This window comes from Staphylococcus durrellii, from assembly GCF_015594545.1.
GTDB classification, from domain to species: Bacteria; Bacillota; Bacilli; order Staphylococcales; family Staphylococcaceae; genus Staphylococcus; species Staphylococcus durrellii.
This window is the reverse complement of the sequence record NZ_JADIIO010000001.1, coordinates 2191517-2422202: the sequence shown is the minus strand read 5'-3', so window position 1 is coordinate 2422202 and position 230686 is coordinate 2191517. Positions and strand designations below refer to the sequence as shown.

General features: G+C 33.0%; 217 protein-coding genes, 9 tRNA genes, 5 rRNA genes, 1 other RNA gene, 8 pseudogenes and 2 riboswitches (1 of these 242 only partly in view). Of the genes and pseudogenes, 185 read left to right on the top strand and 55 right to left on the bottom strand.

The genetic code is table 11. The annotated features are described in order from the left end of the window. Window positions 1-704, top strand: partial view of a ribokinase gene (locus ISP02_RS11760; RefSeq protein WP_195721722.1) — the 3' portion only. 214 nt of this gene lie to the left of the window's left edge; the window shows 704 of its 918 coding nt (coding positions 215-918); its start codon lies off the left edge, out of view; it ends in the stop codon at window positions 702-704. 165 nt (window positions 705-869) lie between these two features. Here ISP02_RS11760 and ISP02_RS11755 read toward each other — a convergent pair whose 3' ends face one another. The 3 genes from ISP02_RS11755 to ISP02_RS11745 all read right to left on the bottom strand — a co-directional run bounded on the left by ISP02_RS11755 (window position 870) and on the right by ISP02_RS11745 (window position 3585). Beyond that, a complete protein-coding gene (locus ISP02_RS11755; protein WP_195721721.1) occupies window positions 870-1802 on the bottom strand; it encodes a 3-hydroxyacyl-CoA dehydrogenase NAD-binding domain-containing protein in 933 nt (310 codons plus the stop codon). Between the two features lie 27 nt (window positions 1803-1829). Next, complete coding sequence (locus tag ISP02_RS11750; RefSeq protein WP_195721720.1) at window positions 1830-2561, bottom strand: acetoacetate decarboxylase; 732 nt, start codon at window positions 2559-2561, stop codon at window positions 1830-1832. Between the two features lie 73 nt (window positions 2562-2634). Beyond that, a complete protein-coding gene (locus ISP02_RS11745; protein ID WP_195721719.1) occupies window positions 2635-3585 on the bottom strand; it encodes a ketopantoate reductase family protein in 951 nt (316 codons plus the stop codon). A 105-nt stretch (window positions 3586-3690) separates the two neighbouring features. On the opposite strand from ISP02_RS11745, the gene ISP02_RS11740 reads away from it, so the two are divergent. Next, entirely contained in the window at window positions 3691-4572 is an 882-nt protein-coding gene (locus tag ISP02_RS11740; RefSeq protein ID WP_195721718.1) for a LysR family transcriptional regulator, read from the top strand. Between the two features lie 489 nt (window positions 4573-5061). Here the strand turns inward: ISP02_RS11740 and ISP02_RS11735 are convergent, their stop codons facing one another. Then, window positions 5062-6363: an alpha/beta hydrolase gene (locus ISP02_RS11735; RefSeq protein WP_195721717.1), complete on the bottom strand. Its 1302-nt coding sequence runs from the start codon at window positions 6361-6363 to the stop codon at window positions 5062-5064. A gap of 153 nt (window positions 6364-6516) precedes the next feature. Here ISP02_RS11735 and ISP02_RS11730 point away from each other — a divergent pair, with 153 nt between their 5' ends. Beyond that, on the top strand, window positions 6517-7011 hold the full coding sequence (locus ISP02_RS11730) for a TetR/AcrR family transcriptional regulator (protein ID WP_195721716.1): 495 nt from the start codon (window positions 6517-6519) through the stop codon (window positions 7009-7011). A 316-nt stretch (window positions 7012-7327) separates the two neighbouring features. Here ISP02_RS11730 and ISP02_RS11725 read toward each other — a convergent pair whose 3' ends face one another. Then, window positions 7328-8173 (bottom strand): sialate O-acetylesterase, encoded by an 846-nt coding sequence (locus ISP02_RS11725; protein ID WP_195721715.1) that lies wholly within the window; start codon window positions 8171-8173, stop codon window positions 7328-7330. A gap of 229 nt (window positions 8174-8402) precedes the next feature. On the opposite strand from ISP02_RS11725, the gene ISP02_RS11720 reads away from it, so the two are divergent. After that, window positions 8403-8762 (top strand): DUF2294 domain-containing protein, encoded by a 360-nt coding sequence (locus ISP02_RS11720; protein WP_195721714.1) that lies wholly within the window; start codon window positions 8403-8405, stop codon window positions 8760-8762. A gap of 176 nt (window positions 8763-8938) precedes the next feature. Then, window positions 8939-9964 (top strand): NAD-dependent formate dehydrogenase, encoded by a 1026-nt coding sequence (locus ISP02_RS11715; protein WP_195721713.1) that lies wholly within the window; start codon window positions 8939-8941, stop codon window positions 9962-9964. A 50-nt stretch (window positions 9965-10014) separates the two neighbouring features. Here the strand turns inward: ISP02_RS11715 and iolG are convergent, their stop codons facing one another. The 5 genes from iolG to ISP02_RS11690 all read right to left on the bottom strand — a co-directional run bounded on the left by iolG (window position 10015) and on the right by ISP02_RS11690 (window position 15471). Next, complete coding sequence (iolG, locus tag ISP02_RS11710; protein WP_195721712.1) at window positions 10015-11007, bottom strand: inositol 2-dehydrogenase; 993 nt, start codon at window positions 11005-11007, stop codon at window positions 10015-10017. Between the two features lie 6 nt (window positions 11008-11013). Then, a complete protein-coding gene (locus ISP02_RS11705; protein ID WP_195721711.1) occupies window positions 11014-12609 on the bottom strand; it encodes a solute:sodium symporter family transporter in 1596 nt (531 codons plus the stop codon). A 39-nt stretch (window positions 12610-12648) separates the two neighbouring features. Continuing rightward, entirely contained in the window at window positions 12649-13557 is a 909-nt protein-coding gene (gene iolE, locus ISP02_RS11700) for a myo-inosose-2 dehydratase (RefSeq protein WP_408020138.1), read from the bottom strand. After that, the gene (locus ISP02_RS11695; RefSeq protein WP_195721709.1) at window positions 13548-14582 is read right to left on the bottom strand and encodes a Gfo/Idh/MocA family protein; all 1035 of its coding nucleotides are present in this window, start codon (window positions 14580-14582) and stop codon (window positions 13548-13550) included. Before ISP02_RS11695 ends, iolE begins: the two co-directional genes overlap by 10 nt. 127 nt (window positions 14583-14709) lie before the next feature. After that, window positions 14710-15471: a DeoR/GlpR family DNA-binding transcription regulator gene (locus tag ISP02_RS11690; RefSeq protein ID WP_195721708.1), complete on the bottom strand. Its 762-nt coding sequence runs from the start codon at window positions 15469-15471 to the stop codon at window positions 14710-14712. Between the two features lie 156 nt (window positions 15472-15627). Here ISP02_RS11690 and ISP02_RS11685 point away from each other — a divergent pair, with 156 nt between their 5' ends. From ISP02_RS11685 to ISP02_RS11665, 5 genes are read left to right on the top strand one after another with little or no spacing between them, the layout of a single operon-like run. Next, window positions 15628-17082, top strand: a complete 1455-nt coding sequence (locus tag ISP02_RS11685) for a CoA-acylating methylmalonate-semialdehyde dehydrogenase (RefSeq protein WP_195721707.1) — start codon at window positions 15628-15630, stop codon at window positions 17080-17082. 12 nt (window positions 17083-17094) lie between these two features. Further along, a complete protein-coding gene (iolB, locus tag ISP02_RS11680; protein ID WP_195721706.1) occupies window positions 17095-17913 on the top strand; it encodes a 5-deoxy-glucuronate isomerase in 819 nt (272 codons plus the stop codon). Between the two features lie 11 nt (window positions 17914-17924). Then, a complete protein-coding gene (gene iolC, locus ISP02_RS11675) occupies window positions 17925-18893 on the top strand; it encodes a 5-dehydro-2-deoxygluconokinase (RefSeq protein ID WP_195721705.1) in 969 nt (322 codons plus the stop codon). Further along, a complete protein-coding gene (gene iolD / locus ISP02_RS11670) occupies window positions 18893-20806 on the top strand; it encodes a 3D-(3,5/4)-trihydroxycyclohexane-1,2-dione acylhydrolase (decyclizing) (RefSeq protein ID WP_195721704.1) in 1914 nt (637 codons plus the stop codon). The genes iolC and iolD overlap by 1 nt, the downstream gene beginning before the upstream one ends. 24 nt (window positions 20807-20830) lie before the next feature. Further along, window positions 20831-21670: a class II fructose-bisphosphate aldolase gene (locus ISP02_RS11665; RefSeq protein ID WP_195721703.1), complete on the top strand. Its 840-nt coding sequence runs from the start codon at window positions 20831-20833 to the stop codon at window positions 21668-21670. A 43-nt stretch (window positions 21671-21713) separates the two neighbouring features. On the opposite strand, the gene ISP02_RS11660 is transcribed toward ISP02_RS11665, so the two are convergent. Both ISP02_RS11660 and ISP02_RS11655 read right to left on the bottom strand, forming a co-directional pair. Next, the gene (locus ISP02_RS11660; protein ID WP_195721702.1) at window positions 21714-22376 is read right to left on the bottom strand and encodes an ABC transporter ATP-binding protein; all 663 of its coding nucleotides are present in this window, start codon (window positions 22374-22376) and stop codon (window positions 21714-21716) included. 13 nt (window positions 22377-22389) lie between these two features. Further along, window positions 22390-23439, bottom strand: coding sequence for an ABC transporter permease (locus ISP02_RS11655; protein ID WP_195721701.1), 1050 nt, complete (start codon window positions 23437-23439; stop codon window positions 22390-22392). A 271-nt stretch (window positions 23440-23710) separates the two neighbouring features. On the opposite strand from ISP02_RS11655, the gene ISP02_RS11650 reads away from it, so the two are divergent. Further along, complete coding sequence (locus ISP02_RS11650) at window positions 23711-25027, top strand: MFS transporter (protein ID WP_195721700.1); 1317 nt, start codon at window positions 23711-23713, stop codon at window positions 25025-25027. A gap of 345 nt (window positions 25028-25372) precedes the next feature. Here ISP02_RS11650 and ISP02_RS11645 read toward each other — a convergent pair whose 3' ends face one another. From ISP02_RS11645 to ISP02_RS13150, 4 genes and pseudogenes are all read right to left on the bottom strand, one after another. Next, the gene (locus tag ISP02_RS11645; protein ID WP_195721699.1) at window positions 25373-26206 is read right to left on the bottom strand and encodes an alpha/beta hydrolase; all 834 of its coding nucleotides are present in this window, start codon (window positions 26204-26206) and stop codon (window positions 25373-25375) included. A gap of 15 nt (window positions 26207-26221) precedes the next feature. Beyond that, window positions 26222-27232, bottom strand: coding sequence for an amidohydrolase family protein (locus ISP02_RS11640; protein ID WP_195721698.1), 1011 nt, complete (start codon window positions 27230-27232; stop codon window positions 26222-26224). 72 nt (window positions 27233-27304) lie between these two features. Further along, window positions 27305-27400: pseudogene (locus ISP02_RS11635) on the bottom strand (SDR family NAD(P)-dependent oxidoreductase); the annotation flags it as partial. A 284-nt stretch (window positions 27401-27684) separates the two neighbouring features. Further along, window positions 27685-27834: pseudogene (locus ISP02_RS13150) on the bottom strand (TetR/AcrR family transcriptional regulator); the annotation flags it as partial. A 294-nt stretch (window positions 27835-28128) separates the two neighbouring features. On the opposite strand from ISP02_RS13150, the gene ISP02_RS11630 reads away from it, so the two are divergent. The 11 genes from ISP02_RS11630 to ISP02_RS11580 all read left to right on the top strand — a co-directional run bounded on the left by ISP02_RS11630 (window position 28129) and on the right by ISP02_RS11580 (window position 37246). Beyond that, complete coding sequence (locus ISP02_RS11630; RefSeq protein ID WP_195721697.1) at window positions 28129-28947, top strand: NmrA/HSCARG family protein; 819 nt, start codon at window positions 28129-28131, stop codon at window positions 28945-28947. A gap of 271 nt (window positions 28948-29218) precedes the next feature. Continuing rightward, on the top strand, window positions 29219-29977 hold the full coding sequence (locus ISP02_RS11625) for an SDR family oxidoreductase (RefSeq protein ID WP_195721696.1): 759 nt from the start codon (window positions 29219-29221) through the stop codon (window positions 29975-29977). A 157-nt stretch (window positions 29978-30134) separates the two neighbouring features. Further along, window positions 30135-30482 (top strand): MerR family transcriptional regulator, encoded by a 348-nt coding sequence (locus ISP02_RS11620; protein ID WP_195721695.1) that lies wholly within the window; start codon window positions 30135-30137, stop codon window positions 30480-30482. 39 nt (window positions 30483-30521) lie between these two features. Continuing rightward, window positions 30522-31445, top strand: a complete 924-nt coding sequence (locus ISP02_RS11615) for a low temperature requirement protein A (RefSeq protein WP_195721694.1) — start codon at window positions 30522-30524, stop codon at window positions 31443-31445. Between the two features lie 120 nt (window positions 31446-31565). Further along, the gene (locus ISP02_RS11610; RefSeq protein WP_195721878.1) at window positions 31566-32567 is read left to right on the top strand and encodes an NADP-dependent oxidoreductase; all 1002 of its coding nucleotides are present in this window, start codon (window positions 31566-31568) and stop codon (window positions 32565-32567) included. A 22-nt stretch (window positions 32568-32589) separates the two neighbouring features. Beyond that, entirely contained in the window at window positions 32590-33279 is a 690-nt protein-coding gene (locus ISP02_RS11605) for a type 1 glutamine amidotransferase domain-containing protein (RefSeq protein WP_195721693.1), read from the top strand. A gap of 348 nt (window positions 33280-33627) precedes the next feature. After that, on the top strand, window positions 33628-34506 hold the full coding sequence (locus ISP02_RS11600; protein WP_195721692.1) for a mechanosensitive ion channel family protein: 879 nt from the start codon (window positions 33628-33630) through the stop codon (window positions 34504-34506). Between the two features lie 27 nt (window positions 34507-34533). Continuing rightward, the gene (locus ISP02_RS11595) at window positions 34534-34749 is read left to right on the top strand and encodes a DUF951 domain-containing protein (RefSeq protein WP_195721691.1); all 216 of its coding nucleotides are present in this window, start codon (window positions 34534-34536) and stop codon (window positions 34747-34749) included. Further along, the gene (ychF, locus tag ISP02_RS11590; RefSeq protein WP_195721690.1) at window positions 34749-35846 is read left to right on the top strand and encodes a redox-regulated ATPase YchF; all 1098 of its coding nucleotides are present in this window, start codon (window positions 34749-34751) and stop codon (window positions 35844-35846) included. The genes ISP02_RS11595 and ychF overlap by 1 nt, the downstream gene beginning before the upstream one ends. A 209-nt stretch (window positions 35847-36055) precedes the next feature. Next, entirely contained in the window at window positions 36056-36382 is a 327-nt protein-coding gene (locus tag ISP02_RS11585) for a hypothetical protein (protein WP_195721689.1), read from the top strand. Window positions 36383-36394: 12 nt separating this feature from the next. Then, window positions 36395-37246, top strand: a complete 852-nt coding sequence (locus tag ISP02_RS11580) for a hypothetical protein (protein WP_195721688.1) — start codon at window positions 36395-36397, stop codon at window positions 37244-37246. A 40-nt stretch (window positions 37247-37286) separates the two neighbouring features. On the opposite strand, the gene ISP02_RS11575 is transcribed toward ISP02_RS11580, so the two are convergent. Continuing rightward, complete coding sequence (locus ISP02_RS11575) at window positions 37287-38072, bottom strand: GH25 family lysozyme (RefSeq protein ID WP_195721687.1); 786 nt, start codon at window positions 38070-38072, stop codon at window positions 37287-37289. Window positions 38073-38409: 337 nt separating this feature from the next. Between ISP02_RS11575 and rpsF the strand changes: the two genes are divergently transcribed. The 3 genes from rpsF to rpsR all read left to right on the top strand — a co-directional run bounded on the left by rpsF (window position 38410) and on the right by rpsR (window position 39585). Then, window positions 38410-38715 (top strand): 30S ribosomal protein S6, encoded by a 306-nt coding sequence (gene rpsF / locus ISP02_RS11570; RefSeq protein WP_048793678.1) that lies wholly within the window; start codon window positions 38410-38412, stop codon window positions 38713-38715. A gap of 14 nt (window positions 38716-38729) precedes the next feature. Continuing rightward, complete coding sequence (ssb, locus tag ISP02_RS11565) at window positions 38730-39242, top strand: single-stranded DNA-binding protein (RefSeq protein ID WP_048793677.1); 513 nt, start codon at window positions 38730-38732, stop codon at window positions 39240-39242. Window positions 39243-39342: 100 nt separating this feature from the next. Continuing rightward, window positions 39343-39585 (top strand): 30S ribosomal protein S18, encoded by a 243-nt coding sequence (gene rpsR / locus ISP02_RS11560; protein ID WP_048793676.1) that lies wholly within the window; start codon window positions 39343-39345, stop codon window positions 39583-39585. Between the two features lie 141 nt (window positions 39586-39726). Here the strand turns inward: rpsR and ISP02_RS13300 are convergent. After that, window positions 39727-39865, bottom strand: a pseudogene (locus ISP02_RS13300) (tyrosine-type recombinase/integrase); the annotation flags it as partial. Between the two features lie 591 nt (window positions 39866-40456). On the opposite strand from ISP02_RS13300, the gene ISP02_RS13045 reads away from it, so the two are divergent. From ISP02_RS13045 to ISP02_RS13030, 7 genes are all read left to right on the top strand, one after another. Further along, window positions 40457-40771 carry an SGNH/GDSL hydrolase family protein gene (locus ISP02_RS13045; RefSeq protein WP_235980510.1) on the top strand — a complete coding sequence of 105 codons (315 nt, stop codon included), beginning with the start codon at window positions 40457-40459 and terminating at the stop codon, window positions 40769-40771. 11 nt (window positions 40772-40782) lie between these two features. Next, window positions 40783-41202: an SGNH/GDSL hydrolase family protein gene (locus ISP02_RS13040; RefSeq protein ID WP_235980509.1), complete on the top strand. Its 420-nt coding sequence runs from the start codon at window positions 40783-40785 to the stop codon at window positions 41200-41202. A 304-nt stretch (window positions 41203-41506) separates the two neighbouring features. Continuing rightward, on the top strand, window positions 41507-42280 hold the full coding sequence (locus tag ISP02_RS11550) for an acetoin reductase (protein ID WP_195721686.1): 774 nt from the start codon (window positions 41507-41509) through the stop codon (window positions 42278-42280). A gap of 438 nt (window positions 42281-42718) precedes the next feature. Further along, window positions 42719-42949 (top strand): hypothetical protein, encoded by a 231-nt coding sequence (locus ISP02_RS11545; RefSeq protein WP_195721685.1) that lies wholly within the window; start codon window positions 42719-42721, stop codon window positions 42947-42949. Window positions 42950-44229: 1280 nt separating this feature from the next. Then, window positions 44230-44397, top strand: a complete 168-nt coding sequence (locus ISP02_RS11540) for a hypothetical protein (protein ID WP_195721684.1) — start codon at window positions 44230-44232, stop codon at window positions 44395-44397. A 407-nt stretch (window positions 44398-44804) separates the two neighbouring features. Beyond that, window positions 44805-45089 (top strand): MerR family transcriptional regulator, encoded by a 285-nt coding sequence (locus ISP02_RS13035; protein WP_235980508.1) that lies wholly within the window; start codon window positions 44805-44807, stop codon window positions 45087-45089. A 99-nt stretch (window positions 45090-45188) separates the two neighbouring features. Beyond that, window positions 45189-45524: a hypothetical protein gene (locus ISP02_RS13030; RefSeq protein ID WP_235980507.1), complete on the top strand. Its 336-nt coding sequence runs from the start codon at window positions 45189-45191 to the stop codon at window positions 45522-45524. 73 nt (window positions 45525-45597) lie between these two features. Here ISP02_RS13030 and ISP02_RS11530 read toward each other — a convergent pair whose 3' ends face one another. Both ISP02_RS11530 and ISP02_RS11525 read right to left on the bottom strand, forming a co-directional pair. After that, a complete protein-coding gene (locus tag ISP02_RS11530; protein WP_195721683.1) occupies window positions 45598-45819 on the bottom strand; it encodes a VraH family peptide resistance protein in 222 nt (73 codons plus the stop codon). Window positions 45820-46023: 204 nt separating this feature from the next. Next, a complete protein-coding gene (locus ISP02_RS11525) occupies window positions 46024-46188 on the bottom strand; it encodes a hypothetical protein (protein ID WP_195721682.1) in 165 nt (54 codons plus the stop codon). Between the two features lie 826 nt (window positions 46189-47014). Here ISP02_RS11525 and ISP02_RS11520 point away from each other — a divergent pair. Further along, entirely contained in the window at window positions 47015-47593 is a 579-nt protein-coding gene (locus ISP02_RS11520) for a complement inhibitor SCIN family protein (protein ID WP_195721681.1), read from the top strand. A gap of 81 nt (window positions 47594-47674) precedes the next feature. On the opposite strand, the gene ISP02_RS13295 is transcribed toward ISP02_RS11520, so the two are convergent. Both ISP02_RS13295 and ISP02_RS13290 read right to left on the bottom strand, forming a co-directional pair. After that, window positions 47675-47821, bottom strand: a complete 147-nt coding sequence (locus ISP02_RS13295) for an ATP-dependent Clp protease proteolytic subunit (protein WP_408020137.1) — start codon at window positions 47819-47821, stop codon at window positions 47675-47677. A 2-nt stretch (window positions 47822-47823) separates the two neighbouring features. Further along, window positions 47824-48011: pseudogene (locus ISP02_RS13290) on the bottom strand (ATP-dependent Clp protease proteolytic subunit). Window positions 48012-48558: 547 nt separating this feature from the next. Here ISP02_RS13290 and ISP02_RS11510 point away from each other — a divergent pair. The 3 genes from ISP02_RS11510 (at window position 48559) to ISP02_RS11500 (ending at window position 52003) form a co-directional block, all read left to right on the top strand. Further along, a complete protein-coding gene (locus tag ISP02_RS11510; protein WP_195721680.1) occupies window positions 48559-49917 on the top strand; it encodes an amino acid permease in 1359 nt (452 codons plus the stop codon). 697 nt (window positions 49918-50614) lie between these two features. Further along, window positions 50615-51328: a transglycosylase family protein gene (locus ISP02_RS11505; RefSeq protein ID WP_195721679.1), complete on the top strand. Its 714-nt coding sequence runs from the start codon at window positions 50615-50617 to the stop codon at window positions 51326-51328. Window positions 51329-51712: 384 nt separating this feature from the next. Further along, window positions 51713-52003, top strand: a complete 291-nt coding sequence (locus ISP02_RS11500; protein ID WP_195721678.1) for a YciI family protein — start codon at window positions 51713-51715, stop codon at window positions 52001-52003. A 257-nt stretch (window positions 52004-52260) separates the two neighbouring features. Here the strand turns inward: ISP02_RS11500 and ISP02_RS11495 are convergent, their stop codons facing one another. Continuing rightward, window positions 52261-52809, bottom strand: a complete 549-nt coding sequence (locus ISP02_RS11495) for a hypothetical protein (RefSeq protein WP_195721677.1) — start codon at window positions 52807-52809, stop codon at window positions 52261-52263. A gap of 13 nt (window positions 52810-52822) precedes the next feature. After that, window positions 52823-53404 (bottom strand): TetR/AcrR family transcriptional regulator, encoded by a 582-nt coding sequence (locus ISP02_RS11490; RefSeq protein WP_195721676.1) that lies wholly within the window; start codon window positions 53402-53404, stop codon window positions 52823-52825. A 337-nt stretch (window positions 53405-53741) separates the two neighbouring features. Between ISP02_RS11490 and ISP02_RS11485 the strand changes: the two genes are divergently transcribed. From ISP02_RS11485 to ISP02_RS11465, 5 genes are all read left to right on the top strand, one after another. Beyond that, on the top strand, window positions 53742-54056 hold the full coding sequence (locus ISP02_RS11485; RefSeq protein WP_195721675.1) for an ArsR/SmtB family transcription factor: 315 nt from the start codon (window positions 53742-53744) through the stop codon (window positions 54054-54056). Further along, window positions 54056-55348 (top strand): arsenite efflux transporter membrane subunit ArsB, encoded by a 1293-nt coding sequence (gene arsB / locus ISP02_RS11480; RefSeq protein WP_195721674.1) that lies wholly within the window; start codon window positions 54056-54058, stop codon window positions 55346-55348. Before ISP02_RS11485 ends, arsB begins: the two co-directional genes overlap by 1 nt. Before the next feature lie 17 nt (window positions 55349-55365). Further along, window positions 55366-55761, top strand: coding sequence for an arsenate reductase (thioredoxin) (arsC, locus tag ISP02_RS11475; RefSeq protein ID WP_195721673.1), 396 nt, complete (start codon window positions 55366-55368; stop codon window positions 55759-55761). 119 nt (window positions 55762-55880) lie between these two features. Further along, a complete protein-coding gene (locus ISP02_RS13285) occupies window positions 55881-55970 on the top strand; it encodes a PhzF family phenazine biosynthesis protein (RefSeq protein ID WP_195721672.1) in 90 nt (29 codons plus the stop codon). Between the two features lie 99 nt (window positions 55971-56069). Next, window positions 56070-56324: a hypothetical protein gene (locus ISP02_RS11465; RefSeq protein ID WP_195721671.1), complete on the top strand. Its 255-nt coding sequence runs from the start codon at window positions 56070-56072 to the stop codon at window positions 56322-56324. Between the two features lie 14 nt (window positions 56325-56338). On the opposite strand, the gene ISP02_RS11460 is transcribed toward ISP02_RS11465, so the two are convergent. From ISP02_RS11460 to ISP02_RS11450, 3 genes are all read right to left on the bottom strand, one after another. After that, window positions 56339-57718 (bottom strand): LLM class flavin-dependent oxidoreductase, encoded by a 1380-nt coding sequence (locus tag ISP02_RS11460; RefSeq protein WP_195721670.1) that lies wholly within the window; start codon window positions 57716-57718, stop codon window positions 56339-56341. 108 nt (window positions 57719-57826) lie between these two features. Next, entirely contained in the window at window positions 57827-59329 is a 1503-nt protein-coding gene (locus ISP02_RS11455; RefSeq protein WP_408020136.1) for a BCCT family transporter, read from the bottom strand. A gap of 934 nt (window positions 59330-60263) precedes the next feature. Further along, window positions 60264-60680 carry an ester cyclase gene (locus tag ISP02_RS11450; protein WP_195721668.1) on the bottom strand — a complete coding sequence of 139 codons (417 nt, stop codon included), beginning with the start codon at window positions 60678-60680 and terminating at the stop codon, window positions 60264-60266. Between the two features lie 291 nt (window positions 60681-60971). Between ISP02_RS11450 and ISP02_RS11445 the strand changes: the two genes are divergently transcribed. The 5 genes from ISP02_RS11445 to fucP all read left to right on the top strand — a co-directional run bounded on the left by ISP02_RS11445 (window position 60972) and on the right by fucP (window position 65492). Further along, entirely contained in the window at window positions 60972-61385 is a 414-nt protein-coding gene (locus ISP02_RS11445) for an RbsD/FucU family protein (protein WP_195721667.1), read from the top strand. A gap of 43 nt (window positions 61386-61428) precedes the next feature. Then, the gene (locus ISP02_RS11440) at window positions 61429-62469 is read left to right on the top strand and encodes a LacI family DNA-binding transcriptional regulator (protein ID WP_195721666.1); all 1041 of its coding nucleotides are present in this window, start codon (window positions 61429-61431) and stop codon (window positions 62467-62469) included. 158 nt (window positions 62470-62627) lie between these two features. Further along, entirely contained in the window at window positions 62628-63230 is a 603-nt protein-coding gene (locus tag ISP02_RS11435; RefSeq protein ID WP_195721665.1) for a KpsF/GutQ family sugar-phosphate isomerase, read from the top strand. A 15-nt stretch (window positions 63231-63245) separates the two neighbouring features. Then, a complete protein-coding gene (gene rbsK / locus ISP02_RS11430; protein ID WP_195721664.1) occupies window positions 63246-64166 on the top strand; it encodes a ribokinase in 921 nt (306 codons plus the stop codon). A 15-nt stretch (window positions 64167-64181) separates the two neighbouring features. Beyond that, window positions 64182-65492, top strand: coding sequence for an L-fucose:H+ symporter permease (gene fucP, locus ISP02_RS11425; RefSeq protein ID WP_195721663.1), 1311 nt, complete (start codon window positions 64182-64184; stop codon window positions 65490-65492). A 170-nt stretch (window positions 65493-65662) separates the two neighbouring features. On the opposite strand, the gene ISP02_RS11420 is transcribed toward fucP, so the two are convergent. After that, window positions 65663-65965: a hypothetical protein gene (locus tag ISP02_RS11420; RefSeq protein ID WP_195721662.1), complete on the bottom strand. Its 303-nt coding sequence runs from the start codon at window positions 65963-65965 to the stop codon at window positions 65663-65665. 795 nt (window positions 65966-66760) lie between these two features. Further along, on the bottom strand, window positions 66761-67828 hold the full coding sequence (locus ISP02_RS11415; RefSeq protein WP_195721661.1) for a DUF418 domain-containing protein: 1068 nt from the start codon (window positions 67826-67828) through the stop codon (window positions 66761-66763). 996 nt (window positions 67829-68824) lie between these two features. On the opposite strand from ISP02_RS11415, the gene ISP02_RS11410 reads away from it, so the two are divergent. The 6 genes from ISP02_RS11410 to isaB all read left to right on the top strand — a co-directional run bounded on the left by ISP02_RS11410 (window position 68825) and on the right by isaB (window position 72399). Continuing rightward, window positions 68825-69646 carry a squalene/phytoene synthase family protein gene (locus tag ISP02_RS11410; RefSeq protein ID WP_195721660.1) on the top strand — a complete coding sequence of 274 codons (822 nt, stop codon included), beginning with the start codon at window positions 68825-68827 and terminating at the stop codon, window positions 69644-69646. Between the two features lie 155 nt (window positions 69647-69801). Next, window positions 69802-70197: a nuclear transport factor 2 family protein gene (locus ISP02_RS11405; protein ID WP_195721659.1), complete on the top strand. Its 396-nt coding sequence runs from the start codon at window positions 69802-69804 to the stop codon at window positions 70195-70197. Window positions 70198-70382: 185 nt separating this feature from the next. Beyond that, window positions 70383-70601 carry a VOC family protein gene (locus ISP02_RS11400; protein ID WP_195721658.1) on the top strand — a complete coding sequence of 73 codons (219 nt, stop codon included), beginning with the start codon at window positions 70383-70385 and terminating at the stop codon, window positions 70599-70601. Between the two features lie 35 nt (window positions 70602-70636). After that, a complete protein-coding gene (gene fosB / locus ISP02_RS11395) occupies window positions 70637-71056 on the top strand; it encodes a FosB/FosD family fosfomycin resistance bacillithiol transferase (RefSeq protein WP_195721657.1) in 420 nt (139 codons plus the stop codon). A gap of 13 nt (window positions 71057-71069) precedes the next feature. Continuing rightward, entirely contained in the window at window positions 71070-71516 is a 447-nt protein-coding gene (locus tag ISP02_RS11390) for a GNAT family N-acetyltransferase (RefSeq protein WP_195721656.1), read from the top strand. A 364-nt stretch (window positions 71517-71880) separates the two neighbouring features. After that, entirely contained in the window at window positions 71881-72399 is a 519-nt protein-coding gene (isaB, locus tag ISP02_RS11385) for an immunodominant staphylococcal antigen IsaB family protein (protein WP_195721655.1), read from the top strand. Window positions 72400-72630: 231 nt separating this feature from the next. Here the strand turns inward: isaB and ISP02_RS11380 are convergent, their stop codons facing one another. Continuing rightward, window positions 72631-72849, bottom strand: coding sequence for a hypothetical protein (locus ISP02_RS11380; RefSeq protein ID WP_195721654.1), 219 nt, complete (start codon window positions 72847-72849; stop codon window positions 72631-72633). Between the two features lie 380 nt (window positions 72850-73229). Here ISP02_RS11380 and pgsB point away from each other — a divergent pair, with 380 nt between their 5' ends. Genes pgsB through ISP02_RS11355 form a run of 5 tightly spaced genes read left to right on the top strand, consistent with a single transcriptional unit; the run spans window position 73230 to window position 77673 of the window. Beyond that, a complete protein-coding gene (gene pgsB, locus ISP02_RS11375) occupies window positions 73230-74387 on the top strand; it encodes a poly-gamma-glutamate synthase PgsB (RefSeq protein WP_195721653.1) in 1158 nt (385 codons plus the stop codon). A gap of 1 nt (window position 74388) precedes the next feature. Further along, a complete protein-coding gene (gene pgsC / locus ISP02_RS11370) occupies window positions 74389-74841 on the top strand; it encodes a poly-gamma-glutamate biosynthesis protein PgsC (RefSeq protein ID WP_195721652.1) in 453 nt (150 codons plus the stop codon). Window positions 74842-74857: 16 nt separating this feature from the next. Next, window positions 74858-75928 carry a CapA family protein gene (locus ISP02_RS11365; RefSeq protein ID WP_195721651.1) on the top strand — a complete coding sequence of 357 codons (1071 nt, stop codon included), beginning with the start codon at window positions 74858-74860 and terminating at the stop codon, window positions 75926-75928. Next, entirely contained in the window at window positions 75918-76079 is a 162-nt protein-coding gene (locus ISP02_RS11360) for a hypothetical protein (protein WP_195721650.1), read from the top strand. Before ISP02_RS11365 ends, ISP02_RS11360 begins: the two co-directional genes overlap by 11 nt. A 1-nt stretch (window position 76080) precedes the next feature. After that, complete coding sequence (locus ISP02_RS11355; protein WP_195721649.1) at window positions 76081-77673, top strand: gamma-glutamyltransferase; 1593 nt, start codon at window positions 76081-76083, stop codon at window positions 77671-77673. Between the two features lie 159 nt (window positions 77674-77832). On the opposite strand, the pseudogene ISP02_RS11350 reads toward ISP02_RS11355, so the two are convergent. Beyond that, a pseudogene (locus ISP02_RS11350) lies at window positions 77833-78198 on the bottom strand (GNAT family N-acetyltransferase); the annotation flags it as partial. 188 nt (window positions 78199-78386) lie between these two features. On the opposite strand from ISP02_RS11350, the gene ISP02_RS11345 reads away from it, so the two are divergent. From ISP02_RS11345 to ISP02_RS11300, 10 genes are all read left to right on the top strand, one after another. Then, complete coding sequence (locus ISP02_RS11345) at window positions 78387-79874, top strand: hypothetical protein (RefSeq protein WP_195721648.1); 1488 nt, start codon at window positions 78387-78389, stop codon at window positions 79872-79874. Between the two features lie 204 nt (window positions 79875-80078). Next, window positions 80079-81206: a DNA polymerase gene (locus ISP02_RS11340; protein WP_195721647.1), complete on the top strand. Its 1128-nt coding sequence runs from the start codon at window positions 80079-80081 to the stop codon at window positions 81204-81206. Between the two features lie 2 nt (window positions 81207-81208). Continuing rightward, window positions 81209-81682 (top strand): hypothetical protein, encoded by a 474-nt coding sequence (locus ISP02_RS11335; protein WP_195721646.1) that lies wholly within the window; start codon window positions 81209-81211, stop codon window positions 81680-81682. Continuing rightward, the gene (locus tag ISP02_RS11330; protein WP_195721645.1) at window positions 81675-83306 is read left to right on the top strand and encodes a DNA primase family protein; all 1632 of its coding nucleotides are present in this window, start codon (window positions 81675-81677) and stop codon (window positions 83304-83306) included. The genes ISP02_RS11335 and ISP02_RS11330 overlap by 8 nt, the downstream gene beginning before the upstream one ends. Window positions 83307-83477: 171 nt before the next feature. Beyond that, entirely contained in the window at window positions 83478-84854 is a 1377-nt protein-coding gene (locus ISP02_RS11325; protein ID WP_195721644.1) for a recombinase family protein, read from the top strand. Then, window positions 84848-85153 carry a hypothetical protein gene (locus ISP02_RS11320; RefSeq protein WP_195721643.1) on the top strand — a complete coding sequence of 102 codons (306 nt, stop codon included), beginning with the start codon at window positions 84848-84850 and terminating at the stop codon, window positions 85151-85153. The genes ISP02_RS11325 and ISP02_RS11320 overlap by 7 nt, the downstream gene beginning before the upstream one ends. Window positions 85154-85191: 38 nt before the next feature. Beyond that, a complete protein-coding gene (locus ISP02_RS11315) occupies window positions 85192-86838 on the top strand; it encodes a recombinase family protein (protein WP_195721642.1) in 1647 nt (548 codons plus the stop codon). 128 nt (window positions 86839-86966) lie between these two features. After that, window positions 86967-87326, top strand: coding sequence for an SAUGI family uracil-DNA glycosylase inhibitor (locus ISP02_RS11310; RefSeq protein ID WP_195721641.1), 360 nt, complete (start codon window positions 86967-86969; stop codon window positions 87324-87326). 76 nt (window positions 87327-87402) lie between these two features. Beyond that, on the top strand, window positions 87403-87720 hold the full coding sequence (locus ISP02_RS11305) for a DUF960 family protein (protein WP_195721640.1): 318 nt from the start codon (window positions 87403-87405) through the stop codon (window positions 87718-87720). Between the two features lie 13 nt (window positions 87721-87733). Then, complete coding sequence (locus tag ISP02_RS11300) at window positions 87734-88237, top strand: DUF1643 domain-containing protein (protein WP_195721639.1); 504 nt, start codon at window positions 87734-87736, stop codon at window positions 88235-88237. Between the two features lie 267 nt (window positions 88238-88504). Here ISP02_RS11300 and ISP02_RS13140 read toward each other — a convergent pair. Next, window positions 88505-90483, bottom strand: a pseudogene (locus ISP02_RS13140) (type I restriction endonuclease subunit R); the annotation flags it as partial. A gap of 329 nt (window positions 90484-90812) precedes the next feature. Here ISP02_RS13140 and ISP02_RS11285 point away from each other — a divergent pair. From ISP02_RS11285 to wecB (ISP02_RS11215), 15 genes are all read left to right on the top strand, one after another. Beyond that, window positions 90813-91472, top strand: coding sequence for a Wzz/FepE/Etk N-terminal domain-containing protein (locus ISP02_RS11285; protein WP_195721636.1), 660 nt, complete (start codon window positions 90813-90815; stop codon window positions 91470-91472). A 15-nt stretch (window positions 91473-91487) separates the two neighbouring features. Next, entirely contained in the window at window positions 91488-92171 is a 684-nt protein-coding gene (locus ISP02_RS11280) for a polysaccharide biosynthesis tyrosine autokinase (RefSeq protein ID WP_195721635.1), read from the top strand. Then, window positions 92172-92939, top strand: a complete 768-nt coding sequence (locus tag ISP02_RS11275; protein ID WP_195721634.1) for a tyrosine-protein phosphatase — start codon at window positions 92172-92174, stop codon at window positions 92937-92939. A 24-nt stretch (window positions 92940-92963) separates the two neighbouring features. Then, complete coding sequence (locus ISP02_RS11270; protein WP_195721633.1) at window positions 92964-94784, top strand: polysaccharide biosynthesis protein; 1821 nt, start codon at window positions 92964-92966, stop codon at window positions 94782-94784. After that, on the top strand, window positions 94777-95805 hold the full coding sequence (locus ISP02_RS11265) for a nucleoside-diphosphate sugar epimerase/dehydratase (protein ID WP_195721632.1): 1029 nt from the start codon (window positions 94777-94779) through the stop codon (window positions 95803-95805). The genes ISP02_RS11270 and ISP02_RS11265 overlap by 8 nt, the downstream gene beginning before the upstream one ends. A gap of 12 nt (window positions 95806-95817) precedes the next feature. Further along, complete coding sequence (locus ISP02_RS11260; protein ID WP_195721631.1) at window positions 95818-96927, top strand: capsular polysaccharide biosynthesis protein CapF; 1110 nt, start codon at window positions 95818-95820, stop codon at window positions 96925-96927. A 3-nt stretch (window positions 96928-96930) separates the two neighbouring features. Then, a complete protein-coding gene (gene wecB / locus ISP02_RS11255) occupies window positions 96931-98055 on the top strand; it encodes a non-hydrolyzing UDP-N-acetylglucosamine 2-epimerase (RefSeq protein WP_195721630.1) in 1125 nt (374 codons plus the stop codon). A 72-nt stretch (window positions 98056-98127) separates the two neighbouring features. Next, entirely contained in the window at window positions 98128-99237 is a 1110-nt protein-coding gene (locus ISP02_RS11250) for a glycosyltransferase (protein ID WP_195721629.1), read from the top strand. Window positions 99238-99322: 85 nt separating this feature from the next. Beyond that, a complete protein-coding gene (locus ISP02_RS11245) occupies window positions 99323-100582 on the top strand; it encodes an O-antigen polymerase (RefSeq protein ID WP_195721628.1) in 1260 nt (419 codons plus the stop codon). A 75-nt stretch (window positions 100583-100657) separates the two neighbouring features. Then, window positions 100658-101857, top strand: coding sequence for a polysaccharide biosynthesis protein (locus ISP02_RS11240; RefSeq protein ID WP_195721627.1), 1200 nt, complete (start codon window positions 100658-100660; stop codon window positions 101855-101857). Window positions 101858-101861: 4 nt separating this feature from the next. Continuing rightward, entirely contained in the window at window positions 101862-103076 is a 1215-nt protein-coding gene (locus ISP02_RS11235; protein WP_195721626.1) for a glycosyltransferase family 4 protein, read from the top strand. Further along, complete coding sequence (locus tag ISP02_RS11230; RefSeq protein ID WP_195721625.1) at window positions 103077-103634, top strand: sugar transferase; 558 nt, start codon at window positions 103077-103079, stop codon at window positions 103632-103634. After that, entirely contained in the window at window positions 103634-104512 is an 879-nt protein-coding gene (locus ISP02_RS11225; RefSeq protein WP_195721624.1) for an NAD-dependent epimerase/dehydratase family protein, read from the top strand. The genes ISP02_RS11230 and ISP02_RS11225 overlap by 1 nt, the downstream gene beginning before the upstream one ends. A gap of 63 nt (window positions 104513-104575) precedes the next feature. Further along, window positions 104576-105844 (top strand): nucleotide sugar dehydrogenase, encoded by a 1269-nt coding sequence (locus ISP02_RS11220; protein ID WP_195721623.1) that lies wholly within the window; start codon window positions 104576-104578, stop codon window positions 105842-105844. A gap of 80 nt (window positions 105845-105924) precedes the next feature. Further along, window positions 105925-107028 carry a non-hydrolyzing UDP-N-acetylglucosamine 2-epimerase gene (wecB, locus tag ISP02_RS11215; protein ID WP_195721622.1) on the top strand — a complete coding sequence of 368 codons (1104 nt, stop codon included), beginning with the start codon at window positions 105925-105927 and terminating at the stop codon, window positions 107026-107028. A gap of 879 nt (window positions 107029-107907) precedes the next feature. Here the strand turns inward: wecB (ISP02_RS11215) and ISP02_RS11210 are convergent. Continuing rightward, window positions 107908-108123: a hypothetical protein gene (locus ISP02_RS11210; protein ID WP_195721621.1), complete on the bottom strand. Its 216-nt coding sequence runs from the start codon at window positions 108121-108123 to the stop codon at window positions 107908-107910. Window positions 108124-108151: 28 nt separating this feature from the next. Continuing rightward, complete coding sequence (locus ISP02_RS11205; RefSeq protein WP_195721620.1) at window positions 108152-108664, bottom strand: Rossmann-fold NAD(P)-binding domain-containing protein; 513 nt, start codon at window positions 108662-108664, stop codon at window positions 108152-108154. A gap of 782 nt (window positions 108665-109446) precedes the next feature. Here ISP02_RS11205 and ISP02_RS11200 point away from each other — a divergent pair. The 3 genes from ISP02_RS11200 (at window position 109447) to ISP02_RS11190 (ending at window position 111071) form a co-directional block, all read left to right on the top strand. Continuing rightward, entirely contained in the window at window positions 109447-109986 is a 540-nt protein-coding gene (locus tag ISP02_RS11200; protein ID WP_195721619.1) for a hypothetical protein, read from the top strand. Window positions 109987-110593: 607 nt separating this feature from the next. Continuing rightward, window positions 110594-110779: a hypothetical protein gene (locus tag ISP02_RS11195; protein ID WP_208455796.1), complete on the top strand. Its 186-nt coding sequence runs from the start codon at window positions 110594-110596 to the stop codon at window positions 110777-110779. A 112-nt stretch (window positions 110780-110891) separates the two neighbouring features. After that, window positions 110892-111071, top strand: a complete 180-nt coding sequence (locus ISP02_RS11190; RefSeq protein ID WP_195721617.1) for a hypothetical protein — start codon at window positions 110892-110894, stop codon at window positions 111069-111071. A gap of 57 nt (window positions 111072-111128) precedes the next feature. Here the strand turns inward: ISP02_RS11190 and ISP02_RS13015 are convergent, their stop codons facing one another. After that, window positions 111129-111290 carry a hypothetical protein gene (locus ISP02_RS13015; protein WP_235980505.1) on the bottom strand — a complete coding sequence of 54 codons (162 nt, stop codon included), beginning with the start codon at window positions 111288-111290 and terminating at the stop codon, window positions 111129-111131. 328 nt (window positions 111291-111618) lie between these two features. Here ISP02_RS13015 and ISP02_RS13010 point away from each other — a divergent pair, with 328 nt between their 5' ends. From ISP02_RS13010 to ISP02_RS11165, 5 genes are all read left to right on the top strand, one after another. Further along, window positions 111619-111759 carry a hypothetical protein gene (locus ISP02_RS13010; protein ID WP_235980504.1) on the top strand — a complete coding sequence of 47 codons (141 nt, stop codon included), beginning with the start codon at window positions 111619-111621 and terminating at the stop codon, window positions 111757-111759. Between the two features lie 18 nt (window positions 111760-111777). Then, entirely contained in the window at window positions 111778-111933 is a 156-nt protein-coding gene (locus ISP02_RS13005; protein ID WP_235980503.1) for a hypothetical protein, read from the top strand. A gap of 137 nt (window positions 111934-112070) precedes the next feature. Further along, the gene (locus ISP02_RS11175; RefSeq protein WP_195721876.1) at window positions 112071-112454 is read left to right on the top strand and encodes a VOC family protein; all 384 of its coding nucleotides are present in this window, start codon (window positions 112071-112073) and stop codon (window positions 112452-112454) included. 434 nt (window positions 112455-112888) lie between these two features. Further along, window positions 112889-114247 carry a glucose transporter GlcP gene (gene glcP, locus ISP02_RS11170; protein ID WP_195721616.1) on the top strand — a complete coding sequence of 453 codons (1359 nt, stop codon included), beginning with the start codon at window positions 112889-112891 and terminating at the stop codon, window positions 114245-114247. 178 nt (window positions 114248-114425) lie between these two features. Then, window positions 114426-114752: a PH domain-containing protein gene (locus ISP02_RS11165; RefSeq protein WP_195721615.1), complete on the top strand. Its 327-nt coding sequence runs from the start codon at window positions 114426-114428 to the stop codon at window positions 114750-114752. A gap of 84 nt (window positions 114753-114836) precedes the next feature. On the opposite strand, the pseudogene ISP02_RS11160 reads toward ISP02_RS11165, so the two are convergent. Beyond that, window positions 114837-115774 (bottom strand): annotated as a pseudogene (locus ISP02_RS11160) (ketopantoate reductase family protein). 290 nt (window positions 115775-116064) lie between these two features. On the opposite strand from ISP02_RS11160, the gene mbcS reads away from it, so the two are divergent. From mbcS to ISP02_RS11145, 3 genes are all read left to right on the top strand, one after another. Further along, window positions 116065-117645: an acyl-CoA synthetase MbcS gene (mbcS, locus tag ISP02_RS11155; RefSeq protein WP_195721614.1), complete on the top strand. Its 1581-nt coding sequence runs from the start codon at window positions 116065-116067 to the stop codon at window positions 117643-117645. A 171-nt stretch (window positions 117646-117816) separates the two neighbouring features. Then, window positions 117817-118248 carry an organic hydroperoxide resistance protein gene (locus tag ISP02_RS11150; RefSeq protein WP_195721613.1) on the top strand — a complete coding sequence of 144 codons (432 nt, stop codon included), beginning with the start codon at window positions 117817-117819 and terminating at the stop codon, window positions 118246-118248. A 119-nt stretch (window positions 118249-118367) separates the two neighbouring features. Beyond that, entirely contained in the window at window positions 118368-118790 is a 423-nt protein-coding gene (locus ISP02_RS11145) for a GNAT family N-acetyltransferase (RefSeq protein ID WP_235980502.1), read from the top strand. A 40-nt stretch (window positions 118791-118830) separates the two neighbouring features. Here the strand turns inward: ISP02_RS11145 and ISP02_RS11140 are convergent, their stop codons facing one another. Continuing rightward, entirely contained in the window at window positions 118831-119055 is a 225-nt protein-coding gene (locus tag ISP02_RS11140; RefSeq protein WP_195721612.1) for a hypothetical protein, read from the bottom strand. Window positions 119056-119274: 219 nt separating this feature from the next. Continuing rightward, window positions 119275-119374: riboswitch (guanidine-I (ykkC/yxkD leader) on the top strand. Window positions 119375-119420: 46 nt separating this feature from the next. Between ISP02_RS11140 and ISP02_RS11135 the strand changes: the two genes are divergently transcribed. The 9 genes from ISP02_RS11135 (at window position 119421) to araD (ending at window position 126138) form a co-directional block, all read left to right on the top strand. Further along, window positions 119421-119744, top strand: a complete 324-nt coding sequence (locus tag ISP02_RS11135) for a DMT family transporter (RefSeq protein ID WP_195721611.1) — start codon at window positions 119421-119423, stop codon at window positions 119742-119744. A 2-nt stretch (window positions 119745-119746) separates the two neighbouring features. Further along, window positions 119747-120061 carry a DMT family transporter gene (locus tag ISP02_RS11130; protein WP_208455795.1) on the top strand — a complete coding sequence of 105 codons (315 nt, stop codon included), beginning with the start codon at window positions 119747-119749 and terminating at the stop codon, window positions 120059-120061. Between the two features lie 564 nt (window positions 120062-120625). Beyond that, window positions 120626-121690: an L-ascorbate 6-phosphate lactonase gene (gene ulaG, locus ISP02_RS11125; RefSeq protein ID WP_195721610.1), complete on the top strand. Its 1065-nt coding sequence runs from the start codon at window positions 120626-120628 to the stop codon at window positions 121688-121690. Window positions 121691-121710: 20 nt separating this feature from the next. Further along, complete coding sequence (locus ISP02_RS11120) at window positions 121711-123138, top strand: PTS ascorbate transporter subunit IIC (protein ID WP_195721609.1); 1428 nt, start codon at window positions 121711-121713, stop codon at window positions 123136-123138. A 28-nt stretch (window positions 123139-123166) separates the two neighbouring features. Further along, on the top strand, window positions 123167-123445 hold the full coding sequence (locus tag ISP02_RS11115) for a PTS sugar transporter subunit IIB (RefSeq protein ID WP_195721608.1): 279 nt from the start codon (window positions 123167-123169) through the stop codon (window positions 123443-123445). Window positions 123446-123456: 11 nt separating this feature from the next. Next, a complete protein-coding gene (locus ISP02_RS11110; protein WP_195721607.1) occupies window positions 123457-123927 on the top strand; it encodes a PTS sugar transporter subunit IIA in 471 nt (156 codons plus the stop codon). An 18-nt stretch (window positions 123928-123945) separates the two neighbouring features. Next, entirely contained in the window at window positions 123946-124587 is a 642-nt protein-coding gene (locus ISP02_RS11105; protein WP_195721606.1) for a 3-keto-L-gulonate-6-phosphate decarboxylase UlaD, read from the top strand. After that, window positions 124584-125447, top strand: coding sequence for an L-ribulose-5-phosphate 3-epimerase (locus ISP02_RS11100; RefSeq protein ID WP_195721605.1), 864 nt, complete (start codon window positions 124584-124586; stop codon window positions 125445-125447). Before ISP02_RS11105 ends, ISP02_RS11100 begins: the two co-directional genes overlap by 4 nt. Next, on the top strand, window positions 125440-126138 hold the full coding sequence (araD, locus tag ISP02_RS11095) for an L-ribulose-5-phosphate 4-epimerase AraD (RefSeq protein ID WP_328806053.1): 699 nt from the start codon (window positions 125440-125442) through the stop codon (window positions 126136-126138). Before ISP02_RS11100 ends, araD begins: the two co-directional genes overlap by 8 nt. A 371-nt stretch (window positions 126139-126509) precedes the next feature. Here the strand turns inward: araD and ISP02_RS11090 are convergent, their stop codons facing one another. From ISP02_RS11090 to ahpC, 6 genes are all read right to left on the bottom strand, one after another. Further along, a complete protein-coding gene (locus ISP02_RS11090) occupies window positions 126510-126875 on the bottom strand; it encodes a DUF4870 domain-containing protein (RefSeq protein ID WP_195721604.1) in 366 nt (121 codons plus the stop codon). Window positions 126876-127163: 288 nt separating this feature from the next. After that, a complete protein-coding gene (locus ISP02_RS11085; protein ID WP_195721603.1) occupies window positions 127164-127523 on the bottom strand; it encodes a hypothetical protein in 360 nt (119 codons plus the stop codon). Window positions 127524-127650: 127 nt separating this feature from the next. Continuing rightward, window positions 127651-127866, bottom strand: coding sequence for a hypothetical protein (locus tag ISP02_RS11080; protein WP_195721602.1), 216 nt, complete (start codon window positions 127864-127866; stop codon window positions 127651-127653). 226 nt (window positions 127867-128092) lie between these two features. Then, on the bottom strand, window positions 128093-128719 hold the full coding sequence (locus ISP02_RS11075; protein WP_195721601.1) for an NDxxF motif lipoprotein: 627 nt from the start codon (window positions 128717-128719) through the stop codon (window positions 128093-128095). Window positions 128720-129352: 633 nt separating this feature from the next. After that, entirely contained in the window at window positions 129353-130879 is a 1527-nt protein-coding gene (ahpF, locus tag ISP02_RS11070; protein WP_195721600.1) for an alkyl hydroperoxide reductase subunit F, read from the bottom strand. A 17-nt stretch (window positions 130880-130896) separates the two neighbouring features. After that, window positions 130897-131466 carry an alkyl hydroperoxide reductase subunit C gene (gene ahpC, locus ISP02_RS11065; RefSeq protein ID WP_195721599.1) on the bottom strand — a complete coding sequence of 190 codons (570 nt, stop codon included), beginning with the start codon at window positions 131464-131466 and terminating at the stop codon, window positions 130897-130899. A gap of 566 nt (window positions 131467-132032) precedes the next feature. On the opposite strand from ahpC, the gene nfsA reads away from it, so the two are divergent. Beyond that, window positions 132033-132788 (top strand): oxygen-insensitive NADPH nitroreductase, encoded by a 756-nt coding sequence (gene nfsA, locus ISP02_RS11060; protein ID WP_195721598.1) that lies wholly within the window; start codon window positions 132033-132035, stop codon window positions 132786-132788. Window positions 132789-132866: 78 nt separating this feature from the next. Then, the gene (locus tag ISP02_RS11055) at window positions 132867-133454 is read left to right on the top strand and encodes a hypothetical protein (RefSeq protein ID WP_195721872.1); all 588 of its coding nucleotides are present in this window, start codon (window positions 132867-132869) and stop codon (window positions 133452-133454) included. Window positions 133455-133510: 56 nt separating this feature from the next. Here the strand turns inward: ISP02_RS11055 and ISP02_RS11050 are convergent, their stop codons facing one another. From ISP02_RS11050 to ISP02_RS11035, 4 genes are all read right to left on the bottom strand, one after another. Beyond that, on the bottom strand, window positions 133511-134896 hold the full coding sequence (locus ISP02_RS11050) for an L-cystine transporter (protein WP_408020135.1): 1386 nt from the start codon (window positions 134894-134896) through the stop codon (window positions 133511-133513). Between the two features lie 284 nt (window positions 134897-135180). Next, window positions 135181-136215, bottom strand: coding sequence for a hypothetical protein (locus tag ISP02_RS11045; RefSeq protein WP_195721597.1), 1035 nt, complete (start codon window positions 136213-136215; stop codon window positions 135181-135183). A gap of 126 nt (window positions 136216-136341) precedes the next feature. Further along, window positions 136342-137025 carry a hypothetical protein gene (locus ISP02_RS11040; RefSeq protein ID WP_195721596.1) on the bottom strand — a complete coding sequence of 228 codons (684 nt, stop codon included), beginning with the start codon at window positions 137023-137025 and terminating at the stop codon, window positions 136342-136344. Window positions 137026-137170: 145 nt separating this feature from the next. Further along, entirely contained in the window at window positions 137171-137605 is a 435-nt protein-coding gene (locus ISP02_RS11035; RefSeq protein WP_195721595.1) for a general stress protein, read from the bottom strand. 214 nt (window positions 137606-137819) lie between these two features. Beyond that, window positions 137820-137922, top strand: a riboswitch (purine riboswitch). A gap of 216 nt (window positions 137923-138138) precedes the next feature. On the opposite strand from ISP02_RS11035, the gene xpt reads away from it, so the two are divergent. From xpt to ISP02_RS11000, 7 genes and pseudogenes are all read left to right on the top strand, one after another. After that, window positions 138139-138732, top strand: coding sequence for a xanthine phosphoribosyltransferase (gene xpt, locus ISP02_RS11030; RefSeq protein WP_195721594.1), 594 nt, complete (start codon window positions 138139-138141; stop codon window positions 138730-138732). Beyond that, a complete protein-coding gene (pbuX, locus tag ISP02_RS11025; RefSeq protein ID WP_195721593.1) occupies window positions 138729-139985 on the top strand; it encodes a xanthine permease PbuX in 1257 nt (418 codons plus the stop codon). Before xpt ends, pbuX begins: the two co-directional genes overlap by 4 nt. A 42-nt stretch (window positions 139986-140027) precedes the next feature. Beyond that, on the top strand, window positions 140028-141494 hold the full coding sequence (guaB, locus tag ISP02_RS11020; protein ID WP_195721592.1) for an IMP dehydrogenase: 1467 nt from the start codon (window positions 140028-140030) through the stop codon (window positions 141492-141494). A 20-nt stretch (window positions 141495-141514) separates the two neighbouring features. Continuing rightward, the gene (guaA, locus tag ISP02_RS11015; RefSeq protein ID WP_195721591.1) at window positions 141515-143056 is read left to right on the top strand and encodes a glutamine-hydrolyzing GMP synthase; all 1542 of its coding nucleotides are present in this window, start codon (window positions 141515-141517) and stop codon (window positions 143054-143056) included. A gap of 745 nt (window positions 143057-143801) precedes the next feature. Next, the gene (locus ISP02_RS11010; protein ID WP_195721590.1) at window positions 143802-144545 is read left to right on the top strand and encodes an HAD-IIB family hydrolase; all 744 of its coding nucleotides are present in this window, start codon (window positions 143802-143804) and stop codon (window positions 144543-144545) included. Window positions 144546-145317: 772 nt separating this feature from the next. Beyond that, window positions 145318-145572, top strand: a pseudogene (locus ISP02_RS11005) (3-oxoacyl-[acyl-carrier-protein] synthase III C-terminal domain-containing protein); the annotation flags it as partial. 151 nt (window positions 145573-145723) lie between these two features. Beyond that, a complete protein-coding gene (locus ISP02_RS11000) occupies window positions 145724-146266 on the top strand; it encodes a PepSY domain-containing protein (RefSeq protein WP_195721589.1) in 543 nt (180 codons plus the stop codon). A gap of 531 nt (window positions 146267-146797) precedes the next feature. Here ISP02_RS11000 and ISP02_RS10995 read toward each other — a convergent pair. After that, entirely contained in the window at window positions 146798-148240 is a 1443-nt protein-coding gene (locus tag ISP02_RS10995; protein WP_195721588.1) for an MDR family MFS transporter, read from the bottom strand. A gap of 267 nt (window positions 148241-148507) precedes the next feature. On the opposite strand from ISP02_RS10995, the gene ISP02_RS10990 reads away from it, so the two are divergent. From ISP02_RS10990 to ISP02_RS10980, 3 genes are all read left to right on the top strand, one after another. Continuing rightward, window positions 148508-149719, top strand: coding sequence for a CynX/NimT family MFS transporter (locus ISP02_RS10990; protein WP_195721587.1), 1212 nt, complete (start codon window positions 148508-148510; stop codon window positions 149717-149719). 66 nt (window positions 149720-149785) lie between these two features. Then, a complete protein-coding gene (locus ISP02_RS10985) occupies window positions 149786-150526 on the top strand; it encodes an alpha/beta hydrolase (protein ID WP_195721586.1) in 741 nt (246 codons plus the stop codon). Between the two features lie 157 nt (window positions 150527-150683). Then, window positions 150684-153794 carry a YSIRK-type signal peptide-containing protein gene (locus ISP02_RS10980; protein ID WP_195721585.1) on the top strand — a complete coding sequence of 1037 codons (3111 nt, stop codon included), beginning with the start codon at window positions 150684-150686 and terminating at the stop codon, window positions 153792-153794. A 153-nt stretch (window positions 153795-153947) separates the two neighbouring features. On the opposite strand, the gene ISP02_RS13215 is transcribed toward ISP02_RS10980, so the two are convergent. The 3 genes from ISP02_RS13215 to ISP02_RS13280 all read right to left on the bottom strand — a co-directional run bounded on the left by ISP02_RS13215 (window position 153948) and on the right by ISP02_RS13280 (window position 156380). After that, window positions 153948-154175, bottom strand: coding sequence for a hypothetical protein (locus tag ISP02_RS13215; RefSeq protein WP_328806052.1), 228 nt, complete (start codon window positions 154173-154175; stop codon window positions 153948-153950). 196 nt (window positions 154176-154371) lie between these two features. Next, window positions 154372-155679 carry a branched-chain amino acid transport system II carrier protein gene (gene brnQ / locus ISP02_RS10970; protein ID WP_195721584.1) on the bottom strand — a complete coding sequence of 436 codons (1308 nt, stop codon included), beginning with the start codon at window positions 155677-155679 and terminating at the stop codon, window positions 154372-154374. A 578-nt stretch (window positions 155680-156257) separates the two neighbouring features. Then, a complete protein-coding gene (locus ISP02_RS13280; protein ID WP_408020149.1) occupies window positions 156258-156380 on the bottom strand; it encodes a polysaccharide deacetylase family protein in 123 nt (40 codons plus the stop codon). A gap of 294 nt (window positions 156381-156674) precedes the next feature. Here ISP02_RS13280 and ISP02_RS10960 point away from each other — a divergent pair, with 294 nt between their 5' ends. From ISP02_RS10960 to ISP02_RS10925, 8 genes are all read left to right on the top strand, one after another. Next, entirely contained in the window at window positions 156675-158006 is a 1332-nt protein-coding gene (locus ISP02_RS10960) for a sodium-dependent transporter (protein WP_195721870.1), read from the top strand. Between the two features lie 350 nt (window positions 158007-158356). Then, window positions 158357-160633, top strand: coding sequence for a YSIRK-targeted triacylglycerol lipase (gene lip / locus ISP02_RS10955; protein WP_195721583.1), 2277 nt, complete (start codon window positions 158357-158359; stop codon window positions 160631-160633). A gap of 183 nt (window positions 160634-160816) precedes the next feature. Then, window positions 160817-161368, top strand: a complete 552-nt coding sequence (locus ISP02_RS10950; protein ID WP_195721582.1) for a GNAT family N-acetyltransferase — start codon at window positions 160817-160819, stop codon at window positions 161366-161368. Between the two features lie 3 nt (window positions 161369-161371). Further along, window positions 161372-161797 (top strand): GNAT family N-acetyltransferase, encoded by a 426-nt coding sequence (locus ISP02_RS10945; protein ID WP_195721581.1) that lies wholly within the window; start codon window positions 161372-161374, stop codon window positions 161795-161797. A gap of 231 nt (window positions 161798-162028) precedes the next feature. Further along, the gene (locus ISP02_RS10940; RefSeq protein WP_195721580.1) at window positions 162029-163054 is read left to right on the top strand and encodes a methionine ABC transporter ATP-binding protein; all 1026 of its coding nucleotides are present in this window, start codon (window positions 162029-162031) and stop codon (window positions 163052-163054) included. Between the two features lies 1 nt (window position 163055). Then, window positions 163056-163715, top strand: a complete 660-nt coding sequence (locus ISP02_RS10935; RefSeq protein ID WP_195721579.1) for a methionine ABC transporter permease — start codon at window positions 163056-163058, stop codon at window positions 163713-163715. Window positions 163716-163735: 20 nt separating this feature from the next. Further along, window positions 163736-164575 (top strand): dipeptide ABC transporter glycylmethionine-binding lipoprotein, encoded by an 840-nt coding sequence (gene gmpC / locus ISP02_RS10930; protein WP_195721578.1) that lies wholly within the window; start codon window positions 163736-163738, stop codon window positions 164573-164575. A gap of 271 nt (window positions 164576-164846) precedes the next feature. After that, window positions 164847-165839 carry a LysM peptidoglycan-binding domain-containing protein gene (locus ISP02_RS10925; RefSeq protein ID WP_195721577.1) on the top strand — a complete coding sequence of 331 codons (993 nt, stop codon included), beginning with the start codon at window positions 164847-164849 and terminating at the stop codon, window positions 165837-165839. An 81-nt stretch (window positions 165840-165920) separates the two neighbouring features. On the opposite strand, the gene ISP02_RS10920 is transcribed toward ISP02_RS10925, so the two are convergent. Next, a complete protein-coding gene (locus tag ISP02_RS10920; protein WP_195721576.1) occupies window positions 165921-166187 on the bottom strand; it encodes a hypothetical protein in 267 nt (88 codons plus the stop codon). Window positions 166188-166383: 196 nt separating this feature from the next. Between ISP02_RS10920 and ISP02_RS10915 the strand changes: the two genes are divergently transcribed. Further along, window positions 166384-167223: a GNAT family N-acetyltransferase gene (locus ISP02_RS10915; RefSeq protein ID WP_328806050.1), complete on the top strand. Its 840-nt coding sequence runs from the start codon at window positions 166384-166386 to the stop codon at window positions 167221-167223. 98 nt (window positions 167224-167321) lie between these two features. Further along, window positions 167322-168566, top strand: coding sequence for an ammonium transporter (locus tag ISP02_RS10910; RefSeq protein ID WP_195721574.1), 1245 nt, complete (start codon window positions 167322-167324; stop codon window positions 168564-168566). A gap of 37 nt (window positions 168567-168603) precedes the next feature. Here ISP02_RS10910 and ISP02_RS10905 read toward each other — a convergent pair whose 3' ends face one another. The 3 genes from ISP02_RS10905 to gltC all read right to left on the bottom strand — a co-directional run bounded on the left by ISP02_RS10905 (window position 168604) and on the right by gltC (window position 171482). After that, window positions 168604-169389, bottom strand: coding sequence for a YibE/F family protein (locus ISP02_RS10905; protein ID WP_195721573.1), 786 nt, complete (start codon window positions 169387-169389; stop codon window positions 168604-168606). After that, window positions 169386-170498 (bottom strand): YibE/F family protein, encoded by a 1113-nt coding sequence (locus ISP02_RS10900; protein WP_195721572.1) that lies wholly within the window; start codon window positions 170496-170498, stop codon window positions 169386-169388. The genes ISP02_RS10905 and ISP02_RS10900 overlap by 4 nt, the downstream gene beginning before the upstream one ends. A gap of 96 nt (window positions 170499-170594) precedes the next feature. Next, entirely contained in the window at window positions 170595-171482 is an 888-nt protein-coding gene (gene gltC, locus ISP02_RS10895) for a glutamate biosynthesis transcriptional regulator GltC (protein WP_195721571.1), read from the bottom strand. A 141-nt stretch (window positions 171483-171623) separates the two neighbouring features. On the opposite strand from gltC, the gene gltB reads away from it, so the two are divergent. From gltB to ISP02_RS10590, 61 genes are all read left to right on the top strand, one after another. Continuing rightward, complete coding sequence (gltB, locus tag ISP02_RS10890; RefSeq protein ID WP_195721570.1) at window positions 171624-176120, top strand: glutamate synthase large subunit; 4497 nt, start codon at window positions 171624-171626, stop codon at window positions 176118-176120. Window positions 176121-176139: 19 nt separating this feature from the next. Further along, complete coding sequence (locus tag ISP02_RS10885; protein WP_195721569.1) at window positions 176140-177603, top strand: glutamate synthase subunit beta; 1464 nt, start codon at window positions 176140-176142, stop codon at window positions 177601-177603. Window positions 177604-177664: 61 nt separating this feature from the next. Continuing rightward, a tRNA-Ser gene (locus tag ISP02_RS10880) sits at window positions 177665-177757 on the top strand. A gap of 201 nt (window positions 177758-177958) precedes the next feature. Next, window positions 177959-179386 (top strand): PTS system trehalose-specific EIIBC component, encoded by a 1428-nt coding sequence (treP, locus tag ISP02_RS10875; RefSeq protein WP_195721568.1) that lies wholly within the window; start codon window positions 177959-177961, stop codon window positions 179384-179386. Between the two features lie 44 nt (window positions 179387-179430). Then, window positions 179431-181065, top strand: a complete 1635-nt coding sequence (gene treC / locus ISP02_RS10870; protein ID WP_195721567.1) for an alpha,alpha-phosphotrehalase — start codon at window positions 179431-179433, stop codon at window positions 181063-181065. A gap of 19 nt (window positions 181066-181084) precedes the next feature. After that, window positions 181085-181810, top strand: a complete 726-nt coding sequence (gene treR, locus ISP02_RS10865) for a trehalose operon repressor (protein ID WP_195721566.1) — start codon at window positions 181085-181087, stop codon at window positions 181808-181810. Window positions 181811-181910: 100 nt separating this feature from the next. Then, window positions 181911-182179, top strand: an RNA gene (gene ffs / locus ISP02_RS10860) — signal recognition particle sRNA large type. A gap of 154 nt (window positions 182180-182333) precedes the next feature. Beyond that, window positions 182334-182858, top strand: a complete 525-nt coding sequence (locus ISP02_RS10855) for a GNAT family N-acetyltransferase (RefSeq protein WP_195721565.1) — start codon at window positions 182334-182336, stop codon at window positions 182856-182858. 59 nt (window positions 182859-182917) lie between these two features. Continuing rightward, window positions 182918-184642, top strand: coding sequence for a DNA polymerase III subunit gamma/tau (dnaX, locus tag ISP02_RS10850; RefSeq protein WP_195721564.1), 1725 nt, complete (start codon window positions 182918-182920; stop codon window positions 184640-184642). 86 nt (window positions 184643-184728) lie between these two features. Further along, on the top strand, window positions 184729-185046 hold the full coding sequence (locus tag ISP02_RS10845) for a YbaB/EbfC family nucleoid-associated protein (RefSeq protein WP_195721563.1): 318 nt from the start codon (window positions 184729-184731) through the stop codon (window positions 185044-185046). Window positions 185047-185050: 4 nt separating this feature from the next. Beyond that, the gene (gene recR, locus ISP02_RS10840) at window positions 185051-185647 is read left to right on the top strand and encodes a recombination mediator RecR (RefSeq protein WP_195721562.1); all 597 of its coding nucleotides are present in this window, start codon (window positions 185051-185053) and stop codon (window positions 185645-185647) included. 484 nt (window positions 185648-186131) lie between these two features. Beyond that, a 16S ribosomal RNA gene (locus ISP02_RS10835) occupies window positions 186132-187683 on the top strand. A 274-nt stretch (window positions 187684-187957) separates the two neighbouring features. Then, window positions 187958-190880: ribosomal RNA gene (locus ISP02_RS10830) — 23S ribosomal RNA — on the top strand. Window positions 190881-190956: 76 nt separating this feature from the next. Continuing rightward, window positions 190957-191071: ribosomal RNA gene (gene rrf, locus ISP02_RS10825) — 5S ribosomal RNA — on the top strand. The 16S, 23S and 5S rRNA genes sit together here, the layout of an rRNA operon. A 398-nt stretch (window positions 191072-191469) precedes the next feature. Next, on the top strand, window positions 191470-192813 hold the full coding sequence (locus tag ISP02_RS10820; protein ID WP_195721561.1) for an Orn/Lys/Arg family decarboxylase: 1344 nt from the start codon (window positions 191470-191472) through the stop codon (window positions 192811-192813). Window position 192814: 1 nt separating this feature from the next. Continuing rightward, window positions 192815-193432 (top strand): dTMP kinase, encoded by a 618-nt coding sequence (gene tmk / locus ISP02_RS10815; protein ID WP_195721560.1) that lies wholly within the window; start codon window positions 192815-192817, stop codon window positions 193430-193432. A 27-nt stretch (window positions 193433-193459) separates the two neighbouring features. Then, window positions 193460-193789 (top strand): cyclic-di-AMP receptor, encoded by a 330-nt coding sequence (locus tag ISP02_RS10810; protein ID WP_195721559.1) that lies wholly within the window; start codon window positions 193460-193462, stop codon window positions 193787-193789. Between the two features lie 110 nt (window positions 193790-193899). Further along, a complete protein-coding gene (locus tag ISP02_RS10805; protein ID WP_195721558.1) occupies window positions 193900-194826 on the top strand; it encodes a DNA polymerase III subunit delta' in 927 nt (308 codons plus the stop codon). Window positions 194827-194828: 2 nt separating this feature from the next. Next, complete coding sequence (locus ISP02_RS10800; RefSeq protein ID WP_195721557.1) at window positions 194829-195632, top strand: PSP1 domain-containing protein; 804 nt, start codon at window positions 194829-194831, stop codon at window positions 195630-195632. A gap of 15 nt (window positions 195633-195647) precedes the next feature. Further along, window positions 195648-195989, top strand: a complete 342-nt coding sequence (yabA, locus tag ISP02_RS10795; RefSeq protein WP_195721556.1) for a DNA replication initiation control protein YabA — start codon at window positions 195648-195650, stop codon at window positions 195987-195989. Between the two features lie 100 nt (window positions 195990-196089). Then, entirely contained in the window at window positions 196090-196818 is a 729-nt protein-coding gene (locus tag ISP02_RS10790) for a tRNA1(Val) (adenine(37)-N6)-methyltransferase (RefSeq protein WP_195721555.1), read from the top strand. Continuing rightward, window positions 196811-197062, top strand: coding sequence for a GIY-YIG nuclease family protein (locus ISP02_RS10785; RefSeq protein ID WP_195721554.1), 252 nt, complete (start codon window positions 196811-196813; stop codon window positions 197060-197062). The genes ISP02_RS10790 and ISP02_RS10785 overlap by 8 nt, the downstream gene beginning before the upstream one ends. Then, window positions 197063-197899, top strand: a complete 837-nt coding sequence (gene rsmI, locus ISP02_RS10780) for a 16S rRNA (cytidine(1402)-2'-O)-methyltransferase (protein WP_195721553.1) — start codon at window positions 197063-197065, stop codon at window positions 197897-197899. It begins immediately after the preceding gene. Window positions 197900-198199: 300 nt separating this feature from the next. After that, the gene (metG, locus tag ISP02_RS10775; RefSeq protein WP_195721869.1) at window positions 198200-200173 is read left to right on the top strand and encodes a methionine--tRNA ligase; all 1974 of its coding nucleotides are present in this window, start codon (window positions 198200-198202) and stop codon (window positions 200171-200173) included. A gap of 22 nt (window positions 200174-200195) precedes the next feature. Continuing rightward, window positions 200196-200963, top strand: coding sequence for a TatD family hydrolase (locus ISP02_RS10770; protein ID WP_195721552.1), 768 nt, complete (start codon window positions 200196-200198; stop codon window positions 200961-200963). Between the two features lie 126 nt (window positions 200964-201089). Then, on the top strand, window positions 201090-201641 hold the full coding sequence (gene rnmV, locus ISP02_RS10765; protein WP_195721551.1) for a ribonuclease M5: 552 nt from the start codon (window positions 201090-201092) through the stop codon (window positions 201639-201641). Next, window positions 201641-202531 (top strand): 16S rRNA (adenine(1518)-N(6)/adenine(1519)-N(6))-dimethyltransferase RsmA, encoded by an 891-nt coding sequence (gene rsmA, locus ISP02_RS10760; RefSeq protein WP_195721550.1) that lies wholly within the window; start codon window positions 201641-201643, stop codon window positions 202529-202531. Before rnmV ends, rsmA begins: the two co-directional genes overlap by 1 nt. Before the next feature lie 99 nt (window positions 202532-202630). Continuing rightward, a complete protein-coding gene (gene veg / locus ISP02_RS10755; protein ID WP_195721549.1) occupies window positions 202631-202894 on the top strand; it encodes a biofilm formation stimulator Veg in 264 nt (87 codons plus the stop codon). A gap of 252 nt (window positions 202895-203146) precedes the next feature. Next, window positions 203147-203995, top strand: coding sequence for a 4-(cytidine 5'-diphospho)-2-C-methyl-D-erythritol kinase (gene ispE, locus ISP02_RS10750; RefSeq protein WP_195721548.1), 849 nt, complete (start codon window positions 203147-203149; stop codon window positions 203993-203995). Window positions 203996-204012: 17 nt separating this feature from the next. Then, entirely contained in the window at window positions 204013-204837 is an 825-nt protein-coding gene (gene purR / locus ISP02_RS10745) for a pur operon repressor (RefSeq protein WP_195721547.1), read from the top strand. A gap of 18 nt (window positions 204838-204855) precedes the next feature. After that, window positions 204856-205230 (top strand): RidA family protein, encoded by a 375-nt coding sequence (locus ISP02_RS10740; RefSeq protein ID WP_195721546.1) that lies wholly within the window; start codon window positions 204856-204858, stop codon window positions 205228-205230. Between the two features lie 67 nt (window positions 205231-205297). Further along, the gene (gene spoVG, locus ISP02_RS10735) at window positions 205298-205612 is read left to right on the top strand and encodes a septation regulator SpoVG (RefSeq protein WP_195721545.1); all 315 of its coding nucleotides are present in this window, start codon (window positions 205298-205300) and stop codon (window positions 205610-205612) included. A gap of 459 nt (window positions 205613-206071) precedes the next feature. Continuing rightward, window positions 206072-207430 (top strand): bifunctional UDP-N-acetylglucosamine diphosphorylase/glucosamine-1-phosphate N-acetyltransferase GlmU, encoded by a 1359-nt coding sequence (gene glmU, locus ISP02_RS10730; RefSeq protein ID WP_195721544.1) that lies wholly within the window; start codon window positions 206072-206074, stop codon window positions 207428-207430. 138 nt (window positions 207431-207568) lie between these two features. Further along, window positions 207569-208534: a ribose-phosphate diphosphokinase gene (locus tag ISP02_RS10725; protein ID WP_195721543.1), complete on the top strand. Its 966-nt coding sequence runs from the start codon at window positions 207569-207571 to the stop codon at window positions 208532-208534. Between the two features lie 129 nt (window positions 208535-208663). Beyond that, window positions 208664-209332, top strand: a complete 669-nt coding sequence (locus tag ISP02_RS10720) for a 50S ribosomal protein L25/general stress protein Ctc (protein WP_195721542.1) — start codon at window positions 208664-208666, stop codon at window positions 209330-209332. Between the two features lie 177 nt (window positions 209333-209509). Then, the gene (gene pth / locus ISP02_RS10715) at window positions 209510-210082 is read left to right on the top strand and encodes an aminoacyl-tRNA hydrolase (RefSeq protein ID WP_195721541.1); all 573 of its coding nucleotides are present in this window, start codon (window positions 209510-209512) and stop codon (window positions 210080-210082) included. After that, window positions 210079-213591 carry a transcription-repair coupling factor gene (gene mfd, locus ISP02_RS10710; protein ID WP_195721540.1) on the top strand — a complete coding sequence of 1171 codons (3513 nt, stop codon included), beginning with the start codon at window positions 210079-210081 and terminating at the stop codon, window positions 213589-213591. The genes pth and mfd overlap by 4 nt, the downstream gene beginning before the upstream one ends. Then, window positions 213581-215107 carry a polysaccharide biosynthesis protein gene (locus ISP02_RS10705; protein WP_195721539.1) on the top strand — a complete coding sequence of 509 codons (1527 nt, stop codon included), beginning with the start codon at window positions 213581-213583 and terminating at the stop codon, window positions 215105-215107. The genes mfd and ISP02_RS10705 overlap by 11 nt, the downstream gene beginning before the upstream one ends. Further along, complete coding sequence (locus tag ISP02_RS10700) at window positions 215107-216306, top strand: MazG nucleotide pyrophosphohydrolase domain-containing protein (protein WP_195721538.1); 1200 nt, start codon at window positions 215107-215109, stop codon at window positions 216304-216306. The genes ISP02_RS10705 and ISP02_RS10700 overlap by 1 nt, the downstream gene beginning before the upstream one ends. After that, complete coding sequence (locus ISP02_RS10695; RefSeq protein WP_195721537.1) at window positions 216293-216556, top strand: RNA-binding S4 domain-containing protein; 264 nt, start codon at window positions 216293-216295, stop codon at window positions 216554-216556. Before ISP02_RS10700 ends, ISP02_RS10695 begins: the two co-directional genes overlap by 14 nt. A gap of 17 nt (window positions 216557-216573) precedes the next feature. Then, complete coding sequence (locus ISP02_RS10690; RefSeq protein WP_195721536.1) at window positions 216574-216972, top strand: FtsB family cell division protein; 399 nt, start codon at window positions 216574-216576, stop codon at window positions 216970-216972. 98 nt (window positions 216973-217070) lie between these two features. Next, the gene (locus ISP02_RS10685; protein ID WP_195721535.1) at window positions 217071-217469 is read left to right on the top strand and encodes a S1 domain-containing RNA-binding protein; all 399 of its coding nucleotides are present in this window, start codon (window positions 217071-217073) and stop codon (window positions 217467-217469) included. A 197-nt stretch (window positions 217470-217666) separates the two neighbouring features. Further along, entirely contained in the window at window positions 217667-218965 is a 1299-nt protein-coding gene (gene tilS / locus ISP02_RS10680) for a tRNA lysidine(34) synthetase TilS (protein WP_195721534.1), read from the top strand. Further along, entirely contained in the window at window positions 218958-219497 is a 540-nt protein-coding gene (hpt, locus tag ISP02_RS10675; protein WP_195721868.1) for a hypoxanthine phosphoribosyltransferase, read from the top strand. Before tilS ends, hpt begins: the two co-directional genes overlap by 8 nt. Before the next feature lie 254 nt (window positions 219498-219751). Then, on the top strand, window positions 219752-221851 hold the full coding sequence (gene ftsH, locus ISP02_RS10670; protein ID WP_195721533.1) for an ATP-dependent zinc metalloprotease FtsH: 2100 nt from the start codon (window positions 219752-219754) through the stop codon (window positions 221849-221851). 188 nt (window positions 221852-222039) lie between these two features. Continuing rightward, entirely contained in the window at window positions 222040-222915 is an 876-nt protein-coding gene (gene hslO / locus ISP02_RS10665) for an Hsp33 family molecular chaperone HslO (RefSeq protein WP_195721532.1), read from the top strand. A 143-nt stretch (window positions 222916-223058) separates the two neighbouring features. Then, the gene (gene cysK / locus ISP02_RS10660; RefSeq protein ID WP_195721531.1) at window positions 223059-223988 is read left to right on the top strand and encodes a cysteine synthase A; all 930 of its coding nucleotides are present in this window, start codon (window positions 223059-223061) and stop codon (window positions 223986-223988) included. A gap of 188 nt (window positions 223989-224176) precedes the next feature. Next, window positions 224177-224980 (top strand): dihydropteroate synthase, encoded by an 804-nt coding sequence (gene folP, locus ISP02_RS10655; protein WP_195721530.1) that lies wholly within the window; start codon window positions 224177-224179, stop codon window positions 224978-224980. Next, window positions 224958-225323 carry a dihydroneopterin aldolase gene (folB, locus tag ISP02_RS10650; RefSeq protein WP_195721529.1) on the top strand — a complete coding sequence of 122 codons (366 nt, stop codon included), beginning with the start codon at window positions 224958-224960 and terminating at the stop codon, window positions 225321-225323. Before folP ends, folB begins: the two co-directional genes overlap by 23 nt. Further along, on the top strand, window positions 225323-225802 hold the full coding sequence (folK, locus tag ISP02_RS10645) for a 2-amino-4-hydroxy-6-hydroxymethyldihydropteridine diphosphokinase (RefSeq protein WP_195721528.1): 480 nt from the start codon (window positions 225323-225325) through the stop codon (window positions 225800-225802). Before folB ends, folK begins: the two co-directional genes overlap by 1 nt. Before the next feature lie 414 nt (window positions 225803-226216). Then, the gene (gene lysS / locus ISP02_RS10640) at window positions 226217-227704 is read left to right on the top strand and encodes a lysine--tRNA ligase (RefSeq protein WP_195721527.1); all 1488 of its coding nucleotides are present in this window, start codon (window positions 226217-226219) and stop codon (window positions 227702-227704) included. 414 nt (window positions 227705-228118) lie between these two features. Then, window positions 228119-228233: ribosomal RNA gene (gene rrf, locus ISP02_RS10635) — 5S ribosomal RNA — on the top strand. Between the two features lie 12 nt (window positions 228234-228245). Continuing rightward, window positions 228246-228321 (top strand) — tRNA-Val (locus ISP02_RS10630). A 19-nt stretch (window positions 228322-228340) separates the two neighbouring features. After that, a tRNA-Thr gene (locus ISP02_RS10625) sits at window positions 228341-228416 on the top strand. Between the two features lie 6 nt (window positions 228417-228422). After that, a tRNA-Lys gene (locus ISP02_RS10620) sits at window positions 228423-228495 on the top strand. 34 nt (window positions 228496-228529) lie between these two features. Next, window positions 228530-228604 (top strand) — tRNA-Gly (locus tag ISP02_RS10615). Window positions 228605-228611: 7 nt separating this feature from the next. Next, window positions 228612-228700: transfer RNA gene (locus tag ISP02_RS10610), tRNA-Leu, on the top strand. Window positions 228701-228715: 15 nt separating this feature from the next. Next, a tRNA-Arg gene (locus ISP02_RS10605) sits at window positions 228716-228792 on the top strand. A gap of 23 nt (window positions 228793-228815) precedes the next feature. Next, a tRNA-Pro gene (locus ISP02_RS10600) sits at window positions 228816-228889 on the top strand. A 16-nt stretch (window positions 228890-228905) separates the two neighbouring features. Beyond that, window positions 228906-228981: transfer RNA gene (locus ISP02_RS10595), tRNA-Ala, on the top strand. A gap of 146 nt (window positions 228982-229127) precedes the next feature. After that, a 16S ribosomal RNA gene (locus ISP02_RS10590) occupies window positions 229128-230679 on the top strand. Window positions 230680-230686 lie beyond the last annotated feature (7 nt).

Here is a 230686-nt window from a genome sequence, read left to right as displayed (position 1 = left end):
TTATTGGTTCGATGCAATCAGCGGGTGTTAATGCTGATAAAATAAAGCGTAAAGGACAAAGCGGATTAGGCTTAGTGAATGTACTTTATGATGGTGATTATCATAGTACTATTTTAAAAGGGGCCAACTATACAATAACTATAGAAGATATTGAAAAGGAAACTGAGTTATTAAAATCTGCAGATTATATCATTTTGCAACAAGAGATACCTCAATTTATTAATGAGTATATAATAGAGAATTTCAATGAAAATGCGACCTTAATTTTAAATAATGCTCCAGCAAGAAGTATAAAACTCGAAATTTTACAGATGTTAGATTATTTAGTAGTAAATGAAACAGAAGCTGAGTTCATGGTAAATAAAAAGGTTGATAATATAGATCAAGCATTTGAGGCAGCACAATTATTACATTCTAAAGTACATACGACTGTTATTATCACTTTAGGAAAATCAGGGGTTGTATTAAAAGATGCTAATAATAATTTTCACGTACCATCTAACGAAGTAGAAGCGATAGATACTACTGGCGCAGGTGATTCCTTTATAGGTGGTATTGTTTATGGATTATCTCAAGGATATTCGATAAAAAATGTGATTCACTTCGCAAATAACGTTAGCTCTTTGACTGTCAAACAAAAAGGGGGAAGTGAATCTTTTCCATTACTAAGAGATTGTATTAAAATGGATAACAGCACTAGTTGAGACTAAGGAGTATATAGAGAAGTTGATAGATATAATTAAATAAATGCATTAATACAGTATAAATTATTAGAAGTTATACTAAAAAAGACTCCTTTGTAAAAGGAGTCTTTTAATTGTTTCATAATAAAACTTGGCTTAATAACAATGGTTTATGATATTTATACCTTAATTATTTAATGCATTAATTATGTTTATTTGTTTTTTATCTCTTTGAGATGACAATTCAGAAATTGACAATCCTTTGTAAGCTTTATTTACCATAGTGATAAGTTTTTCTATATTGTCTTCGTTTAATTCGGGATGACCTAGCTGTTTCCATAAATCAGGCATGTTTTTTCCTAAATGATTCATAAAGTCTTCAAAACCGCCATTTCCTCCTCCTAGGTGAAATGATAAGAAAGGACCATCGGCAGCCCATCTTAAACCTAATGAGCTGTCAACAACTGTATCTAAATCTTTAGGATTAACGACACCCTCTAGGACTAAATTTATACATTCTTGAAATATTGCTGCTTGTAAACGATTAGCCACAAAACCGTTAATTTCTTTTTTTAAAATAATAGGTGATTTACCAAGTGATTCATAAAATTCTTTTGATTTGTTAAGTGTAATTTCAGACGTAGCTTTTCCAGGTACAATTTCTACTAAAGGAATGAGGTGAGGAGGGTTAAAAGGGTGTCCTACGCACATTCTCTCTGGATTATTCATTTTTTCAGAAATAATAGACGCTGGTATAGAAGATGAAGAAGTTAAAAATATGGCGTCTTCATCAGCATATTTCTCTAAATTTTGGTAGAGATTTTGTTTGAATTCTATATTTTCTGGGCCATTTTCTTGAATTATTTTTGCACCTTTTACAGCTTCAGATTGATTTTTTTCAATAATTAATTTCTTACCTAGATCTTTTGTATCATAACCTAAAGTCTTTAATGTAGGTTCTATATTTTTAATACCATTTATCACATCATCTTCTAATGTTTTACTAATATCATTAATTCTAACTTCATATCCATTAGCTAAAAATAAAGCAGCCCATGATGTGCCGATGACTCCTGCTCCAATAATAGTTATTGGATTGAATTGTTTATGACAACTCATAAATACTCCTCCAATATAAAATGATTTTTATAAATAGTTATGAATTACTTCAGGACGTCCTAAATATAAATCAGCAATAATATGTTGTCCGTCTACGATTTTACGTACTGGAAAATCAGCCAGCGGTGCCATTACATGTTCGAACAATTGAAGCCTTACGGGAGATCGGTAAGCTTCTTTCACTTCAAAGTTAGTAATTTGACTTCGTGTTAACTCACTTTTAATAAGTTGCCCGTCATAATCTCGCATTTGTTTTAACATAAATTGGGGTTGAGATATTATAGACTCAGCTTCCTTGCTTTCCATACTAAAGTATTTATAACCCATGGTAGTTTGTGCTACACGTATTGATCCGTAATCTAATGTACCAACTATAACATCGTTATCTACGTAAAGGTTAGGTTGGCCAGCCTTTTTAGGAAAAGCTGCAATTTCTCGACCGGATGCTATAGCTCCTTGATTATCTACATACATGCTTAAATAAAATTCACCTTTTTCTCCCTTATATTCGACAGGAATAACTTGTCCTGCCTCCATATAAGATCCTAATCCTGTACTATCAGGCATGTTGATAATTTCAAATTTTATTAAATTACTTGTAACCTTTAGGGGTTCTGGTACTACAGCTTTTAAAGCTTCTACATCAGTTTCATAAATAACATTTATATATTCTCTGTTTCTATAAAATGGATTAACTTGTGGGAACACGGGTGCATTAACTGGGGTTGTAATTAGATTTTTGACATCTTCTTGTTTCATAGTATTTCACCTCTTAAAGTTATATTATTTTTTTGAATTTTCGTAGAGTATTATCAAAATCTGGAAGTGTTTTCTATGTTGATGCAGTTGATACTGTATCAACTATTATTTGATTAAAAGGAGTAGAAATATTATTTTTGTTGCCTGCATATACAACTAAACCATTTATATAATCAATTTCAGTTTTTCTATTTTTTCTTAAATCTTGAAGCATACTTGCCTCAAGTCTTCTATTAGGTTTCATAAGATCATTTAATTGATCAGAATGATTAAGGTTTTCAAAAATTTCTATTGAATGATGACCCATATTCGCGAATTGAACATTATTGGCATGTCCTGCTTTTATACATTCGTCTACAATATGCATAGCTGCAGTAAATGCAATCCTATTATCTAATATGTCACCATATGTGCAATTCAATGCTGCAGATAAGCCGCTAAATGCAGAATTAATTAATAATTTAGACCATTTTGTTCCCATTAAGTTATCAGATAAATGCACATTTCCTATACTATCTAACACGTTTTTAAGTTCTTTTAATCTATCAGTTATTTCACCATTAAGCTCACCGATTTGAAGTGCATAATTTTTAAAAGCATCATATTCAGTAGTTAATTCAGAAACACCAGGTTCTTTAAATGTAGCTCCGAATTCTACAGAACCCGCAATAATATGTTCTTTGGGTATATACTGTTGAACAACTACTTCTGGGACACCATTTTGTAAAGACAATAATATACCATCTTTGCTCAAAATATTCTTCACTAATGATAAAACGTCTCTATTATAAGTTTGTTTCGTTAGTAGTAAAATTAAGTCATATGTTTTATTAATTTCTTCGGGTTTTATGGCATTGACAGAAATATGAAAATCAGTCGTACCTGTTATAGTTGCTCCAGATTCATTTAGTAAGTCAACATGTTCTTCAAAATTATCTATAAGATCGACTGTATGGTCAGTTGTAGATAAGTAAGCTCCCATAATTGTTCCTAAAGAACCTGCTCCATAAATTGCTATGTTCATTAACTATCACCTCAATTACTACTCTACACCTCTAAACTAATATATACTAATACATATATTTTATAGATATATAAGATAGAGCTTATAGGATAAAGGAGGCACTTTTTGGAACTCTTACATTTAAAGTACTTTCAATGCGTAGCGAAACATTTAAATTATACTAAAGCTGCTGAAGAACTTAAAATTAGCCAACCTGCTTTAAGTATGATGGTTAAAAAGTTAGAACAAGAATTGAAAATTGATTTATTTCATAAAAAAGGGCGGAATATTTTTTTGACGGATAATGGGGAAATATTATTAAAATCAGCAGATAATATTATGAATGAATTAAATAAGGCAGAAGATTTAATTTACAAAAATGAAGAAAACAAACAAAATACAATTTCATTTGCTTCTTCACATAGTCGTCTTATATCTGATCTATTTGATAAATACATTAAATTTAATCCACAATATATGTATAACTGTGAAATAGAAACAATGGGGCAAATCACTCAAAAATTGTTAAATTATGATATCCAATTTGCTTTAAGTTCAATGAAAATATCCCACCCTGACATTAATAGTCATCCAATTATTAGAGAAGATATTGTAATTACTTACCCAAAGCAATACGATAATAAAAAATCAAATTTTATATACGATAATAATTTGTATAAAACGTTTATTTTTCCTTCTCATAACGACGATTATAATAATTTGATAAAAAATCAATTAAATAATATGAACGTTAATATTAATAATATTACATATGTCGATGGTACGTTTATTAAACCTATGGCAAAGCAAAGGCAATACTTTGCTTTTATACCTGTAAGCATGTGTAAAGAGTTGAATTTGCCCTATCTTAAACAATCAGACTTAATTGTTCATACTTTGATATACTTATCTACAGTAAAACAAAGCATATTAAACGAAGCAAATTCAGATATGTATCAATTCATTGAAAATTATTTGAAAACAAATAAACATGTCTATGTCGTTTAGATAAAATAGTTGGCTTTATTATTAAAAGCACCATAAAAGAGTATACAAACGGTAGAAGAAACATTGGAAATATTTAAAAGAAGCACAAAAATTTAAAATACCCTTTAAAATGAAAAAACAACAAATTCATGTCTTGTTGTGTAGTGAAAAACAATTAACAGTTAATTAAATAACTTTGTTATTGCCCATTCATGAACAGCCGTTTCTCATCATTTAAAGTTAATATTAGATTCGCCTAATAATCCAATTAAAGCCCAATACCTATCTATAGCTATGCTATTTATATTTTATCGAATTCCTCTTTTTAAGTAGTTTTTTAACTTTTAATTAAGGAAATCATTATCTAGAGATTAAAATAACCAATGATTATCAGTATGTATATTAAAAGAGACTCCTTGTCGAAAGAGTCTCTCTTTTGTTTTAATATTTGATTTTGTCTTGATAACGCCTATCCTCTTTTTTTAAGAATTTTTCTATAATAGAAGAACATTACTTTTTAAAAAGATTATCTAAGAAATCCAAATGTTTTTGATGAATTTTTTGTGCATATTTATTGTTCAAATCTAGTTCATAAACATGTAACAACTTTCCTTTTGACCGATCATAAAACTGGCTATTTACAGGCACATTTAACTTATGCAATTTTTTTTCAAATTTTTTATTATCTTTTGTGAAAGTGCCAAAATTCCCATCGCTTATAAATGTTGGTGGAAAGTCCTTAGTTACATGATCACTAACCGATGCTTGTTTAGCCTTCTCAGAATGAAGTACATCAGTTGTGTCAAAGTAACTACGTCCAAGAGTATCAAATAGCCAATCGGTTAAGAAAAAATCAGTATTAGCAATTTTGGGAGAATCGATAAGAGGTCCTATAGCGATATAACCCTTCGGTTGAAAATTGCTACTATGATTAGCAGGAGTAATGCCTACTTGTTTTGCATATTCTTTATTATTCATTAAATTAATAAGTTGGCCAGTAAGTTGTCCACCAGCAGAGTCACCAGCAAAAACTATTTTATTCATATTTATATTATATTGTTTTGTATGTTCTCTAATAAAAGTAAGTGCATCATTAACTTGTTCAATTGTTTCAGGATAACGAGCATTTGGGGCCAATTGATAATTAATATTTATTACATTGTAACCCGATTTTACATAACGAAAAAGGAACTTTTCCCTTTCAGATTTATCATCAAAAGCAAAACCACCACCGTGGACATAAAAAATTGTACCTTTAGCTTTTTTTGGAGTGTAAATATCCATTTTATTATTTTGATATTTGGATGGATAGGTTAAATTTTTATAATAGATAGAACCATCTTCATTTTTTTTAACCGATTTATCAGCTACTACTTTACCTGGAAATATGCGTTCTGATTCGCGCGTTAAAGTATCTGGGTTTATACTATTGTAAGCTAAGATAATATAGCCAAGAATTAAAAAAAACAGACCTAATAAGCCAAACGCTTTTAACAGTTTTTGTGATTTTGTGCTACTCTTATTTTTAATTATGTTATTTAAAATAAAGGTTAGAAATACTATAGCTGTAACGATAGTTGTAAATATAGTAAAAAGATAATTGTTAAATAGTAACGTTAATAACATCAAAATAAAAATTAGTATTAGAGAATAGTGTTGTAGCTTTCCTCTTTTGTTTTTATAAGCAATTATTATACGTAACAATAACGCTAATAAAACAAAGGGTATGATTAAGTAGAGTCTGCTAAACAGTACAAACAGGGTAATGCTAATAATAAATATAAAAATATCGAGAAAATGTTGTAATTTCATAATAACCTGCCCTTTATTATTTTAAAGTTATAACTTTGCTAATAGCTCAAATCATAATATTTATTTTTATTCCTAAATATTAATATTATAGTAGAGAAAAAAGTAATCCAAGAGTCATATAGTACTTTGTAACAATAAGGGGGTATTTGTAACGTGAAACAAAGTAACTTTCTTAAAATATGCTTAGCAGATGCTTATTATCAACTGCTTCAAACAAAGAAAAATAATAAAATCACTATTAATGAAATTTGTCAAAAAGCTGGTACATCCCGTCCCACTTTTTACCGTCATTTTTATGACAAAGAAGATTTAATAGTTGTTAAATTAGACGAAATTATCTTCACTGAATATTCATTTTACTTTCAAAAGACCATAGTGACAGATGAACAAATGTTAAATTTTATCCTTTATATTGTTCAAAAAAACCCTATATTTTTTAGTACATTAAAAGAACAAGACCTTTTGCATTATTTTCATATTACATTTGCCAAATACTTTTTCAAAGAACAGGATAAAATAAAAAGCCTTATGTTCAAAAATGCACTGCTATCGCATGGCTTAGAAGGTGTAATTAGCTACTGGATTGAAGATGATTTTGAGACTGATAAAACTCAAATAGTTGATATAATATTAAAAGCGTTGAGATAGCCTGATATTTATAATTATTTGAACTTTAAAAGATGCCATTTAAGTAAAGCGTATACAGAGGGTGATCCCTAATACTGTCGTTATTAAGCAAAAATACAATATTCAAATGGATGAAAAATCAATATTTAATGTACATAATCGATGAATTATCGGAAGGATTTATAACTTAAAATTAATTTTACTATCTTAAATCTTAGATTATTATTTGCAGGTGTTAATTATTTTGTATTTGAGGATTTTTTATCCTTTTATCCTATGTGCTTCCATTAACAATAAAACCCTCACTACTTTGATGATTAAGTAGTGAGGGTGCTTTTTATGAATTATTGATATTTGCCATACGCTCGTTAAAAGTATCGAAGGAGATTTTATCTTTAGAAAACAATGCTAATTGGATATACATCTGCTCATTTTTGGTTAATTTGCGCTTATATAATTGCTGCACGCGTTCATGTTCGTCGGGGAGAGGTTCTAAGATGTTACGTTCGTTACTAAATGCTTCATAATAACGGAGACCAAAGATTCTTTGCGATTCAGCGTTAATATGAATGCCGTCCGAATTGGCTTCCAATCGTTCTCCAGTAGCATAAAAACAATTTGATTCATTGATGCAAACATTTTTGAATATTTGATTTAGTTCAGCGTATTCTGTTGCGCTTTGCCCGAAAGCTGACTGACCCAAATAGTCACCAAGGCCACCAATAACACAAGGCAACGTGTTGTTATTGAGTTCACTACGTAAATGATGTATCAAATTGATAAGTTTATCTTCATAGAGTTTAAATTTTCCGTCGTTACTATCAGACTCTCCTTGGTGCCATAAAACACCTATTAATTCACTTGTTTCCATAGCAAACTTGGCTTCTGCAATAGCATGTCGAGTTAAAGGCTGGTTGGGTGCCCAATCATCTATCGTAGTGCCACCATCAGCACAAGGTATTAGACCTAACGTTTCAGTAGGATGTTCCATAACCCACGATGCCGCAAAAGAAGACGCTGGACCAATGCCGGCAACAGAGCGGTCACTATGAATAGGCTCCTCCATAAATTGCCAACGTCCATTTTTTAGCACTTTAATATTTTCGTTAATGATAGGTTCAACCTCATCAATAAAGCCTCTTCCTGCCATGTTAGATTGTCCTATTAGTAAAATTGATTTCATTAATCTTAGCCCCTTTCCTTAAGGTAAGCATTTTTATTTAGTTGCGTTTATTATACGCAAACTTATTTGTTTAATAAAGTTGTATTTATAATAATATAATATGCTTGTGTAATTATTATAATTAATAAATTTAGTAATAGCTTAAACATGACACTTGAATAATTTATTAAGAGTAATATAATAAAATTATAAGGCAATATAAATCCTGTAAAATTCATAAATGAATTAGGTGAGTCACATAGATAAGCACAAGAAAGAACAGACGTTTGCAAATCTAGTGCGTTCCTATCGTAAAAACCATGTCGGCAAAGGTCCTAAAAAAATTGATGTTTCATTTGTAGGCAGTTGGGCTATAGCTTTTATGACTGGTGCGTTAAGTAAAGTTGAACACTTTTATTTAAAAGATGAACGCAATGAAGAGATGTTGCGCTATGCGCGAACTGAGGAAATTAAAAGATTATACGATGAGCAACCGCCAAAAGAAATGGAAGAACTGGTCGGAGCAAAATTTGTTAAATTATTTACAGATGTTGATTTAGCTGATGATGAAGTTGTATCAATATTTGTATTCGATAAATCAATAGAATAAGCTAGCTGGTGTAAGGTACCTGGTGCTGTTTGCTAACTACGCTTGAATAGAGACTATTCAAGGAGGTGGTATGTGCAAACGGCGTCAGGTATTTTTTTAATGCGCAATTATTAGGCATTAAACTTAAACGTTATAAGTGCTTTCGACTAAAAAAATAATTTATAGGAGTGAATATAATGAAAATAGTAGCATTATTTCCAGAATCTGTAGAGGGCGAAGAAAATCAAACACTTAACACGAAAAAAGCGATTGGTCTAAAACCATTTTTAGCTGAAAAAGGACATGAATTAGTAATATTAACTGATAACGAGGCAGATTTAGATAAACACTTAGCAGATATGGATGTAGTAATAAGTGCACCATTCTATCCTGCTTATATGACTAGAGAACGTATTGAAAAAGCGCCTAATTTAAAATTAGCAATTACTGCTGGCGTAGGTTCAGACCATGTAGACTTACAAGCTGCCAGTGAACACAATGTTGGTGTTGTTGAAGTAACAGGTAGCAACACTGTAAGTGTTGCAGAACATGCTGTTATGGATCTGCTTATTTTACTACGTAACTATGAAGAAGGTCATAGACAATCAGAAGAAGGCGAATGGAACCTATCACGTGTAGGTAACCAAGCGCGTGAATTACAAAACAAAACAATTGGTATCTTTGGCTTTGGTAGAATTGGACAACTTGTTGCAGAACGTTTAGCACCATTTAATGTTACAATTCAACATTATGATCCAATCAACCAAAAAGATAATGATCATTCTAAATTTGTAGAATTTGAACAACTTGTAGCAACAAGTGATGCTATTACAATCCATGCACCACTAACTCCAGACACAGATGATTTATTCAATTATAACGTTTTAAGTAAAATGAAAGACGGTAGCTATTTAGTAAACACAGCACGTGGTAAAATAGTGAATACAGAGGATTTAGTAGAATTATTAGAAGCTAAACACATTCAAGGTTATGCCGGTGATGTCTGGTTCCCTCAACCAGCACCAGCTGATCATCCATGGAGAACAATGCCAAGAAATGCGATGACTGTACACTATTCAGGTATGACGCTAGAAGCACAAGAACGTATTGAAGAAGGGGTAAAAGATATCTTAAATCGTTTCTTCAATAACGAACCATTCCAAGATAAAGACATTATCGTAGACGGTGGCCAAATCACTAGTAAAAGTTATAAAACTAAATAAAATTTAGAAAATAAAAAATGCCCGGCAAAGTTTAACTTTGCCGGGTTGTTTTATTGCAATTTAGCAGGTTTTTTATTCAGAGATTCTTTACATTTAACTGCGATTTTTTGTGCTGCTAAACCATCTTCTATAGAACATAAAACATCACTATCATTTTTAATAGCATCTATAAAATAATTCATTTCGACTTCATATGCTTCTGAATATCTGTCTAAAAAGAAGTAAGGCGGATTCTGTGTTGAAATACTATCTGCTTTATGGAATGTTAGTGTAGAAGATTGTGTGTTATCAACACTAATTAATCCATTATCACCTAGTATTTCTACTCTTTGATCATAACCATAAACACTACGGCGACAATTTTCAATCACTGCTAATGCGCCATTTTCAAATTTCAAAGTGATTATAGCAGTATCGATATCCTCATACTGTTCAATTTCTGCATTTATCATAGCACCACCACTGGCATAAACTTCAGTAACTTCTGAGTTCATTAAATAACGTGCCATATCAAAGTCATGAATCGACATATCCATGAATAAACCACCTGAATTTTTAACATATTCTAATGGTGGTGGTTCTGGGTCTCTTGAGGTAATTCGTAGTGTTTGAATATTTCCGAGTTCTCCATCTGAAAGACGTTCTTGTAATAGTTTGAAGTTTTTATCGAAACGTCTATTGAAACCCATTTGTAGTTTGATATTTGATGCATTAACTGCTTCTACAGCTTCTTCTGCTTCGCTGAGTGATAAACTAATAGGTTTTTCACAAAAAACATGAATTCCTTTTTTACAAGCATCTTTAATAATATCGACGTGAGTATTTGTCGGTGAACATATTATAATAGCATCGATTTCAGGATCGTTCATTATATCTTGATAGTTTTTAGTTTTATTACTAATGTTTGATTCTTTAATCCAACTATCTAGTTTGTCACAAAATAAATCTGAAATCCATTTAAGATTAATATCTTTTCTTTGTTTTAAATAATTAACGTGAAGGCGACCTATACGGCCAGCACCAATAACTCCTATATTTAACATGATTAGCTACCCCCTAGCTATTCCAATTGGTGAAAAGAATATATATAAAATAATTACTGCTAATACAATGAAACCACTTAAAATGTATCTATGTTTCCAGGGCGTTAAATCTACTTTTGCATAATTTACTTTAAAGTCGAATGTATTAGTTGGATTATATTTATTGAATAAGCTTATAATAATTAAATCAATGAAGAATAATACGCTTAAAACATATAAGAAATGTATATCAGTTAAAAATACTTTCGAAAGTCCATACATAACAATATGTGAGATAAACATTACTTTAGCACCAGTGCGAGATGTCCGCTTAACAAAAAATCCAGTTAGTACGAGTAATAATACCGGCATATTATAAAGGCCATTAAATTCTTGTACTACAGCATACAAACCTTGTGGGAAAATAGAAATCATAGGAGCTAAAATTACAACAACCACACCAACAATTATTGTTACAAGTCTACCAACTCTAGATACTTGTTTATTAGTAGCTTCTTTGTTGATAACTGATTTATAAAAGTCTAAAGAGAATAGAGTAGTAGTACTATTTAACGAACCTACGAATGAACTTAATATAGCACCGAAAATAACTGCACCAAATAAGCCATAAGCCCATTTTGGTAATACTTCGTTAACTAATAAAGGATAAGCGTTGTCAGGATTATCAATACTTCCACCAAGTAAGTTAAAGGCTAGAACACCTGGGAAAACTAAGAATAAACCACCTAAAATTTTGAATATTCCGACAAATAAAGTTCCTTTTTGGGCTTCTTTCAAGTTTTTTCCTGCCAATGATTTTTGAACTATCATTTGGTTAGTACACCAGAAAAATAAGTTATTGAAAAACATACCGAAAAATAATGTTGGCCAAGGAACTATCTTAGAATCAATGTCTCCGAAAGCGTTAAGTTTTTCTGGTGTCTTTTGTATTACGTGATCAAAGCCTTGTAAAAAGTTACCATTACCTAATAAAATTAATCCTAGAATCGGTATGGATAATCCACCGATTAAAAGGCCAATACCATATATTGAGTCACTATGTGCGCTTAAAGATAAACCACCTATAAATAAGTAAAGCATACCGACGAGACCAATAACACTAGAAATTAATATTACGGCAGTTAAATCACTAACATTGAGTAATTCGCTAATATTGAAAATTTTATTAAAAACTAATGCACCGGAATATAAAACAACGGGCAAGAATGACACTACATATGTAAATATAAAGAGTAGTGATACAAGTCTTTTAGTAAAAGTATCAAAACGCATTTCTATAAAGTCTGATATAGTATCTACACCATATCTAAAATACTTAGGTAAAAATACTAAAGCTAATAACACAATTGCAATAGACGAAGTTACTTCCCATGCCATTACTTCCATACCTGCTTTGAAGCTTTGACCATTTTGACCCACGATTTGTTCTGTCGAAAGATTTGTCATGATAATGGTAGAAGCAATCGTGAAACCCGTTAGACTTCGTCCTCCCATGAAATACCCGTCCGCATTTTTAGTATTGATTTTACGGCTTCTAAAGTAAGCATATCCTCCAATTACAACTACAACAATGATAAAAGATATTACTGAGAACATATTCATTATGAACTACCCCTTTAATACATGAATACAGTAACGTATTTATGCGTAATTTAACTTATTTGATAATTGAGAAATGTATTCTTTTGCTTTTTTGGCGTAAATAAACGGGTTTGCTACAGACGGATCTTGTTCGGCTTCAACGATAATCCATCCTGAATAATTCGAGCTAATTATCAAGTCTAGTATTGGATTAAAATCAATATCACCATCACCAGGTACTGTAAACATGCCTTTCTTAACACCTTCTAAAAAACTGAGGTTTTGTTGTATAACATGTTGTTTAATATTCGATCTAATATCTTTAAAATGAATGTGTTTAATTCTATTGTGATGTTGCTTGTATATTTCTGAAGGTTCCTCACCAGACATGACTAAGTGGCCAGTGTCGAATAATAGCGAGACATAATCTGGATTAGTAAGACTCATGAGTTTATTTATCTCTTCAGTTGTTTGGACACCCGTGCCCATATGATGATGGTAGACAATGTGCATATCTTTTTCTTGAGCTAATTTACCTAATTCTTCTAATCCATCTGCTAAAAGCGACCATTCATTTTCGTTAAAAGTAGGTTTATCTTTAAACAGAGATTTGTCGAAATTGCACTGAATACTATGACCTTGTTCAGCTACAACAATTACTTTTGCACCTAATTCATAGAGAAAATTTCTATGCTTAATGAATTGGTCTTTGTTTTCTTCAAAAGGCTTAGTAGTTAAATACAAACTTAACCATGCACTAGCTACAGATAAACCTCTTGGAGCAAGATAAGAATTGAGTTCTTTAGGGTTTTTAGGATATTTGTTTCCGATTTCAGTACCGACATATCCAGATAAAGCAATCTCGCTAATACATTGTTCAAAAGAGTTATTACTGCCTAATTCAGGTAAATCATCATTCGTCCATGCAATTGGGGCACAACCATATTTTATGTTTGTTGTCATATACAAGCACCTACCAATTTCACTACTTCATTTTTTTCAAATGATTCTTGCATGGCAATGGCAGCTTCAGTGCTTTTTAACCCGTCGTTGCCTGTAATAGTAGGTTTTTCGTTGTTAATAATAGAATTTACAAAAGTTGTAAGTTCGTTTATAAAGGCTATTTTAAAGCGTTCAGGGAAGTGTGTTGAAGTGGGTCTGATTACACCGTTATCATCATAGACAGTGACTAAATTCTTTTCGGGTGCATTACCTATACGAATCATACCTTTTGTTCCTATTATTTCAGTTTCAACATGATATCCATGGTTAGCATTTCGACCTGCTAACAAGTAAACGATGACGCCATTTTCAAGAGTTGCTAAGCAGGCGCCAGTTTCAAGCTCATTGTAATCTGCTAATTGAGGTGCAGCTAAACTATTACCAAGCGCATAAACTGTAGAAAATTCAGATTCGGTGAACCATCTTACTAAATCAATATCATGAATAGACATATCTAAGAAAATGCCACCACTCGCACTATTTTTAGCGAAGTTTATAAAGCTTGGTAATCCTTCACTTGGATCAATGCCGTAACAACGCATTGATGTGATTTCTCCTAAGTCACCACGTTCAATAACCTCTTTAGCATATAAATAAGAATCATCAAAGCGACGCATAAAACCTAGTTGAAATACTGTATTAGGATGATTATCTAATTCTGAAAGTAAGTTGTTTATTGTAGTTAAATCAATGCCAATAGGCTTCTCGGAAAACACATGCAAACCTTTCTTTAGTGCTTGAGAGATTTGTACAGTGTGGAAACCGCTTGGTGAAACAATAATTACTGCATCTAATTCATCATTATTAATCATTTCAGTATATGATGTATAACAATGTTTAACGCCTAATTCATTTTTAGCATAGTCTAACTCTTCTGGAACTATACTAGTTACAGCAAATAATTCAGCATTCATTATATATTTGGATAAGTTTTGGGCATGTATACGTCCTAAACGCCCAAGCCCAACTTGTCCAATTTTTAGTTGTGTCATATATACTCCTCCTTCTATGAAAGCGCTTTAAAAGTAAGCCCTTACATAGAAATGTATTACATTTTTGAGGAGGGGTCAATCAAAAAACTAAAATTTATTCAAAAAACAACCAATAGTTAATCAAAAATTAATTTGTTTTGATTGTGACATCATGGTTTTGGCAATATTCGAGGAATTCCTTGTCAGGATTCTTATCTGTAATTAAATAATCGATATCTGCTAATTCAGTATATGTTAACAGTGTTGATTTATTGATTTTTGAATGATCTACAAGCACGTACTTTTCTTCAGATTGCTTGATAACAGCTTGTTTTATAAAGTTTTCTTCAATTTCAGCATTCGTTAATCCATTATTAATATTTACGGCTGTTGCAGCCATAAATGCTTTTTTTATATTAAATTTATCTACAATACTTTGGCTTTTCACTCCAGTGAATGAACGTGTTCTAGCTTTGTATTTTTCGCCGATGATAAAAAGAGAAACATTATTAAATTTAGTTGCTTTGTTAATTACATCTAAACTATTAGTAATAATTGTAAATGGCAAGTTTTCATCGATGTTATCTAATATATGAATTGTAGTAGTGCCGGTATCTATGTAGATTACATCATTTGCTTTTATATATTGTGAAGCTAAGTAACCTATATTTTTCTTGTGTTCATAGTTTTCAATATTTCTTTCTGAGTAATCAATTGCTTTAGTTTCTTGATTATCAGTACTTTTAACTCCCCCGTATACCTTTTTAACACTATTTCTTTTAACTAGTTCGTTGATGTCTCTTCTAATTGTATTGATAGAAACATTAAATTCTTCAGTCAATTCTTCTATAGAAACAGTTTCGTTGTCCTGTACGTACTTTTCAACTTTTAATATTCTTTTTGATTTCAAATAAATTCTCCTTTTTAATAAAATTTGCTATATGATAATTGACAAATCTCCCGTATTTAATTAACATTATACCAACAAGTAATCAAAAGTTCATCAATTTATTTTTTTTGTTTTCCTATGTAAGCGATTACTTAAAAATCGAAGGAGGCATTTTTTATGGTAAATACGTTAAAAAATTATATCAATGGGTCATGGATAGAATCAAAAGCTAAGGAAGAGATTGATGTTTTCAACCCCGCAACAAAAGAACTAATTGCAAAAGTTCCAGTATCTACAAGAGAAGAGTTGGATTACGCTGCGGAAATAGCACAACAAAGTTTTGAACAGTGGAAAGAAGTGCCTGTTCCTAAAAGAGCACGTATATTGTTTAAATTCCAACAATTACTCATCGAAAATAAAAATACTCTAGCTGAAATTATTACTAAGGAGAACGGTAAAAATCTTACTGAAGCTTTAGGTGAAGTTCAAAGAGGTATCGAAAATGTTGAATTTGCATGCGGAGCACCTTCACTAATGATGGGTGATTCTTTATCAAGTATAGCAACAAATATCGAAGGAACAAACTATAGATATCCAATTGGTGTAATAGGAGGTATCACTCCATTTAACTTCCCTATGATGGTCCCTTGTTGGATGTTCCCGATGGCTATTGCAATGGGTAATACATTTATCATTAAACCTTCAGAAAAAACACCATTACTTGTAAATAAACTAGTTCATTTATTAGAAGAAGCTGGTTTACCTAAAGGTGTATTTAATGTCGTTCACGGCGCACATGATGTAGTGAATGGTATTTGTGAAAATGAACATATCAAGGGTGTTTCTTTTGTTGGCTCTAAACCAGTAGGGGCATACGTGTATAAAAAAGCTACAGATAATTTAAAACGTGCCCAATGTTTAACAGGCGCTAAAAACCATACAATCGTATTAAAAGACGCTAACTTAGATCAAGCTGTTAAAGACATTATTGGAGCAGCATTTGGTTCAGCAGGAGAAAGATGTATGGCAGCTGCTGTTATAGCAGTAGAAGAAGGTGTTTATGATGCCTTTAAAGAAAAATTAGTACAGGCTAGTAAAGAAATAGTAATTGGTAATGGACTTGAAGATAACGTATTTTTAGGACCTGTAATTCGTGAAGAAAATAAAGAACGTACGATTGATTATGTTAAGAAAGGTATCGAAGAAGGTGCAGACATATTATTAGATGGTCGTGAAGATAATTTAGAGGAAGGTTATTTTGTTAAACCGACTATATTTGAAAATGTCACAACAGATATGAAGCTTTGGCAAGATGAAATATTTGCACCGGTATTATCTTTAGTTAAAGTTAGTGGCTTAAAAGAAGGGGTACAATTAGCTAATAAATCTGAATTTGCAAATGGTGCATGCTTATTCACTGATAGTGCATCAGCTGTTCGATATTTTAGAGAAACAATTGATGCAGGCATGTTAGGTATTAATTTAGGTGTTCCAGCACCAATGGCTATATTCCCATTCTCTGGATGGAAGTCTTCATTCTACGGATCATTACATTGTAACGGTAAAGATAGCATAGAATTTTATACTCATAGAAAAGTTGTAACAGCAAGACATGATACGTCTAAATTTTAAGGAGAGATATTTATGTCAACGTTATTAAAAAAAGCTAAAAATAATAAAGTTTCTGAAGGTATATCGATTGTTCATAATTATAGTTCGACTGAACTAGATTTGAATTATATAGGGTTTTCCGTAGTAGAAATTAGTAAAGGTTATACCTACACTATTGAAACTAAGGAACTCGAATTATGTGTAGTTATGTTGAGTGGTACTGCAAATGTATCTGATGGAGAAAAAACATTTTCAAATATAGGTCAACGTGGGTCTATTTTTGATCGTATACCCACTGATAGCGTATATATTTCGAGAGATAAAAACGTTCGGATAGAGGCAACAAGTGATATCAAAATAATTTGTTGCTTTGCTCCTTGTAATGAACAAAGACCTTCTGAATTGATTAAAGCTGAAGATAACTCTGTTGAGGACAGAGGTCAATATAATAATAAACGTCATGTTCATAATATTTTACCTGATACGCATAAAGCGAGTGAAAATTTATTAGTTGTTGAAGTTTATACAAATCAGGCAAATTGGTCTAGTTACCCACCACATAAGCATGATCAAGACAGCCTCCCTGCAGAATCTTTACTTGAAGAAACTTATTATCATGAAATCAATCCTGAACAAGGATTTGTTTTTCAACGTGTATACACTGATGACCGTTCTCTTGATGAAACAATGGCTGTTGAACATCAAGATGCTGTAATTGTACCAAGAGGTTATCATCCAGTAGGCGTTCCTGATGGCTATGATGCCTATTATTTAAATATTATGGCTGGTCCAAAAAAGACATGGAAATTTAATAACGACAAAGATCATGAGTGGATACTTAATAGAAAGTGAGATGACAGAGCATGACGAAAAAAGATATTGTGGCAATTGGCAGAATAGCAATTGATTTAAATTCAGTAGAAATTAACAGACCTATGGAAGAAACGGCAACTTTTAGAAAATATGTGGGTGGCTCTCCGGTCAATATAAGTATAGGTGCAGCAAAGTTAGGTTTGAATGTGGGTATTGTTGCTAATGTTTCCGATGACCAGCATGGACGATTTGCTACTAACTATTTAGAACAAACTGGTGTTGATACTTCTCAAGTAACAATAGATCAAGAAGGTCATAAAATTGGACTTACGTTTACAGAAATAAAAAGCCCAAGCGAATCAAATATTTTGATGTATCGAGACAGTGTTGCGGACTTGAATTTAAAACCTGAAAATATTTCCGCTGATTATATAAAAGATAGTAAATATTTACTAATATCAGGTACAGCATTAGCCAAATCTCCCTCAAGAGAAGCGATATTAAAAGCATTACAAATTGCTAAATCAAATCAAGTTAAGGTTGTATTTGAGTTAGATTATCGCCCTTATTCTTGGAAAAATGAAGAAGAAACATCAATTTATTATCAATTAGTGGCCGAACAAGCCGATATTGTCATTGGTACGAGAGATGAATTTGATATGATTACGCATTATCAAGCATTGGAAGATGTTGATATAGCTAATGAACTACTTAAATATTCTGCTGAATTAGTAGTGATTAAACGTGGTGTGCAAGGGTCACACGCGTATACGCAAACAGGTGAAGTATTTGAAGGACAAGCATTTAAGGCTAAAGTAATTAAAACATTTGGCGCAGGTGATTCATATGCTGCAGCTTTCCTTTATGCGTTGTCACAAAATCATGATATCCCAACTGCATTACAATATGGCGCAGCATCTGCCGCAATTGTTGTAAGTAGTCATAGTTCATCCGAAGCTATGCCAACATTAAATGACATAGAAGCACTGATAGCTTCTCAATCAAATGAGGTGATGTAATGACTGATACAATTCGTATCACTACGGGTGAAGCTATAATTAAATTTTTAAAACAACAGTATATTGTAATAGATGGTAAGGAACAAAGATTTGTTGATGGCATTATGAATATTTTTGGTCATGGTAATGTGTTAGGACTCGGTGAAGCAATGTCTAAATATCAAGATGACTTTAAAATACTTCAGGGTAAAAATGAACAAGGTATGACGCATGTCGCAATTTCATATAGCAAACAAAATTTGAGACAAAAAATATATGCAGTTACATCATCAGTTGGCCCTGGTTCTGCTAATTTAGTTACTGCAGCAGGAACGGCTTTAGCAAATCATATACCAGTACTTTTACTACCAGGTGATACTTTTGCTACACGTCAGCCAGATCCGGTATTGCAACAAATTGAACAACAACAAAGCATTGGCATTACGACTAATGATGCTTTAAAGCCAGTTTCAAGATATTTTGATAGAATCACGAGACCCGAGCAAATTATGTCTGCACTAATAAGAGCGTTTGAAGTTATGACTAATCCAGCGACTGCTGGCCCTGCTACGATTGCATTAAGTCAAGATGTACAAGGTGAAAGTTATGATTTTCCAAAAGAATTTTTTGAAAAAAGAATTCACTATGTGGATAGAGTTGCGCCTCCAACAAGAGCTATCGATGAGGCAATTGATATTATAAAGAATTCTAAAAATCCGTTAGTTATTGTAGGTGGAGGAGCTAAATACTCTGAAGCACAAAATGAATTAAAAGAATTTTTTAAGCATACTGGTATACCAATGGTGGAAACACAGGCAGGCAAATCTACTATTTTATCATCAGAATCTTACAATTTAGGTGGACTAGGTGTAACTGGGAATAGTGTTGCTAATGAATATGCCAAAATAGCTGATGTTGTTATCGGTGTTGGTACCCGTTATTCTGATTTTACTACTAGTTCTAAAACGGCATTTGATTTTAATTCAACAAAATTCATCAACTTGAATGTAAACAGAGTAGATGCTTATAAAATGGATGCCCTACAAGTTATAGGGGATGCTAGAGAAAGTATAAGCATTTTAAATAAAGAATTAGCTTCAGTTCGCTTTGAATTGTCAGACAAATTAAAAAATTTACAACAAGAATGGCATGAAGAACGAGTAAGATTAGAAAAAATTGATAGTGAGTCCGAAAATTATACACCTGAAATAGCAGAACATTTCGATGCTGAACATCTAAACGAATATAGACAATCCTTATCAACTTCATTACCTCAAACTAATGCGCTAATAGAAATTAATAACTTGATAGATGATGATGCAATTGTGGTAGCAGCTGCAGGTTCTTTACCAGGTGATTTAGAGCGATTATGGCAATCAACAGGTTTTAATACTTATAACATGGAATATGGTTATTCAACCATGGGTTATGAAATCGCAGGAGCATTAGGTGCAAAAATAGCAGAACAAAATAAAGAGGTATATGCATTAGTCGGTGATGGCAGTTTTCTAATGCTACATACTGAATTGCTCACAGCATTGCAGTATAACTATAAAATCAATATCTTACTTTTTGATAATAGTGGTTATGGATGTATTAATAATTTGCAAATGGGCAATGGCAGTGACAGTTTTTGTACAGAGTTACTGGATAATGAAGGGAATGTCATGAATATTGATTATGCGAAGGTTGCAGAAGGCTATGGTGCGAATACATTCAAAGTAAAATCAGCCGAAGAGTTAAAAAATGCTTTATCAACTGCCAAAAATAGTAAACAATCTACATTAATTGATATAAAAGTTTTACCGAAAACTATGACTGGAGATTACTCTTCATTTTGGCATGTAGGAGTATCGCAAGACTCTGATAAAAATAGCGTAAATAACGCTCGTGAAAGCATTGACCAACATCTTTTAAATGCTAAACGCTATTAATTTTTAAGTTGAGGATAATGTTATATGAAGAAATATATTTTAGAAGGATTTAAAAGGCACTATGCAATTCCACAAATAAATATTAACGGGCTTGTTTGGATTGAGGGTGTATTAGCAGCAGCTGAAGAGCAACAATCTCCAATAATATTAGGTACAACGGATAAAAATATTTCATTTTTAGGTGGCTATGATTTTATAGCATACGTAATCAAGAAGAAAGTGAAAGCAATGAATATATCTGTACCAGTGATATTACATTTAGATCATGGTTTGAGCGTGGAAGGCTGCCAGAAGGCTATCGATGCTGGCTATGATTCAGTAATGTACGATGGTTCTAAGTTACCAATTGATGAAAATGTTGAATTAACAAGGCAAGTAGTAAATTATGCACAACGTAATAAAGTTTATGTTGAAGGAGAAGTAGGTGCCGTAGGAGGCACTGAAGATGGATTAACTAATGATTTAAAATACGCAAGCATAGAAGATTGTAAACAATTAGTATATGAGAGTGGTATTGATACATTAGCTCCAGCCTTAGGTTCTGTTCACGGTGAATATAAAGGAGAACCAGATTTGGACTTTGGTCGAATGAAGCAAATTAATAAGATGTTAAATATTCCTTTAGTTTTACACGGTGCCTCAGGTTTATCAGATGAAGATATAACAAAAGCTATTAGTTATGGTCATGCTAAAATTAATTTTAATACAGAAATTAATATGGCTTGGAGTCGAACTTTAAGAGATTATTTGATAGATAATCCGCTTGTATATAGTCCTCAAGAAATTTTAAAGCCGAGTACAGAAGCAATAAAAAATAAAGTTAGCGAAATAATAAAAAAATGCAATAGTAATAACCAAGCTTAAAGTAAAAATGCCCTACAAAATAAATGTTTTGTAGGGCATTTTATTATGCTAACGCTAAATTACCGTCTTTCATATGATATACCTTGTCGCAATAGGTTGTAAGACGTTCGTCGTGAGTAACGAATATACATGTTTTATCTCTCTTTTTTGTTTGTTGTTGCAGGATTTTCATGACTTCTAGAGCGTTTTCGGTATCCAATGAAGCGGTTGGTTCATCAGCCAATATAATTGAAGGATTAGTATAAAGTGCTTTAGCAATCGCCACACGTTGTTTTTGCCCACCGGAGATTGCGCTAGGCAATTTGTTTTGAATATCTAACAAACCTAATTGTGACAATAATTCTTGTAGTGCTTCGTCGGGCATAACATCCTTTTTTCGTTTTTTTAATAATTTAAATTGTTGTTTAACGGTTAAAAAAGGTACTAAGTTGGTTGCTTGTAAAATAAAACCAATTTCACGCATGCGTGTCTGCGCTAATTGTTTTTGTTTCATAGTAGACAGCGGTGTATCATTGATATAAACTTCTCCTGAAGTTGGTGTTTGTAGTGCACCTGCTATCGTTAAAAAAGTACTTTTTCCAGAACCTGAAGGACCTACAATCGCAATTAATTGGCCTTTATCAAAAGTTAAATTCGTCTGCTTTACAGCTTCAATAATATGATTACCGTCTTTAAAATCTTTCGTTACATCTTTGAAAGTTAACATTGAGCTCACCTCTCTATCCTATTGCTTTCAATGGGTCGATTTTTCTAATAGTTAAGACGGAAAATAGACTGCCCAGCATTGAAATTATGATTAAGACCACTCCAAAAATAAGTAATGTTGCATAATTAAAGACTACAGGCACTGCACTCGGTAAAAATAGACTTGTTAGTAACGTTAATGCTAAGCCGATAACCGTACCGATTAACGATAATATAAAGGTCTGTGATAGTACAACTTTGGCCAAGTAACCATTCGTGAAACCTTGTGCTTTTAAGACACCGAATAAATTAAGTTTTTGTAATGTCATTACATATAAAAAGATACCGATAACTGTTGCTGAAATGATAAATAAGAATGATATCATAAAGTTTAATGTTAAATTTTGTGCCTTATAACCAGGCAAATTTTCTACAAACTTGCTAATGCCAACAGCTTCTAAGTTATTATCTAATGATTGTTGTTTCCAATGCTTATCTTTTACCACAATTGCATTTGTTTTGTCTTTAGACAACATAGGATTCACTTTAGCAATCGTTGCGTTATTTGTGAATAGTACTGGAGAGGCATTATATTTTGCGCTACTACTAAAACCTACAATTTTTAACTTTTCATCAGATTGTGACAGTGAGAGTTTGTCCCCAAGATGAAAACCTTTCTCTTTTAATGTTTCGTCCGCCACGACGTCATTATTTTTTTTAAAATTATGACCGGCTATAAGCTTCGGCATTAAAAATGAATCTTTCGCCACGCCAAAAAGTAATGCATTCTCTTCGTGCTTGCTGTTAGAGACAATCACGCCGCTTTGTTTTAGTGAAGCTTGTTTTTTATAGTCATTTGGTGCTTTATCTAAATTAAAGTTAGACTGCTCGACGGTTTGATTGGCGTCTTTCTTAAGTATGATAGCATCGGCATGCCACTTATCAATGCCTTCTCTATTCATGTTAATTAAGCCATTTGCTAACCCCGATAATAAAAAAAGTAAATAACTAATCATAATTAACACACCAATGATTAGACTAAATTTTAATTTGTTATGTTTAATTTCATTCCAGGCAAGAAACATGAATGTCCCCCTTAAATTTAAAATAATTCAACTTAGTGTATATTGTACCATCTATAATTATTGTTTTTATCTAATTTGCTAAATATGTATTGAAAAAGAATTGCTATAGATTTTAAATATATACCAAATCTCATTTAATGATTATTTTTTTAATATATTGTGTAACATTGTTTTGTAGCATTTCAAACGGAAATAATAATTACACATCGATGATTAACACGGTAATTTTAAGCAAGTTTTATATATAAAAATCTTAGAAAGGAGTGTGGATATGGCTCAGGCTCGTAATTTAATTAAGAGCTCTGAAGTGATTAAAAAAGTTTTCGTTACATCAACGGGAAATGCAATAGAATGGTTTGATTTTGCACTATACGCACAGCTTGCAACATATATTAGTAGTAACTTTTTTGGCGATGTTGCTGAGAAAAATCAATTGCTTTTTACATTTGGAACATTTGCAATTGCCTTTTTAGTTAGACCGATAGGTGCCGTATTTTTTGGCTATATAGGTGATAGGTACGGTAGAAAAATAGTCTTAACAACTACTATCACTATAATGGCGTCTTCAACCTTAGCGTTAGGTGTTTTACCGCCTTCTGACCAAATTGGTATTTGGGCCCCTATCTTATTATTAGTTGTTAGAATGCTACAATCTTTTTCTACGGGTGGCGAATATAGTGGTGCTATGACTTATATTGTCGAAAGTAGTCCTGATGATAAAAGAGGTCGCCTAACAAGTGGCTTAGAAATGGGGACAATGATCGGCAACGCATTAGCAGCTATTACTGTAGCAATATTGTTATTTAGTCTTTCAGAACATCAAATTACAACTTGGGGCTGGCGGTTACCATTTTTATTAGCGGCGCCATTTGGTATTATTGTTGTTTATTTACGTTACAAATTAGATGAAACACCATCATTTAAAAATAAAGAGGACGATACACAAAATAATCTATTAACAGCTTTTAAAAATTATAAAAAAGAGGCATTTATTATGGCTGTAGCTGTCATATTTTTAAATGTTAATAATTATATGTTTTTAACTTACTTACCATCGTTCTTAAAGACTAATGTAGGATTGGACCCACAATTTTCTACAATTCTTAATGCCATAGCTTTAATATTAATGTTGCCGTTTATATTTAGCTTTGGTTTGTTAAGCGACAAATTTAATAATAAAAGTGTTATTCTTTACGGATTAGGCAGTTTTGTATGCTTTTCAATACCAGCATTTCTTTTGATGAATGGTAATAATCATATAATTATAGTATTTGTTGGTATAATGATTTTTGCAATTATGCTCTCTGTATTTAATGGCGTCATGCCTTCAACGCTCCCTGCAATTACACACACGAATGTGCGTATGAAATTTTTATCAATTATTTATAATATAGGAACTGCCGTATTTGGAGGGGTAACCCCGTTTATTCTATCACTATTAAGTAATTTAAAGAGTGGTCATTTAAACCCTGCATTTTATCTTATGATAGTTAATTTGATAGGTATAATTGTATTTGGTATATACTTTAAGGCAACGTCAAACAAGCCATTGAAAGGATCTAAACCTAATATAAGTTACGATGAGTAACGATTAAACTTTTAAATTTATTTACGAAAGCTCACACTAAATCTATCATGTCGGTAGAAGTGTACCGTGTTATATCATTATCTTGCGAGGCGAAAACAAGCAAGTTATATTTTTAGTATGAAAGTAAGATGTGATAGTTATTCTACTTTATTAATATTAGAAATAAATAAAACAACGGTACAAAAGCTACCGTTGTTTTTTATTTGATATTAAAATTGCTCACTATCATAAAAGAATTTTTGTCTATGGTCGTTTATTAAAATGATAGTGTTTTCTAATAACTAAGTTAATAATCTTATTTGTTGTATAAGCATTATTACGTTCAAAAAGCATAAATCGAAGTCCCTACGTCCATATGTTTAGTAGTACTTCTGCAAAGCCATCTGGTTTTTGTACGTAACCAAGATGTCCTCCAGGAATGTCTAAAAGATTGATATTTGTTTGCTCATTAATATAAAAGTTTACGTCTTGTGGGAATGATCCTTTTGAATCAGTACCATTAAATAGCACTATTTTATCTTTATATTGTATCAAGTCGGATAATTTAATGTCGGAATGAGTATATTGTCTGATTTCGTATTCGATCCAAAACATCATACTGTTGTATTGCTCTTTTTTATCTTCATCATTTTCAGAAACAGGTTGTGACATACTTTTAGCATCTAAAGGCGCAATATTAAGGGTTTTGCCAAACACTTGCATTGCTTGTTGCAATCCTTCATTTAAAGCGATACTAACTATCTCATCATTTTTTTCTTTCCAATAGTCACTGTCAGGTAAAAAGGTATTAATAGGCGGTTCGTGAAAAGCAATTTCTTTAACGACTTCTGGATGTTCTTTTAACACATGCATAGCGACGATAGCCCCTGAACTTGAACCTAACACATAAACCGGTCCATCGCTTAGTTGTTGGGCAAGTGTTGCAACATCTTGAGCATCTCTTTTAACACGATATTCACTATCAGGTTTATTGGCTTCTTCAGGTAGTGATTTCGTTAATTCGCTTTTACCGTAATCTCGTCTATCTATTGTGACAATTGTAAAATATTCTTTTAGTCGTTCGGCTAATGGTAAAAAGATATCACCCGTTCCATTTGCACCCGGTATAAGTATAAGAATAGGGCCTTGGCCGACTTTATAATAACGAAGTTTAGCCCCCGGTAGGTCTAATGTATGCATATAAATGCCTCCATTTTAATTTTGTTTAAGCTTTAATAAACGTTCTGCGTTTTTATAATTTATTTTATTTTGTTCTTCAGTAGTTAACCCTAATTCTTCTAGAAATGTGCCTAGGTTCTCTGGCTGTACATAAGGGTAATCGGCAGCATATAAAATGTGGTCAATACCAACAGCGTTTTTAACCATATCGAATTGTGGTTTCGTCAACATGCCACTTGGTGTGATATAAAAATTATTTTTAAAATAATAGCTTGGTTCATGATTTAAATGAGGTGCGTGTATAATATCGTCCATACGTTCGTAGAAAAATGGTGTAAACTCTCCCCAATGACCAATAATTATAGATAAATTAGGATGGCGATCAAATAAACCACTTAACACAAGTCGCATTGTGTGAATACCAACGTCGATATGCCATCCATAACCGAAACTAGCAAATGTAGCAGCAGTAGCATCTGAATAATTATCGCTTTGATAATAAGCTTGGTATGCATCATCACTTATTGGTGCAGGATGTAAATAGATTGGGACATCAAGTTGTTCTGCCGTTTCAAAAATAACCTCGAACTCAGGGTTGTCAAAAAACTTACCGTTTGAACGACCGGAAATAAGTGCGCCTTTAAAATCGAGTTCATTAATACAACGTTTTAATTCAGTAGCTGCTGCTTTTGGTTCATTAATTGGTAACGTTGCAAAGCCGAGGAAACGGTCTGAATGTGTAGCGATATATTGTTTTAAACGATCATTCGTATACTGGCATAACTCGATAGCTTTATCTCCCGTGAGTAGGGACGGCGAACCATTTCCATAAGATAAAACTTGCATTTGTACGTCTTGTTCATTCATAAAATTAATTCGTTTGTCATGTTTGCTTAATTCATCTTCGTTAGTAAATCCAGTTTGTTGTTCCAATGCTTCTAACATGGCTTGTAAAGGTACGCCTTTAGGTGATGGCTTTAAAGCATCACCCATCTGTTGTTGTACTTCCTTTAATACAAAGTGTTCTTCAAAAGTAATACTATTCATAAATTAAAGCCTCCATTAATATACATTAATATACATTGAAAGAAATTGCTATTTTGACCTATTAAAAGTTAATTACCAAGGCATTGTGCCATTGCTATCGATAAATATACCTGTTGGACCATCTTTATCGATTGTGGCCAGTTTGACGATAGGTTTGATACCTTCAGTTCTACCTTAAATTTGGATAGCCTTTCATCTGAATCATGACCAATTAATGGTAAATAGTAATTAAAAAGTGTTTGATAGATATCAGATTCTTTAAAATTCCACTTTTGAGTAGTGTTTTCAACATAACTTAATAAATCTTTATTTATCCATTTGAAATTTAAAAAAAGATCAATCGATTTAATAAATTTTTCTCGCTTCGTCTTTTCAATTTGAGCAATACGTTGCATATCTTCGATTAATAAATAGAATTCAGTATGTATTAATTGATAACACAAAGATCCTTTATTACCAAAGTGACGATACAATGTACCTATTCCCATATCTAAAGTATTAGCTATTTGGTTCATACTTACTTGGGCAACACCATAATTATGGAAAAGTTCATGTGCGGTTGTTTCAATAAGTTGTTTATTATATTGTGCATCTTTTCTCATTAATACTCCATCCTAATTATATTAATCGTATGAAGTGGATTCCTCTCCGTTTATTATGAAGGTTAGCATTTTAATAAACAATTAATTCAAAGTTAAGTGAGTTATAAATCTATTCAAAAGACAAATCGTCTAAAGTAAGATAGCGAAATGATTTACTCATGATTACGAGGAGTTATTAATGCTTATAACTATACCCATGATATAATGAATAATGAGATCAAATAGCACAAGTCGAATGACTGTGCCCCAACGAAATTGTGACTGGGTTGCAATAACTATGGAGGTGAACAATAAATGACAAAAAGTATACTTGTTATTGGAGCAACTGGAAAGCAAGGTTATGCGGTAGTTCAGCAGTTGCTGAATGAAGGTTGGAATGTCCGCGCATTGACACGTAATGCTAATAATGAAAAATTAGCCGCTTTACATCATACTAATTTAGAAATTTTTCAAGGTGACTTAAATAATAAGGATGTATTAGTACAGGCAATGACAGATCAATATGGTGTTTATAGTGTTCAGCCTATTATTAAAGATAATGTTGAGGAAGAATTACGCCAAGGTACTCTCATTATAGAAACGGCAGAACAACAAAATATAAACTATGTAGTGTATAGTACGGCAGGTGGCGTGAACCGTAATCGTACAGGCTCACATTTTGAAGCATTAGCTGAAATTGAAAACACTCTAGCAGCATCAACACTAAATTATACAATTATTAAACCAACATTTATCATGGATAATTTTTTGCGTATTGCAACTGTCGAAGAAGGTCGAATTTATATCCCGGAATTTATCGCACCTGACATTAAGTTTGCGATGATTTCTACTAATGATATAGCAAAAATAGTCGCTAATATTTTTAAGACAATACCAAAATTTAACCATCAATCCATAGAAATTGCATCTGACGAATTATCATTAAATGAAGTAATAGAAATATTCTCTTCGGCAACTTCTAAACTGGCGATTATTCAAGGGTCATTTACTAGTGAAACTGTAGATAGATCGTGGCTAGAAGAAAAAGGTTATGAAGTCGATTTCGACCAAATGGACCAACTTAATCCTGAGCGATTACATTTAAATGATTGGATAAGAAACCAACAATTTTAATAACACATGTTGTAACTAGAGTAGATGATTATAGTGTTCAAATTCTTATATCAATTCAACTAGGTTGCTAACTAAAAAACGGCGTTCAAATTCGCTTATTTCAATATTTTTCATCTTTTCCTGAGGTAGGATAATGAAGTCATTACGATTTCTGTCTTACCTCTTTTTTGTATTGACTAATAAAAGAATCAGAGGCAAATATGTAGTTATTTGCATGAGAGTGTACTCTAAGGATTATAGTGAAACTATACATTTAAAGGAGGTATCACACATGGGTAAATTTAATGGTTTAGATGGGAAAGTTATCGTTATCGCAGGTGGTGCAAAAAATTTAGGCGGTTTATTAAGCACGACTTATGCTAAGAAGGGAGCCAAATTGATTATTCATCACCATGATGACAACTCCTTGTCAGAAGCTGAAGATACATTAGAAAAAGTAGAACAGTTAGGTGGTGAAGCCACGCTCTTTAAAGGAGATTTAACAAAGATAGCTAATATTGAAGCGCTATTTGAACATGGTGAGGCAACTTTCGGCAAAGTAGATGTTGCCATAAATACTGTAGGTAAAGTATTGAAGAAACCTATAGCTGAAGTAACAGAAGAAGAGTTTGATCAAATGCAAAACATTAACGCAAAAGCAGCTTACTTTTTCATTAAATATGCAGAACAACATATGAATGATAATGGTAAGATAATTACTTTAGCGACGTCATTACTTGCAGCATATACCGGATTTTATAGTACGTATGCAGGAGAGAAAGCTCCGGTTGAACATTATACACGTGCCGCATCTAAAGAATTTATGAATAGAGGTATTTCTGTTAATGCAGTAGCACCTGGACCAATGGATACACCTTTCTTTTATCCTCAAGAAGAAGCTGAAGCGGTAGAATTTCATAAATCTCAGGCACTGCATAATCAATTAACACAAATTGAAGACATTGTGCCTATTATCACTTTCTTAACGTTAGATGGTTGGTGGATTAATGGACAAACATTATTTGCTAACGGCGGTTATACAACACGGTAATAGTTAGTAGGAAAGAACATTATAATATTTGATATTGAATCAAAAAGGTAGTTATAGAGAAGCGGAGTATTGTTTTTCTATAACTCCTTTTATGTCTTAACGAATTTAGTGTAGGGTATGAAGAAAAGTAATATCATGTTATGTGGGAGGCGAACTTATGCATGTAAAACAAGTCGCAGAAAATTTAGGCATTAGTGAACATACGATTCGCTATTATGATAAAGCTGGCCTTTTTCCTTTTGTTGCACGTGATAACAACGGTTACAGAGATTTTTCAGAAGAAGATTTGTACTGGATAGAATTTATTAAATGTATGCGCCAAACGCATATGCCAGTAACACAATTAAAAGAAGTAGCAGAATTATATGTACAAGGTAGTGCGACTAAGTCGCAACGACAAGCTATATTTGAACGACACAAAGCCAATTTACTGCATCAGAAATCTTTAATTGAAGATGGCCTAGCTACTTTAGATAATAAATTTAAAATTTTAGAGAATGAATAATAGGAAAGCGGTGGAAGTAGGGACAAAAAAGAAGTCAGCATGACGGAGTTGTTTTTTGATTTGATTTTCGTCTATATATTAGCAACGATTAATCACACGATTGAAGGATTGTCACATAATTTAATGTCACCGGAAGGATTAGGAAAAAGTTTTATGTTGTTCCTTGTATTCTATACGATTTGGATTTATCGTACATTGCTTGTAAATAGATTATTTAATAAGAAGTGGTACCAATATTTATTTGTTTTTATAGATATGTTTTTAATTATTATTTTGTCGAAAGCAATTAATGGTGACTTTCAACATACATTTAAGCCTTTTGTACTAACTTCAGCACTCGTTTATTTCAGCATTATTATTCAATATTTTATTAATTATAAACTTAGTGGACCAAAAGTTGATGCACGACTAGTGAAAGTATATTCGACAGGTTTATCACTTACTGTAATTATAGCACTAATATCTATATTACTTCCTTCACAAGTTAATTTTTGGGTGTATTTTATCGGCATATTTATCGTTGCAGTTTATCCATTACTATTCTATAGCGTATCAGAAGAAAATGCTATTTTCTTTAATCATTTAACCGAACGTCTAAGTTTATTAATTATATTATTGTTTGGTGAAGGGCTTGTATTATTAATTCAAAACATTGAATTAAATCATGTAAATATTATGGATACACTTTATTTTGTCTTCATAATTATTTTATTTATAGTTTATACATTGCATTATAAATCTACCGATAAAAATACTCAGAGTAAAACAGGTTTTATGACGATGTATATGCATTTATTCTTAATTTATTCGCTAGATATTATATTTTTATTGATGAATAAAATGCTAGCGGAACATCATTTAAGTACCGGAGAAATATATGGCTTTGTTATTTTTGTAATTTTCTTTTTCATCATTGTTTATAGTAATGTCACTGCGCATAAAACAAAGACAGCAAACAAGTGATAAGTAAGTTTAGAGCAGATTTATGAATTGCTAAAACATTATTTTTGCGTAATCATGAGTGTAATAGTTTGGGATAGTACGAATTCATTTAATGCTAGGAGTGAAATTATGAAAACTGACATGCAAGCTATGGTCGTTCACAAATACGGTAACAATCCTGTACAAAAAGAAATGATGCCATTACCAAGTATGAATCCTTATGAAGTTAGAGTGAAAATAAAAGCTGCAAGCGTTAATCCGATAGATTATAAAATACGTGATGGTGGTTTGAAACTATTATTAAAATTTCAATTTCCTTTAATATTGGGTAATGATTTTGCAGGTGTGATTACAGAAGTAGGTAGTAAGGTGGAAGACTTTAAAGTTGGTGATGAAGTATATGGCAGACCAAGAAAAGAGAAAATAGGTACATTTGCAGAGTATATTTCCGTCGATGCAAGTGAGATTGCGCTTAAACCAAACAAATTATCTTTTGAAGAAGCGGCGAGCATCCCTCTAGTAGGTCTAACTGCTTACCAAGCGCTTAACGATATTATGGATCTTAAAGCAGGGAATAAAGTACTAATCCAGGCAGGCGCAGGCGGTGTAGGCACCTTTGCGATTCAATTAGCAAAAGCTATGGAACTATATGTTGCTACAACGGCAAGTGAACGTGGCTATGAACTTGTAAAAGCATTAGGTGCTGACGAAATTATTAATTATAAGACCGAAGATTTCTCACAACGTTTAAATAATTATGACGGTGCTTTTGATACACTTGGTGGTGAAAATTTAGATAAATCATTTAAAGTATTGAAACCCCACGGCACGATTGCTTCGGTTTCTGGTATTCCAACGGTTAAATTAGCAAAACAGTTAAATCTTAATAAATTTAAACAATTGTTATTACGTGGTGCTTCTGCCAAACTAGTGAAACGTGCCCAAAAATACAATGTCAATTATGAGTTTTTATTTATGCAGCCGAGTGGAGAACAGCTAAATACTATTAGCAACTTAATAAATGAAGGCAAGATTATACCAATAATTGATAAAGTTTATGGATTTGAACAGACGCAAGAAGCATTAGAATATTCTAGTAGTGGTAAAGCAAAGGGAAAAATTGTAATTTCAATGGATAAATAATAAATAAAGGTTTGTGATAGAAGTGAAAAAAATTATAATTGTAAACACAAGCTCAGATTTCTTTGGTGAACATTACAAAAAAACGGGACTTTGGTTCGGAGAATTAGTACATTTTTATGATTATTTTAATGATAATAACTATGAAATCGATATTTATAACATTAGCGGTGGTAATACGCCGATCGACCCCGTTAGTCTTAGCCCAGCAATACTAGATAAAACTACAAAAGCATATTACAAAAACCAAAATTTCATGGATTTATTAAAATACGCGCAACCTATTAGTGAAGCTAATCCAACCTATTATGATTGCATATATTTCACTGGTGGACATGGCGTGATGTATGACTTTACAGATAATGAGTATATTCAAGAAGCGGTTAAACACATTTACAACAATGGCGGTATTGTTGCTGCCGTTTGTCACGGTATTGCCGCCTTAGTAAATGTAAAAAATGCTGACGGGAGATTTTTTATCGATAATAAAGAAATAACAAGTTTTTCCAATACAGAAGAGCTATTAGCTAATCGTAGTAAGTACGTACCTTATAAATTAGAAACAAAATTAAAAAGCCGGGGTGCCAAATACAGTAAAGCCAAACTACCATTTAGACCTTTCGTAAAAGTAAGAGACAGATTGGTAACTGGACAAAATCCACAATCTTCAAAACAAGTAGCGCAAGCAATAGATGCGTTGTGGCGTTTAGACTGAAGGTAGCCTAAAGGGTAATAAAAAAGATGCTACGCATACTTATTTATCAATTACTGTGGGTGATAAAGATACCATCCTGATCCTTTATTAAATATACAGAGACCTTCTTCAAATAGCAGATAATTTGAGGGAGGTCTTTTGATACGCTAATTCGTTCGCTTAACCTAAAATAATTTGCTTTATCGTGCTGTGAATTATTGCTATAATGAGCGAGTATGTTCAGATATAGACAATATGGAACCTGCAATTTGAAATATTAAATATTACATTTAAAGCTTAAGTTGGAGTTGTTTAGACAAATAACAACGTATAATGAACTTTTAGATTAGCAACGAGGAGGATATATTGTTGAATCAAGTTAAATCAATTCTAGGTTCACTTGTCGAACCTTTAACTAAACCAGAAACTTATCAAACGCTAATATCGAATTTAATTATGATAATCGTCTATATCATCATTGCATTAATCGTAATACGAATTACAAACAAAGTGATTGAACAATTCTTCAAAGTTCAAAATAAAGGCAGAAAAGCCAATAAGAAACGTTCACAAACACTGATTTCACTTGTGCAAAATGTCGTTACTTATGTAGTATGGTTTATCGTCGTAACAACTATCCTTAGCAGATTAGGTATTAAAGTTGAAGGTATAATTGCCAGCGCAGGCGTTGTCGGCTTAGCAGTTGGTTTTGGTGCTCAAACAGTCGTAAAAGATATTATTACAGGGTTTTTTATTATTTTTGAAAATCAATTTGACGTTGGTGATTATGTTAAAATAAATAGTGGAGGTACTACAGTAGCAGAAGGTACCGTTAAATCAATTGGGTTAAGATCAACACGTGTTAACACTATAAGTGGTGAACTCACAGTCTTACCAAATGGCAGTATGGGTGAAATTACTAACTTCTCTGTAACAAATGGTGCAGCAATCGTAGCAATACCTATTGCAGTTACTGAAAATGTTGATAGAGTAGAAGAACAGTTAAAAGAACTATTCATTTCTATGCGTTCGAAATATTATTTATTTATTACGACGCCAGAATTTATAGGTGTTGATGAATTTACAAGAGATGAACTTATTTTACGTATTTCTGCAGAGACAATCCCAGGCGAAGGTGCCTCGGGGGCGCGTATATTACGTAGAGAAATTCAACATTTCTTTAATGCAAAGGGAATTGAAGTACCGCAACCAACTATGATACAAAACGATGCTAATAGTAATATTTAAACGTAGTCCATGTCGGAGGTGTGAAGAGTGACAGCGCAATATAACCTTAATGATATAGTAGAAATGAAAAAACAACATGCATGCGGCACAAATCGTTTTAAAATTATTCGTATGGGCGCAGACATTCGTATAAAATGTGAAAATTGTCAGCGTAGTATTATGATCCCAAGACAGACATTCAATAAAAAATTAAAAAAAGTACTTGTGTCTAATCAAGTAGAGGAAGATAAGGAGAATAACTAATGGCTTTAACAGCAGGTATTGTAGGTCTACCTAATGTAGGGAAGTCTACACTTTTCAATGCAATAACAAAAGCAGGTGCGCTAGCAGCAAACTATCCATTCGCAACAATTGATCCTAACGTCGGTATTGTAGAAGTGCCGGATAGTAGATTAAATGTTTTAACAGATATGGTTAACCCCAAAAAAACGATCCCAACTACATTTGAATTTACTGATATAGCGGGTATCGTAAAAGGTGCTTCTAAAGGTGAAGGCCTTGGTAATAAATTTTTATCTCATATCCGTGAAGTAGACGCGATTTGCCAAGTAGTGCGCGCATTCGATGACGACAATGTGACACACGTATCTGGTCGCGTGAATCCTATTGAAGATATCGAAGTTATAAATATGGAACTTGTATTGGCAGATTTAGAATCTGTAGAAAAACGTTTGCCTAAAGTAGAAAAAATGGCACGACAAAAAGATAAAGATGCAGTGAATGAAGTACGTATTTTAACAACAATTAAAGAAGCGTTAGAAGAAGGTAAACCGGTACGTAGTATAGAGTTTAATGATGAAGATCAAAAGTTTGTAAACCAAGCACAATTACTAACTTCAAAAGACATGTTATATATCGCTAACGTTGGCGAAGATGAAATTAACGACGATGAAAATGACAAAGTCAAAGCAATCCGTGAATACGCTGAAAAAGAAGAATCAGAGGTTATCGTTATTAGTGCTAAAATAGAAGAAGAAATTGCTGTCTTAGACGAAGATGACAAAGCAATGTTCCTTGAAGATTTAGGTATTGAAGAACCAGGTCTAAATCGTTTAATACGCACAACATATGACTTATTAGGTTTAGCAACATACTTTACAGCAGGTGTCGAAGAAGTACGCGCATGGACGTTTACGACAGGTATGACTGCCCCTCAATGTGCTGGTATTATTCATACTGACTTTGAACGTGGCTTTATACGTGCAGAAGTAACATCTTATGACGATTATGTAGAATACAACGGCGAACACGGCGCTAAAGAAGCAGGTAAACAGCGTTTAGAAGGTAAAGAATACATTATGAAAGACGGAGACGTCGTTCACTTTAGATTTAACGTATAATATTTAAAAATTTGATGAACACTTCCTTATGTCTAGGAAGTGTTTTTTAGTTGTAAAATAATTAGCGGATTGAGTAAAAATAAAAAATGGTCGTCGAGACTATGTTTTAATTTTTAATATTAAAGATGTTAACTATAATAAATCTATAGGTTATAACCCTACTTTTCTATATATAATAATTCCTATCCAATATGAGGGGAGTTGTAATTATGTATAGAAAAATTCAAACTAAAATTATCGCAAGTATGTTAACTTTAGTGTTAAGTTTTTCAGCAGTTGAATTCTTCGCAAATGAAGATCAACAATATATAAAGAGTAAAAATGTTCAACAAATAAATGAATACAATCCTTTGTCTAACGTTGCCGATGCACGTGGGAAACGTAAGCAAGGTGGCGAGATGAAAAATAAAGCGCGATATAATGGTAAATGGAAAGGGAAGTCTAACCCTAGAAGTAAAAATGTTAAAAAGCATACACCGAGTAAGAAACATAAAGGTGGAAAAAAGACGAAAGGCTCAAATAAAAAGAAACGATAAAGGATCAACAATATGAAGTCAGTAATTTTTGAGTATGATAATATAACGCATCAATTGGAAACGATGTTGCGTTTATTTCATAATTGGTTGAAAGACCAATACATAACGACAAAGCCAGTTAAAATAACATTCACAAATGACACGCTTTATGTGAATGGTTGCATAGAAGATACGGTTGTTTTAAAAGAAAGTCGCAAAATAATATATTCACTTAATGATATAGAAGATTATCGGCAACCTGAAAGTTATTACTCTAAAAGTGTTTCTGCCGAAGACAATGTGTTATTAACGGTTTTATATGATATTTGTAGAGAGTTAGCTCTTTTTTTTATTGCAGATAAACGACAACAAAGCTATGGTGCAGTGCTTAAATCTCATAAAGATGATCAAACGGTGACTTTTTTACAACAAAAGATGATGTACCAATATTATTTTTTAAAGTATAAGCCAACGCCAATTACAGAAAATACAATAGCGGTCAGTTACACACGTCAAGTTGATAAACATTTAAAAAAGACATTGCAACTATGTACACAATATATAAAAGGACAATTTAACTTTCCTATGCCTGTCGATATTAAAATCTCGGCAAAGGAATATGATTTTGCCGGTCAATATAGCGCGCCACATTCACCCTTTGATAAAGCTATAATAAAGGTTACAGCAAAAGATTATCCATATTTAGTCGAACAATTGGGACACTATGATGCCGAACTCAATATATGTCGTATATTGCTACATGAAGTCTTACATTATCAATTGTGGATTGACAGCAAATGGTTTATAAATGTTGAAGAAGAAGAAAAGGTTGTCGAAGAACTTGAAGACAAGCACATTAATCTGTTTATAGATGAATATATGTAGATAAAGACCAAGCCTATGAAGACTTGGTCTTTATGAGTTATTATGAAATGAACCAGCTTGTATTTTTGTCAGGACTTGTATAATTTGCGTCGACATCTTGATCGATTTCAGGTGAGTGGTATTGATCAGTGTATTGCCATAATGCATACTCGCGTGAAGGTTGTGTTTCACTATAATTAGCTAACCAAAAACCATCATAAGTACTAACAGTATTAGTCAAATTCTCTTCCATAAAGTTTTGGTATGAATAAAGTAAGACCTTTTTATTACCTGCTAGACCTTTCATTTCGTCGTACCAAGCATTCGTACTATCATCAATACTTCCTGAAGTCACTGTGTTTTGTTCGAAATCATTTATGTAGAAACTTGCTTTTGGTGCTCTATTATATAACGTTTGTGCTTCGTATCTTGCATCATCAGGATTTTCATACATGCTGTAAGAATAAACACCAAATGGTAAATCATATTTATCCAATAGTTCAGAATTATGTTCGAGTGAAGTGTCAATATGTTCGGAACCATATTGGGCACGAATGATAATAAAATCATAGTTTGCTTTTAACTTCTTAACTTGATCTGCAGTTAAGTCCCCTTGCCATTCTGAAATATCTAAGACACGTTTACCTTGTTGAGTTGTACCTGTTTCTGTTTGCACTTTATTTTGAGTTTTTTTATCTGGATGTTTTGATAAATATTGTTTATAACCATAACCCATTGTCCCTTTTTGAGCATTTGGTTGTTCAGCAGCATGTACTGAATAAGATAAAAACGTCGCACTTACTACAGCACACGTCGTTACAATTCCTTTTTTCATAACTGAAACCATAATTTTTCTCCTTTTCAACATCTAATCCGCTAAGATTGATGTTTGAATATTTTTAAATTTAATTAGCACCTATGCTAAAATAATTAAAGCGTTTTAGCAACCTTACTTTTTAAAATATTTAAATAGTGCAACAAAACATTTTAATTAATTTTAATTAAAGTTACTATTGAATTGTCAAACTACACACTCTAATTAAGTTTTTAAGAACTTGAACATGTTTAACGCATTGTAAAATGTAAAATCATATGCTATAATTCTTGATTGTGAGTAATGAAAATTATTCCTTGCCTATTGATTTTTAATAGGCCGTATAGTCCACAAGGAGGTGCAAAGATAAATGAGAACATATGAAGTTATGTATATCGTTCGTCCGAATATTGAAGAAGATGCTAAAAAAGCAGTTGTTGAACGTTTCAACGGCATTTTAGCTTCAAGAGGTTCAGAAGTACTTGAAGCTAAAGACTGGGGTAAACGTCGCCTTGCTTATGAAATCAATGATTTCACTGAAGGTTACTACAACATCGTTCGTATTCAAACAGAAGATAACGAAGCTACTGACGAATTCCAACGTTTAGCTAAAATTAACGATGATATCATCCGTTACATCGTTATCCGTGAAGACGAAGATAAGACAAGAAAATAATTGGGGGCGCTTAAATGATAAACAGAGTTGTTTTAGTAGGTCGTTTAACTAAGGATCCAGAATACAGAACAACACCCTCAGGCGTGAGCGTTGCGACATTTACCTTAGCGGTAAATCGTACGTTTACCAATGCGCAAGGGGAACGCGAAGCTGATTTCATTAACTGCGTCGTTTTTAGAAAACAAGCAGAAAATGTTAATAACTACTTATCAAAAGGTAGCTTAGCTGGCGTTGACGGTCGCTTACAATCACGTAGTTATGAAAACCAAGAAGGACGTCGTATCTTTGTTACAGAAGTTGTTTGTGATAGCGTTCAATTCCTTGAACCTAAAAACCAAAACAACCAACGCCAAAACCAATCTGGAGGCAATGACTTCCAAGATTACGGTCAAAGCTTTGGTGGTCAACAATCTGGACAAAACACGTCACGCAATAACAACAATTCATCAAACAATAATCAATCAGATAACCCATTCGCTAATGCGAACGGCCCTATTGATATTAGTGATGATGACTTACCATTCTAATTATTAGTGCATAGTTAAACACTATTTTTGAGAGTGTTAAGATAAACAATACAAACAATGAACATATTATAAAAATCTAATTTGAAGGAGGCAGTTAACCATGGCAGGTGGACCAAGAAGAGGCGGACGTCGTCGTAAAAAAGTTTGTTACTTCACAGCAAACGGAATTACACACATCGACTATAAAGACACAGAATTATTAAAACGTTTTATTTCTGAACGTGGTAAAATTTTACCTCGTCGTGTAACAGGTACTTCAGCTAAATATCAACGTATGTTGACAATCGCTATCAAACGTTCTCGTCATATGGCATTATTACCATATGTTAAAGAAGAACAATAATAGATATTGTATCTGTACAAACCCCGTAAGCATAGGCTTACGGGGTTATTTTTGTGTTGTTTAAGTTTTAAATTTCGCAAAAATTGGCAGAGTATGATTACTTGTGATATCCACCAAAAAAAGCCGTACTAAACGTGCATTTTAACTAAAATTTATATTTTCCAATTTACTCATGATATCTTTAGCCATTTTATCTGTGACGTGTGTATACACCTCTAGCACCATTTTATGGTCTGAATGTCCTACCGTGTGCTTGACTTGCTTTTAAGTTAATACCTAACTAGGACAAGTGTTGAAATATTCGGAGTAAGCTATTCGTCAGTAAACCGTATTTGTTTGTTCATAAAAAAACAATAGGGCTATTAAAATACATAAATAGATGTTTATTGACTATGAAATCAAAACAAACTTTTTGCGATCACTTTTAGGTGGTTGTTTTTACGTAGCAATAGAGGACGAAGTATAATCGAATATACAATCATTAGGGATAAGCACTTATGTACTTGCCCTATTTTGTGCTATCTTAATAAAAAAGGTGGTTTATAAGATGTTTTTTGAGATTCTTCCATGCATTTTAAGTGTTATGTTACTATTATTTATTCCGATATATTTAAGTAATAAGAAATAAAAAATTATATAACTTCCAGTCACCTACACTAGTCACTGGGTGATTTTTTGTTGCTATATATAAAGGAACTGCAGTAGGTTTCAACTTATCGAGTAAATGAAGAAACTGGTTTAATTAAGATAAAATTAAGTGAAATAACTGAAATAAAATGAAATTTTAGATTAACATTTTGAATGATTTCTATTATTTTTTTTAGATATACTTTGTTTAATTAACTTTACTTATTTAAAAGGAGTGATAGCTTTGAAAAAATTAACTGTTTTAATTGGTTTATATATGGCGAAAAAAATTTTTTCAACAGTCTTTAGTGTATTAAATGATATAAAAAAAGGGAATGCAAGTAAATTTCGTCCTAATGCTTTATATTTAGAGAAAGATGATAAGTTAAATAGTAAAAAGATTCTTTTTTTAGGTTCTTCTATAACTTATGGAGCAGCATCTCATGGAGTATCATTTGTTGAGTTTTTAAAAGAAGAGTCTAAGGTCAACACTACAAAGGAAGCGATATCAGGTACTACTTTAGCAGGGGTAGAAAAAATTCATATGTTCAAAGAATAAAGAAAAAGGATTTGAAAAAGAATTATTATGATTTATTGATTTGTCAGTTATCAACCAATGATAGTAGATTTAAAAAAGCATTAGGTGAGATAAGTTTAGATTATGATTTGGAAAATTTTAATATAGAAACGACAATAGGTGCAATGGAATACATTATTAGCTATGCAAAAAATACATGGAACACTCCTGTTTTATTTTATACTTGTATAAGAAAATCAGATCCATATTACGAACATTTAATAAATGTATTGTATAAATTAAAAGATAAGTGGGATATTGAGATATTAGATGTTTGGAATAATCCGGAAGCTAATGAGCTTAAAAAATATGATAACACGTTATTTGCTGATGATGCGCATCCTACTTTAAAAGGTTATCGGTATGTATATTTTCCACTTTTTAAAGAAAAAATAAAGTGTATTTTTAGTTAATTGAATGATTTTTATTTTAATTTATATGAGTATGCAAAAGCCCACCTAAATGAATAGGTGGGTTGTTTTACGTGTCAAATTAGTCATAGTTAGTTAAAGTTATGTTAAAAATTAAAACGCATTATATATCATAGTTAAGCCATTGTAGATTGTGTTAAAAAGTAATAAACAAGATTAAAATTACTAATAATATACAATGAAACTTTTTGGAAATAATAAACGACTATAAAAAAGCTAATATCTTGTTATGGAAATTTATAAATAATAAAATAAATATAAGACAAAATTAAAGGGGTTGTTTTTAATGAGTAAAGTAGCAATCGTAACAGGTTCAGCAGGTGGATTAGGTAAGGGAATTGCTCTAAGGCTAGCCAACGATGGATTTAATATTGTTCTTCAAGATATTAATGAAGATTTACTTTTAGAAACAGAGAAAGAATTTAAAGATAAAGGTTTTAATGCTGTAGCCTTTAAAAGCGATGTTTCAATAAAAAAAGAACAACAAGAATTAGTGCAGTTTGCTGTTACAGAGTTTGGACAAATAGATGTATTTGTTAATAATGCTGGAGTAGACGCGGTTTCGTCATTTTTAGAAATTGATGAAAATCAACTTAACAAATTATTCAATGTAAATGTTTATGGTACTGTATTTGGTACGCAGGCAGCTGCAGAACAATTTAAAAAACAAAATAGTAAGGGCAAAGTAATAAACGCTTGTAGTATAGCGGGTCATGAATCTTATGAAATGCTAGGTACGTATTCAGCTACTAAACATGCAGTACGTTCTTTTACACAAACTGCTGCTAAAGAATTGGCACAAGATGGCATCACAGTTAATGCATATTGCCCTGGTGTAGCAAAAACTAAAATGTGGGATCGAATAGATGAAGAAATGGTTAAATATAATGACGATATGGAGCCAGGCGATGCATTCAAAGAATTTTCATCAGCTATAAAATTAGGACGTTATCAAGAACCAAAAGATGTTGCTAATTTAGTGTCATTTTTAGCCTCTGAAGATTCCGGGTATATTACGGGTCAATCTATCTTAACTGATGGTGGGCTAGTTTATAGATAATATTTGATAATAACTGCTGTCTTAAATTAGGATAGTATTTTTTTAAATACCTTAATTAATAAAATGCTTTTATCAAAAGCATACGTAGAACATATGACGAATTAAGTCCTAAGAAAAGAGAAGAGAAAGCAGAGTAATCTGATATGAGCGAACCAACTTGGTACATGAGGTTGTAAAATACGGTAGTAGAATCCAATTTTGGATTTTGTGAAATTACACGGCTCCATTTTGAGGTTTAATTATTTAAATTCCACTCACCCAAATATGGGGACACATGTAATAAGTAAAGATTATAAAAAAAGTTAAAGTAGCTATTGCTCTAAATGGGTGATAGCTCTTTTTATACCCTTTAACTATTGTTTATTATATAATCGATAGTATTTGTCTATGGTTATAATTGGTTCCATGAGTGTATCAATAAATAGGAGGTTGATATTGATGAATGTTGGTATCGTAAACGAACTTTTAAGTGATGAAAAAGCATCTGGATTAATACTATTATTTGCAACTAACGAAGAAGAACAAGTAGATGAAATAGATAAAGAAAAATCAAACGACAATACATTGTATGTCACAGTACCAAAAAAGGCCGTGATTAATTTAGACTATGTAGTTAAGATAAATATTATAACTAAGTTTAAAAATGAGACAGTAAATAAAAGTTTTTAATCTCATAAAGATATAATGTTTAAGACAAAATTTGAGTTGGTAAAAATTTCGCAAAGTTGTGAAATAATGTGTATATTTATAGACTTTCAAAATAGAAATAAAGGGTATTAAGCGTTGATTTAACAATATTTTGAGTGCTAATAATTGTTCGTGGAATAAGAATATGTTAAAGAAGAACAATAATAGATATTGTAACTGTACGAACCCCGTAGGTTTAGGCTTACGGGGTTATTTCTGTGTGGAAATTTAACGGGGGACAGAAAATTCAAGTTTAATACAATTAGTAAGGAAATTATAAAATGTAAAGGCGTATAGTAAATTAATAAGTAATTTTTTAAAAGAAAGAGCTTATTAGAAAAATATCGTAAATAATTCATAGATATGGGTAAAAATATAAATGCTTCATAACATTGTTTGTTGCTATAATAAAAAGCAACTATATAGATTAATAATTAGCATCCAAGAAAAAATCAAAACTAACCAAGAAATACGATGATTGTTGCTGGTGTTAGAGCTTTTGATAGAAGGTTAAGGAGTGATTAGTAAACTAAATGATACGTTGGTAAAAATGTAGAAATTATTGATCGTGATGGTTGGAAATTTATTGGACGGCTTGTTTGGATGATGATACAGAAGAAAATAATAATAAATGTTCGTATCGAGTGAAAACCAATGCTGTGGCATTTGATATAGATGAATATAAAATCAAAAGCATAAAAGAAATAGAGTGAATTATAAAGATGATGTTAGTTAGTATATTAAAGCTAGCTTCTTATTTTCTATTCTTGTGATATTAAAACCACCCACATATGTTATTGGGTGGTTTTGTATTATATTTTAATATCTTTACAGTCTTAATGTATTAATTACTTAAAAATTTTTATAAAAGACTGGTTTTTAAGAACATTTCTCACAATAAACTTTTTGAAGTTTAGCCCAACTACTTAATAAGGCATAGCCTTTTAAATTTTTGGAATTAGTTTTAATCGTTATATTTTCATTTTTGCCAATTTCTTTTTTACAGTTGCTACAGACGAGTTTTTCAAGAAACATAAAATCTCTCCTTAGTTGAATGATTTTCATTAAACTATTAATGTAATTAAATGTTATATACGTTATTTTAATAATAATATATTATGAATTATTTTCAAGTTTGCAAATGTTATTTTAGTTTATTTTTTAAATTATAAATCATCATTAATATTTATTTGTTTAGCTTTACATATGATAGTGTGGATAATAAATACTTAACTATAAATTAAAAAGGATGAAGTTAAAACATGACAACAAGTCAGTGGATTATCAGCATTGTTGTAGGCGTTTTGATATTCTTAATTGCCTATTATGTAGGTCAAACTACATTCCTATTAGCATTGTTATGTGGTGTTATCGGATTGTTAGGTAATATTTTTGTTGTATGGCAACAAAAAAATAAAAATAGAAACTAGCTAAATATCTAATAAGTTAAAAGTGAGTGATAACTATGGATAGATCAAAGTTAAGAATGTATTTTAATATCTTAATAGGTATTTTATTTTTAATTTACATATATTTGGTGATTATGAAAAATTTCACTGAAACCCAATGGGAAATTTGCTTTTTTACTGCAGTGATAATTGTAAATCTAATTAGAGTAAGGTTCCTCCCAAAAAGAAAAATAATAACGATAAGTAAGAACATTATAATAGATAATAACTCATTTATAACTCCCGTAGCCTTACGGGCCTTTTTATTGAGTTTAATAGTATTACGTAACTTTATATAGAAGGATAAAATAATACTAAGTAAAAATTGATTGTTTATATTGACCCATACCCAACGTAATAGCATACAAATAAAAGTGGAGGTGAAAGTTATGTCTGAATATTTAACTGGAGAATTAAGTGATATGTTTGGTATATCTAATAGAACGATCCAATATTATGATAAAAAAGGCTTATTAAAACCGGCATATATTAAAGAAAATAGTTATAGGGTTTATACAGAAAGTGAAGTAAAAAAATTACAGCTGATTTTAATTTTAAAAGAACTGGATATATCATTAAAAGATATTAAAGTTTTACTAGATAGTGATAAAGATATGAAAGCAATTAATTTACTATTGGATCAGAAAATAAATGAAACAACTAACAAAATTTAACAACATCAATCACAATTAAAACATATACAAAATATTAAGAATACAATCACTGACAACTCAAATTCTCAAATAAAAAAATTAATAGACATAGAAAATGCTATGGAAAGAAACGATGAAAGAAGCGATTTATATAAAAAGTTATTTATTATAGGTGGTTTTGCTACTTTTATTCAGCTAGTAGGTTTCTCAATTAGTTTTGCGATAAAAAGCTACTTACCATTTTTTGTAACACTTATCATTGGTGTTACTTGTGCGATGGCAATAACTAATAAGTATTTTAAAGCGGTTGTTTATATGTGTCCTAATTGCCACAATACATTTAAACCAAAATTAATAAAATGGTTATTTGCTGCACATACAATAAAAACAAGGAAATTAAAATGTCCAAATTGTTATGACAAAAATCATTGTTTAGAGCTAATAAAAATTCCTTAAGTATTATATTTACGGAGTGACAGTGTATATTTTTAATTTAAATAGCAATATACCTAAAAAAATTAGTAGTTGCTTATTTCTTCCTTTTACTTTCTATAATGTACATACCAGCTAAGATACCTAGAGGTATGCCTAAAAATGGTGTAGTTATGGCGCTAACAAGGATAATTGAAATTACTAATACTGTAATGTTATAAGTGTTTATTTCTAAATTTAAAAACTCATTGTATTTACGCTTTGTGAAAACTTTCGCTTTATTAACGTCATTTCTGCTAAAAAATTCTCTTAATTTCAAAGTTGTACCTCCTCATGAAGTGGTTGTCATTAATTAAACCGTTCCATTTTAATGCTATCATGCTTCATTTAAAGTTTTGATAATTGCTAGCAACTAGTAAAATACTTACTTGAGAAGGTAAATATTAAGTAAATTCTGGATGTGAAAAAAGCTTGGCAAATTAATGCCAAGCTTAAACTATTTATGTAAATGAAATTTTAGAGATTAAATGCTTTTATTTTCATTATACAGTATGCCTACACCGTAACCACTTGTTGAAACTTCGTAATCAAATTTAATAATTTCGATATAAGGATTTTCTTCTAAAAATTCATTCACTTTTTTAGTAAGACCTTTTTCTGTCATAGTGTTAAAACAAACAAATTTCATACCGTACCTCCTTAATTATTTATGCGCTCTCAATTGTTTTTATCCATTATATATGTATAAAGCAATAAAATGGTCATCGAAGTAAAAATAATTAATGAAAATATAGATAAACTGATAGCTATTAAATTATTTTTCACCACTATTGTATGTACTGACATTACTATAAAAAATAAAAATATAGGTAATGACGATACAAGTGGTGCTTTGTTTTTATTATTTCCTCGGAAATTATTATCTTCCAAATATTAGCCCCTTTAGTAATACAAGTTAGGTGCTCGAAGTTTTTAATTATAGTAACAATAACATATTAATCTTTTTTTAAAAATAATATTTTTGGAATTACATTAAGCTAATACTGTTCATACAACCTTTAAATAAAAAATAATTTCACTTAATGAACCATCCAACAATTAAACATACTAGGATTAACATATTTTATATGCTGTCTCAGATGATAGTATTATGAATTTTTTAGTTTATGGATTTAAATTGGATTCTTTCCGATAGTGTATTTTTGGTATTAATAAAGCTTATTAACTTTTTTTATTTTATTGGTAAGGAGCTTTTAAAATGAATAAAAAGATTTAATTTTTTGAAGAAAAAAATATGGAAGGGTTGTTAAATTACGTTTTTGGGGAGTTGCTCGTCTACTTGATAATTTAAAATTCAGACAACTAAATGTAATGAATTTTATACCTCTATGAGTAGGTATTTTCAGAGTTTTACTTATTTTTTTGTGCTTTTTACTAAAACAAGATTAACCCTATTTTATAGTTATAAATTAATATACTATTAATTCTGAAATACTAACAATAGGAGGCACTCAATGAACATCAAGAATAAATTAATTATTGGTATTGCAGGCGCATTATTAGCTACGACTGGCGTTTCAACTGTACAAGAAAGTAAAGCAAGTGCAGCAAAATACCAATACCGTAATTACTCTGTTTCACCACAAGAAAATTTACAAGATTTACTTGATTCACGACACTATTATGTAAAGTGGGCTAAAGAAACTGGATCTAGTTATTATCAGAACAAATTAAAAAATATATTAAGCTATGCTGATAAAAAGAAAAACGCTAAAAACGAAGTAGTCGTTTTAACAGCTATCAATAAAGTATCGTCAATATATAACGAAGTATTTGAAGTTCATTTGCAGTCTGAAGCTGGTCAGGTAGAGTTAAGTAAGAAAAAGCATCAATTAAATGGGCTTATATCACAAGCTCAAAGTTATTTAACTGAAAGTCATTTATCTGTGAACCAAGACGAGGCTCAATTAAAAACTTCTGTAGCACGTGCACAAAGCTTATTAGCTGGTAGCTATGCAACATATGAACTTGATAATGCTATTACAGAATTAAAGCAACGTATCCAAAGTGTTGATGATTATAAAAATTTGTAAGTCACATTACTCATATTTTTAATGAATTTTGGTAATATCAAAAAGGTAACTTTGTATAAGGTTACCTTTTTATTATTTAGTTTATTTAATTTCATCTCGGTTGCTAATAATTTTATTTACGATGCTATATTGTTGCGCTTCTTCGACTGTTAACCAGTAGTTTCTGTTTGTATCTTCTTCTACTTTTCTCCTGATATATAGATGGAAGTACCGGCACTGACTACCCAACCTTAACCTATGATATTAGCTTTAGGTTTAATAAAATTAATCATATCACGTATATAAAAACCAGCGTCTACGTGGCTACCTTGTGTTGAAATAAATAAATAGGGTCATCACTCATAGATTTTAACAATAATAATTTGTTGCAGACGTCTCTGGAAACTTCATCATTTATTTCCCCGGAAATCACTACCATTCTTGTTTCTAATAGTTTTTCTTTAATTAAATTGTATTGGTTATTTTTACAACATTATAGATAAAAGAGGGGTACTATGATTTCCAATAGGAAAGCTACATCTTTCTATACAATATTAAGAAGAATGAAGTATTTAATTAAAATATAAAAGGAAAATTCAGAATATTATTGTTGTGAAAGATTTAAAGTAGTAATATGGTAAACATATTGTTGTTTTAGGTTATGTTATAAGTTTTGCTATTAAACAAAATTGTTACTCCATAAAAAGTTTAGTTAGATATAAATCTAGCTTTTTTAGTGATTTAACTAAAGCAGTATATCTATAATTCCAACTATTTCCATACGAATAGTTCTATTTAAAGTTTGATAATGTGTTTAACATTAACTTCTCTAATAACAATGGTGAAGTTTTTTGATTTAAAAAATTATCAATAAATAGTAATTAGAATGAGGAAATTGAAGTAACTTTGTAGAGTGAAATCAATCATATTAGCTAAGAACGATACATAACTAATACTGTTTTATTAATTAGAAAAGAGTGAAAAAGATGAAAGATCATGAATTGCAACGTAAAATGACCAATCGACATATACAGTTGATAGCCATTGGGGGAGCAATTGGCACAGGGTTATTTTTAGGGGCAGGTAAAAGTATTTCTTTAGCTGGACCATCCATTTTATTAGTATATATTATTATAGGATTTTTCTTATTTATCATGATGAGAGCACTGGGTGAATTGTTATTATCAAATAGTGACTATAATTCATTTACTGATATTGCCGAACATTATTTAGGACATTTATTTGGCTTTTTAACCGGTTGGACGTACTGGTTCTGTTGGGTAGCGACGGGAATTGCAGATATAACAGCGGCTGCTAAATATATTCAATATTGGTTCCCGGATATACCTTCGTATATATCAGCGATTGGAACGGTATTGATTTTATTAATATTAAACTTAATGACCGTAAGACTATTTGGAGAAATCGAATTTTGGTTTGCATTAATTAAAATTATTGCGATTGTTTTATTGATAGTAATTGGGTTATGGTTGATATTTACAGGCTTTAAATCAAGCAATGGTATCCAAGCAGGTTTCCATAATTTATATACGCATGGTGGACCTTTCCCAAATGGAGCAATGGGATTCTTATTGGCATTTCAAATGGCCGTCTTTAGTTTCGTAGGTATTGAACTCGTTGGCGTGACTTCACGTGAAACGAAGGATCCCGAAAAGAACTTACCTAAAGCGGTAAATTCATTAGGGTATCGTATTTTAATATTTTACGTACTTAGTTTATTAATTATCATGAGTATTACACCATGGAATAAGGTTTCTGCTACAGAAAGTCCATTCGTTAATTTATTTGTGTTAGCAGGGATACCTGCAGCGGCAGGCATTGTAAACTTTGTAGTATTAACATCAGCTGCAAGTGCTGCGAATAGTGGTCTATTTAGTAATAGTAGAATGGTCTATGGTTTAGGTAACACTGGCCATGCGCCAAAAATACTTGGAAGAATAAATAAACGTGGCGTACCATACCCAGCGTTAATATTCTCAGGCGTTGTATTATTTTTCTCAGCTATTTTAAACTACTTTATACCAGATGAAGTATTTACATTAGTGACAACACTTGCTACGATTTTCTTTATTTTTATATGGTCAATTATTTTAATTTGTTACATTAAATATCGAAAAGAAAATGCTGAATTACACAAAAAATCTATATTCAAAAACCCATTTGGTATCATAGGCTCTTATGGTGCATTAGCCTTTTTCGTCTTTGTGTTAGTTATGTTACTATTTGCCGATGATACACGCGTAGCACTGTTTTATTCGCCTTTATGGATTATTTTATTGTTGATTGTTTATTACTTTAATCAGAAGAAATATAAGAAAGCATAGTTGAAGCGGTTTTGAATACTGTGGCATAGCTAATACAGAATTCGTGAAAATATAAAAGTTAATCATAGTATTTAATAAGCTGCTAACTCCTACAAAATTGAGGAGTTAGCAGCTTATTTTGTATGAAGACGAATTTTTATGGGCGTCTGAAAGGTCTGCAAGCCTAAGAAAAATTATAACGTTATAGCTGTTTCGTAGACCGAAATTGTAAATTAAGAAAAGAAGATTTACAGTTTTCTAGCATAAAAAGGATGATATAAGGACCAATATTAGTAGTATTTATCGATAATACTATTAATATAGTTGCAGGAATAATTCAATTTTTAGCTGACCTACTATTGGATTTATATAATATATTAAGGTTTTATATTATATAAGGATAATAAGCTTCTAAGTGCTTTTGATTTGAAATTTTAATTCAAAGTTATCTATTCATGATACGTAAAAATTCGTTATTAAGTACAGGCAGATTACATGCACATTACAGTCATTAACGTGCAATGCATCGTTCAAAACGTTTGTGCCCAACTTTTAAACATTACATAGCAGAGGCGAAAGCAGATTATTGTAAAAAAATGAAATACCTTTTTCACTTCACTGTAACTCAAACAGTGTTTTTTCATGTTACAGTGGGTGATGTCTTAAGTAATTCATAGCAATAAACGAGTAATAACCACCTATTAGGAGGATTTAAATAATGAAAAAAACAATTATTACTTCAACATTAGCTTTAGGTATTGGCGCTACAGGATTAGTAGCAGGTCATTCAGCAAACGCTGCAGAAAACAATGTTGACCAATCAAAATTAGCGCAACAAGCACAATCTAATTCAAATCAATTAAATGAATCTCCAGTTCAAAAAGGTTCATATAACTATAACTTTAATCAAGATGGCACAAACTATAACTTTAAGTCAGATGGTACAAACTATACTTGGAGTTATAATGGCTATAACAATGGTTCACAAGAGGATACAAATCAAGCACAACAAACTTCAAATAGTGGACAATCACAACAACAAGCACAACCACAGAAAGAACAATCACAACAACAAGCACAACCACAAAAAGAACAGTCACAACAACAAGCGCAACCACAAAAAGAACAATCACAACAATCAACTTCATCTGATGAGTCAGCAAGCTCAAACGCAAGTTCAAGCGGTTCATCAAGTGATGTAAATGGTCATTTAAAACAAATTGCAGAACGTGAATCAGGTGGAGATACAAAAGCTGTTAACGCATCATCAGGAGCAGCAGGAAAATATCAATTCCTACAAAGCACATGGGATTCAGTAGCACCTTCAGAATATCAAGGTAAATCTCCTACAGAAGCACCTGAATCAGTTCAAGACCAAGCAGCTCAGAAATTATATGATACAGAAGGCGCTTCACAGTGGGTAACTGCATAAGTTAAGCCGCGTATAACTGTAAAATATTGAGTGGAAAGCTCAAAAATTAAAAACACAAACAAATTCTTATAAGGTAATAAGAGCTCCCTCCATTATTAAATGGAGGGAGATTTTTTGTTACGAAGGTTAAATTTTTCGATTATTTGCCAATAAAATTTTAAAATCTTTAATTTATAAGATTAATAAAATAGTTTGTAGATGAAATAATTGAACTTTTAACATAAAACTTCTTTTATTAAGCGATAGGTTATGCCAGTTTTTTGTAATAAATTAAAGTATAACTGCGCTGAATATATAATTTTTAGCTTTGACTTTATTTTTTATTTTGAATATAAGATAAAAGTGTGTTGAAAAAATAACATTATGAGAAAGGAATGGTGTAGAATGACTAGAAAAAATTATTACGTAGTAACTTACACACATGACGACTTGACTGGGTGGACTAAATATTTGCTAGCACATGTTCGTTACCTAAAACGGCAGGTGAAAAAGGGTAAAATCATTGTATCAGGGCCTAGTGATGGCGATCATAAACGTCAAGCAATTTTAATTTTCGCAGTTAAAAATAAACAGGAATTAATGGATCTCATTCACAAAGATCCATACTACCATCACGACTTAATTACTGAAATGACTATAACACCTTGGAAACCACAATTTGGTAGTTTAGAATGATAGCCAATATCTAAAAAATATATTTAAAGCAAAACCAGTGGCTTCTACTAATTAAAATAGTTACTGGTTTTTATTTCACAATTGTATACATAAAAATTTTTATAAAGAGTAATTTAAAAATGACAATATATTGATATAGCTATTGAAGATTATGAAAGAAACTGTCTCCTAGAAGTGAAGAAGCCAAAGGCCTCATGAAGCACTAGATAAAATATTAGGGGGAGACAACCTACATAAACTATAAACTAATTTCATTGTCAATTATGATTTACTTTTCCTTTTGGTGGCCATACAAAATATGATATACAAATGATTAAGTCAATGATAATGACAACTGTCCAGACATGAATAACCCCATCCATAGCTTCTGTACGATTTTTATCATTAATTAAATAAACAATCAAATGCAAAATACCTGTTCCAATAATGTAAGATAGTAAATGTTTCAACCAATTTTTAGCATAATTTTTAGCGTAAGCGAATCCTACGGGTTTGTAAGGTTTTGGTCCTTGTTTCATCACATAATATCTAAATCTATGATCTGCCCAATTTATCATACTTTTCCCAAAGACAAGAGATACTGAAATATAGACTGCAGCTATAGCGTGAGGGGTTTCAGCTGTTGCGCCATTCATGAGGTCTACAGTTGTTGTTATAAGAAGTATCAAATCTACTACAGGTGTAAGTGCTAGGAAGAATAAACCTAGTGTTTTTCGTTTTAAGATATATCTTGTTACTAACCCGAGTAATATAACTACCCAAAAGGCCACTTCACAAAAAATGATGAGCCATACTATAAAGTTCATGGGTAAGCCTCCTTTATTGCGTTAGTCTAGCTATTTCTTCATCTACAATTGATTGAATATCTTCGTTTGAAGTTTGGATTGGGTTGAGCAATTTATGCAAAGCCAAGCCGTCAATTAATGCGTGTAATTTCATGGAATTGAGGTGTATGTTTAAATTGTCTTTCAACAAATGATTATTCTTTAATAAAGTTAAAACACTAGTACATAATTGGTTTAGCCCATCGTCTAGTGTACTTTGGCCATATTCGTGAATATCGTAACGAAACGCCATCCAAACTTCCATATCAGCTAATCTTTCTTGATCTAATGGTAATACTGTTAGCAAGCTTTCTTTTGCTTTATCAATTGCGTCAAGGTTTTTGGACGTAAATATTGCTTCGATCCTCCCTCTTATTTTTAGTTCTACTGAAAACATTACAGCTTTTAGTAACTCTGAATGATTAGGAAAATAGTATCTAATCTGTCCAGGTGTCATATGAGCTAATTTTGCAATTTGTCTTACGGTAGATCCCTTGGCACCATTTTCTACAATTGAAGAAAAAGCATATTGAATTATTTGTTTTTTCTTTTCTTCGTGATTTATTATTTTTGGCATATTAAAAGTCTAACATATTTTAATACAACTGTGTTAAATAAAGTTATTCTATAATAGCAGATAAAGTGACAAGAAAAAACAACCTATTTATATGAAGAATTAGAATGTGTAAGAAAAAAAGAATACCCATCTTTATGCTCCCAATGCTAAGGCACCTCAAACACATTTAGTTTATTATCGAGTTACGAAATTGTTTGAAAAAGCAATTCTATCGGTAACTAGCCAAAGAAGTAGGTAATACACGTCAAACCATATATAGTTAAAAACAGTAGATGAACTAACATAGACGTATATCTATATAGGTGTTAATCTATTTAGTGTCTAGGAGGTATATTTCATGTCTTATAAAGAACTATCAATGATACTAAAAGTTTTATCGGATCCAAGCAGATTAGAAATACTAGATTTACTATCTTGTGGTGAGTTATGTGCTTGTGACTTGTTGGAATACTTTCAATTTTCTCAACCTACATTAAGTCATCATATGAAGTCATTAGTAGATAACGAGTTAGTTACTGCACGAAGAAATGGCAATAAAAACATGTATCAACTTAATCATGAATTTTTAGATTATATTAATCAAAACTTAAATATCATTAACACATCTAACCAACGCTGTGTATGTAAAAATATGAAATCAGGTGAGTGTTGATGATAACAATGTTAGCGATTTTAATTTTCTTATTAACTTTAATTTTTGTGATATGGCAACCTAAAGGTTTAGATATTGGTATTACAGCATTAATTGGGGCTGTCGTGGGTATCGTTACAGGCGTTGTTAGCTTTTCCGATGTACTAGAAGTAACAGGTATTGTTTGGAATGCTACCTTAACATTTGTAGCTGTTATTCTTATTTCATTAATATTAGATGAAATTGGTTTTTTTGAATGGTCTGCGATACATATGGTCAAGGCTTCAAACGGTAACGGCTTAAAAATGTTTGTTTTTATCATGCTATTAGGAGCAATTGTAGCGGCGTTTTTCGCCAATGATGGTGCAGCCTTAATCTTAACACCCATTGTATTGGCGATGGTAAGGGATCTAGGATTTAATAAAAAAGTGATTTTCCCTTTTATTATTGCCAGCGGTTTTATTGCCGACACCACGTCACTTCCCTTAATTGTAAGTAACTTAGTTAATATCGTTTCTGCCGATTACTTTGATATTGGATTCATTAAGTATTTTAGTCGAATGATTATTCCTAATATATGCTCTCTGATTGCTAGTATTCTCGTTTTATGGTTATATTTCAGAAAATCTATACCTAAAACGTTCGATACAGAAAATCTTTCAGATCCTAAAAATGCAATTAAAGATCCTAAATTATTTAAGATTTCTTGGATTGTATTAGCAATACTACTCATGGGTTATCTTGTTAGTGAGTTTATTCAAATCCCTGTATCAATCATTGCTGTTATTATTGCATTTATTTTTGTACTGTTAGCTCGTAAATCTAAAGCAGTTCATACAAAACAAGTGATAAAAGGCGCACCGTGGAATATCGTTCTTTTTTCTATTGGTATGTATTTAGTTGTATTTGGTTTGAAAAACGTAGGGATCACAACAATTTTAGCTGATGTATTATCCAATATTTCAAATCATGGATTATTTAGCAGTATCATGGGCATGGGCTTTATATCAGCTTTTTTATCATCTGTTATGAACAATATGCCTACAGTTTTAATAGATGCTATTGCTATTGGACAATCTCATGTAGTAGGAACTATTAAAGAAGGAATGGTTTATGCGAATGTCATCGGTTCAGATTTAGGACCGAAAATTACGCCAATTGGTTCTTTAGCAACTTTATTATGGCTACATGTGTTAACACAAAAAGGGGTGAAAATTTCATGGGGGACATACTTTAAAACTGGAATCATTATTACTATTCCAGTACTATTTGTAACACTCTTAGGTTTATACCTTACACTAATTATATTTTAAGAAAAGAGGATTTAATTATGGATAAGAAAACAATTTATTTTATATGTACTGGCAACTCGTGTCGAAGCCAAATGGCTGAGGGTTGGGGAAAGAAAATATTAGGTGAGGATTGGAATGTCTATTCTGCTGGTATTGAAACACATGGCGTTAATCCTAAAGCAGTGGAGGCTATGAAAGAAGTAGATATTGACATATCAAACCATACATCAGACTTGATTGATAGTGATATCTTAAAAAAATCAGATTTGGTCGTAACGTTATGTAGCGATGCGGACGATAATTGTCCTTCCTTACCATCAAACGTAAAAAAAGAACACTGGGGTTTTGATGATCCAGCAGGTAAAGAGTGGTCAGAATTCCAACGTGTTAGAGATGAGATTAAATTAGCAATTGAAAATTTTAAATTAAGCTAATCATAGATAAGGATTACCTTGCCATTTAACATACAATATTTGTACCATACAACTTTAAAACTGACATAATTGGCTTTTCCTGTATATTTAAGCTTCAAAACTTGTGACTGCAGTTAAATATGAAAAGTCAGATTGTAGAATACTTTTTTACACCTGGTCATGAAATGAATCTTTGTGGTCATGCAACAATTGCGATGCTTTATGCGTGAAAACAAAAGATTTACGCCAGATAAAACAAAGGTCACAATAGAAAAAAATGTATGTATTCTATCTATAAATATATATTTGTTTATAGATTAAAAAATTATATGACTATTTATCATATAACATCACCGTTTGTACTTTTCAAAGGTTCTAAAGAAGATTTAGCTCACTCAAAAGATATTAATAAAGAGAACTTCGATGATACTTTGCCTATTGTATACGGCACTACTGGCGTTTGGAAATGTCTTGCTCCAATAAAAAGGCTTGATGTTTTTAAAAATATAAAACTAGATAATAAAAACTTATTTTCTATGTTAAAAGAGAAACCTCTTCTAAACACTAAGAGGTTTCGAGAATAACAATATTATAATTTTTATACTTGAAATTTAAGTGTGTGATTATTTTTAGCAGGGTGCGTATCTTTAATTGTTTGATGACCTTTTCCAAATATATTTTCTCTAAGTGTTTGTCCTTCATAATTTGTTCTATATAATCCTCTACTTTGCAACACGGGTATGACTTCATCTATCAATTCTTCAAATGTACCAATACCATAAGCTTGTGTGATATTAAATCCTGCTGCACCAGCTTCAATAGACCATTTTTCAAATTGATCTGCTACTTGTTCTTTGGTCCCTATAAATTTAACAGCACCGTTACCAATTGCGTGATTTTTGATTGCTTCCCTAAAAGTCCATTTGTGGTTAGGATCTTTGGCATAATGATCAAGGTCAACTTGAATGGCATCTGTTTTCAAATCTTCTACATACGTATCGGGATCAATTGAAGATAAATCAATACCTGTGTGACCGCTTAGTAGTGTAGCAACGCCTTCATAACTTACATATTCTTTTAATTTTTCATGCTTTTCGTATGCTTCGCTTTCAGTATTTCCAATAATGGGTAATACCATTGGAAATACTCGAATATCGTCTTTATTTCTACCATATTCGCAAGCCCTTGTTTCCATTTCAGAAATATAACTTTTTAAATCTTCTAACGATCTATGTTTTGTAAATACTGCTTCAGCATGTTTAGCAGCAAATGCTTTTCCACGAGTAGACGCGCCAGCTTGGAAAAGGACTGGAGTTCTTTGTATAGAGGGTTCAACTAAATGCGGTGCTGAAATATCAAAGTATTCACCTAAATGATTTATTCTATGAACTTTACTAGGTTCCGAATAAGTATCTGAATAAGTATCTTTTACTACAGCACCCTCGTCCCAACTATCTTCCCACAATTTATATGAAACATTTAAAAATTCATCAGCACGTTTATAACGTTCCTCTTTAGATAATCGCTTTTTCAATCCTAAATTTTGAGCTTCTGTTTCTAGGTAAGATGTAACCACATTCCAACCAATACGGCCATTCGTTAAATGGTCTAAAGTTGATAACTGTCTAGCCAAACTATAAGGCTGGGAATACGTCGTAGATATCGTAGGAGTAAACCCAATATGATTTGTTACGGCTGCCATTGCTGAAATAACTGCAGTTGGCTCATGCGATGGCAACTGAACTGCATATTTTGCAGCAGTATCATATGAATTGTTATAAACACTATATGTGCCCAAAACATCTGCGATAAATATAGAATCGAATTTACCACGTTCTAGTGTTTGAGCAAGATCAATCCAATAATTCAAATCAATGTGATTCTCTCCTATATCCTTTTCGTGTTTCCATAATCCAGAAGAATAAGGAGAAGGTGAATTTTGTACAAACCCGTTAAAATGTATTTGTTTTTTTGACATATTAATGACCCCTTTGAATTTAAAATTAATAAATATATAAGTCTAAGTTGGTATCTTTATTTGTCATGAGGTTTATTGAAGTGTAAATTATTCGAATTTTCAAAAAAATTAATTGCGGTTTTTGTCTCCTTTTAATTCTTGTCGTATGACCTTTAAAAAAGACAATATCAACAAAATTATAATAAAGGAGAAAGGCAAGGCTGTAATAATCATTAAATTCTGAATCGATTGCATACCACCTGTATAAAACATAATAATCGCAAATAATGCCAATATGATGCCCCAACTAATTTTAACGATACCTGAGGGAGTAATAGATCCTTTACTCGTTAACATACTTAAAACATAAGTAGCAGAATCTGCAGATGTAATAAAAAAGATTGCTACTACAACAATCGTTAAAATACTTAAAATAAAGCCTAGAGGAAAATGGGCTAGTACACCAAATGTTGCTGTCTCTGTATCAAAACTTGATATTCTAGCAATATGATTTTCTTGTAAATATATTGCTGAAGCACCAAATACTGCAAAAAATATAAAACATATTAATGAAGGAACAAGTAACACACCTAAAATAAACTCTTTAATTGTACGTCCTCTTGAAATACGTGCGATAAATATACCTACAAATGGTGACCACGAAATCCACCATGCCCAGTAAAATATTGTCCAATTCTTCATCCAGGAAAATTGTTTGTCGCTTGAATTTGTTGTTAAATTCAAACTCATATTAATAAAATTTGATAAATAGTTGCCCAATGAATCAGTAAACATATTCAATATGTAGAGTGTTGGACCTACTATAAAGACGGCAATGAGTATGATGACTGCAAGTAACATATTGATATTACTTAAATATTTAATTCCTTTATTTATACCAGACCAAGCTGAAGTTGTGAAAATAATCGTCGCCACAATGATGATAATTGTTTGTATAAATAAATTGGAAGGAACATCGAATAAGAAATGTAGACCTTCGTTGATTTGAGCTGTACCAAAGCCGAGTGTTGCAGCAACACCTGTTACTGTTGCAATAACAGCTAATATATCACTTAGATTGCCTATCACTTTTTGTGAAATGCCGTCACCAAGTATAGGTTTTAACATTGCACTTACCAAACCAGAATACCCCTTATGGAAACTAAAATAAGCAAATATTAAAGCTACAATACAGTAAACACCCCAAGCATGTACACCCCAATGAAAAAATGAGTATTGCAGGGATGTTTTAATTGCTTCTTTTGATCCTTCTGGATGCTCTGGTGTTAAAACAAAAGCATCACTGATGGGTTCGGCAGTTGTCCAAAATACTAACCCCATGCCCATACCAGCACAAAATAACATGGAAAACCATGAAATTAGCGAAAATTCTGGTGCCTCTCCTTCTTTTCCTAACGTAATTGAACTGTAGTTTGAAAATAATAGGTATACGCATAAAATTAATAAAGAAACTACTAAAATCAAATAATACCAACTGAAATTCACGGCAATGAAATCGGTTATTGCTGTTGTTGTTATTTCAAATTGTTTATTGAATAAAGCGCCAAATACAATAAAGATAATGCAAAAACTAAGAGATGTTAAAAACACAAAATTGTACTTTAATTTCACGAGATCTCCCTTCATTTTTCAGAAATAAGAAGTGCAATCTAATTAAATCATATAATTCTGATTAGAATAATATTATTTAAAGAATATAACATTCGTAAAGATCTGTCAATTCACTTGATAAATTAGAATAAACTCACCTAATATATAAGGGAAATGGTAGCTAGTAAATGTGCTTTACAGCAAAGAGTGAGGAGTTTCTTAGTGCGGATTTGGCACCTATTTTTATTTACATTATCTAGATAAGTTTGATTTGTAAGATACAATTGTAGATAAATAATAATCAGAACTCACAATGATTTGTGAATCTAAAAAAGAGCTTGTGCTTAAAAGAAGGAACAAAATTTGGTTTGATTAAATTGAAGATAGTTAATTAAGATGCTTACAAAATTAATCAAGTTTACCTATAATATTTTTAATAAAGGGACGTAATAAACTTGGATTTTCATAAAAAGCCAAAAAAGAAAAGTAGAGAAGGTAATTTATTCTAAGAAGATTTAGCAAACGGATTATACATAAGCAGACAATCTATATCGACTGGGAAAACGAAAATGGATAATCAAATATTGAAAAACTATTGATCATAAGTGACATATTTAATGTTACAGTAGATGAACTTTTAAAAGGAGACGATTATTTGAAAAATAAATCATTCAAGACAGTAAAAAATTAAAATATCAAAAAATGGAAATGCTTCTTTGATATTTTAATAATTATAGTCACAAAAATCCCTTATTTATTGTTACTAAAATAACGGGAAATAAAATAAGTTCCTTATCTGGATTTATCATATATTTTTACAGAGCGCTATCTTTAATGATTATTGTTGCGATTGGTACAGTTATATTAAGTAAAAAATATAACTAGCTAGTGATAATTTTGCTGATTTTAAGTTTCTAATTTTAAAGGGCCAATTTTAATAGGCCCTTTTATACACTTATAAAACTTGTAACTGCTTCATAAAGCTAATACCATCAGAGGAGACCCAATAGTCTTTTATTTTTTCATGTTCTACATAAAAAATATCAGTACCCTCAAAACTTACTTTTGTACCTTCTTTTGCCTTGGCACCTTCCATCTTCCCATTATATATCCCCGTAAAACGCCACCTAGCTGCAATATAATCGTTATCTACAATAGGGTCGACAACTAAAGACATTTTATAATTTTTAAAAAAGTCTTTACTCGTATTTATTAATTCTTTAAGTGCCATTGGGCCTCTTATTTCTTTTGAATTTTTTTCATCAATTCTTTCTTGATGTATTGTACAATTCTCATGTGCAATTATATCTATGATATCAACGTCCTTATTCCATGCATCTATCCAAAGGTTATAAATTTTTTTATTATTCACAATTACCACTCCTTTAACTATTTACCGAAAGTGTAATATAACACCAGTGCGATATCAAATCCACTAATCCTTTTATTCATTTTGAAAATTATTTTTATATAGTATCAAAACAAGAAAAACTTGTTTTACTCGTTTCTAAAATCGATCCCCTTTAATAATTTAAATTATGGTTATCTATTTTCCACACCGCTTAATACCCTGTAATCATTATAGTTTATTTGACAAACAAACATTTTTAATGTAATTTTGCATTTAGTAATCGATTACTATAATGATTTTGAGGGGTGAAACATGATAAAAGGGCAATGCAATCATCAACAAATATTAAAATCACTGGCTAAAAGTGGGCATGGCAATAAAATATTGATTGCTGACGGTAATTATCCTATAATGACAAACGCTAATGAAGGTGCAGAAAAGATCTATTTAGGGTTCGCTCCTAACTTACCTTTGGTCACAGATGTGTTAAAATCTATATTAACTGTAATAAATATAGAAAAAATTGAAGTTATGGAGCCAGACGAAGGAAAAACGCCTGAAATTTTTAGTGAATTCAACAAAATAGCAGAAGATAAGTTACTCACGACTTATAGTCGTCAGCAATTTTATGAGATGGCAAATGAAGAGGATATTACTTTAGTTATCAATACTGGAGATACAAGGACTTATTCGAATATTATGCTGACAGTAGGTGTCGTTTCATAATTATTTTATTAACAGTTGAAATATTATTAAGCGGTGATTATTAATGAATCAAAAGAGTAAAGCACATAATGTAACAATGAAAGATATTGCATTGTATACGGGGTTTTCTACAGCAACAGTTTCAAGAGTTCTCAATAATAATTATCCAGTAAGTTCTGAAACGCGGGATCAAATATTAAATGCTTTTGAACAATTAAATTATGAGCCCAATTTAGTAGCTAAAAGTTTGCGATCACAAAAATCAAATTTAGTAGCTATTATTGTAGCAGATATTGAAAATCCATATTATATGACTATAGCAAAACAGATAGATAAATATCTATTTAATAAAGGCTATAATTTGATAACTTGCAGTACTGATGAGTCAATTGAAAAAGAAGAAGAAATTATTCGTATGTTACTAAGTAAAAATATTGATGCCATCGCCATATCTCCTTGCGATAGTAAAAAAACTAATTTAAAAGAGATACAAGAGAGAAATATTCCTATTATTTTAATTGATAGAAAAATGGATGAACATCAACAATTACCTTACATTGGTACTAATAACTTCAAAGAGTCTTATGAATTGACTAAAAAATTAATAGTCCAAGGACATGAAAAGCTCGGTATAGTAACTGGAAGTTTAAATACGAGTACTGGTATTGAACGTTTGAATGGCTTTAAATCAGCGCTCTCTGAAAGTCAATTGACTTTCCATGAAGAGTGGATGTTTAATGGTCAGTTCAAAGAAGTCACTACATTTGATATCATTGATAAACACTTGTATAACGATCTTGCATTACCAACTGGAATGGTTATTTGTAACAATGTTATGACTAAAGGTGTACTTAGCGTATTTGATAAGTACCAAATTAATATACCACAAGATGTTTCAATTGTTTCTTACGGGTCTTTAGCTAATAATAATTTATTTGAAATTAAGATTACTTCACTAGAACAAGATTTATTATCTATGGGAGAAGCAATAGCTATCAATATATTAAGTAAGTTAGAAAATCAATCTAAGGAACAAGTTGACATAAAACGTAGTGAAATCATTGAAGGAAATTCAATTAAGCGACTAAAAAAATATAGTAATTAAGAACTATATTTTTTTGATATTAATGTAAGCGATTACAAATGTTATAACTTTGTAGTAATCGATTACTAACGACAGATATAAATATTCCAAATAAACATAGTTAACTTTTGACTTAATAGTAATCGATTACTATAGGCATAAACAAAGGAGGAAATTTTATGAAATCCATTAAATTGCTAGAAGAGGTATTTAGTTCAGAAATAAATACGATTAATGATGTCAAAAATAGTATCAATAATAGTTACGAACAATGCGTCACTGAAATTTTAAATTGTAAGGGTCGGGTTATATTTCTTGGCGTTGGAAAATCAGGGCATATTGGTAAAAAAATAGCTGCAACTTTTGCTAGTACAGGCACACCATCATTTTTTGTTCATTCAACTGAAGCTATTCATGGTGATTTAGGCATGATATGTGAGGAAGATATTGTTTTTGCAATATCCAATAGTGGTGAAACGGAAGAAGTATTAAACGTTTTATCATCTATCAATTCTATTGGTGCAAAAATATTTGCTATCACAAAGTCTCAACGATCTACTTTAGGTAGGAATGCTTCTATTGTGATAGAAATACCAATAAAAAAAGAAGCAGATAAGTATAATTTAGCTCCAACAAATAGCTCAACAGCTACTTTAGTTATAGGAGATGCAATTGCATTAACGGTCTCACAAATGAAGGGTTTTTCAAAACAATCTTTTGGAAAATATCACCCGGGTGGCGCCTTAGGCAGAGAATTACAAGAAGATGGAATTATTAAATAAGAGGTGGGTCTAATAATGAAAAAAATATTAGTAATAGGAAGCTTAATGACAGATTTTGTGTTTAGAACCTCAAAAATGCCAAACACGGGCGAAACTTTTATTGGAGAACAATACGAAAAATATACTGGAGGTAAAGGTGCAAATCAAGCTGTAGCAGCTGCAAGACTTGGTGGAGAAGTAAGCATGATAGGAAAGTTAGGAAATGATGAATTTGGAAAAGAGCATATTGAGAGTTTAAAAAAAGAAAGAATAGCACATCAATCCGTGTTGTTTGATGATATATCTAGAACAGGAGTAGGTAATGTAACGATTGATAATGATGGTAATAATAAAATAATTGTTGTCCCAGGGGCAAACCTAGCATTAAAGACCATAGATATTATGAATAACGAAAAATTAATTAGAGATGCGGATATTATTGTACTTCAGTTAGAAGTACCAATGGATGTTGTCTATCAATGTATAGATATAGCTTATGATTATAATAAAACCATTATAGTAAATCCCGCACCTGCTCAAGATTTTGATCAGAGTATAGCAAAAAAAGTTGATTATTTTATACCAAACGAAGTTGAAAGTGGTTTGTTGACTGGTAAGACGATTAATAATATCGAAGATGCAAAGGAAGCAGCCGATATTTTGATAAGCGCTGGTTATAAAAATGTCATTATAACGCTAGGGGGTGATGGGGCAATTTTTGTGAATAAAAACCAATTCAAATACTTTAACTCAATTAAAGTTAGTCCTATAGATACAACAGCTGCAGGAGATTCTTTTATAGGCACTTTAGCATATGGCTTATCTAAGAGCTGGAATATTGACCAAACTATTGAATCAGCGATTAAAGCATCTGGATGTACAGTAACAAAGTTAGGGTCTCAGCCTTCATTACCTACATGGAAAGACATTGAAAATTTAAAAGAAATTGTAAAATAATTAGGGGTGTTTTAAATGTCGAAAGGTACAATTGAAACAAAGCGTGATGGGTTTTTAAATAAAACGCCAGTACTGCAATATATTTTAGTAACTTTGCTATTTCCACTATGGGGAGCAGCTGCTAGTTTAAACGATGTGTTAATAGCTCAATTTAAAACGATATTTGATTTGAGTAATTTCGCTTCAGCGTTTGTTCAAAGTGCATTTTATGGAGGGTACTTTATATTTGCCTTACCTGCTGCTTTACTAGTTAAAAAAACAAGCTATCGTTTGACGATTGTAACTGGATTGCTTATGTATATTATAGGGTGTGCATTATTTTTCCCAGCGTCTCACATGGCAACGTATGGTATGTTTTTAGCAGCTTTATTTATCATAGCTATTGGCTTAAGCTGTTTAGAAACATCTGCAAATACTTATAGTTTATTATTAGGACGTAAAGAAAAAGCTACACAAAGAATTAATTTAAGTCAGACTTTTTATCCGATTGGGGCAATGATTGGGGCGATCCTTGGTAAATATTTTATCTTTACTAATGGGGACAGTCTAAAAAAACAAATGTCAGTCATGAATAGTAAGGAAGCCACGCAATTTGGGCTTGAAATGTTACAACGTACAATGACGCCGTATATCATTTTAATCGTTGTATTAGTAGTTGTAATGGTACTCTTCGTAGTAATTAAATTTCCTGAATGTAAACCTGAAGAAGGAGAATCTAATAATAATGTTGATTTTAAGGAAGCAATTAAGCATTTATTAAAAAATAAAGGCTTTAGAAAAGGGGTACTAACGCAATTCATTTACATGGGTTTGCAAACAACAGTATGGTCATTTACTTTAAGATTAGCGCTTGATGTAAATCCCCACATCAATGAAAGGTTAGCTACTAATTTTGTGATATTTAGCTTTATTGCATTTTTCATAGGTAGATTTATAGCTACTTCATTGTTATCAAAATTTGATGCAAATAGGATACTAATGATCTATTCTATTACAGGGGTCATCGTTTTATTATATGCTTCTCTTGTGCCTAATACTTCGGCTGTTTACGCAGCTGTTTTTGTAAGTGTTTTATTCGGGCCTTGTTGGCCAACTATTTACGGTAAAACTATAGAAAAAGTTACTAACTCCAAATACATTGAATTTGCCGGGGCCATTCTTATCATGTCAATCATTGGTGGAGCTGTAATGCCAGCAATTCAAGGTTTAGCAGCTGATATATTTGGTTCTATGCAATTATCATTTATAGTGCCAATGTTGTGTTTTGCGTATATTACATTTTATTTTTATAGCGAAAAATCATATAATATTAAATATAAAGGCTAAAAGTATTGCATTCGTTATCGTTGATATTGTATTACTTGCTATAAGTAATATGAAACTGATGAATCAATTAACATAAATACTAACACTAAACTTATTAAAGATTATAATCGCCTTGCCATAATAAAAGACACCTAAGCTTTTAGGTGTCTTAGCTATTTCAAAATATAGTTTTATACCATTCGCTTAGTAATCTCTTTTTTGATAATGATTAGAGCTTGGTTATATTTTGAAGTAGTATTTGCGTGAGCGTTTAATATTAATAAATCAATTAAATCATCATTACTTGTTTGACTCACTTCTTCTTTGAACTGATCAATATTTTCTATTAAAATTTTTTGATTTGGTTGCTTTTTGTCGATAATATAATATTGATCTGCCCCCAATCCACCCTCTTCAATCATTTTAGATATTCCACTAGAACGCGTTTCATTTGTTTTGTGTATTTCTAATTCTTTTTTATTAGTTTTACCCATTAGTATCCCCCCACATTTCTAATACACTTATAATGTAATAATACTCTTGTAGATTAGCAATGACTCTGCTCACTTAAAAAGTAAAACTAATATTCCAATTTCAATGATTTATATGGTTATTAAATGATTTTAAATATTTAATGTTTCGGATAGTTGGGCAAAAAATATTAAAACTAATGCAATAGAACTAGCGATGAGTATTGCTCTAATAAATATATTACTGAAATTAATAAAAATTAGTGACAAAAGCTGTTGTATGGCCATAAATGCTAAGCGTCCTGAGGTACATCTATATTTAACTCCTTTATCTTATGTTAAATACTTTATTAGCAATTAAATAACGTCAAAATACGTCATGCTGATTGCGGAAAAGAATTTTACAATCAATCCATCGAAGCCGTAATATCGACCTTGGGACAAAATGATTATTAAGCTTAAAAGGATACCCTTATGACAACACGATAGCAGAAGCGACAATTAAAGCTGTCAAAACGAGTTTATTTATCAAAATTGTTATAGAACATGAGAAGAACTTGACTTATAACTATCAAGTTACAGTAATTGGTTCAATCATCATAGTACTTTCTTCAATTCCTTTTCCATACGAATATTGTTTTCCTACATGTTGGTGAAACCTATTACTTTGTTTTTAGTTTCTACTGATACGCTACTTTTTTATAGAAAAAACACCTCCGAATAAATTCATTTTTATATGAATTCAACGAAAGTGTCTTTATATTACTCACACTAATTGGGGTCAATTCATTAAAGAGGGAGCTATTTCTATATGCTTTATTATAAGAAAAGATGATTTTTAGGTCTTTTAATTGGCTGGATTTTTAAGTATGTTCCGCAACGCCATAACCATTCTAAAGGACCAAATAAAAAATAATGCATCCATATAAAAGAAAAGATGATTTGGAATACAATAACGGTTCCATATAATAAAAGCATGCCGTAAACATGAACTGTATAATTTGAAAATATTGGTGTTAAGACAACGACACCTATAATTGTTTGACCTAAATAATTTGTAAATGCCATTTTACCATACGGTATAAACAAAGATAATACTTTTTGAAATGGGCGAAATTGATATATTAGTATAATAGATAAAATATAAAATATACCAATAATCGGACCACTGTTTTGATTAAATGTGTGCAACATATTTTGGTTTTCGATAAATATTGCAATAATCCATAAAATCATTGTTATTATTAAAAATATGAGCCAGTATATTTTTAATTTAGGCAATAAAGCTCGTTTCGTAAAAATCCCTAGATAATATAAAGCTTGTCCTAATAACATATGACCTAATGTTGAAAACATAACCATCAATAATACAAAGGAATTAATCAAGTTAGGAATATAAATACCTCTTATTTCTATAAACTTAATTAATACAGGTAAAAAGTTACCTAATGCAATTAATAAAATACCACAACCTAACTTTATTTTAGTAGGCACTCTATGGAAGAGTAGTAAAATTATACCCATGACGGCGTATAATTTAAGTATATCTCCATCCCATAACAAAGAACTGAGTGCACCCACAATAAAGAGAAGTATCATTCGGCGGATATGGATCCAAATAGTTAATTTCTTTTTTTGCAAATTGTTTATGAAAATAGAGGTGCTAACACCAAACAAAAAAGCAAATATAAAATGGAACTTATTTAAGCTGAACATTTCTATATAATTAATCATTTTATTGTCAAAAGCGTTAATTTTTATACTTTTTATGCCAGAGGGTTCGAAATAGTGAATATTAATTAATAGAATACCTATAATTGCTATACCACGTATAACATCAATGATATTAATCCTTGATAATGAAGCCGTGCCTTTTTTTGCACTCATTTAATTCCTCTTTTCTTTTAATTTAAAGCACATTATACAAGGAGTAATAGCCAATGAAAATCGATTTTTCCTTACAATTTTGTCACTTTAAAGATTAACTCTATCTTAAAAATTTAATTGTATATAACAAGCTATTTGAGGAGATTCATATTTAAAGCGTATAGAAGAATGCTAATTTATCTATGCAGACTGTGTAGTAATAATTGTACTCGAATTTAAAAACAGTATTGTGCATATGCTTTTTAGCAAGTATATAAAAACGATTATAGCGAGCTTTTATATGAATGCTATATTATACATAGTAAATGTGCCTTACAGCAGAGGATCTGAGAAGAGTTAAGTTAACATCACACTTTGGATTACTCTTATAAAGAAGGACTTTCTGAACCAAACTATTTAATCAATTTAAACTGGAAACATTATTTATAACATTAGATAAATCTGATTGTTGCCATGCCATTGTCACTACTAAAAAATACTGAAAACCATGATTATGCGCAATATATATTTAATAGTTTTAAAGGTATATCATAAAAGTATCTTGAAATTGAAATGAGATGATATTTAATTTTTAATTTATTAAATCCGCTTATGATTTACTTAATAGAGTAATAGTGTCTACAAGAGGAAGTATGGTGGACATTGATATTTCAGTACAAAAACTTATGATATAATTAAACTATAAAACTAATAAAAACAATGCGTTTTACATTACTAGAGACACATTGATTACATATGAATACACAAATAGAGTAGTTGTAAAAGTATTAGCAATTAAATTCTCTAAAGTTTGTAATAACTAGTAACTTTAAATAACTAACGAGTTAAGCCGTAATAGTAATATAATGACATAGTTTATATTCTTTCTAATAACATTGTAAGGTTAGTATTTAAAATTCGACTTGAAGAGGTATTATAATTCAATTTATGTTAGTTTGAACTGTTAAAACGTTTGAAATTGTTAATTAAGCATATAAAAAGGAGTGAGTGATAGCAATGGTAAATAAAAAAGATTACAAAGATGCAATGAACATGCTAAAAGCAACAAGTCGTACATTTTATATTCCTATTACTTTTTTGGAAAAGGATTTAAAGGATGCAGTCGCTTCAGCATATTTAATATTACGTGCAGTTGATGAGATTGAAGATCATCCAGATATAAGTAATGACGTGAAATATACGGTGTTATTGCAAATAAGTGAATTATTTAAACAGCCATTTGATGAAAATGCGTATGCATCTATCATTGCACCAATAAAAGATATTCTACCAGATGTATCAATTCGTTTAGGTGATTGGATTAAAGTGTGTCCTGAAGCGGCATTACCTGCCGTAATGGAGCATTCTAGTGAAACTGCTTATGGTATGTCTAAATGGTCTAAATTAAATTGGGAGATTCATACACGTGAAGATTTAGATGAATATACATACTATGTTGCAGGTTTGGTAGGTGTTATGTTGTCTGATTTGTGGAGCATTTTTGGTAATGAACAAACAGACAGAGATTTAGCGATTGGTTATGGTCGTGGTTTACAAGCTGTAAATATATTACGAAATGAACAAGAAGATTTAGATGAACGTAAAGTAAGCTTTGTACCTGATGATTGGACACGTGATGATTTATTTAAATATGCAGAAGAAAATTTAGCAAAAGCTGATGAATACATTAAAGCAGTCAAGAAGAGAAGTATTAAGATGTTTTGTCGTTTACCTTTAGTATTGGCACATAAAACATTAAAGGCTATGAAATCTGGTCGTGAAAAAGTATCTCGCGATGAGGTAGAGCAATCTGTAAAAGAAGTCCAAGACGAAGCATAAATTGAATATAAGATAAGACTAACCAAATGTTAATAGCATTTGGTTTTTTCTTTTTATAGCTATTTAAAATGTTTTTATAGTTATAGATATAGTGCTAAGGGGTAAATATATAATTCGCTGTTTGAAATATGAAATTAATTACAGGGGGGATAATTATGAATAAACAACAGTTACAACAACAAATCGAACAAGTTTATCTCGATATATTGATTGCACTGAATATAGATAAAGTAGACACATATTTTGCGCCGGAATATGTGCAAGTAACAGATCATATAACAACAAATATAGATGAATTTAAAGCACATTTAGAAAAACTGAAAGCTGTAGTAAAAAGTTTAACAATTGAAACTTTTAAAGATATGTTGATAGATGAAGAAAAACAAACTGTATTTTTAAGATATGATGTCATTGTTGAGAAAAAGGACAATAATATAGGCAACGTTGAGGTTTATGCAGTATTTACATTCAATGATGAAGGTAAGGTAATAAGTTGTAACGAGCTCACTAAAGAATATGACGAACAAGTAAAAGGATTAGGTAGTATTTAATAAAAAAGAAGTAAGATGGTGCTATGAAAATAACTAATATTAGGTTACTCACAGACAATTTTGAAAATATGTTCGATTCTTACCATGATATTTTAAAGGCGCCGTGTGTTTTTGGTGATAGACAGGGCAATTATGAAGATTTTAATTTTGATGGTGTTTACTTGTCGCTGTTCGATCAATAGTTGATGGCAGATGCACTAGAGCTTGATGACCAGTTTGGGAATAAACAATATAATACACAAATGATAATTATTGAAGCGGATAATCCTGAAAAATTATATAACGCATTAAAAAATAATGTTAATGTGCTAGATGAACCAACAGTACGACAGTTATGGGGCATTAAATGCTTCCACGTGACCAATCCAGACGATAATATTATTGAATTTTATGAGGGATTATAAGTTAATTTGTGAATTATCAAATGGGGGTGTAATGATTGATTCAAGGTTTAAATCATATTTGTTTTTCAGTAAGTAATCTACAAGCATCGATACATTTTTATCAAGATATACTAAAAGGGGAATTACTTTTAAGTGGCAGAACTACTGCGTATTTCAACATAGGTAGTCTATGGATTGCTTTAAATGAAGAACCAGATATACCGAGAAAGGATATTCAATATTCATATACACATACAGCTTTCTCAGTGGACGAAGCAGATTTTGATGAATGGTGTAATTGGTTAGAGAATAATAATGTCACTATTTTAAATGGAAGAGATAGAGATGTGAGAGATAAACGGTCTATCTATTTTTTAGATCCTGATGGTCATAATTTGGAATTACATACAGGAACTTTAGAAGATCGTATGAACTATTACAAAGAAGCTAAACCACATATGAGTTTTTATAAATAATAAGGGTGATTAGATGAGTGTCGTTACAAGATTATTTAATAATGATGACCTACAACAAATAGACAATTTTCTTATTTTATATGAACAGTTAGGCTACCCGACTACTAAAGAAGAGTTGCTTGGACGTTTAGAAAAATTAAATAAACACGACGATTATTACATGTTGCTGCTAATCAATGGAAAAGGTGACATTATTGGGTTTAGTGGCATGTGTCACATGATGAATTTGGAAAAGCCAGGTCATTATTTGCGTATTTTAGCTTTTGTCATAAATAGCGCTTATCGTGGACAAGGTAATGGTACGTTATTACTAAAACAATCAGAACAATTAGCTGTTAAGTTGAATTGTGATGCAGTAGCGTTAAACAGTGGTAATCGTCAAGAACGTGTAAATGCACATAATTTTTACCAATATAATGGTTTTGGTAAGAAATCATCAGGATTTGTTAAAGATTTATAACTAAATAACAGTGTATCAGATAACTGATTTAATGAACTTATACTAAGTTATTCCAAAATCAGTTATCTTTTTTGATTTTTAACTGCTATATTTAAAAAATAGACTGACTTACCACTATTATTGTCAAAAAATGAATTATAAATGAAAAATAGTGAATTCATTTTCTCGGAAATTTCATCTATTGTGCAACGCTTAATAAACGCCGTCACTACGCAACATATAGCTGTATAAAATATTATTGTTTTTGGTTAATAAGTTAATTTAAATTATATTTTTTCATGTTTTAAGTTGAAACTTTGTAATTATTGTGTAATATTGTAATCAGAAAGTAATATTTTGTAATAAACGAAAGGGGAGATTCATTATGAATAAGACAACAAAAACGATTGTAGCAACTACAGTAGCTTTTGGTACATTATTTGGAGTAGGAACTGCCTCTGGAGTATCAGCACAAAATAACATAGCACACGCAGCGACAACGCCACATTATACTTATCATGGATATGCTGGCAATGATCCAAGTTTCTTATTAAACAAGCAATTTATAGATGGCATTAAACATAACAATGTAACGTTTAATGGTGTGAAAATTACCGAGGACCAAGGGAGTGGCATACTTAATAAATATGATCAAAATTTTACAGGTATAGGTAAAGATCATAAAAGTGCAAATTCAGTTAGTTTTAAAGTTAAAGGTACATTAACTGTGCAACAATTGAAAAATGCATATGGTTCTAGTTTAGGTGAAGTAAAAACACCAGAAAAAACAGCCGATATATATGTTTATCAACCTTCTCAAAATGGAGAAGCTGTTATGTTCCAAACTGATGGCAATAATATAAATAGCGTTTCTATTGGTTACGGTGTAGGCGCAGGCGGCTAATATATTACCTTTTAAGGGATAGTTTTCATACATTAAAGTAAGAGTTACAAGATAAAGCTAAGCATTCACTATGTTTTTATAGTGAGTGCTTTTTTAGTTGTAAACGGTAAAGTAAGTGAAGCAACAATCGGTTACGTTGTTGGTGTATAACAGCACTACAATATTAAATATTTTAAAAACCACACTCTCAATCTCTGAGTGTGGTTTCTTTATGCCGATAACATTTAAAAATTAAGGAATATTTAAGATTAGGTTATCATCCCAAAATTGTGAATCTTGCTCGATATCTCCGACACTTTCAAGATTTCTAGTATTATTAGCGTCTGTAATGGCTCCACGCATATCGTTGCCTTGAAAACTTCCTATAAGTATTAAAACTAAGTATCCACAGCATAAAATTAAAATTGTCCCAAGATAAATGCCTACTGCCAATTTAACAGGTTTACTCATGACTACCTCCCTAACTTAACTCTTGATATTTTGATTCAAATAAAAAATAACATAGCTGTTTTAATCCAATGTAAAGCAAGCGTAAAAGTATATTTCATTTTAGATATAAGTCGTTATTAATCATTCTTTAATAAAGGTTAAATAAATATAAATATAGATAATATTGAATATAATCCAAATGTAAATATGACTTTAGATTATATTTACAAAATATTTATATGATTAAAACTAGATAAATAACTAAATGATAGTATGACGATAACAGAATAAAATAATCAAAATTCGTTGGATATCTTATGTATTTAGAGATATGTACGTTGAAAAAGTTATTTAATTCTAAAATTAAATATTAACTAGCTTAATGAAGAGAGGGACAAACTTTGTTACTTATCATAATTTGCGTGATATTGATTATGTGGTTAGGCATAGTAGAAAAGAAAAAACACTCACGGCGGTTGAAGAAAATCGCAACACGCATAAATATCAATGGCATTAGAGGTAAGTCAACTATAACGAGGCTTATTTATAGTATATTGCGTGAAGATCATTACAAAGTTATTGGTAAAACTACAGGCACAGACGCGCGTATGTTGTATTGGTTTACTCCTAGAGAGTACCCAGTATATAGAAAGCCCCAAGGTGCGAATATTGGTGAACAAAGGGACATCGTACAAAAAGTTGTAAAGCAAAGGGCGGATGCACTTGTGAACGAATGTATGGCAGTTAATCCAGATTATCAGGTTACATTTCAGAAAGATTTAGTGAAGGCCAATATAGGTGTGATAGTTAACGTCATGGAAGATCATATGGATGTATTAGGCCCAACATTAAAAGAAGTAGCGCAATCTTTTACGGCGACAATCCCGTATAAAGGACATCTTATTGTTATGGAGGATGAATTTACTTCATATTTTGCAAATATAGCGAAAAGACGAAAGACAAAACTAATCGTAGTTAGTAAAGACACAGTGCCCGAATCATATTTAAGGAAATTCAATTATCTAGTATTCCCAGACAATGTGGCCATTGCCTTGGGCGTAGCTGAAGCTCTTGGTGTTGATAGAGAAGTTGCACTGCAAGGTATGTTAAATGCACCGCCAGATTCAGGTGCAGTTGAAATTAAATACTTTAATGCGAATAACACAACGAACGTATATGTTAATGCATTCGCTGCTAATGAACCTAAATCATCAAAAGCGATTCTAGATAAAGTAGAATCATACAATTACCCATATCAAAAGAGAATTATTGTTTTAAATTGTCGTGCGGATAGAGTCGATAGAACAAAAATGTTTGTCGACGATTTCATCGAAGATGTACCGTTCGATACTTTAATTTGTACTGGGAAAAGTACCCAAATGGTAACTGAGGTCATGAATTGTCAACCGAATAAAAAATATCTAAATTATGAAAATAGCGATTTTAAAGACGTTGAAGAGGGCTTATATGCAGAATGTGAAAATGCATTGGTTTTCTGTGTAGGTAATATTCATGGGCCAGGAAAAAAAATAGCGCAGTTTATAGAAGGGATAAAATAATATGGTAGGTTCAGAATTATATTTCTCGTTATTTGTGGGCATCGTTTTGAGTCTAATATTTGCAGAAAAATTCGGCATTACCCCGGCAGGACTTGTTGTTCCAGGGTACTTAGCTTTGATTTTTGATCAACCCGTAATGTTATTGTCGGTGTTGATAATTAGTTGTATTACTTATTTTATAGTCAACCATGGTATTAGTAGATACGTTATTTTATACGGGAGAAGAAAGTTTGCTGCAATGATTTTAACAGGTATGGTATTAAAATTTTGCTTTGACTTAATTTATCCCTTAACACCATTTGAAATGGTTGAAATGTCTGGTATTGGAATTGTTATTCCAGGAATCATCGCGAATACAATTCAAAAACAAGGTGTAATCATTACGCTATCGTCATGTATGTTATTGACATGTATTACATACGTCATTTTATTCTTTTATAGTTTTATTAACTAGTTAGGAGCTTGTAAATATGAAGAAATCAAAAAGATTTACAATTGATGAACGTGTGCTGAAATGGTCAAAACTTCATAAAAGATATAATTTCATTTTTACATTGATTGTTTTAATAATGGCAATCGTATTTTTAGTATTCATTTTAAGGATACAAAAAAATGTGCCTGTTGAAGCAATGCCTGCGCATAACGATGAAATCAATTTAACCTATTTAGGTAATATCAATATGAACTCGAATATTAGAAAAAATGACCTTGATGAAACATTTGGTGCAATTAAAGACATCTTGAAGGGGAGTGATTATTCAACAGCAAGCCTTCACTTATCTAAATTTTCGGATGATCAAAAGAGAAACATGAAAGAAAATATCGATAATATTATGTATTTGAAAGCGTTGAATATTAAGAGCTTAAATTTAATAAATAATTCAGTGGACAATATCCAAGCCAGGGATCTACAAAAAGTAGTAGAAGGTAAAGCAGGTTACAACTTTCTTACAGGGAATGGTTCTAATCCTATAAATAGTAAAACTGTCCAGCAAAATATAAAAGGACGAAAAATAGCTAGTGTCGATTTCACAGATGTAGAATCCGACTATTCGGACCCTTTGAAAAATACGACTTCAATTAGTTTAAAACCAAAAATATTTATACCACTAATAAAAAAACTAAAAGAACATAACGATGTTGTAGTCGTTAATGTCGATTGGGGGATTCCAGATGAGAAACACGTCACAGCACGACAACAAAAATATGCTCATGCATTATCGGATGCCGGGGCGAACGTAATCATTGGTCACAACACAGTCATTCAAAAAGTAGAAAAGTATAAGCATACAAATATATTTTATAGTTTAGGTAATGTGACATCTGAGAATTTTCTTTCCAAAAATCAGCAAGGCATCACGGTACAACAAAAGTGGAATGGTAAAAAGTCGGATTTTCTTGTAACACCGATTAAATCTCAAGGGGGCAAGATTTCAAAGGCAAATCCAAATAAAGTTGAAGAAATTAAGTTGTTGAATAATCTTAATAGTGATTCAGTGAAATTAAAAAAAGTGAAGGGAGGGTACCATTATGAATCTTAAAAGCCACTGGTTATCCATTACAGTTATATCAATCATCCTTATTATTTTCTTATTAATCACTTTTGTTAAATCAAATGAAGATACGGATAAATACGAAGACTATGAACTTAAAGTAGAAAACCAACAATATTTATCTAAAGGGGTAAATTAATATGAGTATTTATAATAAAAAAACGCTCATCGTTATATTGCTCCTCACAATTATTATTTCTATTATCTTTTTCTTTATTACAAAACAAGATAATTATAATAAAGATGATTTATATGAAAATAAAATTGTGGATCATGATCAATCCAATGCAAGTAAGAAATACGGTGTAGCATCTAATAATCCAATCGCAACAAAAGTAGGTAACCAAATTTTAAAGCAAGGTGGCAATGCTATTGATGCTTCTATCGGGGTATCATATGCTTTGGCCATTACTGAGCCTCACTCCTCGGGGCTTGGTGGCGGAGGTGCAATGCTTTATTACGATGGTAAAAGCAACACCGTTCCCAAACAGTGGCAATATAAAGACATTTCATCTTTTGGTTACAAAAATAAAGATCAAACAGGCACTCCCGGTTTTGTCAAAGGGATGCATGATGTACATAAAGCTGGCGGTAAAATGGCGGAAAAAGACATTTTAAATGATGTTATTCCATTAGCAGAAGAAGGATTTGAAGTGGATTCTGAGTTAGAGCGAAGTTTGAAACTCTATGGTTCTGACGTTGATAGAAATTCGCCATTCTTTGAAGGTAGTAAAACGAAACGCGAGGGAGATGTGATTAAGCAACCAGCTCTTGCCGAGACACTTAAAGGTATACGTGATAAAGGACCTGATTATTTTTACAATAATATAGGTGATAAAATATCTAAGCAAATGGATAATAAACTCACAGAAAAAGACTTCAAAAGCTATCGTACCGAAGCCAAAGAACCTGTGAGTACAGATTATATGGGTAATAAAATTTATTCGGCATCCAATCCTCTTGGTGGTACGCTTATGTTACAAGGTTTAAAGGTAGATGAAGCAACCGAACAGGGAGCAACAGCTAATAATAGACTTGATTATATTACAGGAGTGTTAAAATCTAGAGCGCTGATGTACCGTAATAGAGATATAGTTAATGGCAACGATCAAGACTTTGATGAGTATTTATCTCAAGATTACTTGTTAGGAAAACTAAATGAATTAAACATGAATAGTAATTTCAATACAAATAATGTAGATAATACAAGCACTACGCATTTCGTAGTTATCGATAAAGACGGTAAAATGACGAGTACAACAAATACTTTATCAAGTTTCTTCGGCTCAGGTAAATATATGAAGCAAGGGTTTTATATGAATAACTCACTATCCAACTTCTCTAATGATCCAGCAAGCCCAAATTATAAAGGAAAGCATAAAGAACCTAGGTCTTTTACTGCTCCTACAATTGTGGTGGGACCAGATTATTATATGGGCATTGGGACACCGGGCGGTAATAAAATACCCACTACATTAAATGAAGTACTTATTGATTATTTAAGAGGCAATGGTACATTACAAAATTCCATAGATAAACCTCGATTTTACAACGATGGGGGGACGATTTTTTACGAAAATGCAACGAGTAAGGAAGATGTTAGTATTTTCAAAAGTCTAGGATTTGGTGTTGAAGAAAAACGTAATGATCCAAACTTTGGTAGTGTACAAGGTGCGATTTATAATAAAAAAAATAAATCTGTTGAGATTGGTCAAGATGTTGGTAATCGTTAATTAACATTATTATCAACGAGAGCGGATTGAAACAATTATTCCCCCCCCCCTTCAAAAATAGACACTGAAAAGTGTCTATTTGTTGTGAAGGGGGTTTTAATGTTTGATATAGTTTGCGCATAACTCATGATTTTTGAAATTTTAAATGAAAATGAGATTTTATTTAATTTCGTAATGTGCAAATTCTGACTTTAGCAAACTATAGACATAGCTATCTGAGTACTGCCCATTAAGTTTTTCAGCTTGGCGAATGATGCCTTCTTGTTGAAACCCTAATTTTTTAGGGATGTTTTGGCTTTTGACGTTATATACTGCAGTTCGTATTTCTACACGATTTAAATTTAATGTTTCAAAACAATAATTAATTAAATATTGTGTACATTTAGTCATAATGCCATATTGTTGATAATCTTCGGCTAGGTAATAACCGATAGAAGTTTTTTCATTTAATGAATCTATATAATGAAGACCAATCACCCCGACGAGTTGATTGTTGTACCAAATGCCACAATGAAATCCATCTCCGCCTCAGTGCGGTTTTTATATACCATACCATACTCAATTTACGTACTAGGTCGAGCTTCAATTCGTTTTACTATTACATATTTATTTACAATAATAATCAATTATTCATTTTATACTATAAAATACATTTGATTTTAAGATACAATTAATTTATCGAACTTGTAATCAACTAAGTAGGAGTGAATATATTGGAATTAGTTTATGATAGTAGTTTAAAATTTTATATTAGTATATTTGAAAATATAAATAATACTTTTAAATCGTTGAACGACCAATACAAAATAGAAATTAAATCCGATTCCAAATTGAAATATCCTTATTTCAAAGCAGAGGATAATCTAATAATTTTTAAAGATAATTTATCTGAATTATTAGATTATTTAAGTGCTGAGGAAGCTACATCTATTGTACTAAATAGAATTATAGATAGTTTAGAACTGATATTAAGTTCTAAACTCAACTTGCCAAATTTTAATGAACAATTTAAAGAATTTAAAAGAAGTTTAAAGCATACAGTGTTTCATGGTAATAATTTAAATCCTTTTCTTTTAGATAAATTATATCAAGATAATATGATAAGTTTGAAAAGCAAAGAATATAAAGATATGAAAATACGTATTACTTTCAGTTACAATTCATCAATTAACTTTCGATTTAAAGATTTTGATGATAAATTGAATCAACTTGAGACACAGGCTGATGTTTCTCATCGTATAAAAAATGTTCTTAACCATTCACTTGAAAAACAGAATAGCAATGTTTTTAGACTTTCGAGTTTTGAAACGTTTAAAAGTCTAAAAAATTCATTTACATCACATGATAATGCGATACGCTATTTAAGATATAAAACTAATAAATTAAATTTAAAGTTCACTAGAAAAGATATTATTAACACATTAGAATCCACTACATCATTACAATTTAATGATAATGTAGAAAAAAGTAAATTTTTTGACAAATTTTCTAAAAACCAACCAAAAGGTCAATACACTTTTAAAGATTTAATAATAATTACAACTATCGCATTCTTTACAGAAAGATACAGATTAAATAACTCTAATAATACTTCATTTTCTAATAATTATTTTGCAACTTTTTTAACGTCATATTTTGCTAATAAAAAAACAAATAAAATTCTAAAGGGTTATAAAAACGCTAATTCTTTCGACGATGATAGTCCATTAAAATCAGAATTTAATGATTCAATTTTAAAATTCAAACAAGACATCAGTGATTATCTCTATAACAAATTGAAGATTTTAAAAGACGGTAAAGCTTATTACAATTATAATAAAAACATAAATAAGCATTTAACCTCCCAGATAACATACTTGATTTATGAAATATTTTACTTAAATTCTTTACCGTATTATGAATTTTTAATGACTACATTTAGAGATTATGAGAATTTCATTTCTAATAATCTTTATATATTGAATCAAAATAATCCTACTGGACTTTTTGATTTAGCTATTGATCTAATAGACGTTTTTACTAATTGGAGTAAGGGCTTAGGTAAAACAAATAGTAAAGCTTTTAATAGCATAGGAACTTTACCTAGTAATAACTTACCGTCTTTAAATCTTGACCTAAATAGCGAAACATCATACTCTTTCCTAAAGATTTTAAGACTATTAGAAAAAAATAATTTTAGAAACGATTTTTACAACAAATAGTCTCAAGAAGACTTTTATACCAACGTTCGCTGTGTCTAGACCCTTAACTTTGAGAATAGTTAAGGGTCTAATTTTTTTGTCTTAATTACTATATTCTGTGGATAGTTAATTAGTAAGCAACACCAATTAACCCAAATCTACTTAATTGTAGATAAACATGAACATTGAAAACTAAAGATTGGAGGTCGCAAAATGAAGTTGAATATGACCAAATTATGTTTACTCCCAAGTAATATCTCTTCAAAGGTAGTTGAAAGTAATTTAGAAAAACTTTTGAATTCCTCTTCGGTATTTAATAATTTGTACTTATTAGAAAGGCAAATTGCTCCCATGATTATTTCTATTGAAGATAAAGGGGTGTTTATAAGTTCTAGTTGGTTGGAAAGTGAAATAAGACGTCTAAATAGATTATTTGGTACTTCAGATGAACTAAATTCATTAATTATTATCTTAAATTTGAAAAAAGGACAAGGTAACAATATTGTCGATAAAGAATTATCTCATATTAAAAAGTGGCTAGTTCCTCTTGAAAGAATTTCAAATAAGCCAACGTCTGATTTTAAAATTAATGGTTATTGGACACTCTTTTCTTCCTATAGTGGAAGAATGACAGCAAGTCAAATGCCATTAACCTCTATACCTAAGTCTATGCGAAAGTATGTTATTTCAAACAGTCCATACAAGGAATTGTGGTCTGTAGACTTTAACCAAGCTGAACTACGATTTTTAGCATATTATGCTAATGATCCATTCTTACTAGGTCATTTTAGCACTGGTCAGGATATGTACAGTTATATTGGTAACTTGATTAATTCATACAATCGAAATGCATCACCTGAATGTCTGCGTAATACATGTAAAACTTTCTTACTTGCTTGGCTTTATGGCGCAAGTACTAACACGTTGATAGAACAATTAAGGAAGAAAGGATTTCACGTTACTTCTATAGACTTAAAACACGTATTGAAGCAATTAGAGCTACAGATGCCACAAGCAATTTGTTATTTGACCTTATGCTCAAGTCAAAATGAAGTGCAAACCTTCTTTGGAAGTGTCATGCCACTTGTCGATATGAAAGGAAGTACCAAACGTAACTTCGCACTTCAATCATCAGTAGCAACGACAATCAAATTACTCATGTTAGAAGCACACAAACTTGATTTAGATATCGTTCATGTCATTCACGATGAGCTATGGATTGAAGTAGACCCAAGTAATTCAAATTGGAAAAAGCTTTTGCAACAAAATTTTGAAAAAACAATCAATCATTATCACAACGGTTTCCCGTTGAATAACATTTTAAAATTTAATCAATTAAAAGGAGTATGTTAATTATGTCTAAACACAATATAAGTAATTTATCGAATGAAGTAGAAGTAGGTCCCGTATCTGTGGAAATCAATAAAGCCTTAGATGATGTTATCCCAACATCTAATGGAGAAGCTAATGTTATTAAGCTAGATGTAACTATAAAAGATAGTAATCATAATTCTAAAAATTTACCTTCTCATCTTATCTTTGTTGATACAAATGCCGACTCAATATACGGGCAATTTATAAAGTCAGTAGCTGATGCTATAAGAAAACCTGAATTTGACACTATTGATTTAAAAAACTTAACTGGCACAGCAAACTACTATATTAACAAAAACGGATATAGTGGTCTAAATCAATGGCAATTTACTATACCACAAGATCAAAGCAATCAAATAATTCAAGAACATATTCACAATCAACAAACGCCCCAAGTGAATTCTTTTAATCCACCATGGGCTGCACCAAAGAAGGAGGATGACTATATTGATTAACGTAAAATCAACTGAAAATTTAAGCATCGTTAAACCTTTTATCAAGCAACAACCAGATAAAATCAATTTAATTAAAAAATTGGATGACGCTACTACTGCGTCTTCTCCTCTACATCCTTTATTAAACATTAATAGTCAAGATCAAGAGTGGATACTACGACATAACTTGAACAAGACATTTTACATGTGTCGCATAAACGCAAATAACAATGTAGCATCGATTTCAAAGACAGCACTGGCACAAAAAAGCGATGATTTTTATCAAGATATTCAAAATGTATTAAAAGAAGCACTGACCCATGAAACAGAAAAAGGTGAAACACGTATCAGAAAAGGTATTACAGCAAAATTCATTGATGCTTGCTTTAACATTATCTGTACCTTTGACACACCTAATGAGTTAAGAATCTATAACTATGATAGTGGTGTGTGGGAAATCACTGATCTGCCTTTGCAGCGATTTATTTATGAGCTTTGCTATACTCTCGGAACAAGTTGGTCAAAGAATCTTGAAACTGCCTTACTCGATCAAATTAAGCGACGTATTAATGTTTATTATTCCGATGAATTCAATAAAATTGCACTTACATTAGGAAATTGCGCTTTCAATTATAATACATTTCATCTAGAGCATACATCTCCATCGCATCTTTCAACAATTAAGTCTTCTGTAAAATATGATGTTAATGCTCAAGCACCTATTTTCAAAAACGCTTTACATCAATGGTTTGATGATAATGATGATATTGCCTTTGTTCAAGAATGGTTTGGCTATGTACTCTCTAATTCGTTTAAGGCAAATGCTTTCTTAATTGTATATAGCAAAGGTGGTGAAGGAAAATCAACATTGTTTGGTTTATTGGAACAACTTGTTGGTGTAGCTAATACAACGGCCATTCCTTTAAGTAACTTTAATAAAGATTTCGGTCTAGAGCCTTTGTTAAGTAAAAAATTTAATCTCGCAACTGAGTCATCCAAGAGCGAATTCAGTACCGACAAATTAAAAGCCATCACTGCTGGAGAAAAGATAACGGTTAACCGTAAAAACTTAAAAGAAATTGAAACAAACATACCTGTGAAATTAACGTTTTTAATGAATGAATTACCTATCATCAAAGATAAAAGTCATGGTTTACAAAGAAGGCTCATTATACTGCCTATGATTAAAGCCATTCCTAAAAGATTACAGAATAAATATTTGTCTCAACAACTTAACCAAGAATTACCAGGTATACTCAATTGGGCTATAAATGGCTTAATTCGTTTAGATAAAAACAAGTACAATTTTACAATATCTAATAATATGGCTGCTATTAAGCAAAAGTACTTCAATGATGTTTCTCCAATGGCTGATTTTATTACTCATTGCTTAAAACCTAATCCTAGTAATACGAATATAACAGGTAAGAGTTTAATGGACGCTTTCAAATCGTGGTCAGAATTGAAAAACTATAATGTTGTGCACTTACTATCTCCCGTTTCATTTTGGCGTGAATTTAAAATTGAAACGCAAAAATTAGGCTTAGAATATAAAAAAACGAAGTCCTCTGGCGATACAGTTGTCAAAGGTATTAAATTTAAAAGTGATGATAGTGACAGCAGTGACGTGAAAATAATTAAGTAAGATAGGTGATATGAATTGGATGAATTAGTAGAAGTATTGTCAGATTTGATCATCGATTATCTCGATAATCAATCAGAATAATATCATTGCTCTAACTCTTAATATGGGAGTTAGAGCTCATTAAATTCAATTTTAAATTTATATTATCATCATAGAAAGGAGTGACTAGAGATGAGTATTACTATCGGTTATGCACGTCAGTCGGTGGATAAAAAGGAGACAGAGAATTCAGTTCATTCTCAAATTAATGCGATTAAGAAATACACAGATAATCATAAAATTCAAGATGTTAAGTTTATTAGTGATGTGAAAAGTGGACGTTCAACAACACGTACTGGATATCAATCTATGCTTGATATAATACGTAAAGGTGAGTGCCAACATATAATCGTATTTCGAGTTAATCGGTTAAATCGAAATTTCAAAGATTTTATGGAGCTACAAGCACTTTGCGAAGAACACCATGTTCTCATCACTTCTCTAAGTGATGGTCGGTTTGATTTATCAGATAAAACACAAGCATTTAAAATTCGTTGCTTAGCCATTTTAGGAGAAACTGAAAGTAAAATTATTGCAGAAAATGTTCGTTCAGCTAATGCACTTAAAGCAAGTAATAATAAACTATTAGGTACGAATGCCCCCTTTGGTTATATCTATATGGATAAATCATTTCATATCGATCAATCAAAAGTGGCAACGATTCAATTTATTTTTAACTCATATGTTAATCAAGGTTGGGGTTACAAAAAGATATCTCAAGCGTTAGCATTCCAATCATCACTATACTATCGCACACCTAAACAAGTAAAACGGATTATTACTAATGAAAAGTATGCTGGACTAATACGTAACCATTTTGGAGAATATAAAGGTCAATTCGATCCTATAATCGAAGAAAGCTTATTTCGTAAGGCCGAAACAATACGAGCTTCTAAAAAAACGTTAACGTACCACCATCCTATCGTCTTATTACGAAAGAAAATTCGCTGTACTTGTGGTGCCACAATGACCCCAATCCGTATGAATCGAAAGCATATGACACATCCTATTACCTATTATGTTTGTCCTTTGAATGAAAGATTGGGATACAAAAAATGCAATATGGGATACTTTGTAGCTTCAAAGATGGATGAATGTGTCATAAGCATTATTGAAGACAATGTGATTAATCGACAACTGCTTCAACGTTTAGAAAGTGTTATTCATTCTAAATTGGCTTTGAAAATCAAAAGAAGTCAACCTAAATATAATCAAGACCAAATCATTAACCAATTGTCTAAACAACAAATCAGCATCGAAGAATATAAAGATAAACTCAATAAGATTGAAACATGGCAACGTAAAATGAATAGCCATAATCTAATTACTTCTACCGCTCAACTTGATCGAATTACCCACAATATTTTAAATAATTACACGTTATATATAGATCAGTTATCTGACATGATAACTCAAGTAACAGTGAATCAAGATAAAGAAATAACTGGTGTGTTTCTTAAAGATTCTCCACTTAATTTATTAAAAGTAAAGGATGATAAAAAATGTTAAATAGAAAACCAAGAGAAATACTTATACTAGCATATGAAAACGAAAGTGACGAAAGAGCATTATTGCCTTTTGAAAAAATTGATACACTCAAAGATGATTGTATTCGACTAAATATGAAAGTCATTAAAACTTATACTGAATTAGAAGAATTAAATGATGATATCGAAAATGACATCGTTCCTAATGTACCTGTTATTTTATGGGGGTATGTTTCTGATTATCCAGGTTTGGAACAATCCAGTCTTGATTATTATTCGCATATTGAAATATTACCTTATCTTGAAATGATAGGCGCTTAAATACAGTTAATTAAAAAATGACTAAATAAGGATTTGATATGATGAACGTAACTACAACTACCATTAGAGTAGCACCGTATGTTAGGGTTAGCTCACTTAAACAAGTTGATAATTATTCTGTTTCAGCCCAGCTAGCTGAAATTGAGAAGTATTGCAAGGTAAATGACTATGAAATGCTACCGCCTTATATCGACAATGGTATTAGTGGGGCAGAAATGAAAAATAGACCTGGTTTACAACAAATGCTTAAAGATTTAAAAGACAATAAGCTAGATAAAATAGTTGTCTGGAAGCTTACTCGTCTCGGGAGAAGTATGAAAGATATACTTCAGATTATTGAAGAATGTGAAAAAAATAATACCTCATTTTACTCTGTAAGTGAACACCTCGGTATTGATACTGATATGAATAAATTAATGTTAAATATCATGGGTTCGCTAGGTGAATATGAGAGAACAATACTGAGAGATAATATTCGTATTGGTGCTTCAAATAAAGCAAGTGAAGGTAAATCTGTAGGCGGTCAGACTCCTTATGGTTATGATCGAATTGATGGCCACTTAATTGTTAACCAGCACGAAAGTCGTGTTGTTAAAGATATTTATCAAATGTACAGTCAAGGTATGAGCTTTACTGCAATAGCAAATGTACTCAACGACAGGCATGAAGTAACGAAGTTAGGCAAGCCTCATTCTAAGGATTCTGTATCTTATATTCTTGAAAACCAAGTATACCTCGGTTTGGTCGTTTATAATCAATATGTTGACTGGAAGAAAAAAGGTCGTAAAGGATATAATAAGGAACCTATTGTTACTGAAGGTGAACATGAAGCCATTATTTCTAAAAAGATATGGGATAAAGTCCAAACGCAACTTAAAGCAAGAAAAAGTCGTAAACGTGGTAATAATAAAACAGATAATCTCTTGACTGGCTTACTGAAATGTAAAAAATGTCACGCAAACTATGTCATTTCGAATACCATAAATACACTTCAAGATGGAAGTAAACGACATTTTCGTTATTATATTTGTAGGACACGTAAGCAAAAAAGTGACAATTGCAAAAATGCGCCTAATATTCGTGCTGATTACATAGAAAACTATGTATTTCAAAATATTAAAAATTTAATTCGTAAACCTGATTTAATTAATAATATTGTAGAAGCTGTTAATCATAAAAGGACACCTGACGCTGCCAAGATTAAACATGAAATCGCCAATAAACAGTTTCAAATTGAAGATTTAAGATCTAGATATGATAATTTAATTAAAGTCATAGAAAGTGATGGAAGTATCACTGAATCAATCAAACCAACTTTACTTAATTATAGCCAACAAATTAATGAACTAGAAACAAGTATTAAACGCTTAGAAAGTGATAAAATCAAAGAGCATCCTAGAATAGATGCGGATACAGTTATGGATATTTTTGATATTTTATTTAAGAATTTAAAAAGCGCTAATAAATCCTCATTAAAAGCAATTTATCATCTAGTGATTGAACATATTTATGTTAAAGCTGATAAGAACAACAAAAAACGCTTTTATATTACTTTTAAGTTCAATCAAGAAATCGTAGACACTTTACTAAATAATATTAATCCAGACGAACAATTAATTGATTGTTCGTCTTCTTTTTTATCTGAAATCCCTTTTGAAACATTTTTCCTAGAGCTTAGTATATAAACCATTCCAATCTATATCACTGTCGTCACTTTTGTCACTATTCACTAACGTAATAAATTCTAATTCAAGTATATATTATATCAATGATGTAATCCTTGTTACATCTACAATTATTAGGAGGTTTTATTATGACAAATGTAGCTCAAGAGCTTAAAGTATACATTTCTAATTTGTTCCAACTCTCTAACAAAGAACCATGGGAATGTGAATCTATTGATGAAATAGCTGATAATGTATTACCCAGTCATTTTGTTAGTGATTCACCCCTAGAAAGTCTTATTCTTGAGACTTATACCTATTACAATGATGAATTAAATGAGCTTAGTATCTATCCATTTTTAATGTACTACAAAAATCATCTCATCAGTATAGGCTACTTGGATCATTTTGATATGGACTTTCTATATCTTACGGATACCAAAACTACAATTATTGATGAACGTCACTTACTTAATCAAGGAGGTCAAAATTATGAATCTTTGGATTAGAGTCGCACAATTATCAGTAACTATTATTAACGAAGTTATAACTATGATGAAAGATACACAAAGTGGAGGAAAATAAATGGAAATTAATAGATATATTACACGTGGAATTAATGAATCTATACCTCTTGAAATCCAAATTTTAATTTGGGATATGGTTAATTTAAGAGACCATCATTGTACAAAAGAGACAGACTATCTTCACATTTTTCGACTCAAACAAGATGACATAGCACTTGATATCATTCATGAGCAAGAAAAACCATCTTTTAAATTAGAGACTCACTATATAAACTATAAAAATAATGAAAAAGCATTACCTAATAAAGTCTATGTCATTCGTGAGGATGATGTAGATGCTTTTTACTATGTCATGCTTTTACCTGAAGAATACTAAAAGGAGGAATCGTATGAATGCAATTACAAGCACTATAGAAACTGAAGCGATTTTCAGTGAGAATGAACAACACCGTTATTTACTTAAAAAAACATGGGATAGAAAGTTGCCAACTTGTACAGTTATAACTATGTATCCCCATTTAGATGGAATATTGTCACTTGATTTAACGACTATATTAATTCTCAACCAATTATCATATGAGAATGAGTATGGCTCAGTTTATCTCGTTAATTTATTTTCAAACATTAAAACACCTAAAAATCTAAAACATATTAAAGAGCCGTATGATAAGCACACAGATATTCATCTTATGAAAGCTGTATCTGAAAGTGAAAAAGTTATTCTAGCGTACGGAGCATATGCTAAACGTCCAGGTGTAGAAAAGCGTGTAGATCAAGTAATGGAAATGTTAAAATCACATAAAAAGAAAGTTAAGAAACTCATTAATCCAGAAACAAATGAAATCATGCATCCACTTAATCCTAAGGCGCGTCAGAAATGGACAGTAAAATAAAGGAGCATGTTATAAACCAGAAACAAATAGCATCTGATTAACATACAGTAGCCAATTGTTTAACATCACAAATTGATATTTCAAACGTAAAAGAATTAATATATCATTTTACACCGATAGGAGATGAGAAGTTCTTAATAAAATTTATAGTGATTTTTAAGTAATTATTATTTGATATTTATAAAAATGAAACTTTGCAAGATAACTTCCATTAAAAAATAGAGCATCCCTCACCACTAAGTGAAGGATGCTCTATTAAATTATTTTTTATTGATTACTAGCCATAAGTTCAGCTTGCTCTACAACTTGTTCCACAGCCATTTTTTGGAGGTCCGGTGGATAACCATATTTTTTAATGAGTCGTCTTACTTGAACGCGCATTTTCGCTTTAGCACTATCTCGTTTTGACCAATCCACACTCATGTTGGCTTTCACTGTTTTCGTTAATTCATGCGCAATTGCTCTTAATTCTTTATCTCCCATGACTTCTTTTTTGCAGTTTCATGTGAAGCTAAAGCATCATAAAAAGCAATTTCTTCTTTACTTAATCCTAAATCTTGACCGCGTTGTTGTTCTTGATTAATTTCTTTCGCCATTTGGATTAATTCTTCAATCACTTTAGAAGCTTCAATCGAACGATTATTATATTTTTGAATAGACTTACTTAACATCTCAGAAAATTGTTTAGACATTGTTGTGTCTGTTTTCATAAGTGACTTCACTTGTTCTTTAAGCAGCTTATTCAATAATTCCACTGCAACATTTTTTTGTTGTAAACCTTCGACATCTTTTAAGAAATCATCAGATAGTATGGAGATATCAGGGTTTTCTAGGCCAAGTGTTTGGTATATATCAATCACATCTTCTGTTACAACAGATTTAGATATCAATTGATTAATTTCAGCTTCAATTTCAGCTGGCGATTTTTTTTGTTGATTATTTTCACTTGGAGGTGCTAATAATTTAACAATACCTGCTTTGACAGCTTTTAAAAATGCTATTTCACTATTTAATTCTTGAGCTGCTTCTTCAGTTGCACATAATGCAAATGCTTTACTGAGTTCAGTAACTGTTTTCACAAATCTTTGTCTTTCTTCTTCGCCCAATCCAATGATGTAATCCATCGTATGTGCGAGAACATTATACCGTTCTGATTGTTTCTCAGATTCAAAATTAGAATAATCCAGATTATATAACATATCTTGAATAACATTATACTTCATCAACATGATTTCTACAGCTTTATCTGTATCTATTCCTGTTTGTTCTTTATCAGATTCTGTGTATGCCTTTAAAGCTTCTTTTAGACTCTCTGCTATACCTACATAATCAACGATTAAACCACCTGGTTTATCTTTAAACACACGGTTTACACGTGCAATGGCTTGCATTAAATTATGGCATTGCATAGGTTTATCAATATACATCGTATGCATAGACGGCACATCAAACCCTGTTAACCACATGTCTCTTACAATTACAAGTTGTAATTCATCATTAACATCTTTCATGCGATTTTCTAATAAATTTCTTCTCTTTTTTGGACCAATATGTCTTTGGAAATTTTGAGGGTCACTAGATGACCCTGTCCTCACTACTTTGATAACACCTTTGTCATCGTCATCTGAATGCCATTCAGGTTTAAGTCTTACGATTTCATCATATAAATCAACTGCAATACGTCGGCTCATTGTGACAATCATGCCTTTACCCGTCATCGCTTTTTGTCTTGTTTCAAAATGATGAATAATATCCGTAGCTAAGGCATGAATACGTTGTTTCGCACCAGACAATGCTTCGATACGTGACCATTTAGATTTTAATCGGGATTTTATATCGTCTTCCTGACCTGTAGTGATATCATCATAAGCTTCATCAATATCTAAATCGTTAGGTAAATTTAAAGGAATAACACGACTTTCATAATAAATCTTAACGGTACTACCATCTTCAACTGCTTGTGTCATATCATATACATCAATATAATTCCCAAACACCATTTGTGTATTTTTATCTGTAGATGATACAGGCGTGCCAGTGAATCCAACAAATGAAGCATTAGGTAAAGCATCTCTTAAATACTTTGCATACCCATATTTAACACGTTCACCTTTTTCCTCATATTTTGCACTAAAGCCATACTGTGTGCGGTGGGCCTCATCAGCAATAACAACAACATTCTTTCGTTCTGTTAATGCATCCATTGTAACTTTTCCATCTTCAGGTTCAAATTTTTGCATTGTTGAATCTAGAGCTAATGAAGTATTAGAAATATTGAAACCACATAAAAAAAGAAGCAACTTATTAATTAAGAAATAAAATTATACATTTACTCAATTACATATAAGTATTATATATGTAAATAATAAATTAATAATTAAAATTATTTTTTTTAAATAGTAGTAGAAATGTTTTGAGAAATTGATTAATATAATTATATAGGGCTGGAAATTATTTAAAATAATAATATAAAAAGGCGATAATATGAACTTTAATGTGGGTTATATTATTTTTTTAGTTTCTTCGATATGTAATTAAGGTAAGACATAAACTATTTAGAAATTTGGAGGAAGCAATGGAAAAAACACTAGATTTAACGAAAATTTTAAATTCTTTGAAGAAACAATGGAAATTGCTTATTATCATTCCGATTGTTTTTATTTTAATCAGTCTTTTAATCTCATTTCTGATGACACCTAAGTACGAAGCTTCAACACAAGTGCTTATTAACCAGAAGGAATCAAATAAGGACTACATGGCACAAGAAGTACAGAGCAACATTCAATTAGTCAATACATATAAGGAAATCATCAAGAGCCCAAGAATAAGAGAAGAAGTTGCGAAAGAAAACAAAGAGTTTGGTGCAGGAGAACTAGGAAAAATGTTGAAAATTACAAACGAATCTGATTCTCAAGTCTTAAACATCATAGTGACATCTACCAGCAAAAAAGATTCAGAAAAAATTGCCAATTTATTTGCAAAGACAGTAGATAAAAATATGCCGGATATTATGGATATCGATAACGTATCAATCCTATCAACTGCAAATGGCACAGCTAAGAAAGTATCTCCAAACATTGTACCTAACATTTTAATCGCATTAATATTAGGTTTCTTAGTAGCATTAGCAATTGTGCTCATCAGAGAATTGCTTGACCAGCATATTCGTACAGAATCAGATGTTGAAGAAGAACTTGGATTGCCAGTACTTGGTTCCATTCAAAAAATTAAATAAAGGAGAATAAAGAATATGAGTAGAAATAGAATGAAATTTCCTTTACTAGTACATGAAAAACCACGTTCAGTCATCAGTGAAAAATTCAGAGGAATTAGATCGAATATTATGTTTGCAAGTGCGAGGGGTGAAATCAGAAGTTTTATAATTACAGCGGAAAGCCCAACAGTCGGTAAAAGCTTCATTACAGCAAATGTCGCAATTAGTTATGCACAAGCAGGTTACCGGACTTTAGTAATTGATGGTGATATGCGTAAACCAACGCAAAATTATTTGTTCGATACTCCAAACTATCACGGATTATCAAGTTTAATTATCAGCCATAGCAACTTTGAGAAAGCAATTTATTCAACTGAGATTGAGAATTTGGACTTATTACCATCTGGTCCAATTCCACCGAATCCGTCAGAATTAATTGACTCAGACGAGTTTTATCAAATTTATCAAACATTATTAAATGAATATGATTTTATTATTGTCGATACCCCACCTGTGAATACCGTGACCGATGCGCAAGTTTATTTAAAGTACATTAATCATGCATTAATGGTCATTGATGTAGAAAATAACAATAAGAAAGAAGTACGTAAAGCAAAAGCATTATTAGAAAAAACAGGTGGTAAGATTTTAGGTGCAGTCTTAAATAAAACGCCTCATGAAAAATCAGCAAGTTATTACTACTATGGAGAAAATGAATAAATGTTTGATGTACATAATCATATTTTAATTAACGTAGATGATGGCCCAAAAAGTAAGGAAGAAATGCTCAATTTATTGAGGCAAGCAAAAGATGAGGGGATTACAGGTATTGTAGCGACACCTCATCACTTACACCGTTGTTACAATAATGAAATAGCCGTTGTTAAAGAGAAAATACAAGATCTTAAAGAGATGGAGGAAGTCCAGCAATTGGGTATTGAAATCTATGCTGGTCAAGAAGTGCGTCTCAGTGATCAAATCTTGAATCAACTGGATAGCGGAGAAATAGAAGGTATTAACCGATCAAAGTATATCTTAATAGAATTACCGACAAATAGAGTTCCGCGCTTTACGCAAAACCTGATTTATGAAATTCAAAATAAAGGCTTTGTACCGATTATTGTGCATCCGGAAAGAAATAAAGAGATTGCACAAAACTTAGATAGGCTATACGACTTGATTAATGGTGGTGCTTTAAGCCAACTTACTGCTTCTTCATTAGCAGGTGAATTTGGCAAATATATTAGAAAAGTCTCGATACAGATGATTGAGAATAACCTGGTCCATTTTGTCGCTTCTGATGCACACAATACGGAAAATAGGCCATTCTATCTTAAACGCCTATTATATCAGAAAGATGCAAAAAAATATACTGAAGATATTGAAGAAATGTTAGAGAATTCAAAATCAATAATTCAAAACCAAAACATCAAAAAGAGACAACCAATAAAAGATTATAAAAAGAAAAAAATATTAGGGATTTTTTAGTGAGTAGAATGTGGGGAATGTAATGTGAGCAAGTTAAGAGTTAGCCAACGGCTCATGATATTAATTTTAATTGATTCATTGATCGTTTTCTTTTCAGTATTTGTTTGTTATCAAATACTGGAACCATATTTTAAGGGATATTCCTTAAATATATTGTTTGTTTCAGCGATTGTATTATTAATATCCCATCATGTTTTTGCATATATATTTAATCTTTATCATCGTGCATGGGAATATGCAAGTATTAATGAACTGTCATTGATTGTGGAATCTGTAACATGTTCAATTGTCACTACGGTACTTTTTGTACCATTATTTACTGGACATTCACCATTTTTAAGATTGTACTTTATTACATGGATGATGCATCTGATTTTAATTGGGGGATCTAGAATTTCATGGAGAGTTGCTAGAAATCTTTTGAATGGTAAATCTATCAAGAAGAAGCCTACGCTAATTGTAGGTGCGGGGAGAGGCGGTTCCCTAATTATTACACAGATGTTAAAAAGTCCGGATATGAAATTAGAACCAGTATTAGCTGTGGACGATGATCCGAAGAAGCAAAGTTTAACAATTGCCAGAAGTGTGAAAGTGCAAGGTAAAATTAAGGATATTCCGCAATTGGTTAAAAAGTTTAAAATAAGCAGAATCATTATTGCAATTCCGACTTTAACAGGTGAAAGACTCAAAGAAATTAATAACATCTGCAATACAACAGACGTAGAAATTTTCAAAATGCCAAACATTGAGCAGGTCTTGGCGGGTGAGTTGGAAGTTAATCAGCTGAAGCGTGTAGAAGTTGAAGATTTACTTGGCCGCGATCCAGTTGAACTAGATTTGGCAATGATTTCAAGAGAGTTGACGCATAAGACGATTTTAGTCACAGGAGCAGGCGGCTCTATCGGGTCTGAAATTTGTAGACAAGTTTGTAATTTTGAACCAGAACACTTAATTTTATTAGGACATGGTGAAAATAGTATCTATTTAATAAATCAAGAATTAACGGAATTGTATAAAGATAAAATAAAAATCACTCCAGTGATTGCGGATATCCGAACGAAAGGACATCTAGACCAAGTAATGGAGGAATATCATCCTTATGCAGTGTATCATGCTGCAGCACATAAACATGTTCCTTTAATGGAATTCAACCCTAAAGAAGCTTTCCGCAATAATGTGATAGGAACAAGAAATACAGCAGAAGCAGCTAAGAAAGCGGGCGTAAGTAAATTCGTCATGGTTTCGACTGATAAAGCTGTAAATCCCCCTAATGTAATGGGCGCTTCTAAACGTATTGCTGAAATGGTTGTTCAAGGCTTGAATGAGCCAAATTGTAAAACGACATTTGTGGCTGTTAGATTCGGAAATGTACTTGGTTCGAGAGGATCGGTGATTCCGTTATTCAAAAAGCAAATCGAAGCTGGTGGTCCAGTTACAGTGACACATCCAGATATGACTCGCTATTTTATGACAATTCCAGAAGCATCACGGCTCGTACTGCAAGCGGGAGCTCTAGCAGATGGCGGCGAAGTGTTTGTGCTTGATATGGGAGAACCGGTGAAAATTGTTGATTTAGCACGTAATTTAATCCGATTAAGCGGCAAAACTGAAAATGATATAAAAATTCATTTCAGTGGTATACGTGAGGGCGAAAAAATGTACGAAGAATTATTGAACAAAGATGAAATACATCCAGAACAAGTCTACGAAAAGATTTATCGAGGTAAAGTAAAACAGATTTCAAAAGCAGAGATAACAGATATCGTTGAAGAATTGAAAATGAGCTTCAGCAAAGAAAAAATTATAGCTTACGCAAATGGAAAAAGGGGAAATGATCATGTTTGATAATAAAACCTTGTTGATTACTGGAGGAACTGGATCCTTTGGAAATGCAGTGATGAAACGATTTTTATGCTCTAACATCAAGGAAATCAGAATATTTTCAAGAGATGAAAAGAAGCAAGATGACATCAGAAAAAAATTTAACAATCCTAAATTGAAATTCTATATTGGTGATGTAAGAGATGCACACAGTGTAGAAACAGCGATGCGCGACGTAGATTATGTTTTTCATGCGGCCGCATTAAAGCAAGTACCGTCATGCGAATTCTTTCCGATTGAAGCGGTTAAAACAAACATTTTAGGTACTGAAAATGTATTACAAAGCGCCATTCATCAAAACGTAAAAAAAGTGGTTTGCTTATCTACCGATAAAGCTGCTTACCCCATAAATGCGATGGGTATTTCAAAAGCAATGATGGAAAAAGTTTTTGTCGCGAAATCAAGAAATATTGAAAGTGACCAAACATTAATTTGTGGAACTCGATACGGTAATGTTATGGCATCTCGCGGTTCTGTTATTCCATTATTTATTGATAAAATTAAAAATGGGCAGCCACTGACGCTTACAGATCCTGACATGACACGATTCTTAATGAGTTTAGAAGATGCTGTAGAGCTTGTTTTACATGCATTTAAATATGCAGAAACAGGTGACATTATGGTTCAAAAATCACCAGCATCAACCGTAGGTGAATTAGCCAAAGCATTACTAGAGTTATTTGAAGCAGATAATAATATTGAGATTATCGGCACACGTCATGGTGAAAAGCAAGCGGAGACACTGCTTACAAGAGAAGAATACTCACAGAGCGAAGATATGGGTGATTATTTCAGAGTCTCAGCAGATTCAAGAGACTTGAATTACAGTAATTACGTGGAAGAAGGCAGTGAGAAAATTACCAAATCATATGAATACAACTCAAATAATACTCATATTTTAACAGTCGAAGAAATTAAAGAAAAATTGCTCGAATTAGACTATGTTAAAAATGAATTAAGCCACTATAAAAATTCAATTGGATAGGAGGGGTTTTCTGTGAACATTGTGATCACTGGATCAAATGGTTTTGTTGGAAAGAACTTGAAAGAAGATATGAGGTCTATGACGAACTATGTCATTTATGAAATCAATCGTCAAACAAGCACTAGAGAAATGGAACAAGCATTGTTAGAATCTGACTTTGTCGTACATTTAGCAGGTGTAAACCGCCCCAAAGATGATGCAAAATTTAAAGAAGGCAATGTGGATTTTTTTAGTCAAGTACTAGAAATATTGAAACGAAATTCTAAAAAACCAACAGTTCTTTTTTCATCTTCTATTCAAGCTGAAAAGAATAATCCATACGGTGAAAGTAAACGAGAAGGGGAAGCAATGTTGCGCCAATTTTCAAAGGAAAATGGCAACGATGTATATATTTATCGTTTACTGAATTTATTTGGCAAGTGGTGCAAACCGAATTATAATTCAGTCATTGCCACATTTTGCCACAAAATTGCACATGATGAAGAAATTCAAGTGAACGACAGAAATGTTATATTGTCACTGAACTATATTGATGATGTGATTAAAGAATTTAAAAATGCCATCGAAGGACAACCTAACCTTGAAAATGGTACACCCACAGTACCTAATGCATTTAAAGTATCGTTAGGTGAAATTGTAGACTTGCTTTATAAATTCAAAAAAACAAGAGAAGATAGAAAGTTGCCGAAGTTAGACGACTTATTTGAAAAAGACTTATATAGTACATATTTAAGCTATCTACCTAAAGATGCATTCAGTTATCCGTTAATCACACATGAAGACCATAGAGGTTCATTCACAGAATTCATTAAATCACCAGACCGCGGGCAAGTATCGGTGAATGTTTCTAAACCTGGCGTCTTGAAGGGTGAACATTGGCATCACACTAAAAACGAAAAATTTTTAGTTGTTTCTGGTAAAGGTGTGATTCGTTTTAGAAAAATAGGTGAAGACGAGGTGATTGAATACCACGTCTCAGAAGACAAGTTAGAAGTTGTCGATATTCCTGTCGGTTATACTCACAACATAGAAAACTTAGGCGTTACAGATATGGTCACAATCATGTGGGTAAACGAAATGTTTGATCCAAATAATGCTGATACTTACTTTGAGGAGGTTTAACTAATGGGAAAATTAAAATTAATGACAATTATCGGTACACGACCTGAAATCATCCGATTGTCTTCAACGATAAAAGCGTGCGATAAGTATTTTAACCATATCTTGGTGCATACAGGTCAAAATTATGATTATAACTTAAACCAAGTCTTCTTCGAAAATTTAAATTTAAGAGAACCAGATCACTATTTAGAAGTTGTTGGCAACAACCTTGGCGAAACGATGGGAAATATTATTGCTGAATCATATGAAATTTTAACTAAAGAACAACCCGATGCATTATTGATTTTAGGGGATACAAATAGCTGTCTTGCGGCAGTTTCTGCAAAACGATTAAAAATTCCTGTATTCCATATGGAAGCCGGAAACAGATGTTTTGATCAAAACGTGCCAGAAGAAATCAATAGAAAAATTGTTGACCATGTCAGTGATGTGAATTTACCGTATACAGAGCACAGTAGAAGGTATCTGTTAGACGAAGGCTTCAAGAAAGAAAATATTTTCGTTACAGGCTCCCCGATGAAAGAAGTTTTAGACACATATCAAGACAAAATCGAAAATAGTGACATTTTAAAACAGCTTGATTTAGAACCTCAAAAATATATTGTGGTTTCTGCACATCGCGAAGAAAACATTGATAATGAAAAGAACTTTATATCCTTAATGAATGCGATTAATGATATTGCGGAAAATTATCAAATCCCAGTTATCTATTCGACACATCCAAGAAGCTGGAAAAGTATCGAAGAAAAAAAATTTAAATTCCACCCACTAGTTAAACAATTAAAACCTTTCGGTTTCATTGACTATAATGCATTACAAAAAAATGCATTTGTGGTGCTATCAGACAGCGGTACATTATCAGAAGAATCATCAATTCTGAAGTTCCCAGGAGTACTTATCAGAACATCAACTGAACGACCAGAAGTACTTGATAAGGGTACAGTTATTATTGGTGGTATTGCTTATGGCAACTTAATTCAATCTGTTGAATTAGCACGTGAAATGCAAAATAATAATGAGCCACTAATTAATGCTATTGATTACAAAGACACAAATGTATCAATTAAAGTGGTTAAAATCATTCAAAGCTATAAAGACATTATTAATCGAAATACTTGGAAGAAATAATCCAAACTTGAAAGACGAGCACTAATTAATCAATTTAATAATTTTAATATAAGATAAACAAGGAAGTAAAAAATGAGAATATTAGACATTGTATCGAGTAATATTGTACAAGATCCTAGAGTTTTAAAACAAATTGAGACAATTAAAAGCATCACAGACGATTATAAAATTGTCGGTATGAATAATTCTAAAGCTACTGAAGAAAGAAAAAGATCGACAAACTTTAACTTTCTATTATTAGGTTCAAAAAAAGACACGTCATCAATATTTGGCAAGTTAGTGAAACGAATTAAATTTGCTAAAGGTGTCATTAAAGAAATTAAAGATTATCAACCTGATGTCATTCATGCCAATGATTTTGATGTACTGTTCATGGTTTATTTAAGTGGTTATAAAAAAGCGAACATTATTTTTGATGCACATGAGATTTATGCGAAAAATGCCTTTATTAATAAATTTGCTCCGATTTCTAAAATTGTAGAAACATTAGAAAAACATATTATTAAAACTAGAGCAACTTCTTTTGTAACAGTTAGTCATGCTGCTAAAAAGTATTATGCTGATAAAGGATATAAAAAGTCTGCATATGTAGTTACAAATGCGCCAATCTCTACTATTGAAAGAAAATATTCTGAAAAAACTAGTGTCAATGAAATAGTTTACCAAGGACAAATAGTTGCAGACAGAGGTTATGAAGAATTTGTCAAAGCCTCAATGGAATTCAAAAAAAATGATCCTCTATTTATAGTAAGAGGGTTTGGTCCTTTAGAAGAAAGTCTCAGGGAATTTGTGACAGCGAATGAGGCTAATGTAAAATTAGACAAACCAGTAGAAGTGAAAGAGTTGGTAGAGAAGTTGACTGAAAGTGACATTGGAGTAGTTTTAACAAAACCCATTTCAATTAACTTTGAATATACTATTTCTAATAAAATATTCGAGAATTTACATGCAGGGTTACCTGTGATTTTATCTCCTGTTAAAGAACATTACTATCTTAATGATAAGTATGATTTTGGAATCGTGATTGATGAAGTTACACCTAAAGATATAGCTGATGCGGTAAGAAAACTTAAAATGAATCCAGAGTTGTATAACAGATTACGTCATAATGCCATTGAAACTGCTAAAATACTTAATTGGGAAAACGAAAGTAAAAAGTTAAAAGAATTATACTTGCAATAAATTGAAGAGATTAGCTAAATTGTTCCACGCCCTTTCAAGAAAGTTTGTTTATGGAAAATATTATAAATGTAAAGGAGTGATATAATTGTTAATTTTTCTCTTCGCTATTATTGCTTTAACATATGCCTATTTTCTTTATAGAGTAGATTTTAGATATATAAGTTTATTTTGGGTTATGGCTTTTTCGATTAGTTTCTTGCTTCCTGTAATAATAAACAACCCTTTTAAGTATGGAGTTTTAATGGATTATAGTGGTTATGAGAAGTTGAATCTATATTATTTTATAGCCTTAATTAGCTTCCTATTAGCAAACATTATATTTCATGTTTTTAAATTTAAATTCAAAGAGAAAAAGCTAGATATATTGTCCATTAAAAACACCTCAAAAATATTTAATGTATATGCATTATTAACTATATTGGTAGTTTTAATGACTGGAGTGGGGGTTGTTAGTTCTGGAACTGTTGGGTCATTGGATCATCATCCATTAATGAAAATATTTAGTGCATCGGTTCTATTCGGATTGTTATATATTTCTTTATTAAGAATATATCTTTCGGAAAATAATTCTCAAAGAATTCGATATATAATGATTTCACTAGTTGTCTTGTTAATAGTTGCGATATTGGTATTTGGCAGAAGAATATTAATTTATCCATTGATTGCAATATTTATTTTAATGATATTTAAAAAAGGGAGAGCCCCCAATGTGTTCTTAGTATCGTTGATTGGTATATTTACCATAGGAATTATTCTGCCGATGATGATGAGTATTAGAACTTTAGGGATTAAATCAGGAGTAGCAAACTTCTTTGAAATCTTAACAGGTAATTTTACTAATTACGTAAATTATCTAGCATACGGCACTGATGTTAATTATTCCTATTCGTTTGCAGCCATTATTTTATCAACAGATACAAGAGTTAGTATATTAACATTGTTTAAGCCGATTTTCTCATTAATTCCAAGGTTTATCTGGGAAAGTAAACCACAACCATTGTCAGAGGCACTCATTGAACAAATGCATCTTCCATTTAAGCAAGGAATGTCTATTCCTCCAGGGTTTGTAGGAGAATCTTATGCTTATTTAGGTATTATAGGTGTAATAGTAGCATCTGTTATTTTCGGTATTGCGTGTGGGTTAGCGGATTCTTATTGTTTACATCTTAGGAAAACAAAAGATGGCTTAAAAAGTGTAAAGCTGGTTATGATTGTAATTATTGCTACACAAATGATTATGGGATCAATAAGAGGGGATACAGCTACTAATATTCAAGAAGCTTTTTATCTCTTTTTACCATTAATAATTTTTATAAAATTAAGTTATTACAGGATTAAAATATAGAGTTGAAATTTGTGACATTCATTTTTAATTTAAGCAAGCAAAGTATAAATAGATTACTAAAAAGGAAGCCCAGCAATGAGTAAAAAGAATTTTTTAGCAGATACGATGAAAACTATGTCTAGTACATTATTAATCGCATTTAGTTTACAGTTAATTGTATATCCTTTTATCAATCACATCGTAGGAAATCAAGTTTTTGGTGAAATCCTTACGGTATATACCATTTTAACTATTGCAAGTGTTGTATTAGGAAATACATTGAATAATATTCGGTTGATTAATGTGAAGCACTTCGCTCCTGAGTTTTATTACAAAAAATTTCTATCTATACTTGTAATGTCTTTAGTCTTAGAAAGTTTCATATTGATACTGATTTTTGAATTCGCCTTTCATAGTAGCATCGGAGAATTATTTTGGTTAATCATACTTAATATTTTAATGTGCTTAAGAATCTACCTAAATGCATTCTTTAGAATGACACTGAAATATAATCAGATTTTGTGGATTGCGATTGTTCAAATCATAAGCATGATGCTCGGTTTAGGTGTTTTTAAATTCATTAATCAATGGTTAGTTGTGTTTATCATTAGTGAGTTATTTGCGGTGGTATATACGTTGTTTTTATTGCGTCATTTAACAAAAGGTTCAGAAAGCGAACCTAAAAAGAACATACTTAAAGACTATGTGATGTTGTTTAGTACTAACGGGCTCAATAATCTGAATTTATATTTGGATCGTTTAATTTTATTACCTATTATCGGCGGAACAGCTGTAACAATTTCATTTTTAGCGACTTTTATCGGTAAAATGTTGGCAACATTCTTATATCCGATTAATAATGTGATTTTATCTTATATTTCAATATATGAAAGCAATAACATCAAGAAACAATATTTAACTACGAATATTTACAGTTTTATTTCTGTCATTCTCGTTATGATTATCTGTTATCCATTAACGATATTCGTTGTTTTACTGTTTTATCACATTGATACAGCTTCTTATTCAAAATTTATAATTATAGGTAATTTAGGTGTGCTTTTCAACGCTATAAGTATCATGATTCAAACATTAAATACGAAGCATTCCTCTATAACGAGACAAGCCAATTTTATTACTTTACATACAGTTGCATATATCGTAGTTACTATCATGGTGACAACAGCTTTTGGTCTAGAGGGGTTCTTTTGGGCAACATTGATAGCAAATGTGATTAAGTACATTGCTTTAAATGTGATTGGTCTTAAAACAATTAAGGTTAATGTAAGGGAATGATTAAATGAAAAAAAGAAAAATTTTAATTCTATGCCAATATTTCTATCCAGAATACGTTTCATCTGCTACATTACCTACACAACTTGCAGAAGATTTAACAGCTAAAGGATTAGACGTAGATGTCCTTTGTGGCTGGCCATATGAATATACAAATGCAGAATATATTAAGAACACAGAACAGTATAAGGGTATTTCAATCAGGCGTTTAAGTTACTCGAGATTTAATAATAAGAGTAAGATAGGCAGGATTATCAACTTCTTTAGTTTATTCTTAAAATTTGGTTTAAGTATTCCGAGAATGTTGAAATATGATCATATACTCGTTTACTCCAATCCACCTATCTTACCTTTAATACCAGATATCTTACATCGCGTATTAAAGAAACGGTTTTCATTTGTTGTTTATGATATTGCGCCGGATAATGCCATAAAAACAGGTGCAACAAGACCAGGGAGTATGATTGATAAATTAATGCGTTATATTAATAAGCGTGTTTATCAAGATGCGGACAATGTCATTGTTTTAGGTACAGAAATGAAGGACTATTTGATTAAACATCAAATTTCAAAGCGACCAGATAACATCCATGTCATTCCGAATTGGTACGATACTGTTAATCTTGCTGAAGACCATATTTACAATGAGACCTTCAAAGATTGTCGGCAAAAATACGACAAAATTTTGTTGTATAGCGGAAATATGGGACAACTTCAAGATATGGATACAATCATCGATTTTCTGAAAATGAATAAGAATCAAATGGATACTTTAACGATACTCTGTGGCCATGGGAAGAAATTTCAAAAAGTACATCAAGCAATTCAACAATACGACATATCAAATGTGAAAATCTATGATTTTTTAACAGGTACCGACTACTCGGATGTCTTAAAAATAGCTGATGTATGCTTTGCATCACTCATTAAAGAAGCTATGGGTTTAGGGGTGCCAAGTAAGAATTATGGGTATTTAGCTGCAAAGAAATCGCTTATCCTGATTATGGATAAATCCGCGGATATTGTGCAGCATGTCTTACAATATAATGCGGGTATACAAGTTGAAAATGGGGATGCGCAAACTATTTATGATTTCATCAATTCACACACAGCTAAAGAACTACAATCAATGGGTGAAAATGCATATACTCTTTTTCTAGATGAATACACAAGAAATAGAAATGTGAATAAATATTATGAGTTACTTAAAGAGGGGAAATAGATGAAAAGATTATTTGATATTTTAATTTCGGTAGGTGGATTAATAGCATTAAGTCCTGTGTTTTTAATCACGACGATATTGATTAAAGTAGAATCTCCAGGGCCAGTAATTTTCAGGCAGAAACGTCCTACTTTGAACAATCGCCTATTTAATATTTATAAATTCAGATCAATGAAACTTGATACACCTAATGTAGCAACAGATTTAATGGATTCTACTGACTATATCACGAAAACAGGTGATTTTATTCGTAGAACCTCTATAGATGAATTGCCTCAATTAGTGAATGTTCTGCGTGGAGAAATGTCAGTGGTTGGACCAAGGCCTGCACTATATAACCAATATTCATTAATTGATAAACGTACTAAAGCTAACATCCATACAATTAGACCAGGTCTAACAGGACTTGCCCAAGTAATGGGAAGAGATAATATTACTGACGATCAAAAGGTGGCATATGATCGTTATTATTTAAACAATCAATCTTTCTTGTTAGATATGTATATTATTTATGAAACAGTTAAAAAAATTGTCACGTCAGAGGATGTGCATCATTAATGAAAAAACGAATTTTAATAACGGGTACGAGTGGTTATATCAGTAACAACTTGACAAATAAAATAACTGGGGAATTTCATGATGTCGAACGTATCAGTATGAGAAATAATGCATGGATGGAATATAACCTTGAAAATTATGATGTCATCATTCATGCTGCCGCATTAGTGCATAATAATGAACCTAGTGCGCGTTTATCGGATTATTTACACATTAATATGAAGAAGACGTTACTTCTTGCGGAGAAAGCAAAACAAGAGGGTGTACCGCATTTTATCTTTATGAGTACCATGTCCGTATATGGTAAAGAAGGACAAGTCGGCAAACCAGACATCATTAATAAACAATCACCGATGAAACCAACAACGGATTATGGCCTATCGAAATTAATCGCGGAAGAAAAACTTATGGAAATGGAGACAGAAGCATTCAAAGTGGCGGTTGTCAGACCACCAATGATTTATGGTTCAAAGTGCCCTGGCAATTTCAAAAAGCTTTGCAAGGTAGCGAAAAAGCTGCCGATTCTGCCTTATATTGAGAATCAACGCAGTGCGCTTTATATAGAACACTTTAATGACTTTATTGAACAAATGATTAATAAACAAGCTCGCGGTACGTTTCATCCTCAAGATGATTATTATTTTGAAACGACAAAGGTCATGCATGAAATCAGGAAACAATTACATAAGAAAACGATGGTTATCAAGGTTCCAAGCTTCGTTTATCCAATACTCAATAGGCTGTCGTTATTTAAAAAATTATTCGGCAACTTAACATATAATTCGCAAATGGACATGAATACTACTAGCTTAGAAATTTCACAACAACGTTTCGCTTCGGTGATGGAAGAGATTATGGATTATAAAAATCAAAAGTAATCATCATTTTAAAATAAACATTTTTACAAAATAGATAAGGAAAGACTTGGGAGGGTATTTGTTATGAAATTAACAGTAGTAGGATTGGGATATATCGGATTGCCAACATCTATTATGTTTGCCAAAAACGATGTGGACGTTTTAGGTGTGGACATTAATCCGAGAACCATTGAGCGTTTACAACAAGGGAAGATTTCAATTGAAGAGCCGGGACTTCAAGAAGTTTATGAGAAAGTCTTTGAAAACGGAAAATTCAAAGTAGATACGAAGCCAAAAGCGGCAGACGCATTTATTATTTCAGTGCCGACGCCTAATAATGATGATGCTTATAAATCTTGTGATATTTCTATCGTTATCAGTGCAGTGAAAAGTATCTTACCTGTATTAGAAAAAGGGAATACAATTATTGTAGAATCTACAATTGCACCTAAAACAATGGATGACTATGTTAAACCGTTAGTTGAAGAACAAGGTTATACTATTGGTAAAGACATTTATTTAGTGCATTGTCCAGAACGTGTGTTACCAGGTAAAATTTTAGATGAACTTGTGAACAACAACCGTATTATTGGTGGTGTGACAGAGGCATGTATTGAAGCTGGTAAAAGTGTTTACAGTATCTTTGTTAAAGGTGAAATGATTGAAACAGATGCAAGCACTGCTGAAATGAGCAAATTGATGGAGAACACATACAGAGATTTGAATATTGCTTTAGCCAACGAGCTTGCTAAAATATGTAATGATTTAAATATCAATGCTTTAGACGTGATTGAAATGGCAAATAAACACCCACGAGTGAATATTCATTTGCCAGGACCAGGTGTGGGTGGTCACTGTTTAGCAGTTGACCCTTACTTCATCATCGCAAAAGATCCTGAAAACTCACCATTAATTCAGAAAGGTCGTAATATCAATAATTCAATGCCTGAATACGTGCTAGAAAAAACAAAAGAGGCATTAGGTTTATTAAATGGTCATAAGGTGACAGTATTTGGATTAACATATAAAGGTGATGTAGATGATATTAGAGAATCACCAGCATTTGATATTTATCAGTTGCTATTAAAAGAATCAAACCTTGAAGTTGCTGTATATGACCCGCATGTGGAATTAGACTTTGTGGTAAAAGATATTAAACAAGCAACAGATGGGGCTTCTCTTGTATTGATTTTAAGCGATCATTCTGAGTTTAAGAAATTAGAAGATTTAGACTTTATCAATATGAAGCATAAAGTAGTGATTGATACTAAAAACGTTGTGAAAACAATGTTTGATGATATATTGTACTTCAATTTTGGTAATTTATATGAGATATCAGACAAACTTAAATAAGATCTAGAGACCTTAATTGAATATTGAATCGCATCGTCTATTCGAGAATATGATTAGTGTGAAGAAAAGAGGATGGAAGAATGAAGAAGATTATGATTGTCTTTGGTACAAGACCAGAAGCAATTAAAATGGCTCCATTAGTTAAAGCAATCAAACAAAATAAAAATCTTAAAGCTAATATCGTTATCACCGCACAACACAGAGATATGTTAGATAGTGTTCTGGAAATATTCGATATTAAACCACATCATGATTTAAATATCATGAAGAAGAATCAGTCACTCACAGAGTTGACTTCTAGAGCTTTAACGAAGTTGGATGCAGTGATTAAAGAAGAAAAACCTGATATGATTTTAGTGCACGGAGATACAACGACAACGTTTGTAGGGGCCTTAGCTGCATTCTATAATCAAGTGCCGATAGGACATGTAGAAGCGGGATTAAGAACAGGTAATAAATATTCTCCTTTCCCTGAAGAATTGAATCGTTTAATGGTCGGCAATATGGCAGAGTTAAACTTTGTGCCAACTGAAAGAGCAGCTGAAAATCTTATTTTAGAAAATAAAAATAAAGACAGTATTTATGTGACAGGAAATACTGCAATAGATGCACTGAATACAACGATTCAAGAAGAATATCAATCAGAAGTAATTTCTAAATATAAAAATAAAAAGATTCTATTATTAACTGCACATCGAAGAGAGAATATCGGTGAACCGATGCATCATATCTTCAAGGCAGTGAGAGATATCGCGGATAAATATTTGGATCTCGTTGTCGTTTATCCTATTCATAAGAATCCTAAAGTAAGAGAAATTGCCTCTCAATATTTAAGCAATCATGAACGTATTGAATTAATCGAACCATTGGATGTACTAGATTTTCATAACTTTGCGAATCAATCTTATCTTATTCTAACAGACTCAGGTGGTGTTCAAGAAGAAGCGCCTTCTTTAGGGAAGCCGGTATTGGTATTAAGAGATAATACAGAGCGACCTGAAGGTGTAGAAGCTGGTACATTGAAAGTCATCGGTACAGAATATAGTTCTATTATGAAAGCAACCACGCATATTTTGGATAATAAAGAGGCTTATCAACAAATGAGTAAAGCAAGCAATCCTTATGGGGACGGCCGAACTTCACAAAGAATTTGTGAAATTATAGAAGATTATTTTGAGCTTTAGTAATTGTGGTATAAATATTAATAAACTAAGGATCTATATCATATAAAACTGCTAGCGGATTTTCACTTAGAGAGTCAGCTGGCAGTTTTTTGTTCAGTTTTTCATCAACTGAGTGCTTTTTATCCAGAAGTTACCAGTTTCGAACCAATAAAATAGACATTCCATAATATAAACTTCATCGTCTACTGATAGTTTTGTGTAAAATATTCGAAGCATATATGACAATACGGGACACCTTCTTTATTGTGTTGTTGGAGTTGATAAATTCCTCAATTGCTTTAATATTAAGGAAAATAACAATAGATTTAAACTTTTTGCTAAGTGTTTTTTAGCAAAATCTCTAATAATCAGAGCCGTATAATAAATAAAACTAAAAATTAAGGTTTGCACGATAATTTCAGTAAAAAACGCTCATCAAAGCATATAAGTATTAATATCTACTTTGATGGGCGTTTTATTATATATATGATCATTTTAAGAATAAGCCGATATACCCATTCTTTGAATTTAGTTCATATCTTTTTAACTGGTTAAAAATAAATTTTCTCTGTTTTTCTAAAGAGATGGGATAGTTATATTGTATGTCTTGTAAATCTAAATTAATGACAGGTCCTTTTTTAACAGCTTCTAAATTCTTCCAATTTTCTTTTTGTGTAAATGGAGGTTCTTCTCCTGTAGTCGCAAGTATTATATAGTCCTCGGTTTACACAGAAAGTTCTTCTTCAGTAATAGTAGTCATATAGTCATTTTTTTGTTGCTTTATCCAATTTTGAAAATTGTTTCATATCATACATAAATAAGGGGAGAAGTAACAATTACTTCTTATAATAATATTGCTCACGACTCTCAGATCAAAGTTATTTGTTATTAAAACCGCTGCTAAAGGAGATATGGAAAACCATCGTTACTAGCAAATTGTTGGAGCGCTGATTTAATGAAGTTTTTACTATCTGTACTAGATTGAGTGAAATTCACAAATGGCAGCCATTTACCTAAATGTTTTTTATTATTCGAAACTATAGCAAAAAGTGCGTCTGCATCTCTTTCTTCTAATATTTTTAAGCTTAAATTTTCAGTGATTGGTGTTTTGAACATGAATTTCACTCCTTATATAAAATATTGCTTAATTCTTGTCTACTACTATTCCTACTTGAACATCATCGCCTGAGCTTATAGCTAGTATTGTGCCATGAGCTATTTCAGAGGTGTAAAGCCATCTTTTTTGTCCGCCTAATGCTTCTTTATAACCTAAAGTCACAGTAGAAACAGTTATATTTGAAGCGGATAAATATGTGAGTAAATCTTTATCATCATGTTTTTGAGTGCCCACGATATGAATATAACGATGCTTGTTTTTAGTCCATGAGACATGCTCTTTTAAAAAATGTAAATGATTAGCATAACCTTCGCTATGAACCCAACTAATCATCAATGTCACATCATCAACAGTAAAATCGAAAGTTTCGGGATGAAGGTAATCATAATGTTTAAAATGCACATTACTTTGTTCTAATAATAATGAATCGTATCTATCTTTATTTCTTGATAGCAAGTAAATATCTTCATTGAAATTATCTACTATCCAACGAAGCGTATTTGTTAACATACCTGATCCACCAACGATAATTATAGACATAGTACCAACCCCTTGTTATTTTAATTTCCATTATACAGTATCTTTAATTAAATAAAAAATTGAACTGACTAGCTTGAATTGTTAAAAGGCGGGTGCTTATACTTTGATTGTTGCTCATGTGTATATACTAGTCTACAGTATACGTTATGTCTTCTGGTTTTTCGTATCCTATAACATCAGTGTTAATTGAAAATTGATAACTTGTATATCTATCTTTGTATTTTATACTATTAACAGTAGTACCACTTTTTAGTTATTTTCAAATTAATCTTGTTTAGTCGATTTCGTTTGAACTGATGTTTGTTATTGGCGATGAAATTAATGAAACATTATATTATGCGTAACAATTATAAGGTATGAAAAATGAAACAACGCATTTAATAAACATACATAAGTATTAGTATCGCACACATAGGGTATTGAGGCGTTTATGTATTGATATTTTAATGATTTTTGTGTATATGTACATGATGTTAATGAACTAACAAAAGGAATTTGTGTTGCATGTGCGTATTTACGCATGACTTTTTAACGAGTGGGTAAATATACCTATGGAAGAAAAGAAATTAATTATACTTATTTGTGCGCTAATCAATAATACGAGCTATACTAAATGATGATTTTAAAAATCTAAATACATTAAATACGTAGTATCACTTTCCTGTTAGCGTATGTACTTAAACGTTGCACAATAAGAGTTTAATTATTTAAAATTTCAAGGTAATATGTTAAATTAATTTAACCTACTATTGCCTCCTGAATATAAAGATAAGGAGATTTTTATGTTGAATATTATATCTGCGATAGGACAAATAGGTACATTTATAATGGCATTGTTCTATTTTATTTCTGTTACATTACAGTTATATCAAATGAAAATAGCTTTTATACCAGCACTAGGCTTTAATCAAATTTTGATTAAAAGAGGTACTAAAGGACTTACTCTGCACAACACCGCAGTTAATAAAGATGGCGAAAATGAGGAAGATTTTTTACAACTTTATAATTTGGGTGGAGGTGCAGCAAAACAAATCACTATTGAGATTTATTTAGGGGATAATGATGTGTTACAACGAAAATTTGTTAGTATGCTTCCTAGTAAAGAAGGTTACCTACTGCCAATTAATAAAGACGTATTTAATGAAATTGAAAAAACTATTAAAAACAATGGTTATGAATCAAATTTAAAATTAAAATTAACGTATAAACATAACGTAAGTAGAAAGCAACAAGAACTTTATTTAAATGGTAAAATTGATGTTTTTAACACTTATGAGGATGAATCAATCTATGAATTACAATTTATCAACGTAGATAAATAACTAATTAAATACAACAACGTATTATTTGTATTAAGCCTATGATTATGAGTATTTTATATAGCTCATAATCATAGGCTTTTTAATTACTTACTATAGTTTAAATATAACGTTTACTTATTGGAAATTATATTTGTGAAACTTAATTACTATTACAACTTTATTTATAAAATGAATCGTGTAATTTTCTCTTATAAACAAATATTTTTCATAACATTTTAGTACAAATATGATTTGTAAAAATAAATGTATAATTTCGTGTGTGGAGGGAAGTTTAAAAGAAAAGTGATTTTAAATTAAAAAATTAAAATAAGTGTGTTTATCAATTTCAACCAATTTAAAAATATTATGGAAATATCTTACATTTAAAAAATTTTTATATACTATATATTGAAAGTAACTTAAATTCATTCTTCTATAATGAGTCTATCTACGAAATAAATGATTCTGTTGTTAAATAAGAGCTAAACGTTTATAACTTCTAGTTTCATCATTCAAATTTAAACATTAGAATTTGTAAATTAAGGAAATTTTGTCGACAAAAGGATGCTTATGTACTCGAATATAAAACTATGATTTTAAGACCTTCTCTGAGAGGAAGTTTGATAACGTGTTATTACACATGAAATCTATTTTTAAAAGTTTGTTAATTGCAGTAATAATCTTCGTATTATTTATAGCTGTTAATGGTATGGACGTAATGCTAGGCGCTTCGATCGTAGCCATAATAGCTTTTTTAGGGAATTATGGTTCATTTTTATATGAACAACATAAACTAAAAAAACAAAATAAATAATGTATTTATTATAAACTCATATTTGTTATATAAGTTATGATTAGTGTAATGTGGGTATTTATAATAGTGAAGCTCTATATCCGGTATTAATATAATAAGGAGAGGAATCGATATGTGGTATTTAGCAATAGCAATAATATTAATTATCGTAGGTATTGTATTCTTAGTATTAGGTAAAAAAACCTCTCGTCATCGTTTAGGAAGAAGACAAAGTTTTTTCAGTTTAGGAACCGTATTTTTAATTTTTGGCGTTATCGATTTTATAGGTTTAATTATTAACGCATTGATATAATGTATTAATACCAATATAAGACACCCGGTTTTAGACTGAGGGGTGTCTTTTTTGCGTTTATGTTAGTTCTTTTACAGCGAAATAATTATTCTCTGAATCAGCGAAATTAAAAACGCTATCTATTGGTAAACCCATTAACCTCCCAGTTGCGATATTATTTTGTGGTAAGGATTCTCGTGAAGCCTCGAAACCTGAAGGCGCAATTATAAATGAAAGCATCAACGTATTGGGCCCGATATCCATAACGTCTACTTTTCTTTATCTTGTAAGACAACTAAAGTTTGTTCATCATCAGGGGCTAGCTTTACTACGGTCATATCCATTTCAGTTTGCGTCTTCAACTACTGTGAAAGAAAGATATGTTGTCCCAAAATCAATAGTTTTATCTTAATCGTAAACTTAAATCATTACTTCACCTAATCTATTTTACATTTTTTACCTCAAAATAGAGTGTTTTTATAAAGTATAATAAACAGTTTACAAAGCATATTAAAATTATTATAAGTTTAAAGGATGATGTTGAAGGTAATAATTAAAAGTGTATTAGTTGATTAATAAAAGTATTATTTTACATATGGATGTTATTTCTACAATGGAAAATGAAGCGCTAAGCTCAACAGTGTTTGAAGCATTTGTTGATCCTAATAAAATAGGTGGATTTTGGTTTTCATCTAGTTCAAAATGTTGAGAAATAGGTAAAAATATAGTGTTACATTATGAAGCATATGATGCCGAAGTAGAAATTAAAGGTATAGAAATTACAATTAGTGAAAATATGGAATTAAAATCGGGGGATAAAATAGTAAATATTGTCTTTGAATCATACGAAGATAAAACTTTAGTGACAACAAATGAAAATTAATTTGATCCTTCAGAAGTTGAACGTATGCTGAGTCAAAAAGAAGGTTGGGTTTATATGTTAAGTTGCCTGAAAATTTATATTAAGCATGGTGTACAAATTAAAGTAGGATTACGATAAAAATAGGAGTTGTATAAATGATGAAAATTGTTGCGATGAGTATATTTGTAGAAGATCAAGAACGGGCACAACAATTTTATACTGAAAAATTAGGCTTTGAACTCAAACATAATATAGATATGGGTGGGCCTATGTGGTTAACTGTAAAAGAGAGTAACTCTACAAACCCGGTAGAAATTGTTTTGGAACCTAATGATAATCCTATTGCTAAAGATTATCAAACTCGTCTTTTTAATGAAGGCATCCCCGCAACTATGTTTGCCACTGATAATTTGGATGAAGAGGTTAAAGATTTAAGGGCTAAAGGTGTGGGCTTCACAAAAGAACCTCAAACTATGGGAGAAATAAAATTAGCTATATTTGATGATACATGTGGTAATTTAATTCAGTTAGTTGAACAATAAAAAAGGTGTGAGTACATTTGTTAAGAGAAAGGATAAAAAAAGAACAACAGTCTGGTTATACAGCTATTCTGTTTTGCGTTGTTTTTTCTATTGTTTTTTCTATTGTTTTTAGCTTGATGTTTACACCATTTATAGGTATACCCACGGCAATAATGTGTAGTTTGCTAATACATTTTATGGATGAGGATGATGGTTAATTAAATAGTATAGCTGGATTTTTACATGATTCATTCTTACTTAAGTTGGTACTTAGGTAAGAATTTTTTTACTTAATGTCAGAGTGATTTTCTATTTGAAAAGTTGGCCCTCATTGATTTGCGCGTGTTTCAAATTTCTTTTTTATTATAATTAATAGTAAAATTTATTAAAATAAAAATTGAAACGCTTTCATTTTTAGATTATAATTGCCTTAATTATGAAAGGGATGATATTAAGTGAATGCAAATAAATATTTAATTTTTATTTTGGGAGCTTTAGGCGGTTTGTTATATGGTTATGACAATGGAGTTATTTCGGGTGCGTTATTATTTATTCATCATGATATTCCATTGAGTGAATCTATGAAAGGTTTAGTTGTTTCATCTATGCTATTCGGCGCAATAATCGGCGCTGGTAGTAGTGGTCCATTATCCGACAAAATAGGAAGAAGACGTCTAGTGTTGATAATTGCGATTGTATTTATTGTTGGTACATTGGTATTATCATTTGCACAGAACATTGAAATGTTAATATTAGGACGTTTAATTATTGGTTTAGCAGTAGGTGGTTCAATGGCTACTGTACCTGTATATTTATCTGAAATGGCGCCAACTGAATTCCGTGGTTCTCTTGGATCACTTAACCAATTGATGATTACGATTGGTATTTTAGCAGCTTACTTAGTTAACTATGCTTTTGCAGACATGGAAGCTTGGCGTTGGATGGTTGGTTTAGCAGTAGTACCTTCAGTTATCTTATTAGTTGGTATTGCGTTTATGCCAGAAAGTCCTAGATGGTTGTTAGAGCACAAAGGCGAAAATGCTGCAAGAAAAGTAATGAAAATTACATTTAATGATCAAGAAATAGATAAAGAAATTAAAGAAATGAAAGAAATCTCAGCCATTTCAGAATCAACGTGGACGATATTAAAATCTCCATGGATTAGACCAACATTAATCATTGGTTGTGTATTTGCGTTATTCCAACAAATAGTAGGTATTAATGCGATTATTTTCTATGCACCAACAATTTTAAACAAAGCTGGCTTAGGAGAAGCAACTTCAATTTTAGGTACAGTAGGTATTGGCTTGATTAACGTTCTTGTTACAGTAGTAGCAGTATTTGTAGTAGATAAAGTAGGACGTAAGAAAATGCTTGTGACTGGTAATATAGGGATGGTCGCTTCATTAGTAATTATGGCAGTACTTATTTGGACAATTGGTATTACTTCATCTTCATGGATTATTATCATTTGCTTATCACTATTTATCGTATTCTTTGGTTTAACTTGGGGACCAATTTTATGGGTTATGTTACCCGAAATGTTCCCAATGCGTGCACGTGGTGCGGCTACTGGTGTAGCGACATTAGTGTTAAATATTGGTACAATTATTGTTGCTCAGTTATTCCCAATGCTTAATAGTGCATTAAGTACAGAATGGGTCTTCTTAATATTCGCAGTTATTGGTGTCTTAGCTATGATTTTTGTTATTAAATTCTTACCAGAAACAAGAGGTCGTAGTTTAGAAGAAATCGAATATGATTTAAGAGAAAGAACTGGCGCTAAACCAGAAGAAATGAAAAGTTTATCATAATTTTTAAAACGTACAAATCATAGGGATTTGTACGTTTTTTATTTACTGAACTTATTAGTTAAATATAGTTGTTCTTAATAGACAATTTTATATCTATAATACACAATGTTAGTAAGTATTAATAAAGTGGTAATTTAGAAAGGTAACACAGTAAATAAAAAACAAAGGTGAGGATAAGATGATTTTAGATAACGTAAATCCAAACGATTTATTTCCAACAGAGAAGAAAGGACCATCAGTACTTGGAGATATAGAATATAATGTTAAAAGTGAACAACGTTTATATAAAGGGGCTTACATAGCTACTAATGAAAGATTAATATTAAATGTTGATATGGATGGACAATTTTATTATAGAAATATTGGATATAACGAAATTAAATCTATTTCTCATGATGAACAAGTTATCAGTTTAAGTTTTGAAATAGGTGACTTCCCAATTAAAAATATCGAAAAGGGCGATGTAGAAACATTCACGTCTTATGTACAACAACAAATGAACTAGAAAACGGTTTAAAAGAAGCTCACAGCTAATTTCATACATTAGTTGTGAGCTTTATCGATTATATAAGCCTCTATAATACAAAGTTTATTGTTTTACATAATCAAGTTCTAATTCGTGAACTTGGTGGGTTAACATTTCGTTTAGTGGAGTAGAGATATTTAAGTCTTTTCCATATTTAGCAATTTGCCCGTTAAGGAAATCAATCTCTGTTAAACGGCCTTTATGCAAATCTTGATGCATCGAAGGGTAGTGTAAACCTTGTGTAGATTCGGGATAGGCAGCTTCTATCTTGTGAATCATATCATCTGTTTTGATGTCAACGTTACGTGCGTTAGCTACAGATACAATTTCTTCAATGAGTGGTTGTATCATAGCTCTAGCATGATTATATGCGCCCAATTCACCAATGCGTTTATCTAAGATAGTACATAAAGGGTTAAGCACACTATTTAAAGTAGCTTTTGACCATATTGAAACAAAGACATTATCACTGATGACTGAATTTAAGCCGGCCTCATTAAAAATGTTATTTATTTCTTCAGTTCGATAATCTGCTTCACCATCGGCACGTTGTAATTCTAGCGTACCTGACCCTTCTAATAAGAGTTGGCCTGGCCCTCTCAATCCAGCAGTCCACATCGTAACTGCTAAAAATATTTGCGATTTTGGTACTACTTTTGCGAAACGTTCGTCATGTCCCAACCCGTTCATCATAGTTAATATTGCGGTTGATTCCTTGATGGCATTTCTGTCATATAACGCATTAATCATTGTTGAAGCATCCATCGCTTTTGTTAAAATGATAATTAAATCGTATTGTTCATTCACTTCCGATGGATGTTTAGCAGTGATATTCACATTATAAGTTGTAGATTCGTTTTGGATTTCTAAGCCATAATCGTTAATTTTTTAATGTGGTCGTCCCAATTGTCTATGAGTGTCACGTTGTAACCAGCCTGTTTAATTTGTGTTCCAATTCTACCACCCATGGCACCAGCGCCAGCAATTGCGATATTATACATAAAAGCACGTCCTTGTTTTTTAATATAGTTCTCGAATAATTTAGTATATAAAGCATTATTTCGTACGTAAGGCTATTAAATGACTCATTATATAGATTGATAGTCTTATATAAAATTAGTATATCATCTTGCCTATATAAATTTGCAATTATCAGACTTTTTACTTATCAAATTGTTGAAATAGGCGTACAATTTAGACGTATGATTAAAAGATGAGATAATATGTTCATGTTTAAAATGATATTAAAATACGATGTAATAAATATTTTAATTTCAAAAGGAGAGTAATTATGAAAAAATCAGATTTAGTTGCACCAGGACAGTATAATATTGTTGAAGAAATTGAAAAGTATGCCGTCGATACTTCGAAACAGGCAATAGCTTATGAAGATGAAAAGGGTAATACCGATAGTATTACATATGCCAATTTAATAAAAAATGCGAATAAAATCGGGCACGTATTTTCTAATCATGGGTTGCAAAAAGGGGATAAAGTACTAATAATGATGCCTCGTAGCATTATTACGTATGAAATCTATACTGCTGCATTAAAATTAGGATTAGTTATTATTCCTAGTTCTGAAATGCTCAGAACTAAAGATTTACAACATAGAATTACACATGGAGATGTAGCTGCTGTAGTAGTAATTAATGAGGGGATTAATGAATTTAAAGATATAGCAGAATATGATAACTTAACGAAATTTATCGTCGGCGGACATGAAGATGATTGGATTAATATTGAAGATGAGCAACAACAAGCAAGCGATGAATTAGATATCGTCGCAACTCATAGAGACGATATTGCTTTATTGTCTTACACATCAGGTACGACTGCTAAACCTAAAGCCGTTGTTCATACACATGGCTGGGGTTATGCACATATGCAAACAGCACCGAAATATTGGTTAAGTGTTAATGAAGGTGACACAGCTTGGGCTACAGCTGCACCAGGATGGCAAAAATGGATTTGGAGTCCATACCTATCTATCATGGGGTCAGGTGCTAAAGCTTTAGTTTACCAAGGTAAATTTGATGCTAAAAAATATCTAGAATTATTACAAAGATATGAAGTTAACGTGTTATGTTGTACACCGACAGAATATCGATTAATGGCTAAATTACCTAACTTGAAAGATTATGATTTATCTCATCTTCATAGTGCAGTTTCTGCAGGAGAACCGTTAAACCAAGAAGTAATAGAAAAATTCCAACAAAATTTTGATTTAACTGTAAGAGATGGCTATGGGCAAACAGAAAATACGCTACTAATTGGTTCGCTTAAAGATGCCGAAACGCGTCCAGGATCAATGGGGAAAGCTATTTTAGGCGACCAAGTTGCAATTATAGACGAAGAGGGTGCGCAAGTAGAACCTGGAGTGACTGGCGATATTGCGGTATGGTTAGACTCACCGGCACTCTTCAAAGGTTATTATAAAGATGAAGAGCGTACGGCAGACTCCAAACGTGGAGATTTTTATGTCACAGGAGATCGTGCACGTATCGATGAAGATGGTTACTTCTGGTTCCAAGGTAGAAGTGACGATATTATTATCAGTTCAGGTTATACAATCGGACCATTTGAAGTAGAAGATTCGCTAATAGGACACCCTTCTGTAAAAGAATGTGCTGTAGTCGCTAGCCCCGATGATATTCGCGGAAACGTAGTCAAAGCATTTGTTATTTTACAAGATGATGTTGAGGGCAATGATACATTGGTAAAAGAATTGCAAAACTATGTAAAACAAGATGTTGCTCCATACAAATATCCGCGTCAAATAGAATTTGTTGACGATTTACCTAAGACAAATTCTGGCAAAATCAGACGTGTAGAATTACGTGAAGCAGAAATTGAAAAATATAATAAATAACTAAGAAAAGATGGTGCCAAAACAACGCTGCCATCTTTTTTATAAACAAGGTAGTTGAATATTATAAGGTACAGTTATATAATCAAATTAATCCCAATTGAATTGTACTTAATTTGATTGAGATAAACAAAATATACTGATAAGTATATAAAAAGATAGAGGTGCGTATAAATGTCTAAAGTATTATATAATACAAATATGATTAGTAATGGCGGTCGTGATGGTCGTGTGTTTAGCCCTGATAATACTTTCGTGCAAAACTTAGCTACTCCGAAAGAAATGGGTGGTAATGCTACGACAGCTGAAACTAATCCAGAACAGCTATTTGCAGCAGGTTATAGCGCTTGTTTTAATAGTGCGTTGTCACTGATATTACAAAAAAGCGGTGTTACAGATGCTAACCCAGAAGTTGAAGCATCTATTGAATTAATAGTAGATGAAGCAGACAATGGTGTTAAATTAGGTGGAACTTTAACAGTTACATTAGAAAATATGTCACAAGAAGATGCAGAGAAATATGTACAACAAGCGCATAATTACTGCCCTTACTCAAAAGCAACTAAAGGGAATATTGATATATCATTAGAAGTACATGCGCAATAATTATTAAAGAGGAATAACATAGTAACTACACAGTATAAAGTTGCTATGATTATTCCTTTTTTGTTTTTAAACGTTATATAAGGGTAGTAGTTGAGCAAAGTGAATAAGAGGTGATTTATTTGAAAGTAGATTATACATACATTTTTGATGAAAGCAAAGTTCAAGATATGAAAGAAGCATATCATTCTAATGGATGGACAAGTCATAGTGAAAATAATATAATTTCTATTTTTAAAGCAAGCACCCATGTTGTGATAGCTAAAGTCGATAGAAAAATTATTGGTTTTGCAAGGGCTTTGTCTGATGGCATTTATAACGCTGCCATTTATGATGTAGTGGTAGATAAAAAATATCATAAACATGGTATAGGTAGGGAAATTGTAGAAAAATTAGTAGATCAAATAGGCGAGGTTTCATGTATACACTTAATAGCGACGACTAAGCACACGACTTTTTATAAGCGAGTAGGGTTTAGAACTTTGACTACAGGGATGGGAATGTATCAAAAAGAGCAATTAAAAAATGAGTACACTGTCGATTAAAGATAACAGCTGCACTCATTTCAGGTTTGATGTTTGATATTTACAATGAATAATGGCTCACGTCCCTGAAATCGTAATTTTTGATGATAGTGCAACCTAATGGGTGTAAACCATTATCCACATGTTCATTTATTTCTTCTAAGACGTTTAATATTTCATATTCAGGTGTTGATACATCAAACGTGTATTTAAATAAATGTTTTTTATCTGATAAAACAGTTGCGACCAATTCTTCATTTTCCATTTTATAGCCTAATAATTGCATAAACATCTTCACCTTTCTTTATATTTTTAGTTTAGGAATGTACTCTATTCTCAATAGTAAATTAGAATTATTCTAATTAAATACTATTATACATTAAAATTAGTAAAATGTAGAGAGTTAACTACTGATAATAAGAAATTTTATTAAAAAATTTTTAGTTATCTATAAAACAACAGGGTTGACCATTACATGAACATTTGATAAAGTTCAATTAATTTAATAAAAGTTTTCTAGGGTTCCGTAACGAAACGTTAGTCAGGTCCGAGAGAAAACGGCATGTATTTTACATGTTACACGGAAGGATAAAAGCCTGGGAGATAGTCTAAATACTATCTCCCAGGCTTTTTTATTAGGAGGCAGAAAATATGAATTGGTTAAAAATCATTGCAGCAGCTGGTTTTGAAGTCGGATGGGTTATTGGATTAACGCATTCATCTAATATTATCGAATGGTTAGGTACCGTAATAGCTATTTTTTTAAGTTTTTATTTATTAATTCAAGCTTCGAAAGTTTTACCAGTAGGCACGACATACGCTATATTTGTCGGACTTGGTACTACGGGTGTTACTTTGTGTGATTTCTTAATTTTTGGACAACCTTTAAATATAGGAAAAATTTTCTTGATTTTTATACTACTTGCTGGAGTACTAGGGTTAAAACTTGCCACTTCTAACGAGAAAGGAGCGTAATTATGGATTGGATGATATTAATTGTAGCAGGTGTTTTTGAAATGTTAGGTGTAACTGCGTTGAATGCTTATACACATAATCGTAAATTGACAGCATTGATAAACATGATTGTCTCTTTTGCACTGAGTTTTGTTTGTTTAGCAATAGCAATGGCAAACTTGCCTATGAGTACTTCATATGCTGTTTGGACTGGCATAGGTACAGTCGGAGGAGCAATTATAGGTATGTTGTTCTATAATGAATCGAAAAATTTAATTCGTATATTATGTATCGTGGTGATTTTAGCTAGTACAATCGGCTTGAAATTATTAAGTTAAAAAAAAGAGCGACACAATCGTGTCGCTCTCAAAGAGTAATATGTTCATGAATATAAAAGACTAGTAGTTAATCTTAACTACACCATAAATATAGCATAGATAACATTTATAAGGCAATTATTTTACTTTAAATGATCTTAATTGATTAAATAATGGGAGTTTACATATATTTAGCAATAAAATTGAAATTGCTAAATCAAAAGACGGGATAATATTAAAAATCTAAGTCTCTTGAGGAATAAAAAGAGGCTTAAAAATAAGTGTATGTAAGCATGAAGAACTAACGTTTTAATGTATATCTAAATTACATTTAATCTATGAATTATCTATTATTTTCTTCTAAAACTGTATTTTTTAAGTAATTTAGAGAAAATATTCCCCAATTTCTACAAGAAAATTTAATAGCTTTCAAATAAATTTATACCTGAATTCTTTAGAATTGAGGTATTTTATTATTTTAGATTGTAATTAATACAATAAAAATAATATTTAATGTATTGAAAAACAAAAAAATAGGTTATATAATTTCGTAAACGCTTACATATATTAATAGGAGGAGATAAGATGTCTAAAGTACAAAATATAACTAAAGAGCAGTGGCTACTATCCACATTTCCTGAATGGGGAACATGGTTAAATGAAGAAATTGAGGAAACTCAAGTGCCTGAAGGGAATTTTGCGATGTGGTGGCTCGGTTGTACAGGTATATGGCTAAAATCACATGAAGGTACAAATATTTTGTGTGATTTATGGTGTGGTAGTGGGAAACGTACAAAAAAGAATAAATTAATGAAAGATGGTCACCAAATGCAACGCATGTCTGGTTGTAAACAATTGCAACCAAACTTGAGAACGCAACCATTTGTTATAGACCCATTTGAAATAAAAAATGTTGATGCTTTAGTTGTAACTCATATTCATTCAGATCATTTGGATATAAATACGGCTGCAGCGGTTTTAAAAAACACGGATGATTCTGTTCCATTTATAGGTCCTAAAGCTGTAGTTGATGTATGGAAAGAGTGGGGAGTTCCAGAATCTAGATGCATTATAGTCAAACCTGGTGATAACGTAAATGTCGGTAGCGTTGAAATAATTGCATTAGAAGCTTTTGATCGTACAGCGCTAATTACCGTGCCACAAGAAGAAGAATTGAATGGCCAGTTTCCACAAAATATGGATGATATCGCAGTTAATTACTTATTTAAAACTTCAGGAGGTAATCTTTATCATGCAGGAGATTCACATTTCTCGGTAAATTTTGCCAAACACGGTAATGAACACACTATTGATGTGGCATTAGGCGCTTTCGGTGAGAATCCAAGAGGGATTACCGATAAATTAACGTCAGTTGATTTGTTAAGAATGGCAGAGTGCTTAAATACCAAAGTCGTTATACCTGTGCATCATGATATTTGGTCTAATTTCCAAGCTAACCCACAGGAAATACTGGAACTTTGGAAAAATAAAAAAGATTTTCTAGACTATGATTTTGCTCCTTTTATATGGCAAGTTGGAGGTCAGTATACTTACCCTCAGGATAGACATAAGTTTGAATACCACTACCCACGTGGATTCGAAGATGTTTTTACAGTAGATAATGATTTACCTTATCCTTCATTTTTATAAAATTAAAGGAATGAACAACTATGAACAACTTAATTAGTATATTCATTTGGTTTATAGACAATATACTTACTAAACCTGAATTTTTCATCGGTATTATTGTTTTTGTTGGTTACGTGTTACTTAGAAAAAAATGGTATGAATGTTTTGCTGGTTTCATTAAAGCGGTAGTAGGTTTTATGATACTCCTCGTTGGCGCAAAGGGATTAGTAGAAAAATTTAGGCCACTACTAGCTGGTTTACGAGAAAGATTCGACTTAAAAGCTGCGGTTATAGACCCATATTTTGGATTGAATGCAGTAGATAGTGCATTAAAATCGATTAATTTAACTACTACGTATACGATGGTAGCGCTAGTTATCGGTTTTATGCTTAATATTTTATTAGTAAAGCTTTGTAAGATTACGAAACTTAGAACACTGTTCATTACTGGGCATATTATGGTTCAACAATCACTAACAATTACTTGGATTGTATTTTTGGCATTTCCAGAATATAGAAACTTTGTAGGTAGTTTAATGATTGGCGTTTTAGTGGGACTTTATTGGGCTGTAGGTTCTAATTTAACTGTTGGGCCTACACAACGTTTAACTAATAATGCAGGTTTCGCAGTGGGACATCAGGAAATGTTCGCTATTTGGATAGTTGATAAAGTTGCACCAAAGTTAGGTAACAAAGAGAAGAATTTAGAAAATATGAAATTGCCTAAATGGTTATCGATGTTCAATGACAGTATCGTAGCGACAGGTACATTAATGCTTGTCTTTTTTGGCACAATTTTAGTGATTTTAGGCGAAGATTTTCTAAGAAGACTAGATCCCCAAAACTTCCCCGAAAAATTATCTTTTGTGACATATATTATTTCAAGTTCATTATCTTTTTCGGTATTTTTAGCAATTTTAATGATGGGTGTAAGGATGTTCGTTTCAGAATTAACGAATTCTTTCCAAGGTATATCAAATAAATTACTACCCGGTTCATTACCAGCGGTTGACTGCGCTGCTACATTTAACTTCGCTCCTCAAAATGCAGTGTTATTTGGTTTTATTTGTGGTTCATTGGGGCAGTTTATAACCATTTTAGGCTTGATATTATTTCATTCACCAGTACTAATTATCACTGGATTCGTTCCCGTATTTTTTGATAATGCCACAATAGCCGTATATGCAAACAAGGTTGGAGGGACTAAGGCAGCTCTGATTTGTGCTTTTGTATCAGGTATCTTACAAGTTTCAATAAGTGCATTTGCAGTTGTTTTCTTTGGATTATATAAATTCGGTGGTTGGCATGGAAGTATTGATTTCGAATTAATATGGCCAGGTCTTGGCTTGTTATTGCATAATTTTGGGTTAGTAGCTTATTTTTCAATCATTATATTGCTACTGCTAATACCTCAATTACAATTTAGAAAAGCAAAAAATAAAGATTTATATTATCAAGGTTTAGAATAATACATCAAAGAATTGGAGGAATTAAGTTATGTTAAAAATTTTAGCAGCTTGTGGAAGCGGAATGGGTTCATCTATGGTCATAAAAATGAAAATCGAAAAGTGTTTGCGAGAACTTGAGGTTAGTGACTTCACCGTTGATTACTGCAGTATAGGAGAAGCAAAAGCACAGGCTAACGCTTACGACATCGTGTTTGCTAGTAAATATTTAATTCAAGAATTAGAAGGCAGAACGAATGGCAAATTATTAGGATTAGACAATTTAATGGATGATAAAGAGATTAAAGATAATCTACAACAAATAATTTGAAGGTGAGTATTATGGTGTCATTTAAAGAAAGTATTATTAAAGAACAGTCAATATTGTTAAATAAAAATGCTGAAAATTGGGAGGAAGCAGTGGCAATAGCAACTGAACCTTTATTAAAAAACGGTGCAATAGAGAAAAGTTATATAGATGCTATTATTCACAATACTAAACAGTATGGGCCATATTACTTGTTAATGGATGGCATGGCAATGCCACATGCAAGACCTGAAGATGGTGTGAACAGGGATGCTTTTAGTCTTGTGACATTTAACGAGCCTGTAAGTTTTAGCGATAATAAAAGTGCGAGCGTATTCGTAGTATTGGCTGCAACATCTTCTGATATTCACACCGGTATCGCAATACCACAAATAGTAAGTGTATTCGAAATAGATAACATAATTAATAAATTAACATCTGCAACCACTGTAGATGAAATCTTAGCTCACATCGATAAAGCAGATATGAGTGGTTATATTGCTTAACAACAAGGAGGAAATATTATGGCAACACCTTTACTACAAATCGCTTTAGATAATCAAACAAATGAGAGTGCAATTAAAACATTAAATTCATTAGGAAATGAAGTAGACATATTAGAAGTAGGTACAATATTGTGTTTACAAGAGGGCAAAAGTGCCATAGAAAAAATTAGAGCCTTGTATCCAGATAAAATAATATTAGCAGATACTAAATGTGCTGATGCCGGAAAAACTGTGGCACAGAATTGTAAAGATGCTGGTGCGAATTGGATGACTGTGATTTGTTGTGCCACGATAGAAACAATGGTTGCTGCAAGGAAGGTTATGGATGATGTTCAGGTTGAATTGTATGGCGATTGGACTTTTGAACAAGCACAACAATGGTACGATAACGATATAAAACAAGTTGTTTACCATCAAAGTCGTGATGCGCTTTTAGCAGGTAAGCGCTGGTCTGACGAAGACTTAAATAAAATTAAGCGCCTTATTGATATAGGTTTTAAAGTTTCGGTTACAGGTGGTTTAGAACTAGAAACAGTTAAGTTGTTTAAAGATTTAGATATATTTGCATTTATAGCGGGACGTAATCTAAGAGAAGTTGAAAATCCTGCTTATGCAGCACGTGCATTTAAAGAGGAAATTAAAAGGAATTTTGAATCATGAATTATTTAGGTATTTATGAAAAAGCTATGCCTATATCCTTATCGATTGAAGAGAAGTTAAAGTACGCTAAACAATTAGAATTTAAATTTGTAGAAATGTCTATTGATGAATCAGATGAGCGTCTTTCCAGATTGTCATGGGGAAATGACATAATTCGACAAATTAATGAAACACAGTTGTCTGAAGATATATATATACAAAGCATATGCTTAAGTGGACATAGAAGATATCCATTAGGGTCTCTTAATAAAAATATAAGAAATAAATCTTTGGAAGTGATGTATCAAGCGATTGATTTGGCTCAGAAATTAGGAGTACGCGTTATTCAATTAGCTGGTTATGATGTATATTATGAAGCGAAATCACAATTAACTGCTCAATATTTTAAAGACGGATTAATCTCAGCTCTTGATTATGCTGCAAAGAAACAAGTCATTTTAGCCCTAGAAATAATGGATGATACCTTTTTGAATAGTATTACGAAATATTGTGAGATCAAGCAAGCTGTCTCTAATCACCCATATTTAAAAGTGTATCCAGATGTTGGAAATCTTTCAGCCTGGCCTGAAAATAATGTAGCTAAAGAATTGGAAAAAGGTATCGCTGATACCGTAGCAATACATTTAAAAGATACTTTGCCCGTTACATCTGATTTCGCTGGTAAGTTTAAAAATGTGGATTTTGGAGAAAGTAATGTTGATTTTATTGGTGTGTTTCAATCATTACATCATTTAAAATATAATGGTCCATTCTTAATAGAAATGTGGTCAGAAAATTTAGAAGAGCCAAAGGAAGCAATATTATCTGCCAAATCATTTATTGAGGAAGCAATCATGAAAAGTGGTGTTTATAGTGGATAATGCACTAATACAAAGACTCGTTTATGAAGGCAATATGCAATTACCAAAAAACCAATTAGTGAAATTGACTTGGGGTAATGTTAGTATGATTGATCGTGTTAAAAAAGTGATCTGTATTAAACCAAGTGGTATACCTTATAAAAAATTGTCTCCTGTAGATATGGTAATTACAGATTTAGATGGTAACGTGTATCAGGACCAGCTTAAGCCATCCTCGGATTTATCTACGCACGTATATTTATATAAACATTTTCCAAAAGTAAATAGTATTGTTCATACGCACTCATTGCATGCAGTAGTTTTTGCGCAGGCAGGAAAGGCTATCCAACCTTACGGCACCACACACGCAGATACATTTTATGGTCCTATACCTTGTGCTAGAAACTTAACACAACAAGAGGTTGAACAAAATTACGAACTTAATACAGGCAAAGTCATAGTAGAAACGTATCAATCTCAAAACATTACTCCTGATGCAATACCTGCAATTAATACAAAAAATCACGGACCATTTATCTTTGGCACTTCTGTAAAACAAGCCATAGAACATACTATTGTTTTGGAAGAAGTTGCAGAAATGGCACTTAAAACAGAATTACTGGCACAACAAAATATTCCGCCAATAGATCAATTTTTATTAGATAAACATTATTATAGAAAACATGGCAAAAATGCATATTACGGACAATAGTTAATAATGCAATATAAAATGATATGATAGCTAATCCAATAAATAATCATATCTCTAAATAAAATTTTTATGGTATAACTGAGGATTTTAGTAAAAATGTAGAAGACTATGGAGTATAGCAATTTACAAAAAGGATTTGCTAAGCGTATCGAGTGTGCATAGGAGAGTCCGTAGCTCCCGTAAATAAGTTGTTGTAAATTGTTTAAAAGAAAACAACATGAAGAATAAATAAAATGAGGTTGAGATATAACACATCTCAACCTCATTTTTACTGCCTAAGTGGATTTACAGCTAACTAACTATCTATGCATGGCAACGTTTGTTTAACTAACGCTTATAAAATAACAATCTTTATTCCAATTGTGTTCGCTTTATGGTCTGAAATAACTTTCATCTGATATTAAGACCATCACTCCACGATATATGTTTTTAATTGTATACCAAATAGTAATAACCGCGAGTATTATAGCTATTATAATCATAAAAACTGATCCCCAATTTGATTGGGATGATAATGCCATTGCACCAAGACTCGCACTAACTAATAATATTAATGGACATAGATAGGTAATGATGTGGTAAACCAACGATTTTGCCGCATGTGATGATGTTGGTTTATCAGATAATATCCATACAATAATAGGTAATATTAATGGCGCAAAAAATATACTGAAATAACATAATGCTGAAAGCACTTTACCACTTTGTACGTTTGCTTGGGATGTTTTGTAATCCATTTATTTCACCTCACAAAAAGTGTAACAAATAGAGGATGAGTTATATAGGTTGAAAATGTAATATAACAACATTGTTAGTTACAGTACTGCGATTTTATGCAAGTAGATACGGCAAAACAATTCAATTTGAATGGTAATAAAAATGGTGAGGGAAGACGAAAGCTAAATAAGTCATTTAACTTTCATCTTCCCTCACCACAAACAAAACTTTGAAAATAGCACGTCATTTATTGTGCTTAATTTATATTTGTTTAAATTAACGATAGTAGCTTAGGCGCTATAAAATTATTATTCTGTACACAACGTAGTTATAGCACTAGCAATAATTACCATTGTAGTTAAAATTAATACGACTACAAGAAGTGGTATAGGAGTAGTGAAAATAACGATTAATGTAAGGAATAAAGCAGGTACAGCAAAAAGTATTTGCCATACAGTTGAAATGATACGAGTTGCTTTATACTTAAATACACCTAATATTAAAGCTGGTAAAAAAATACAGAACGAAAATCCTAATGATATACCAATTTCAGTTGGCCGTTCGAAGTTTATAGCGTTTCCTCCAGTTGGATTATTATAGGCAATGGTAATAGTTGCTAGCGTAATAAAAATCACTGCTAACAATAGCGTGGTCAAACGATATTTCATAGATCTTACACCCCAATGTTTGATAAATTAAATATATTGTGACATATAACTATAATAGAGTCAAAATACATTCAAAAAATTTAGTAAATATAAAAATAATCCAGACATTAAATATACAATGTCTGGATTAGTAATCATCTACTGCTGTAATACTATGTTGAAATCCTTGATAAAATACGTCCAAGTTGTCTAAAAAACTACCAACCATGACTGCAATAACAACGCAAGTGATACTAAGTACAATTTGTTTGTAAGATACTTTGCCATTTCTTTCTTGCTTATCAACTAAATTATAGGCTATAAAGACTGCAGCGATTGCTCCAATTAAGGTTGTTAAAACCATTTGCGCCTCCTAAGTTTAAATACTTTGTTTTCGAATTCAAGATAATTTTAACAAATGGCCACAGTGCACTAAAGTTAAATAACAATAAAAAACCTTACAATTATGTAAGGTTTATTACGAAAGTTTGATATAAAGTTTTGAAAGGGTGACAATTATAAAGCAAAGTCATTGATATAATAGCGATAAAAGATGTCATCACTTTGTAATGTAAAATACGTTAAGAAAGTTATTTATTGATAGCCTTAGTGCTAATTCCTTTTGACTTTAAAAACTTCTTGATTTTGGCTTGTTGTTTACCATTTACTTCGCCGGCGTATTTTGTAGAAACATCTACTACATTCAATTCATTTTGAGGTTGATAATCAAGTTGTTCAATATCCTCATCAACATTCTTAATCGTGCTGTTTAATGATGTAAAATATTTAATGATGCGATCGACATTAGGTTTATAGCCTTTTGGAAGATTGTTATTTTTAACGAATTTTTTAAATCTAACATCATTTTTGATTGCATTACGTGATAAGTCAGAAAGGCGTTTTGACTGTTTATCCGTAATTTTTGTATCTGAATTTGATTGTCTATCTAATTTGTATTGCATTAAATATTTGTTATCAAGTATTACAGAGTTTACATCGAGATATTTTTTGATAGCTTGATTCATTTCTTTTTCACTAATATTTTCTCCACTTTTATTAGAATGGAAAATATCTTTTTCGGTAAGTACTTTTACATTTTTAGGTGCATGTTTCTCGTTATGTTGGTTATCATCATGATCCTCGTCCTCGTTGTTTGAACAAGCAGCCAGGACGACGGCTAATATCATAATGAGCGATAATAATATACGCTTTTTCATTTAGTGTAGTAATCTCCTTTGTAAAGAATTAATCATCAATTGAAGTGTTATTTATATACATACTATAGAGTATCATTTTTAAAAGTGCATTCAAATGACATTTTATAAAAGAAACGCACAATCTAATGAACAAAATCATACAATTTAATTTTCATACATGTTTAGTCAAATATATTTTACGCATATTAAACATTAGGATAAGCCTTTCAATCTATGTTCAATTACTATATATATAACAATTAAGGTGACTACATATAATAATGCTTCTACAATTAATAAGGTGCCATTCCTATGCGAAATAATCAAGAAAAGATCAATGAAAGTGAGTGGGAGGGCGAGTAAGGTATATCTTTTGAAAATAGTACGATTAAGTCTCTTATATGTAAGTTGAGCGACTTCCCAATGATTGACGCTTAACATAGCACGTTTAGTTTGATAGAGCATGGGTAACTTTTGCGAATCATTTGTGTGTTTTATAGTTATCATTTTGGAGAAATATACATGTATAATTGACACGATAAGTAATAGCATAAAAGGTCATCCAATCGCATTAAAGTAAATTATATAGTATAGCATAAAAAAAGAGGAGTCAACTTAGACTCCTCTTTAAACTACATAATATTTGATTCAAGTTTAGTGACGAATAATATAATCAAAAGCATTTAAAGCAGCATTAGCGCCTGCACCCATTGAAATAATAATTTGCTTATTACGGTCGTCTGTTACGTCACCTGCAGCAAAAACTCCAGGAACACTTGTCGCATTTTTACGGTCAATCGTAATTTCTTTAGCTTCATTCAACTCGACATATTCATCTAACCATTCAGTGTTAGGTAATAAGCCAATTTGAACGAAAATACCGTCTAATTCAATGGTATGCTCTTCATTTGTACTAATATCATTATATTTTAAACCGGTTACTGAATCTTCACCAATAACTTCGGTAGTTTGAGCTTGTTTAATAACTGTTACGTTTGATAGAGAGTTTAATCGTTGTTGTAATACATCGTCAGCTTTTAACTCTGTATTTCTTTCTAATAAAGTTACATGTTTAACGATTCCTGCTAAATCAATGGCAGCCTCAACGCCTGAGTTACCTCCGCCAACAACTGCAACGTCTTTACCTTCGAATAATGGACCATCACAGTGAGGACAGAATGCCACACCTTTGTTGATAAGCTCATCTTCACCAGGAACTTGTAGTTTACGCCAACGTGCACCAGTAGCAATAATTACAGTTTTACTGTGTAATTGCGCATCGTTATCTAAAGTAATAACGATGTCGTCATCTGTTTTTTCGATGCCACTAGCGCGAACGCCTGTCATTATATCGATATCATCATATTGTTTAATATGATCTTCTAAAGCAGATGAGAATTTTGGTCCATCAGTTTCTTTAACTGTCACAAAGTTCTCAATTGCAGCAGTATCATTAACTTGGCCTCCGATACGGTCTGCAACGATACCTGTGCGTAAGCCTTTACGAGCAGTATATATAGCAGATGTACCACTTGCTGGTCCACCGCCAATAATAAGTACATCGTAAGGTGATTTGTCATTAAATTCAGATGGATCAGCTTGACTACCTAAACTAGTTAAAATATCTTGGACAGTCATGCGACCATTACCAAATTCTTCTCCATTAAGGAAAATAGCAGGTACCGCCATAATATTTTCGGATTCTTCTTTAAAAATAGCTCCGTCAATCATTGTATGAGTGATATTTGGATTTAATAAACTCATTAAATTTAAAGCTTGGACTACGTCAGGGCATTTTTGACAAGTTAAACTAATATAAGTTTCAAAATGTAGTGGACGGTCTAGTGCTTTGATTTGATCTATAACAGCTTGTTCTTCTTTTGGTGGGCGACCACTAACTTGTAATAAAGCTAGAACAAGTGAGTTAAACTCGTGACCCATTGGTAAACCTGCAAAAGTAACGCCAGTATCTTCACCTGGACGATTGACTGTAAAGCTAGGCGTACGCTTTAGGTCAGATTCTTCTACACTAATGTTAGATGACATGGCAGACACTTCATCTAAGAGTTCTTGTAACTCTTTAGATTTATCATCAGAACCAAGGCTTGCTCTTAATTCCACGTCACCTTCCATTAATTGAAGTAATTGCTTAAGTTGTGTTTTCAACTCATCATTAAGCATTTGACATCAATGCCTCCTTAGATTTTACCTACTAAGTCAAGACCAGGTTGTAATGTTTCTGAACCTTCTTCCCATTTTGCTGGGCAAACTTCGCCTGGATGTTGACGTACGTATTGTGCTGCTTTGATTTTGTGTACTAAAGTGCTTGCGTCACGGCCAATTCCATCAGCGTTAACTTCTGCTGCTTGAACAACACCATCAGGGTCAACGATGAAAGTACCACGTTGAGCAAGACCTAACTCTTCATCTAATACATCGAAGTTACGAGTAATAGTTTGAGAAGGGTCACCAATCATTTGATATTGGATTTTGTTGATAGCTTCAGAATGATCGTGCCAAGCTTTGTGTACGAAATGAGTATCAGTTGATACTGAATATACATTGACACCTAGTTCTTGTAATTTGTCATATTGACCTTGTAAATCTTCTAATTCAGTTGGACATACGAATGAAAAGTCTGCTGGATAGAAGCAAACAACACTCCATGAACCTTTTAAGTTTTCATCTGAGATTTCGAAGAACTCATCTTTCTTTGGATCATAAGCATTTGCTGTGAATGGTAAAATTTCTTTATTTATTAAAGACATAAAAAATATCCTCCTATGTTGTAAGTTGATAATCTTAAGATTAGAATTTTGTAATAGATTGTTCTAATTGTTTAATTATAATAATTCTAATCTTTGAGACCTATTATTGCATTTAATTTTCATTTCGTCAACAATCATGTTTGGTTTCTTAAATAATAACAAATGCAGATTGGTAAAGGTTTTGTATTAACTTGTTTTAAGTATAAATCATTGATTATTATAGTTCAAGAATAAGATAATTTTACATTTTCCTAATATCAATTAGGTGTTTTTATTCTCAACTAATTAAATTATTTTTAAAATTATAGGATGATATATCAGGTGATAGAATCGCCAAAACGTAACAGTAGCTTGAATGACATCGCTTACACAATTTGCTTGAAAATAATTAATAATACAATAATTAGATTGAATTTATCATTGTCTAATTCTTTATCACTTTAAATCATGAAGAAATTTAATTTTATAGCTTTAAAACTATCGAAAATCGGGTAAGCAATAAGTAAGTATACAGTGTTTATTTTTGATATTCTTAAACAACAAACACATTGGAAAGAGGTTTTACCGTGACAAATTATGTTTACGATTTAATGAAAAAACACCATTCCGTTAGAAAGTTTAAAAACAATCCACTTTCTGACGACGTTGTAAAACGATTAGTTGAAGCTGGACAAAGCGCTTCATCTTCTAGTTATTTACAGACTTACTCCATAATAGGGGTCAATGATCCCCAAGTGAAAAATGATTTGAAAGAGGTTTCTGGGCAGCCTTACGTTGCTGATAATGGATATCTTTTCGTATTTGTCATGGATTTTTATAGACATTCACTCATTGCAGAAGAGAAAAAAACTGATATGGATGTTTCTATCGGTTCAACCGAGGGGTTACTCGTAGGAACTATTGATGCAACTTTAGTAGCGCAAAATATGGCTGTAGCTGCCGAAGATATGGGGTATGGCATTGTATATTTAGGTTCATTACGTAATGATGTGCATCGTGTAAAAGAGGTTCTTAATTTACCTGAACATACTTTCCCTCTATTTGGAATGGCAGTAGGTGAACCTGCTGATGATGAAAATGGCGCACCTAAACCACGTTTACCTTTTGAGCATGTTTTTCATGAAAATCAATATAATAGCGATGAGGAAGCGCAACGCAATGTTTTAGCAAGCTACGATAAAACAGTTAGCGATTATTACAATAAGCGTACTGATGGCGAACGCTCGGAGACTTGGTCAGATCAAATTGCTCGTGCTTTAGGTAGCAAACAAAGATTAGATATGTTAGATGAATTAAATAAATCAGGTTTCTTAAAACGTTAGCTGTGTTGAATATGTCATTTTATTTGTAGTAGGGACTATTAAAAGTTAATTATTAGGAAGGGGTTGATTACATTGAGCATGTTCGATAAATTATTTAAAAATAATTATGACAATCGTGATTCTACACCGGAAGAAAATAGTAATGGCCAACAACCACATGCTAAAGAAAATGTATTTACCCCTTCTCAAGCACAAGATTATTGGGCGAAAATAGCTAGCAAAGTCATTGTAAGTGCTACAAATTCTGTTGATCATATGGCTGAACGGATTTTTATACTTATATCATTTGATGAAAAGAACCCAACCATGGACATTTTTTTTCAAATGAATGGTCAAATTAGAATGTGGAATGATTTAGATAATCCTAAACAAAAAAAGATGATTTATCAAAGTTTATTACCGCAAGCTGTTAATGTAGTGAAACAAGTGAATAATCTATATGATCGTGCTAATGTAACACGTATTGCTTATTCACAAATACAGTTTGAATTTGAAAGTAAAACTTGGTACTTACATGATATTTCACAAGCATCAATGGAAGCTCAATTAGATAAAGAAGCTGCTTTCTTAAAATGGTTTGATGATGTTTCACTTGAAATAAAGTCTTTGGCCGTGGATAGTGAGCAAAAGATAACATGGGGACCATTTAAGCCATTTGATGACTAATAACATAAAAAGAAGCTCAATAGCTTTTGCTATTGAGCTTCTTTTTGCATAATGAATTAACTATTAGCTGTTAACTCATTATATGATTCTTCATGATAAACATCTTTATCTAAGTTGTGAGTTAGTTTTGCAGTCCCTACACCTGCTAGCATAGAGTCGTTAACGTTTAATGCTGTACGTCCCATATCTATAAGTGGTTCAACTGAGATTAAAACACCAGCTAGAGCGACAGGTAGATTTAATGTTGATAATACTAATATGGAGGCGAATGTTGCGCCACCACCTACACCAGCTACACCAAATGAACTAATAATTACGATACCAATAATTGATAAGATGAATTGTAAGTTTATTTCGACATGTGCTACTGGTGCTACCATAACAGCTAACATTGCTGGGTAAATACCAGCACAGCCATTTTGCCCAATTGAAAGTCCAAATGAAGCTGAGAAGTTAGCGATGCCATCAGGCACACCTAAACGATTTTTTTGAGTTTGAACGTTTAAAGGTAATGAACCAGCACTTGAACGTGAAGTGAATGCAAAAAGTAGTACTTCTCCAGTTTTCTTAATAAACGCTAATGGATTTAGTCCTAAAATCATTAAAATAATCATGTGAATAATGTACATTACAATTAAAGCTACATAAGTAGCGATAACGAATTTACCAAGAGTCCAGATTGCTGCAAAATCACTAGTAGCTATTGTGTTAGTCATTATTGCTAAGATACCATATGGAGTTAAACGTAAAACGAATGTAACGATGGCCATCACTAAAGCGTAAACTGCATCGATACCGCGTTTAAGCAAGTTACCTTGTTCAGGTTGTTTTCGTAACACTCTTAAAAAGGCGAAACCAATAAATGCTGCGAAAATAACGACAGCAATTGTTGATGTAGCACGCTGACCTGTGAAATCTAAGAATGGATTACTAGGTAATAATTCAATGATTTGTTGTGGCAACGTTTTAGCACTCATGTCTTTTGCTTGGCTAGCTATTTCGCTTCCTTTAGAACCTACAGCACCGCCCAAGTCGATAGATGAAGCATCTAATTGGAATACTAGAGCTGATAAGATACCGATAATAGAAGAGATACCAACGGTACCAATCAAGAAGATGAAAATCCACATGCCTACTTTCGCAAATTTTTCTCCGATTTGAATTTTAGTAAAGGCGGAAACGATTGAGATAAATATTAACGGAATAACGATCATTTGTAAGAGGGAAATATATCCGTCTCCAGCGATGCTTAACCAATCCGTAGTTTGTTTAGTTATTTTGCTATCCACACCATAAATTAAATGCAACGCGATACCGAAGACGATACCGACGCCTAACGCAGAAAAGACACGTTTAGGGAATGAAACGTGTTTTTTAGCCATTATGCTTAAACCTATGATGAAGGCCACAAAGAGAATAATGTTTAATATAGTAAGTAACATAGCCAGGACCTACGCTTTCATAATAATATTTTTTAAGCCGAGTTATTTAATAAGGATAGTAGTGTTTGGTGAAATATTCAAGAGGGTTGCTTAATAAAAATATATAATATGAAAAGATTATATTTTCTGACAATTACAATAGTTTAATATCTAACAAAGTAAATAAAAAAATGCTTTAAAATTAACTTTTTAATATCATCCAATAACTCTTTTGCTGTTATGAAAAGATAAACTATTAACAAAGGCCAGACCATCATTAGATGGTCTGGCCTTTGTTAATAAAATTATAGATTGAATAAACGTGCGAAAAATCCTTTTTTCTCTGTTGAAGGTACTTCTTTTGTTAATGGTGATGATTGTGAAGTTGTAGCAGAAGTGCCACTGTTTGATTCTTCAGAAGATGATTCTGTCGAAATATTACTATTAGAACTGTCTTTTGCTTGAGTCGTATCTTCTGTTTGACTGTTATCATTAGATGTTGATACTGAAGCTTGTGTGATTTCTTGCTCACTTGTTTTAGAGCTTTCTGTATTATCGTTTTGATTACTATTAGAAGCTGTTGTTTCTTCGGTTGAAGGCTGGGTTTCAGTTGATTGATAATCAACTTGAGTCAGTTCTTCTTCTGAAGCTTTTGCTTCACTTTGTGCATCGTTGGCTAGAGTAACGTCAGAATTAAGCTGTTCTTCTTTTTTAACATTATTTGCAGTTGTATTATCGTCAGTAGCATAATCAGCTGCATTTTTAGATGGTTGATTAGAGCTCTCTGTATCGTTAGCCACACTAGATTGAATAAGCGAAGCTTGTTCAGATTGAGCTTTGTGAATTTCTGCTTGAGTCGTTTTTATTTCATCTGTAGAGGATTGGATTGTTTTTAAAGCTTCCGTATTTGTATCAAGCTTAGCAGTAATTTGATTTTGCAATTCACGTAATTCATTTTGTTGATTATGCACTTGGCTAATCATTTGTCCTAACATATTACGCTCTTCGCGTATTTGTTGGATCTCACTACGTAGTTCTTCTACGATTTGGTTCACATTTTGATTAGTAGGTAAATTACTATTATCGTCTTTGACTAATACTTGTAAGAAATCTTTTTCTTGTTCTAATTCATCGAAAGCTAAATCATAGCTGTTTGTTTGTCTAACTTTTTCGGCGATGTCTTGGAATAACTCGATATCTTCTTCCTTAAAATCAGTGGCTTCTCTGCCTCGATACTCGGTCTTACTAAGTTGATAACCACGTTCTTCTAAATGTTGAACTATTTTACGCACTTGTTTTTCACTAAGTTCTACACGTTGGGCGAATTCTTTCGTTAACATAGAAATAAATCCTTTCTGATAATAAATTTATGTATAGGGACGTTTGTCTTCGGTCAGTGAAACGTCAGTCTAACTTCTAAGCTATTTTACCCCGTTTTATTAATGATTTCAAGTGTAGCCATACTTTTAAGGCTGTTTACGCAAATCCATTTGTTCTAACATAGGATAGATGATGTGTCGTGAAATTTTATTGGCGAATACATACTTTAATATGTAATTGGATTTGATACTTGCCCCGTAGATGTCTTTCGTAAGCTCTATATTTGATTTAATGAATAGATCCATAGGGAGATCCTCAAATGTATTTTTAATAGGTTGTCTAGGAGCTATATAATCAATTTCATCTTGCTTTTCAAAGCCGTATTCTAATAAATAGCGACGTCTTTTATTAAGGACAATGGTTTTTTCTTTGTTTTGTGCTTCATCATCTTCTGATTCCTTGTCTACTTCAAGCATAATAAAATTAATATCATGCGCGTGTAACTGATTAGATAATTTATTGAGTTCTTTTTCTATTGCTTCTAGCGTTAACTTTATACTTTCATCGCGATTACCATTATTTTCAGCTAACAAATAAATTAAAAATGCAGAATTTGTTGTTGCTTCATAATGTGCAGTAGCAATACTAACTACTTTGTTATTTTCAAGGCCAATAAGAAAGATATAATCATCTTTTGTATATTTATTTTCTAGAGACTGACGGAAAATTGTTTCTCCTTCTTTTAGAGAGACATCTAACTTACCGTCATATAAATTCAAAGCTTCTTCGAATAAGGGATCTTGTACGGTTTCAACTATTTTAAATTCCATCCTTAAACCTCCAAACTGTATGTTGTTTGTGCTAATTGTAGCATACAGATTGATTAGACGTAATTAACACGCTAGTTGCACGTTTTATTAATTAAAAAAAAAGAGTATTAGTAATTATACTAATACTCTAAATTAGTGTATATGATTAAGATTTAGGTCCTTCTGATTGTTCTGAATAGTGATTACCAACAATTTTACTGTCATTATCATTGTTACCATCAGTTGTATATGCTGCATTACAATTTTCAACTTCATTATGAGTAGACTCGTCTTTTGAAGTTACTAAAATATATTTGCCTTCATGAAGTTCATCTTTATAATGGTCCATTTTATCCTCAGGCATGTTGTAATGATTTAAAACTGCAGCTTCCGTATCTTCACCAGTTAGTAGCTTTGCTGCTACATCACTAATACCCCCAGTAGTAGCCGTTAAGTTGATTTCTGAATCATGTAAATCATCTAAATGAAGTTTTTTCTTACTTATTACAGATAATTCGTAATCAGAATAACCTTCAGACCTTTTTTGTTTAATTGCATCATATAATGCATCTGTGCTTTCTAAAACTTTAAATTCAGCCATAGTTTAACCTCCAATTATCAATAATCGATTAATCCTTGTTTACCCAGTTATTTTAAATGTAAAACGATTTAATTAAATTATAGGATGAAAATATACAACTTGAAAATGTTATTACAATGAGTGATTAATCGCTTACAATTTTGAAATAAATAGCCCATAGGTATACATTTTGTCAAAAGTGTATATTGAAAGGAATATGAAAATTTGGTATTATCGTATAATAATTTAGCTAGCTCATATAATCTAAAGAATATGGCTTTAGAAGTTTCTACCATGTTGCCGCAAACGACATGACTATGAGTAACAAGTCAATACATACAGTAACTATATATAAATCATGCATAACTGAATGAAGTTTGGTTATTATCGCCAATTTATTAATTTACTATCGGGAAAGGTAAACGATAATAGAGGGCATTATAGTTGATTATTTTAGTCATTGTTCACGCTTATGTATTGCATGTTCACTCATAGATCCTGAAACTTCACTAGTTTGGGGTCTTTTTTGTACACATTACGAGGAGGTTTTTCGAGTGGATTTGTTGGAACAAAGAGTTAAAGAAGATGGCGTGGTCATTGATGAAAAGATTTTAAAAGTAGATGGCTTTTTAAATCATCAAATTGATGCGCAACTTATGCATGAAATCGGTAATACTTTTCATGAACAGTTTAAAGGTGAAGGGATTACTAAAGTATTAACTATTGAAGCATCAGGCATTGCACCAGCAATTATGGCTGCATTACACTTTAATGTGCCTTGCTTATTTGCTAAAAAAGCTAAACCAAGCACATTAACTAAAGATGTTTATCAAGCTGACATACATTCGTTTACTAAAAATACCACAAGCACAGTCGTAGTGTCAGATGAGTTTTTATCTGAAGATGATCGTGTGTTAATCATTGATGACTTTTTAGCGAATGGTGATGCTTCACTAGGTCTTAACGAAATTGTTCAACAAGCTCAAGCAACAACAGTTGGCGTTGGCATCGTTTTAGAAAAAAGTTTCCAATCAGGTAGACAACGATTAGAAGATGCAGGATTAAAAGTATCTTCGTTATGTAAGATTGCCTCTCTAAAAGGTAACAATGTCACATTCGTTGATGAAATAGTAAGTGAGGAAATATGAAGACATTTATTTTAAGTGTTCAACATTTACTTGCTATGTATGCAGGAGCAATACTTGTTCCAATAATCGTAGGCACGAGCTTACATTTTTCATCAGAACAAATTGCATTTTTAGTGACTGTTGATATTTTTATGTGTGGTGTTGCTACATTTTTACAAGTATGGAAAGGTACTGGGACAGGGTTGCCTATAGTATTAGGTTGTACCTTTACAGCTGTAGCGCCAATGATTTTAATTGGTCAAACAAAAGGGATTAGCGTATTATATGGTTCTTTATTATTGTCAGGTATATTAGTAATAATTATTGCACCGTTCTTCTCATATTTAGTGAGATTCTTTCCACCGGTTGTAACGGGTAGTGTAGTAACGATTATTGGCATTAATCTCATGCCTGTAGCGATGAATTATTTAGCCGGTGGAGAAGGAGCTAAAGATTATGGCGATGGCAAGAATATCTTGTTAGGTATCATAACTTTAATTGTCATTTTAGTCGTGCAACGATTTACGGAAGGATTTATGAAGTCTATTGCTATTTTAATAGGATTGGTTGTTGGCACAGTGCTTGCTTCTATGATTGGCGTAGTTGATGTTAAACAAGTTGGAGAAGCGCATTGGTTTGCCTTACCACAACCTTTTAGATTTTCTGGATTAAGCTTTGATTTTGGCGCTACAATTGTCTTTTTTATTGTTGCTTTAGTTAGCTTGATAGAGTCTACTGGCGTTTACCATGCTTTAAGTGAAATAACAGATAGACAATTAACGCGCAAAGACTTTCGTAAAGGATATACTGCTGAAGGGATAGCCATTGTATTAGGCGCAATTTTTAATTCATTCCCTTATACAGCTTATTCGCAAAACGTGGGACTAGTATCTTTATCAGGCGCTAAGAAAAATAAAGTCATCTATGGAATGGTCATATTATTGCTAATTTGTGGGTGTATTCCAAAACTTGGTGCAATGGCGAATATGATTCCATTACCAGTTTTAGGTGGCGCTATGATAGCTATGTTTGGCATGGTTATGGCATATGGTGTTAGTATATTAGGTAATATCAATTTTAAAAATCAAAATAATTTGCTGATAATAGCTGTTTCAGTTGGACTAGGTACCGGCATAAGTGCTGTTCCTCAGGCTTTTAAAGCATTTGGTCACCAATTTGCATGGTTAGTACAAAACGGTATCGTACTCGGAGCGTTATCTGCAATTATTCTGAATTTCTTCTTTAATGGCATTAAGAACCAACAAAAAGCATAAGTTATGAAAGTAACTATAAACAAAAATGGAGGCTGTTTAATAATGTGGGAAAATAAGTTTGAAAAAGAATCTTTAACTTTTGATGATGTATTACTATTACCGGCGGAGTCAGATATTTTACCTAAAGATGTAGATTTGAGTGTTCAATTGTCAGATAAGATTAAATTAAACATTCCTGTTATTTCAGCAGGTATGGATACCGTTACTGAATCGAAAATGGCTATTGCGATGGCAAGACAAGGTGGATTAGGTGTTATCCATAAAAATATGAACATTGAAGACCAAGCAGATGAAGTTCAGAAAGTTAAACGATCTGAAAATGGCGTTATCACTGACCCATTTTACTTAACTCCATCAGAAAGTGTGTTCGAAGCAGAAGCACTTATGGGGAAATACCGTATTTCTGGTGTGCCAATCGTTAATAATAACGATGAAAAGCAATTTGTAGGAATCATTACAAACCGTGATTTACGTTTTATTGAAGATTTTTCAATTAAAATTTCTGACGTAATGACAAAAGAAAAGCTAGTTACTGCCCCAGTAGGCACAACATTGGACGAAGCAGAAGAGTTATTACAACAACACAAGATTGAAAAATTACCATTAGTTGAAGATGGCCAATTAAAAGGCCTAATTACAATTAAAGATATTGAAAAAGTATTAGAATTCCCACATTCAGCTAAAGATGAACATGGCAGATTATTAGTAGGTGCGGCAATTGGTATTGCAAAAGATACTGATATTCGTGCAGAAAAATTAGTAGAAGCAGGCGTCGATGCATTGGTAATAGATACTGCTCACGGACATTCCAAAGGCGTTATAGAACAAGTACGTCATATTAAAGAAAAATTCCCGCAAGTAACATTAGTGGCGGGTAATGTAGCAACAGCAACAGCTACTAAAGCTTTATATGAAGCAGGCGCTGACGTAGTAAAAGTAGGCATTGGTCCTGGCTCTATTTGTACGACACGTGTCGTTGCGGGCGTTGGTGTACCTCAAATAACAGCTGTTTATGATTGTGCCAATGAAGCACGCAAACATGGTAAAACAATTATCGCAGATGGTGGAATTAAATTCTCAGGCGATATTATTAAAGCATTAGCTGCAGGTGGACATGCAGTAATGTTAGGTAGTTTACTTGCTGGTACTGAAGAAAGCCCAGGAGAAACTGAAATCTTCCAAGGTAGACAATATAAAGTATATCGTGGCATGGGCTCTTTAGGTGCGATGGAGAGTGGTTCAAATGATCGCTACTTCCAACAAGATAAAACACCTAAAAAATTCGTACCTGAAGGTATTGAAGGACGTATTGCTTTCAAAGGTTCTTTACAAGACACTGTATATCAATTAATGGGCGGTGTAAGATCAGGTATGGGTTACACTGGTTCTAAAAACTTAGAAGCGTTAAGAGAAGAAGCTCAATTTACACGTATGGGCCCTGCAGGACTAGCAGAAAGTCACCCACATGACGTTCAAATTACGAAAGAATCACCAAATTACTCATTCTAAGTTAAAGGAGAAAAACACTTATGGAAATGGCTAAAGAGCAAGAGTTAATTCTTGTTTTAGACTTCGGGAGTCAATACAACCAATTAATCACGCGCCGTATTCGTGAGATGGGCGTATACAGCGAATTACATGATCATGAAATTTCTATTGAAGAAATTAAATTAATGAATCCTAAAGGTATTATTTTATCTGGGGGGCCTAATTCAGTTTATGAAGAAGATTCATTTACTATAGATCCTGAAATTTATAATTTAGGTATACCGATTTTAGGTATCTGTTATGGTATGCAACTAACTACGAAATTATTGGGTGGTAAAGTTGAGCGTGCTAATGAACGTGAGTATGGTAAAGCAATTATTAACGCTAAGACAGACGAATTATTTTTTGGTTTACCAGAAGAACAAAACGTGTGGATGAGTCACTCTGATAAAGTTATTGAAATCCCTGAAGGGTTTGAAGTGATTGCTGACAGTCCAAGCACGAACTATGCAGCAATTGAAGATAAATCACGTCGTATCTACGGCGTGCAATTCCATCCAGAAGTACGTCACACTGAATATGGTAATGATTTGTTACGTAACTTTATTCGTCGCGTGTGTGAATGTACAGGTGAGTGGACGATGGAAAACTTTATCGATATTGAAGTAGAGAAAATTCGTAAGCAAGTTGGCGATCGACGCGTGCTATGTGCGATGAGCGGTGGTGTTGATTCATCAGTAGTCGCAGTGTTATTACATAAAGCGATTGGTGATCAACTTACATGTATCTTTGTTGACCATGGCCTGTTACGTAAAGGTGAAGGCGACATGGTTATGGAACAATTTGGTGAAGGCTTTAATATGAATATTATTCGTGTTAATGCGCAAGAACGTTTTATGGGCAAACTAGCTGGTGTTTCAGATCCAGAACAAAAGCGTAAAATCATCGGTAATGAATTTGTATATGTTTTCGATGATGAAGCTTCTAAACTACAAGGCGTAGATTTCCTTGCACAAGGGACACTTTACACTGACGTTATCGAATCAGGTACAAAAACTGCTCAAACGATTAAGTCTCACCACAATGTAGGTGGCTTACCGGAAGACATGGAATTCCAACTTATCGAACCAATCAATACATTATTTAAAGATGAAGTACGTGAATTAGGTATTGAATTAGGTATCCCTGAACACTTAGTTTGGAGACAACCATTCCCAGGTCCAGGACTTGGTATTCGTGTATTAGGTGAAATCACTGAAGATAAATTAGAAATCGTTAGAGAATCTGATGCTATCTTACGTCAAGTTATCCGTGAGGAAGGTCTTGAACGTGAAGTATGGCAGTACTTTACCGTCTTACCAGGCATCCAGTCAGTCGGTGTCATGGGAGACTACCGTACCTATGACCACACAGTAGGCATTCGTGCAGTAACATCTATCGATGGTATGACAAGTGACTTTGCCCGTATCGATTGGGAAGTCTTACAAAAAATATCAAGCCGTATCGTTAATGAAGTCAACCACGTCAATCGCGTAGTCTATGACATAACTTCTAAGCCACCAAGCACTATTGAGTGGGAATAATATATAAACATAAGAAAAGAGTTAGAAATGTTGCTATAGTGCACTTTCTAGCTCTTTTTATTTTGCCTTGAATACGTTGCGTCTAAAAATTTGATATAGTTAGCGATTGTATCGGAAACTTTATCACGTTGCTATTCAGTAACATGTACTTAAACAGATCTCTTCTAACTTATAGTGCCGTGACCTAATCTATCTTGTATTTCTTGCATAGTTGCAATGTTAAACCATGCACCTTAATACGTTTAAAGTTGCTGTTACATATATCATATAATGCTTTATTAACGTGTTCAGGATAATAGTTATATAGCTTCCATCAAGCCACACTAGTCACTAAATGGTTATTTTCAATAGAAAGTTATGTTATGTTCAAATTAAAATTTAATTGTACATCTAATTACTGCCAGAAAGATTAAATACAACTAACCATTATTTACTATCTATGATTAATATTAACGAAAACATAGGCTATCTATGGACATATATTTGATGTTAAAAAGGTTTGTTTTATTATGATATTTAAATTTAGATACATATAGAGGACAAGGTTTAGGTGTGAAAATGATGGAATGTATAGAAGAATACTGCGAAAATAAATGAATAGAAAGCATTGCTTTGCATGTATTCGGACACCCATAAACGAGCTGTATTTTTATATAATAAAATAGGCTTGTAAAATTTTGGCTGTCAATTTTAATAAACTGCTATTCAATTCCATAATTATATTTGTAAATAAAGGAGAGTATATATGTTATTTGTATTAGATGTAGATGGAACTATTTGTTTTAATGGAAAATTTATAGAACCAGAATTACATAGAGAAATTAATAGGCTGGAAAAAGAACACCAAATCATATTTGCATCTGCTCGTCCGATAAGAGATTTAGTTCCAGTAGTTAAAGATTTTAAAAATCATATTTTGATTGGAGGGAATGGTTCGATTATATCTAAAAATAATGATATCTCAATCATTAAACATATTCCTCAAAATGAATATACAGAGATTAAGAAAATCATTAGAGAGAATAATTTAAACTATATCATTGATGGCACTTTTAATTATTCAGCATATGTAAATCCACAAAATAAGATATTTAGACAATTAGATCCGGATAAATTAGCTAGTAATGTTAATATGAGTGAAATAACTGAATCTATCAAAATAATATTAATTGATGTACCTGAAAAACTTTATGCAAAGTTAGAAGAATTTTTTCAAAAATTTGATACTATTTTATCTATTAACTATCATAAAAAGGAAAGGAATATAGATATTACAGCTAAAGAAGTTAATAAGTATTCTACATTAAAAAAGGTAATAGGAAATCAATCTTATATAGCATATGGAAATGACATAAATGATTACGAATTACTTAAAAATGCTAAAAAATCTTTTTATGTAGGAATAGATTTAGAAGATTTGGATTTTGATAATGTAGAATTAATAAAGGATAATTCTAATTCTGTGGCCAAGTCACTAAACTGTTTTTAACTAAAAAGGATATATATACTAATAGATTTTCAAGAATGATATATAAATGCTTATAAAAGCAAATGAGGTTATTTGGGGGGCTAAATGGGTCATTATTACCCAGAAGATAGTGAAAGTGCAGTCTTTCTACCTAATGAAACAAATTATTTTTTAATAATAAAACCCCTCGAGCAGAAGCTTGAGGGGCTATTTTTGTAGTTAACACAACGCATTATTTAACTAAAAAAGTAATTGTAAAAGTTATCAAGCGATAATACTGTTGGACTTAAAAGGGTAAAGTAAGGGAGAAGGTGTAGAGGGTATTATATTTTGTGGAATTATAAATAAGCAATTTAAGTACTATCAAAAGGGCATATTACTTATTAGTATAGAGATATTATTTTAGAGACCCTTATATAATACGTTGTGTTCAAGCTTCACCTCATTTCATGATTTTTTGATGATGCAAACAATTTACGCATTATCTAGTGTGACGCAAATTGTACCTTTTCTCTCTATTGGTTTAATTTTACTACATAATAGAAAATAATATCTTTCTAAAATTTACTAAATAGCAATTATTTTTTAATTTTTTCAAAATTTATGTTGGTTTTTATATTAAAAAAGCTTCTAACCTAGAAAAAATTGAATAGAAGCGGAAACGTAAATAATATTTAGGAAAAATTTATTATTTATTAAGTTGTATCATTCGTACCGTGCCATGAGTAAGATTTGAAACATCATGTTTTGTATAACCACAACCCTTATTAATGAGACAATTGGTAAGAGTGATTATGACAAGGAAGATATTGATTGGTTTGTGCCACATAGTGCGAATGCGAGAATGATTGAGTCAATTTGTGATAAATCTCATATTGCAAAAGAAAAAGCACTCATGAGTTTAGCCTATTATGGCAATACATCATCTGCTACGATTCCACTAGCCATTGATTTAGCTGTTAAAGAAAATAAAATTAAAAAAGGCGATAATTTATTGCTTGTCGGTTTCGGCGGTGGACTCGCTTATGCTTCAACTTTAATAAAATAGACCTTATAAAATAATATTTTCCTAAGTAATGTTGTAATTTAGTGAAAACTAGAGTGACGCGTTTTCTAAATTCGGTGCATAAAAATTTTGAATAAAATGTGTTTTATGCAATGTACGATGGGAAAATTACACGTAAGGAGGTTGGTTGTTTATGAAATTCAAAAGATTAACTGCAATAGCGTTGTCTGGGGTTTTACTTGCTGGCTTTAGTGGAGGCGCTGGAGCACAGACTGCTAATGCTAAAAGTAACGATACAATTAAGGTGAGTCAAATTAAGACGTCACCAAAACAAGCTGTTAAAAAAGCTAAAAGTGTATATGGTGGCCAAAAAGTTAAAGAAATAGCTTTCGAGAAGAGTCACGGCAAATGGGCTTATAAAATAGCGCAACAGAAAAAAGGCAAAGAATCTGAAGTTATTGTTGCTAATAAGTCTAATAAAGTTTTAAGTAAAGAAACTGAAAAAGAAGATCATATTGATAAAAATGAAAACTTTAAATATAGTGATGCAATAAGCTATAAAAAAGCACTTAAAAAAGGACAAAGCAAATTTAATGGCGATGTAAGTGAATGGTCATTATCCAAAGATAAAGGTAAATTAGTTTATGACATGGACTTGAAAAAAGGTAAAACTAAACACGAAATTTCTATTAATGCCAAGAATGGTAAAGTCCTAAGTAACGAAAAAGATGATTAATTATTATTCGTAGTATTACCTTTATTATATATAAATATTAAGCAGCGAGCTCAATCAGTACATTGAGCCCGCTTTTTATTTACGCTATTTTTAATAGTGTTGTATCCATTAAGCCCGATATTTATAATTGGGATAAAATCATTAATGTTAGCTAAAATTATAAATACATATAAAATAACAGGTATTTTCATCGTCATACCTAAATCATGAACCTTCATAAAGTTACGGTAAAGCTAGAGATCCAATTAGCTATTGAAAATATTGTAGCTAAAAAGGGAAAACAAAATTCTTTACGTCACGCTCTGCCATCAATTTTAAAAGCATTAAGCCAATACAACTTGTAGTAATGCAACGTAATAAAGTTATTTTATTTTCAAGTGATTTATATTGTTATAAATAATAATAAAGATATACTAATATATCAAATTATTATAAATTATAATCTAAATGATTAGCAGTTTATAACAATGTTTCGTATGAAACATTTAAAAAAGCAACACCTCAATATTAAGAAGTGTTGCTTAATTATACTTAGTCGTTTGTGTTATTGTTTGCTAGTTTTTTATCATTTTTAATGAATAAAGTACAAATAAAGCCAATAATCAATAAGATAGTCGTAAAGATAAATGCGGCATCTATACCTTGGACTGTAGCATGTTGATTCATAACAGTTTTACTCTCAGTCATCGCATGTTGAGCGGTATAACTTTTTCTAACAATTGCTAAAATAGTAATCATAACTGCGGTACCAATTGCACCTGCCATAATACGTAAGAAGTTCATGATTGCTGTCCCATGGGAGATGTTTTCTGAATTTAGCGCGTTAACACCTTTTGTATTTAACGGCATGATAATTAATGCTACCGAAAACATTCTTATTGCATATATAACAACGACATACCAATAAGGCGTATTTGAAGATAAGAAGCAATGCAATATAGTCATAATTATTAATATTATAAAGCCGGGAATGGCTAATACTTTCAAACCATATTTATCGTAAATTTTACCTGTATAAACTGACATAAATGCGTTAACAACTGCACCAGGTAAGATAACGAAACCTGAAAGAATAGCTGATAATCCTAAACCAGATTGAATGTATATAGGAATTAATAACGCTGGGCCAACAATTCCAATAAATAGAACCATAGAACTTATTGAAGATAATGCGAATGTTCTATTAGCAAATACTTTTAAATTTAATAATGGATTATCGATTTTAATTTGGCGCGTAACAAAAATAGCTACTATAATTAACCCGATAATTAGTGAAATGATAACGATAGGTGAATTGAATCCTAAGTTACCTGCACTACTAAACGCATATAGCATAAGGCCGAAACCTAGTGTTGAATAAATAACAGATGTTTTATCTAGTTCTCTATGTTTAGTCGTGTTGTTACTTTCCACGAAAATAATACCAATAATAAATGCGATGATAGCTATTGTTGCTACAACGATAAATGGTGCTCTCCAGCTGAATGCATCAATAAGAAAACCAGTAAGTGTTGGACCGATTGCCGGCGCTGTTTGTGCTACAATCCCTGTCAGTCCCATCGCGAAACCACGTTTCTCAGAAGGGAATAAAGTAAATACTGTAAATTGCATTAATGGCAGCAATAATCCGGCACCGATAGCTTGAATTACTCTGGCTATCATCAGTAAACTGAAGGTAGGAGAAAATGCTGCTAAGATTGAACCTATTAAAAAGGCACTCATCGAGAATATATATAATGGACGTGTATGGAACCGGTCCATTAAGAATGCAGTTAGAGGAATCATAATTCCGTTAACTAACATAAACCCTGTGATAAGCCACTGGGCAGTCGTTTCATCAATTTTTAAACCAGTCGTAATTGCTGGTAAAGCAGTATTCAATAATGTTTGGTTTAACATTGCAACGAAAGCACTGCTGAGCATTACTAAAATAATTGTATTTCTTTTTTTAGTCGATATCATTTCAGATGACATATACATTACCTCTTTTTCTTTTCTAAAACTTCACAGATATAAATTTTAACGCTTTTTAGTTAGCAAAGCAAACCTGTTGGTTTTAAAAAATAATATAAAAATTATTAGAATTTTTAAATTATTAAATTAGATTACCGAAAAATTTGGCTGTATAGCTGAAAAATACAAGTTTTTTAATTTTATTATTTTTATTTTAATAGAAATGTGTCAATGTTATGGTATATAAAATAAAAAATTGTAAAATGACATACATAATGGAGGGATAAAGTGAATGAATCAGCTAAAATAACTAAAAATTGGGGGATTGTCTTTGCAATTGTATTAGTGGCTTCCACATTACGAGCACCCCTGACTTCAGTCGGACCCGTTATAGATCAAATAAAAGATGCTATGAACATCAATAATAGTGTTGCAGGTATCTTAACAACAATCCCATTACTAGTATTTGCAATTGTCTCTCCCTTAGTTTCAAAAGTCGTTGATAAATTAACTATGTCACGGACGATTGTTTACAGTACGTTATTACTCATTGCAGCGCTTATTATACGAGTATTAGGAGATTTTAATTTATTTATTATTGGCACGTTATTATTAGGTATAGCTATTGCTTTTGGTAATGTCGTGTTACCAAGTTATGTGAAATGGTCATTTCCTGCACAGATAGGCGTGGCGACCGGTTTATATAGCGGTACAATGAATTTCACTGCAGGCATAGGTGGTGGGGCAAGTGTGCCATTATCCACTGCGTCACCATTAGGCTTTAGAGTTTCATTAGCATTTTGGATATTATTTGCAATTATTGCTTTGATTTTATGGATACCTAAAGTCGGTAAAGGTATAAAAAAGGAAAAAGAGAGCCATTTAAATCAAGAAGTTCAATCAGACAGTCATAAGAAAGTAAAAGTACTTAATTCAAAATTAGCATGGATGGTAGCTATGGTAATGGCTTTTCAATCTATGATTTTTTATACAAATGTAGCTTGGATTCCAAGTATTTTAATGGATCGTGGTTTAAGTCCTAGCACTGCGGGTTACTTATTTATGTTAAGTCAGTTCGCGCAAGTGCCTATGACTTTCGTCTTTCCAATACTAGCATCTAAATTAAAAGATCAAAGAGTATTAGTAGTCGTTATTGTAATTTTATTTATCACTGGGTATTGTCTATTCTTCACTCAATCTTTAACATTCCTAGTCATTGGTATCATTATTATAGGATTAGCCATGGGAGCATGCTTCAGTTTGTGTATGACATTTTTCTCTATCCGAGCACGCTCAAGTAAAGGCAGTATTGCACTGTCAGGGTTTGGACAGTCTATTGGTTACCTAATTGCTGCTATGGGTCCATTTTTTGTTGGGTGGTTACACGACTCAACAGGACATTGGAATTCGGCAATTATTGCCTTGATAACAATGGCGGTATTGGTACTTATATTTGGCTATCCAGCAGCTAAAAATAAAGTGATCGAAGATAATGAATGATATTTTTAAATTAATGACGCTGGTGTATTATTAGTATTGGAATTAATAATTGGAGTGACAAATGAAATGATTAATGTAAAAGAGCCTAACTCAATATATTTAGAAAATGAAAGGGCACAGCATGCAATATTGCTACTACATTCATTTACTGGAACGGTTAGAGACGTAAAATTATTAGCTACAAAATTAAATAAAATTGGTTATACGTGCATGGTACCTGCATATCAGGGACATGGATTAATGATTTCAGAATTAATGAAATATACGATTCATGATTGGTGGAATGACGCATACGAAGGTTTCCGTAAATTAAAAGATGAAGGCTATGAAAAAATTACGGTACTTGGTGTATCATTAGGTGGATTATTATCATTGAAATTAGCTGAAGAAGAAGCGGTACATTCAGTAGTAGTAATGTCGACACCGTATAAAAAAGACGATGCAAGCTTAGAAATGAGACTCGCAAATTATGGATCGCGTATGGGGCAACTTTTAGGATTAGAAAATGATGAAATCAATCGACAAATTGCACTAATACCACAATATGAAGCGGGGTTATATAAATTTAAACGAATGGTAGATGATATTATGTCTAACGTTAAACATATAGATGCTCCAATTGCGATAAAGTATGGAAAAGAAGATGAAGTTTCATATGAAAAAAGTGCAAGTTATATCTATAAGCAAATTGAACATGAGCAAAAATATATTAAAGGTTATGATTTATGTCATCATTTAATGACACAAGGTAAAGGGAAAGAAGCAGTAACAGATGATGTAATAGATTTTCTGTCACAATATAATTAATAAATAATTGAAAGCATGGTATTTATACCGTACTTTTTTTACTTAATCTTCTCTATATTTTACTACTTAGCATATACATCTTCTCAATGAGAGTTAGGTTTATATAATAGTTTAAAGAATATAATTTTTAATATAGAGAGGAGATTTAGATGCCATTATGAAGAGATATTTTAATGATTTAAGTAGAAAGAACCAAAAAAATTATTCATTGAGAAAATACAAAGTTGGTGTTATTTCAGCTTTAGTTTCTTCGATATTTATATTTGGATTATATGATGATTCTGCTAGGGCTGCCGACATAGAAAATAATCAATTTAATTCAAATAATGGTAAAGCAGCTCACACTAATTTCTCAAATTTAAACCCAGTAAATACAACCACTTTAGATGCATATAATCCTCGTGGTGGATATGGAAACTTAGGTGGATCAAAAGATAATTACTATGGTGCTCATACGGCTCCTAACTATTTTTCAGCTTTAAATCCAGTAAACAACACAACTTTAGATTCCGGACGCTCAAGTGCACTAGATGCACCTTCCCAATCAACAAATAGTAATTCAGCTAATAATCAAGCAAGTGCGTCTAATACGAATATTCAAGATCAAAAGCATAGTACACCTTCAAATAATCAAGGTGGTACGCTTACACCAGAAAATCAATTAAAGAATGCTGTTGGAAATGTTCTTGGCAAAGATGTGACTAGTGTAGATAAATATGGAACAGTTACATTATCGGATGGCACACAGGTACCATTTGTTGGGCAATTTCAAGGAACGCAAGGAAATCAGCCAAGTACCCAACTTAGTAGAAATAATAATTCAGTAAACACGCCTAATACGAATGTTCAAGATCAAAAGCATAGTACATCTTCAAATAATCAAGGTGGTACGCTTACACCAGAAGATCAATTAAAGAATGCTGTTGGAAATGTTCTTGGCAAAGATGTGACTAGTGTAGATAAATATGGAACAGTTACATTATCGGATGGCACACAGGTACCATTTGTTGGGCAATTTCAAGGAACGCAAGGAAATCAGCCAAGTACCCAACCTAGTAGAAATAATAATTCAGTAAACACGCCTAATACGAATGTTCAAGATCAAAAGCATAGTACATCTTCAAATAATCAAGGTGGTACGCTTACACCAGAAGATCAATTAAAGAATGCTGTTGGAAATGTTCTTGGCAAAGATGCGATTAGTGTAGATAAATATGGAACAGTTACTTTATCTGATGGCACACTGGTACCATTTATAGGTAGCTTTCAAAGCTCATCGCCTCAACAAAATAACAATAACTTAACACCAAAGCAGAATAATAATACTCCGACTACACCTTTAAAATCACCATTTGGTTCACCGTATGGTAGTGGTAATGGAGCGGTAAGCCCTGAATTATCTAAATGGCTTGCGCCGTCACGTCCTAAAAATAATTCTGTAGCAAATAATAGTGTGTCACCGAAAAACCAAACACCATCTTTAGCAGCAGGTCCATCAGATGTCGGAAGAGCTAATAACAATGCTTCAAGTGGCAACGGAAATTCAACGGTATCCTCTACATCAATTCAAGGAACAGTGAGTACACAATCATCAAATGGACCGGTTTCAAATACAACTAATAACTCTAATCAAAATGTTGCACCTGATAAAGAGACAATCGATTTAACAAACCTAGGTCCAGAGTGGGATGACGTAACACGTCAATTAGAAGCAGATAAAGTACCGGAACGAACAGAAGAGACGGTCGATTTAGCGAACTTAGGTAAAGAATGGGATGAAGTAACACATCAACTTGAAGCAGATAAAGTACCGGAACGAACAGAAGAGACGGTCGATTTAGCGAACTTAGGTAAAGAATGGGATGAAGTAACACGTCAACTAGAAGCAGATAAGGTACCAGAGAGAACAGAAGAGACAGTGGACTTAACGAATTTAGGACCAGAATGGGATGAAGTAAACCGTCAATTAGAAGGAGATAAGGTACCAGAGAGAACAGAAGAGACGGTCGATTTAGCGAACCTAGGTAAAGAATGGGATGACGTAACACGTCAACTAGAAGCAGAAAAGGTTCCTGAAAAATCTGAAGAGACAGTGGACTTAACGAATTTAGGGCCAGAATGGGATGAAGTAAACCGTCAATTAGAAGGAGATAAGGTACCAGAGAGAACAGAAGAGACAGTGGACTTAACGAATTTAGGGCCAGAATGGGATGAAGTAAACCGTCAATTAGAAGGAGATAAGGTACCAGAGAGAACAGAAGAAACAATCGATTTAACGAACTTAGGTAAAGAATGGGATGACGTAACACGTCAATTAGAATCAGATAAAGTACCAGAGAGAACAGAAGAGACGGTCGATTTAACGAACTTAGGACCAGAGTGGGATGACGTAAACCGTCAATTAGAATCAGATCAGGTACCAGAGAGAACAGAAGAGACAGTCGATTTAACGAATTTAGGGCCAGAATGGGATGGCGTAGTTAAAGACATAGAAGCACAAAAAGTGGCCCCAGATTATCCAGAAGAAACAATTGATTTAGAAAACTTAGGCCCAGAGTGGAATGGCGTAGTTAAAGACTTAGATCAACAAAATCGAAAATCACAGCATCACATTGACCAACAATCTGATGTGAAAGATAATCAAGGTAGTAAGCAAAACGGTGGAAACAGTAATGCTCCACAAGAGGATGGTAATTCTAGTAATAATCAATCACAACCAAAAGGCAATCAACAACAATCTGGTAATCATTCATCTAAAAAGAAAGACATGAAGCCACAAGATGGCCTGCAGGTAGATACTAAAAAACCTCAAAACATGGGTATACAAGATGGTAAAAATAAAGTAGCGCAACCACCAAGAGATGCTTCAAGTAAAGTAGCTACTAATCCAAAAGGTAATCAATCTAATGACAACTTAAATAGAGATGGAAAACTAGTAGTAGATGAATCTATGGGTAATGAAGTAACAAACGGTAATTCACGTGTAGCGAAAGATAAGAATGCGCTGCAATCAACACCGAAAGTAGTGAATATTAAAAAATCCCAAGAAATGACAACGGTAAATAATAAAGCACATGCTGTAACAACACAAAAAATGCAAAAGGTAAAAAATACAGCTTCTGCAACGCAAAATAACCAATCTGCTACTAATAAGAAATTACCAAATACTGGAGATAGTACTTCAGCAACTACACCAATTTTAGGTGCGGTATTATCATTATTAGGTATTTTGACTTTAATAGGTAGACGTAAAAAACAGGAAGATTAATACAAATCAAATAAAGGCATATCATCAATAATGATTGATGGTATGCCTTGTTTGTTGTGGACAATAAATGATAATTAATAAAGTAATTATTGAAATATCATATAGTTATTATTGTTTCATCCATAATTTTGTATAATCTTTTTTCTCAGTAATTTATAATCTACTTCTTGTGTCCATAATATACGGTGTAAGTTTGCAGTTAAACTGTATCCAGCCAGGCTTTATTTGAGTGCTGAATTGTTTCATACCTGTTGCTTCTGGAGTTATGGAAAAATGTTGTTTGGCACTACTATATCCAATTATAAATGTACCGTGGTTTGTGAACATTTGCTGATTCCATTTTATTGTTGTTTCTAATTTGGCTGCTTTTCGTAAATACAATTAAATATCGGTGTTATTTTATCTCTATCGATGTCTTCTTTTACCACTTTTAAATAGTCACTAAATATTGCCAAATTTCATAGCCTCGTTATTAGTTATTCAAAAGTTAGTAACAACTGTAGGCAATAGTATATATTACTCACACTGTTTGAGCAGTTAAAATGTATTATTTGGAATAAAAAGAACAAATCAATTTTTAAGATATACTTTTTTCGGATTTATTTCTTAGGAAATAATCGATTATTAGTCCTAGTATAGCTAATATAGTAAATGGCATTAGCCATGCTAATTGATAATTTGAAAATGGTATAAGTTGATAAAAGGCATTAATGTTTTTACTAATATTGAAATCGGATAAAATCTGCAAAATTGATATAATTAAAGTAATAATTGTTGGAATAATAAAAGCATATTTTAATTCGTATTTGATAAATATGCTGATAAAAGTCATTAACACTAAAACGATAGATGTTGGATAAATAAATGTTAATAATGGTACTGCTATTTGCAAGATTAAGTTTAAACCTAGTGTTGAGACGATAAAACCGAGTAATGAAAATAGTAATACGAATTTTTTATAAGAAATCTTTGGCAACTTTTTCATTGCAAATGCTGAACAAGCATTAACTAAACCAATACAAGTCGTTAGGCAGGCAAGTATTACGATGATACCAAAAATAATATTGCCATAGGGCCCAAATACGCGTAATGTATTATAAGTTAAAATAGCCGTGCCATTTTTAAAGCCGTGATGAGCTGTTGTAGCACCTAAATAAGCTAATGAAAAATATATTACTGCTAATAGTATTGCAGAAATAAAACCAGATTTGGCGACACTTGTTATAAGTTCTTTGCGTTCAGAAATACCATTTAATTTAAATGTTTGGACAATCACTACGGAAAATGCAAGTGCAGCAATTAAGTCCATAGTGAAATAACCTTTTAGAACACCGGAAACAACTGGCATATGTGCGTATTCTCCCATAGGCTGTTTAATAGATGTTTCTGGATGAATAAAAACGAGTATACATAGCAATAAAATAATAAATATTAATATAGGTGTTAAATATTTACCTAAATTATCGACAATTCTATTAGGATATAATGCAACAATATACACTACAAAGAAAAATAATAATGAAAAGATGATTAGTGTAACGTGATTATGCACAGGCAAAATGTTTTTGGTCCCTATCTCATATGCTACATTAGCAGCACGTGGTATACCGTATAGTGCACCAATAGATAAGTAGACACATATCGCGAATACCAGACCGAATATTGGATGTACTTTGCGTCCAATACTTTCGACTCCACCATTCATGTAGGCAACTACTATAACTGTCAAATATGGCATAATAATACCTGTGATAGCAAAACCACACATTGCAAGCCACATATGATTTTGGGCGGTATAACCTAACATAGGTGGGAAAATAAGATTGCCAGCTCCAAAAAAGAATGAAAAAAGCATAAGTCCTGAGATGATAATTATTTTATTCATGTCGATGTCTCCAACTATTTTTATAATTAATGTTATAGAAAAATAAATTTCCAAAAAACGAATATAGCATACCATAGTATTGTTCAGAGTACAAAGAATTTTCTGATAACATAGTTTTTCAATTTCACATAAAAAAGACATTGCTAAAAAGTAATGTCTTTAATTCTGTTTAAACTATATAATATTATGCTGATCGCTCATCTTTATCAATAGCGTTATTTGCCCGTGTTACATCCATACAATAATTATAAAGTTGTTTACCCATTACAAATTTAAAGATTTTAAATTCTTTTTAAAGTATACATATATCTAAAACGAGTAGTAACGACATTGCTAAAAAGATCACTGCATGACGCTCGAAAATACTTGTATATTTAAACCACAAATCTAATTGGGTGTAACAAGTAAATAAGGAATGAAAATGAACTTACTATGGCAACAAGTGATATTACAATGACAATATAATTTGGTAACAAAGATAATATCGATGGATAATGATATCTCATAAATCCTCCTACGGAAAAGTAAAATATCCTGCCAAGCATAAATTTATTTTTGCTTAATAAGGTATTGAATATTTACTTGTTTGTAATTGTGCCAACATGTTGAGTTATCACAAAGCCAGTACTCGGAACTTTATGTTTTTTCAAAATAGGATAAGCGTTATTATGTATAGTCCGATCCATATCATTGAAATTTATCCATTAACTATATTTTGGAAATTTACCTTTTTGCTTATATTTTTTATCTTCAGCAAGTGTTAAGCATCGAGCATGATGTTGTTATAATCATTTAATTTGTGAATCTAATTGCTCTGGAGAAACACTATAATTTTAAATTTTTTGATGTGTGTAATTTATTAAACATCGTTCTTATTTAAGAGCTATGTTTTTGATGTGAATTAGTTTGTTTCTATTGAGTTCCATTGCTAGACATGATATATTATTTTCTGCACTATTTGAACGCTTTAACGTAATAAAGTTAGAAGGATGACGATTATGAAGAATCAATCGCAATGGAAGACATCGACTGGATTTATTTTAGCCAGTGCAGGTTCTGCTATAGGACTGGGTGCAATGTGGAAATTTCCATACATGGCAGGCGTATATGGTGGCGGAGCTTTTTTACTTATGTTTTTAATTTTTACGCTGCTCGTAGGCTTACCTCTATTAATAATGGAATTTACAGTTGGTAAAATGGGAAGAACTTATACTACCAAAATATATGAAAAATTAACTGCGCGTAAATGGCTAAATATTATTGGGTGGAATGGTAATTTAGCAGTATTTATATTATTTGCTTTTTACAGTGTTATCGGTGGATGGATAATAATTTATCTTTTTAAGGTTTTCATGCAATTAGTTACTTTTAGTGATACTGGATTAAGTAAAATTAACTTTGATCAAATTATTACTAATCCATGGCTTACTATTCTTGGACAAGGTGTGTTTATCTTATTAACGATGATTATTGTTATGTTGGGTGTAGAACTAGGATTAGAGAAAGCTTCAAAGTTTATGATGCCTTTATTGTTTATATGTTTGATTATTATCGTCATTAAATCACTATCGTTGGATGGAGCAATGGCAGGCGTGCATTACATATTAGAGCCTCGTTTAGATGATATATCTGTGAAGGGTACCTTATTTGCATTGGGTCAATCATTCTTTACGCTATCACTAGGTACGACTGGGATGATTACTTACGCAAGTTATGCATCGAAAGAAATGACGATAAAAACTTCTGCAATTTCAATCGTTATTATGAATATTTTGGTATCGGTATTAGCAGGGTTAGCTATTTTTCCAGCTATTTCTGCTTTTGGATATAAGCCGACTGAAGGGCCAGGATTATTATTTAAAGTGCTGCCAAGTGTCTTTGAACAAATGTCTTTTGGTACATTTATTTACTTTGTATTTTTAATTTTATTCTTGTTTGCAGCACTAACATCATCTATATCATTATTAGAACTTAACGTTTCAAATTTTACTAAGAATGATAATACGAAACGTAAAAAAGTTGCTGTAATAGGTAGTGTTTTAGTATTTTTATTAAGTATTCCTGCAACGTTATCATTTAGTAGTCTAAGTTATATCCAATTCGGAGCCGGATCGATATTCGATAATATGGATTTTCTTGTTTCTAATATATTAATGCCATTAGGTGCATTAGGAACGACTTTAGTAGTGGGGCATTTATTAAAAATAGAAGAGCTAAAGCAACATTTTGGTAGAGACAAATTCAAATTGTTCATACCATGGTATTTATTAATTAAATTTGTGTTGCCTGTAGTTATTTTGGTAATCTTTATCGTCCAATTTTTCTAAATAAGTAAGATGCTTTGTGATAGTCTATCACAAAGTTTTTTATAGAAATATGTTTTTCAAAATTAAATTGTACTTGAGTATTGACCGAAATAAAAACTTATAGTAAAGTCTTATTACATTTTATTCTATATAAATTTATATAGAATATTTTTTTACATCTTTGTGTAAGCGGTTGCAATATTGTAGTGCATAAAATTTCATGATTTTTATGATAATGATCAAATTAAAATAATAAGGAGCGTGCTAAATTAGGTGAACTTGCTTAACTTTATATTTTGATTTTCCATTGAGACAAAGTGATGAAAATTTGAGTTTTATATTAAAAAAATTGTTTAATAGAGGTGTTAAAAATGAAAGAAAAGCAACAAAAGTATAGTATAAGAAAATTTAGTGTAGGTGTATCATCAATTGTTATTGCTTCTTTATTTTTTATAGGTTCTGGAACGGTGTCAGCTGAAGAGTCACAGCAAAATGTTCAAAATAAAGAAAACAAGACTGAAAATCTCCCTCAAGACCAAAATAACCGCACGAAAGTTGATGGAGGTCAACAAAATATTGTGGATGATATTACTGTTCAGAGTAAGGAAAGTAATACGCGTACAAGTAATTCAAAAGATATATCGAAAGATAGTAGTGAACAAACTAAACAAGTTCAACAGAATAGCGATACAGAACTAAATAATAATAATTTAACCGATGATAATAAAAGCGAAATTAATGAAAAAACTTCACAACCAGAGTCAAAACAATCTTCTCAAAAATCTAAGCTATCAAAACAGCACCCACAACAAAATCAGCAACAAGCTCAGACAAGCGATAATGAAAACTACCAAGCAAAAGAAGAAACAAAGGATAACGATGTAGAGGTAAAAGAGCAATTAGCAAATAAATCTACGCAAAGAGAAGTTAATCATAATTCCGATAAAGCCAACCAACAAACTACAAAAAATAGTAATAGTGTGGATGATAATACAAATGCAACAGGTTCAGTTATTCATAATAGTGAAGATGATAAGTCGAACGTTACAAAAGGAACATCAAGTAAACAACGAGATAATGAAAACGAACAAGATTTACATAATAAATCTAATGAATTAAATACAAATGCACAAGAAAATACAAAAAAACAACAAGATTCTATAAACAATCAAACAAAAATATCAACGCAACAAGACAACGTAACGTCATTAAATGCATCAAATGAAAATAAAATAGCGAACCAAAGTGAGAATGAGAATAAAAATAAAGTAACTGAACATGACGAGAGTGGCAATAAAACAACTAATAATAAGCAGAATAGTACATCATACGATAGTATAGAAAAATTAGCTGATGACAAGACAGCGAAGCAGAAAGATGACAAGACACCAACAGAAGGTATTAAGTCTCTAAAAAATAACGTTGTTGCTACAACAAATACCACAGCAGCTAAACGCGAATCAGAAAATATAACAGAACAACCCGGTAAAAAAGCTAAGCAAGGAGAATATAAAAATCAAGATCCAATTATTTTAGTACATGGCTTTAATGGTTTTACAGATGATAGAAACCCTGCCGTTTTATCACATTACTGGGGAGGAGATAAATTAAATATTACACAAGATTTAGAACAAAATGGGTATAAAGCATACGAGGCAAGTATCGGTGCATTAAGTAGTAATTATGACAGAGCGGTGGAACTTTATTATTATATTAAAGGAGGGCGCGTTGATTATGGCGCGGCACATGCTGCTAAGTACGGCCATGAACGATATGGTAATACGTATGAAGGTGTTTATAAAGATTGGCAACCAGGTCAAAAAGTACATTTAATAGGGCACAGCATGGGCGGTCAAACTGTACGCCAATTAGAAGAATTACTAAGAAATGGTAATCAAGAGGAGATTGATTATCAAAAAGAACATGGTGGCACAATCTCTCCATTATACCAAGGTGGGCATGATAATATGATTTCTTCAATTACGACTCTAGGTACACCACATAATGGTACACATGCAGCAGATGAAGTAGGTAATGAAGCGATTGTGCGTCAAGCAGTATATGATTTTGTGAAATTAAGAAGTAATAAAATTACGAATGTTAATTTCGGCTTGGATCAATGGGGGCTTAAGCAACGCCCAGATGAAACATTTATAGAATATGCAAAACGTGTTAAAGAAATGAGTAAGATTTGGACGACTAAAGATAATGGCTTTTATGACTTAACAAGAGAAGGTGCGACTGAATTAAATCGTCATACGTCGATCAATCCTAATATTGTATATAAAACTTATACAGGAGAAGCGACACATGCGACACTACTAGGCAGACAAAGAGCAGATCTCAATTTATTCTTGCCATTCGCATTAACATCTAATGTTATAGGAAAAGCGAAAGAAAAAGATTGGCGTGAAAATGACGGTCTTGTTTCCGTTGTTTCTTCGCAACATCCGTTCAATCAACCTTATACTGATACAACTGACAAAGTGCAAAAAGGTGTATGGCAAGTTACACCTGTACGTCATGGTTGGGATCACGTCGACTTTGTGGGACAAGATACTCTGGATGCAACGCATAGTAGAAAAGAATTACAAGACTTTTGGCATGATTTAGCTGCAGACCTTGTTCGTTATGAACAAGTAACTTGATTAATTATATTAGTTTGAATAAGGAGGCTATACTATGACTGGAGATTTTGTAGAATTATTAGGGTCGTTATTTAGAGTGTTAAAGTCAATATTTGCATAAGACATATTACAACCTGATTATATAATCAGGTTGTTTTTGTATGCGAAATTATTTTATGATTATCAAAAAAGCGGGGTGGATAAATGGAATTTTCACATGGGGAATTAGTACCTATAAATGACGATATTTTAGATGCTTTGTATTATTGGAAATATGAGGAAAAGAATCAAGAGGCAAAGCAATGGAATGGCCCTTATATAAAAGAACAGTATGCTTCAAAAGATAACTTTAAGAAAGAGGCAAAACGAAACCGCTATATATCTGATAAGGTAGAACGAATGTTAGCGATAGTTGTAGATGAAAAATGCATAGGTTCAGTTAGTTCTTATTGGGTATCTAAAGAAACCAACTGGTTAGAAATAGGTATTGTTATATATGATAAACAATATTGGGATTATGGAATTGGTACAGAAGTATTTCAAAAATGGATAGACTATTTATTCAAGCAAAATTTTGTGCATCGACTCGGAATATCTACATGGTCTGGTAACGAGCGTATGATTAGATTAGCTAAACATACAGGGATGATTGAAGAAGCAAGGATTAGACAGGCTAGACAAGTAGCAGGTACATATTATGATGCTATAAAAATGGGCATATTAAAAACTGAATGGTTAAACAATGCTAGGGGGTAAGCGATGAAACTAATTGAATATAACAGAGCATATTATCATCAATTTGAATATTATCAGTTATCTGAAGCACAACTTCAATTTACCGGCCCCCCTTTAGAAAATATACATAAGCAACAAGGCAAAAGAAATCATCCGATGCTACTATTGAATGATTGTGATGAGATTGTTACTTATTTTGGACTACAGGAAGAACATGAATATCGGCAATACTACCCAAATCAACAAACATGTCTTATGCGTTCATATTCAACAGATTTACGTCATTTACGTAAAGGCTATGGCAAAGTTTCATTAACATTATTACCATATTTTATGCACAAACACTATCCCGATATAGAAGCTATTGTATTGGCAGTAAATGAAAAAATAGAGCGGCGCAAAAATTATATGACTATGGTGGTTTTGTTGATAGTGGTCGTCGAGTGTTAGGAAAAAAGGGGGAATTAATAATTATGGTACTAACTTTATAACGGTTGGGTGCTGCTAAGTACCCAACCGTATTTATGTAGAATTTCATCATTAATGAAATAAGTAGCAATAGATTAAATAGAATAAATAAACATTCTAAAAAATCAGAAAATAGTGTTGACGCTATATAATGAATGCCATATAATTCATATAATCTTATCAGAATAATAAAGAATAATGGAGGTGCTAGCGTTGATTGAATTTCGCAATATTGACAAGACATTTCATAAGAAAAAAGAAACCATTCATGCATTGAAAGATGTGTCATTTACTGTAGAACAAAATGATATATTTGGAGTGATTGGTTATAGTGGCGCTGGTAAAAGTACACTCGTTCGATTGGTCAATCAATTGGAGAGAGCTACAAAAGGACAGGTCATTGTCGATGGACATGAGTTGGATACATATAAAGAACAAGAATTACGTACTGTAAAAAAACAAATAGGCATGATATTCCAACATTTTAATTTGTTAAATGCCAAAACGGTTTATAAAAATGTAGCAATGCCGCTTATTTTAAGTAAAAAAAATAAGTCCGAAATAAAACAAAAAGTAGAAGAAATGTTGGAATTTGTTGGCTTGGCAGATAAAAAAGATCAATATCCAGATGAATTATCGGGTGGACAAAAACAACGTGTAGCAATTGCTCGTGCATTAGTTACGAATCCTAAAATATTATTATGCGACGAAGCCACAAGTGCTTTGGATCCGGCTACAACTAGTTCAATTTTAGATTTATTACAACGAGTTAATAAGACATTCGGTGTCACAATATTAATTATTACCCATGAAATGGGCGTAATACAGAAAATATGTAATAGAGTAGCAGTTATGGAAAGTGGTAGGGTAGTTGAATTAGGCGACGTTAAGCAAGTTTTCAGTCACCCCCAAACACATACAGCTAAAAACTTTGTGTCGACAGTTATCACCACAGAACCTTCAAAAGAGCTGCAGCAAACTTTTGATAACCGGGATGATGATAATTACCAAGACTATAAGTTGTTCTTAGATGCTACACAAATTAATCATCCTATTATTAATGAACTCACTCGACATTATCATTTAAATGTAAATATTTTATTTTCATCAATGTCTACGATTCAAGATGAGACAGTGTGTTATTTATGGTTAAGAATAGAACAAGATAATAACTTTAATGAACAAAGTATTAAACAATACTTTGATACTAAAGCGATATCATATGAGGAGGTGCAATAATATGTTTGGATCGAGTATTGAAAGTAGCCAGTTGTTAGAAGCGTTATATCAAACGTTATATATGGTAACTGTATCATTAATAATTGGAGCTATTATAGGTATTCCATTAGGTATACTGCTTGTTATTACACGTAAAAACGGAGTTTGGCCAAACGTAGTACTTCATCAGATTTTAAACCCAATAATCAATATTTTGAGATCTATACCTTTTATTATTTTATTAATAGCAATCGTACCATTTACGAAGTTATTAGTGGGAACTTCCATAGGTACAACTGCAGCAATCGTACCGTTGACTGTTTATGTTGCACCTTATATTGCACGTTTAGTAGAAAATTCATTACTAGAAGTTGATGATGGTATTGTAGAAGCCGCTAAAGCTATGGGAGCTTCTCCTATTCAAATTATTTGGCATTTCTTATTGCCAGAAGCGCTAGGTTCATTAATATTAGCTATTACTACAGCAATTATTGGTTTGATTGGCGGCACTGCTATGGCCGGCGCTGTTGGTGGCGGTGGTATTGGTGATTTAGCACTTGTATATGGATATCAACGTTTTGATACGTTAGTCATTATTATTACTGTTGTGGTGTTAGTTATTATTGTGCAAATTATCCAGTCATTAGGCAATTATTTATCTAAAAAAATTAGAAGGAATTAAATATAAAGGGGACATGTGCAATGAAGAAATTATTATTTATAGTAGTCGCAGCGCTGGTTGTTTTAGCTGCTTGTTCAGGTAGTAAAGAAAAGGTAACTGTAGGGGTTGCTTCAAATGATACTAAGGCGTGGGAAAAAGTAAAAGAATTAGCAAAAGATAAAGATATTGATTTAGAAATTAAGCAATTCTCTGATTATAATGTACCCAATAAAGCATTAAGTGATGGTGACATCGATATGAATGCATTCCAACATTTTGCATTCTTAAATGAATATAAAAAGTCACATAAAAATGCTAAGATTTCTGCTGCTAGTACGACAGTGTTAGCTCCTCTAGGTATTTATTCTGACAAAATTAAAGATATTAAAAAAGTAAAAAGTGGAGCTAAAGTTATTGTACCTAATGACGTATCTAATCAAGCGCGTTCATTGAAATTATTAGAAGCTGCTGGGTTGATTAAATTAGATAGCAATTTTGGTCTAACTGGCTCTATTAAAGATATTAAAGATAATCCTAAAAATTTAAAAATAAAAGCTGTAGATGCTCAGCAAACGGCACGTGCTTTATCAGATGTTGATTTATCAGTAATTAATAATGGTGTTGCATCAAAGGCGGGATTAGACCCGAAAAAAGATCCATTATTCCAAGAAAAAACGACATCTAAAGCTGTTGAGCCATATATTAATGTGATTGCTGTAAATGATAAAGATAAAAATAATAAAACATATAAAGAGATAATTAAGTTATATCATTCTAAAGAAGCACAAAAAGCGCTTAAAGAAGACACAAAAGATGGCGAAAAATCAGTCGATTTATCTCAACGTGAAATCAAAGAAATCGAGCAGCGATTATCAAAATAATGTGTATTAAAAAGTGAAGGGTTAACCTTCGCTTTTTTGTATTTGATGAATAGGCTAATGTTAATCATTATTATAGTTATTTGATATGACTAACTTCTAACAAATATAAAGTTGTTTGACGCAATAAAAAAAGAAAATATTTTTTTAACTTTGCAAACCATTGTAATGATAATGTCATATAAATAATACACTAATGTCAAAATTAAAGTTGTATAATATAGTAGTGATTAAAAGTGAATCGTGAAATACACGAATTTGGGAGGACTGAATTTTGCATAAAAAAATTATAGCTACTATTTTGGGGACAAGTGCACTTGCTACAGTGACAGCAACAAATGCGAATGCTGCTACTACATATAAAGTTAAAAGGGGGGACTCTTTGTGGTCGGTTGCAGAAAAGTACAAAATATCGGTAAGTAAATTGAAATCATTAAACAAATTAAAATCAAATGTTATATTCCCAAATCAGGTGCTGATTGTCTCGGGGACTACGGCAACAAAAAGTACAGCAAAAACTACAACAACAGCAACGACTAAAACATATACAGTTAAATCAGGCGATACTTTATCAACGATTGCATCTAAATATGGAACGACATATCAGAAATTAATGTCACTTAATGGTATGAAGAATACGATTATTTACCCAGGACAAAAGGTAAAAGTATCTGGTACTTCATCAAAGACAACGACCAATACACCTGCTAAGACTACAAGCACAGCTAGTTCATCTACTTACACAGTTAAATCAGGTGATACTTTATCAGTGATTGCATCTAAATACGGAACGACATACCAAAAATTAATGTCACTTAATGGTATGAAGAATACGATTATTTACCCAGGACAAAAATTAAAGGTACCTGGCACTAATTCAACTAGCAAAACTGGATCTACTTCCACAGCAACTGGTTATAAAACACCGATTTTCAATCAAGCTAATTTATATGATTGGGGTCAATGTACTTGGCATGCATTTAATAGACGTGCTGAAGTTGGAAAAGGGATTAGTACATATTGGTGGAATGCGAATAATTGGGATACGGCAGCCACACAAGATGGATACACAGTTGATCATCGTGCTGCAGTTGGTTCTATTTTACAAACAGACGCTGGTTATTATGGTCATGTCGCATTTGTTGAACGTGTAAATAGTAATGGTAGCATTTATGTATCAGAAATGAATTACAGTGCTGCACCTGGAATTAAAACGTTTAGAACGATTCCAGCAACACAAGTATCAAGTTATAAATTTATTCATTAACATAATAAAATAGCCCTTAAATGATTTGTATTTTGAAATCATTTAAGGGCTATTAATTTAGAATTTATATCATGGTCTCTTTTATCCATTACGCATAGATTTAATGCGCTTAGCCGTAGTTAACAATGTACTAGCAAACGTAAACGTTGAAAATACTTTAGCGAACTTCTTCGGAGACTTTAAAGCTGTATAAAAGTCTAAAGTAGCGCCTATAGTAGATATTGCCATGCTAGCGTATAATAACTTTCTATTTCTAGAATGATAGGCATACCAGTTAAAACCATCAATCGCTATGCTAGCAAAGTTTACTGCATTTGATATGCGATTAATGTTATTTTTTATAGCCATTTAGTTATAACCTCCTGAAAATACTGTGGATTAATATTTGAAATTATATTAATGTTTAGTTTAATAGTAGATACATATTAAATAGTAACTCCATATCTCGTTTTTACAAGACAATATGATAACATAACTTATAACAGTGTAAAAATAATTGAGATATAAGTGAGGGGTAATAATGATAACTTGTGTATGTTTGGTAGTGGAAAAAGGTGATGCCTTATTACTCGTTCAAGCGAGAGGTAGGGCAAAGTATTATTTTCCAGGAGGAAAAATTGAAGAAGGCGAAACTTATGAACAAGCACTCATACGTGAGATAGATGAAGAATTGAATGTGTTACTCAATCCTGATAAATTGAGTTATATCAATACAGTAATCGGACAAGCTTATCCGCAAAAAAATACATTAACCAAACTTATTTGTTATAAGACGACCGAACCCATCGATTGGGATAATATTCACTCAAACGCTGAGATAACTGATATAAGATGGATTTTGAAAACTGAAAATCAGTTTATTGCGCCTGCTGTAATAACATGGATAAATCAAATTTCGAAAGCGAAGGTCGATAACATGATATTTAAAAGCTACGCATCACCGTTATGGAGTGACATCAAAAATTTTAATATTTTACAAAGTGATAGACGTTTTACAAAGACACCTGCAGAAAACATCAAATTAGCGCAAAAAAATGTGGAAAGATTTCCAACGTTGGTCTTTAACGATAATCAACAGCTTATTGCTTTTTTTACGCTGCATATCGGAGAAGGGGTTAAACCTTATACAGATAATCCGAATGCTATTTTCTTCAGATCGTTTAGTGTAGATAGCAATTTCAGAGGTGAAGGTGTAGGTAGAGCTGTAATTGAAAATTTGTCGACGTATATTGCCAATAATTTTCCAACAATAGAAGAAATTTATTTAACGGTAAATACCGACAACGAAGTTGCGTTACAACTATATAAGAAATGTGATTATTGTTATGTAGGTGATGCTGATTTAGAGGACAAACCAGTACATATTTTAAAATATTCATTATAGCCATGTCATGAAATGTTACATAAGATGTAACATTTCATGACTGATTTTTGCTATTAGCCAAACACCATTGTATTATCCAAAACAAAGGAGTGGATGCAATGAGTGTTTATGATACATTATTCTTATTTTTATGCACGTTACTTGTCTGGTTGATGACACCAGGTTTGAGTTTGTTTTATGGTGGTTTAGTACAATCGAAGAACGTTTTGAATACTGTTATGCAAAGTATGTCAGCAATTGTTATTGTTACATTCGCTTGGATGATTGCCGGTTTTTCTTTTAGTTTTGGTCAAGGGAATGCGCTATTTGGAGATATTACATATTTAGGGTTAAATCATGTCGGTTTTGAAATTCAAAAAGATTTATCGCCACACGTCCCGTTAGCTTTATTTATGTTGTTCCAATTAATGTTTTGTACCATAGCAGTGTCAATTCTGTCTGGTTCCATAGCTGAAAAAATGAAATTTACGCCCTATCTAATATTTGTTTTTTGTTGGGTGTTACTTGTCTATAGTCCAGTAGCTCACTGGGTTTGGGGCGGTGGTTGGATTGATCATATTGGCGCCATCGATTACGCCGGAGGAACAGTAGTACATATATCTTCAGGGGTTTCGGGATTAGTACTGGCAGTCATGATAGGCGCTGGGAAGAATTTCGATAAACGACCACCACATAATTTAGTTATTACATTAATTGGAGGTATATTTGTTTGGTTAGGCTGGTATGGTTTTAATGTAGGAAGTGCTTATACTTTTGACTCAATAGCATTAACTTCATTCGTTAACACGGTATTAGCAGCAAGTGCGGGTGCGTTCGGTTGGTCTATCGTAGAATATGTTCAGAAAAGAACAACAAGTCTCATAGGTATGCTATCTGGAATGTTAGCTGGTTTAGTAGCTATTACGCCTGCAGCTGGATTTGTTAATTATGGCAGTGCAGTTATTATTGCCATAATCGGTGGTATATGCTGTTATTTTGCAATAAACTATATCAAAGTTAAATTGAAATATAATGATGCATTAGATGCCTTCGGAATTCATGGAATTGGTGGCGTAATTGGAGCGATTTTAACAGCAGTATTCCAATCTCATAGTGTAAATAGCTCCATCAGTGATGGTGTAATCTTTGGCGGTAATTTTATGGCACTAGTCGTACAAATTGTTGCGGTAGTTGTAACGATTGTGTTTAGTGGTGTTGTGACATATTGTATCGCTAAAGTTATTAGTTTTGTAACTGAGCTTGGTACTTCAGAAGTGGAAGAAGAAAAAGGGTTAGATAGTATAGTGCATGGCGAAAATGCCTATTTCAATGGAGAATTGAATAAATTAAATAAACGTTATTAAGAACAACAAAACCAAGATAACTTTATCTTGGTTTTGTTTATTCATTATATTCTTCTGTTGGTTGGATGGGATATTTGCTAGTTTTAATCATTTTTGCAGTTAACCAAGCTGTAATCGGTATGCTAATAGCCACTGCAATCCCGCCTAATATAATAGAAACGAATTCTTGAACGAAAATTTTTGAATTAATAATATGACCGAATGAATAGTTCAATTTAAAAAACCAAAAGAATAACGTCAGTTGGCCACCGAAATAGGCGAGATAAATAGTGTTGGCAGAAGTAGCCAAAATTTCTCTGCCTACACGCATACCAGAGTGGAACAAATCAGCTTGTGATAAATTATTATTCGTTTCATATAATTCATAAATAGGTGAACTAATAGTTATTGCCAAGTCGATTACTGCAGCAATTACGGCTAGTAACACGGTGAAGACCATGAATTTTACCATATCGACGCCAATATTCATTGAGAATACATACGTTTCGTCTTGTTGCTCAGTAGTGAATCCTTGTAAATGTCCAATGGAAACAGAAAGATAAATGCCAGCGATTAATATAATTGTCGTTAATATTGTAGCGTAAAAGGCTGCTTTAGTTTTTATATTATAACTATTAAGTACGAATAAGTTACATGCAGCTACAGCAATACAAAAAATAACGGTTACGATATAGATTGGTGCACCTAAGACAATGAAAATAATAGCGAATAAGAGAATTATAAAATTTAAAAACAATGTTAAAAATGACACTAATCCTTTTTTGCCACCAAATATAAGCATTGATGCAAAGAGAATAACAGCTAAAATTGTTATTGCATTCATTGTTTCGCTCCTCTCAATTTATAAATAAATTGCATTAAGAGAATGGTTATAGGAATCGTTAAGACAATTCCTATGCCCCCAGTAATAGCTCGAGCTACCTCTAATGACCAATTCATTGATAGCGTATATGTGATGGTATTTGCATTTTTAATATATAGTAAAATCATCGGTAGACTACCCGATAAATAAGAGAATAATAAAATATTGGTCATGGTACCCATAATGTCTTGACCGATGTTTCGTCCTGCTAATGCCCAACGCGTCATTTCTATATTAGGATTACGACGTAATATTTCATACATACCACTTGCTATAGTTATTGCTACGTCCATTACTGCACCTAATGAGCCGACGATAACAGAAGTTAAAAACACTTCAGTTGGAGGTAGCGTTAGAAAACTCATAGTTTCAAATTTTAAGCCGTTACCACCAGTAAGTGTTATGACGAGTTGTGTGATGCCAATACAAATAAATGTTCCTAATAGGGTACTTATAATGGTTACTAACGTTCGCCAATGCCATCCTGTAACAAGCAATAAGGTGCATATAGTTGAAATAATTATCGCAGTGCTCATTAAGCCAAACAAACTAAAATTTGGGGATGCATTATGAATAGCAATTGCTGCTATCACTGCTACTGTGTTTATTATTAAGGATATTATAGATTGTAAACCTACTTTTCTACCTACTAATAATATTGTTAATAAAAAGATGCCGGTTACTACTACGACTAAGCTATCCCGCTTTTTCTCTAAAATATAGCCGTCGCTTGGTTTTTTATCGATGTGCATAAGGACTTTATTATTTTTTGTGAACTTCTCACTATCGGCTTGTGATGCTACATATGAATTTTTAATTTTTGTAGTATGTCCTTCAAACTTGCCGTTTACCATATGTATAGTTAATAGTTGTTGGTGTTTAGTGTCTGAGTTGTGATGTTCATCCGTTACCTTAGTTGTTTTAACATTCTGAACATCAGTGATTTTTCCGATAGGCATATGATAAAATTTATCGTTTACTAATGTGAATAGAAATAAGCCGATAACACAAAAGCAAAAAATAAAAATAACCCAATTAAATGGATGATTAAACTTTGTTTTTAAATTCATGAATATTACTCCAAACCAAACTTAATTTGACAACGTGATTATACGCCTGCAGCGATAATATTTCAAAAATTTGTATCATCAATGGCTTAAAGTCTTTTAATGATAGGTTGATGTTCTACTTAACAAGTGGTCAATCGTGCTTTTCAGTTCTTTAATATCATTTTTATGATTATCCTTACGAATTGCACAACAAAGCGTGCGTTTCAGTTCGGTATGTTCGAGAGAAATTTCAATCCAGTGCTGATCATTTTTATCCAGAGTTTGATAAGCAGGCGCAATAATATAACCTCTGTTTTGGGTTAGTATATATTTCGCGATTTGCTTATGAGTAATTGTACGTACTGGTTTTTTAGTTTGTTGTTCAAAGGTTTGAATTATATTTGAAGGCATTTTATATAATTGATAAATTTGTGTGTTTACAAATTGCGATAATGGAGGATTTGTTGCCATTGCTATTGGGTTATCTTTCGGTACGTACATATGGTAATTTTCTTCAAATAATGGAATAACTTCGACATCATTATTGTGATTAACTTCTGAAGTTAAATCCATTAGCGCGACATCAATTTGATTAGAGATTAAAGCAGTGGCAATTTCAGTTTCTTCCATTAACATGGGTTCTATCTTTGATTCGCTTGTGTTTTCAAAAGTTTGGATAAGTAAGGCTAGCACTTGAGAAATGTAACTATCTACATAACCCAATCTAATTGTGAAATTATTAAGTTCTGATTGATTATGAAATAAACGTATTGTCGACTCGGCCTGCTCGAGTATTTTTGTTGCTTCGGTAAAAAGTGTTTGTCCTGCCTCGGTTAAATAAATATTTCTACCTTGCCTTTTAAACAAAGTGATTTGTAATTCTTCTTCTAATTGTGTTATCTGTCTACTGATAGCAGATTGAGCGATATCAAGTTCTAATGCGGCTTCAGAAATATGTTCGCGTTTAGCGACTTCTATAAAATAGCGTAATTGCTTAATTTCCAATAGTTTTCACCCTCTCTCATGCGATTGTTCTAATAATTAGAATAATATCATCTATTTTATATATTGAACAGAATAATAAGCTGATATATAGTATAATCTATTCATAAAATATTCTGAATTTTCGTAAAAGGGGTGAACATCATGCTCAAAAATGACACAAAATTAGGCTTATATGACAGCCGAGAAGAACATGATGCTTGTGGTATCGGCTTTTATGCCAATATGGATAATAAACGTACGCATGATATTGTGTTGAAGTCTTTAGAAATGCTACGTAGATTAGATCATCGTGGGGGTATTGGTGCTGACGGTATTACAGGTGATGGTGCAGGGATTATGACTGAAATACCATTTGACTATTTTAACGAACATGTCGATTTCGACCTACCAACCGAAGGGCAATATGCCGTTGGGTTATTTTTTACAAATGAAAAAATTGCTGGGTCTAAACATGAAAGTCCGTTTAATGCTTTCTTTGAAGGAGAAGGGCTTAAGGTATTAGGTTATAGAGAGGTTCCTGTAGATACTAATGCAATTTCACCTCACGTGGCTAAAACTATGCCATATATACAACAAGTATTCGTCGATTTAAATGATGTTGCACACACAGAAAAAGCACTTTATTTAGCTCGCAAACAAATAGAACATTATGGCAATGACCAAAAACTAGAATTATATTTTACTAGTCTTTCTCATAAGACTATTGTCTATAAAGGTTGGTTAAGATCAGACCAAATTAAATCATTATATAAAGATTTATCACATGAGTCATATGTTTCCAAATTAGGCTTAGTTCATTCACGTTTTAGTACCAATACATTTCCTAGTTGGAAACGTGCACATCCAAATAGACTACTTATGCATAATGGTGAAATTAATACCATTAAAGGTAATGTTAACTGGATGCGTGCACGTCAAGAACGCTTAATCGATACGGTATTCGGTAAAGACAAACATAAAATACACGAAATTGTCGATGAAGACGGTAGTGACTCAGCTATTGTAGACAACGCGCTAGAATTTTTATCGCTTTCTATGGAGCCTGAAAGAGCAGCTATGCTTTTAATACCAGAACCATGGCTATATAACAAATCTAATGATGCGAATGTACGTGCATTCTATGAATATTATAGTTATTTAATGGAACCATGGGATGGACCCACTATGATTTCATTTTGTAATGGAGACAAAATTGGTGCGCTTACAGACCGTAATGGTTTAAGACCAGGGCGTTATACAATTACAAAAGACAATTATATAGTTTATTCTTCAGAAGTTGGTGTAGTTGATGTACCAGAGGAGAACGTTGCATATAAAGGTCAATTAAATCCAGGTAAATTATTACTCGTTGATTTTAATGAAAATAAAGTAGTAGAAAATAATGAATTAAAGGCACGTATTGCCGATGAATTGCCATATGAAAGCTGGTTAAGTCATTTTAAAGTAGACTTAGATTTGAGTAATGTATCTTATAAACCTTCTGAATGGGAGGAAGATACATTAACACGCCTACAAAAGCAATTCGTTTATACTAAAGAAGAAATGGACAAGTATATGACTGAACTTGTCGAAAGTAAAAAAGATCCGATTGGTGCGATGGGTTACGATGTGCCGATTGCAGCTTTAAATGAAGAAGATGAATCATTATTTAATTATTTCAAACAATTATTTGCGCAAGTTACAAATCCACCAATTGATGCATATCGTGAAAAAATAGTCACAAGTGAGTTATCTTATCTAGGTAGTGAAGGCAATTTGTTAAATCCTACCGAAGACGCTTTAAATCGTATTCAATTATCTAAACCGGTATTAACTGAAGCGCAGTTAGAAGCGATTGAAGCTAGTCGTTTTAATGTAAAACGCTTATCTACTGTTTATAACAAAGGCTTAGAAGAGGCATTAGAAGAACTTGGCGATGATGCGATTGCTGCGGTTAAAAATGGTAATGAAATTCTCGTATTAGATGATAGTTTTTTAATATCACAAAATGGTTATGCGATTCCAACTTTATTGGCTGTAAGTCATATTCATCAGTTATTAATTCGTGAAAATTTACGTATGGATACTAGTATTGTTGCGTTATCAGGTGAAACGAGAGAAGTCCATCACGTAGCATGTTTATTAGGTTATGGCGCTAATGCGGTTATACCATATTTGGCACAACGTACGATTGAACAACTTACATTAAATGGACGCATAGAAGGTGAAGTTGAAGAAACGGTTCAGACATATACCGATACATTGTCTGAAGGTGTTATCAAAGTTATGGCTAAGATGGGCATTTCTACAGTTCAAAGTTATCAAGGGGCACAAATCTTTGAAGCGGTAGGATTAGCACAAGAAGTTGTTGATAAATACTTCACAGGTACTCATTCCAAGTTATCAGGTATTTCTTTGAAGCTTATCGATCAAGAAAATAAAGCGAGACAAAGTAAGTTAAGTCAGTATATCCAACCGGGTAGCACGTTCCAATGGCGAAAACAAGGTCAATATCATGCGTTTAATCCAACTTCTATTCATCTATTACAACATGCATGTCGTTTAAATGATTATGAAAAATTTAAAGCATTTTCAAAAGAGGTTAATACTAAGCGTACCGATCATATTCGCCATTTAATGGAGTTTAAAAAACAAACACCTATTAATATAGAAGAAGTAGAGTCTGCAAGCGAAATAGTTCACCGTTTTAACACCGGAGCAATGAGTTATGGTTCTATATCAGCAGAGGCACATTCGACGCTCGCCGAAGCAATGAACAAAATTGGCGGCAAAAGTAATAGTGGTGAAGGTGGTGAAGACCCTAAGCGTTATGTTATTGACGATGAAGGTCGTAACCATTCAAGTGCAATTAAACAAGTCGCATCAGGTCGTTTTGGGGTGACAAGCGATTACCTACAACATGCTAAAGAAATTCAAATCAAAGTTGCGCAAGGCGCTAAACCAGGGGAAGGCGGTCAACTACCAGGTAGTAAAGTATATCCATGGATTGCTGAAGTTAGAGGATCTACACCAGGTATTGGATTAATTTCACCACCGCCACATCATGATATTTATTCAATCGAAGATTTGGCTCAATTGATTCACGATTTAAAAAATGCAAATAAAGAAGCGAATATTACAGTAAAACTTGTATCAAAAACAGGCGTAGGTACGATTGCGTCAGGTGTAGCTAAAGCTTTTGCAGACAAAATCGTCATTAGTGGTTACGATGGTGGCACAGGCGCTTCACCTAAAACGAGTATTCAACATGCTGGCGTACCATGGGAAGTCGGCTTAGCTGAAACACATCAGACATTAATGATGAATGATTTACGCTCTCGAGTAAAAGTTGAAACTGATGGTAAATTATTGACAGGTAAAGACGTAGCATACGCATGTGCATTAGGTGCAGAAGAATTTGGTTTTGCCACAGCGCCACTAGTAGTACTTGGATGTATTATGATGCGTGTGTGTCATAAAGATACTTGTCCAGTTGGTATAGCGACACAAAACCAAGACTTGCGTGCTTTGTTTAATGGTAGAGCCGATCACGTAGTAAACTTTATGCATTTCGTAGCTGAAGAATTACGTGAAATATTGGCTGAATTAGGTTTGAAATCTGTTGATCAATTAGTCGGCAGAACAGATTTATTACAACGTGCGCCACACTTAAAAGATCGTCCTAAGGCAAATACTATGGATGTTGAAGCACTGTTATATCAACATGAAGGTGATCGTTTTAATAAAATAGAACAAAATCACCATCTTAAAGAAGGTTTTGACTTAAATTATTTATATCCAGATGCTCAAGAAGCAATTGAACAAGGTAATTCCTTTAAAGGTGAATACATTATTAATAATGAACAACGCGACGTAGGTGTAATAACAGGTAGTGCGATTACACGTGTTCATGGTCCAGAAGGATTACCTGAAGATACAATTTTGGCATATACGGAAGGCCATGCTGGGCAAAGTATAGCTGCATATACTCCTAGTGGATTAACTATTCACCATACAGGTGATGCCAATGATTATGTAGGGAAAGGCTTATCTGGTGGCAAAATAATTATCAATGCACCAAATGAAGCACGTGAAAATGAAATAATTGTCGGTAATGTTTGCTTTTATGGAGCTTCTCATGGTAAGGCATTTATCAATGGTCGTGCTGGCGAAAGATTCTGTATTCGTAACAGTGGTGTCCAAGCTGTTGTAGAAGGTATTGGGGACCACGGTCTAGAATATATGACTGGTGGACGTATACTCGTTCTAGGTGATGTTGGTAAAAACTTCGGTCAAGGTATGAGTGGTGGTGTAAGTTATATTTTCCCATCAGATGTAGAGCAATTTAAAGAAGTAAATAAACTAGATACTCTAGACTTTGATAGCGTAACGGTCGAAGAAGAACGCAACGTAATTAAAGATATGTTAGAGGAACACGTTAAATATACAAATAGTAAAAAAGCAATTGAGGTACTTAATGACTTTGATAATATTGCTAAGAAAGTTGTTAAAGTGATACCAAAAGATTTCAAATTAATGATGCAAAAAATTGATATACAAAAACGTGAAACACCACAATTAGATGAAGCGTTACTCAATGCATTTAACGATAAACGCACTCATTTAGAACCAGATCAACAACTAACAGCTGTATATTAATGATTAAGGGGGGATTTGCATGGGTGAATTTAAAGGTTTTATGAATTATGATAAACAGCAACTCGATGAGCTATCATTAGTTGATCGTTTGAAAAATCACTCAGCATTCCAACAACGCTTCACACGTGAAGAGGCATCTATACAAGGTGCACGTTGTATGGATTGCGGTACGCCATTCTGTCAAACGGGTGAACCGTTTGGTCGTGAAACGATTGGTTGCCCGATTGGCAACTATATTCCTGAATGGAATGATTTAGTATATAGAAAAGACTTTAAAGCTGCATATGAACGTTTAATGGAAACTAATAACTTTCCAGAGTTTACTGGTTATGTTTGTCCTGCACCATGTGAACAATCATGTGTTATGAAGATTAATCGTGAATCAGTAGCGATTAAAGGTATTGAACGTACAATTATTGATGAAGCATATGAAAATGGCTGGGTACAACCAACAGTTCCTGAAGTACGTAAAGACGAAAAGGTTGCAATAGTAGGAAGTGGTCCAGCTGGGCTAACTGCTGCAGACGAATTAAATAAATTAGGTTATAACGTGACGGTATATGAACGTGCTCAAGAAGCGGGCGGATTACTTATGTATGGTATACCTAATATGAAACTGGATAAAGAAGTAGTACGTAGAAGAATTAGAGTCATGGAAGAATCGGGCATCGAATTTCAAACGGGCGTAGAAATTGGTGTAGATATTTCAAAAGAAGCATTAGAAGAATCTTATGACGCTATTATTTTATGTACCGGTTCTCAAAATGCACGCGATTTACCATTAGAAGGTCGTATGGGTCAAGGTATACATTTTGCGATGGATTATTTAATGGAACAAGCTGAATATTTAAACGGTGAAATTGACGAAACAACAATCACTGCAGAAGGTAAAAATGTTATTGTTATCGGTGCTGGAGATACGGGTGCTGACTGTGTAGCCACTGCATTAAGAGAAGATTGTAAATCAATTGTTCAATTTAATAAATATACTAAACAACCTGAAGAAATTGAATTCGAAACAAATGAGCATTGGCCTCTAGCAATGCCTGTATTTAAGATGGATTATGCACATAAAGAATATGAAGCTAAATTTGGTATAGAACCGAGGGCTTATGGTGTGCAAACGATGCGTTATGATGTTGACCACATTGGTAATGTCAAAGGTGTTTATACTCAAATTTTACAGGAAACTGATGAAGGCATGGTTGTTGTAGATGGTACAGAACGTCATTGGCCAGCAGATTTAGTATTGCTTTCAATTGGTTTTGTAGGTACTGAAACTACAGTTCCGCACGCATTTAATATCCAAACAGAGCGCAATAAAATTGTTGCAGATAATAAAGACTTTAAAACGAATCAGTCAAAAATATTCGCGGCAGGTGATGCTAGAAGAGGTCAAAGTTTAGTAGTTTGGGCTATTCAAGAAGGCAGAGCCGTAGCTGATTCAGTAGATAGTTTCTTGAAAGCTAAAGCACCAGTTTGATGATTGTATTTTTTGTTGACTTTTAAAACGAGCTATAATATTATTGTTGTTGTGTTCGTTTGGAGGAATACCCAAGTCCGGCTGAAGGGATCGGTCTTGAAAACCGACAGGGGCTTAACGGCCCGCGGGGGTTCGAATCCCTCTTCCTCCGCCATTAATATATAATCCAAGACTAATAGATACAAAAGGCAAGTATTCAAATTATTTGAATACTTGCCTTTTTAAATATTTATAGCTTCTATATGGCTAGTTATCATTGTAAAGAAGGAAAATCGACACCATAAATGTAAGCCTTTACATAACTTGTCTATACATGTATAATTTCATTAAGACATAAAGATGGGAGTGGATTATCTTGGCTGTAAAAAGAAAAGATGTTCAGGATATAGTTGCAGCAATTGGGGGAAAAGAGAATGTCGACACAGCCACACACTGTGTCACGCGTTTGCGTGTAGTGTTGAAAGATGACGATAAGGTAGATAAGGATAAATTAAGCGATAACGATTTAGTGAAAGGTCAGTTTAAAGCGGATAACCAATATCAAATAGTTATTGGTCCTGGTACAGTTGATGAAGTGTATAAGCAATTTATCGAAGAAACTGGTTCTTCAGAAGCATCTAAGGATGATGCGAAAGCAGCGGCGGCGCAAAAGGGGAATGCGCTACAAAGACTAATCAAATTATTGGGTGATATATTCATTCCAATTTTACCGGCTATTGTTACTGCCGGCTTACTTTTAGGAATCAATAACTTATTAACGATGGAGAATCTATTTGGACCAGATCCATTAGTTAAACAATTCCCACAACTTGGAGATTTCTCGGATATAATTAACGTAATTGCGAATACTGCATTTACATTTTTACCGGCACTTGTTGGTTGGAGTAGTATGCGTGTATTCGGTGGGAGTCAAATTCTTGGTTTGGTATTAGGTTTAATACTAATGAATCCTCAATTAGTACCACAATCTGATATTGCTAAAGGCCATATCCCTACTTGGAATATTTTCGGTTTGGAAATTAAACAATTAAACTACCAAGGGCAAGTATTACCGATATTACTTGCGACATATGTGTTAGCACAAATTGAAAAATTCCTGAATAAACGTGTGTTAGATTCTATTAAAATGCTTGTTGTAGGACCTGTTTCGTTATTAATCACAGGATTTTTAGCATTTATCATCATCGGACCGGTAGCTTTATGGATTGGTACCGGTATCACTAATGGCGTTACATTTGTCTTTGAACATGCTGGTTGGTTAGGCGGTGCGATTTACGGTTTGTTCTACGCACCATTAGTAATTACAGGACTACATCACATGTTCTTAGCTGTAGACTTCCAATTAATGGGCAGTCATTTACAAGGCACATACTTATGGCCAATCGTGGCAATTTCAAATATTTGCCAAGGATCTGCTGCTTTTGGTGCGTGGTATGTTTACAAGAAACGTAAAATGGTCAAAGAGCAAGGGCTTGCAGTAACTTCAGGAATTTCAGGTTTCTTAGGAGTAACAGAACCTGCAATGTTTGGTGTCAATTTACCTTTAAAATATCCATTCTTAGCATCTATTCTAACTTCATGCGTATTAGGTGCGATTATTGGTGCGAGTGGTGTGCTCGGTAAAGTAGGTGTTGGTGGTGTTCCTGCATTTATTTCTATTCAAAAAGAATATTGGGGCGTATATTTAATTTGTACATTATTAGCGATAGTCGTGCCATTTATCTTAACGGTAATTTTATCTAGATTTAGTAAAGAGGAAACGAAAGAATTGGTAGTGGAGTAGAAAAGAAAATTTATTTTTCATAAAGTATAAAGGTGGAATAATTCATGGCGCAAAATGATTGGAAAAAATCGGTAGTATATCAAATTTACCCTAAATCCTTTAATGACACGACCGGCAATGGTGAAGGGGATATTCAAGGTATAATTCAAAAATTAGATTATTTACAATATGTTGGTGTAGATTACTTATGGTTAACGCCTGTATATGAATCTCCAATGAACGACAATGGTTATGATATTAGTAATTATTATAAAATTAATGCGCAATTTGGAAATAGCGATGACTTGAAAGAGTTAATAGAACAAGCTCATCAACGGGATCTGAAAATTATGTTAGATATTGTCATAAACCATACTTCGACAGATCACGAGTGGTTTAGTGAAGCATATTCTAGTGAAGATAGCCCTTACAGAGACTATTATTTCTTTAGACGTTCTGTCAATAATGCGCCACCTACAAATTGGGAGTCTAAATTTGGTGGGAATGCATGGAAATATGACGACAAAACTGAAGCATACTATTTACATTTATTCGATGTAACACAAGCAGACTTGAACTGGGATAATCCTCAAGTAAGAAATGAACTTTACGATATTATTAATTATTGGATAGAGTTTGGTGTGGATGGATTCCGTTTTGATGTGATTAACCTTATTTCTAAGGGCGAATTTAAAGATTCTGAGAAAATTGGCAAAGAATTCTACACTGACGGTCCACGTGTACATGAGTATTTACATGAAATGAATCGACGTACTTTCGGAGATAAAGATATGATGACGGTTGGGGAAATGTCATCAACTACGATAAATCATTGTATTAAATATACAAATCCTGAAAGACAAGAATTGAGTAGTGTTTTCAATTTCCATCATTTAAAAGTTGATTATATTGATGGAGAAAAGTGGTCCAATGCTAAATTAGATTTCCTAAAATTAAAAGAAATACTGATGGAATGGCAACTCGGTATATATGAAGGGAACGGTTGGAATGCTATATTTTGGTGCAACCATGACCAACCACGTGTTGTTTCTAGATTTGGTGATGATTCAACCGAAGCTTTAAGAACGAGTAGTGGAAAAATGTTGGCTATCGTATTGCATATGCTACAAGGAACACCATACATTTATCAAGGCGAAGAAATCGGAATGACGGACCCTCATTTTACGACGATAGATCAATATAGAGATGTGGAATCACTTAATGCATATAAGTCTATGAAACTTAAAGGCTACAATGAATCGGAAATTTTAGAAATATTAGGGCAAAAGTCACGAGATAATTCAAGAACGCCAATCCAATGGTCAAATGAACGTAATGCGGGATTCACATCAGGGGCGCCATGGATTGATATTCCTGAAAATTACGATAAGATAAACGTTGAAACGGCGATTGCAGATAAAAATTCAATTTTACACGTATATAGAAAATTAATTAAATTAAGACATGAGCATGATATAGTTACCTATGGTAGTGTTGAGCCTTTATATATGAATGATGAAAATTTATTTATTTACAAACGTCACTACAATGGAACGACTTGGCTTGTAGTGGCTAACTTTTCGAAATCGTCAATACAATTACCTAAAGATTTGAATATTGAAGGTGAAACTATAATTCAAAGTGGTCAATGTGAAAATGGAACAATAGATGGTTTCGGGGCGATAGTCATTGCTCAATAATAGTAGAAGAGTTGAAAAGATGAGTGAAAAAAAATTTGTATTAATATATGAAAAGTTGAAAGACGCAATTTTAAGCGAAGAATTAACTTATGGCGATCGCATTCCTTCTGAACATGATTTAGTTGAACGGTACCAAGCCTCAAGGGAAACGGTTAGAAAAGCGCTTAATTTATTGGTCGGTGACGGCATGATACAAAAAATTAGAGGCAAAGGTTCTGTAGTTATTTATCAAAATATCACAGAATTTCCATTTGCTGACTTAATGAGTTTTAGCGAAGTAAAAAATGAATTGCAACTTCAATACAAAACAAAAGTAATTAGATTTGAAAAGATTAAGGCTGATGAAGTACCGTTTATAAAAGAACAATTAGGCATTAAGGCAAATGCAAGATTATGGTATATAGTAAGATTAAGGATGCTAAACGATAAGGTAAAAATCATCGATGAAGATTACCTTGTTGCCGATATAGTACCTAATATTACTATTGAACATGCACGTGCTTCAATCTATCATTATATAGAGCATATATTAGATCTTGAAATTAGTTACTCTAACAAGGCAATTACTTTTGAACCGTTTGGTGATTTAGAGTATGAACAATTTGGTGATGTAGCCCCACCGTATACTGCTACGGTTAGGGGCATTGTACATTTGAAAAATACGGAGCGGTTCCAATACAATATATCAAAGCATTTAGCGACAGAGTTTAGATTCAATGACTTTTCACGACGTCGCAAATTGTAAGTTATTTTTGAATTAATTAATACCACCAAATCAACAATTATCAACAAGTTCGACCAAATGTCTTGCATTGAAGTGATGAAATATAGTAACATGTATTTTGCCGTGCTAGGTGGGGAGGTAGCGGTTCCCTGTACTCGAAAACCGCTTATGCGAGACTTAATTCCTTTGCTGAGGGTGTATTTTTGTGAAGTCTGCCCAAAGCACGTAGTGTTTGAAGATTTCGGTCCTATGCAATGTGAACCCACGAATCATGTCAGGTCCTGACGGAAGCAGCATTAAGTGGATTATCATATGTGCCGTAGGGTTGCCGAGATTTAGCTGTCGACTTTGGTTACGTTTGTGAATTGCACTCGATGCAAAGGTGCACGGTTTTTAAATTTTAAAATAATAACTTTACATATAAAAGAACGACTTATAGTTGCTATAGGTCGTTCTTTTTTATAATATAATAAAAAATAGCGGAACAAGAATATTTGTTGAGAATAGTGTAATATGTAGAGAACAAAGGGCAATGGAGGTAACTATGCAAATTTATCTTAGTACGTTAACCGAAAATGATTATGAGACTAGTTTAGAAGCTGTTGAAGAAGCCTTTAAAGATGTTGAAATGTCGAATCATGATGAGCAACAACTTATTAACAAAATCAGAAAATCTGAGGACTATAATTACGAATTAGAAGTCGTTGCTAAAAATGATGAAGGTAGCGTGATAGGACATGCACTTTTATCAGAAGTGATTATTGAAGATGAACAAGATCAACATACAGCTTTAGCATTAGCGCCAGTATCTGTTTTACCAGAATATCGTAATCAAGGACTCGGAAAAGCATTAATACAGGCGGTAGAAGAGCGCGCGAAGAATCATGATTATGATACTATCGTAGTTTTAGGAGATCCTGAATATTATCAACCACTGGGCTATGCAAATGCCTCAAATTATAAGATACATTCACCTTTTGATATTCCGAAAGCATATTTTATGGTTAAGTTTTTAACTGATGATAACAGACCTTCAGGGGAAGTCAATTATCCTTCAGCTTTTAATTGATAGTCATAGTTTGAAGTACAATGCTATAATATGTAGTGAATGTAATTGGAGGTGCGAGTGTGAATTACCAGGCTTTATATAGAATGTTTAGACCTCAAGCGTTTAGTGATGTTGTAGGTCAAGAACATGTAACTAAAACTTTGCGAAATGCAATTTCAAAAGGAAAACAATCCCATGCATATATATTTAGTGGTCCTCGTGGTACTGGTAAAACGAGTATTGCTAAAGTATTTGTGAAAGCAATAAACTGTATAAATAGTAATAACGGTGAACCGTGTAATGAATGTGTTATATGTAAAGGAATTACACAGGGGACTAATTCTGACATTATAGAAATTGATGCCGCAAGTAATAATGGTGTTGATGAAATAAGAAATATTAGAGATAAAGTAAAATATGCACCGAGTGAATCGAAATATAAAGTATACATCATTGATGAAGTTCATATGTTAACTACTGGAGCCTTTAATGCGTTATTAAAGACTTTAGAGGAACCACCTGCACATGCTATTTTCATATTGGCGACTACAGAACCACATAAAATACCTCCTACTATTATCTCTAGAGCCCAACGTTTTGATTTTAAATCTATTAATCATGATCAAATAGTGGAGAGATTAAAATTTGTAGCGGAAGAACAACAAATTGATTACGATGACGCTGCGCTAGATTTTGTTGCCAAAGCTTCAGAAGGTGGTATGCGTGATGCTTTAAGCATTATGGACCAAGCTATTGCTTTTGGTGATGACCATCTAACGTTACAAGATGCTTTAAATGTTACTGGTAGTGTTGATGGTGAGGCGCTTAATAAATTATTTGCGCAAATCATTGCGGGTGATGTTAAAGCGGCATTTAGCACATATCATCAATTTGTGGCAGATGGCAAAGAAGTAAATCGCTTAATTAATGATATGATTTACTTTGTTAGAGATACGATTATGAGTAAAACCGCAGAAGCTGATACTAATTATGATGCTTTAATGGATTTTGAATTGGAAACATTGTATCAAATGATAGATATAATAAATGATACATTAGTTTCAATTCGATTTAGTGTGAATCAAAATGTACATTTTGAAGTATTGTTAGTTAAACTTTCTGAAATGGTTAAGGCGCAACCTCAAACAATACAAAACGTAGCAACTACGAGCGTGGCCACAGAACCTAATAATGATGTCTTACTTCAACGTATGGAGCAACTGGAAAATGAATTAAAGACATTGAAATCACAAGGCGGTGGTCCACAAACGACACAGCCGGCTAAAACACAACCAAGTAAGCGGGGAAGCAAGTCGAAAAACATCTTTTCAATGCAGCAAATTACTAAGGTTTTAGACAAAGCCAATAAAGATGATATCAAATTATTGAAAGACCATTGGAGCGACGTAGTGGATCACGCTAAAAACAATGATATGAAATCACTTGTAAGTTTATTACAAAATTCTGAACCAGTAGCAGCTAGTGAAACACATGTGTTAATAAAATTTGAAGAAGAAATTCATTGTGAAATCGTTAATAAAAATGATGAAAAACGAGAAAATATAGAAAATGTGGTATGTAATATTATAGATAAGAGCGTTAAAGTAGTAGGCGTACCATCTGATCAATGGATGAGAGTCAGATCTGAATACCTACAAAATAGGAAGTCAGCTGATGGAAGTTCTAATAGTAGTGATAGTAATGACAACGTACAACAATCTAATGAAACGGAAGAAGTAGATGTAGTACAAAGAGCCAAAGAGCTATTCGGCGAAAACACAGTCAATGTTATTGATGAAGAGTGATACATGACAATGAATATAAAGGTATGTATAATATTAGCAAAGCATAATTATAATATAACAAAGAATATATAAGGAGGATTTACATTATGCGCGGTGGCGGAAATATGCAACAAATGATGAAACAAATGCAAAAAATGCAAAAGAAAATGGGCGAAGAGCAAGAAAAATTAAAAGAAGAACGAGTTGAAGGAACTGCAGGTGGTGGTATGGTTGCTGTAACAGTAACTGGCCATAAAGAAGTTGTCGACGTCGTTATTAAAGAAGAAGCGGTAGACCCTGACGATATTGAAATGTTACAAGACCTAGTGATTGCTGCGACTAACGAAGCGATGAATAAAGCAGACGAATTATCGCAAGAACGTTTAGGAAAGCACACTAAAGGCTTAAACATTCCTGGAATGTGATGAAATGCAGTATCCAGAACCTATTTCTAAACTGATTGACAGTTTCATGAAACTGCCAGGCATTGGACCGAAAACGGCACAACGTCTGGCATTTCATGTACTAGATATGAAAGAAGACGACGTCGTTCAATTTGCTAAAGCATTAGTAGATGTTAAGCGCGAATTAACTTATTGTAGTGAATGTGGGCATATAACAGAGCAAGATCCATGCTATATATGCCAAGACAAACAAAGAGATCGTTCTATTATCTGTGTAGTTGAAGATGATAAAGATGTCATCGCCATGGAGAAAATGCGAGAATTCAAAGGGTTATATCATGTTCTTCATGGTTCTATATCTCCAATGGACGGAATTGGACCGGAAGACATTAATATACCTTCACTCATTAATCGTTTGAAAGACGAAGGAGTAAAAGAATTGATTTTAGCGATGAACCCCAACTTAGAAGGTGAATCTACAGCAATGTATATATCACGTCTCGTAAAACCGATCGGTGTAACTGTAACTAGATTAGCACAAGGTTTATCAGTTGGTGGAGACTTAGAATATGCTGATGAAGTAACGTTATCAAAGGCTATTATGGGTAGAACAGAAATGTAAAGCTAGCACTGTAAAGTGATGGCTTTATTTTTTTATAAAAATAACCAAAAAAGTTATAGTATGTAAATTGCTTAGTTTTAAGAAAAGGAACAATATATAACTAAGTATTTTAGTTAATTAAACGAATTATTAAAAGTTTAACGGTATATAAAGTTCGTTTTTTAATGATGGGAGTACGAAAAATGTATAATTAGTGTAATTTTTACTGTTGTACATTCTTTGAAAAGCCTGTATAGTATTTACTTGTCGAGCGAAACACAAACGACGAACATTAAAAAACGATTTAAAAAACTTTTAGAAAGTTATTGACTTTAAATGATAACTTATGTATAATGGTTTCTTGTCGGATTGATAAATGAACATTGAAAACTGAATTGCAATATGTCAACGTTAATTCCAAACGCAACGATATAATCGTTGGTTTAAACGTGTTAGAGATAACACACAAATTAGTATTTTATGAGCTAATCAAACATCATAATTTTTTATGGAGAGTTTGATCCTGGCTCAGGATGAACGCTGGCGGCGTGCCTAATACATGCAAGTCGAGCGAACGGATAAGGAGCTTGCTCCTTTGACGTTAGCGGCGGACGGGTGAGTAACACGTGGGTAACCTACCTATAAGACTGGAATAACTTCGGGAAACCGAAGCTAATGCCGGATAACATGTAGAACCGCATGGTTCTACAGTGAAAGATGGTTTTGCTATCACTTATAGATGGACCCGCGCCGTATTAGCTAGTTGGTAAGGTAACGGCTTACCAAGGCAACGATACGTAGCCGACCTGAGAGGGTGATCGGCCACACTGGAACTGAGACACGGTCCAGACTCCTACGGGAGGCAGCAGTAGGGAATCTTCCGCAATGGGCGAAAGCCTGACGGAGCAACGCCGCGTGAGTGATGAAGGTCTTCGGATCGTAAAGCTCTGTTATTAGGGAAGAACATGTGCGTAAGTAACTGTGCGCATCTTGACGGTACCTAATCAGAAAGCCACGGCTAACTACGTGCCAGCAGCCGCGGTAATACGTAGGTGGCAAGCGTTATCCGGAATTATTGGGCGTAAAGCGCGCGTAGGCGGTTTCTTAAGTCTGATGTGAAAGCCCACGGCTCAACCGTGGAGGGTCATTGGAAACTGGGAGACTTGAGTGCAGAAGAGGAAAGTGGAATTCCATGTGTAGCGGTGAAATGCGCAGAGATATGGAGGAACACCAGTGGCGAAGGCGACTTTCTGGTCTGTAACTGACGCTGATGTGCGAAAGCGTGGGGATCAAACAGGATTAGATACCCTGGTAGTCCACGCCGTAAACGATGAGTGCTAAGTGTTAGGGGGTTTCCGCCCCTTAGTGCTGCAGCTAACGCATTAAGCACTCCGCCTGGGGAGTACGACCGCAAGGTTGAAACTCAAAGGAATTGACGGGGACCCGCACAAGCGGTGGAGCATGTGGTTTAATTCGAAGCAACGCGAAGAACCTTACCAAATCTTGACATCCTTTGACCACTCTGGAGACAGAGTTTTCCCCTTCGGGGGACAAAGTGACAGGTGGTGCATGGTTGTCGTCAGCTCGTGTCGTGAGATGTTGGGTTAAGTCCCGCAACGAGCGCAACCCTTAAGCTTAGTTGCCATCATTAAGTTGGGCACTCTAAGTTGACTGCCGGTGACAAACCGGAGGAAGGTGGGGATGACGTCAAATCATCATGCCCCTTATGATTTGGGCTACACACGTGCTACAATGGACAATACAAAGGGCAGCTAAACCGCGAGGTCATGCAAATCCCATAAAGTTGTTCTCAGTTCGGATTGTAGTCTGCAACTCGACTACATGAAGCTGGAATCGCTAGTAATCGTAGATCAGCATGCTACGGTGAATACGTTCCCGGGTCTTGTACACACCGCCCGTCACACCACGAGAGTTTGTAACACCCGAAGCCGGTGGAGTAACCATTATGGAGCTAGCCGTCGAAGGTGGGACAAATGATTGGGGTGAAGTCGTAACAAGGTAGCCGTATCGGAAGGTGCGGCTGGATCACCTCCTTTCTAAGGATATATTCGGAACATCTTCTATGAAGATGAGAGGGATAACGTAGACATATTGTATTCAGTTTTGAATGCTCATAGAGTATTCAAAGATTGTACATTGAAAACTAGATAAGTAAGTAAAAATAGATTTTACCAAGCAAAACCGAGTGAATTAGAGTTTTTAAAAGCTTGAATTCAAACTAAAATAATCGCTAGTGTTCGAAAGAACACTCACAGATTAATAACATTTTGGGTTTTGAGTTAAACATTGCGTTTGACTTAAAAACAAAAAGATTAAGTTATTAAGGGCGCACGGTGGATGCCTTGGCACTAGAAGCCGAAGAAGGACGTTACTAACGACGATATGCTTTGGGGAGCTGTAAGTAAGCGTTGATCCAGAGATTTCCGAATGGGGAAACCCTACACGAGTCATGTCGTGTAATCAACATGTGAATACATAGCATGTTTGAAGGCATACCCGGAGAACTGAAACATCTTAGTACCCGGAGGAAGAGAAAGAAAAATCGATTCCCTGAGTAGCGGCGAGCGAAACGGGAACAGCCCAAACCAACAAGCTTGCTTGTTGGGGTTGTAGGACACTCTATACGGAGTTACAAAAGTTATTGTTAGACGAAGCATCTGGAAAGATGCATCAAAGAAGGTAATAATCCTGTAGTCGAAAACGATAGCACTCTTGAGTGGATCCTGAGTACGACGGAGCACGTGAAATTCCGTCGGAATCTGGGAGGACCATCTCCCAAGGCTAAATACTCTCTAGTGACCGATAGTGAACCAGTACCGTGAGGGAAAGGTGAAAAGTACCCCGGAAGGGGAGTGAAAGAGAACTTGAAACCGTGTGCTTACAAGTAGTCAGAGCCCGTTAATGGGTGATGGCGTGCCTTTTGTAGAATGAACCGGCGAGTTACGATTTGATGCAAGGTTAAGCAGGAAATGTGGAGCCGTAGCGAAAGCGAGTCTGAATAGGGCGTTGAGTATTTGGTCGTAGACCCGAAACCAGGTGATCTACCCATGACCAGGTTGAAGTTCAGGTAACACTGAATGGAGGACCGAACCGACTTACGTTGAAAAGTGAGCGGATGAGTTGTGGGTAGCGGAGAAATTCCAATCGAACCTGGAGATAGCTGGTTCTCTCCGAAATAGCTTTAGGGCTAGCCTCAAGTGATGATTATTGGAGGTAGAGCACTGTTTGGACGAGGGGCCCTTATCGGGTTACCGAATTCAGACAAACTCCGAATGCCAATCAATTTAACTTGGGAGTCAGAACATGGGTGATAAGGTCCGTGTTCGAAAGGGAAACAGCCCAGACCACCAGCTAAGGTCCCAAAATATATGTTAAGTGGAAAAGGATGTGGCGTTGCCCAGACAACTAGGATGTTGGCTTAGAAGCAGCCATCATTTAAAGAGTGCGTAATAGCTCACTAGTCGAGTGACACTGCGCCGAAAATGTACCGGGGCTAAACATATTACCGAAGCTGTGGATTGTCCGTAGGACAATGGTAGGAGAGCGTTCTAAGGGCGTTGAAGCATGATCGCAAGGACATGTGGAGCGCTTAGAAGTGAGAATGCCGGTGTGAGTAGCGAAAGACGGGTGAGAATCCCGTCCACCGATTGACTAAGGTTTCCAGAGGAAGGCTCGTCCGCTCTGGGTTAGTCGGGACCTAAGCTGAGGCCGATAGGCGTAGGCGATGGATAACAGGTTGATATTCCTGTACCACCTAAATTCGTTTTAAGCGATGGGGGGACGCAGTAGGATAGGCGAAGCGTGCTGTTGGAGTGCACGTCCAAGCAGTAAGACTGAGTGTTAGGCAAATCCGGCACTCATAAGGTCAAGCTGTGATGGGGAGAGGAAATTGTTTCCTCGAGTCGTTGATTTCACACTGCCAAGAAAAGCCTCTAGCTAGAATATTAGGTGCCCGTACCGCAAACCGACACAGGTAGTCAAGATGAGAATTCTAAGGTGAGCGAGCGAACTCTCGTTAAGGAACTCGGCAAAATGACCCCGTAACTTCGGGAGAAGGGGTGCTCTCTAGGGTTAACGCCCGGGAGAGCCGCAGTGAATAGGCCCAAGCGACTGTTTATCAAAAACACAGGTCTCTGCTAAACCGTAAGGTGATGTATAGGGGCTGACGCCTGCCCGGTGCTGGAAGGTTAAGAGGAGTGGTTAGCTTCTGCGAAGCTACGAATCGAAGCCCCAGTAAACGGCGGCCGTAACTATAACGGTCCTAAGGTAGCGAAATTCCTTGTCGGGTAAGTTCCGACCCGCACGAAAGGCGTAACGATTTGGGCACTGTCTCAACGAGAGACTCGGTGAAATCATAGTACCTGTGAAGATGCAGGTTACCCGCGACAGGACGGAAAGACCCCGTGGAGCTTTACTGCAGTCTGATATTGAAATTCGGCACAGTTTGTACAGGATAGGTAGGAGCCTTAGAAACGTGAACGCTAGTTTACGTGGAGGCGTTGGTGGGATACTACCCTCGCTGTGTTGGATTTCTAACCCGCACCATTTAGCATGGTGGGAGACAGTGTCAGATGGGCAGTTTGACTGGGGCGGTCGCCTCCTAAAGAGTAACGGAGGCGCTCAAAGGTTCCCTCAGAATGGTTGGAAATCATTCACAGAGTGTAAAGGCATAAGGGAGCTTGACTGCGAGACTTACAAGTCGAGCAGGGTCGAAAGACGGACTTAGTGATCCGGTGGTTCCGCATGGAAGGGCCATCGCTCAACGGATAAAAGCTACCCCGGGGATAACAGGCTTATCTCCCCCAAGAGTTCACATCGACGGGGAGGTTTGGCACCTCGATGTCGGCTCATCGCATCCTGGGGCTGTAGTCGGTCCCAAGGGTTGGGCTGTTCGCCCATTAAAGCGGTACGCGAGCTGGGTTCAGAACGTCGTGAGACAGTTCGGTCCCTATCCGTCGTGGGCGTAGGAAATTTGAGAGGAGCTGTCCTTAGTACGAGAGGACCGGGATGGACATACCTCTGGTGTACCAGTTGTCGTGCCAACGGCATCGCTGGGTAGCTATGTATGGACGGGATAAGTGCTGAAAGCATCTAAGCATGAAGCCCCCCTCAAGATGAGATTTCCCAACTTCGGTTATAAGATCCCTCAAAGATGATGAGGTTAATAGGTTCGAGGTGGAAGCATGGCGACATGTGGAGCTGACGAATACTAATCGATCGAAGACTTAATCAATTTTTAAATGTTTTGATTGGTTAATTTATATTTACTTACTATCTAGTTTTGAATGTATAAATGTTATACATCATTGTCTGGTGACAATGGCAAGGAGGTCACACCTGTTCCCATGCCGAACACAGAAGTTAAGCTCCTTAGCGCCGATGGTAGTCGGATTTACATCCCGCTAGAGTAGGACGTTGCCAGGCAAATTAATAGGATGCGATGAGCCGAGACCTTAGGGTCTCTTTTTTTTATGCCCAATAAGGAGCTTAACTTCTCAAAATAATCTTTGAAACACTATAAGACCGCAGGTCTGTTTATACAAAATGTAAATAAAATATTAAAAACTTTGGCGAAGAGAAAGCGTTTGAAGCTGACGAACTCAAGGCGTCGCGTCACGCGCTTACGAGGAGGTAAGCAAGTCAGCGACGCATGCAAGTGAGGAAAGATGCGAGCGTTTGCCTCAAGCTAAAAAGCACCTGAGCGTCGATGGTAGCAGATTTACATCCCGCTAATAGAGGTAGTTTAATAATAAAATTTTGAATACGGGAAAGTGATACTTTATAATAAGTTAATGATACTATAGAGTGGATGTGGTTGAACTATGACTTTACCTTTAATTAATAAATTCCAATCTTTAATGAACGAAACGCCCATCTCTATGCATGTACCGGGGCATAAAAACAATACGATAGGTAATTTAAACCAATTAAATATCAATATGGATATGACTGAAATAACAGGATTGGATGATTTACATCATCCTGAAGATGTTTTATATAAAAGCATGGCCAATATAAGCAAACATGATGATTACGAAACTTTTTACTTAGTAAATGGTACGACAGCAGGTATTTTATCTGTAATTCAAGCATTTGCCTACTTATCTGGGGACTATATTATTCCTAGAAATGCTCACAAGTCGGTTTTTCATGGTTTGGAGTTAGCGCGAGGCAATGCATTTTTAATGGCTATGGATGCAAGTGACGATACACATCAATACTTAGGACCAAAATATAAAAATATACATCATTTTAAAGAGAATCATAAGTTAGCTGTAATTACATACCCTAATTATTATGGGGAGTGTTTTGATATAAAATCACAGATTAATCATTTACATCAATTGCAAATACCGGTATTAGTTGACGAAGCACATGGTGCGCACTTTGATCTAGAAGGCTTTCCACGATCTGCATTGAATATGGGCGCAGATTTTGTGGTGCAATCATATCATAAAACATTACCTGCATTGACTATGAGTTCTGTACTATTTATACATAAAGATGCACCAATGAAACAACAGGTAATAAATTACTTGAGTTACTTTCAATCCTCGAGTCCTTCGTACTTACTAATGTCGAGTTTAGAATTAGCGCATCAATTTTATAAGAATTATCAAACTGATTTATTTTTTGAACGACGTCAGAAGTTAATAACTCACTTGGAACAACAAGGAATCACGGTGACAAAAGTAGATGATCCTTTAAAACTATGTTTGTCACATAGTGCCTATGATGGTTATGAGTTACAAGCATTATTTGAAGCGCAATCAATATACATAGAATTAGCTGATGAAAAGCAAGTGTTACTTGTATTACCTTTATGGCATAAACATGATAACTATCTGTATAGTGAATTATTAGCAAGAATAGATCGTATTCAGCTAACTAAACAACCTATAAAAATCCCAGAAAGACAAATTACTACGACGGATATTGGCTATTATACATATAGTGTTAATAGTAAGACACGTAAGATTAACATTGAAGACGCTAAAGGTGAAATTTTGGCGAATCATATTGTACCTTATCCTCCTGGTATACCAATTATGTTAAAAGGAGAAAAAATATCAGCAAATATGGTAGAATTATTGCATTATTGGTCTACCCAAAATTTAAGGGTAGAAGGTATTGAAAATAATTATATAGAAATTAAGGATGAATAAAATGTCAGCATTTATTACGTTTGAAGGGCCAGAAGGTTCGGGCAAAACTACAGTATTACAACAAGTCGCTTTAAAATTAGAGGCAACTTTTGATACGATTGTTACTAGGGAACCAGGTGGAGTAGCTACAGGTGAACAAATCCGCGAAATATTGTTAGAAGGCGAAGGCATGGACGAACGTACGGAAGCCTTATTATTTGCGGCTTCAAGACGAGAGCATTTGGTAGGCAAAATTATGCCAGCACTTGAACAAGGTAAAATTGTCCTATGCGATAGATATATTGATAGTTCTTTAGCATATCAGGGGTATGCAAGGGGTATAGGTGTAGAAGAAGTTAAAGCAATTAATGACTTTGCTATAAACGGTCTATATCCAGATTTAACAATTTATTTAGATGTGAGTGTGGAAGTGGGACGACAACGTATAGTGACGAACTTACGACAACAAAATCGTTTAGATCAAGAAGATATAGCCTTTCATGAGCAAGTTGTAGAAGGGTACCATAAAGTGATTGAAAGTGACACGTCTAGGTTTAATGTTATTGACGCCGATCAAAGCATCGAACAAGTTGTAGATGCAACATATAAATCTATTCTCAAATATTTAGGGAAATTATGATATAATAATGTGAAGAGGTGTATGAATATGAAAATGATTATTGCGATTGTTCAAGATCAAGACAGCCAAGAACTTTCAGACCAACTCATTAAAAATAATTTTAGAGCGACAAAACTTGCTACAACGGGCGGGTTTTTAAGAGCAGGTAACACAACATTCCTTTCAGGTGTTGAAGATGATCGTGTAGACGATATATTAAAAGTTATCGATGATACATGTGGTAATAGAGAGCAACTCGTATCACCAATCACACCAATGGGTGGTAGTGCTGATTCTTATATTCCTTATCCAGTTGAAGTTGAAGTTGGGGGAGCAACAGTGTTTGTAATGCCTGTTGAAGCTTTCCATCAATTCTAAATTATGGTTGCTATATATGCATGCTTTAATTCATAAAGGTAAGAATTTTATTACTTCATGAATTAACTTGCTATATATGCAGCCTTTTTATATAAAGGAGTATTTTTGTGATGGATGAACAAAAAATGCTGACGAATGCTTATCACTCAAATAAATTATCACATGCTTATTTATTTGAAGGTGATGATGCACAGACAATGCAACAAGTAGCGCTTGAATTTACGAAACTTATATTATGTAATGATAACGAACAGTGTCAGTTGAAAATCGATACATTCAATCATCCTGATTTTATGCATGTCGCTTCCGAAGAAACTACTATAAAAAAAGAACAAATAGAACAACTTGTGAGACATATGAATCAATTGCCAATCGAAAGCGATCACAAAGTATATATTATTGAGTCTTTTGAAAAGTTAACAGTTCAAGGTGAAAATAGTATTTTGAAATTTTTAGAAGAACCACCTGAAAACACGGTAGCAATATTGCTTTCTACTAAGCCAGAGCAAATTTTAACTACGATACATTCTAGATGTCAGCATATTTATTTCAAGCCAATAGATAAAGAGCGATTCATTGAAAGGCTTGAATCACATAACATAACACGGCCTGTAGCTGAACTATTATGTACATATACAACGCAATTAGATACAGCTTTGAGTTTACACGAAGAAGCGGATTTGGCAGCTTTACGTAAAAGTATTTTACGATGGTGCAATTTATTATTGTCGAACAAACATATGGCATTGATTGGCATTGTTGATTTATTAAAACAAGCCAAGAATAGACGTTTACAGTTATTAACATTAGCAGCAGTTAATGCTTTTTTTGAAGATATCATGCATGCAAAAGTTGACATACAAGATAAAATGATTTTTCAAGATATTAAATTAGATATTGCTAATGATGCTAGTAAAATTAACTATAATCAAATTATTCTAATGTATGATAGAATAACTGAGGCCAATAAAAAATTAAATCAAAACGTTAATCCGACGTTAGTGTTTGAACAAATAGTTATAAAAGGGGTGAATTAGACATGCAAAATGTTGTGGGCATTGACTTTCAAAAGTCAGGTAAATTAGAGTATTATTCCCCGATGAATTACGACTTAGAAGCCGGACAATGGGTCGTTGTTGAATCTAAAAGAGGAATAGAAATGGGACGCGTAAAATATGCGCCTTTAGATGTTGCAGATGAGGATGTGACGTTACCATTAAAGGAAATTTTACGTATAGCTTCTACTGAGGACAAGGAAAAATATGACCAAAATGAACTAGATGCTAATGATGCAATGCAATTGTGTAAAGCGACAATCCAACAATTGGAACTATCAATGAGATTAGTAAATTGTGAGTTTACGTTAGATAAATCAAAGGTAATTTTTAATTTTACTTCAGATGAACGGGTAGACTTTAGAAAGTTAGTAAAAATATTAGCGCAAAAATTGAAAACGCGCATTGAATTAAGACAAATTGGCGTTAGAGATGAAGCAAAATTACTAGGTGGCATTGGTCCATGTGGTCGTTCTTTATGTTGTTCTACATTTTTAGGAGATTTTGAACCGGTATCAATTAAAATGGCTAAAGACCAAAATTTATCACTGAATCCGACAAAAATTTCTGGTGCATGCGGACGTTTAATGTGTTGTTTGAAATATGAAAACGACTACTATGAAGAGGCTCGTGCCCAATTGCCAGACGTGGGTGATAACATAGAAACACCTGAAGGCAATGGTAAGGTTATAGGCCTAAACATTTTAGACGTATCTATGCAAGTTAAAGTCGAAGGTTTCGAACAACCACTTGAATATAAAGCAGAAGAATTAGAAGCATTTAATTAGGAGGCTTTAGCTACATTGGATAGAAGTGAAATATTTGAAAAACTTTCGCGTTTAGAACGCCAAATTGATGAAGTTAATAATAATATGACTGAAATGAAAAATTTAATGGTTGAATTAGTAGAAGAAAATGTCGCATTACATATTGAAAATGATAATATGAAATCTTTAATTAATAAAGATGAAGAATCTGCTAAAAAGACGAACGAAAAAACTTCAAATACTAAACAACCGCTAAGAAGTAAAGATAACCTTGCAATGTTATATAAAGAAGGTTTTCATATTTGTAAAGGCGAATTATTTGGTAAACATAGAAAAGGCGACGATTGTTTATTTTGTTTAGAAGTTTTAAGTGAATAGTTTCTAAAATTAAATTATTAGGTTATTGAAGGATGAGATGTTAGTGATAGGCTTGAATTATAGCAAGCATCGCCGTCTTGTCCTTTTTTGGAGGTTTAATATGGAGTTGTTAGGGCATGAACGGTTAGATTATCTAATGAAAGAAAACTTGCGTATCATTCAGAATGATGATGTGTTTTCGTTTTCGACCGATGCATTATTATTAGGTCATTTTACTGAAGTTAGAAAAAATGATTCAATTATGGATTTATGTTCAGGTAATGGGGTTGTACCATTATTGTTATCATATAAAACAAAGCAGCAGATAGATGGTATTGAGATTCAGCAACAACTTGTCAATATGGCTAACCGTAGTATTGCTTATAATCAATTATCATCTCAAATTCATATGTATGAAATGGATTTGAAAGATGCACGCATTAATTTTAAGCCGTCGCAATACAGTCTTGTTACATGTAATCCCCCTTATTTTAAAAGTAATCAGTTACACCAGCATCAAAAAGAAGCGCATAAAATCGCTAGGCATGAAATAATGTGTTCGCTACAAGACTGCTGTATAGCCGCGAGACATTTATTGAAACAAGGCGGTAGGTTAGTCATGGTGCACCGAGCTGAACGATTAATGGATGTATTATCAAATATGAGAAAATGTAGCATTGAACCTAAAAAGTTATATTTTGTCTATAGTAAAAGATCGAAAGATGCCCAAACAATTATAATAGAAGGACGTAAAGGTGGAAATCAAGGTTTAGCAATACAACCGCCATTTTACATTTATAATGAAGACGGGACGTACACACCAGAAATGAGCGAGGTATATTATGGATAATCATTATGTTTATATAGTGAAATGTAAAGATGGATCGCTCTATACAGGTTACGCTAAGGACGTTGAACAACGTGTCATGAAACATAATTTGGGACAAGGCGCTAAATATACTAAAAATAGAAGGCCAGTGACACTTGTATACCAGGAAGTTCACGATACAAAATCTAACGCTTTGAAACGAGAGTATGAAATAAAAACGTATTCAAGAAATAAAAAACTGCAATTAATTAAGGAGGCGCAATAAATGGGCACTTTATACCTAGTAGGAACACCCATAGGTAATTTAGCAGATATGACGTATAGGGCCGTTGATACACTTAAACGTGCAGATATCATTGCATGTGAAGATACAAGAGTTACGAGCAAACTATGTCATCATTATGAAATTCAAACGCCTTTAAAATCATACCACGACCATAACAAAGAACAGCAAACGAGTATGCTATTAGAACAATTAATAAATGGCTCAAATATTGCATTGGTCTCCGACGCAGGTTTACCTTTGATTAGTGATCCTGGTTATGAACTTGTAGTGGCTGCTAGAGAAGCGGACATACGTGTCGAAACGATACCTGGTCCGAATGCTGGGCTTACCGCTTTAATGGCTAGTGGGTTACCGTCTTTCACTTATATTTTTTTAGGATTTTTACCAAGAAAAGAAAAAGATAAGCTGCAAGTTTTGGAAAAGCGAATGTTCCAAGATAGTACGCTCATCATATACGAATCGCCACATCGTGTAAAAGATACTTTAAAGGCTATTGCTAAAATTGATCAAGAACGACAAGTTACATTAGGTCGTGAATTAACTAAAAAATTCGAGCAAATTGAAACGCAGCCAGTTACTCAATTGTTAACTGCTGTTAATGATGCACAAATACCTTTAAAAGGGGAGTTTGTTGTTTTAATCGAAGGTGCGGCCGAGTTGTTAGATACGAGTTGGTTCGAAAATATGACAATTAATGAGCATGTAACGCATTATGTAGAACAAAACATGAAACCTAAAGTGGCTATAAAACATGTAGCAGAAGATAGAAATATGAAAACGAGTGAAGTTTATAATATTTATCATAACATTGATTAAATCAACTTATTTTCATAGTAAAGACAGTTTCATTTTCAAGAAAATTGCGTAAGTTTTATTAATTTAAATGAAAATAAAAATGTACCAAATATATAGGGATTTATGGTATTGTAGATAAGATAGAGCATATAATTATATTTAATAAAATGAGATGTTTATTGAGTGTACATAGAAGTAACATGGTGTCGTCAAAGTATGAGTGATAAGTAATCTTATGCATAATTCAACACATCAAGGCTTCATTGAAAACAAATATTAATTTAGATATATTTATAGTGTAAGAAACGAGGAGGAACAATGATGGTGAAAGATACATTTTATATCACTACCCCAATATATTATCCGAGTGGAAACTTGCATATCGGCCACGCATACACAACAACTGCTGGTGATGTGATTGCACGCTATAAAAGAATGCAAGGTTACGATGTAAGATATTTAACTGGGACAGATGAGCATGGTCAAAAAATACAAGAAAAAGCACATAAAGCTGGTAAAACAGAATTAGCATATTTAGATGATATGATTTCTGATATTAAAGCTTTATGGAAAAAATTAGAGATCTCTAACGATGACTTTATTCGTACTACTGAGGAACGTCATAAAGAAGTCGTACAACAAATATTTGAACGTTTACTATCGCAAGGAGATATTTATCTTGGCGAATATGAGGGATGGTATTCAGTACCGGACGAAACATACTATACTGAGACACAACTAGTAGACCCTGTTTACGAAAATGGCAAAATTGTAGGCGGTAAAAGTCCTGATTCAGGTCATGATGTAGAACTAGTAAAAGAAGAAAGTTACTTCTTTAATTTGTCTAAATATACAGATCGCTTATTAGAATTCTACGATGAAAACCCTGACTTCATTCAACCACCTTCGCGTAAAAATGAAATGATAAACAACTTTATCAAACCAGGATTAGAAGATTTAGCTGTATCTCGTACATCATTTGATTGGGGTATTCGTGTTAAATCTAATCCTAAACATGTTGTTTATGTATGGATTGATGCATTGGTTAACTATATCTCTTCACTAGGCTATTTGTCAGATGACGATACATTATTCCAAAAATATTGGCCAGCTGATATTCATATTATGGCTAAAGAGATTGTACGTTTCCATTCAATAATATGGCCTATTTTATTAATGTCACTTGATATTCCTTTACCTAAAAAGGTCTTTGCGCATGGTTGGATTTTAATGAAAGATGGTAAAATGAGCAAATCAAAAGGCAACGTAGTAGATCCTAACGTCTTAATCGACCGTTATGGCTTAGATGCTACACGTTATTACTTATTAAGAGAGTTACCTTTTGGTGCGGATGGCGTATTTACACCAGAAGGCTTTGTTGAACGTACAAATTATGACTTAGCCAATGATCTTGGTAACTTAGTGAATCGTACGATTTCAATGATTAATAAGTACTTTGATGGTGAATTGCCAGCTTATCAAGGCGCCCAGAACGACTTAGACAAAGATATGGAACAAATGGCATTAGACACAGTTAAAACATATCACGAAAATATGGAGAACCTACAATTTTCTGTTGCTTTAGCTACAGTGTGGAAATTTATTAGTCGAACTAATAAATATATCGACGAAACTACGCCATGGGTTTTAGCTAAAGATGACAGTCAAAAAGATATGCTAGGTAATGTGATGGCACATTTAGTAGAAAACATTCGTATCATTGCCGTTATCTTAAGACCGTTCTTAACTCATGCTCCATACCAAATATTTGAACAATTAAATATCAACAACACTGAGTTACACGAACTTTCTAGTGTTGAATCTTATGGCGCTTTAACTGAACCAATTACAGTCGTTGAAAAGCCTACACCTATTTTCCCACGTCTTGATAGTGAGGCTGAGATTGCGTACATTAAAGATTCTATGCAACCACCAAAAGAAGATGGTGCTGAGGAAGAAGTGCCTACTAAAGATACTATTGATATTAAAGATTTTGATAAAGTAGAAATTAAGGCGGCAACGGTCACAGATGCCGAACAAGTCACTAAATCAGATAAACTATTAAAAATCCAAGTAGATTTAGATTCAGAACAACGTCAAATCGTTTCTGGTATTGCTAAATTTTATAATCCGGAAGACATTATCGGTAAAAAAGTAGCTGTAGTTACTAATTTAAAACCGGCAAAATTAATGGGACAAAAATCTGAAGGCATGATTTTATCCGCTGAAAAAGATGGGGTCCTTACGTTAGTAAGTTTACCAAGTGCTATTCCGAACGGTGCAGTAATTAAATAATAAAGTAAGGGGACGATTAAGAATGTTAATCGATACACATGTACATTTGAATTCAGAACAGTATGACGAAGATTTAGAAAAAGTCATCGAGCGTGCTAGAGAAAATGGTGTCGATCGTATGTTTGTCGTAGGTTTCGATACACCTACAGTTGAACGTACTATGGAATTAATCGATCAGTATGACTTTATTTACGGCATTATTGGATGGCATCCTGTGGATGCTATTGATTGTACGGAAGAACGTTTGGAATGGATTGAAGCATTAGCGAAGCATCCAAAAGTTATTGGTATAGGTGAGACAGGATTAGACTATCATTGGGACAAGTCTCCTAAAGATGTGCAACAAGCACTATTTAGAAAGCAAATTGCGTTAGCTAAACGTGTAAATTTACCTATAATTATCCATAATCGTGAGGCAACCCAAGATTGTGTGGATATTTTAAAGGAAGAGCATGCTGAAGAAATTAGCGGCATTATGCATAGTTTTAGTGCTTCGCCTGAAATTGCTGATGAAATTATTAATAAATTAAATTTCTACGTTTCTTTAGGTGGCCCCGTTACATTTAAAAATGCCAGACAACCTAAAGAAGTTGCTCAACATGTGCCGTTTGATAGATTGTTAGTAGAAACGGATGCACCATTTTTATCACCACATCCATACAGAGGCAAACGAAACGAACCGGCACGAGTGACACTCGTTGCAGAACAAATTGCGGAACTACGTGGTGTGAGCTACGAAGAAGTGTGCGAACAAACTACTAAAAATGCTGAAACTTTATTTAAATTATAAGGTTAATAGAGAAAGATATTGGTCTAATATTTGGAATTGAAAGTATAACAATATCCATAAATGTTAAGCCAATACCTTTCTCGTTTTTTATATAGAGATGAATATATTGAGAAGGTGAAACAATAAATGAAGATAAATGAATTTATTGTAGTTGAAGGTCGTGACGATACAGAACGAGTTAAGTCGGCTGTAGAATGCGATACCATTGAAACTAATGGCAGCGCGATTAATCAAACAACACTCGCTGTAATTAAACAAGCTTATGATACGAGAGGTGTGATCGTGTTAACCGATCCTGATTTCCCAGGTGATAAAATTCGTAATACGATACGTGACTATATCCCAGGCGTTAAACATGCATATATTGATCGTGATAAAGCGCGTAGTAAACGTGGGAAAATAGGCGTTGAACATGCCGATATAGAAGTTATCAAAGATGCATTGATTAATGTTAGTACGCCATTTGAAGAGGGAAATGAGTCAATAAGTAAAGATGTACTTATTGATTTAGGTTTAATTGTTGGTAAAGATGCGCGTAGGAAACGTGCTATGCTTAGCCAAAAGTTAAATATAGGGCATTCAAACGGCAAACAATTAGTTAAAAAATTAAATGCTTTTGGTTATACAGAGCAAGATGTACGTGAAGCGTTATTAGATAAGAATGGAAGTGAAAAGTAGTGGAAGCCAAAGATATTGCTACACCGTCTAGAACGAAGGCTTTATTAGCACAATATGGTTTTGATTTTAAAAAAAGTTTAGGTCAAAATTTTCTAATAGATGTTAATATCATTAATAATATTATCGATGCGAGTCAGATTGATGACGAAACAGGCATTATTGAGATAGGCCCAGGTATGGGGTCATTAACTGAACAACTCGCTAAAAATGCTAACAAAGTAGTCGCTTTCGAAATAGATCAACGATTAATACCAGTGTTAGATGATACGCTATCTCCTTATGATAACGTTACTGTTATTAACGAAGATATTTTAAAAGCCGATGTTGCACATTATATAGCTCAATATTTATCTAACTGTAGACGTATCATGGTAGTAGCTAACCTGCCATATTATATTACTACACCGATACTTTTGAATCTGATGCAACAATCACTACCAATAGATGGTTATGTTGTTATGATGCAAAAAGAAGTAGGAGAAAGACTTAATGCTCAAGTTGGTACAAAAGCTTATGGATCATTATCTATAGTTGCGCAATACTATACAGAGACGAGCACAGTGCTCACAGTACCTAAGGCTGTATTTATGCCGCCACCTAATGTAGATTCTATCGTCGTCAAATTGATGAAGCGAGCTCAACCATTAGTAAATATAGATAATGAAGAGAAGTTTTTCCGCTTAACAAAGGGCGCTTTTAGCCAACGTAGGAAAACAATAAATAATAATTATCAGTCGCTATTTTCCGATGGAAAAAAGCTGAAGGCTAAGATAGGTGAATGGCTAAAAAGTTCGGATATAGATCCTACTAGACGTGGTGAAACGCTTGCAATAGAGGAGTTTGCTACCCTTTACAATAATTTGGAAAAATTTCCCGAATTACAATTTTAAACTATTGACATTCTTGCTTTACCTTGCTAAAATTAATCGTTTATTTGACAAAATCAAGTGAATCGTGTTATTATACAAGTTGTAGCGAGGTGGAGCAATATGCCAAAATCTATTGGAGACATCAAAAATTCACTTGATTGTCATTTAGGAAACCGTATTGTACTCAAAGCAAATGGCGGTCGTAAAAAAACAATTGAACGTTGTGGTGTGTTAAAAGAAACATATCCGTCTGTTTTTATTGTTGAACTTGATCAAGACAAACATAACTTTGAGCGTGTGTCTTATACATACACTGATGTTTTAACTGATAACGTACAAGTTTCTTTCGAAGAAGATAGCCATCATGAAGCAATTGCACACTAAAGATAAGCATTTCAATAATTACATATATTTAATCAGAGATGCGAGAGCATCTCTTTTTTTATGTGTGATATTGTTAAAACGCTAGCGAAAACTTCGATGTTTTAAGTATAAATCTAAAAAATAGTGAGAAATATTATATTTTAAAATGTATTAAGTAAATTTTCCTGAGAAACTTAAATTATCTTGCTAGTATTTCCATACATTATGTTAAAATCGATGTATTACCATATCGAATCGAAAGAGGGTGGGGATATGATATACGAAACGGCGCATGCTAAGATAAATCTTACATTAGACACACTCTTTAAACGAGATGATGGTTATCATGAAGTAGAGATGGTTATGACGACGATTGATTTAAATGATCGTCTGTCTTTTGAAATCAGACATGATAATAAAATTATAGTCGAAGTAGAACAAAATTATGTACCCTCTGATCATAAAAACTTAGCTTTCAAAGCTGCCGAAGCGATAAAAAAGCAGTATAATATTAAACAAGGCGTAACGATAAGGTTAGAAAAAGATATTCCGGTTTCAGCTGGACTGGGGGGCGGATCCGCGGACGCTGCAGCTACTTTGAGGGGAATGAATCGACTTTTTAATTTAAATCTCTCACTTGAAGAACTGTGTCGAATTGGTATAAAAATTGGTACAGACGTTCCTTTTTGTATATATAGTAAAACGGCTATTTGTAAAGGTAAGGGTGAAATTATTAAACTTTTAAATAAACCGCCTTCTGCATGGGTCATAACCGCAAAACCTGATGTAGGCATATCATCTCCAGATGTTTTCAAGTCGCTTACATTAGAAGATGACTTTCAAGTACATACTAAAGCATGTTTAGATGCTCTGCAATCTGCTGATTATGACGCTTTATGCCATAGTTTGTCGAATAGATTAGAAATAGTGTCGCACAATATGTATCCGGAAATTATGAAATTAAAAGAAAATATGTTAAATAGCGGTGCAGATGGTTCCTTAATGAGTGGAAGTGGTCCAACAGTGTATGCGCTAGCAAGAAATGAACGCCAAGCGAAGCATATATTTAATGCAGTAAACGGATGCTGCAATGAAGTTCAATTAGTAAGATTATTAGGCTAGAAAGGATGAGACACGATATGAGATATAAGAGAAGTGAACGTATTGTTTTTATGACACAATATTTAATGAATCATCCCAATAAATTAATACCATTAACATATTTTGTCCAAAAATTTAAACAAGCTAAGTCATCAATTAGCGAAGATGTTCAAATCATAAAAACGACATTCCAAAAAGAAAAATTAGGAACTGTCACTACTACAGCCGGTGCAAGTGGTGGGGTAACTTATAAACCTCAAATGGGCAAACAAGAAGCTGAAGAAGTCGTGGATGAATTGATCGATTTATTACAAGAGAAAGATCGATTGTTACCTGGTGGATATTTATTTTTATCAGATTTAATGGGCAACCCGATTTTATTAAAAAAGGTCGGCAAATTAATAGCGACATTATATATGGATGAACAATTAGATGCAGTAGTAACCATAGCGACTAAAGGTATTTCTTTGGCTAATGCAGTAGCAAGTGTATTAAATTTACCAGTAGTGGTTATTAGAAAAGATAACAAGGTTACTGAAGGCTCTACGGTTTCTATCAACTATGTTTCTGGTTCCTCTCGTAAGATCGAAACAATGGTTCTATCAAAACGCACATTACCTGAAAATTCAAACGTGCTAGTTGTAGACGATTTTATGCGTGCTGGAGGTTCAATTAATGGTGTAATGAATTTGATGAATGAGTTTAAAGCACATGTTAAAGGGGTATCAGTACTTGTAGAATCAAAAGAAGTTAAACAACGATTGATAGAAGATTATACTTCCTTAGTTAGATTATCTGATGTTGATGAATACAATCAGAAATTTAGCGTAGAAACTGGCAATAGTTTAAATAAATTTTCTTAAAGGAGCGATTACGACAGCATGAAAGTAATTAATACAAACAATGCGCCCGAAGCTTTAGGGCCATATTCACACGCAACAGAAATTAACGGTTTGTTATTCACATCTGGACAAATTCCATTGAACACTGATGGTCAAATTGTTAGTGATGATGTGCAAGAACAAACGCGACAAGTTTTAGAAAATTTAAAAGTTGTCCTAGGTGCTGCTGGTTCAGATATTGAATCAGTCGTTAAAGCTACAATCTTTATTAAAGATATGAATGAATTTCAAAAAATAAATGAAATCTATGGTGAGTATTTTAGTGAACATCAGCCAGCTAGAAGTTGTGTTGAAGTAGCACGCTTACCTAAAGATGTTAAAGTTGAAATTGAATTAATTGCTAAAATTAAGTAAGTATTTATAATTCTCATTAATTTTGTTATGCTTCTATACAAAGAGACAAACTAGGGGGGCTCACTACATGAAAGTGACAGATGTAAGACTTAGAAAGATAGACACAGATGGAAGAATGAAAGCGCTCGTTTCTATTACCTTAGACGAATCATTCGTTGTACATGATTTAAGAGTAATTGAAGGCAACTCAGGTCTTTTCGTCGCAATGCCAAGTAAACGTACACCAGATGGTGAATTCCGTGACATCGCGCATCCTATTAACTCAGAAATGAGACAAGAAATTCAAGATGCAGTGATGAAAGTCTATGAAGAAACAGACGAAGTTATTCCTGACAGAAATGCACAGTCATCAAACGAAACAGAGAATAGTGACGAAGCATAAAGTGATTTAAAAGAAAATGAGAGTAAAGATATATAAATTGATTGAGCAGTCATACTGATGATTTATTTTCAGTATGACTGCTTTTTGTTTAACAAAAATTTAAAATGCGGTGTGTCTATCGGTGTTTAATAATTGAGTTTGTGTTTAGCAATTGACTAAATATTAAAATAATAAAACTATTTAAGTATTATTTATGGGATGAAATAGTGACAAAAAATAAACATAGCAATAATTTTTCATGAAAAAAAGATTACGCTTTAAAATGCAACCATTATATCAAAACACTTTATAAAGACTCATATCATAGTAATTCAGCGAAAAAATATAATTATAATCGGTTATAGAAGGTAGACAAAAATATTGCCATTATATGACATTAGTTGTTTGAGTCTTGAAACTATTACTTACGTTAAATTATAATAATATAGAAGTGTATATTTTAATGGAGGGTTAGCACTCATGCAAAGACATGCAATAGTACTGGCAGCAGGTAAGGGTACACGTATGAAATCACAGAAATACAAGGTATTACACGAAGTTGCAGGCAAATCAATGATTGAACATGTTATTGATAATGTAAAACATTCTGGCGTTGAAACAATAGTAACCATTGTAGGACATGGTGCACAAAGCGTTAAAGAGGTATTAGGTGAGCAATCACTTTATAGCTTCCAAGAAGAACAATTAGGCACTGCTCATGCTGTCCGAATGGCAGATGAACATTTAGGTACTCATGAAGGTACGACTTTAGTCGTTTGTGGTGATACACCTTTAGTGACTGCAGACACATTAAAATCTTTAATTGAACACCATGAACAAAGCCAAGCACAGGCTACAGTGTTATCAGCAACAGCACCAAATCCTTTCGGATATGGTCGTATAGTAAGAAATGACAACGATACATTAACGAAAATTGTTGAACAAAAAGATGCGACGAGCGAAGAACAACAGATTAACGAAATTAGTTCTGGTATTTTTGCATTTAATAACGCGACGCTTTTTAATAAATTAGCTGATGTAAGTAATGATAATGCACAAGGCGAGTATTACTTACCAGAAGTGTTATCATTAATACTTAATGATAATGGTAAAGTTGAAATTTACCATACAGATAATTTTGATGAAATCATGGGTGTAAATGATCGTGTGATGTTAAGCTCTGCTGAACAGGCAATGAGAGCCCGTATTAATGAACAACATATGCGTGACGGTGTAACAATTATTGATCCACTCACTACATATATTGGCAAAGATGTTCAAATTGGACCAGATACAACGATAGAGCCAGGCGTTAAACTAGTTGGTAAAACCGTAATCGGTTCAAACGTCGTAGTGGGCCAATACTCAGAAATCGCTGATAGCAGCATTGGTAATGGTGTAAATATTAAACAATCAGTGATTAATGAATCAACGGTTGCTGATGAAGTGAATATAGGCCCGTTTGCACAATTAAGACCAGGATCGGATATTAGAAATAAAGTTAAAGTAGGTAACTTTGTAGAAGTGAAGAAATCAGTCGTAAAAGAAGGCGCGAAGCTTCCACATTTAAGTTATATAGGCGATGCTGAAATCGGAGCGCGTGCTAACGTTGGTTGTGGTTCGATTACAGTTAATTACGATGGTAAGAATAAATTTAAGACAACAATAGGTAATGATGCGTTTATAGGATGTAATACTAATCTAGTGGCCCCTGTTTCAATAGGTGACTTTGCTTTTATTGCTGCAGGTTCGACAATAACAGATAATGTACCTAACAACAGTTTAGCATTAGCGAGAGAAAGACAAACGACTAAAGAAGGTTATTTTAATAATAAATAAAAAGTTAACTTTTAGACAAATATGCTTTTACTGTTAAAATCAAGATACAAGATTTTTATCTTTTTATTAGCCTGAAATTGAAGTTTATTATTGTCTATTTATTTAAACTTATGGAAGTAATTAATTGGAGGACTATAAATGTTAAACAATGAATATAAAAATTCTGCTTTAAAAATATTTTCTTTAAAGGGTAATGAGCCTTTAGCGCAACAAGTAGCAGATAGCGTGGGTATTGAACTAGGAAAATGTTCTGTTAAACGTTTTAGCGATGGGGAAATTCAAATCAATATCGAAGAGAGCATACGTGGTTGTGATGTATTTATTATCCAACCAACTTCTAATCCAGTTAACTTACACTTAATGGAATTATTAATTATGATTGATGCGTGTAAGCGTGCTTCTGCAGCTACTATTAATATTGTGGTTCCTTATTATGGATACGCTCGACAAGATAGAAAAGCTAGAAGTCGTGAACCTATTACTGCAAAGTTAGTTGCTAATTTAATTGAAACTGCCGGTGCAGATCGTATGATAGCTTTAGATTTACACGCACCTCAGATTCAAGGCTTTTTCGACATACCTATCGATCATTTAATGGGTGTACCAATCTTAGCTGATTACTTCCAAAATGAAGCGGATATTAACCCAGATGAATGCGTAGTCGTGTCTCCAGACCATGGTGGTGTGACTAGAGCGCGTAAATTAGCAGATATATTAAAAACTCCAATTGCAATCATTGACAAACGTCGTCCAAAACCTAATGTTGCAGAAGTTATGAACATTGTTGGAGAGATTGACGGACGTACAGCAATCATTATCGATGACATTATTGATACTGCAGGAACTATTACACTAGCTGCCCAAGCATTAAAAGATAAAGGTGCCAAAGAAGTTTATGCATGTTGTACGCATCCAGTGCTATCTGGACCTGCGAGAGAACGTATAGAAAATTCTGCAATTAAAGAGTTAGTCGTTACAAATTCTATTCAATTAGAAGAAAGTCGTAAACCAAAAAATACTAAAGAGTTATCTGTAGCAGGATTACTAGCACAAGCTATTATTCGTGTCTATGAGCGCGAATCAGTTAGTGTTCTATTTGACTAATTAATTAAAAAAAGGTATAATATGCCTATTCGTGTAAAAACGAATAAATAAGCACTTACAAGCAACAAAATTGTTGATGGGTAAGTGAGGGGCTCTATTATAGAGCAATTATGAAAGGTGGAAATGAACATGGCTTCATTAAAGTCAATCATTCGTCAAGGGAAACAAACACGTTCAGATTTAAAAACATTAAGAAATTCTGGTAAAGTACCTGCTATCGTTTACGGTTACGGTACTAAAAATACTTCAGTTAAAGTTGATGAAGTAGAATTTATTAAAGTTATCCGTGAAGTTGGACGTAACGGTGTTATCGAATTAACAGTAGGATCTAAAACTATTAAAGTAATGGTTTCTGACTACCAATTCGACCCACTTAAAAACCAAATCACTCACATTGACTTCTTAGCAATCAACATGAGTGAAGAACGTACTGTTGAAGTGCCTGTTCAATTAATCGGTGAAGCTGCAGGAGCTAACGAAGGTGGCGTTGTTGAACAACCATTATTCGATCTTGAAGTAACTGCAACACCAGACAATATCCCAGAAGCTATCGAAGTAGACATTACTGAGTTACAAGTTAACGACAGTATTTCAGTAGGCGATATCAAAACTACTGGTAACTTCACTATCGAAAACGATGAAAACGATTCTGTCGTAACTGTAGTTCCTCCAACTGAAGAACCTACAGAAGAAGAAATCGAAGCAATGGAAGGCGAAGCAGTTACTGAAGAACCTGAAGTTGTTGGTGAAGACAAAGAAGACAGCGAAAACGAAGATAACTCAGAAGACAAAGAATAATATTTGTTCTGACGATTGTTTCCAAATTTTAAATTTAAAAGCACCATGCTTATTTGCTTAAGCAGGTGCTTTTTTATGTTAATATAATGAATGATATAAATTTAATAAAAGATGCGAAATGTAATGTTTTATAAAAATTCGCACAAAACATAAATGATAATTAACGGAGGAAACAAAATGAAATGTATTGTTGGCCTTGGGAATATAGGTAAACGTTTTGAATCTACGCGACACAATATTGGATTCGAAGTGATAGATTATATCTTAGACCGTAACAAATTTTCTTTAGACAAACAGAAGTTTAAAGGCGCATATACAATTGAGCGTCTCAATCAAGAAAAAGTTATGTTTATAGAGCCTTTAACACTGATGAATTTATCTGGGGAAGCAGTTGCTCCTTTAATGAATTATTATGATATAGATATAGACGATTTGTTAGTATTATATGATGACTTAGATTTGCCTCAAGGCGAAATAAGACTTAGACAAAAAGGGAGTGCTGGTGGTCATAACGGTATGAAATCAATCATTAAAATGCTAGGCACCGATCAATTTAAAAGAGTGCGTATCGGAGTAGATAGACCAAGCGGTGGTATGTCAGTTCCGGATTATGTATTACAGAAATTTTCTAAACAAGAAATGGTTACTATGGAAAAGGTTATTGAACATGCTGCTCGAGCAGTGGAAGCATTTATAGAAACTTCACGATTCGATCAAGTGATGAATGAATACAACGGTGATGTCAATTGAAATCAATAATTACAGATTATATAAACAAAGACAAACGTTATCAGGAATTAAACGAAGTATTTGGTAAGGATAATATTTTAGTGACAGGTTTGTCGGCTTCAGCTAAAGCTACGATTATTGCCGAGAAATTTATGGAAAGTAAACAACAATTATTAGTCGTTACGAATAATTTATATCAAGCAGAGAAGTTAGAAGCGGATATATTACAATTTGTTGATGCAAACGATGTTTACAAATATCCAATGCAAGACATTATGACGGAAGAGTTTTCTACGCAAAGCCCTCAATTTATGAGTGAACGTGTACGTACTTTAACTGCACTATCTCAAAATGAGAGAGGCTTATTTATCGTGCCGTTAAATGGATTGAAAAAATGGCTAACACCAGTAGAATTATGGCAATCACATCAAATAACATTATCTGTCGGTGAAGATATAGATGTAGATGATTTATTGACTAAGTTAGTAAATATGGGTTATAGACGTGAAAGTGTCGTATCACATATTGGTGAATTTTCACTACGTGGTGGCATAGTCGATATTTATCCTTTAATTGGAGAACCAGTTAGGGTTGAATTATTTGATACGGAAATAGATTCTATCAGAAATTTTGATGTTGAATCGCAAAGGTCCAACGACAATATGGAAAAAGTTAATATTACTACGGCTAGTGATTATATAATTACTGATGAAGTTATTAAACATACAAAAGAGAAATTAACTGAAGCTTACCAAGAGACCCGACCAAAAATTGATAAGTCAGTACGTAATGATATTAAAGAAACATACGATAGCTTTAAATTATTTGAAACATCATTATTTGACCATCAAGTTATGAGAAGACTAGTTGCATTTATGTATGAACAACCTGCGACAATCATAGATTATTTCCAACAAGATGCTATCGTAGCGGTAGATGAATATAACAGAATTAAAGAAACAGAAGAAACGTTAACTACTGAAGTTGATGATTTTATGCAAAACTTAATTGAAAGTGGGAAAGGGTTTATTGGGCAAAGTTTTCTAGAGTATCAAAATTTTGATACGTTACTAAAAAAACATCCAGTTGCTTATTTCACATTATTTACGGCAACAATGTCTGTAAAACTACAAGATATTATTAAATTTTCTTGTAAACCTGTACAACAATTTTATGGGCAATATGACATTATGCGTTCAGAATTTCAACGTTACATTGCCAATGACTATACTATCGTCGTATTAGCTGAAACAGAAACGAAAAAAGAAAGAATTCAATCAATGTTAAATGAAATGCATATCCCTACCTTTGTAGATATTGCCGAAAATGATATACAGGGCGGACGTGCTATCATTACTGAAGGTAGCTTGTCTGAAGGTTTTGAACTTCCGTATATGCAATTAGTAGTAGTAACTGAAAGAGAATTATTTAAATCGCAACAAAAGAAAAAGCGTAAGCAACAAAAGACATTAACTAACGCTGAAAAAATTAAATCCTATCAAGATTTAAAAGCCGGAGATTATGTCGTTCACGTTCATCATGGTGTAGGTAGATATTTAGGTGTTGAAACTTTAGAAGTTGCTGGAGTACACAAGGATTATATTAAGTTGCAATACAAAGGAACTGACCAGTTATTTGTTCCTGTAGATCAAATGGATCAGGTTCAAAAATATGTTGCGTCTGAAGATAAAATGCCAAGACTTAACAAGCTTGGTGGTACCGAATGGAAAAAAACAAAAGCTAAAGTGCAACAGAGCGTCGAAGATATCGCAGATGAATTAATTGAATTATATAAAGAACGTGAAATGTCTGTAGGCTATCAATATGGACCTGATAGCGCAGAACAAAACGACTTTGAATTAGATTTTCCATACGAATTAACGCCCGATCAGGCGAAATCAATTGTTGAAATCAAAGGCGATATGGAACAACAAAAACCGATGGATAGATTGCTATGTGGTGACGTTGGTTATGGTAAGACTGAAGTCGCTGTACGAGCAGCATTCAAAGCGATTTTAGAAGGTAAGCAAGTAGCTTTCTTAGTACCGACAACCATTTTAGCTCAACAACATTACGAAACCTTAATTGAAAGAATGCAAGACTTTCCTATAGATGTAGAACTCATTAGTCGCTTCAGAACTACCAAAGAGATTAAAGAAGTCAAAGAGGGCTTGAAATCAGGTAAAGTAGATATTGTTGTAGGTACACATAAATTACTAGGTAAAGATATTGTTTATAAAGATTTAGGGCTATTAATAGTTGATGAAGAGCAACGTTTTGGCGTTAGACATAAGGAACGTATTAAATCATTAAAGACAAACGTCGATGTACTTACGTTGACGGCCACACCGATTCCGAGAACGTTGCATATGAGTATGCTAGGCGTACGTGACCTATCTGTAATTGAGACGCCGCCTGAAAATAGGTTCCCTGTTCAGACCTATGTATTAGAGCAGAATTCTAACTTTATAAAAGAGGCTCTTGAGCGTGAATTGTCGAGAGATGGTCAAGTATTTTATTTATATAACAAAGTACAGTCTATATATGAAAAACGCGAACAATTACAAATGCTAATGCCTGATGCATCTATTGGTGTTGCGCATGGTCAAATGACTGAACGTGATTTAGAAGAAACGATGATTGGCTTTATAAATCATGAATACGATATTTTAGTCACGACAACAATTATTGAAACAGGGGTAGATGTACCAAATGCCAACACTTTAATTATTGAAGAAGCTGATCGATTTGGCCTGAGTCAATTGTATCAATTAAGAGGAAGAGTAGGGCGCTCTAGTCGTATTGGCTATGCTTACTTCTTACACCCGGCTAATAAAGTGCTTACTGAAACAGCTGAAGATAGATTGCAAGCTATTAAAGAATTTACAGAGTTAGGTTCTGGCTTTAAGATTGCGATGCGCGACTTAAATATTCGTGGTGCAGGTAATTTACTAGGTAAACAACAGCACGGCTTTATTGATTCAGTAGGTTTTGATTTATATTCTCAAATGTTGGAAGAAGCAGTTAATGAAAAACGAGGCATATCACCTGAACAAAACGATGCACCAGAAGTGGAAATAGAATTAAATATCGACGCTTATTTACCTGCTGAATACATTCAAAACGAACAAGCTAAAATTGAAATATATAAGAAATTAAGAAAAATTGACTCCGAAACACAACTTATTGATATTAAAGATGAACTTATCGATCGTTTTAATGAATATCCTGCAGAAGTAGAACGGTTATTAGATATGATGGAAATTAAAATACATGCTTTACATGCTGGTGTTACGCTCATTAAAGATAGAGGTAAACTGATAGAAATTTACCTGTCTGAAAAAGGTACAGAAGACATAGATGGAGAATCATTGTTTAAACAAACACAACCATTAGGGCGTGCAATGAAAGTTGGCGTTCAAGATGGTAAAATGAAAGTAACATTAAACAAATCAAAACAATGGTTTGAAAATCTTAAATTTTTAGCGAAATGCTTGGAAGAAAGTATGGTAATTAAGGATGAAGTCTAAGTCTAATACGGCATTTAATGGCGTCATTGTACTTACTATAGCACTAATAGTAGTGAAAATATTAAGTGCTATTTATCGTGTACCTTATCAAAATGTATTAGGTGATTCGGGGTTATATGCGTATCAACAAATTTATCCCATTGTAGCACTAGGGGTTATTTTATCAATGAACGCCATACCCAGTGCCCTTACTCAAACATTTGGTACAGGACGCAATGATGCTAAATTTGCCTCGGTATTAATAAAATTGCAATGTGTGTGTGTCGCATTTTTCCTAATATTATTTACATGTGCAAAATGGATAGCTAAATTTATGGGAGACGTAAATTTAGCGCCAATGATAAGTGCCGCAAGCGCTAGTTTTATATTTTTTAGTGCGCTAGGGGTTCTAAGAGGCTACTATCAAAGTAAGCAAGAAATGAATATTCCTGCTATTTCACAAGTGGTGGAACAAGTTGTACGCGTTGTGATTATAATGGCAGCTATAACCTTGTTTGCATATCAAGGTTGGTCTATTTATGCAGCAGGTACATTAGCTATCTTAGGTTCGGGATGTGGATTTTTAGCGTCTAGCCTATATTTAGTTTTGCACAAGCCATTCCAAATGACGATAAAGAATGAGCCGATAGAATGGAAAAAGTTGTCTTTAGCGATAATCGTTTTTGCGGTCAGCCAACTTATTGTTATTCTGTGGCAAGTTGTCGATAGTTTTACGGTTATTCATGCACTTAAGCTAAATGGGTTAGACTTTCAACATGCAATATCAAGTAAAGGTGTGTATGACAGAGGAGCCTCGTTTATTCAAATGGGGTTAATCGTCACAACGACATTTTGTTTTGTGTTAATCCCATTATTGACTAATGCTAAAAATCATGGACAATTTGTGTTGATGAATCGTTATACTAATGCTTCATTAAAAATCACATTGCTTATAAGTGCCGCTGCAGGCATAGGTTTAATTAATTTATTGCCAGTTTTAAATAGAGTGTTTTTTGAAAATAATAGCGAGACGTTCACACTTGCAGTTTATATGTTAACTGTAATTTGTGTATCTTTAATAATGATGGAAATGTCATTGTTACAAGTAATGAATCAAGAAAAAACGATATTAATTAGTTGTGTTGTTGGTTTAATTCTTAAATCATGCCTCAATATTATACTTATACCATATATCCAAATGTTAGGTGCGAGTATTGCGACAGTAGCATCGTTGGTTATAACAGCTATTATTTTGCATGTAAATGTCAAAAAGTTTTATCGATTATCAAATTTAAAACAGTTTTTACTAAAGTTAATTGGCGCCATGATTATAATGAGCGTGGTTGTGCAAATTGTTTTATGGCTCATACCTACTACAGGTCGTTTGACTGGTTTAATAGAACTATTACTTTCTGCTATGGCAGGAATAATTGTAATGGTCAGTGCTATAATATGGATGAATCTATTTAAATATAGAGAATTAAAACACCTACCACTAGGAGATAAGATTTATCATATAAAGAGAGGTAAACGTTAATGACTCATAAAATTACGATTGTTGGACTTGGAAATTACGGTTTAGATGAACTTCCATTGGGGATTTACAAGTTTTTGCAACAACAAACGCTAGTTTATACTCGTACTAAAGAACATCCGGTAATAGATGAATTGTCAGATATGCTGACGTTTGATAGTTTTGATGTTATATATGAGGAAAACGATTCATTTGAAGCGGTATACGAGGAAATTGTTCGACAACTGTTATCATTTGCGAATGAACAAGACGTTGTCTACGCGGTTCCAGGACACCCACGTGTTGCGGAAACGACAACTACACTTTTATTGAATTATGTCCAAGAATACGATGATATAGAAGTAGAAGTATTAGGTGGTAAAAGTTTTATTGACGATGTTTTTGAAGCTGTTAAGTTAGATCCTAATGATGGCTTTACATTGTTAGATGCTACATCGCTAGAGGTTGAGCAATTAAACAAGCGTAACCATGTTTTAATAACTCAAGTTTATAGTTCGATGATTGCTGGTGATTTGAAGGTAACATTAATGGAATTATATAAAGATGATCATGAAGTCTATATCGTTAACGGCGCACATGGAAATAAAGCGCAAGTCATCGCTACGCCACTATATGAATTGGATCATCATATAGATACGTTTACTAATTTATCAAGTGTGTTTATACCTAAAGATACAGAATCTGAACATTATTATAGTGATTTTAATTTCGCTACAAGTATTATAGATAGACTCGTTGATGATAATGCTGGTTGTCCGTGGGATAGAGAACAAACACATGATTCATTAAAACGTTACCTATTAGAAGAGTCATTCGAATTATTTGAGGCAATTGATAATGAAGACGATTGGCATATAATCGAAGAGCTTGGAGATATACTATTGCAAGTGCTTTTACATGCAAGTATAGGCAAAAAAGAAGGTTATTTAGATATTAACGAAATTGTTTATAGCTTAGTAGACAAAATGATACGTAGACATCCACATATATTTGGTGATGAAGAAGTAAATGATGTTGAAGATCTTAAAGTAATTTGGTCAGACGCTAAAGCAAAAGAAGGTAAAAAAGAACGTGTTAAATTTGAGAAAGTATTTGCGCAATATTTCTTGAAAATGTATGATAAAACCAAAAATATGACGTTAGATGAAGAGGCGCTAAAACGCTATTTAGAACAAGGAGGAAAAAACGATGAGACTAGATAAATATCTCAAAGTTTCCAGATTAGTAAAACGTCGTACCTTAGCAAAAGAAATTAGTGAGCAAGGACGTATTTCGGTGAATGGAGTCACAGCTAAAGCAGGTACAGACGTTAAAGTTGATGACGAACTTATTATTAAATTTGGTCAAAAAGTGATTACTATAAAAGTTACAGGCTTAAGTGAACATGCTACAAAAGAAAATGCTAAAGGCATGTTTGAGCTAATTAAAGAAGAGAAAATTAGTGAATCATAAGAAGGAGGTGGCAAGCTATGAGTAAAAAAGTTGAAAACATAGGCAATACTTATACATCTTCCGAAAATAAGAAGAAGCAAAAGCAAAATTTAAGACGCCGTGTTGTACGTAAACGAATTACTTTGTTTGGTGGTATTTTAGTAGCAATCATCATCATTCTCTCAATCATGCTTGTCACACAAATGAAGAGTAATGACGAAGCAACGGTAGAAAGGCAACACAAAGAACAAAAATATCAAAAGCAACAAGATGAAGAACTTGCACTGAAAGAAGAACTCAATAACCTAAATAACAAGGATTATATAGAGAAAGTTGCGCGCGATGATTATTATTTAAGTAACGACGGAGAAATGATATTTAAGTTGCCTGGTGACAAGTCAAAACAGCAAGAAAAAGGATCTAAACAAGATAAATAAAGAATTTTTTTATTTAATTCAAATACTATTGTTAAATTCAGTGAACAGGAATATAATAAGATTAAAATCGAATCAAATCGGGAGGATTTATTTACAATATGTCAATCGAAGTAGGAAATAAGCTTAAAGGTAAAGTCACTGGTATTAAAAAGTTCGGCGCATTCGTTGAACTACCTGAAGGAAAAAGTGGCTTAGTTCACATAAGTGAAGTGGCAGATAACTATGTTGAAAATGTAGAAGATCATTTATCTGTTGGGGATGTAGTTGAAGTTAAAGTACTTACAATTGCTGATGATGGTAAAATCAGTCTCTCTATTAAGAAAGCAAAAGACCAACCTCGTAAACCGCAAAATAAACCGAGTCATAAACAAGACCAACCCAAACCAGAAGATTTTGAGAAAAAACTAAATAATTTCTTAAAAGATAGCGAAGATAAACTCACATCTATTAAACGTCAAACTGAGTCTAGACGCGGTGGACGCGGAGCTAGACGTTAATATAAATTTTAAGTTTACAATATAGGTTAAAGTTAATTTATAGACTTTGAAGTTATCTTTAACGTTAACAATCACAGACTGTTTCTTGATTGAAGGAACAGTCTATTTTTATTTAAAAATATAGTACAATATAAGATAGTATTTAAGTGAATATGGATGGTGCCTTGATGTGAGGTTGTTGTGAGGAGGTGTAAGTAATGGAAGTAAATACTACTGAATGGAATGAAAATAGCCATATAGTTCTAGCAGTATCTACAGGTATAGATAGTATGGTATTGCTTCATTTACTTAACAATGCTTTGAAGTCCGGTTATAGGAAACTTAGTTGTTTACATGTTAACCATGGATTAAGAGCTGCTTCAGCCGAAGAAGAAAAGTTTATTAAAAAATATTGTCAATCTTTGCATATTCCTCTATATACAACAACTTTAGATTTAAGTAGTTTGGTCGATGAAGGTAAAAGTATTGAAAATGACGCGAGAACATTGCGTTATAATTGGTTTGATCAACAAATGAAAGAGTTAGATGCAGATGTATTATTAACTGCACATCACAAAGATGATCAAATTGAGACTATCTTCTATCGGCTAATGACAGGTAAATCGACGCGCAGTAGCTTAGGCATAGCTAATGTAAGTTGGAGAGACGGCTATAAAATTGTACGTCCATTACTAAATGTAGCTAAACAACAATTGATAAGTTATCAGCTACAACATCATATTCCATTTTATGAAGATGAGACGAATGTTCTAAATGACTATGTTCGTAACGATATACGCAATCGTGTGTTGCCAAGTATTGAGCAAAATGAGCAACTCAATCCTCACCAATTACTTAAATTAAAAGAATGGCATGACGAACAATTAATTAATTTGCAAGCGATGGCTCAAGTATTTTTGCAAAGTAGTAAAGATGAGCATTTGAGTTCTGCCATATCTATTTCACGGTCTGAATTCAATGCATTAAATAGGTCTTTACAAATAGCAGTGCTTGATGAAGCTTTTAAAAAATTGCAAACTGGGTTAATCTTTTCAGAAAAAACATATGACGATTGGTTACGACAACTAAGCGAAAGTGTTAGTCAATCAGTATTATATTCATCGGATAAATGGATAATTCATATTGCATATGATAAATTTATTATAATGGCAAAATATAGCCAGCAATTAAGAACTTTAACGATTTCTCAACCAGACATGTATCAATTTGGATACTATAGTATCGAGATAAATAAAGCAATGCCAAAACATCAATTCCCATTAATTGTACGAACGCGACAAAACGGCGATAAGTTTAAGCTAAATGGAGTAGAAGGTCATAAGAAGGTAAGCAGATTGATGATTGATCATAAAATTATGACGCATGAACGCAATCGAATACCTATTATCATCAATCAACAAAATGAAATTATTGCAGTAGGCACTTTATTTATAAAGGACAGTCACAAGCAAACAATGAAGATTAAAAATATGGGAGATGAACATGGAAATGCATGATGATTTGAAGGAAGTTTTACTTACAGAAGAGGTTATACAATCAATTTGTAAAGATTTAGGGATGCAACTTACAAAAGATTATCAAAATAAACCACTTGTATGTATTGGTATATTAAAAGGCTCAATTATGTTTATGACTGACTTAATTAAACGTATTGATACACATTTATCAATCGATTTTATGGATGTATCAAGCTATCATGGTGGTATTGAGTCTACTGGTGAGGTACAAATTTTAAAAGACTTAAGTTCTTCTATTGAAGGTAAAGATGTATTGATTATTGAAGATATACTAGAAACAGGGACGACTTTAAAGTCAATAACTGAATTATTAGAGTCTCGTCGCGTAAATTCGTTAGAAATTGTAACATTACTAGACAAGCCTAATCGTCGTAAAGCAAATATTGAAGCAAAATATGTTGGGAAGAAAATACCTGATGAATTTGTAGTAGGGTATGGTCTAGATTATAAAGAACTATATCGTAATCTACCTTACATTGGTACATTGAAACCAGAAATTTACGCAAAATAAGGCAATAAAATTTATCCTTTAATAATGTTGTTATATACTGGATGTTCAGGCCTTGAAAAAAATGCAATAAAAGTGCAAGATTTACTAAAAGTATTACATAAATTATGTGTGTAATTTGTTAGAATATTAAAATTTAAAAAACTAAAGTAACAAGGGTTGTAAGCGTAGCACTAAAGTTGAAATACTAGCCTTTAAATGTGTTATTGTGTTACAATTTTTGTTAGTTTTATTATTGAAGTAGGAGGAAATGACGCATGCAGAAAGCCTTTCGCAATGTGCTAGTTATCGCAATCATTGGCGTTATAATTTTTGGTTTATTTTCATGGCTCAATGGAAATGGCAATATGCCGAAAAAACTTACTTATAATCAATTTGTGAAACAACTTGATAAAGGTGAGTTGAAATCACTTAAAATACAACCAGAACAAAATGTTTATATGGTAAGTGGTAAAACCGATAAAGGTGAAGATTATTCTTCAACCATTCTATATAACAACAATAAAGAATTAGAAAAAATTACTGATACAGCACAAAAACAACAAGATTTAAAATTTACAGTTAAAGAAGAAGAAAAACAAAGCGTATTCGTAAGTATATTAACTACATTAATTCCAGTATTAATTATCGCGTTACTGTTTATATTCTTCTTAAGCCAAGCACAAGGTGGTGGCGGTGGCGGTCGTATGATGAACTTTGGTAAATCCAAAGCAAAAATGTACGATAGTCAAAATAAACGTGTTCGCTTCGCAGACGTAGCCGGTGCAGATGAAGAGAAACAAGAACTTATAGAAATCGTAGACTTCTTAAAAGACAATAAGCAGTTTAAACAAATGGGATCACGAATTCCTAAAGGTGTCTTGTTAGTAGGACCACCGGGTACAGGTAAAACTTTATTAGCCCGTGCCGTTGCAGGTGAAGCTGGCACACCATTCTTCTCAATCAGTGGTTCAGACTTCGTTGAGATGTTTGTTGGTGTTGGTGCAAGCCGTGTACGTGACTTATTCGAGAATGCTAAGAAAAATGCACCATGTATCATTTTCATTGACGAAATTGATGCGGTTGGACGTCAACGTGGTGCAGGTGTCGGTGGCGGTCACGATGAACGTGAACAAACACTTAACCAATTATTAGTTGAAATGGACGGTTTTGGTGAGAATGAAGGTATTATTATGATTGCCGCTACTAACAGACCTGACATTTTAGACCCGGCATTATTACGTCCTGGGCGTTTCGATAGACAAATTCAAGTTGGTCGCCCAGATGTTAAAGGCCGTGAAGCAATTCTGCATGTTCACGCAAAAAATAAACCTCTTGATGAAACCGTAGACTTAAAAGCAATTTCTCAAAGAACACCTGGTTTTTCTGGTGCAGATTTAGAAAACTTATTAAACGAAGCTTCATTAATTGCTGTACGTGAAGGTAAGAAGAAAATTGATATGCGTGACATAGAAGAAGCAACAGACCGTGTTATTGCAGGGCCAGCTAAAAAATCACGTGTTATTTCCGAAAAAGAAAGAAACATTGTGGCACACCATGAGGCAGGACATACAATTATAGGTATGGTATTAGACGAAGCCGAAGTGGTGCACAAAGTTACAATCGTGCCACGTGGTCAAGCTGGTGGATATGCAATGATGTTACCTAAACAGGATCGCTTCTTAATGACAGAGCCAGAATTACTCGATAAAATTTGTGGTTTACTTGGTGGACGTGTTTCTGAAGACATTAACTTCAATGAAGTATCAACAGGTGCATCAAATGACTTTGAACGTGCTACTCAAATTGCGCGTAAGATGGTTACTGAATATGGTATGAGTGAAAAACTTGGACCATTACAATTCTCTAGTGGTAGTGGCGGACAAGTGTTCTTAGGTAAAGATATGCAAGGCGAAACAGAATACTCTGGTCAAATCGCATATGAAATTGACAAAGAAGTTCAACGTATTGTGAAAGAACAATATGCACGTGCAAAAGAAATCTTATTAGAACACAAATCACAATTAGAATTAATTGCTAAAACATTACTAACTGAAGAAACATTAGTTGCTGAGCAAATTAAATCATTATTTAACGATGGTGTATTACCAGAAGTTAATTATGATGAGGCGAAAGTTGCTGACAAAGAAGATCCAGATTTCCAAGAAGGAAAATATGGTAAATCTTATGATGACATCCGTGAGGAACAACATGAATTAACGAATAAAGACGAACAACAAAATCGAGAGGATAAAGACAACGACGAAAATGCTAGCGATGATCAACAACATGATGAACAAACTGGTCATGAACAAGCACCAAACATAGATAAACCTAGTAATCCAAGTGACCCAAACGATCCTAGCAATAGAAGTTAATTTATCAAGTGACTCCTTTTCTACTAATTAATTGAATAGTAGAAGAGGAGTTTTTATTTTTGTGTTGAATTATTAGGGTTAAAACAAATAGATGGCAATTTCACTTATAAGCTATTACAATATATTGAATGTAAAATAAAAGTGATTGTACGAAACATTAAACTTATAAAAATAAAGGAGAAAAAAGAATGACAAAAGATTACATTGTTAAAGCACTCGCATATGATGGACAAATAAGAGCTTACAGCGCATTAACAACTGAAACAGTACAAGAAGCACAAACTAGACATTACACTTGGCCGACTGCATCTGCAGCATTAGGTCGTACGATGACTGCGACAGTTATGATGGGGGCAATGCTCAAAGGTGACCAAAAATTAACTGTTACTTTAGATGGACAAGGGCCAATAGGCAAAGTAATAGCTGATGCAGATGCTAAAGGGAACGTTAGAGGATATGTGACTAATCCGCAAACTCATTTTCCTTTAAATAACATTGGAAAATTAGATGTAAGTAGAGCAGTTGGAACCGATGGTTCATTAACTGTAGTAAAAGACGTAGGAATGAAAGATTACTTCTCAGGTTCAAGTCCCATTGTGTCTGGAGAAGTAGGCGACGATTTCACATACTACTTTGCAAAAAGTGAACAAGTACCTTCTTCAGTTGGCTTAGGTGTATTAGTTAACCCAGACAATTCTATCAAAGCATCTGGTGGTTTTATTATTCAAGTTATGCCTGGTGCCAAAGACGAAACAATAAATAAATTAGAAGAAGCTATTAATAATATGACGCCTGTTTCTAAACTTATAGATCAAGGTTTATCACCAGAAGAACTGTTGTATGAAGTTTTAGGTGAATCTAATGTTCAAATCTTAGAAAAATTACCTACTCGATTTGAATGTAATTGCGGACATGATAAATTCTTAAATGCAATTAAAGGTTTAGGTGAAGCTGAAATCAATAGTATGATTGAAGAAGACCACGGTGCAGAAGCTGAATGTCATTTCTGTCGCAGTAAATATGAATACAGTGAAGAAGAATTACAAGCGTTAATCCAAAACTAAAATTCATTAAAAATTATTAAAATTAAATAATAATTTAGCTCTATAGTAGCTTAAAGTTGTATTTGCTGAAAAATCTGATAAAATAGAAATATATCCGAGAGAAAAAGTAAGTTTTAACTTTTATAAACAAAGGAGCGTTTCTTATGACAAACAATCGTTTTGAAAACATTGTAGAAGTAATCGGCAATACACCTGTAGTTAAACTAAATAGAGTTGTGGATGAAGACGCAGCTGATATCTACGTTAAACTTGAATATCAAAATCCAGGTGGCTCAGTAAAAGACCGTATTGCGTTAGGTATGATTGAACAAGCTGAAAAAGATGGCAAAATTAAACCAGGTGACACTATTGTAGAACCAACAAGTGGTAACACTGGAATTGGTCTAGCGTTCGTATGTGCAGCTAAAGGTTATAAAGCTGTATTTACTATGCCAGAAACAATGAGTCAAGAGCGTCGTAACTTATTAAAAGCTTACGGTGCAGAAGTTGTATTAACACCTGGATCAGAAGCAATGAAAGGCGCTATTAAAAAAGCTAAAGAATTAAAAGAAGAACATGGTTACTTTGAACCACAACAATTCGAAAACCCAGCTAACCCTCGTATCCACGAATTAACTACGGGTCCAGAATTAGTTAAACAATTCGAAGGCAAAACAATCGATGCATTCTTAGCTGGTGTAGGTACTGGCGGTACTTTAACTGGCGTTGGCAAAGTCCTTAAAGAAAAATACCCTGAAATTCAATTAGTAGCTATCGAACCAGAAGATTCGCCTGTATTAAGTGGTGGAGAACCTGGACCTCATAAATTACAAGGTTTAGGTGCAGGATTTGTACCTGATACATTAGATACAGAAGTTTATGACGACATTATTAAAGTTGGTAATGAAACTGCAATGGATATGTCTCGTAAAGTTGCTAAAGAAGAAGGTATTTTAGGTGGAATTTCTTCAGGTGCTGCTATTCACGCTGCTATTCAAAAAGCTAAAGAATTAGGTAAAGGCAAAACTGTAGTTACAGTATTACCAAGTAATGGTGAACGTTATTTATCAACACCATTATATTCTTTCGAGTAATATAATCATTGATATAGATTTTAACCGGACACTTCTAATAAAGTGTTCGGTTTTTTATTTATATAAATACTGTATAAAGCTAAAACTTATAAGCATTTCATACTGAAAAAAACAATAAATCGCGTTATCATAAACATAATAATGTTTCATTTAGTTAGTAAATTTCTGTAAATGAAAGGAAGGGCACTGTGAGTCATACTAAAATCATGGGCATTTTAAACGTAACACCAGATTCTTTTTCAGATGGGGGACAATTTAATAAAGTAGAAGCAGCAATGAAACGTGTTGAGGCGATGATTGACGAAGGTGTAGATATTGTTGATGTTGGCGGCGTTTCGACGAGACCTGGTCACGAAGAAGTTTCTATAGAAGAAGAAATAAATAGAGTTATTCCTGTTATTAAAGCATTGATGCATTATGATGTTCAATTGTCAGTTGATACTTTTAGAAGTGAGGTAGCTGAAGCAGCTATACAAGCAGGCGTAACAATGATAAACGATCAATGGGCCGGGTTATATGATGGTAAAATGATTGATGTTGTTGCAAAATATGAATGTGAAATTGTATTAATGCACAATGGCGATGGTAAAAGAAATGAGCCTGTAATGGATGAGATGTTGGTATACTTATTAAAACAAGCCAATAAAGCCGAAATGGCCGGTATACCAAAACACAAAATATGGCTAGACCCTGGTATTGGATTTGCGAAAACACGCCAGGAAGAACAAGAAGTAATGGCTAGGCTAGACGAATTAGTAGCGACAGAATATCCAGTGTTACTGGCTACAAGTAGAAAACGATTCGTTAAAGAAATGATTGGTCAAAATACAGCGCCAACTGAACGTGACGAAGCAACAGCAGCTACGACTGCATATGGTATAATGAAAGGCATTAGTGGCGTAAGAGTTCACAATGTAGGATTAAATGTACGTATTGGTCAAAGTATGGATTTTTTAAAGGAGAATGAAGATGAGCGACACGATTTTTCTTAAAGGCTTACAGTTTTATGGGTATCATGGTGCATTACCTGAAGAAAATAAAATAGGTCAAATCTTTATTGTAGATATTACGCTGAGTATAGATTTAAAAGAAGCAGGGGAATCCGATGATGTATTAGATACTGTACATTATGGTGAGGTCTTCGAGGATGTTAAAGCTATTATGGAAGGTTCACCGGTAAACTTATTAGAGCATCTAGCTGAACGTATTGCAAAACGTATAAATTCACACTATAATCGTGTAATGGAAACTAAAGTGAGAATAACTAAAGCAAATCCTCCAATACAAGGTCATTATGACGGTGTAGGTATAGAAATCGTTAGGGGAAATCATTGATGAAAACGGCATATTTAGGTTTGGGTAGCAATGTAGGAGATAGGTTAGAACAATTAGAGTCTGCTATAAAGATTTTGGATAATGCGGATGGTGTGCAAGTTTCACAAATATCACCAGTTTATGAAACTGAGCCAGTGGGTTACGTAGAGCAACCATACTTTTTAAATTTATGTATTGAAGTAAAGACAATACTTACACCACAACAATTGTTACAGCAATGCTTTTATACTGAACATCAACTACATCGTGTCAGAGATGTTCGTTGGGGACCAAGAACGTTAGACGTAGATATTCTATTATATGAGAATGAAATTATTGAAGAAGAAACTTTGACAGTCCCTCACCCGAGAATGAGGGAAAGAGCATTTGTCTTAACGCCTTTAAACGATATAGCAGCAAATGTCGTAGAACCACACACGCAACTGAGTATTGCTGACCTAGTTATACCCGATGATACAGTCAAGAAGTATAAACAATGAGAGTCTAATAAATAATGTTTTTAACTTTGTTTTCAGACATGCTGTAAAGAATTTGGTATAGCCACAGTGTGAAGAATAAATGGTAAATGACAAAGTAACTTAATTTAATAATACTAAGTACAGTCCGTTATTTAGAAGCTGAAAAATCATTATTGAACTAACTCTACAAAATAAAGTGAAAATTGCTTTATTACATTGACATCGTTTAGTAGAATTAAATAATGAAAAGCTGGCGCTATGGAAATACTTAAACATGATTCAAGGTATCTAAAAGGTGTTCGTATTAACGGCGTGGCAAGAAAATAGTAAGACTAAGCCGAAACAGAACAAGAATGATAGTTATATTACAAGAATTCCAAGCTAAAAAATGTCTAATGACAAAATAGAACAACAAGCATAAAGGAGAGAAAGTTAATGTCAGAAGAAATGAATGACCAAATGCAGGTCCGTCGTCAAAAAATGCAAGAACTATATGATTTAGGTGTCGATCCATTCGGCAAACGATTCGACCGTTCAGCTACAGCAGAAGTATTACATGAAGAGTGGGATCATTTATCTAAAGAAGAATTACATGACAAAGAAGATGAGAGCAGTGTGGTAATCGCTGGACGCTTAATGACAAAAAGAGGTAAAGGTAAAGCGGGCTTTGCACATGTGCAAGATTTAACTGGCCAAATTCAAATATACGTAAGAAAAGACCAAATTGGAGAAGAACAATTTGATTTATGGAAAGGGACTGACCTAGGAGATATTGTTGGTGTTGAAGGCGTAATGTTCAAAACAAATACAGGTGAATTATCTGTAAAAGCTAAATCTTTTACTTTATTAACTAAAGCATTAAGACCATTACCAGATAAATTCCACGGCCTACAAGATATAGAACAACGTTACCGTCAACGATACTTAGACTTAATTACGAACCAAGATAGTACGCAAACATTTATTAATCGCAGTAAAATTTTGCAAGAAATGCGTAACTACTTAAATAAAAAAGGTTTCTTAGAAGTAGAAACACCAATGATGCACCAAATCGCTGGTGGTGCTGCAGCGAGACCTTTCGTAACGCACCATAATGCACTAGACGCTACGTTATATATGCGTATAGCCATTGAATTACATTTAAAACGCTTAATTGTAGGTGGACTTGAAAAGGTATACGAAATTGGACGCGTATTTAGAAATGAAGGCGTGTCTACTAGACATAACCCTGAATTCACTATGATTGAATTATACGAAGCTTACGCTGACTATGTTGATATCATGGACTTAACAGAATCTATGATTAGAGAAATTGCTCAAAATGTATTAGGAACTGCAAAAGTTCAATATGGAGAAGACACTATTGATTTAGAATCAAGCTGGAATCGTGTACACATGGTAGATGCAGTTAAAGAAGTTACTGGAGTAAACTTTTATGAAGTCGAAACTACAGAAGAAGCGAAAAATTTAGCTAAAGAACATGGGATTGATATTACAGAATCAATGAAATATGGACATATTTTGAATGAGTTTTTTGAACAAAAAGTTGAAGAAACATTAATTCAACCTACATTTATATATGGACATCCAATTGAAATTTCTCCATTAGCTAAGAAAAATCCAGAAGACCCAAGATTTACTGATCGTTTTGAATTGTTCATAGTAGGTAGAGAGCATGGCAATGCATTTACTGAACTTAATGATCCAATAGATCAAAGAGAGAGATTTGAGGCTCAATTAGTTGAAAAAGCTCAAGGTAATGACGAAGCACATGAAATGGACGAGGATTTCATTGAAGCATTAGAATACGGCATGCCTCCAACAGGTGGACTTGGTATAGGTATCGATAGACTTGTAATGCTATTAACAAACTCAGCTTCAATTAGAGACGTATTATTGTTCCCTTATATGAGACAAAAATAATTAATAAAAACAGTTCCTTCCCAAAATTTTGGGATGAGAACTGTTTTTTATTTTTTAAATCTTCTTTTTGCAAAAACAACAAGCTTTAAAATATACTTTGTGCGCATATTTACACAATTAAGATAAAATTGTAGTTGAAAAAGGAATAGAAATATATACGAATCTGTGATAGACTTATTCAAGTCGAGAAAAAAGTGTTTAATATGACTAATACATAATATAAAGAATAAAATTCAGTTAAAAAAGCATTGACAAGTATTACGAAATCAAGTATTATATAAAAGTCGCAAAAAACAAGCGATTGAAGATCTGTTCGTACTTTTTATACATAACTCAGTTGTAATTTCAAAGTGTAAAATTGACTATTGAAAACAATAAATAAAATGTGTATTATTAATAAAGTAAGTTAATTTGTCTGGTGACAATGGCAAGGAGGTCACACCTGTTCCCATGCCGAACACAGAAGTTAAGCTCCTTAGCGCCGATGGTAGTCGGATTTACATCCCGCTAGAGTAGGACGTTGCCAGGCAATAAACAAATCGGAGAATTAGCTCAGCTGGGAGAGCATCTGCCTTACAAGCAGAGGGTCGGCGGTTCGAACCCGTCATTCTCCACCATTTCTCAATTTGATATTGTGCCGGCCTAGCTCAACTGGTAGAGCAACTGACTTGTAATCAGTAGGTTGGGGGTTCAAGTCCTCTGGCCGGCACCATCTCATGAGCCATTAGCTCAGTTGGTAGAGCATCTGACTTTTAATCAGAGGGTCAGAGGTTCGAATCCTCTATGGCTCATCCAGATTCAAAATCATTAAGTTATTTTGGATATGCAGAAGTAGTTCAGCGGTAGAATACGACCTTGCCAAGGTCGGGGTCGCGGGTTCGAATCCCGTCTTCTGCTCCATTTTTTTGCCGGGGTGGCGGAACTGGCAGACGCACAGGACTTAAAATCCTGCGGTAAGTAATTACCGTACCGGTTCGATTCCGGTCCTCGGCACCATCTTTTTTATGAAATGCGCCCGTAGCTCAATTGGATAGAGCGTTTGACTACGGATCAAGAGGCTATGGGTTCGACTCCTATCGGGCGCGCCATTTTATAAATTTTTAATTAAATACGGGAAGTAGCTCAGCTTGGTAGAGCACTTGGTTTGGGACCAAGGGGTCGCAGGTTCGAATCCTGTCTTCCCGACTCTTGTTTACTAAATGGGGGCTTAGCTCAGATGGGAGAGCGCCTGCTTTGCACGCAGGAGGTCAGCGGTTCGATCCCGCTAGTCTCCACCATCATTTTGATTAAACAAATGAACATTGAAAACTGAATTGCAATATGTCAACGTTAATTCCAAACGCAACGATATAATCGTTGGTTTAAACGTGTTAGAGATAACACACAAATTAGTATTTTATGAGCTAATCAAACATCATAATTTTTTATGGAGAGTTTGATCCTGGCTCAGGATGAACGCTGGCGGCGTGCCTAATACATGCAAGTCGAGCGAACAGATAAGGAGCTTGCTCCTTTGACGTTAGCGGCGGACGGGTGAGTAACACGTGGGTAACCTACCTATAAGACTGGAATAACTTCGGGAAACCGAAGCTAATGCCGGATAACATGTAGAACCGCATGGTTCTACAGTGAAAGATGGTTTTGCTATCACTTATAGATGGACCCGCGCCGTATTAGCTAGTTGGTAAGGTAACGGCTTACCAAGGCAACGATACGTAGCCGACCTGAGAGGGTGATCGGCCACACTGGAACTGAGACACGGTCCAGACTCCTACGGGAGGCAGCAGTAGGGAATCTTCCGCAATGGGCGAAAGCCTGACGGAGCAACGCCGCGTGAGTGATGAAGGTCTTCGGATCGTAAAGCTCTGTTATTAGGGAAGAACATGTGCGTAAGTAACTGTGCGCATCTTGACGGTACCTAATCAGAAAGCCACGGCTAACTACGTGCCAGCAGCCGCGGTAATACGTAGGTGGCAAGCGTTATCCGGAATTATTGGGCGTAAAGCGCGCGTAGGCGGTTTCTTAAGTCTGATGTGAAAGCCCACGGCTCAACCGTGGAGGGTCATTGGAAACTGGGAGACTTGAGTGCAGAAGAGGAAAGTGGAATTCCATGTGTAGCGGTGAAATGCGCAGAGATATGGAGGAACACCAGTGGCGAAGGCGACTTTCTGGTCTGTAACTGACGCTGATGTGCGAAAGCGTGGGGATCAAACAGGATTAGATACCCTGGTAGTCCACGCCGTAAACGATGAGTGCTAAGTGTTAGGGGGTTTCCGCCCCTTAGTGCTGCAGCTAACGCATTAAGCACTCCGCCTGGGGAGTACGACCGCAAGGTTGAAACTCAAAGGAATTGACGGGGACCCGCACAAGCGGTGGAGCATGTGGTTTAATTCGAAGCAACGCGAAGAACCTTACCAAATCTTGACATCCTTTGACCACTCTGGAGACAGAGTTTTCCCCTTCGGGGGACAAAGTGACAGGTGGTGCATGGTTGTCGTCAGCTCGTGTCGTGAGATGTTGGGTTAAGTCCCGCAACGAGCGCAACCCTTAAGCTTAGTTGCCATCATTAAGTTGGGCACTCTAAGTTGACTGCCGGTGACAAACCGGAGGAAGGTGGGGATGACGTCAAATCATCATGCCCCTTATGATTTGGGCTACACACGTGCTACAATGGACAATACAAAGGGCAGCTAAACCGCGAGGTCATGCAAATCCCATAAAGTTGTTCTCAGTTCGGATTGTAGTCTGCAACTCGACTACATGAAGCTGGAATCGCTAGTAATCGTAGATCAGCATGCTACGGTGAATACGTTCCCGGGTCTTGTACACACCGCCCGTCACACCACGAGAGTTTGTAACACCCGAAGCCGGTGGAGTAACCATTATGGAGCTAGCCGTCGAAGGTGGGACAAATGATTGGGGTGAAGTCGTAACAAGGTAGCCGTATCGGAAGGTGCGGCTGGATCACCTCCTTTCTAAGGA

Excerpts from the sequence above, each read along its gene's own strand:
- ISP02_RS11755 (WP_195721721.1), bottom strand. The coding sequence starts at position 1,802 with ATGAGTTGTCATAAACAATTCAATCCAATAACTATTATTGGAGCAGGA.
- ssb (WP_048793677.1), top strand. The coding sequence starts at position 38,730 with ATGATAAACAGAGTTGTTTTAGTAGGTCGTTTAACTAAGGATCCAGAA.
- ISP02_RS11235 (WP_195721626.1), top strand. The coding sequence starts at position 101,862 with ATGAAAAAAAGAAAAATTTTAATTCTATGCCAATATTTCTATCCAGAA.
- guaB (WP_195721592.1), top strand. The coding sequence starts at position 140,028 with ATGTGGGAAAATAAGTTTGAAAAAGAATCTTTAACTTTTGATGATGTA.
- ISP02_RS11685 (WP_195721707.1), top strand. The coding sequence starts at position 15,628 with ATGGTAAATACGTTAAAAAATTATATCAATGGGTCATGGATAGAATCA.
- ISP02_RS11265 (WP_195721632.1), top strand. The coding sequence starts at position 94,777 with ATGTTTGATAATAAAACCTTGTTGATTACTGGAGGAACTGGATCCTTT.
- rsmI (WP_195721553.1), top strand. The coding sequence starts at position 197,063 with ATGGGCACTTTATACCTAGTAGGAACACCCATAGGTAATTTAGCAGAT.
- ISP02_RS11360 (WP_195721650.1), top strand. The coding sequence starts at position 75,918 with ATGAATCTTAAAAGCCACTGGTTATCCATTACAGTTATATCAATCATC.
- ISP02_RS11175 (WP_195721876.1), top strand. The coding sequence starts at position 112,071 with ATGAAAATTGTTGCGATGAGTATATTTGTAGAAGATCAAGAACGGGCA.
- ISP02_RS11035 (WP_195721595.1), bottom strand. The coding sequence starts at position 137,605 with ATGGCTGAATTTAAAGTTTTAGAAAGCACAGATGCATTATATGATGCA.
- ISP02_RS10995 (WP_195721588.1), bottom strand. The coding sequence starts at position 148,240 with ATGTCATCTGAAATGATATCGACTAAAAAAAGAAATACAATTATTTTA.
- ISP02_RS11300 (WP_195721639.1), top strand. The coding sequence starts at position 87,734 with ATGAATGCAATTACAAGCACTATAGAAACTGAAGCGATTTTCAGTGAG.
- iolG (WP_195721712.1), bottom strand. The coding sequence starts at position 11,007 with ATGTTAAATATAGGAGTTATTGGTGCTGGCCGTATAGGTCGCCTTCAC.
- ISP02_RS10805 (WP_195721558.1), top strand. The coding sequence starts at position 193,900 with ATGGATGAACAAAAAATGCTGACGAATGCTTATCACTCAAATAAATTA.
- ulaG (WP_195721610.1), top strand. The coding sequence starts at position 120,626 with ATGTCTAAAGTACAAAATATAACTAAAGAGCAGTGGCTACTATCCACA.
- ISP02_RS11315 (WP_195721642.1), top strand. The coding sequence starts at position 85,192 with ATGATGAACGTAACTACAACTACCATTAGAGTAGCACCGTATGTTAGG.
- ISP02_RS11715 (WP_195721713.1), top strand. The coding sequence starts at position 8,939 with ATGAAAATAGTAGCATTATTTCCAGAATCTGTAGAGGGCGAAGAAAAT.
- ISP02_RS11655 (WP_195721701.1), bottom strand. The coding sequence starts at position 23,439 with ATGTTTCTTGCCTGGAATGAAATTAAACATAACAAATTAAAATTTAGT.
- ISP02_RS10700 (WP_195721538.1), top strand. The coding sequence starts at position 215,107 with ATGACTCATAAAATTACGATTGTTGGACTTGGAAATTACGGTTTAGAT.
- ISP02_RS11750 (WP_195721720.1), bottom strand. The coding sequence starts at position 2,561 with ATGAAACAAGAAGATGTCAAAAATCTAATTACAACCCCAGTTAATGCA.
- ISP02_RS11130 (WP_208455795.1), top strand. The coding sequence starts at position 119,747 with ATGGATTGGATGATATTAATTGTAGCAGGTGTTTTTGAAATGTTAGGT.
- ISP02_RS11110 (WP_195721607.1), top strand. The coding sequence starts at position 123,457 with ATGGTGTCATTTAAAGAAAGTATTATTAAAGAACAGTCAATATTGTTA.
- ISP02_RS10790 (WP_195721555.1), top strand. The coding sequence starts at position 196,090 with ATGGAGTTGTTAGGGCATGAACGGTTAGATTATCTAATGAAAGAAAAC.
- ISP02_RS11435 (WP_195721665.1), top strand. The coding sequence starts at position 62,628 with ATGAAATCCATTAAATTGCTAGAAGAGGTATTTAGTTCAGAAATAAAT.
- ISP02_RS11305 (WP_195721640.1), top strand. The coding sequence starts at position 87,403 with ATGGAAATTAATAGATATATTACACGTGGAATTAATGAATCTATACCT.
- hpt (WP_195721868.1), top strand. The coding sequence starts at position 218,958 with ATGCATGATGATTTGAAGGAAGTTTTACTTACAGAAGAGGTTATACAA.
- ISP02_RS11445 (WP_195721667.1), top strand. The coding sequence starts at position 60,972 with ATGATAAAAGGGCAATGCAATCATCAACAAATATTAAAATCACTGGCT.
- ISP02_RS11225 (WP_195721624.1), top strand. The coding sequence starts at position 103,634 with ATGAAAAAACGAATTTTAATAACGGGTACGAGTGGTTATATCAGTAAC.
- ISP02_RS11355 (WP_195721649.1), top strand. The coding sequence starts at position 76,081 with ATGAGTATTTATAATAAAAAAACGCTCATCGTTATATTGCTCCTCACA.
- ISP02_RS11165 (WP_195721615.1), top strand. The coding sequence starts at position 114,426 with ATGATTTTAGATAACGTAAATCCAAACGATTTATTTCCAACAGAGAAG.
- ISP02_RS11665 (WP_195721703.1), top strand. The coding sequence starts at position 20,831 with ATGAAGAAATATATTTTAGAAGGATTTAAAAGGCACTATGCAATTCCA.
- ISP02_RS11090 (WP_195721604.1), bottom strand. The coding sequence starts at position 126,875 with ATGGATTACAAAACATCCCAAGCAAACGTACAAAGTGGTAAAGTGCTT.
- ISP02_RS11465 (WP_195721671.1), top strand. The coding sequence starts at position 56,070 with ATGACTATTTATCATATAACATCACCGTTTGTACTTTTCAAAGGTTCT.
- ISP02_RS13015 (WP_235980505.1), bottom strand. The coding sequence starts at position 111,290 with ATGCTTTCATTTATAATTGCGCCTTCAGGTTTCGAGGCTTCACGAGAA.
- tmk (WP_195721560.1), top strand. The coding sequence starts at position 192,815 with ATGTCAGCATTTATTACGTTTGAAGGGCCAGAAGGTTCGGGCAAAACT.
- ISP02_RS10845 (WP_195721563.1), top strand. The coding sequence starts at position 184,729 with ATGCGCGGTGGCGGAAATATGCAACAAATGATGAAACAAATGCAAAAA.
- ISP02_RS11210 (WP_195721621.1), bottom strand. The coding sequence starts at position 108,123 with ATGTTCAAAACACCAATCACTGAAAATTTAAGCTTAAAAATATTAGAA.
- ISP02_RS11725 (WP_195721715.1), bottom strand. The coding sequence starts at position 8,173 with ATGAAATCAATTTTACTAATAGGACAATCTAACATGGCAGGAAGAGGC.
- ispE (WP_195721548.1), top strand. The coding sequence starts at position 203,147 with ATGATATACGAAACGGCGCATGCTAAGATAAATCTTACATTAGACACA.
- ISP02_RS11505 (WP_195721679.1), top strand. The coding sequence starts at position 50,615 with ATGAAAAAAACAATTATTACTTCAACATTAGCTTTAGGTATTGGCGCT.
- rbsK (WP_195721664.1), top strand. The coding sequence starts at position 63,246 with ATGAAAAAAATATTAGTAATAGGAAGCTTAATGACAGATTTTGTGTTT.
- iolC (WP_195721705.1), top strand. The coding sequence starts at position 17,925 with ATGACGAAAAAAGATATTGTGGCAATTGGCAGAATAGCAATTGATTTA.
- gltB (WP_195721570.1), top strand. The coding sequence starts at position 171,624 with ATGCTCAAAAATGACACAAAATTAGGCTTATATGACAGCCGAGAAGAA.
- ISP02_RS11390 (WP_195721656.1), top strand. The coding sequence starts at position 71,070 with ATGAGTGTCGTTACAAGATTATTTAATAATGATGACCTACAACAAATA.
- arsC (WP_195721673.1), top strand. The coding sequence starts at position 55,366 with ATGGATAAGAAAACAATTTATTTTATATGTACTGGCAACTCGTGTCGA.
- ISP02_RS11280 (WP_195721635.1), top strand. The coding sequence starts at position 91,488 with ATGAGTAGAAATAGAATGAAATTTCCTTTACTAGTACATGAAAAACCA.
- ISP02_RS11240 (WP_195721627.1), top strand. The coding sequence starts at position 100,658 with ATGAGTAAAAAGAATTTTTTAGCAGATACGATGAAAACTATGTCTAGT.
- spoVG (WP_195721545.1), top strand. The coding sequence starts at position 205,298 with ATGAAAGTGACAGATGTAAGACTTAGAAAGATAGACACAGATGGAAGA.
- ISP02_RS11075 (WP_195721601.1), bottom strand. The coding sequence starts at position 128,719 with ATGAAAAAGCGTATATTATTATCGCTCATTATGATATTAGCCGTCGTC.
- ISP02_RS11085 (WP_195721603.1), bottom strand. The coding sequence starts at position 127,523 with ATGAAATATCGTTTGACCACGCTATTGTTAGCAGTGATTTTTATTACG.
- ISP02_RS10725 (WP_195721543.1), top strand. The coding sequence starts at position 207,569 with ATGTTAAACAATGAATATAAAAATTCTGCTTTAAAAATATTTTCTTTA.
- ISP02_RS11405 (WP_195721659.1), top strand. The coding sequence starts at position 69,802 with ATGAATAAACAACAGTTACAACAACAAATCGAACAAGTTTATCTCGAT.
- ISP02_RS10770 (WP_195721552.1), top strand. The coding sequence starts at position 200,196 with ATGTTAATCGATACACATGTACATTTGAATTCAGAACAGTATGACGAA.
- lip (WP_195721583.1), top strand. The coding sequence starts at position 158,357 with ATGAAAGAAAAGCAACAAAAGTATAGTATAAGAAAATTTAGTGTAGGT.
- ISP02_RS11510 (WP_195721680.1), top strand. The coding sequence starts at position 48,559 with ATGAAAGATCATGAATTGCAACGTAAAATGACCAATCGACATATACAG.
- ISP02_RS11310 (WP_195721641.1), top strand. The coding sequence starts at position 86,967 with ATGACAAATGTAGCTCAAGAGCTTAAAGTATACATTTCTAATTTGTTC.
- ISP02_RS10690 (WP_195721536.1), top strand. The coding sequence starts at position 216,574 with ATGAGTAAAAAAGTTGAAAACATAGGCAATACTTATACATCTTCCGAA.
- ISP02_RS10950 (WP_195721582.1), top strand. The coding sequence starts at position 160,817 with ATGGAATTTTCACATGGGGAATTAGTACCTATAAATGACGATATTTTA.
- ISP02_RS10935 (WP_195721579.1), top strand. The coding sequence starts at position 163,056 with ATGTTTGGATCGAGTATTGAAAGTAGCCAGTTGTTAGAAGCGTTATAT.
- ISP02_RS10695 (WP_195721537.1), top strand. The coding sequence starts at position 216,293 with ATGAGACTAGATAAATATCTCAAAGTTTCCAGATTAGTAAAACGTCGT.
- purR (WP_195721547.1), top strand. The coding sequence starts at position 204,013 with ATGAGATATAAGAGAAGTGAACGTATTGTTTTTATGACACAATATTTA.
- arsB (WP_195721674.1), top strand. The coding sequence starts at position 54,056 with ATGATAACAATGTTAGCGATTTTAATTTTCTTATTAACTTTAATTTTT.
- ISP02_RS11550 (WP_195721686.1), top strand. The coding sequence starts at position 41,507 with ATGAGTAAAGTAGCAATCGTAACAGGTTCAGCAGGTGGATTAGGTAAG.
- ISP02_RS11080 (WP_195721602.1), bottom strand. The coding sequence starts at position 127,866 with ATGGTTTTAACAACCTTAATTGGAGCAATCGCTGCAGTCTTTATAGCC.
- ISP02_RS10945 (WP_195721581.1), top strand. The coding sequence starts at position 161,372 with ATGAAACTAATTGAATATAACAGAGCATATTATCATCAATTTGAATAT.
- ISP02_RS11745 (WP_195721719.1), bottom strand. The coding sequence starts at position 3,585 with ATGAACATAGCAATTTATGGAGCAGGTTCTTTAGGAACAATTATGGGA.
- ISP02_RS11640 (WP_195721698.1), bottom strand. The coding sequence starts at position 27,232 with ATGAATAGTATTACTTTTGAAGAACACTTTGTATTAAAGGAAGTACAA.
- treC (WP_195721567.1), top strand. The coding sequence starts at position 179,431 with ATGGCGCAAAATGATTGGAAAAAATCGGTAGTATATCAAATTTACCCT.
- ISP02_RS11495 (WP_195721677.1), bottom strand. The coding sequence starts at position 52,809 with ATGAACTTTATAGTATGGCTCATCATTTTTTGTGAAGTGGCCTTTTGG.
- folK (WP_195721528.1), top strand. The coding sequence starts at position 225,323 with ATGAAAACGGCATATTTAGGTTTGGGTAGCAATGTAGGAGATAGGTTA.
- ISP02_RS10855 (WP_195721565.1), top strand. The coding sequence starts at position 182,334 with ATGCAAATTTATCTTAGTACGTTAACCGAAAATGATTATGAGACTAGT.
- ISP02_RS11285 (WP_195721636.1), top strand. The coding sequence starts at position 90,813 with ATGGAAAAAACACTAGATTTAACGAAAATTTTAAATTCTTTGAAGAAA.
- ISP02_RS11365 (WP_195721651.1), top strand. The coding sequence starts at position 74,858 with ATGAAGAAATCAAAAAGATTTACAATTGATGAACGTGTGCTGAAATGG.
- ISP02_RS13030 (WP_235980507.1), top strand. The coding sequence starts at position 45,189 with ATGGAAAGAAACGATGAAAGAAGCGATTTATATAAAAAGTTATTTATT.
- ISP02_RS11000 (WP_195721589.1), top strand. The coding sequence starts at position 145,724 with ATGAAATTCAAAAGATTAACTGCAATAGCGTTGTCTGGGGTTTTACTT.
- ISP02_RS11525 (WP_195721682.1), bottom strand. The coding sequence starts at position 46,188 with ATGAAATTTGTTTGTTTTAACACTATGACAGAAAAAGGTCTTACTAAA.
- ISP02_RS11545 (WP_195721685.1), top strand. The coding sequence starts at position 42,719 with ATGAATGTTGGTATCGTAAACGAACTTTTAAGTGATGAAAAAGCATCT.
- rpsF (WP_048793678.1), top strand. The coding sequence starts at position 38,410 with ATGAGAACATATGAAGTTATGTATATCGTTCGTCCGAATATTGAAGAA.
- ISP02_RS11490 (WP_195721676.1), bottom strand. The coding sequence starts at position 53,404 with ATGCCAAAAATAATAAATCACGAAGAAAAGAAAAAACAAATAATTCAA.
- ftsH (WP_195721533.1), top strand. The coding sequence starts at position 219,752 with ATGCAGAAAGCCTTTCGCAATGTGCTAGTTATCGCAATCATTGGCGTT.
- ISP02_RS11415 (WP_195721661.1), bottom strand. The coding sequence starts at position 67,828 with ATGAGTGCAAAAAAAGGCACGGCTTCATTATCAAGGATTAATATCATT.
- ychF (WP_195721690.1), top strand. The coding sequence starts at position 34,749 with ATGGCTTTAACAGCAGGTATTGTAGGTCTACCTAATGTAGGGAAGTCT.
- ISP02_RS11105 (WP_195721606.1), top strand. The coding sequence starts at position 123,946 with ATGGCAACACCTTTACTACAAATCGCTTTAGATAATCAAACAAATGAG.
- ISP02_RS11420 (WP_195721662.1), bottom strand. The coding sequence starts at position 65,965 with ATGGGTAAAACTAATAAAAAAGAATTAGAAATACACAAAACAAATGAA.
- ISP02_RS11440 (WP_195721666.1), top strand. The coding sequence starts at position 61,429 with ATGAATCAAAAGAGTAAAGCACATAATGTAACAATGAAAGATATTGCA.
- ISP02_RS11585 (WP_195721689.1), top strand. The coding sequence starts at position 36,056 with ATGTATAGAAAAATTCAAACTAAAATTATCGCAAGTATGTTAACTTTA.
- ISP02_RS11630 (WP_195721697.1), top strand. The coding sequence starts at position 28,129 with ATGACAAAAAGTATACTTGTTATTGGAGCAACTGGAAAGCAAGGTTAT.
- ISP02_RS11045 (WP_195721597.1), bottom strand. The coding sequence starts at position 136,215 with ATGTTAACGAAAGAATTCGCCCAACGTGTAGAACTTAGTGAAAAACAA.
- folB (WP_195721529.1), top strand. The coding sequence starts at position 224,958 with ATGAGCGACACGATTTTTCTTAAAGGCTTACAGTTTTATGGGTATCAT.
- pth (WP_195721541.1), top strand. The coding sequence starts at position 209,510 with ATGAAATGTATTGTTGGCCTTGGGAATATAGGTAAACGTTTTGAATCT.
- pbuX (WP_195721593.1), top strand. The coding sequence starts at position 138,729 with ATGAAGACATTTATTTTAAGTGTTCAACATTTACTTGCTATGTATGCA.
- brnQ (WP_195721584.1), bottom strand. The coding sequence starts at position 155,679 with ATGAATAAAATAATTATCATCTCAGGACTTATGCTTTTTTCATTCTTT.
- treR (WP_195721566.1), top strand. The coding sequence starts at position 181,085 with ATGAGTGAAAAAAAATTTGTATTAATATATGAAAAGTTGAAAGACGCA.
- ISP02_RS11250 (WP_195721629.1), top strand. The coding sequence starts at position 98,128 with ATGAGAATATTAGACATTGTATCGAGTAATATTGTACAAGATCCTAGA.
- ISP02_RS11120 (WP_195721609.1), top strand. The coding sequence starts at position 121,711 with ATGAACAACTTAATTAGTATATTCATTTGGTTTATAGACAATATACTT.
- ISP02_RS11620 (WP_195721695.1), top strand. The coding sequence starts at position 30,135 with ATGCATGTAAAACAAGTCGCAGAAAATTTAGGCATTAGTGAACATACG.
- guaA (WP_195721591.1), top strand. The coding sequence starts at position 141,515 with ATGGAAATGGCTAAAGAGCAAGAGTTAATTCTTGTTTTAGACTTCGGG.
- ISP02_RS10820 (WP_195721561.1), top strand. The coding sequence starts at position 191,470 with ATGACTTTACCTTTAATTAATAAATTCCAATCTTTAATGAACGAAACG.
- cysK (WP_195721531.1), top strand. The coding sequence starts at position 223,059 with ATGACAAACAATCGTTTTGAAAACATTGTAGAAGTAATCGGCAATACA.
- ISP02_RS11050 (WP_408020135.1), bottom strand. The coding sequence starts at position 134,896 with ATGTTACTTACTATATTAAACATTATTCTCTTTGTGGCCTTCATCATA.
- veg (WP_195721549.1), top strand. The coding sequence starts at position 202,631 with ATGCCAAAATCTATTGGAGACATCAAAAATTCACTTGATTGTCATTTA.
- ISP02_RS11040 (WP_195721596.1), bottom strand. The coding sequence starts at position 137,025 with ATGGAATTTAAAATAGTTGAAACCGTACAAGATCCCTTATTCGAAGAA.
- ISP02_RS10985 (WP_195721586.1), top strand. The coding sequence starts at position 149,786 with ATGATTAATGTAAAAGAGCCTAACTCAATATATTTAGAAAATGAAAGG.
- ISP02_RS11200 (WP_195721619.1), top strand. The coding sequence starts at position 109,447 with ATGTTGAATATTATATCTGCGATAGGACAAATAGGTACATTTATAATG.
- iolB (WP_195721706.1), top strand. The coding sequence starts at position 17,095 with ATGTCAACGTTATTAAAAAAAGCTAAAAATAATAAAGTTTCTGAAGGT.
- fucP (WP_195721663.1), top strand. The coding sequence starts at position 64,182 with ATGTCGAAAGGTACAATTGAAACAAAGCGTGATGGGTTTTTAAATAAA.
- ISP02_RS11205 (WP_195721620.1), bottom strand. The coding sequence starts at position 108,664 with ATGTCTATAATTATCGTTGGTGGATCAGGTATGTTAACAAATACGCTT.
- lysS (WP_195721527.1), top strand. The coding sequence starts at position 226,217 with ATGTCAGAAGAAATGAATGACCAAATGCAGGTCCGTCGTCAAAAAATG.
- recR (WP_195721562.1), top strand. The coding sequence starts at position 185,051 with ATGCAGTATCCAGAACCTATTTCTAAACTGATTGACAGTTTCATGAAA.
- ISP02_RS10980 (WP_195721585.1), top strand. The coding sequence starts at position 150,684 with ATGAAGAGATATTTTAATGATTTAAGTAGAAAGAACCAAAAAAATTAT.
- ISP02_RS11615 (WP_195721694.1), top strand. The coding sequence starts at position 30,522 with ATGACGGAGTTGTTTTTTGATTTGATTTTCGTCTATATATTAGCAACG.
- metG (WP_195721869.1), top strand. The coding sequence starts at position 198,200 with ATGGTGAAAGATACATTTTATATCACTACCCCAATATATTATCCGAGT.
- ISP02_RS10720 (WP_195721542.1), top strand. The coding sequence starts at position 208,664 with ATGGCTTCATTAAAGTCAATCATTCGTCAAGGGAAACAAACACGTTCA.
- ISP02_RS13035 (WP_235980508.1), top strand. The coding sequence starts at position 44,805 with ATGTCTGAATATTTAACTGGAGAATTAAGTGATATGTTTGGTATATCT.
- ISP02_RS11500 (WP_195721678.1), top strand. The coding sequence starts at position 51,713 with ATGACTAGAAAAAATTATTACGTAGTAACTTACACACATGACGACTTG.
- ISP02_RS11705 (WP_195721711.1), bottom strand. The coding sequence starts at position 12,609 with ATGAATATGTTCTCAGTAATATCTTTTATCATTGTTGTAGTTGTAATT.
- hslO (WP_195721532.1), top strand. The coding sequence starts at position 222,040 with ATGACAAAAGATTACATTGTTAAAGCACTCGCATATGATGGACAAATA.
- ISP02_RS11400 (WP_195721658.1), top strand. The coding sequence starts at position 70,383 with ATGGCAGATGCACTAGAGCTTGATGACCAGTTTGGGAATAAACAATAT.
- ISP02_RS11325 (WP_195721644.1), top strand. The coding sequence starts at position 83,478 with ATGAGTATTACTATCGGTTATGCACGTCAGTCGGTGGATAAAAAGGAG.
- ISP02_RS11650 (WP_195721700.1), top strand. The coding sequence starts at position 23,711 with ATGGCTCAGGCTCGTAATTTAATTAAGAGCTCTGAAGTGATTAAAAAA.
- ISP02_RS10810 (WP_195721559.1), top strand. The coding sequence starts at position 193,460 with ATGAAAATGATTATTGCGATTGTTCAAGATCAAGACAGCCAAGAACTT.
- ISP02_RS10900 (WP_195721572.1), bottom strand. The coding sequence starts at position 170,498 with ATGAATTTAAAAACAAAGTTTAATCATCCATTTAATTGGGTTATTTTT.
- rnmV (WP_195721551.1), top strand. The coding sequence starts at position 201,090 with ATGAAGATAAATGAATTTATTGTAGTTGAAGGTCGTGACGATACAGAA.
- ISP02_RS11660 (WP_195721702.1), bottom strand. The coding sequence starts at position 22,376 with ATGTTAACTTTCAAAGATGTAACGAAAGATTTTAAAGACGGTAATCAT.
- ISP02_RS11220 (WP_195721623.1), top strand. The coding sequence starts at position 104,576 with ATGAAATTAACAGTAGTAGGATTGGGATATATCGGATTGCCAACATCT.
- ISP02_RS11190 (WP_195721617.1), top strand. The coding sequence starts at position 110,892 with ATGTGGTATTTAGCAATAGCAATAATATTAATTATCGTAGGTATTGTA.
- ISP02_RS11410 (WP_195721660.1), top strand. The coding sequence starts at position 68,825 with ATGGTAAATAAAAAAGATTACAAAGATGCAATGAACATGCTAAAAGCA.
- ISP02_RS10685 (WP_195721535.1), top strand. The coding sequence starts at position 217,071 with ATGTCAATCGAAGTAGGAAATAAGCTTAAAGGTAAAGTCACTGGTATT.
- ISP02_RS11275 (WP_195721634.1), top strand. The coding sequence starts at position 92,172 with ATGTTTGATGTACATAATCATATTTTAATTAACGTAGATGATGGCCCA.
- wecB (WP_195721622.1), top strand. The coding sequence starts at position 105,925 with ATGAAGAAGATTATGATTGTCTTTGGTACAAGACCAGAAGCAATTAAA.
- ISP02_RS10705 (WP_195721539.1), top strand. The coding sequence starts at position 213,581 with ATGAAGTCTAAGTCTAATACGGCATTTAATGGCGTCATTGTACTTACT.
- ISP02_RS11580 (WP_195721688.1), top strand. The coding sequence starts at position 36,395 with ATGAAGTCAGTAATTTTTGAGTATGATAATATAACGCATCAATTGGAA.
- ISP02_RS11335 (WP_195721646.1), top strand. The coding sequence starts at position 81,209 with ATGTCTAAACACAATATAAGTAATTTATCGAATGAAGTAGAAGTAGGT.
- ahpC (WP_195721599.1), bottom strand. The coding sequence starts at position 131,466 with ATGTCTTTAATAAATAAAGAAATTTTACCATTCACAGCAAATGCTTAT.
- ISP02_RS11625 (WP_195721696.1), top strand. The coding sequence starts at position 29,219 with ATGGGTAAATTTAATGGTTTAGATGGGAAAGTTATCGTTATCGCAGGT.
- ISP02_RS10910 (WP_195721574.1), top strand. The coding sequence starts at position 167,322 with ATGAGTGTTTATGATACATTATTCTTATTTTTATGCACGTTACTTGTC.
- ISP02_RS11100 (WP_195721605.1), top strand. The coding sequence starts at position 124,584 with ATGAATTATTTAGGTATTTATGAAAAAGCTATGCCTATATCCTTATCG.
- rpsR (WP_048793676.1), top strand. The coding sequence starts at position 39,343 with ATGGCAGGTGGACCAAGAAGAGGCGGACGTCGTCGTAAAAAAGTTTGT.
- ISP02_RS11520 (WP_195721681.1), top strand. The coding sequence starts at position 47,015 with ATGAACATCAAGAATAAATTAATTATTGGTATTGCAGGCGCATTATTA.
- ISP02_RS11340 (WP_195721647.1), top strand. The coding sequence starts at position 80,079 with ATGACCAAATTATGTTTACTCCCAAGTAATATCTCTTCAAAGGTAGTT.
- ISP02_RS11610 (WP_195721878.1), top strand. The coding sequence starts at position 31,566 with ATGCAAGCTATGGTCGTTCACAAATACGGTAACAATCCTGTACAAAAA.
- wecB (WP_195721630.1), top strand. The coding sequence starts at position 96,931 with ATGGGAAAATTAAAATTAATGACAATTATCGGTACACGACCTGAAATC.
- ISP02_RS11540 (WP_195721684.1), top strand. The coding sequence starts at position 44,230 with ATGACAACAAGTCAGTGGATTATCAGCATTGTTGTAGGCGTTTTGATA.
- ISP02_RS11230 (WP_195721625.1), top strand. The coding sequence starts at position 103,077 with ATGAAAAGATTATTTGATATTTTAATTTCGGTAGGTGGATTAATAGCA.
- ISP02_RS11645 (WP_195721699.1), bottom strand. The coding sequence starts at position 26,206 with ATGCATACATTAGACCTACCGGGGGCTAAACTTCGTTATTATAAAGTC.
- ISP02_RS11575 (WP_195721687.1), bottom strand. The coding sequence starts at position 38,072 with ATGGTTTCAGTTATGAAAAAAGGAATTGTAACGACGTGTGCTGTAGTA.
- ISP02_RS11735 (WP_195721717.1), bottom strand. The coding sequence starts at position 6,363 with ATGAAATTACAACATTTTCTCGATATTTTTATATTTATTATTAGCATT.
- gmpC (WP_195721578.1), top strand. The coding sequence starts at position 163,736 with ATGAAGAAATTATTATTTATAGTAGTCGCAGCGCTGGTTGTTTTAGCT.
- mbcS (WP_195721614.1), top strand. The coding sequence starts at position 116,065 with ATGAAAAAATCAGATTTAGTTGCACCAGGACAGTATAATATTGTTGAA.
- ISP02_RS11055 (WP_195721872.1), top strand. The coding sequence starts at position 132,867 with ATGTTCGATAAATTATTTAAAAATAATTATGACAATCGTGATTCTACA.
- ISP02_RS11150 (WP_195721613.1), top strand. The coding sequence starts at position 117,817 with ATGTCTAAAGTATTATATAATACAAATATGATTAGTAATGGCGGTCGT.
- ISP02_RS10740 (WP_195721546.1), top strand. The coding sequence starts at position 204,856 with ATGAAAGTAATTAATACAAACAATGCGCCCGAAGCTTTAGGGCCATAT.
- ISP02_RS10920 (WP_195721576.1), bottom strand. The coding sequence starts at position 166,187 with ATGGCTATAAAAAATAACATTAATCGCATATCAAATGCAGTAAACTTT.
- ISP02_RS11010 (WP_195721590.1), top strand. The coding sequence starts at position 143,802 with ATGTTATTTGTATTAGATGTAGATGGAACTATTTGTTTTAATGGAAAA.
- glmU (WP_195721544.1), top strand. The coding sequence starts at position 206,072 with ATGCAAAGACATGCAATAGTACTGGCAGCAGGTAAGGGTACACGTATG.
- ISP02_RS10785 (WP_195721554.1), top strand. The coding sequence starts at position 196,811 with ATGGATAATCATTATGTTTATATAGTGAAATGTAAAGATGGATCGCTC.
- ISP02_RS11380 (WP_195721654.1), bottom strand. The coding sequence starts at position 72,849 with ATGAGTAAACCTGTTAAATTGGCAGTAGGCATTTATCTTGGGACAATT.
- ISP02_RS10885 (WP_195721569.1), top strand. The coding sequence starts at position 176,140 with ATGGGTGAATTTAAAGGTTTTATGAATTATGATAAACAGCAACTCGAT.
- isaB (WP_195721655.1), top strand. The coding sequence starts at position 71,881 with ATGAATAAGACAACAAAAACGATTGTAGCAACTACAGTAGCTTTTGGT.
- ISP02_RS10800 (WP_195721557.1), top strand. The coding sequence starts at position 194,829 with ATGCAAAATGTTGTGGGCATTGACTTTCAAAAGTCAGGTAAATTAGAG.
- iolD (WP_195721704.1), top strand. The coding sequence starts at position 18,893 with ATGACTGATACAATTCGTATCACTACGGGTGAAGCTATAATTAAATTT.
- ISP02_RS13285 (WP_195721672.1), top strand. The coding sequence starts at position 55,881 with ATGAAAAGTCAGATTGTAGAATACTTTTTTACACCTGGTCATGAAATG.
- pgsC (WP_195721652.1), top strand. The coding sequence starts at position 74,389 with ATGGTAGGTTCAGAATTATATTTCTCGTTATTTGTGGGCATCGTTTTG.
- ISP02_RS11485 (WP_195721675.1), top strand. The coding sequence starts at position 53,742 with ATGTCTTATAAAGAACTATCAATGATACTAAAAGTTTTATCGGATCCA.
- tilS (WP_195721534.1), top strand. The coding sequence starts at position 217,667 with ATGGAAGTAAATACTACTGAATGGAATGAAAATAGCCATATAGTTCTA.
- ISP02_RS11115 (WP_195721608.1), top strand. The coding sequence starts at position 123,167 with ATGTTAAAAATTTTAGCAGCTTGTGGAAGCGGAATGGGTTCATCTATG.
- ISP02_RS11320 (WP_195721643.1), top strand. The coding sequence starts at position 84,848 with ATGTTAAATAGAAAACCAAGAGAAATACTTATACTAGCATATGAAAAC.
- ISP02_RS10905 (WP_195721573.1), bottom strand. The coding sequence starts at position 169,389 with ATGAATGCAATAACAATTTTAGCTGTTATTCTCTTTGCATCAATGCTT.
- ISP02_RS11460 (WP_195721670.1), bottom strand. The coding sequence starts at position 57,718 with ATGTCAAAAAAACAAATACATTTTAACGGGTTTGTACAAAATTCACCT.
- ISP02_RS11135 (WP_195721611.1), top strand. The coding sequence starts at position 119,421 with ATGAATTGGTTAAAAATCATTGCAGCAGCTGGTTTTGAAGTCGGATGG.
- ahpF (WP_195721600.1), bottom strand. The coding sequence starts at position 130,879 with ATGCTTAATGATGAGTTGAAAACACAACTTAAGCAATTACTTCAATTA.
- ISP02_RS11695 (WP_195721709.1), bottom strand. The coding sequence starts at position 14,582 with ATGACACAACTAAAAATTGGACAAGTTGGGCTTGGGCGTTTAGGACGT.
- ISP02_RS11140 (WP_195721612.1), bottom strand. The coding sequence starts at position 119,055 with ATGCAATTATTAGGCTATAAAATGGAAAATGAAGAATTGGTCGCAACT.